Genomic DNA, 229,935 nt, shown 5'->3' with positions numbered 1-229,935 from the left:
CACGCTCAGCGGCAGCGCGGACAGCATCGCCGCTCCGGCGGCACTGCCGAGCAGCGTGCGCCGGGAGAGCTCAGGACTCATCGGGGGGCTCCTTCATCACATCCGCGGACCGGTCCCACGGAACGGTTCCGGTCCAGACCCGTTATGAATACGAGACGCGAATGGCGGTGACCGGAGGGGCGGATGAACTTTGGCCGAAACCCCGCGGGCCCGGCCGCTCCGCACGGCTCGTCATCACCTGTGCGCGACGCGGCGTAACCTTGGGTATGACAAACGGGCCCCGACCGGGCCCCCGCAGACGTACGAGGGACTGAACGACACTGGGCAAGCGACAGCCCGAAGGCCCACCGCCCGCACCGACGGTGCAGCGCATCCGCCTGCGCTACACCAAGCGCGGCCGCCTCCGGTTCACCAGTCACCGCGACTTCCAGCGCGCCTTCGAGCGGGCCCTGCGCCGCGCCGAGGTGCCCATGGCGTACTCGGCGGGCTTCACCCCGCACCCCAAGGTCTCGTACGCGAACGCCGCGCCCACCGGCGTCGGCAGCGAGGCCGAGTACCTGGAGATCGGCCTCACCGAGGTCCGGGACCCCGAGAAGCTGCGGCTGCTGCTCGACGAGTCGCTGCCCACCGGGCTCGACATCACCGAAGCGGTGGAGGCCCGTACCTCCGGCCTCGCCGAGCGGCTGCAGGCCTCCGTATGGCAGCTCCGGCTCGACGGCGTCGAGCCGGCCGAGGCGGAGCGCGCGGTCGCCCTCTTCCTCGCCGCCGAGACCGTCCAGGTCGAGCGGAAGACCAAGAACGGCATGCGCGCCTTCGACGCGCGCGACGCCGTCACCCGGCTCGAAGTCCTGCCGGTTGACGCGCTCGAACAGGGTGCCGATAGGCCCGAGCCTGTCGCCTGTGCGATACTGCGGCTAGTTGTTCGGCACTTGACACCTGCCGTGCGACCCGACGACGTCCTGTCCGGCCTCCGTGTGACGGCCGACCTCGCGCCGCCGGTCCCCGCAGCGGTGACCAGGCTGGCGCAGGGGCCGCTCCACGAAGAGTCCGGGACGGTCACCGACCCGCTCGCGCCAGATCGCGACGCCGCGACGGTGCCGAGTGGGGACTCCCCGCCGAAGGCTGGGGAAGCTTCCGCGTAGGAACGCCGTCGACGTGTTGCCGACGCGCCAGGGAGCCACCCGGGCCCGGCGACGCTGACCTAATAAGACTTTCGTCGGCCCGTCACAGGCGTGCCGACGAGCGAGACAACAGCTCCCGTGCGGCGCCCGCGCCCCCGGACAGCGGCACCACGACCGACGTCGCGGCCCGCCGCCACCGGAACAGAGCGCGGCGCCCGGGAGCATGACGGGAGCACTGCCCGAATGCTCGATCACAACGAGCCCAACGAGGCGCCGGACAACGGCGCCGCGACCAGCGAAGAAGCCACGGCCCCCCGCCGTCGCCGCCGTGCCGTATCCCGCCCGGCGGGCCCGCCCGCCGCGCCGGCCATACCGGCCACTTCCGCCGACGAGGCCGCCCCGGCCGCGAGCCCGGCGTCCGCAGCGGACACCGCCGCCCCTGATGACTCAGCCGCGCCGCCGCGCGCCCGGCGTCGCGCCACCCGCAAGGTGACGGCCCCGGCCGGTGCCCCCGCGGCCCCCGACGCCGTCGAAAGCCCAGTGGCCGCACAGCCCGCACCGGCCGCCGAGGCCGCTGACGCCCCGGACACCTCCGCCGCGCCGCCGCGCGCCCGTCGTCGTGCGACCCGCAAGGTCACCGCGCCGTCCGAGGCCCTGCAGGCGGTCGAGGAGGCGCCCGTCGCCGAGACCCCGGCCGCTGTCGAGGCACCGGCCGAGCCGGCCGTGGACCCCGCCGCGCCGACCCGGGCCCGCCGCCGCGCGACCCGTAAGGTCGCCGCGCCCGCCCAGGCTCCGCAGTTCACCGAGGAGGCGCCCGCCGCCCCGGCGCCCGTCGTCGCCGCGGCCCCCGCCGCGTCCGAGGCCGAGGCCCCGGGCCGTGGCCGCCGCTCCTCCCGCAAGCGCGTCGCTCCCTCCGCCCCGTCGGCCTCGTCGGCCGCGGGCGACGGTGCCCGCCGGCTGAAGCCGGGCGCGCTGGCGCCGAAGGACGACACCTTCGCGCAGGCCGCACCGGCCGCGCAGCCCGTCGTGCCGGACGAGGAGGACACCGACGTGCCCGCCGCGCCGCGTGCCGCCCGCCGCGCGACCCGTAAGGGCACCACCGAGGCCGCCCCGCAGTTCGCCCCGGTCGAAGAGGCCGTGGCCGAGGCGCCCGAGGCGGAGGCCCCGGCCCGCAACCGCCGCACCCGCAAGCGCGCCGTCGCCGCCGAGCAGGCCGTCGAGGCCGCCCGTCCGGTCGAGCCCGTCGAGCCCGAGGAGTCCGCCGCGCCGGTGGCCGTCGAGCCCGAGGAGGCTCCGGCCGAGCCGGCGCCGACCCGTGGCCGCCGCCGTGCGGTGCGCCCGCCGACGATGGTCTTCCAGCCGCCGGTCTTCCAGGCCGCCGAGCCCGTCACCGCCCCCGTCGCCGCGGAACCGGTCCAGGAGGAGCCGCAGGCTCCGGCCGTCCGGTCCCGTGACGAGGACGACGAGCAGGAGGGCGGTTCGCGCCGCCGCCGCCGTCGCCGCGGCGCCCCGGCCGAGGACGTGGTGACCGAAGCCGCGCCCGTCGAGGCCGAGGACGAGACCGCCGACGCGGTGTCCGAGGAGACCGTGTCCGACGAGGACGACGACGAGTCGGACGACCGTCCGTCGCGCCGCCGCCGCCGTGGTGGCCGCCGCCGCCGTCGGGGCGAGTCCGCCGACGGCGACGAGCAGTCCGCCGAGGACGACGAGCACGAGGACGACACCGAGGACGACGCCGAGGCGTCGGACGGTGGGCAGGACGACGACGACCACGGCTCCACCAGCAGCCGTCGCCGGCGCCGCCGCCGTCGCCGCAGTGGCGACTCGGGCGGGGACGACGGCACGGTCGCCGACGACCCGGAGCGCACGGTCGTCAAGGTCCGTGAGCCGCGCGCCAAGGCCGAGCCCAGCCTGGGCACCGGCTTCGACGAGGTGACGTCCATCAAGGGCTCCACCCGCATGGAGGCGAAGAAGCAGCGCCGCCGTGAGGGCCGTGAGCAGGGCCGCCGCCGCGTCCCGATCATCACCGAGGCCGAGTTCCTGGCCCGCCGCGAGGCCGTCGAGCGCGTCATGGTCGTCCGGCAGAGCGGTGAGCGCACCCAGATCGGCGTGCTGGAGGACAACGTCCTCGTCGAGCACTACGTGAACAAGGAGCAGGCCACCTCGTACGTCGGCAACGTCTACCTGGGCAAGGTCCAGAACGTGCTGCCGTCCATGGAGGCCGCCTTCGTCGACATCGGCAAGGGCCGCAACGCGGTGCTGTACGCCGGTGAGGTCAACTTCGAGGCGCTCGGCATGGGCCACGGCCCGCGCCGGATCGAGAGCGCGCTGAAGTCCGGCCAGTCGGTCCTGGTGCAGGTCACCAAGGACCCGATCGGCCACAAGGGCGCCCGTCTCACCAGCCAGATCTCGCTGCCCGGCCGCTACCTGGTCTACGTGCCCGAGGGCTCAATGACCGGCATCAGCCGCAAGCTGCCCGACAACGAGCGGGCCCGGCTCAAGACCATCCTCAAGAAGATCGTCCCCGAGGACGCGGGCGTCATCGTGCGCACCGCCGCCGAGGGTGCGAGCGAGGAGGAGCTGCGCAGCGACGTCGACCGGCTGCAGGGCCAGTGGGACGACATCCAGAAGCGTGCCAAGGGCGGCAACGCCCCGACGCTGCTCTACGGCGAGCCGGACATGACCGTCCGCGTCGTCCGCGACATCTTCAACGAGGACTTCACCAAGGTCATCGTCAGCGGTGACGAGGCGTGGGGCACCATCCACGAGTACGTCAGCCAAGTCGCCCCCGACCTGACCGACCGGCTCACCCGGTGGACCTCCGAGGTCGACGTCTTCGCGACGTACCGGATCGACGAGCAGCTGCTGAAGGCGCTGGACCGCAAGGTCTGGCTGCCGTCCGGCGGTTCGCTGGTGATCGACAAGACCGAGGCGATGATCGTCGTCGACGTCAACACCGGCAAGTTCACCGGTCAGGGCGGCAACCTCGAGGAGACCGTCACCAGGAACAACCTGGAGGCGGCCGAGGAGATCGTGCGCCAGCTGCGGCTGCGCGACCTGGGCGGCATCGTCGTCATCGACTTCATCGACATGGTCCTGGAGTCCAACCGCGACCTCGTCATGCGGCGTCTGCTGGAGTGCCTGGGCCGGGACCGGACCAAGCACCAGGTCGCCGAGGTCACCTCGCTCGGACTGGTGCAGATGACCCGCAAGCGGGTCGGCCAGGGCCTCCTGGAGTCGTTCTCCGAGGTCTGCGTGCACTGCAACGGGCGCGGCGTCATCGTCCACATGGACCAGGCGACGACCACCGGTGGCGGCGGCAAGCGCAAGCGCCGCGGCAAGGCCGGGACCGGTGCGGGCGACGAGCACACGCACGAGCACGACACCGAGAACGAGAACGAGAACGAGAACGACGAGTACGAGGCGCACGAGGACGCGGACGAGTACCCGGAGTTGGAGCCGGTCGCGGTGACCGAGGCCGAACTGGTGCCGACGGTCGCGACCGACGACGAGTGGTTCAGCAGCGCCGCCGAGGCCGAGGCCGAGGCCGCGGCGACGTCGCGTGGCCGTGGCGGCCGCCGCCGGGCGAGCCGCAAGGCCACCGCCCCGGCGGGCGCGCCCTTCGCCGACCGGCAGACGCCGGCCGCCGAGGTGATCGAGTTCGTGATCGAGCCCGCCGCCGAGGCCCCGGAGCCGGTCGCCGAGCCGGAGCCGGTGGCGGTCGCCGAACCGGCACCCGTCGCGGAACCGGTCGTGGAGGCGCCGGCCCCGGGCCGTACGCGCCGCCGTGCCACCCGCAAGGTGAGCGCCCCGGCGGGTTCGCCGGCCTCCTCCGAGGCCGAGCCCGTCACCGTGGTCGAGGCCGCCCCCGTCGTCGAGCCGACGCCGGAGCCGGTCGTGGAAGCGGCGCAGCCCGCTCCCTCCGCCGCACCGCCCCGGGCCCGCCGCCGTGCGACCCGCGAGGTGACCGCTCCGGCGGCCGAGGGCGCCGCAGTGGTGGTCGTCGGCACCGAGGCCGCCCCCGAGGCCGCGGAGACCGTTCAGGAGGCCGCTGAGGCCGACGGTGCGGTCACGGAGCCCAAGAAGCGGGCGCCGCGCAAGGCGGCCGCGAAGAAGGCGCCGGCGGCGAAGAAGGCCGTGGCGAAGAAGACGGCGGCCAAGAAGACCGTCGCCAAGAAGGCGCCGGCCAAGAAGGCGGCCACCAAGAAGACCGCCGGCACGGCCGACAGCGAGTAGCCCAACTGCTGGTGTGACAAGCCGTCTTGAGACGGTGAAGGGCGGGCCCGGAGACCTCGGGCCCGCCCTTCCGCACTACGGCCGCCGGCCGCCCGGCCACCCGGTTTGACCCTGCGCCATGGGCCCCGTAGCCTTGGCCTTCGGCGTTTTTGCGCCCGCTCCTGAGCAAATCCCTCCCGGTCCGCCGGGAGAGGCCCCCCAATGTCGGACAGGGATGGCTGGCTTCAGGAGTACCCGATTCGAGCTTGAGAGTGAGTTCCGCGTGTACGCAATCGTGCGCAGCGGCGGCCGCCAGCACAAGGTGGCCGTTGGCGATGTCGTCGAGGTAGACAAGATTTCCACCGGCAAGGTGGGCGACGCGGTCGAGCTCTCGACGCTGCTCGTCGTCGATGGCGACTCCGTCACCAGTGACCCGTGGGTCCTGGCCGGAATCAAGGTCGCGGCCGAGATCGTGGACCACCACAAGGGTGTCAAGATCGACATCCTGCGGTACAAGAACAAGACCGGTTACCGCCGTCGTCAGGGTCACCGTCAGCAGTACACGGCGATCAAGATCACCGGTATCCCCGCGGCTGCGAAGTAAGGGACTGAGAGAACATGGCACACAAGAAGGGTGCATCGTCCACCCGTAACGGACGTGACTCCAACGCTCAGTTTCTCGGCGTGAAGCGTTTCGGCGGCCAGGTCGTCAACGCCGGCGAGATCATCGTCCGCCAGCGTGGCACGCACTTCCACCCCGGTTCGAACATGGGCCGCGGCAAGGACGACACGCTGTTCGCTCTCGCCGCCGGTGTGGTCGAGTTCGGCACCGCGCGTGGCCGCAGGGTAGTGAACATCGTTCCGGCCGCCGTCTAATACGGCTCCGCAACGAACACAGACACACCACTGAGGGCGGATCCCACTTCCCCGACGCGCACCGCGCGCGGGAAGAGGGTCCGCCCTTGGTGCGTTAGTACAGAGACAATCCCGTATTTATCTGGAGGCAATCCGTATGACCACCTTCGTGGACCGCGTCGAGCTGCATGTCGCCGCGGGTAACGGAGGCCACGGCTGCGCCTCCGTTCACCGGGAGAAGTTCAAGCCGCTCGGCGGTCCGGACGGCGGCAACGGCGGCCGTGGCGGCGATGTGATCCTGGTCGTGGACCAGGACGTCACCACGCTCCTCGACTACCACCACACCCCGCACCGCAAGGCCACCAACGGCAAGGGCGGCGCGGGCGGCAACCGCACCGGCTCCGAGGGCCAGGACCTGGTCCTGCCGGTGCCGGACGGCACCGTCGTGCTGGACAAGGACGGCAATCTGCTCGCCGACCTCGTCGGCCAGGGCACCACCTTCGTCGCCGGCCAGGGCGGCCGCGGCGGCCTCGGCAACGCGGCGCTGGCCTCGGCCCGCCGCAAGGCCCCCGGCTTCGCGCTGCTCGGCGAGCCCGGCAAGGCCCGGGACATCGTCCTGGAGCTCAAGACCGTCGCCGACGTGGCACTGGTCGGCTACCCGAGCGCGGGCAAGTCCTCGCTCATCTCGGTGCTCTCGGCCGCCAAGCCGAAGATCGCCGACTACCCCTTCACCACCCTGGTCCCGAACCTGGGCGTGGTCACCGCCGGTGAGGTCGTCTACACGATCGCCGACGTCCCCGGCCTGATCCCGGGCGCCAGCCAGGGCCGCGGCCTGGGCCTGGAGTTCCTGCGGCACGTCGAGCGCTGCTCGGTGCTCGTGCACATCCTGGACACCGCCACGCTGGAGTCCGACCGTGACCCGGTGACCGACCTCGACGTCATCGAGGCCGAGCTGGCCGAGTACGGCGGCCTGGGCGACCGGCCGCGCATCGTCGTGCTGAACAAGATCGACGTGCCGGACGGCAAGGACCTCGCCGACATCATCCGGCCCGAGCTGGAGGCCCGCGGCTACCAGGTCTTCGAGGTCTCGGCCGTCTCCCGGCTGGGCCTGCGCGAGCTCTCCTTCGCCCTGGCGAAGATCGTCGCCGAGACCCGCGCCGCCAAGCCCGCGCAGGAGTCGACCCGGGTCGTCATCCGCCCGGTCGCGGTGGACGACGCCGGCTTCACCGTCACCGAGGAGGAGGGCTCCTACCGCGTGCGCGGCGAGAAGCCCGAGCGCTGGGTGCGGCAGACCGACTTCTCCAACGACGAGGCCGTCGGCTACCTCGCGGACCGGCTCTCGCGCCTCGGTGTCGAGGAGCGGTTGGTGAAGGCCGGCGCCCAGGCGGGCGACGAGATCATCATCGGCGAGGAGGAGAACGCGGTCGTCTTCGACTGGGAGCCGACGATGGCAGCCGGCGCCGAGATGCTGGGCCGCCGCGGCGAGGACCACCGCTTCGACCCGCCGCGCCCGGCCGTCAACCGCCGCCGCGACAAGAGCGACAAGGACGACGCGCAGCAGGAGTTCGACGACTTCGAAGCCTTCTGAGCAGCCGTTCCGAACAGCCCCGAGGAGTGCCGCGTCAGGCGCTCCTCGGGGGCTTTCCGGCCCGTGCCGGATGAGATGATCTCCTGATGGTCAGGGACATGGGGTCGGGTATGGGACACGTCAGCATCGTTGTGATCGTCTATAACGACGCCTCCCGCATCGTGAGCGCTGTGGAGTCCGCGCTCGCGCAGGGGCCCGAGGTGGGCGAGGTGATCGTCGTCGACGACTGTTCGACGGACGGCACACTCGACGCGCTCGCGCCGTTCGCCGGAGACCCGCGGGTGCGGATCCTCCCCAGGGAGACGAACAGCGGGGGCTGCGGGACACCGCGCAACGACGGCATGGCCGCCGCCACCCTCCCGTACGTGATGTTCCTGGACAGCGACGACGTCCTGCCGCCCGGTGCCATCGGCGCCCTGCTGCCGATCGCCGAGCAGCGGCGTGCCGACGTCGTCGCCGGCCAGTGCCTGCGCGTGGAGCTCCCGGACGGCGCGACCACCGTCTGGGCCCCGCTGATCTATGACCGGTCGGCGGGCGCCGAGCTGCCCGGCACCGTGATCGAGGGGATCGAGGACCGGCCCCGCATGCTGTGGGACACCCTGTCCGTCAACAAGCTCTACCGCCGGGCGTTCCTGGAGAAGCACGCCATCACGTTCCCCGACGGCGCCTTCCACTACGAGGACTTCGTCTTCACCGCGCGGGTCTACGCCGCCGACCCGCGGCTGGCGGTGACCGACGAGGTCGTCTACCACTGGCAGGTACGCCGGCAGGCGGCGAAGCTGTCGATCTCGCTGAGCCGCGGCGCCATCAGGAACTGGCAGTCCCGCGTCACCGCCCACCGCGGCGTCGTGGAGGTGCTGCGCAACGCCGGCCGCGAGGAGCTGGCGCTGCACGCGCAGGCCAAGTTCTGCGACTACGACCTGCCGCTGTATCTGCGCGAACTCCCGCAGCGCGACCCGGAGTACGTGGCCGACTGGTGGCGGATCACCCGTGAGTACCTGGCCGGCTTCGACCCCGAGGGCATCGCCTGCGCGGCTGTCGTCTCCCGCTGGATCGCCGGTGCGATCCTGGCCGCGCCGGAGCCCGCCGACACCGGCCGGCTGGTGGAGCTGACCGCCCGCCCGCCCCGGCTGATCCCCCCGTACGACCCGGCCGCGCCGCCGGTGGGACTCGGCCTGCTGACCACCGCGGAACTGCCGGTGGCCGTCGACGGCCGCGTCAGGGCGGGCGGCAGCACCCGGCTGAGCCTGCGCGTGCACGAGCTGTACGGGCGGCTCGCGGAGCTCGGCCCGCGCACCGTCCACGTCGAGCTGGAGGAGCGGACCGGAAGCCGGCCCGCGGTCGGCGTGCAGGCACCGCTGGTCCCGGACGGTGACGGCTGGACCGCCGAGGTACGGCTGTCGACCGGCGCACTGGCCTGCCCCGGACAGCTGGGCGTGTGGAGCGTACGGGCCGAGATCCGGTACGCCGACGGCGCCGCGACCCCGGTGGAGGTGCGTGCCGCCGGAGCCCAGGCGCCCCGCCGGGGCATCGTGGTGCGCCCCACGGGCCGGGTGCTGCTGGTCCAGACGCATGTCACCGGCGGCCGGGCGCTGGTGCTGCGGGTCGCCGACGGACTGCAGGGCGCCCGCAGGGTCGCCGAGGCCCGGATGCGCCGGCTGCTCGGCCGCTGACGCTGCCGCCTTCCGGTCCGCTGCCGCCGCCTTCTGCCGGATTCACCCGAAAGGGCGGCCACCCCGAGGGGTGGCCGCCCTTTCGCGGCTGGGAGCGGGGAGGTCAGTCCTCCTTGGCCAGCTCCTGCATCCGGTCGATGACCCGGCCGGCGGCCTGGCCGTCGTCCAGGTCGCAGAAGACGTCCTGGAACTTCTTGTACGCGTCCTTGTACCGGTCCGTCACCGCGTCCAGGTCCTTGAGCGACGCGATCAGCTCGTCCGACGTGGAGATCAGCGGCCCGGGGGCCTCCTTCTCGAAGTCGAAGTAGAAGCCGCGCAGTTGGTCGCGGTAGTGCGCCAGGTCGTAGGTGAAGAACAGCATCGGGCGGCCGGTGTTCGCGTAGTCGAACATCAGCGACGAGTAGTCCGTGATCAGAACGTCCGCGGCGAGGAACAGCTCGCCGATCTCCGGATACTCCGAGACGTCCCAGACGAAGCCCTCGCCCGCACCCGGCACCGTGTCCACCACGTTCGGGTGGCGCCGGACCAGTAGGACGAAGTCGTCCCCGAGCTCCTGCTTGGCCTTCACCAGATCGACCTGGAGGTCGAGCTTGTACCGGCCGGGGCCGTAGTACTGGTCGTCGCGCCAGGTCGGGGCGTAGAGCACGACCTTCTTGCCCGCCGGGAGCCCGATGCGCTCGCGCACCTTCTCGGCGATCTCGTCGCGCTCCGGTGCGTAGAGCATGTCGTTGCGCGGGTAACCCGCCTCCAGCAGCTCACCGTCGAACGCGAACGCGCGCTTCAGGATCGGCGTGCTGAACCGGTTGGGGGAGACGATGAAGCTCCAGCTCTTCGACTCCTTCGCCACGTTCTCCAGGTACCGCCCGTTGGTGAACTGGACGTCCTCGATGTCGTGGCCGATCTTCTTCAACGGGGTGCCGTGCCAGGCCTGGACGACGACCTGGCCCGGACGCCGCTTCAGCCAGTACGGCAGGTGCGCGTTGGTGACGATGTACCGGCTGCGGGCCAGCGCCTCGAACCACTCGCGGCCCCACATGCGGACGGCCTTCGCGCCCGGCGGCAGTTCGACCTGCTCGTCGCGGACGACCCACAGGTGCTCCAGGTCGTCGCCGCGCCGCATCAGTTCCTCGAACACCGCGCGCGGTGAGTCGGAGAACTGCTTGCCGGTGTAGCTGTCGTACAGCACGGACTCGCGGAGCGGCTGGGTGCGGGCCTCGGGGTAGAACTGCGTCCGCAGCTGGCGCTGCCGGTACGGGCCCTGCTCGTCGGTCCGCAGCGACGCGGTGACTTCGAGCGCCAGCCGGTCGTAGGAGTGCGCGGCCGCGACGTACTTGCGGCCGGCGACCATGGTCTCGGCGGGCAGCTCGTCGATCAGCGCGGGGCTGATGACGACCGGGGTGCGCTCGTTGCCCTCCACCGAGTTCTGGAACATCAGGTTCCAGCGGCCGGGACGCAGCGGCAGGGTGCCGGCCATCCCGGGGACGGCGTGCACGGTGAGGGTGGCGGTGAACCGGTTGTCGGCCACCGTCACGGGGAAGACCTTCTCCTCGTGGTGCGCCCGGTGCATCAGCACCAGGTTCGCCGGGTCGGTGGCGCTGGTCGGGCACTCGCCCTCGACCAGCAGCGAGCCGTCCGACTGCCAGGTCAGCCGGTCCACGACGGGCCGTACGATCCGGTCGCTCAGCAGCAGGTAGCCCGGCGCGTTGCGGTGCAGGGCCAGCTCACGGGGGAGACCCGAGGCCGAGGGCGCGAGCGCGTAGCGGCCCGGCGCCAGATCGTCGTCGGCGATCAGCTGACGCGACTTGGGCTCACCGGGAACGACGATCTCGGTACGCCAGGTCTCGCTGTCCGGCGCCTTGACCGAGGACAGCGCGATCTCCGTCATCCGGCCGTCGACGATGTCGTCCAGCGGGATCCGTACGGTGAAGGTCGTCTGCCCCTTGGGGGAGCTGCCGGTGATCTCCAGCGGGTACTCGTGCGAGCTGGGGGTCTTGAGGTGCTGCATGCTCAGCCGGCTGCCCTCGGCGAGCTCGCCGGCCGCCACCCCGCGGATCTCGATGAATCCGTCGGTCAGTTCGTGCCCGGTGACCCGGGCGCGGACCTTCTCCACCCGCAGCCGCAGCCGGCCGCCGATGAACAGCGGGACGATCCGGGTCTCGGCGTCGACGTAGTGCACCGGCGGGTGCGTACCGGAGCCGAAGGCGCCCGGGTTCAGGGCGCCCTTGCGCAGCAGGCCGCGGCTGAGGTTGCCGATCGCGAAGCGCCAGGTCGACTCGTTCCAGTGGCCGCGCTGCTTGAGCTTCTGCGCGTCGACCGTCAGTTCGAAGCCGGACCAGTCGTACGAGTAGCGGTTCTGGCCGGAGGTCGACGTGGCCTCGGGGCGGAAGACCGTACGCGCCGGGATGACCAGCGTGCGCTTGGACTTGCTGTTGCGCAGCGCGATGACCTTGAGCGACATCCGCCGCTTGTGGACGTTCAGGTTGCTGACGTAGGAGAAGCCCTCGATCTTCAGCTCGTCGCCGTGCCAGGTGATCGAGGACACCTTGGTGCGCAGCGCCAGTTCCTGCTTGAGGCGGTACACGTGATTCGGCACACCCACGGTGCGGTTGCCGAAGAACGGGAACTTGCCGTAGCGGCGGAACCGCCGGACGACCGGCAGTGACGCGCCGGTCTCCTTCTTCTCGTACGACAGGACTTCGAGCAGCTCGTCCAGCTTGCCGTGCCGGATCAGGTGCCACTTCAGCCGCATGAGGGCCGGCAGCGCGTCCAGGGCGCGGGGCTCCACCCGGCTCAGGAAGTCCGAGGCGACCTGCATGAACAGGTCGCGGAACTCCTGGTCCGCGTCGGGCAGCACGTTGATGAAGATCCGGATGTCGCTGGCGAGGGCCGTCTCGTCGTACCAGCGCTTGTACTTGCGGTACTCCTTGCCCGGCTGCTCGGCGAGGAACCGGCTCACCGAGTCGACGGCGGCCACGCGGTCGCGGACCGACTTCAGCTCGGTGCGGCGCTGGGTGATGGACGGTGCCGCGCCGCCCTCACGCTGCCGCCAGTAGTACGTGGGCTCACCGAGGATGTCGACGCTGCGGGCCCTGAAGTGCGCCGGGACCGTCAACGGAGTGTCCTCGTAGAGCACACCTTCGGGGAATTCCATCTCGTACTTGTCCCAGAAGGTGCGGCGGAACACCTTGTTGGGGGCGAGCCGGTCGGCGATGAGCGCCGGGTCCCGCGTGATGTGGGTCTTCAGCCGCGTCGTCGCCGTGGCCTTGCGGTGCATGGCCGACTGGGCGGTGCCTTTCGAGTCCAGCGTGAACACGTTGCCCGACGCGAAGTCGGACCCCGTCTCGTCCAGCGTCGACAGGAAGTGCTCGTACGCGTAGTCCGGGATGATGTCGTCGCTGTCGACGAATGTGAGGTAATCCACCCCGGGAGTGCAGTTGCGTACACCCGTGTTGCGGGCGTGGCCAAGGCCGCCGTTCGTCTGTTCGACGACACGGAACCGGGGGTCGCGGGCGGCGAAGGCGGCGGCGATCTCGCCGCTTCTGTCCGTCGAACCGTCATTGACCATGATGACTTCGAGCTCACGGAGCGTCTGACCGGCGAGGGATTCGAGGCACTCCTCGAGAAACATCTCGACGTTGTAAATCGGCACTACCACCGAGAGCCGAGGGACCATGGGTCAGGACAACCTTTCCGTGGCGGGAAATGACGAACCGAGGTCCTGCTCCGGGGGAGCGCAGCCTGCTGAGGGTTCACTCCGAGTTTATCGCATGGCTACTCACCGACTTAGACTGACCGGATGACCTGGATGATCACCGGCGGCGCCGGATATATCGGATCGCATGTCGTCAAGGCGCTCGTCGAGAGCGGTGAACAGGTGGTCGTCCTCGACGATCTCAGTACCGGCGACGCGGCACGGCTGCCCGCCGGAGTGCCCCTGGAGCAGGGCTCGGTGCTGGACCGGGCGGTGCTGGACCGCGTCCTGAGCCGGTACGAGGTGCGCGGGATCGTGCACATCGCGGCGAAGAAGCAGGTCGGCGAGTCGGTCGAGCGCCCGCTGCACTACTACCGCGAGAACGTCGTCGGCCTGCAAACGGTTCTCGAGGCCGCCGCCGACGCCGGGGTGAGCCGCTTCCTCTTCTCCTCCTCCGCCGCGGTCTACGGCATGCCGGACGTCGATCTGGTCACCGAGCGGACCCCCTGCGACCCGATGAGCCCCTACGGCGAGACCAAACTCACGGGGGAGTGGATGGTCGGCGCGGTCGGCCGGGCGCACGGCATGGCCACCGCCTCGCTGCGCTACTTCAACGTGGCGGGCGCCGCCTCCGCGGAACTCGGCGACCCGGGGATCTTCAACCTGGTGCCGATGGTGTTCCAGCGGCTGGCCCAGGGCAAGGCGCCACTGATCTTCGGCGACGACTACCCGACGCCGGACGGCACCTGCGTCCGTGACTACATTCACATCGAGGACGTCGCCTCCGCCCACGTCGCCGCGGCGCGCCGGCTGACCGCCGACCCCTCGGCGTCCCTGAAGCTCAACATCGGCACCGGCGAAGGCGTGTCGGTGGCGGAGATGATCGACCTCATCCGCGAGGTGTCGGGGCACACCGACCTCGCGCCCGAGATCGTCCCGCGCCGCGCCGGCGACCCGGCCCGGGTCGTCGCCTCGGCCGAGCTGATCACCAAGGAACTGGGCTGGTCCGCCCGGTACGACGTCCGCCAGATGGTCACCTCGGCGTGGGCCGGCTGGCAGCTGCGGCACCCCGACCCGCGGGCCTGACCCGTGATCCGCGGGCCTGAGCCGCATCCGGAGGTCTGAGCCGCACCCCGGACCCGCCGCCCCGGCGGGTCCCGGGGCGCGGTGTCCAGGGCGCGATACGCCCGGCCGCGCGGTGGCCCGGATCACGTAGATTGCACGGATCGGGGCGGGTGGACCGACGGGAACAGGCGAGCACAGGGGACGTACGTGGCAGCGGCGCGGCAGGACGTGGTGGAGGCCCGCAGGGTCGTGGTCAAGGTCGGTTCGTCCTCGCTGACGACGGCCTCCGGCGGGCTGGACGCGGACCGCGTCGACGCACTGGTGGACGTGCTGGCCACCGCCCGGGAGAACGGCCCGAAGGAGATCGTGCTGGTCTCCTCCGGCGCCATCGCCGCGGGCCTCGCCCCGCTCGGCCTCGACAAGCGGCCGCGCGATCTGGCCCGCCAGCAGGCCGCCGCCAGCGTCGGCCAGGGACTGCTGGTGGCGCGGTACACCGCGTCGTTCTCCCGCTACGGGATCCGGGTCGGCCAGGTGCTGCTGACCTCCGACGACATCAGCCGCCGCGCCCACTACCGCAACGCGTACCGGACGCTGGACCAGCTGCTCGTCATGGGAGCGGTGCCGGTCGTGAACGAGAACGACACCGTGGCCACCGACGAGATCCGCTTCGGCGACAACGACCGGCTGGCGTCCCTCGTCGCCCACCTGGTCCGCGCCGACCTGCTGGTGCTGCTGTCCGACGTGGACGGCCTCTACGACGGCGACCCGCGCTCGCCGGGCGCCACCCGGATCGACGAGGTCTCGGGACCCGCCGACCTCGAGGGCGTCACCATCGGCAGCGCCGGCAAGGCCGGGGTCGGCACCGGCGGCATGGTCACCAAGGTCGAGGCGGCCCGGATCGCGGCCGCAGCCGGCATCCCGGTCGTCCTCACCTCCGCCAGCCACGCGGCCGACGCCCTCGCCGGCCGCGTCACCGGCACGCTCTTCCACCGCACCGGCAAGCGGTCAGCCGACCGGCTGCTGTGGCTCGCGCACGCCTCCACCCCGCGCGGCGCGCTGCGCCTGGACCCGGGGGCGGTCAAGGCCGTCACGGAGCGCCGCACATCGCTGCTGCCGGCCGGACTGACCGGCGTCGAGGGGCAGTTCGTGGCCGGCGACCCGGTCGACCTGCTCGACGAGTCCGGCCGGGCCGTCGCCCGAGGCCTCGTCAACTTCGATGCCAGGGAGCTGCCGCGGCTGCTCGGCCGCTCGACGCACGACCTCGCCCGCGAACTCGGACCCGCGTACGAGCGCGAGGTCGTGCACCGCGACGACCTCGTTGTGCTGCACCAGCACTGAGCGAAGGGCCGGCCCGGCAGACCCAGTCGGGGACTTCTTGTCGAAAACGCCCCCGCGGTAGCCCGCACCCTGGTCAACTTTGAAGCGGAGGAGTCGCCAATACCGCCGCGGGGACGGGCGGCGCTCGCAAAGCAGAACGCCACAGGGAGGCCGCCGGTGAGACGAGGGCGCCCAGGTTCGTTCCCCCGGGGGACGACCGAACGGGCACTGGTCAGCGTCGACAGCGGAGCGGATACCAGTGCGGACCATCAGCCGGAAGCGCGCACCAGCTCCCGGCTCTGGCACGTCACGCTCAGCGTCTCCGGGCCCGGGGCCCCGCTCCCGGAGGTCAGACGCGCGCTGGAACAGCTCGCGCACGATCACCCGTTCCTGCTGACCAGCCGATATGCCCATGACCACGCCGAGATCAGGTACTGGGAGGAGGCCCGTGACCTCCACGATGCCGCGGCCATCGCGCTGCGCCTGTGGGGCGAGCACCGCTCGACGGCCAAACTCCCGCCATGGGAGACGGTCGGCCTCGAAGTGATCGACCGTGAGACCTATCACCAGCGCATCTCCGAGGGCTACGGCCCCCCGCCGGCCGTGCCGGTGGGTGTCCACCCCTTCTAGGCCTTCGCAGCGTTTCCCCAGTGCCCCCGGCTACCGCTGAGTGGTGCCCCCGGCCCGGCCCGGGTGCCGCCCCGGCCGGGCGGCGGGGGAGCCGGCAGGCCGGTCGGGGGGCCGTCTCAACGGCCGGAATCCCGTCCCGCCGTCCCCGGGAGGCGCCGTAGGCTGCCTGACATGAGCAGCAGCCATGACGCCCCCTCCCTGCCCTCCCCCCTGCCCGAGTCCGCCGTGCTGCGGGCCGCCTACCGGGCCAGGGCCGCCGCGGCCGACCTGGCGCCGCTGCCGCGCTCGGTGAAGGACGACGCGCTGCTCGCCATCGCCGACGCGCTGGTGGTGCGGACGAAGGAGATCGTCGAGGCGAACGCGCGGGACGTGGCGCGGGCCCGGGCGGCGGGGAGCAGCGAGACGGTCATCGACCGGCTGACGCTGACCCGCGAGCGGGTCGCGGCCATCGCCGCCGACGTACGCGACGTGGCGGGCCTGCCGGACCCGGTCGGCGAGGTCGTCCGCGGCTCGACGCTGCCGAACGGGCTCGACCTGCGCCAGGTGCGGGTGCCGCTCGGCGTGGTCGGCATCATCTACGAGGCCCGGCCGAACGTGACCGTGGACGCGGCCGCCCTGTGCCTGAAGTCCGGAAACGCGGTGCTGCTGCGCGGCTCGTCCTCCGCGTACGCCTCCAACGAGGCACTCGTGAAGGTGTTGCGGGACGCCGTCGGCGGCGCGGGGCTGCCGGCCGACGCGGTGCAGCTGGTGCCGGGCGAGAGCCGGGAGTCCGTCAAGGAGCTGATGCGGGCCCGCGGCATGGTCGACGTCCTCATCCCGCGCGGCGGAGCGTCGCTGATCAGGACGGTCGTCGAACAGTCGACGGTGCCGGTCATCGAGACCGGTACCGGGAACTGCCACGTCTACGTGGACGCGCAGGCGGACCTCCCGATGGCGGTGGAGGTGCTCATCAACTCCAAGGCGCAGCGTCCCAGCGTCTGCAACTCCGCGGAGACCCTGCTGGTGCACCAGGACATCGCCGAGGCGTTCCTGCCGCTGGCGCTGGCGGCGCTGGCCGAGGCCGGGGTGACCGTGCACGGCGACGAGCGGGTGCTGGCGCTGGCCGAGCGGACCGGGTCCAAGGCCACCGTGGTGCCGGCGACCATGGAGGACTGGGAGACCGAGTACCTGAGCTACGACATCGCGGCGGGTGTCGTCGACTCGCTGGACGCGGCCGTCCACCACATCCGGCTCTGGTCGTCCGGCCACACCGAGGCGATCGTCACCACCTCGCAGCCCGCGGCGCGCCGGTTCACCCAGTTGGTGGACGCGGCCGCGGTGGTCGTCAACGCCTCGACGCGGTTCACGGACGGCGGTGAGTTCGGGTTCGGTGCGGAGATCGGCATCTCCACCCAGAAGCTGCACGCCCGCGGCCCGATGGGCCTGCCGGAGCTGACGTCGACCAAGTACATCGTGACCGGCGACGGTCACATCCGGTAGCGCGGCGGTCCGTCCACAGGGCCAACTGGGCGGGCGGGCAGTGTATTTCATCCGCTCCCTGCCCAAAGCGCCGTTGCCCGGACTACCCTGGTGCGATGCCGGATGATGACGAGTTCGCATCCCTGGTCTTCGACGAGGACTTCGTACGGTCCGCGCCCGTGCACGAGCCCACCGCGCGGCAGCGCATGCTCGCCGCCGCGCGGGCCCGTGCCGAGGCCGAAAGCGTGTCCGGCGGCGGGTCCGCTCCGGCCGATCCGGTCCGGTACGACACCGGTGAATCGGACGAACTGTATCTGCAGCACGTCCGAATGGCCGAAGGCCGCCCGTACCGTGCCGGCAGTGTCCGCTGGCACCGTTCACTCGCCTGGCTGCTGGCCGTGCTGATGGGAATCGGCGTGGTGGCGCTGACCTTCGCGGCCGTGTACCGGGGCGCCGGGGGCGGCCGGCAGCCCGCCGTACCGGCGCCGCCGTCGAGCGGACGGGTCGGCAGTCAGACCCTGCCGCCGGTGGCCGCCACCCCGCTTCCCTGAGCTGTTGTCAGAAGTTGTCGCGTATCACGGCGTTTATATGTGCCTCCGGAGACTTAACCTTGTGGTATGGCCGGTCCCCCTGGAGACCCTCCTGAGGGCGCCCCTGAGGGAGTCCCGGGAGGTGGTGAGGACGAGTACCGATCCGTCGTCTTCGACGAATCGTTCGTCCGTGCTGCCCGTATCCAGGAGTACTCGGCCCGTGAGCGGCTGGACGGGACCTCGCGGGCGGTGCGCGTCCGCCATATGTGGCCGGTCGCCGGCGCCCCGCGCCAGGCCCTGATCCTGGTGGTGCTCATCGCCGTCGCCTTCGGCACCGCGATCTACCTGGGCATTCGTCATCCGTACAGCAGTTCGGGACCGGAAGCGGTGGAGCCGCTGCGGATCACGGTGATACCGCTGGTGCCCCCGGGCCCGGTACCGGCCGTGAACGTGAAGTCGCTGTACGCGAACGATCCGGCCGCGCACTACCGGGCCGGTGCCGAAGGGCTTCCGCTGCCGACCGCGCGCCGTGTCGGGGACTTCACCGAGAGTCAGGTGATGCAGGCGCTCAGCAGCACCAAGGAGTACCTGGTGGCCTCGGCGCTCGACCCGGAAGCGGTTACGGGCGGCGGGGTGCGCGCCGTCCGGGACCTGATCGATCCCGGCCAGGTCGACCAGTTCGACCGCAGTCTGAGCGCCCCGGGCGACGACGGGCAGCACGCGGCGACCGGCTGGCTGGTGCGGCTGGATCCGGCCAAGGTGCGGCTGGCCGACCAGAAGGTACGGGTGAACGGCACGATCACGGTGTCCCAGGTCGGTGACGACCGGCTGGAGGTCGTCGCCGACCACACCTTCGTCTACGCGGTGCAGGGCGTCACCGGGTCCGGGGCGGCGCCGGGCGCCACGTCGCTGTTCACCGTGCGGCGCGAGATGCGGTTCCGCTTCGACCGGGACGACCTGCGCGACCACCACATGGAAGTGGTGCAGGCCGATGTCGCCGCCGGGCCGCTGTCCTGCACGGCCCCGGCCGCCGACTACTTCCGGCCGCTGCTCGCCGGCCAGTCGCCGCAGGGCCCGGCCACCGCCGATCCGTACGACCGCGACCGGCCGGCCGCCTCCGTCTGCGCGGGGCTGGCGAACGGCGCCACCGGTACCCCGGCGGCGCCCTTCGCCACGTCCTCAGCCGCTCCCTAGGCCCCCGAGGGCGTTGCGGGGCCCGGGAGCGCCCGCAATCGGTGTCACTCCGCGCGGGGGCCGTTCTCCGGGCTGTCCCCGGGGCCGTCCTGCGTCTCGTCGGCCGGCCGCTCCTGGGTGCTGGTCTGCGTGCCGCCCGGACCGGTGAACTTGTTCCTGAGCTTGCCGCCGATGTCGCCCGCGCCCGTCGATATGTCGCGGATCAGGCCCATCAGCGGGTCCTTGCTGGTCTTGACGTTCTCCGCGTAGTGGTTCGCCGACTCCTTGAAGGTGTCGTAGACCGAGGTGTCCTTGTCCTCGGCCCTGCGCGGGTAGTGCCCGTCCATCAGCCGCTGGTAGTCACGGCTCTCGGACCACTTCTTCAGCTCGGCGGCGCGCACCGTGGTGAAGGGGTGGGTGCGCGGCAGCACGTTCATGATCTTCAGGACGGAGTCGCGCAGGTCGCCGGCGGCCTCGTACTCGTCGGCCTGCTTCAGGAACGCGTCCACGTTCATCTCGTGCAGGTGGTTGCCGCCGGCGATCTTCATCAGCCCGCGCATCGACGCCTGCAGGTCCTGCCCGACCAGCAGCCCGGCCCGGTCGGCCGACAGCTCGGACTTGCGGAACCACTCGCGCAGCGCCGTGACGATCGCCAGGATCGCCAGGTTGCCCAGCGGGATCCACGCGACCCGCACGGCCAGATTCGTCAGGAACAGCAGGATGGTGCGGTAGACCGAGTGGCCGGAGAGCGCGTGGCCCACCTCGTGGCCCACGACCGCCCGCATCTCCTCCTCGTCGAGCAGCTCGACCAGGCCGGTGGTGACCACGATGATCGGCGAGTCCATGCCGATGCACATCGCGTTCGGCTGCGGGTCCTGCGTGACGTACATCGACGGGACCTTCTCCAGGTCCAGGATGTAGCAGGCGTCGAGCAGCATGACGTTGAGGTGCGCGAACTGCTGGTCGCTCACCCGGACGGAGTCCGAGAGGAACAGCAGTCTCAGCGAGCGCTCGGGGAGCAGTCCGCTGAGCGCCTTGAAAGCGGTGTCGAAACCGGTCAGCTTGCGGAGCGCGACGAGCGCGGACCGGTCGGCGGGATGCTCGTACGCCCTCGAGGAGATTCCCGGGAAGCGCTTTCGCGTGCGGCTGGGCACCTTCTCGGCACCGCCGCTGGACTCCGTGGAGTCGCTCGGATCGTTCGGCACGGACATAGTGACCCAACCCCCAGATAGCCAACCGGTACATACTCTGGACGCGCGGAGCCTGCGCTAAGTTCCACAGGGCCCGCCCGTACGATGTGCGTGAGTCTTCCCGTCCACCCTCGAAACCGCAAAGGTCCTGCCGACCATGACGTCATACGCAGCTGCCGCACTGACCACCCTCGCCGAGGAGTCGGGTGGGGGGAACCACGAGAGCCTCAGCCCGTATCTCACCGGCGGTGGCGCGCTGTTCGCGCTGCTCCTCCTGCTGTGGATCACGACCCGCTTCAACCGGGACTAGTCTCCGCGATGCCTGGGAACGTGAAGAAGCGGATCGGCGTGATGGGCGGAACGTTCGACCCCGTCCACCACGGTCACCTGGTCGCCGCCAGTGAGGTGGCGAGTCTGTTCCAGCTCGACGAGGTCGTCTTCGTGCCGACCGGCCGGCCGTGGCAGAAGGCCGACAAACCGGTCTCGCCACCCGAGGACCGTTATCTGATGACGGTGATCGCCACCGCCTCCAACCCGCAGTTCTCGGTGAGCCGCAGCGACATCGACCGCGGCGGCAAGACGTACACCATCGACACCCTGCGGGATCTGCGCGACGAGCACGCGGACGCGGACCTCTTCTTCATCACCGGTGCGGACGCGCTCAATCAGATCTTCTCCTGGCGGAACGCCGAGGAGCTCTTCTCGCTGGCGCATTTCATCGGGGTGACGCGTCCTGGGCATACCCTGGCGGATCCGGGCTTCCCGGAAGGCGGGGTCTCGCTGGTCGAGGTTCCCGCGCTGGCGATCTCGTCGACGGACTGCCGCCAGAGAGTGGCCAAGGGCGATCCGGTCTGGTACTTGGTGCCGGACGGGGTGGTGCGCTACATCGACAAACGCAGGCTCTACCGGGACGACGGGTAGCGGACGCATCGCAGTGAAGGGGTCCTCGTGAACGACGCAAACCCCCGTTGGCAATACGCCGAGGGAGGTCCTGAGAACGGTCAGGACCCGTACACCCCGCAGGACCCGCCCGCGCCCCAGGACCCTTACTACCAGCAGCAGTACGGATACGACCCGTACGCACAGCAGCCGGAGCAGCAGCCCGGGCAACAGCAGCCGCCGCCGCAGCAGACGCAGCAGCAGCCGGGGTACGCCGACCCGTACTACGCGGACCCGGCGCAGACGTACGCGGGGCAGCAGCAGGGCTGGATCCCGCAGCAGCAGCCGTATCCGGACCCCCAGTACGCGCAGCCGCAGCCCTTGCAGCAGCCGCCGTACCAGGATCCGCAGTACCAGCAGCAGCCGCAGCCGCAGTACGGCGCGCCGCCCGCTCAGCCGTACTACGCGGCGTCCGCCCCGGCCGCCGCTCCGCCGGCCGCCCCGGTACCCGCGCAGGCCCCCGGGCCCGACGCCGTTCCGCCGCAGCAGCAGGCCGGAGAGGACTACCGCACCGAGCAGTTCGCCTTCGTCGACGAGGACGACGAGGAGTCGGAAGAGGTCATCGACTGGCTGAAGTTCTCGGAGTCCCGCACCGAGCGCCGTGACGAGCGCAAGCGGCGCGGCCGCAAGCGCAAGATCGCCCTGGTGCTGCTGGTCGTGGTGGCGCTGGTCGGCGGCACCGGCTACCTCTGGAAGACCGGCCGGATCCCCGGCCTCGGCGCCCCCGGCAAGAACACGGCGGCGGCCGGCGCGGGCGGCCAGAAGCGCGATGTGATCGTGGTGAACCTGCGTCCGGTGGACGGCTCGGAGTCCTCCACGGCGCTGCTGGTCAGCAACCGGACCACCGGCAAGGGCACCACGGTGCTGCTGCCGAACGCGCTCGCCCTCAGTACTGACGACGGCGGTTCGACCACCCTCGGCAAGCAGATCGACCAGGGCCAGGAGCCGACCCGGCAGGGGCTGAACACGCTGCTCGGGTCCGACATCAAGGGCAGCTGGCGGCTGGACACCCCGTATCTGGAGATCCTCGTCGAGTCCCTCGGCGGCATCACCGTGGACACCGACACCTCGGTGAACGGGAAGGAAGCGGGCAAGGTCCTGGTCACCCAGGGCAAGGCGCAGGAGCTGAACGGCCAGGGGGCCGTCGCGTACGCCACGCACCGCGGCGCCGGTGAGGCGCAGGCCAAGCAGCTCATCCGCTTCGGTCAGGTCATGCAGGCCGTGCTCGCGAAGATGCCGAGTGACGCCGCCTCGGCGACGAAGACCGTCGACGCGCTGAACTCGATCCCGGATCCCTCGCTGCCCATCAACGCGCTCGGCGCCTCGCTGGCGCAGCTCGCGGAGCAGGCCAAGACGGGCGCGTACAGCACCGCGCTGCTGCCGGTGCAGCCGAACGGGACGCTGAGTGCACAGGCCACCGAGAGCGTCGTGAAGGACGTGCTGGGCGGCACCGTGAAGAACGCCGGGGCCTCGGCGCAGGCCAGGGTGATGATCAAGGACGCTACCGGCGACAGGAAGGCGGCGGGTCTGGCCCAGGCCGCGATCCTGAACGGCGGCTCCTACACCTACGTGCCGGGCGGTACGGCCGCGAAGTCGCAGCCGGCCTCCGAGGTGGTGTACGCCGACGACGCCCGCAAGGCGGCGGCGGCCGATGTGGCCAAGACCCTGGGGTTGCCGGCGGGTGCGGTGAAGAAGGGAACGGTCGTGGCGAATGCGGACATCTCGGTCGTCCTCGGCAAGGACTACAAGGGCTGACACCCCCCTGAGCGGCGGCCCGGGACCGGCCGGGAATCCGCTCGGGGGGCCTGACCAGGCCTGATGGATAACGGGTCGGGGGCTGTCCGTGGGGCGTGAGACCCTGGAGAGACACGCCCTCGACCCGAAAGCCTCACCTGTGACCGCCACTGACCACTCCATCGAGCTCATCAAGGCCGCCGCGCAGGCCGCCGCCGACAAGCTCGCGCACGACATCATCGCCTATGACGTCAGCGACGTCCTCTCCATCACCGACGCGTTCCTGGTGGCCTCCGCCCCGAACGACCGGCAGGTCAAGGGCATCGTCGACGGCATCGAAGAGGCGCTCCTCAAGGAGCTGGGCACCAAGCCGGTGCGCCGCGAGGGCGAGCGCGACGGCCGCTGGGTGCTGCTCGACTACATCGACATCGTGGTCCACGTGCAGCACTCCGAGGAGCGTGTCTTCTACGCCCTCGAGCGGCTCTGGAAGGACTGCCCCGAGATCGAGCTGCCCGCCGACGCCGTCGCCACCCGCGGCAAGGGCGAGGAGCACGCGAAGCTGTACGCCGCCGAAGCGGATGGAGACCTGAGCTGAACGGGCACGCGACGGGCCGCGGCCGCCGGATCGTTCTTTGGCGGCACGGCCAGACCGAGTGGAACCTGGAGCAGCGCTTCCAGGGCAGTACCGACATTCCGCTGACCGCGGACGGTATCGCCCAGGCCCGGCGTGCCGCCAGGCTGCTCGGCGCTCTCGAACCGGCCGCGATCATCGCGTCCGACCTGCAGCGCGCCTCCGCGACGGCCGCCGAGCTGGCCGCCGTGACCGGCCTCGGCGTGACTCACTACGAGGGGCTGCGCGAGACCTACGCGGGGGACTGGCAGGGTCTGACCCACACGGAGATCGTCGCGCTGCACGGCGGGCAGTACGCCGCCTGGAAGCGCGGCGAGCCGGTACGGCGCGGCGGCGGTGAGCTGGAGACCGAGGTCGCGGACCGGGCGGCGCCCGTGGTGCTGGGCGAGGCCGACAAGCTGGCCGACGGCGGCACCCTGGTGGTGGTCAGCCACGGCGGCACGATCCGCACCACGATCGGCCGGCTGCTGGGGCTGGAAGCGGGCAACTGGGAGGCCCTCGGCGGTCTGTCGAACTGCTGCTGGTCGGTGCTGGGCGAGGGCGCGCGCGGTTGGCGGCTGCTGGAGCACAACGCGGGCACGCTGCCCGAACCGGTGCTCGGCGACGACAACTGATCCACTCCCCGGTGGATCACCGGGCGGATTTCGCATCTGCCCCGGAGACCGGTTAAGCTTCTTCTCGTTCCCAGCGCGAGCCGCTGGAAACGGCGGGGCTGTAGCTCAGTTGGTAGAGCGCTTGCATGGCATGCAAGAGGTCCGGAGTTCAATTCTCCGTAGCTCCACAATAAGGATCCCGTCCGATCACTGCGATCGGGCGGGATCTTTGCGTTTTCGCAGGTCAGCGGGGTGCGGCTCGGGCGTCGGACGTTCGCTGGCCCGGCGCGGGTCAGTCGATGGTGTCGCCGAGGGACTCGGAGAGGTGCCGCAGGGCATCGGCGAGGGCCGCCCGCTCGGGTTCGGTCAGTGCGGCGAGCAGCCGGTGTGCGGGTGTCCCGCCCCTTACGAGAGGCGGGACACCACCGGATCCGCCACCCGGCCGGGCACCCGCGCGGCCGCCCGTTCCGCTTCCCGTTCCGCCACGATCTCCGAGACCTTCCGCCGGTGCGCGGGGCAGCCGATCATCGGTTCGTCCATGGTGCGCAGCCGCTCGATCTGCGCGCGGCTCGTGTCGTCGGCCGGGGTGTAGACGACGATCCGGTGCTCGGCCATGCCGTCGATCGCCAGCGACACCGACGTCAGGTTGATCAGCCCGACCGACGCGTGCCGGAACACCTTGAGCCGGGGTCCCGGCGAGGCCACGTCGCCGCGTGCCCACATCTGGGCGAACTCCGGGCTCTCGTGGATCAGGCGCGCGATGAACGTCTCCCAGACCGGCTCCCCGACATGCCGGCCGTACGCCGCGCGCAACTGACCGACCATGCGGGGCAGTTCCTCGTCGCTGTTCACCATCGACGAGCAGCACTCCGGGATGGTGAACAGCTTCAGCAGCACATTGCGTTCCGCGCGCGGGACGAACGCGGTCGCCGGCCAGATGTCGCGGTAGGCGGCGTTGGAGGCCTGTACGTCGTAGCGCGCGCTGTAGACGACGGCGGGCAGCGGGTCCAGGGCGTCGAGGATGCCCTGCACCTCCTCGCCCACCACCTCCGCGTCGGAGACGTCCTGGCGGACGAACGGCACTCCGGCCAGCCGGTAGAGGTGCTCGCGTTCGGTCACGTCGAGCTGGAGCACCCGGCCGACCGCGTCCAGTACCTGCACACTGGCGTTGATCGGGCGGCCCTGTTCCAGCCACGTGTACCAGGTGACCCCGACCCCGGCGAGCTGCGCGACCTCCTCGCGCCGCAGACCGGGGGTACGGCGCCGCATTCCCGGCGGCATGCCGACGTCCGCGGGGGTGATGCGGGCGCGGCGGCTGCGGAGAAAGGCGGCCAGCTCGGTGCGGCGTTGGGGCATCTCCCCATCCTCCATCGGGCCGGGCGCGCTTGCCAGGTGCTGCCGGTACCAGCATCACAGGGCTCTCGTTACCAGTAGCGCGCCGCGCGCAGGCTGGCGGGCATGACGAATTCCGTGCTCCCGTTCCCCGTCACCGACAAGGAGACCATCCCCGGCGCCGACCGGCGTCCGCGCACCGGCCTGCTGCTCGGCATCATCCTGACGGGCCAGTTCATGGCCCTGCTCGACGTCTTCATCGTGAACGTCGCCGCGCCCACCATCCGTACCGATCTGCACGCCTCGGGTGCCGGGCTGCAGCTCATCGTGGCCGGCTACACGATCGCGTACGCCGTGCTGCTGATCACCGGCGCCCGGATCGGTGATCTGCTCGGCCACCGGCGGGTCTTCCTGTCAGGACTGGCCCTCTTCACGGCCTCGTCGCTGGCCTGCGGCCTGGCCCAGTCCACGGGTCAGCTGATCGGTTTCCGGTTCGTCCAAGGCGCCGGTTCGGCCCTGATGATTCCGCAGGTGCTCAGCCTGATCCAGCTGACGTTCACCGGCGAGGCACGGTCGAAGGCGCTCAGTGTCTACTCGGCGGTGATCGCCTCCGGCGCGGCGATCGGCCAGTCGCTCGGCGGGGTGCTGGTCAGCGCGGACCTGTTCGGCACCGGCTGGCGGCCGGTGTTCCTGGTGAACGTGCCGATCGGGCTGGTCCTGCTGGTCGTCGCGCCGCGGGTGATCCCGGCCGACGTCCGCAGCGCCCCCGAACGGCGGCGCGGGCTCGACCTGCCGGGACTCCTGGCGCTGGGCGCCGCGGTGACGCTCTTCACCGTGCCGCTGGTACTCGGGCAGGAGGAGGGCTGGCCGGCGTGGGGCTGGATCTGCCTGGGCCTGAGCGTGGTCCTGTTCGCGCTGTTCACGGTGCTGGAGTCGCGGCTGGCGCGCCGCGGCGGCGCCCCGCTGGTGTCCGGGCGGGTGCTGCGGGCGCCGGGGATGGCGCGGGCGGCGACGATGATCGGCCTGGCCATGGCGGTCAACGCGGGCTTCCTGTTCAGCATCGCCCTGCATCTGCAGACCGGGCTGGGGGACAGCGCGCTGCGCACCGGCCTCACCTTCGCCGTCGCGGCGGTGTTCTTCGGCGGGGTCGGCCTCAACTGGCGCCGTCTGCCGTCGAGCTGGCACCGGTGGCTGGCCCCGGCCGGCTTCACCGTCGCGGCCCTCTCGTTCGCCGTGCTCGGTCTGGCGCTGCGCGGCGGCGGACACGGCGGGTTCGCGCTCTTCGCCGGACTGGCGGGGATCGGTACGGGGCTGGGCGCGGCGTTCAGCCCGACCCTCACCCGCGCGCTGGGGGCGGTGGCCCCGCAGGACGCGGCCGACGCCAGCGGGCTGCTGGCCACCGTCACCCAGCTCGGCATGCTGGTGGGCGTGGCCACCCTCGGCACCCTGTTCCTGAACCGCCTCGACGTCGCGGGGCCGCACCCCGCGGCCCATGCCTTCGCGGTGACCGCGGCGGCGTTGACCGTCGTCGCCGTGGTCGGGGCGCTGCTGGGGCTGCGCCGCGACAAGGCGTAGCCGCGCCGCATGGAGCCGGGGGGACGTGGTCGGGCCGGATGAGCCAGGCCGGACGGAGCCAGGACCGCCTCCCCGCATCCCGGCTTCCGTCCGCCCCTGGCTCCGGCTCCGGCCCCCGCTCCGACCGCCTCGCCGCGAACCGTTCCGCTCCGCCCGCTCCGTTCAGACCAGCGCCGGATAGTCGGTGAAGCCGCGCTCGTCTCCGCCGAAGAACGTGGCGGAGTCGGGGGTGTTGTACGGGCCGCCGGCCGCGAGGCGGCGCGGCAGGTCGGGGTTGGCGAGGAACAGGGCACCGTAGGACACCAGGTCCGCGGTGCCGTCCTCGATGAGGGCGAGCGCGTCGGGACCGGTGGGACGCCGCTCGGTCCAGACGTTGAGAACGAGGGTGCCGGCGTACTGCTTGCGCAGCCGCAGTGTCAGCTCGCGGTCGGCCCCCTCGACCAGGTGCAGATACGCCAGGCCGAGCGGTTCCACCGCGCGCACCAGGGCGCTGTAGACGGCCTCCGGCTCGGGCTCGGCGATGTCGTTGTACGGGTTTCCGGGGGAGATCCGCAGACCGGTGCGGTCGGCGCCGATCGCACCGGCCACCGCGCGCGTCACCTCGACGGCGAACCGGATGCGGTCCTCGTCCTCGCCGCCCCACTCGTCGGTGCGGCGGTTGGTGTTGGGGGCCAGGAACTGGTGGACCAGATAGCCGTTGGCGCCGTGGATCTCGACCCCGTCGAAGCCGGCCTCGATCGCGTTGCGGGCGGCGGTCGCGAAGTCGGCGATGGTCCGCCGGATCTCCGCGTCGTCCAGCTCACGCGGCGCGATGAACTCCTTCGGCCCCTCATGGGTGTACACCCGGCCCTCGGCGGCCACCGGTGAGGCGCTGACCGGGACGAGCCCGTCCGGCAGCAGGTCCGGGTGGCCGATCCGGCCGGCGTGCATCAGCTGGGCGAAGATCCGGCCGTCCGCCGCGTGCACGGCGTCGGTCACCGTCCGCCAGGCGGCGATCTGCTCCGCGCTGTGCAGCCCGGGGGTGTCGGGGTAGCCCTGGCCGACGGCACTGGGCTGGATCCCCTCGGTGATGATCAGCCCGGCCGAGGCGCGCTGGGCGTAGTACTCGGCCATCGCCGGGGTCGGGGTGGCGCCGGGACCGTAGGCCCGGCTGCGGGTCATCGGGGCCATCGCTATGCGGTTGGGAAGCCGGGTACCGGCGAGGTCGATGGGGTCGAAGGCATTGGACATCGGGGTCTCCCCAAGAAGTTATGTGGTCGGCCAACCAATCAACCGCGTAGCGCCGCGGCACATTCCTTGGCCGGCCAACATAATGGGTTCATGACCCCGACGAGCCGCCCCGCGGCCACCGAAGAACCCGCCTGTACGCCGCCGCCGGCCCCCGCCGGCCGTACCGGCATCAGCCACGCGGTGTTCCGCACCGCCCGCGCCCACCGCATGGCCGCCGGCCGGCTGCTGCGCGGCGCCGGGCTCTACGCGGGACAGGAGCTGCTGATGATGCGGCTGTGGGACGCGGGACCCCAGCGGCAGGCCGAGCTGATCAAGCTGCTGGACCTCGACCCCTCGACCGTGACGAGGATGGTGCAGCGCCTCGAACAGTCCGGTCTGGTCACCCGCCGCCCCGACCCCGACGACGGGCGCGCGGTCCTCGTCGAGGCGACCGAGGACGGCCACGCGCTGCGCGCGCCCGTCGAGGACGCGTGGCGGAAGCTGGAGGAGATCACCGTCGCGGGGCTGTCGGCCGACGACCGCCGGGAACTGGCCCGGCTGCTGGCCCGGGTCGAGGACAACCTGCTCTGCCGTGGCATGGGTGGGACGGACGAGGCGGATGTGACGGGGGCGACCGCCGAAGCAGGGGGGTCGGTCAGCGGTTGACGTAGTCGTACGCGGCCGACCGCCGCGACGACAGCACGGGCGTGGAACGCCGCCGTCGGCGCGGATCGTTGCGGAAGGCCTGGAACGCCACCGTGCCGGTCACCGTGAGGAAGGCGGCGCCGATCACCGGATAGACCGCGGACAACATCATCTGCCCGCCGTTCTGCCCCAGTTCGAACCGCCCGGCGCCGTGCGGGACCAGCCACAGCATGAACGAGCAGAACAGCGCCCCCGTCAGGGCCGTCCCCGCCGCCCACAGCGCGTCCCGGCGGCGCAGCGCCTCGGTGGCGAGCAGGACCACCATCGGCACCCCCCACACCCAGTGGTGCGACCAGGAGATCGGGCTGACCAGCAGCGCGGTCACCGCGCAGGCCACCGTCGCCCAGGCCACGTTGTACGGGAGCCGGTCCCCGGCGAGCAGCGCCGCGACCGCGACGGCCAGGCCCGCGCAGCCGACGGCGGCGGCCGCCAGCAGCCAGCCGCTGCCCGGGTCGCCGGTGTGCAGGGCGCGGGCGAAGATCCCGCGCAGCGACTGGTTGGCGGTGTCCTCGCCGAAGCCGACCCGGTCCGCCGCGAAGAGCATCTCGGTCCAGAACCGCCGTGAGTCGTGGGGCAGCGCCACCGCGGCCATCGCCACCGTCCCGATGAACGTGACGACGGCCACCGCGGCCCGCCGCAGGTGCGGATTCCAGGGGCTGTGGCCGCGGCGCAGCCGCCGCCAGCCCAGCGCCACCCCGGCCAGCGCCAGCAACACCGCGAACAGCGCGGGCGTCAGCTTGATGCCCGCAGCGATCCCGGTCCCGAACCCGGCCCAGCGGTGGCTCGCGCGCCGTGTCAGGTCCCACAGCACCAGCACGGCCAGCAGCAGGTTGATCTGCCCGTACCGCAGGGTCGTCCACACCGGCTCGCACCACACCGCGACCGCCGCGACGGCCAGCGTCACCGCCGCGGCCGGCAGCTTGACCGGCCGCCCGGTCAGCCGCAGCGACAGATGCACCAGCGCCACCAGCAGGCCCAGGTTCGCCACCGTCGCCACCGCGCGCATCCCGCCCACGCCGATCCACGTCAGCGGCATGAACATCAGCGCGGCGAAGGGTGGATACGTGGTCGGGAGGTTCGCGTACGTGGCCCGCATGTCGTACAGGTCGCCGCCGTTGCGCACGGTCGCGCCCTCGGCCCGGTAGACCATCAGGTCGATCATCGACACATGGGAGGCGCGCTGCGCCATCCAGAAGCCGGCGAAGGAGACCAGGCAGACCGCCGCGGCGAGCAGCGTCGGTCGCCGCAGAATGAACGTCCTGGCCGCAATCATGCGGGTGTCGGCGGTCAGCTGCGTCGCTGTCACAGTGCGCTGCTCCAGGGAGACTGGTGGGGGGCACGGGGCGCCGGTGAACCTGGCACGGAATCCCGACATTACCTGGCTCGGCCTCGGAACAGCAGGGCAACGGTTCCTCCAGGTGAGCCCCCGGCTTCCCGGTAAACGATTTGGCGAAACACCCCCAGGGCCGTGTAATGTATGCCGAGTCGCCGGGGGAACCCGGCGGGGCACAACGCGGGGCTGTAGCTCAGTTGGTAGAGCGCTTGCATGGCATGCAAGAGGTCCGGAGTTCAATTCTCCGTAGCTCCACAATCAGAAGGCCCGATCGCCGAACCGGTGGTCGGGCCTTTTTCGTCTTCTCGTCCGTCCTTCTCCGCGAGCCGCGGCGCCGGCGCCGGGAGGCCGCCGGTCACCGCCGCCACCGCGGTCGTCGCGCGGCGGGCGCAGCCGTACGACGAGGGCGGCGGCGACGGCCACCAGGCACAGGGCGTACGCGGCGACCACCCAGCCGGCGGGGGCGCGGCCGGCCCTGAGGCCGTGCACGATCGCCAGACACCAGGAGACGTACGCGCAGGAGTGCAGCACCCGCCACCGGCCGGCCCGCCCCCGGCCCGCGAAGGCACTGCGCAGCGCGCCCGTCACGGCGGCGAGCACCATGAGGTAGCCGGACAGGGTGCCGAGCGCGATCAGCACCGCGCCGCCCCGCGGGCCGAACGGCAGCAGTCCGGAGGGGAGCAGCGCGCCGGAGACCGGGACCCGTCCGACCGAGATCTGCACCGAGACGTGCAGCACCAGGAAGCCGAGCGCGCCGACGGCGGTGGCGCGGTGCACGGCCTGGGCGAGCAGCCGGTGACGCGGTCCCAACAGCGTGCGGTCGGTGGAGATCAGACCCCAGACGACGGTCGCGGTGAGCGACACCAGGGTGAGCACGCCGGAGGTGAACCGGAGGTATCCGCGCATTCCCGGCCCCGAGGTGAAGGCCAGGGTGAGGACGCCGGCGGTGGTCGCGGTGCCCACGGCGATACGGAGCACCGTGCGCGCGGAGCCGGGCCCCGCCCGGTCGTTGACGCCGCGGGTCCGCTGCTCCCGGTGCGCGCGGTGCTGGCGCATTCGCATGACCGGGACGCTAGGCGGGCCGGCGGAGCCCGGCGGCCGGCTTCCGACAACTCCGGCCGCGCCGTTGCCGCCGCTGCTAACGTCGTCCGTTCAGGTACCGGATTCCCTTTCGGCGCCCGCCGATCGGGCCGCGGTTCCCATCGGCCCGGCCACGGTTCCCGCCGGCCGGGTCCTGCCTCCGGCGCCTCGTGACCGGCGCGCCGCGCTTACCGTTCGCTGGCGTTTCCTTGGCCTGCTCTTGGCAATTGCATGCCCCTGACATGAGCTTATCGGCGAAAGAGTGGCGCTCTGCGGTACGAGCCGTACGCATAGCGGCGACACCGTAATCGGCGTCAACTCGCTTCGCATGGGGGTTTCATGAGATTTGAGCGCAAAAGAACGCGTGCCGGACTGGCGGTGGCCGCAGCGCTGCCGCTGATGGCCGGCGCGCTCGCGCTGGGCACACCTGCCGCGCAGGCCGACCAACCGCACGACAGGCAGCTGCTCAGTGGCACCAAGCCGCTGTGGGCGACCGCCAATGCGGACAAGGGCGACACGGCGGACGCCAGTGGCGTCACCGCCCGTGTCTACCTGGCGGGCCGGGACGCGAAGGGCCTCACGGCCTATGCGACCGCGGTTTCCGACCCGAACTCGGCTTCCTACGGCAAGTATCTGACCGCGGCGCAGACGCAGGCGCGGTTCGGTGCGACGAAGGACCAGATAGCCCAGGTCACCGCCTGGCTGAAGTCCTCGGGCCTCAAGGTGACCGGTACCACCCAGCACTACATCACCGTGAGCGGTGACGTGGCGGCCGCGGAGAAGGCGTTCGGCACCCAGCTGCACAACTTCACCAAGGACGGCAAGACTTACCACGCCCCGGCGACGACGGCCTCCGCGCCGGCGGCGCTGAACGGCGCGGTGCTCACGGTCGTCGGCCTGGACAACGCTCCCAAGATCGCCAAGCACGACGAGGCGCTGCCGCCTCCCGGCGCGGTGTTCAAGAACGCCGGGCCGTTCTCGAGCTACTTCGGCTCGAACACCAACAAGAAGCTCCCCTCCGCCTACGGCACCAAGGCGCCGTACGCGATCAAGGGCTACACCGGCAAGGACCTGCGCGCCGCCTACGGTGCGAAGAGCTACACCGGTAAGAACGTCACGGTCGCGATCACGGACGCGTACGCCTCGCCGTACATCGTCCAGGACGCGAAGAAGTACGCCAAGAACAACGGTGACCAGGCGTACCGCAAGGGCCAGCTCTCCCAGGTGCTGCCCGCCGACTACAACTCGACCGAGGCCTGCGACGCGGGTGGCTGGTACGGCGAGGAGACGCTCGACGTCGAGGCCGTGCACGCCGTGGCCCCCGACGCCGACATCGTCTACGTCGGTGGCGCGTCCTGCCAGGACAACGACCTGCTCGACGCCCTGAACAAGGTCGTCGACGGCCGGCTCGCCGACATCGTCTCCAACTCGTGGGGCGACGTCGAGGCCAACGAGACCCCGGACGTGGCCGCGGCCTACGACCAGGTCTTCCTGCAGGGTGCTGTCGAGGGCATCGGCTTCTACTTCTCCTCCGGTGACTCCGGCGACAACGTCGCCAAGACCGGTAAGAAGCAGGTCGACACCCCCGGAAACTCCCCCTGGGCCACCTCGGTCGGCGGCACCTCGCTGAACGTCGGCAAGGGTGAGAAGTACCAGTGGGAGACCGGATGGGGCACCGAGAAGGCTGTGCTGTCGACTGACGGCAACAGCTGGACGGGCTTCCCGGGCGCCTACACCTCGGGCGCGGGCGGCGGCACCAGCAACCTCTACGCGCAGCCGTTCTACCAGCGCAACATCGTTCCGGATTCGCTCGCCCTCGCCAACGGCGGCGGCGTGAAGCAGCGCGTCGAGCCGGACATCTCGGCGGTCGCCGACCCGAACACCGGCTTCCTGGTCGGTCAGACCCAGTCCCTCGCGGACGGGTCGCTGGCGTACAGCGAGTACCGGATCGGCGGCACCTCGCTCGCCGCCCCGGTGATCGCCGGCGTCCAGGCCCTCGTGCAGCAGGCGCGGCACGGGATCCCGGTCGGCTTCGCCAACCCGCTGATCTACGACCGGTACGCCACCTCGGCCTACCACGACGTCACGGACCACCCGCTGGGCCAGGGCCGTGACCAGGCGGTCGTCCGCGTTGACTTCGTCAACGGGGTCGACGCGGCGGACGGCACGACCACGTCGCTCCGCAGCCTCGGCAAGGACGCGTCGCTGCACGCCACGGTCGGCTTCGACGACGTCACCGGCGTCGGTACCCCTGGTGCCGACTACGTGACCTCGTACCTGCCGAAGAAGAACCACCGCTGACCACACGGTCGGCGCACGGGCTGAGCTCCTGAGCCGGTGCACGGGCCCGCACCGGGGCATTCCCGGTGCGGGCCCCTCGCGCGCTGCGGTAACCTGACCCCATGCGTGCCGTACGCCTTCTGCTTAGCAAGCCGCACTGACAGCGATCCACAGCGATCCGAGTCAGTGCGGCGGCCCCTCCTGTGCGAGGGGTTTTTTCGTTTCCGCAGGCAGGCAGCAGACGCGGCGTACGCCCGTCATGATCACGATGGAGCTTCGAGGACGATGAGCGAGACCACCGCCGCCACTGAGGCAGCCGAGCCGCACCGTACCGTGCCGACCTTCAAGTACACCGCTCAGCTGGCCGCCGACATCGAGGCCCGCTGGCAGGACTTCTGGGAGGCCTCGGGCACCTACGAGGCGCCGAACCCCAGCGGTGACCTGGCGGGCGACGCTGAGCTGGCCGCCAAGCCCAAGAAATTCATCATGGACATGTTCCCGTACCCCTCGGGCTCGGGACTGCACGTCGGCCACCCGCTGGGCTACATCGCCACCGATGTGTACGCCCGCCACCAGCGGATGACCGGCCACAACGTGCTGCACACGCTGGGCTTCGACTCCTTCGGGCTGCCCGCCGAGCAGCACGCGGTCGCCACCGGGACGCACCCGCGGGCCTCCACCGAGGACGCCATCGAGAACATGCGGCGCCAGCTGCGCCGGCTGGGCCTGGGCCACGACATGCGCCGGTCGGTCGAGACGATCGACCCGGCGTACTACAAGTGGACCCAGTGGATCTTCCTGCAGATCTTCAACTCCTGGTACGACGAGGAGGCGGGCCGGGCCCGTCCGATCGACACCCTGGTCGCACAGTTCGCCTCCGGCGCCCGCCCGACCCCCGACGGCCGTGCCTGGGACGCGCTGACCGCCATCGAGCGCTCCGACCTGCTGGGTGAGTACCGGCTGGCGTACGCGTCCGAGTCGCGCGTCAACTGGTGCCCGGGTCTGGGCACCGTCCTGGCGAACGAGGAGGTCACCGCGGACGGCCGCTCCGAGCGCGGCAACTTCCCGGTCTTCAAGTCCAAGCTGCGCCAGTGGAACATGCGCATCACCGCTTACGCGGACCGGCTGATCGACGACCTGGAGCCGCTGGACTGGCCCGAGGCCATCAAGCTGCAGCAGCGCAACTGGATCGGCCGCTCCGAGGGCGCCCGGGTCGACTTCGCCGTCGGCGACGAGAAGATCACCGTCTTCACGACCCGCCAGGACACGCTGTTCGGCGCCACCTACATGGTGCTGGCGCCCGAGCACGAGCTGGTCGAGACGGTCGTCCCGGCCGCCTGGCCCGAGGGCACCCACGACGTGTGGACCGGCGGGCACGCCACCCCGGGCGAGGCCGTGGCCGCGTACCGCAAGATGGCCGCCGCCAAGTCCGACGTCGAGCGGCAGGCCGACGCCAAGGAGAAGACCGGCGTCTTCACCGGCGCCTACGCCGTGAACCCGGTCAGCGGGGACCAGGTCCCGGTCTTCATCGCCGACTACGTGCTGATGGGCTACGGCACCGGCGCGATCATGGCCGTCCCGGCGCACGACAGCCGCGACTTCGCCTTCGCCCGCGCCTTCGAGCTGCCGATGCGCTGTGTCGTCCAGCCCTCCGACGGCCGCGGCACCGACCCGGCGGGGTGGGACGACGCCTTCGCCTCGTACGAGGCGAAGCTGGTCAACTCCGCCAACGACGAGTTCTCCCTGGACGGCCTGGGCGTCGCCGACGCCAAGGCGCGGATCACCGAGTGGCTGGCCGGCCGCGGTATCGGTGCGGCCACCGTCAACTTCCGGCTGCGCGACTGGCTGTTCAGCCGGCAGCGCTACTGGGGCGAGCCCTTCCCGATCGTCTACGACGAGGCCGGCGTGGCGCACCCGCTGCCCGAGTCGATGCTGCCGCTGGAGCTGCCGGAGGTCGACGACTACTCGCCGCGCACCTTCGACCCGGACGACGCCGACACCCGCCCGGAGACCCCGCTGTCCCGCAACGCGGACTGGGTGAACGTCGACCTGGACCTGGGTGACGGCAACGGGATCCGGCGCTACCGCCGCGAGACCAACACCATGCCCAACTGGGCCGGCTCCTGCTGGTACGAGCTGCGCTACCTGGACCCGAACAACAGCGAGCGGCTGGTCGACCCCGCGATCGAGCAGTACTGGATGGGCCCGCGCGAGGGCCAGCCGCACGGCGGCGTCGACCTGTACGTCGGCGGCGCCGAGCACGCCGTGCTGCACCTGCTGTACGCGCGCTTCTGGTCCAAGGTGCTGTTCGACCTGGGGCACATCTCGTCCTCCGAGCCGTTCCACAAGCTGTACAACCAGGGCATGATCCAGGCGTTCGTTTACCGCGACAGCCGCGGCTTCCCGGTGCCGGCCACCGAGGTCGAGGAGCGCGACGGGGCCTACTTCCACCAGGGCGAGCCCGTCAGCCGCGTGCTGGGCAAGATGGGCAAGTCCCTGAAGAACGCCGTCACCCCGGACGAGATCTGCGCCGAGTACGGCGCGGACACCCTGCGCCTGTACGAGATGGCGATGGGCCCGCTGGACGTCTCGCGCCCCTGGGACACCCGCGCGGTGGTCGGCCAGTACCGGCTGCTGCAGCGGCTGTGGCGCAATGTCGTCGACGAGGAGACCGGTGAGGTCACCGTCTCCGACGCCGAGCCGGACGAGGCGACGCTGCGCGCGCTGCACAAGGCGATCGACGGCGTCGGCCAGGACATGGCGGGCCTGCGCTTCAACACCGCCATCGCCAAGGTCACCGAGCTGAACAACTTCCTGACCAAGGCGGGCAGGGCGGTGCCGCGTGCCATCGCCGAGCCGCTGGTGCTGCTGGTCGCCCCGCTGGCCCCGCACATCGCCGAGGAGCTGTGGCGCAGGCTGGGCCACGACGGCTCGCTGGTCCACGCGCCGTTCCCGGTCGCGGACCCGGCGCTGGTCCAGGACGAGGCCGTGATCTGCGTCGTCCAGATCAAGGGCAAGGTCAAGGCACGCCTGGAGGTGCCGCCGACGATCTCCGACGCGGACCTGGAGGCACTGGCACTGGCGGACGCGGGTGTGGTCGCGGCGCTGGGCGGGGCCGCGGTGCGCAAGGTGATCGTGCGGGCGCCGAAGCTGGTCAACATCGTCACCGGCTGACGCCACGGAGTGCGCTGAACCCCTGGTGTCCGGCGGTGCGCCGGGTACCAGGGGTTTCCCTTACGGGCGGATTGGGGGTTCGTACAGAGCCACCGATCCGCCCGGTGCGTTTACCGTTGACGGTGGGCCCACCCGGCTGCCCGCGCCCGTTCGACCGGAGGAGCACCCGTGGATATCGCCGTCGTTGTGCTGCTGCTGCTCTTCGCGTCGTTCGTGGCGGTGGGCGTCGTCGTCACCGTACGGACCGTGCGAGCGGTGAAGCGCGGCGTGGAGCGCGGCAGCGCGCAGGCCCGCCGGGTCGTCGAGGACACCGCGCTCAAGGCCCGCCGCTACACGCTGATGGGGGCGGCGGGGGAGCTGGCGCAACTCCGGCTGGATCTGCGCACCTCCATCGACAGCACCTACCGGGCGCTGGAGGCCGGTTCCGCCGAGGACGCCTCGCTCTCCGAGGCGTCCGCCCTGCTCGCCCGGCTCAACGATCACGCGCGGGTGCTGGACACCGAGCTGAAGGTGCTGGAGCGGGAGCCGGACAAGGCGCGGATCGCCGACCGGCTGCCGTCCCTGGCCGAGCGCACCGAGCGGATCACCCATTCCGCGGACGCGCTGCGCTGGGCCGCCCAGGACCGGGCCCGGCAGTTCGCCGACGACGATCTGACCGCCCTGGCGCAGCAGATCGACATCGAGGCCGGAGCCCTGCGGCACTGGGCGCCCAGCACACTGCCGGCCGGTGGCCCCACGGGCGGCCCCGCCGGCGATCCCAAGCACATCAGCCGATCTTGACCCGGGCCGCACAAGCAGATCAGCCGATCTTGACCCGGGCCGCACTGTCGCCACGCCCGGGCCCCGGGTAACCTCCCGCACATGTCCCCGCATGTCGCTATCGTCACGGATTCCACGGCCTACCTGTCGCAGGAGGCCCTGGCCCGGCACGGCATCACCGTCGTTCCGCTGACCGTGGTGATCGGCGACGAGGCGTTCGAAGAGGGCACGGAGATCTCCGCCCCTGCGGTCGCCAGAGCCCTGCAGCGCAGGCGTCCGGTGACCACCTCGCGACCCGGCCCGGCGGAGTTCGCCGCGTGCTACCGGGCCGCCGCGGAGGCGGGGGCGGACCACATCGTCTCGCTGCATCTGTCCGCGGAGTTCTCCGGGACCCATGACGCGGCGCTGGTCGCCGCGCGCGACTCGCCCGTTCCGGTACGGGTCGTCGACACCGGAATGGTCGCGATGGCGCTCGGTTTCACGGTCCTGGCGGCGGCCGAGACCGCCGGGTCCGGGGGGACGGCCGACGAGGTCGTGGCCGCAGCCGAGAAGCGCGCGGCGGACACCCTGGCGTACTTCTACGTCGACACCCTGGACTATCTGCGGCGCGGTGGCCGGATCGGTGCGGCGCAGGCGCTGTTCGGGTCGGCGCTGGCGGTCAAGCCGATCCTGCAGCTGGTGGACGGCAGGATCGAGCTGCTGGAGAAGGTCCGTACGGCCTCCCGGGCCATCACGCGGCTGGAGGAGATCGTCGTCGAACGGGCCGGCAGCCGGCGGGTGGCCATCGCGGTCCACCACCTGGCCGCCGCCGACCGTGCGGCGGCGCTGGCCGAACGGCTGCGGGAGCGGGTGCCGGGGCTGGACGAGCTGGTGGTCAGCGAGGTGGGCGCGGTGATCGGCGCACACGCGGGGCCGGGGCTGCTCGGAGCGGTGATTTCACCTCATTGAGTGAGCGAGTTGTCCACAACTCATGGGTTATCCACAGGATTTGGCAGTGATCATCTTCGTTCGGTGATTCCGCCTAGTTTCGCGGCATGGGAACCACAGCGCTCACCACGATCAGCCGCCGCCGCAGTCACCTCCAGGGCAATCGGGGCGTTCAGCACCTCCAGGGGACGGTGGCGGAGCGCGCCGCCGCGCTCTTCGATCCACCGGACCCGCGCCCTGACCCGCGCCCTGACCCGCGCCCTGACCCGCGCCCGGATCCTCCACCGTCACCGGTCGCTGCTCCCGCCGCCTCGGCGGCTGCTCCTTCCACTGCTCCTTCGGCCTCGACGTCGGTGCCGGGGCCTGAGGGCGTGGCGCGGTTCCGGGCGACTCCTGCCGAGCGGTTACGTGCCTTCCGCGGCTGGCTGTATGTGCGCTGCGGGCTGGAGTTCAGGACCGCCGTCGCGCTGCTGGTCGTCCTGGCCGTCGCCGTCGGCTTCGCTGTGCAGCACTTCTGGACCGGGCGGCCGCGGACGGTCTCGGCTCCGGCGCGGATCGACGGGCCGTCGCCCGGCGCTTCCCTGACCCCGATGCGGGGGCCGGGGTCCGCGCCGGGCTCCGGGCCGGAGGGATCCCGGACGGACGGCTCCGGGCCGCCCGGGTCCGTGCCGAACGTGCCCGCCGCGGTCGGGGCGGCGAAGACGGTCCTGACGGTGGACGTCGCGGGCAAGGCACGGCGTCCCGGGCTGCTCAGGCTGCCCGCCGGGTCGCGGGTGGCCGATGCTCTCGCGGCGGCCGGCGGGGCGCTCCCGGGGACGGACACCAGCGCGCTGAACCTCGCCCGGGTGCTCTCCGACGGTGAGCAGGTCGTCGTCGGCGGACCGCCCGCGCCCGCCGCCCCGGGGCCGGGCGGCGGTGCCCCCGCCGGTCCCGTGAGCCTCAACTCGGCGACCAGCGCCCAGTTGGAGACCCTGCCGGGTGTCGGGCCGGTCCTGGCGCGGCACATCCTCGACTACCGCGCCCAGCACGGCGGCTTCGCCTCCGTCGACCAGCTCCGCAATGTGACCGGCATCGGCGACCGGCGCTTCTCCGACCTCAAGCCCCTGGTCCAGCCGTGACCGGTCCCAGGGCGGGCCCCGGCGCGGGCGCGGGGCGCCGGGCGGATACGGCGGGTGCCGTGGCGCGTTCGGCGGTGCACGCGTCGGCGGCATCACCGCTCGGGGCGTCCAACCCGCACCAGGAGGGGCCCGCGGATCTGCGACTCGTGCCGCCGGCCCTCGCCGCCTGGTTTGCGGCGGCGCTCGCGCTGGGGATGCCGGGTGAGGTGGCGGCCTGGTGCGCGGTGGTCACCGCTGTGATGGGGGCGGCGCTGCTGGCGGCCGGACGGGGGCGGCCTGCGGCCGGTCTGGCGGCGGCCACCGCCACCGCGCTGCTGTGCGCATCCGCGGCGACGGCCGTCGCGGCCCTGCACGCGGCCGACGGTCATCGCGGGCCGCTGCCGGCACTGGCCGCCGAACATGCCCACGCCGTCGTCGAGTTGAGGATCACCGGTGATCCGCGGCCGACCCTCCCGCACGTCCGGGGCGCGGCCCGCGCCCCGGACGCCGTGATCGTCGAGGCGGAGGCCGTCCGGGTCACCGCGCACGGGGTGACCACGAAGGTCCGCACGCCGGTCCTGGTCATCGCCGAAGCGGTCGCACCGCGCAAGCCGGCGCGACGGTGGCCGGGACCGGGTGCGCGCCCGGCCGGGCAGGTTCCCGCGGATGGCCGGGTGCCCGCGGCGTCCGCCGATCCGTGGCTCGGGCTGCTGCCGTCCACCCTGGTCACCGTGGCGGCACGGATCGCACCGCCGGTCCTGCCCGGCGATCGGAACGCCGCCGTGCTGTCGGTGCGCGGGCCGCCGCACGTCAGTGGCCCGCCCACCACGACGCAGCGCTTCGCGGGGCGGCTCAGGGCGGGGCTGCGCGTGGCGACGGACGGGCTGCCGTCCGATGCGCGGGCGCTGCTCCCCGGGCTCGTCGTCGGGGACACCGTGCGGCTCAGTCCGGAACTGCGCGAGGCGTTCCATGCCACGGATCTGACGCATCTGACAGCGGTCTCCGGTTCGAATCTGACCATCGTCCTGCTGTTGCTCATCGGTCCGCCCGGCCTCGCCATCCGCGCGGAGCGACGTGGGCTCGCCCCGCGGATCGGGATCCCGCTGCGCACGACCGCCGTTCTCGGCGGGCTGCTCACCGTCGGGTTCGTCATCGTCTGCCGTCCCGATCCGAGTGTGCTGCGGGCCGCCGCCTGCGGGCTGATCACGCTGCTGGCGATCGGTACCGGCCGCCGCCGCGCCCTGCTGCCGGCGCTGGCCGCGGCCGTGCTGCTCCTCGTCCTCTACGACCCCTGGCTCGCCCGCTCCTACGGATTCCTGCTGTCCGTGCTGGCCACCGGCGCGCTGTTGACGATCTCTCCGCGGTGGAGCGCGGCTCTGCGCCGCCGTGGGATGCGGCCGGGGCCGGCCGAGGCGCTGGGCGCTGCGGCTGCCGCGCAGGCGGTCTGCGCCCCGGTGATCGTGGTGATCGCCGGGCAGGTGAGCCTGGTCGCGATCCCCTGCAATCTGCTCGCGGAACTGGCGGTGGGGCCGGCCACGGTGCTCGGGTTCGGCGCGCTGGCCGCCGCGCCCTTCGCGATGCCGGCCGCCGAGTGGCTGGCCTGGCTGGCCGGGTGGCCCACCGGCTGGATCGCGGCCGTCGCCCGGCGGGGCGCGGCTCTGCCCGGTGCCGGGATCGGCTGGCCCGGCGGGTGGGGCGGCGGCCTGCTGCTCGCCGCGCTCACCGTGGCGGTGGTCACGACGGGCCGCCGGCTGGTGGCCCGCCCATGGCTCTGCGCGGCCGTCGCGCTCCTGCTGCTGCTCGCCGTGCTGCGGCCCGTCCAGCTCCCACGCGTCATCACGGGCTGGCCGCCGCCCGGCTGGCGGCTCGTCATGTGCGATGTGGGCCAGGGGGATTCCCTGGTGCTGTCGGGAGCGGACGGCTCGGCCGTCGTCATCGACGCCGGGCCGGAGCCGGCCCTCGTCGACCGGTGTCTGCGGTCGCTCGGGGTGACTTCGATCGCGCTGCTGATCCTGACCCACTTCCACGCGGACCACGTGGACGGGCTGCCGGGGGTGCTGCGCGGCCGCGAGGTCGGCGCGATCGAGACCACGACGCTGGACGAACCGCCCGAGCAGGCGGCCTTCGTCCGCAGACAGGCGGCCGCCGCGCGGATCCCGGTGGTCCGCGCGGCGGCGGGGGAGCGGCGCCGGCTGGGAGGGCTGGAGTGGCAGCTGCTCTGGCCGCCCGTGACCCCGGGCGAGCTGCCGGACAACGGTCCGAACGACGCCAGCGTCGTCCTGCTGGTCCGTGCGGCGGGGCTGACGTTCCTGCTGCTGGGCGACCTGGAGCCGCCGGCTCAGCGGCAGTTGCTGGCGGCCGTCCCCGGGCTGCCCCGGGTGGATGTGCTGAAGGTCGCGCACCATGGCTCGGCGTACCAGGACCCGGTGCTGCTGGCCCGGCTCCGGCCGCGCCTGGCGCTGATCTCCTGCGGCGCGGACAACCCGTACGGCCACCCGGCGCCGCGCACGGTCTCCGCGCTGCGCGCGCAGGGCGCGACGGTGCTGCGGACGGACACCGACGGGTCGGTCGCGGTGGTGGGGGACCGTGTGGACGATCTCCGGGCCACCGTGGTGGGGAGTGCTATGTAGAGACTTCTTTCTAAAGATTTCTTTCTAAAGGTATCTTTACATCATGACCGAGAGGCAGATACAGCTCACCGACCCGCGCGCTCTGCGGGCCTACGCCCACCCGACGCGGATGATGCTCACCGGCCTGCTGCGCCGGGAGGGTCCGTTCACCGCGACGCGGGCCGCCGAGCTGACGGGGGAGTCCGTCGCCAGCTGCTCCTACCATCTGCGGGTGCTCGCCAAGTTCGGACTCGTCGAGGAGGCGGAGGGCGGCCACGGCCGGCAGAAGCCGTGGCGGGCGACGGCGCGCTTCACGGACTGGCCCGGCTACTCGGACGACCCGGCGGTGGCGGAGGCGGCGGACGCGCTCACCGTCGCCGTCGCCGAGAACTACTTCCAGAAGATGACCAAGGCGCTGGAGACCCGCCGTGAACTGTCGCGCGCCTGGCAGGAGGCGGAGCAGTTCGGCGACAGATGGCTCCATCTCACCCCGGAGGAGCTGGTCGCGCTGGGCGCGAAGGTGGACGAACTGCTGGAGACGTTCGCCGACCGCGACACGGATCCCGCACTCCGTCCCGACGGCGCGGAGCGCGTCTCCTTCCTGCGGATCGCCTTCCTGGACCGGGACACCGCGGCCCCTGCCGGCCATCCGGCCGCAGACGACCCGGCCCCCGGCGACGACCCCGCCCACCAACCCGACCCCGACCCCGACCCCGCAGAGGAGTAGTCGTGAACGTCGCCGAGCGCGTGCCGGCGCTGCTGCGCGAACGCCCGTTCCGCCGGTACTGGACCGGCCAGACCGTCTCGCTCTTCGGCGACCAGGTGTCGTTCCTGGCGATACCGCTCGCGGCCGTCCTGGTGCTGCACGCGGATGCCGCGCAGATGGGCTGGCTCTCCGCCGCGGGTCTGCTGCCGGCCCTGCTGTTCTCGCTGCCCGCGGGGGCGTGGGCCGACCGGCGGGGCAGCAGGCGGCGCATCATGATCGCCGCCGACCTGGTCCGCGCGGCGCTGATGCTCTCGCTGCCCGCCGCCTACGCCCTGGACCTGCTGACCCTCACCCATCTGTATGTGATCGCCTTCGCCGTCGGCGCCTGCAGCGTCGCCTTCGACGTCTCCAACGCCACGCTCTTCGTCTCCCTCGTGCCGCCCGGCCAGTACGTGGACGGCAACGCGCTCGTCAACGGCAGCCGGGCCTTCTCCTTCGTGGCCGGGCCGAGTGTGGCCGGGCTGCTGGTACAGATACTCGCCGCGCCGCTCACGCTGCTCGTCGACGCCGTCTCCTATCTCGTCTCGGCTGGCTACCTGGCCCGCATCTCCCCGGTGGAACCACCGGCCGCCCCGGCGGAGAAGGGGCACTTCACCGCCGGGCTGCGGTTCATAGCGGCCTCCCGCATCCTGCGCCCGCTGCTGGCCGCCGCCGCGACCGTGAACTTCTTCAACTTCGTCTTCCACACCATCGTCGTGCTCTACGCGGTCGGTGAACTCGGCCTGAACGCGGGCATGCTGGGGCTGGTGATCGGCGCCGGGGCGGTCGGCGGACTCATCGGCGCTGCCCTGAGCGGCCGGATCGTCCGGCGGATCGGGATCGGCCCGGCGGTCGTCCTCGGCTTCGCGGTCTTCCCCACCCCGCTGATCCTGGTGCCGCTGGCCGGCGGACCCACCCCGCTGGTCCTCGGCCTGCTCTTCCTCGCCGAATTCATCTCCGGATTCGGGGTGATGGTGCTGGACATAGCCAGCGGCTCCCTGCAGAGCGCCGTCATCCCCGACCGGCTGCGGGCCCGGGTGACCGGGGCGTTCCGCATGTTCAACCACGGCATCCGCCCGCTCGGCGCCCTCGCGGGCGGCGTGCTCGGCACGGCACTCGGACTGCGGCCCACACTGTGGATCGCCACCGTCGGCGGGGTGCTGTGCGTCCTGTGGCTGCTGCCCTCGCCGGTACCCCGGATACGCGAACTCCCGGACCAGGAGGAGATCCCGGCCCGGGAGGCCACAACGATGGAGCCGGCGTGACGCGGCCCTCGCCGCGCCGCCGCACCATCGCGCTGTTCTCAGCCCGCCGTGGCGGGCGCGGGCTCGTCCTCCAGGCCCAGCTGCTCCTCCGGCACCGTGATCACCCAGCGGGTGTCCTGGCGGGGCCGCAGGTAGAACAGCCAGTACAGACAGGCGACGGCCACGATGCCGCCGGTGATCGCGAGGTCCTTGATCTCCTGCACGTACAGGACGTAGGCCATCACCACGATCAGGACCGCCGGGATCACGGGCCACAGCGGCATCCGCCACGCGGGCCGCGACTTGTGCCTGCCGCGCCGTGAGGCGAGGGCACCGATCGCGACCAGCAGATACATTCCGGCGACCGCGACGCCGGTCACGTTGGTGAGCGTGTCCAGCGGCGCGAAACAGAGCGCCGCACCCGGCACGCCGACCGCCAGGGTGGCCACCCACGGGGAGCCGAAGCGGCTGTTCAGGGTGGAGAACGCCTTGTTGACCGGCCGCGGCCAGGCGCGGTCGCGGGCGGAGGCGTAGAGCACCCGGGAGTTCTGGATGACCATGACGATGCCCGCGTTGATGATCGCCAGCGCGATGCACAGGCTGACGAACGTACCCACGGCGGAGTTGCTCCAGGCCTTCACCATCGCCGAGAGGTTGCCCTCGGTCAGGGTCTGCATGTCGGGCGCGCCCAGTGTGATCGCGATGGTGGGGACGATGACGACCACGGCGCCGATGCCCAGCGTCCACAGCACGGTCCGCGAGACGTTCCGGCGCGGGTTCTCCATCTCCTCCGACAGGTACACCGCGGTGCTGAAGCCCTGCAGCACGAAGAGCGCCACGGCCAGCCCCGCGACGATCGCGCCGCCGGTGAGGGCGGCGGTGGCCGGGCTGCCCGGAGCACCGCCCGTAGCCTCGACGACCGGGTGGATGAGCGTGGACGCAGAACGGGAGGAGTGCGAGAAGCCGAGGACGGCGACGACCCCGGCCGCGATGACCTCGAGGACCAGGAAGACGCCGGTGATCCAGGCGTTCGCCCGCAGATCGAGCAGGCCCATGACGGTGGCGAGCAGCATGACGCCCGCGCCCGCCCACTGGGCGTTGATGTGCATGATCGGTTCGAGGTACTCGCCGGTGCCGAGCGCGATGATCGGCGGCACGATCATCACCACGATCAGCGACAGGATGAAGACGACCCAGCCCGCCAGCCGGCCGATCAGCGTCCCGACCATGGCGTACTCGCCGCCCGCGCTCGGGATGAGGGTGCCCAGCTCGGAGTAGCAGAAGGCCACCGCGATGCACAGGACGGCCGCGATCACGATGGTCAGCGCCGTCCCGGTACCCAGATCCCCGAAGAGGCCCGGCACGATGACGAAGAGCGACGAGGCGGGCGTCAGGCAGGACAGCGTCAGCAGCGTGCCGCCGACCACGCCGATGGACCGGGTGAGGGCCTTCGGCGGGGTGACGGGCGGCGCGATGGGGGAGTGCGGAGGACGCAGCGTGTCAGTCATGCGGGGTCCGATCGGATGGTGCTGAGGGGGCTTACCGCCTCCGGTCCAGGGAAAATCGAAGCGGAACGGCCGCTTCATCCCCGGCATCAAACCCCGGGCGCCAAGAACGCGTCAAGAGATTCAGAACAACGAAATCCGTCGTCAATATTGCCGTTCCATGGTGTATGCGAAGCAATGGATCACTCGGGCTATCGAACTCGATAGATTCCTGTTAGAGCAGCCACTGCCCATCGCGCATCAGGTCCCGCTCCTTCAACTCGGCCACGGTGCCCCAGGCCTGGACGGTGTGCGGCTGGACCCGGAACCACAGATAGGACGGTCCGTCGCCGCGCGGATCCCAGTCGCCCTTCGCGGCGAAGGCGTCACCGATTTCGACGGGCAGCTCCGCCGCGGTCAGGGTGCTGGCCGTGGCGTCGATCTGGACGACGTCACGGGTGTGCCCCAGGCAGACCCGCACCAGCCCGCTGTCCCGCAGATTGCGGCCGGTGGGATTCGTACCGCGGGTGGACAGCCACAGCGCCTCGCCGTCCCACAGGAAGAACAGCGGCACCAGGCACGGTGTCCCCTGGGCGTCGGCGGTGGCCACCCATACGTCCGCGTCGTGTTCGAGCCGGTGTAGCGCCTCGTCCTTGCGCTGCTTCAGGCTCCGGGGCCCGTCCGGAAGGGGCGGGACGGCAGCGGCGGAAGAGGCGGAAGGCGTGAGTGGTGCGGCAGGGGTCGTCATGCCCCGGGACGCTACCGAACGCCCGCGGACGCCACCATGGGCCGCGGCCCTACATCTCCGGACCTGGGCCCCGCCCGGCAGATCTCCGGACCTGGGCCCCGTCCGGCATCCGGACACTCGCGGCGCTACTCGCGGGGCTGTTCCCGCCAGCCGTCGAATTCCTCCGCCAGGGCGTGCAGGGCGGCGCCCTCGAGGCGGCCCTCCTCGTCCTCCACCACGACCAGCCACTGGGCGTCCTCGGCGTCGTCCTCGCCGGCCAGCGCGTCACGGACGAGCTGCGGCTCGAAGGGGAGGCCGAAACGCTCCATGGCCGCCTCGGCGGCCTCCTCGGCGGAATCGCGGTCGGGCAGCACCAGGACATGTCGTACGTCGCTCACCGGACCATTCTCCGCCATGGCCGCCGCTGTCAGTACCCCGTGGGATGCTGGTCGGCGATGGCCAGGAAGAGTTCCCCAGACGATCTGCTCGCTCCGCTCACGCTCGCCGTGGGCCAGGAGGACCTGCTGCTCGACCGCGCCGTGCGGGAGGTGATCGTGGCGGCGCGCGCCGCCGACGCCGACACCGATGTGCGCGACCTCGCCCCCGGAGTGCTGCAGCCCGGCACCCTCGCCGAGCTGACCAGCCCCTCGCTCTTCGCCGAGCGCAAGGTCGTCATCGTGCGCGACGCGCACGACCTCGGCGCGGACACGATCAAGGACGTGAAGGCGTACCTGGACGCGCCCGCCGAGGAGATCACCCTGGTGCTGCTGCACGCGGGCGGCGCCAAGGGCAAAGCGCTGCTGGACGCGGCCCGCAAGGCGGGGGCCCGCGAGGTCGCCTGCCCGAAGATGACCAAGCCGGCCGACCGGCTGGCGTTCGTCCGGAGCGAGTTCCGCACCCTGGGCCGCTCCGCGACCCCCGAGGCCACCCAGACGCTGGTCGACGCCATCGGCAGCGACCTGCGCGAGCTGGCCAGCGCCGCCGCCCAGCTCGTCGCCGATGTCGAGGGGACGATCGACGAGGCCGTCGTCGCCCGCTACTACACCGGCCGCGCCGAGGCCACCGGCTTCGAGGTCGCCGACTTCGCCGTCACCGGCCGGACCGCGGAGGCGCTGGAGCGGCTGCGCTGGGCCCTCTCGGTGGGCCAGCCGCTGCCCGGCATCACCTTCGCCCTCGCCTCGGGCGTGCGCGCCATCGGCAAGCTCGCCTCCGCCCCGCGCGGCGCCAACCCCGGCCAGCTCGCCCGTGACCTGGGCATGCCCCCGTGGAAGATCGACCGGGTGCGCCAGCAGATGCGCGGCTGGACCGGCGACGGAGTCTCCGCCGCGCTGCGCGCCGTCGCCGAGGCGGACGCCGCGGTCAAGGGCGGCAGCGCGGACCCCGCCTACGCCCTGGAGAAGGCCGTCGTGGCGGTGGCCCGCGCCGCCCGCGACCGCTCGTAGCAGCCCGGCCGGCTGCTCCTGCGGTCGCGGGCGGTCCGGCAGGTCTCCGGCCGGCCCCGTCGTGCTCCGTCCGGCCCGCTCAGTTCTTCAGCTTGGCCAGCGTCGCGGTCGTGGAGCTCTTCACCCAGCTGGTGACCTCGCTCACCGTCGGCGGGGTCTTGTCCTTGTCGAGCGAGGACAGGTACATGCTCCAGGCCATCTGGTACGTCATCCAGCCGTCCCGTACGGCCAGCGTCACCGAGCGCGAGCCCGACGAGCCGCTGATCGTGTCCTCGGTGACCAGATAGGCCGCGTCACCGAGGCCGGGGACCTTCTCGGCCTTGTAGTCGCCCTTGCGCTGTGTGTAGCTCTCCCACCGCGCCACGAACTCGGCCGACGGATCGGTCACCTTGTGCAGCTGCACCGTGGTGTTCAGATAGGCGTCCGCGTAGCTCGACCCCGACATCTTCAGGTCCATGTCGCAGTACATGTCGTCCAGTGCGTCGTGCTTGAGCGTGTACGTCACCGGGGAGCTGTCGTTCTCCGGGTATTTGCCCTTGAAGGCCGAGACGTCGGTGGCCGTGCAGACATCGGACTGGATCTTGTAGCCCTTGAGGTCGGCGGTCGCGGTGTCCTTGTCCTTCCCGCCGAGCAGGAGCACCCCGCCGCCCCAGAGCGCGGACGCGACCACCGCGCCGACGGCCGCCCACAGCACGGCCTTCCCGGCGCCGGAGCCACCGCCCGGCGGCGGAGGCAGCTGCGGTATCGGCGGACCCTGCGGCCCGTAGTACGACCCTGGCTGGCCCGGCTGCTGCGGTACCTGGTGCGGCGCGGGCTGCGCGTACGGGTTCTGCTGGGCCGGAACCGGCGGCCCGAACCCGGGCGAGGGCTGCGCGGCGGACTGGGGACCCGGATACGGGTAGGCGCTCGGCTGATCAGGCGGCGTCGACATGCCGTGAGGATATGGCAACGCCGAAGGCCCCGCTGCCGTCCCGTGAGGATGGCTGCGGGGCCTTCGGATGCTGCTGTGTGCGCCGCACCCGCGTGGCGAACGGCCGAGCGCGGCGCGATGTCTTTCGGTTGCCGGTCCGGGCGGTAGAGGGGCCGCTGGTTCCGTTTCCGGCGAGCTGGGGCCCAGGGGCCCCGGTCAAACGGTCAGGCCTTGATCGAGGCGACCTTGTGAGCCAGCGCGGACTTCTTGTTCGCGGCCTGGTTCTTGTGGATGACGCCCTTGCTGACGGCCTTGTCGAGCTTCTGCGCGGCCTCGCGGTTGGCGATGGTGGCCTTCTCGACGTCACCGGTCGCCGCGGCCTCGCGGGCCTTGCGGATCGCGGTCTTGAGGGAGGACTTGACCGCCTTGTTGCGCAGGCGCGCCTTCTCGTTGGTCTTGTTCCGCTTGATCTGGGACTTGATGTTCGCCACGAAAGAGCCTTCTCAGGTTCGGGTACTTTGCATAGACACTTGACTGAGCGCCTCGGGTCACAGGGCACGAGGCACAGTGCTCCAGGCTACCAGCCGCCCGCACGACCTCCCAAACCGGTCCCAGGCCTCCAGTCATGGGACGATGGGGGTCAACGTATCGATCCGCCTACAGACGTCAGACGTCAAGCGTCGAGAAACAGGACCCTGCGTGCCCGCGACCCCGATCAATGTTCCGCAGCCGAGCCGTACCGACCCGGCGCTGATCCGTAACTTCTGCATCATCGCGCACATCGACCATGGCAAGTCGACGCTCGCCGACCGGATGCTCCAGCTGACCGGTGTGGTCGATCCGCGGCAGATGCGTGCCCAGTATCTCGACCGCATGGACATCGAGCGTGAGCGTGGCATCACGATCAAGTCCCAGGCGGTCCGGCTGCCCTGGGCGCCCACGGACGGCGACGCCACGGCCCCGACCCACATCCTGAACATGATCGACACTCCGGGCCACGTGGACTTCACGTACGAGGTCTCGCGGTCGCTCGCCGCCTGCGAGGGCACCGTCCTCCTGGTCGACGCGGCGCAGGGGATCGAGGCCCAGACCCTCGCCAACCTGTACCTGGCGCTGGAGAACGACCTCGCGATCATCCCGGTGCTCAACAAGATCGACCTGCCGGCCGCCCAGCCGGAGAAGTTCGCCGAGGAGCTGGCGCACATCATCGGCTGCGAGCCGTCCGATGTGCTCAAGGTCTCCGCGAAGACCGGCGTCGGCGTGGGCGACCTGCTCAACGAGGTCGTGAAGAAGGTGCCGGCCCCGGTCGGCGCCAACATCTCCGAGGCCCCGGCCCGCGCGATGATCTTCGACTCGGTCTATGACTCCTACCGTGGCGTGGTCACGTACGTGCGGGTCGTGGACGGTGAGCTCAAGAAGCGCGAGCGCATCCAGATGATGTCGACCGGCGCGACCCACGAGCTGCTGGAGATCGGCATCTCCGGTCCGGAGATGACGCCCTCCGACGGCCTCGGGGTCGGTGAGGTCGGCTACATCATCACCGGTGTGAAGGACGTCCGGCAGTCCAGGGTCGGTGACACGATCACGTCGCAGTCCAAGGGCGCCACCGTGGCCCTGGGCGGCTACAAGGATCCCAAGCCGATGGTGTTCTCCGGCCTGTACCCGCTCGACGGCTCGGACTACCCGGAGCTGCGCGAGGCGCTGGACAAGCTCCAGCTCAACGACGCCGCGCTGGTCTACGAGCCGGAGACGTCCGCCGCGCTCGGCTTCGGCTTCCGCGTCGGCTTCCTCGGCCTGCTGCACCTCGACGTGGTCCGCGAGCGGCTGGAGCGCGAGTTCGGCCTGGAGCTGATCGCCACCGCGCCCAACGTGGTCTACCGCGTGGTGATGGAGGACCGCTCCGAGCACATCGTCACCAACCCGAGCGAGTTCCCCGAGGGCAAGATCACCTCGGTGTACGAGCCGATGGTGAAGTCGACGATCCTCGCGCCCAACGAGTTCGTCGGCGCGATCATGGAGCTCTGCCAGTCCCGCCGCGGCTCGCTGCTCGGGATGGACTACCTGTCGGCGGACCGCGTCGAGCTGCGCTACGACCTGCCGATGGCCGAGATCGTCTTCGACTTCTTCGACAACCTCAAGTCCAAGACCCGCGGCTACGCGTCGCTGGACTACGAGCCCAAGGGCGAGCAGACCGCCGACCTCGTCAAGGTCGACATCCTGCTGCACCACGACAAGGTGGACGCGTTCTCCGCCATCCTGCACAAGGACAAGGCGTACGCGTACGGCGTCCGGATGGTCGACAAGCTGCGCAAGCTCATCCCGCGGCAGAACTTCGAGATCCCGATCCAGGCCGCGGTCGGCAGCCGCGTCATCGCCCGTGAGACGGTGCGCGCGATCCGCAAGGACGTGCTCGCCAAGTGCTACGGCGGCGACATCTCCCGTAAGCGCAAGCTGCTGGAGAAGCAGAAGGAAGGCAAGAAGCGGATGAAGATGGTCGGCAGCGTGGAGGTCCCGCAGGAGGCCTTCATCGCGGTGCTGTCCACGGACTCCGACGGCGGCGGCAGCGAGAGCAAGGGCAAGAAGTAGTTCTTCGCGTCACACTCCGCGCCCAGGGCGCCCCACCGGAAACGGAGGGGCGCCCTCCGCGCATCCGGCCCGGTTCGCGGGCACAACCCCCACCTGCGACGCGTCCGAAGGATGTACCTGGCACCTACACGATTGGTTACGGTTGCAACGAGCGGCCCTGAGCCCCTTACGCGCCGGGCGATGGGCCTCTACTCTGATCGCGACGCAGAGGTTACTGGTGAGTTAACAGAGCAGGCGCGGGCCCGGAGGATGTCGTGACAGAGACACAGACGCTGATCGAGACCCGACCGCCATCCGTGGCGACACTCTTCCTCGAACGGGTGGAGTCGACTCCCGACGCGGAGGCATACCGCTACCCCGTGATCGACGCGGCCGGGGGCCCGGACAGCTGGCGTTCACTGACCTGGGGCCAGGCCTCGGGACGGGTGTTCGCCATCGCGGCCGGTCTGATGGACCTCGGGATCCGTCCCGAGGAGCGGGTGGCCATCGCCTCCGCGACCCGGGTCGAGTGGATCCTCGCCGACCTCGGAGTGCTGTGCGCGGGTGCGGCCACGACGACGATCTACCCCAGCACCAACGCCGACGAGACGGCCTTCATCCTCGCCGACTCGGGCAGCCGGGTGCTGATCGCGGAGGACGCCGTACAGGTCGGCAAGGCCCGCGAGCGGCGGGCGGAGCTCCCGGAGCTCGCCCATGTGGTCGTGATCGACGCCACCGGCGTCGAGGGCGCCGACGGTTCCGGTGACGGCTGGGTGCTCTCGCTCGACGAGCTGGAGCGGCGCGGAACGGCGTATCTGGAGAAGCACCCGGAGGCCGTCAAGGACGCCGTCGGTGCCATCACCCGCGACCAGCTCGCGACGCTGATCTACACCTCCGGCACCACCGGCCGCCCCAAGGGCGTCCGGCTGCCGCACGACTGCTGGGCCTACATGGCCCGCGCGATCCAGTCGGTCGGCCTGCTCGACGAGAACGACGTCCAGTACCTGTGGCTGCCGCTGGCGCACGTCTTCGGCAAGGTGCTCACCGCCGGCCACATCACCATCGGCCACGTCACCGCCGTGGACGGCCGGGTCGACAAGATCATCACCAATCTGCCGCTGATCCAGCCGACCTACATGGCGGCCGTGCCCAGGATCTTCGAGAAGGTCTACAACGGCGTGGCGGCCAAGGCCCGCGCGGGCGGCGGCGCCAAGTACAAGATCTTCAAGTGGGCCTCGGAAGTGGCCCGCGAGTACGCCAAGGTCACCCAGAACAACCTGCGCCTCACCGGCAAGGCCAGCGCCCCCTTCGGGCTGTCCACGAAGCACGCCGTGGCCGACAAGCTCGTCTACGCCAAGATCCGCGAGGCGTTCGGCGGCAACCTGCGGGCCTGCGTCTCCGGCTCCGCCGCGCTGGCGCCCGAGATCGGCTACTTCTTCTCCGGCGTCGGCATCCACATCCTGGAGGGCTACGGGCTCACCGAGTCCAGCGCCGCCAGCTTCGTCAACCCCGGTGAGTCGTACCGCACCGGCACCGTCGGCAAGCCGCTGCCCGGCCTCGAGGTCCGGATCGCCGAGGACGGCGAGATCATGCTGCGCGGCCCCGGCATCATGCAGGGCTACCACGGGCTGCCGGAGAAGACCGCCGAGGTCCTCGAGCCCGACGGCTGGTTCCACACCGGTGACATCGGCGAGCTGTCCGCGGACGGCTTCCTGACGATCACCGACCGCAAGAAGGACATCATCAAGAACTCGAACGGCAAGTACATCGCGCCCGCCGCGGTGGAAGGCCAGTTCAAGGCGGTCTGTCCGTTCGTCAGCAACGTCCTGGTGATCGGCGCGGACCGCAACTTCTGCACCGCGCTGCTCGCCCTGGACGAGCCGACGATCCTCGGCTGGGCCACCGAGAACGGGCTCGAAGGACGGAGCTACGCCGAGGTCGTCGCCTCCCCGCAGGCCCGCGAGATGATGGAGGGCTATGTGGCGCGGGTCAACGAGGACCTGCAGCGCTGGCAGCAGATCAAGCAGTTCCGGCTGCTGCCCCGCGACCTCGACGTCGAGCACGGCGACCTGACCCCGAGCCTCAAGCTCAAGCGGCCGGTCGTCGAGCGCGAGTTCCAGTCGCTGATCGACGACATGTACGCGGGATCGCGCGAGGCCTGAGACCAGGCCGGGTGAGCCCGGCGGCGGTCCGTCCCCGAGCGGGTGGGACGAGCGCCGCCGCCGGGGGCGGACAATGGGGTCATGCCTTCCGTACTGCCTGATGGTGAGCCGATGCCCGAGGACGGGGCGCTGCCCGCGAGCGCGCTCGCAGGGGCGGGCGCCCGGCCGCTGGGGTTCTATCTGCACGTCCCGTACTGCGCCACGCGCTGCGGCTACTGCGACTTCAACACCTACACCGCGAGCGAGCTGCGTGGCTCCGGCGGGGTCCTCGCCTCACGGGAGAACTACGCGGACTACCTGATCGACGAGGTCCGGCTCGCCCGCAAGGTGCTCGGCGACGACCCGCGCCAGGTCGAGACCGTCTTCGTCGGCGGCGGCACCCCGACGCTGCTCCCGGCCGCCGACCTGGTCCGGATGCTGGCCGCGATCCGCGCCGAGTTCGGCTTCGCGCCGGGCGCGGAGATCTCCACGGAGGCCAACCCCGAGTCCGTCGACCCGGCCTACCTCGCGGAGCTGCGGGCGGGCGGCTTCAACCGGATCTCGTTCGGCATGCAGAGCGCCAAGCAGCACGTCCTGAAGATCCTGGACCGCAAACACACCCCGGGCCGGCCGGAGGCCTGCGTCGCGGAGGCGCGCGCCGCCGGCTTCGAACACGTCAACCTGGACCTGATCTACGGCACGCCGGGCGAGTCGGACGACGACTGGCGGGCCTCGCTGGACGCGGCGATCGGCGCCGGACCCGACCACGTCTCCGCGTACGCCCTGATCGTCGAGGAGGGCACCCAGCTGGCGCGGCGGATCCGCCGCGGCGAGGTGCCGATGACCGACGACGACGTGCACGCCGACCGGTACCTGATCGCCGACGAGCGGTTCGCCGCGGCCGGATTCGACTGGTACGAGGTGTCGAACTGGGCGACGACCGAAGCGGGGCGCTGCCGGCACAACGAGCTGTACTGGACCGGCGCGGACTGGTGGGGCGCGGGCCCCGGCGCGCACAGTCACGTCGGCGGCGTGCGGTGGTGGAACGTCAAGCACCCGGGCGCGTACGCGCAGGCGCTGTCCGAGGGGCGCAGCCCCGGCGCGGGACGGGAGCTGCTGGCGGACGAGGACCGGCGCGTCGAGCGGATCCTGCTGGAGCTGCGGCTGGCGGCGGGGTGCCCGCTGGGGTTGCTGGCGCCGGCGGGGGCGGCGGCCGCGGCGCGAGCGGTGACGGATGGGCTGCTCCAGCCGGAGCCTTTTGCGGCCGGGCGGGCCGTTCTCACGCTGCGCGGACGGTTGCTGGCCGATGCGGTGGTGCGGGACCTGGTCGACTGAGCGGGTGGGGGCCGTGGCGCAAGGGCTGGATGGGGTGCTGCGTGGGCAGGCCGGCTCAGGGGGCCGTGACGAAGTCGATCAGTTCTTCCACGCGGCCCAGCAGTGCCGGTTCCACGTCCTTGTACGTGTGGACCGAGGCCAGGATCCGCTGCCAGGCCTCGCCGGTGGTCTCCCGCCAGCCCAGCGCCTCGCAGACGCCGGTCTTCCAGTCCTGGCCGCGCGGTACGGAGGGCCAGGCGGGGATGCCGACGGAGGACGGCTTCACGGCCTCCCAGACGTCGATGTAGGGGTGGCCGACGACGAGGACGTCGGCGACGCCGGAGACCTGGCTCGCGAGCCGGGACTCCTTCGATCCCGGCACCAGGTGGTCGACGAGGACGCCGAGCCGTGCGTCCGGGCCGGGGGAGAACGCGGCGACGATCGCCGGCAGGTCGTCGATGCCCTCCAGGTACTCGACGACGATGCCCTCGACGCGCAGGTCGTGGCCCCAGACCCGCTCGACCAGCTCCGCGTCGTGCCGGCCCTCCACGTAGATCCGTCCGGCCCGCGCCACCCGGGCGCGGGCGCCCTGGACCGCGATCGAGCCCGACGCGGACAGCAGCGGCCCGCGCTGCGCGCCGGGGCCGCCGGTGCGGGGGCGGACGAGGGTGACGGGTTCGCCGTCGAGCAGGAAGCCGCGCGGCTCCATGGGGAAGACCCGGTGCTTGCCGAAGCGGTCCTCCAGCGTCACGGTCAACCCCTCCGCCGTCTTCTCGCAGCGGACCACCGCCCCGCAGAAGCCCGTCGAGACCTCCTCCACCACCAGATCCGGCTCCGCCGCCACCTCGGGCGCGGGCACGCTCTTCTTCCAGGGCGGGGTGAGGTCGGGACCGTACTCTCTGCTGCGCATGGGCGGATCGTATCCAGGACAGCGTCCTGGGCGGGGGCTACGACGCGGTGAACCGGGCCGTCAGGGCGTCGCGTTGGGCGCGGACGAAGCGGGCGTCCACGGCGGCGCCGTGGCCGGGGACGTAGACAGCGGTCTCGCCGCCAACCGCGAGCAGCCGGTCGAGGGTGGCGGGCCAGGCGGCGGGGACGGCGTCGGGGCCCGCCTGCGGTTCGCCGGACTCCTCGACGAGGTCGCCGCAGAACACGACGGCGGGCGTTCCGGGCACGTACACGGCCAGGTCGTGGGTGGTGTGGCCCGTGCCGGGGTGGAAGAGCAGGGCGGTGCGGCCGCCGCCGAGGTCGAGTTCGTACCCGTCGTCGACGAGCCGGTCCGGGCGCACCAGGACGTCCGCCGCCTCGGCCGCGGGCCCGGGGCCGACGCCGTGCGTGACCGCGTCCTCGCGGAGCGCGTCGCGGCCGCGCTCCAGGCAGCCGTCGAGTGCCCGGTGCCCGTACACCCGCACCCCGGAGAAGGCGGCGGCGCCGAAGACATGGTCGAAGTGGGCGTGGGTGAGAGCGATGTGCGTCACAGGGCGACCGGTCAGTTCCCGCACCTGCAGCCGTAGTCGAGCGCCCTCGGCGAGGGTGGAGCCGGTGTCGATGAGCAGTACGCCCTCGTCACCCACGACCAGGCCGATCGTGACGTCGAGGAAGGGAAGACGGCGGCGGGCGACGCCGGGAGCCAGGTGCTCCCAGCCGTCGGCGCCGGACTCTGCGGTATCCACCCTGTGACGCTATCGCCGGGGAACCCTGCCCGCGCGCTACCGTTGCGACCCTTGCCGGGGCCTTGCTACTCCGCCGTACACTGACTGCGGGGGATGTTGGCACTCGTATCGGATGAGTGCCAGGCCACGGCAGTGCTGGTGCGGGATCTACGGCTGGAGGTGTGCGCGATGCTCAGCGAACGCAGACTCGAAGTACTGCGCGCCATCGTCCAGGACTATGTGGGCACCGAGGAGCCGGTCGGCTCCAAGGCGCTCACCGAGCGCCATGGCCTGGGCGTCTCGCCGGCCACGGTGCGCAACGACATGGCGGCGCTGGAGGACGAGGGCTACATCCACCAGCCCCACACCAGCGCGGGCCGGATCCCGACGGACAAGGGCTACCGGCTGTTCGTCGACAAACTGGCCGGGGTGAAGCCGCTCACGTCCGCCGAGCGGCGCGCGATCCAGAACTTCCTGGACGGCGCGGTGGACCTCGACGACGTGGTGGGCCGCACCGTACGGCTGCTCGCGCAGCTCACCCGGCAGGTCGCCGTCGTCCAGTACCCGTCGCTCACCCGCTCCTCGGTGCGGCACGTCGAGCTCCTGGCGCTGGCCCCGGCCCGGATCATGCTGGTCCTCATCACCGACACCGGACGGGTCGAGCAGCGGCTCATCGACTGCCCGGCGCCGATGAGCGACACGCTGCTCGCCGATGTCCGGGCCCGGCTGAACGCCCGGGTGGTGGGCCGCCGGTTCGCGGACGTCCCGCCGCTGGTGGCGGATCTGCCGGACGGCTTCGAGTACGACGACCGGCCGTCGGTGTCGATCCTGCTGGCGACGCTGCTGGAGACGCTCGTCGAGGAGACCGAGGAGCGCATCATGCTCGGCGGCGCGGCGAACCTGACCCGCTTCAACCACGACTTCCCGCTGACGATCCGGCCGGTCATGGAGGCCCTTGAGGAGCAGATGGTGCTCCTCAAGCTCCTCGGTGAGGCCAACGACTCGGGCATGACCGTGCGGATCGGGCATGAGAATTTTCACGAGGGCTTGAATTCCACATCCGTTGTGGCGGTCGGCTACGGTTCGGGCGACGAGGCAGTCGCCAAACTCGGTGTGGTCGGACCGACCCGCATGGACTACCCCGGAACGATGGGAGCGGTACGCGCAGTGGCACGTTACGTCGGACAGATCCTGGCGGAGTCGTAGGTGGCCACGGACTATTACGCGGTCCTTGGCGTGCGCCGTGACGCCGGACAGGACGAGATCAAGAAGGCCTTCCGCCGCCTCGCGCGCGAGCTGCATCCGGATGTGAATCCGGATCCGAAGACCCAGGAGCGCTTCAAGGAGATCAACGCCGCGTACGAGGTGCTCTCGGACCCGGCGAAGAAGCAGGTCTACGACCTGGGCGGCGACCCTCTGTCGTCCTCCGGCGGCGGTGGCGCGGGCGGCTTCGGAGCCGGTTTCGGCAACTTCAGCGACATCATGGACGCCTTCTTCGGGCAGTCCCAGCAGCGCGGGCCGCGGTCGCGGACCCGGCGCGGCCAGGACGCCATGATCCGGCTGGAGATCGAGCTGGACGAGGCGGCCTTCGGCACCACCAAGGACCTCCAGGTCGACACGGCGGTGACGTGCGGCACCTGCTCAGGCGAGGGCGCTGCGCCCGGCACGGCGGCGCAGACCTGCGACATGTGCCGTGGCCGCGGTGAGGTCTCGCAGGTCACCCGGTCCTTCCTGGGCCAGGTCATGACCTCGCGGCCGTGCCCGCAGTGCCAGGGCTTCGGCACCGTGGTGCCGACGCCGTGCCCGGAGTGCGCGGGCGACGGCCGGGTCAGGTCCCGTCGCACGCTCACGGTCAAGATCCCGGCGGGCGTCGACAACGGCACCCGCATCCAGCTGGCGGGCGAGGGCGAGGTCGGCCCCGGCGGCGGCCCCGCCGGTGACCTGTACGTGGAGATCCGGGAGCTTCCGCACCCGACCTTCCAGCGGCGCGGCGACGATCTGCACTGCACGGTCACGATCCCGATGACGGCGGCGTCCCTGGGCACGAAGTGCCCGCTGGAGACGCTCGACGGCATGGAGGAGATCGACGTCCGGCCCGGTACCCAGTCCGGCCAGTCGATCCCGCTGCACCAGCGCGGGGTGACCCATCTGCGGGGCGGCGGCCGTGGTGACCTGATCGTGCACGTCGAGGTCATCACGCCCAACAAGCTCGACGCCGCGCAGGAGGACCTGCTGCGGCAGCTGGCCAAGTTGCGCGGCGAGGAGCGGCCCACCGGTCACTTCCAGCCCGGCCAGCAGGGGCTGTTCTCCCGGTTGAAGGACGCTTTCAACGGCCGCTGAGGCCGCCGGCGGCGTCCAGCGGGGCGCCGGTTCCGGCTCCGACCGTCCCCCAGCCTTCGGCCGGGGTGCCGCCCTTGGGCGGGCCCGACCTGTTCGGGCCCGCCCGGCGTGAAACGATGGGCGTATGTCCGCGTTGACCGATCTCTCGTCGTTCTCGGCGTTCCCGATCATCCAGGCGCCGATGGCCGGCGGCGGGTCCACCCCGCGGCTCGCCGCGGCCGTGAGTGACGCCGGCGGCCTGGGTTTCCTCGCCGCCGGGTACAAGACGCCGGAAGCGATGTACGAGGAGATCCGGCAGCTGCGCGGCCTGACGTCGAACCCCTTCGGCGTGAATCTCTTCACTCCGCAGCCCGACACCGCCGACCGGTCCGCCGTCGAGGTCTACGCCGAGCAGCTCGCGGGCGAGGCCGCCTGGTACTCCACCCCGCTCGGCGACCCCGAATCGGGGCAGGACGACGCGTACGACGCCAAGGTCGCGATCCTGCTGGACAATCCGGTCCCCGTCGTCAGCTTCACGTTCGGCTGCCCTGACCGGCCGGTCTTCGACGCGTTCGCGAAGGCCGGGACGTACACCGTGGTCACGGTCACCACACCCGGTGAGGCGCTCGCCGCCCAGTGGGCGGGCGCCGACGCGGTGTGCGTGCAGGGGACGGAGGCGGGCGGCCACCAGGGCACCCACCGGGACGATCCGGAGCTGGACCACGCGGGGTTCGGGCTGCTGTCGCTCGTTCCGCAGGTCCGTGACGCCGTCCAGCTGCCGATCATCGCGACGGGCGGGCTGATGCGCGGCAACCAGATCGCGGCCGTCCTGGCGGTGGGCGCGGACGCCGCGCAGCTGGGCACCGCCTTCCTCGTCTCTCCCGAGTCCGGGGCCAACGCGCTGCACAAGCGGGCCGTCACCGACCCGGTCTACGCCCGCACCGAGTTCACCCGGGCGTTCTCCGGGCGGCCGGCGCGCGGGCTGGTCAATCGCTTCATGCGCGAGCACGGGCCGTACGCGCCCGCCGGGTATCCGCAGATCCACCATCTGACCGCGGGCATCCGCAAGGCCGCGGCGGCGGCCGGTGATCCGCAGGCGATGGCGCTGTGGGCGGGGCAGGGACACCGGCTGGCCCGCGACCTGCCGGCGGGCGAACTCGTCGCCGTGCTCATGGAAGAACTCAACGCAGCACGGAAGGCCTTGGGATGACCGCGCCGGTATTCATCGTCGAACCCGAGCAGTTGCGGGACGGGTCGCGGAGCGGCGGACTGCTGGTGCTGTCCGGTGCCGAGGGGCGGCACGCGGTGTCCGTGCGGCGGCTCGCGGTCGGCGAGGAGATCGTCCTGACGGACGGCGAGGGCGCCGGAGCGTACGGCGTGGTCGCGTCCGTCGAGGGCAAGGACCGGCTGGAGGTCGCCGTCTCGGAGCTGCGCACCGAACCGGCGCCGGCGCCGCGGATCACCGTCGTCCAGGCGCTGCCGAAGGGCGACCGCGGCGAGCTGGCCGTCGAGACGATGACGGAGACCGGGGTCGACGCGATCGTGCCGTGGGCGGCGTCCCGGTGCATCACGCAGTGGCGCGGCGAGCGGGGTGCCAAGGCGCTCGCGAAGTGGCGTTCCACGGCGCGGGAGGCCGCGAAGCAGTCGCGGCGGCTGCGGTTCCCCGAGGTCACGGAGCCGATGACGACCCGGCAGCTGGCGGGTCTGCTCGGCGGGGCGGCGTTCGCCGCCGTCCTGCACGAGGAGGGCTCCGCGCCGCTGGCCGATGCCGCGCTGCCGTCCGAGGGCGACATCGTGCTCGTCGTCGGCCCGGAGGGCGGGGTCTCGCCCGACGAGCTCGCCGCCTTCGCCGCCGCCGGGGCCAAGCCGTACCGGCTGGGCGCGACGGTGCTGCGGACCTCGACCGCCGGGGTCGCCGCGACCGCGCTGCTCCTCGGGCGCACCGGCCGCTGGTCCTGAGCGGTTCCGGCCGACGGGGTCGAAGACCGCTCGAAGAACGCCGAGGATCGCCGGCTGTGTGGCGAAATCCCGGTCCCGTAAGGGGCGTTCTACGTCGTGTGGGCGATGTGCGCGGGGCGGGACGGCGGGACCCTGCCGGTATGAAGCGTTTACAGCAGTGGGGAGTGGCCGGAGGCCTCGCACTGGCCGCGTTCGGCGGAGTGGTGGCGTGCGATCCGGCGAGTGGGATGACCGCCTCGGCGGTGTCGATCACCACGGACCAGCTGGGCACCCGGGCGTTGCAGGACCACGGGATCAAGGTGCAGTGGATGTCGTGCCACGCCTCGGTGGACGGCGCCACGACCGCCTCCGGCACGGCGAGCCCCCGGGCGTCCGGTGTACCGGTCAAGGGCGTCGCGTCCGTGGACTGTCAGGGTGAGACCACCGACAAGCAGAAGATCACCGTCACCGGCCGGGTGACGGAGCAACTCGACGGCCGCTGTGTACGCGGCCGGCTGACCGCGCAGGTCGGCAAGCGTACGGTCTTCGACGTGAACGGACTGGGCGACTGCTCGGCGACGTCGGGGCCGTCCGGCAAAACCTCCGCCGCATCCGCCAGAAGCTGAAGACAAAGCGCTCGTTCGCGTCCTCGATCATGGTTAATGTGGCGGAGTGACACAGCCTTCGTACCTCCGGTATCCGCATGTAAACGGTGAGTTGGTCGCTTTTGTCGCCGAGGACGACGTCTGGGTGGCGCCGCTCGACGGCGGGCGCGCCTGGCGCGTCAGCGCCGACAACATGCCGGTCGGCCATCCGCGCATCTCGCCGGACGGAACGACGGTCGCCTGGACCTCCACCCGCGACGGCGCGCCAGAGGTGCACGTGGCCCCCGTCGACGGCGGCCCGTCGCGGCGGCTGACGCACTGGGGCAGCGTGAAGACCTCGGTGCGCGGCTGGACGCCGGACGGCGAGGTCGTCGCGATCAGCACGCAGGGCCAGCCCTCGCTGCGCCGCACCTGGGCGCGGGCGGTGCCGCTGGACGGCGGGCCCGCGCGCACGCTGCCGTACGGGCCGGTCGGCGATCTGGCGTACGGGCCCGACGGCGCGGTGCTGCTGCTGTCGGCGACGATGGGCCGCGAGGCCGCGGCCTGGAAGCGCTACCGGGGCGGCACGGCGGGCAAGTTGTGGATCGACCTGACGGGCGGCGGCGACTTCGAGCGGCTGCACGCGGACCTCGACGGCAACCTCGAATCCCCGCTGTGGGTGGGCGAGCGAAGCGAGATGGGGGCACCCCCGGCCGAAGGTTGGGGGCGCATTGCGTTCCTCTCCGACCACGAAGGCACCGGCGCGCTCTACTCCAGCCTCCCGGACGGCTCGGACCTGCGCCGGCACACCCCCCTCGACGGCTTCTACGCCCGGCAGGCCGCGACCGACGGCACCCGCGTCGTGTACAGCTCCGCCGGTGAACTCCACCTGCTCGACGACCTGGAGTCGGCCACGCCGCGCCCGGTCGAGGTCCGCCTCGGCGGCCAGCGCACCGACCTCCAGCCGCACCCGGTCCGCGCCTCGCACCACCTCGGGGACGCCCGCCCGGACCACACCGGGCGCGGCAGCGCCGTCGAGGTCCGCGGCACCACCCACTGGGTCACCCACCGGGGCGGCCCGGCGCGCGCGCTCGCCGCGGAGCCGGGGGTCAGGACGCGGCTGCCGCGCACCTTCGGCGGCGAGGGCGACCAGCAGGTCGTCTGGGTCACCGACGCCGAGGGCGAGGACGCCCTCGAACTCTCCCCCGCGGCCGGTCTGGCACCCGGCGCCACCCCCCGCCGGCTGGCGGCCGGCCGCCTCGGCCGCGTCCTGGAACTCGAAGTGTCGCCGGACGGGCACCGGATCGCCGTCGCCTCGCACGACGGCCGGGTGCTGCTCGTCGAGACGCAGACCGGCGAGGTGCGGGAGGTCGCGGCCAGCGACGCGGGCGATGTGACCGGGCTGGCGTTCTCGCCGGACTCGGCCTGGCTCGCCTGGTCGCACCCGGGCCCCGACCCGCTGCGGCAGCTCAGGATCGCCGCGACGTCGGACCTGTCCGTCGCCGACGCGACCCCGCTGCGCTTCAACGACTACGCGCCCGCGTTCACCCCGGACGGAAAGCATCTCGCGTTCCTGTCCGAGCGGGCCTTCGACCCGGTCTACGACGCCCATGTCTTCGACCTGTCCTTCCCCAACGCCTGCCGCCCGCACCTGATCACGCTGGCCGCCACCACCCCGTCGCCCTTCGGTCCGCAGCGGCACGGCCGCCCGGTCGAGGAGCCGGACGAGGAGGGCAAGGACGACAAGTCCGAGGGCGATAAGGACGCCGAGAGCGCCGACGGCGAGGACCGCCCCCGCGTCCCGGCCACCCGCGTCGACTTCGAGGGCATCGCCGACCGCATCGTCGCGTTCCCCGTCGAAGCCGGCCGGTACACCTCGCTGACGGCCGCCAAGAACGGCCTGCTCTGGCTGCGCCACCCGCTGCTCGGCACCCTCGGCACCGCCCTGGCCACGCCCGAGGCGCAGCCGCCCGGCAGCGTCCTGGAGCGCTACGACCTCAAGCAGCTGCGCGTCGAGGAACTCGCGGACGACGCCGAGGACTTCGCCGTCACCGGTGACGGCACCAAGGTGCTGCTGGCCGCGAACGGCCGGCTGCGCGTCGTACCCGCCGACAGCAAGTCGTCGGACGACGACGACTCGGACGCGAACATCACCGTCGACCTGTCGCGGATCCGGGTGACCGTACGGCCGCAGGACGAGTGGCGGCAGATGTACGCCGAGGCGCACCGGATGATGCGCGACAACTTCTGGCGCGCCGACATGAGCGGTGTCGACTGGAACGCGGTCGGCGAGCGCTACAAGCCCGTCCTGGAGCGCGCCGCCACCCACGACGACCTCATGGACCTGATGTGGGAGGTGCAGGGGGAACTCGGGACCTCGCACGCCTACGTCACCCCGCCCGGCGGCCACCGGGACGCGCTGACCCGCCAGGGGCTGCTCGGCGCGGACATCGCCCGCGCGGAGGACGGCCGCTGGCAGTTCGTCCGCGTGCTGCCCGGCGAGTCCTCCGACCCGCAGGCCCGCTCCCCGCTCGCCGCACCCGGGGTCGCGGTGCGCGCCGACGACAGCCTGCTGGCGGTCGACGGACACGCCGTCGACCCGGTCGCCGGGCCCGGCCCGCTGCTGACCGGTGCGGCGGGCAAGCCCGTCGAACTGACCGTGGCCCCGGCGGACGGCGGCGCGGTCCGGTACGTCGTGGTGGTACCGCTCGCCGACGAGGAGCCGCTGCGGTACCACGACTGGGTCGCGGGCCGCCGGGCCCACGTCCACGAGCGCTCCGGGGGCCGGCTCGGCTATCTGCACGTTCCGGACATGGTCGGCTTCGGCTGGGCGCAGCTGCACCGCGATCTGCGGGTCGAGGTCGCCCGCGAGGGCCTGGTCGTGGACGTCCGCGAGAACCGCGGCGGGCACACGTCGCAGCTCGTCATCGAGAAGCTCGCGCGCCGCATCGTCGGCTGGGACCTGCCGCGCGGCCTGCGCGCGCAGAGCTACCCGCTGGACGCGCCGCGCGGACCGGTCGTCGCCGTCGCCAACGAGTTCTCCGGCTCGGACGGCGACATCGTCAACGCCGCGATCAAGGCCCTGAACATCGGCCCGGTCGTCGGCACCCGCACCTGGGGCGGCGTGGTCGGCATCGACAGCCGGTACGACCTGGTGGACGGCACGGCCGTCACCCAGCCCAAGTACGCCTTCTGGTTCGAGGGCTACGGCTGGGACGTCGAGAACCACGGCGTCGACCCGGACGTCGAGGTGCTGCAGCGCCCGCAGGACTGGGCAGCGGGCACCGATCCGCAGCTCGACACCGCCATCGACCTGGCCCTGGCGTCCCTCGCCGAGCACCCGGCCAAGACACCGCCGCACCTGCCGTAGGGCCCGTCCTGACCGTGCCGGGCGGTGTCCGGCCGATACGATGCGCCTTTCGACGACCACTGTTTCCACGATGGAAGAGGGAGAAGCACCCGTGGCGGGAGAACCCCAGGCGGACTGCCTGTTCTGCAAGATCGCAGCCGGGGACATCCCGGCGACGATCGTCCGCGAGACCGACACGACGGTGGCGTTCCGCGACATCAACCCGCAGGCGCCCACGCATGTGCTGGTGATCCCGAAGGTGCACTACGCGGACGCCGCCGCGCTCGCGGTCGGCGACCCGCAGGCCGCCGCCGACGTGCTGCGCGAGGCGGGCGAGGTGGCGGCGGCGGAGAAGACCGTCGACCGCGGCTACCGGATCGTCTTCAACACCGGTGCGGGCGCCGGCCAGACCGTGTTCCACGCGCACGCGCACGTCCTCGGTGGGCGCGGCCTTGAGTGGCCCCCCGGATAACCGCCTTGTCCATCCGTGAATTCGTGGTGCTCGGCACCGCCAGCCAGGTCCCCACCCGGCTCCGCAACCACAACGGCTATCTGCTGCGCTGGGACAGCGAGGGCATTCTCTTCGACCCGGGAGAGGGCACCCAGCGGCAGATGCTGCTGGCCGGCGTGGCCGCGCACGACCTGACCCGGATCTGCGTCACGCACTTCCACGGTGACCACTCGCTCGGTCTGGCCGGGGTGATCCAGCGGATCAACCTGGACCGCGTGCCGCACCCGATCGCGGCCCACTACCCGGCGAGCGGGCAGCACTTCTTCGAGCGGCTGCGCTACTCGACGGCCTACCGCGAGACGGCCGTGATCACCGAGGAGCCGGTCGCCGCGGACGGCGTGCTGGCCACCACGGAGGCCTTCACCCTCTCCGCGGCCAAGCTCTCGCACCCCGTCGAGAGTTACGGCTACCGCCTCGTCGAACCCGACGGCCGCCGTCTGATCCCCGCGCGGCTCGCCGCACACGGCATCACCGGCCCGGACGTGGGCCGGCTGCAGCGCGACGGGGTGCTCGACGGGGTGACCCTCGACGAGGTGAGCGAGGTCCGCACCGGCCAGCGCTTCGCCTTCATCATGGACACCCGCCTCTGCGACGGCGTCCACGCGCTGGCCGAGGGCTGCGACCTGCTCGTCATCGAGTCGACGTTCCTCAACGAGGACGAACACCTCGCCCGCGACCACGGCCACCTGACCGCGGGTCAGGCCGCCCGGGTGGCCGCCGAAGCCGGCGTCCGCCATCTCGTCCTCACCCACTTCTCGCAGCGCTACACCGACCCCTCGCTCTTCGGCCGGCAGGCCCGCGAGGCCGGCTTCGACGGTGAACTGACCGTGGCGGAGGACCTGATGCGCATCCCGGTGCCGAAGCGCCGCTGAAAGCCGCCCGGCTGAGCCCGCCCGGCTGGGGCAGGGTGGGTGACGCGGTCGACCCGGTCAAGATCGCCAAGGGGAGCTGGGAAAGTGTGAAGGACCTCAGACACCGTGGCGCTGTCCCTGAAGTGGAGCGCATGAGCCAGTGAACGACGACACGTGGAACGTCGGTATCGAATGCCCCGAGGACTGGATCCCGCTGCCCCTGGAGCCGGGCATCGACCTCGGCGCGTGGGCGCTCGAGCAGGCCGGGAAACTCGCGGCGGCGCCGGCGGAGGTCGACGCCGACGCGCTGATGTACGACCTGCGGGAGCGGGCCGCCGACAGCCGGGGGCGGGAGCCGGTGTTCGCCTTCGGGCTGTATCCGGAGGGGTTCGAGGAGGCGCTCGCGGTGCTGGAGGTGGATGTCGTCCACCCCGACGACAAGGTGCCGTCGATCACGCTGGACTGGATCACCGAGGTCTTCGCGACCGGCGACTTCCAGGAGCCCGAGGTGGAGCGGGCCGTGCTTCCGGCGGGGCCGGCCGTCCGCATCCGCCAGGGGCTGGCCGGCCGGGGGACCGGGCAGAGCGGTGAGCGCTCCCTGATGGAGACCGTCACCTACGGGGTGCGGCCGCCGGGGATCGAGAGCGCCGTCATGGTCCTCGTCTCCTGGACGGCGCCCGGCCTCGCGGACCTGATGACGACGGCGGCCGACCAGATCGTCCACACCCTCAAGATCACGGTGACGTGAGGGCGTGACGCAGGGGCGTGATGCAAGGGCCGGGGGACCGGGTCAGAAGGAGTACGGCCCGAAGCGGCCCCACGCGATCACCGCGGCGAGGACCAGCAGGACCACCGACGGGAGGAGCTCCTTCGCCGCGTCCTTCTTGCGGAGGTGGTAGTTCGCCGCGCCGGCCATCGTCACCGCGAGGCCGGTGGCGGCGATCGGGGTGAGGATCGGCGCTATGTCCGTCGCGGCGGGGAGGATCAGGCCGATCGCGCCGAGGACCTCCACCGCGCCGATGAACTTGACCATCCCGGCCGAGTAGTCGTTCACGAAGCCCATCTTGTCGGCGAGCTTCTCCTTGGGCTGGCTGACCTTCGTCAGTCCGGACGCGAGGAAGGCGGCGGCGAGAACGCCCTGCAGGACCCAGAGGACGGTGTTCATGGGGGGACTCTTTTCGGGAGGCGGGGATGCCGGGATGCGGGGAACGGAACCTGAGGTGACCCTCATGTTTCTCAGGTTGAATACCGTACCACCGAACCTGAGGTATGCCTCCGGTTCGGTAGACTGGCGGACATGTCCGACTCCGACCGCTCTCGCTGCCCGAAGCGTGTCCTGCGGCGCGACGCGCAGCGCAACCGCGACGCACTGATCGCGGTCGCCCGCACCGCCTTCGCGCAGGAAGGGATCGACGCGCCGCTGGAGTCGATCGCCAAGCGCGCCGGGGTCGCCATCGGCACCCTCTACCGGCACTTCCCGACCCGGCTCGACGTCATCGAGGAGATCTTCGCCGAGAAGCTCGCCGAGTGGCTGGCGGCGGCCGAGCGCGGGGCCGCCGCCGACGATCCCTGGGAAGGGTTCGCCGGGTATCTGGAGGACATGTGCGCCCTGCAGGCCGGCGACCGGGGGTTCAACGACCTGGCGTCGATGCGGCTGCCGTCGTCACCCGAGGTGGAACGGCTGCGGCAGCGTATCTTCGAGCTCAGCCGCGACATCCTGCACCGGGCCCAGCGGGCCGGTGCCGTACGCCCCGATCTCACGCCCGAGGACCTGGCCTTCCTCATCTGGTCGCAGGCGCGGATCACCCAGGCCACCCGGGAGGTCGCGCCGCGCGCCTGGCGGCGTCATCTCGCGCTGCTGCTGGACGGCTTCCGCGCCGAGCGCGCCCACCCGCTGCCCGAGCCCGCCATGACGCCCGCGCAGGTCGGCCTCGCCATGGCCGCCCTGGGCGGCAGCAGCTCCTGCCCCGGCTGAGGCTCCTGCCCCGGACCGTGGTCCGCGCGGCCCGCACCGCGCTGACCTGTACCGTTGTACGACCCCTCGCCGCCGTACCGACTGTGAAGTGAATCCCCTGTGCCCATTCCCAAGGCTGAACTGCACCTCCACATCGAAGGCACCCTGGAGCCGGAACTGGCCTTCGCGCTCGCCGCGCGCGGCGGGATCTCGCTGCCGTACGCCGACGCCGACGAACTCCGCCGCGCCTACTCCTTCACGGACCTGCAGTCCTTCCTGGACCTGTACTACGCGCTGATGGCCGTGCTGCGCACCGAGGACGACTTCGCCGGCCTCGCCGACGCCTATCTCGCGCGCGCCGCGGAACAGGGCGTACGGCACGCCGAGATCTTCTTCGACCCGCAGGCGCACACCGCGCGCGGCGTCGACATCGGCACCGTCGTCGAGGGGCTGTCCCGCGCGCTGGACGCCGGGCGGGAACGGCACGGCATCAGCACCCAGTTGATCATGTGCTTCCTGCGCGACGAGTCCGCGCAGTCCGCGCTGGACACCTTCGAGGCGGCCAAGCCGTACCTGTCCCGGATCTCCGCCGTCGGGCTGGACTCCGCCGAGGTCGGCAACCCGCCGTCGAAGTTCCGCGAGGTCTACGAGCGGGCCGCCGCCGAGGGGCTGCGCCGCGTCGCCCACGCGGGCGAGGAGGGGCCGCCCGCGTACATCTGGGAGGCCCTCGACGTCCTGGGCGTCGAGCGCGTCGACCACGGCCTGCGCTCCCTGGAGGACCCGGAGCTCGTCGCCCGCCTCGTCCGCGACCGCATCCCGCTCACGCTGTGCCCGCTCTCCAACGTCCGGCTGCGCTGCATCGACCGCATCGAGGACCACCCGCTGCGCGCGATGCTCGACGCCGGCCTGCTGGCGACCGTCAACTCCGACGACCCCGCGTACTTCGGCGGATACGCCGGCGACAACTACGACGCGGTCCGTGCCGCGCTCGGCCTGGACGACGAGACGCTGCGCGGGCTGGCCCGCAACTCCTTCGAGGCGGCGTTCCTCGACGGTGACGAGGCCCTGCGGGCCCGCTACCTCGCCGAGGTCGAGGCGTACGTCTTCGACTGACGACGCCGACCCGGCCGGCGGCCCCTTGGAGCCGCGGCCGGGCCGGACGGTGCGCCTAACTCAGGGCGCCTACGGCAGGAAGTACATGGGGTTGGGGAGCTTGAAGGTCTTGTCCCCGTATCCGCCCTCGAGGTCGCTGTACTGGTCGCCGAAGTTGGCGACGATGTCGTAGCCGAGCGACTCGATGTGCTTGCGGGTGCCCGCCTTGTACTCGACCGTCGTGCAGGTCGCGCCGCACGGCAGGTACGCCGGCGGGCTCGTCTTGTTCTTCAGGAAGAAGTGCGCTGCGTCGGCGGCCGGCTTGTAGCCCGCGACGGCGAGGTTCGCGGTGGACGGGTCGCGCTGCGCCTCGGGGCGGCCGGTCAGGAAGAAGACCGTGATGCCGTGGTCCGACGCCCAGTTGACGAGGTCCGGCATGCCGAAGACCGGCGCCATGTTCTTGGTGCGGATGTACGTGTCGTTGGTGGCGGGCGTGTAGTTGAAGCCCACCTCCAGCTCGTAGTTGTACGTGAGCAGCGTCGTGTCGTCGACGTCGAGGACGATCGCGGGCTTGGCGCCGTGCCCGTTCCCGTAGCCGCTCCCGTTTCCGTGACCCTCGTGCCGCAGGGTGTCCTTGAGGTAGTCCTTCGCCTTGCTCTCGATGCCCGCGACCTGCTGCGCGTAGCTGCTCTGCGGCGACGCGTCGTGCTCACCGGCGGCGTCCACGGTGTCGCCGTAGTACGCCTTGATCTCCGTGACGACGTTGGTGAGGTTGGGGATCTGCTTGTCGCTGCGCGGCACCGAGTTGCCGGCGGAGGCACCGCCGATTCCGTAGAGGGTGGCGCCGACCGCAAGGGTCGCGGCGGTGAGCGCCAGGGCTCGGGTCCGGGGCATGGCGGTGCTCCTTCACGTCATGTGCACGTCGGGTGATCCCGTGAACCTAGACCCATGATCATGGCTGGTCAAGGATGGTCTACGCGCGAGGATCCGGCGGCTGCAGCACAGCACCGGTCGGGGCGTCCCGCGCGACGCCCCGACCGGTGCTGTCCGTGAGACGGGCCGTCACTTCATCGTGAAGCCCTGCTCCTTGCCGAACGTCGTGATCCGGTCCTGCCAGGCGGACAGCGCGGCGGGGACGTCGCCGCCGGGCTTGAGGGCCTGGCCGACCGAGTCCTTGTAGACGCTGTTCGCGTAGACCTGGAACGGCAGGTACTGCCAGCCGGGGCGGACCGCCTGGGACATCTGCGCGAAGATCTCGTTCGGCTTGGACCCGGGGAAGTACGGAACGGTCGCGCTCCGGAACGCGGGGTCGTCGAGCAGCACCTTGGTGGCGGGGAACAGGCCCACGTCCTTGTTGAGCGAGGTGACGGCCTCCGGGTCGGAGTCCAGCCACTGCGCGAAGGCCACGGACGCCGCCTTGTTGGCGCTCTGCGCGGTGACCGCGACCGAGGAGCCGCCGTTCTCGGCACTCGCCGGGGTGCCCGCGGTGGTCTGCGGCATCGGGGCGACGTCCCACTGGCCCTTGCTCTGCGGCATGTTCTGCTCCATGACGGCGGGGGCCCAGGCGCCGGTCATCCAGATCGCGTACTTGCCCGCGGCCATCGACTTCCACCAGGCGTCGTTCCAGCTCGGGGTGGTGTCGAGCAGCTTGTCCTTGAGCAGCGCGCCGTAGGTGCCCGCCCACTTCTGTGCCCCCGGGTCGCCCTTGAGGTCGGCCGCCACCCCGGTGGTCCCGGTGACCTTGTACGGGAAGCCGCCGGACTGCCAGATCATGCTGTTGCCGGTCCCCGCGTCCCCGGGGTCGGTGTAGGTGATGTACTTGTCGGGGTCGGCCGCGTGGATCTTCTTGGCGAGGGCGTTGAACTCGTCCCAGGTCCTGGGCGGCGTCGCGCCGAGCCCGGCCAGGACGTCCTTGCGGTAGAACATCGCCATCGGCCCGGTGTCCTGCGGTATGCCGTACATCCCGCCCGCGACGTTCACCTGGGACCACGCGGACGGCGCGAACTTGTCCTTGAGCCCGGTCGCGCCGTAGCCGGCGAGGTCGACGAGCTGCTTGGTGATGGCGAACTGCGGCAGCGCGAAGTACTCGATCTGGGCGACGTCCGGGGCACCCTTGCCGGCCTTGAGCGCTGCCTGCAGCTTGCTGTACTGCGCCTCGGACTGACCGACGTTGACGACCTTGACGTGGATCTTCGGGTACTTCTTCTCGAAGAGCGCCACCGTCTTGTCGATGTTCGGGACCCAGGTCCAGAACGTGATGTCCGCGGGCTTGTCGAGGGCCTCCCGCACCGCGGCCGGATCGGCCTGGGAGCTGCCGCCGGTGCCGGTCCCCGAACCGCCGCAGGCGGTGAGTCCGAGGGCGAGCACCGCGGCCGTGGCGGCGGTGAGCAGCGATCTGTTCATCTGTGGGCACTCCTGGGAAGGGCGTACACGAGGGTGGGAACGCGGAAGGGTGATGCCGTTGCCGCTTGATGCGGTTACTGCCTGGCGCCGTTGCTGGCTGACGCCGTTACTGCTGGACGTCGTTACTGCTTGACGCCGCCGGCGGCGAGACCGGACTGCCAGAACCGCTGGAGGAACAGGAACGCCACGATCAGCGGGACGATGGCCAGCAGGCTGCCGGTGAGCAGCAGCGGATACATCGGCTGGGTACCGCCGGAACCCCCGTTCGCCAGGGAGTTCCACTGGTTGAGGCCGACGGTCAGCGGGAACCACTTCGGGTCGTTGAGCAGGATCAGGGGCAGGAAGTAGTTGTTCCAGGTCGACACCAGCGCGAAGAGCAGCACCGTGACGAATCCGGGGGCGAGCAGCCGCAGCGAGATGGTGAAGAAGATGCGGGTCTCGCCCGCCCCGTCGATGCGCGCGGCCTCCAGCATCGCGTCGGGGACCGCGTCCGCCGCGTACACCCGCATCAGATAGAGGCCGAACGGGCTGACGAGCGAGGGCAGGATCACCGCCCAGGGGGTGTTGACGATGCCGGCGTCGCTGAACAGCAGATACGTCGGGACGGCCAGTGCGGTGCCCGGGATGGAGATCGCACCGATCACCAGGGCGAAGAGCAGCCGGCGGCCGGCGAATTCGAACTTGGCGAGTGCGTAGCCGCCCATGGTCGCGAAGATCGCGGCGCCGCCCGCGCCGACCACCGAGTAGAGCACCGTGTTGCCGAACCAGCGCAGGTAGATGCCGTCGTTGTAGGTGAAGACGTCGTGGATGTTGCCGAACAGGTGGAAGCCGTTCGAGAACCAGAGCCCGGACGAGGAGAACAGGCCCTCGCTGTTCTTGGTCGAGCTGAGGAACAGCCAGACCAGGGGCAGCAGGGTGTATCCGAGCATCAGCGCCATCAGGACGGTGAGCACGGTGCTCCCGCGCCGCCGGCGGCGCGGCCGGCGGGTGAGGGGGCGCACCGGTTTGCGGGGCGGGGCGGGTGGCGGCGCGCTCTGCGGTGCCGCCGCCTGTGTGGTGCCGGGAGCCGAGGTCGTCACAGCATCCGCTCCCTTCGTGCGGTCAGCGTCTGGACGAGGTAGGCGACCACGACGGTGACCAGGCCGAGGACCACCGCGATGGCGGCCGAGTAGTTGAACTGCCGTCCGCTGAACGCGAGGTTGTAGGCGTACAGGTTGGGCGTGTAGTTGGTGGTGACGACGGCCGGGGCCAGGGTCTGCAGGATGCTCGGCTCGTTGAACAGCTGGAACGTGCCGATCACCGAGAACGTGGTGGCCATCAGCAGCGCGGGCCGGAGCGCGGGGAGCTTGATGCTCCAGGCCTTGCGGAAGGCGCCGGCGCCGTCCATCTCCGCGGCTTCGTACAGTTCCTCGGGGATGGAGCGCAGCGCCGCGTACAGGATCAGCATGTTGTAGCCGACGAACTCCCAGGTCACGATGTTGCCGATGGAGCCGAGCATCCATGGCGCGGACAGCAGGTCGGGCAGCCGGGTGCCCAGCGCGTCGCCGAGCTCGCCGGCCAGCCCGAACCGGTCCCCGTACATGTAGCCCCACATCAGCGCCGCGACCACGCCGGGCACGGCGTAGGGGACGAAGATGCCGATGCGGAACAGGGCCGGGAAGAGCAGCCGTCCGCTGTCGATCGCGAGGGCGGCGAGCAGGGCGAGGACCAGCATCAGCGGCACCTGGACGACGAAGAACGCCGACACCCGCAGCAGCCCCGCGGTGAACAGCTGGTCACTGAGGGCCTTCGTGTAGTTGTCGAGGCCGGTGAAGACCGTGCCGTCGACCATGCGCTCCTGGTAGAGGCTCAGCCGGATCGCGTAGAGGAGCGGCGCGGCCACGGCGATCACGAACACGGTCAGGAACGGGAGGAAGAACGCGTATCCGGTGACGTTGCGCCGCAGGGCGCCGCGCTTCACCGTGGGCCCCGGCGGCAGCACGGGGCCAGATCGACTCTCACGGGAGGTCCTTCGGGAGGGCTGCAGCTGATGTTTGCGCCAACATGACCGGCACGTTTCGGAAGTGTGCCGGTGACCAAATAACGTGTCAAGGGTTCTGTCGCACTCGCGTTTATGCGGCATATATGGCGTCGGAGTTGATTTATCACCTGGCTTTCCCGGGCTGAGTACAGCCCATTGACGGCGACTCCGTGTTTACGCAAACATGATGCGCATCCGGCGCCCCTCCAGGGCATCTCCAGTGAGAGGATCAGGGCATGGCGAATCCACGGGCGGCACGCAGCCGTCCGCCGTCCATGGCCGATGTCGCCGCGATGGCCGGAGTGTCGAGCCAGACCGTGTCGCGGGTGGCGAACAGCCGCAGCAACGTCGACGAGGCCACCCGGGAGCGGGTGCTCTCCGCCATGCGGATGCTCGGCTACCGCCCCAACACCGCGGCCCGCGCGCTGGCCACCGGCCGGTTCCGGATGCTCGGTGTGATCAGCTTCGGCCTCAACGCGTACGGCAACGCCCGCACGCTGGAGGCCATCGTGGCGGCCGCCCAGGACGCCGACTACTCGGTCAACGTGGTCAGCGTCAGGGCGCAGACCGAGAGCGCGGTCCGGGCGGCCTTCGAGCGGCTGACCCTGCAGGCGGTCGACGGCATCATCCTGAACGAGGCCCAGATCCTGGATACCCCGACCCTCCGGCTGCCGTCCGGGCTGCCCGTCGTGGTCGTGGACGGGGAGGAGGGCCGCCGTCAGCCCGGCGTCGACACCAACCAGGCGGAGGGCGCGCGGCTGGCCACCCGGCATCTGCTCGACCTCGGCCACCGCAGCGTGTGGCACCTGGCCGGGCCGCAGGACTCCTTCGCCGCCCGCCGCCGCGCCGAGGCCTGGCACGGCACGCTGAAGGCGGCAGGAGCCGCCACGCCACCGGTGCTGTACGGCGACTGGAGCGCCGACAGCGGATACGCCGCCGGGCGCGAACTCGCCGCGAAACCCGAGGTGACGGCGGTGTTCGCCGCCAACGACCAGATGGCGCTCGGCGTCGTCAGGGCGCTCTCGGAGGCCGGCCGGAAGGTGCCGGACGAGGTGAGCATCGTCGGATTCGACGACCTCGCGGAAGCGTCCTGCTTCCTGCCCCCGCTCACCACCGTCCACCAGGACTTCGAAGAGGTCGGCAGGCAGTGCGTCAGCCGCCTGCTCGACCAGATCCACACCGGCGAGGCGGGCACTGGAGGCGTCAGCTCCGTGGCGCCGCGCCTGGTGATCCGGGCCAGCACCGCCGGACCGCCTGCCTCCTGACGGTTCGTCAATAGCGCGCCTGGGCAGTCTTCGCCCGGCCGGTCAGTACCTCACCCCTCCGACGACGCCGTCGGTCCCTTCGTCCTACCCGTCCTCTCCCGCAACGCCGAAGGAGAACTGGCGCGAGCCGTCGGGCCTGCCCCGCCGCGCCACAACACACCGATGACAGACACCACACCCCCCTCCCTCGACGTGCCCGATGCCGACGTGCCCGACCCTGCCGCGACCGACGCCGCCGCCAGGACCGCCCGCCTTCGCGGCCGGCTCGGCGGCCTCGGTTTCGGAGCCGACTACAACCCCGAGCAGTGGCCCGAGAGCACCCGCGCCCAGGACCTGAAGCTGATGTCCGAGGCCGGGGTCACCATGGTCAACCTCGGGATCTTCGGCTGGGCCCGGGTCGAACCGGAGCGCGACGCCTACGACTTCTCCTACTTCGACCGCGTCATGGACGATCTGGCGGGCCACGGCATCACCGTCGACCTGGCGACCATGACCGCGTCACCCGCGCCGTGGCTGGTCACCCAGCACCCGGAGATCCTGCCCGTGACCGCCGACGGCACCGTGCTGGCCCCGGGCGGGCGCCAGCACTTCTGCCCGTCGAGCCCGGTCTTCCGCGACCGGGCCGGCCGGCTGGTCGAAGCGCTCGCGACGCACTACCGCGACCACCCGGCGCTGGGCCTGTGGCATGTCGGCAACGAGTACGGAATCCATGTCGCCGAGTGCTTCTGCCCGGCCTCGGAGAACGACTTCCGGAGCTGGCTCGTCGGCCGCTACGGCGACATCGAGGCGCTCAACGACGCCTGGTCGACCGACTTCTGGTCCCAGCGCTACGCCTCGTTCGACCAGATCCTGCCCCCGCGCACGGCGCCCACCTACCCCAACCCCTCGCAGCAGCTGGACTTCAAGCGCTTCAGCAGCGACGCCCTGCGCGCCTGCTTCGAGCTGGAGACGCGCATCCTGCGCCGCGTGACCCCCGACATCCCGGTCACGACGAACTTCCTGGCGGGGCACAAGACCGTCGACATGTACGACTGGGCGCCCGCCATGGACGTCCTCGCCTTCGACAGCTACCCGGACCCGAACTGGGACCGGGCGCATGTCGGTGCCGCGCTGTCCTACGACGGAATCCGGGGCGCGGGCGGCGGCGACCCCTGGCTGCTGACCGAGCAGGCGCCGTCCTCCGTCAACTGGCGGCAGCGCAACGCGCCCAAGCTGCCCGGCCAGATGCGGCTGTGGAGCTGGCAGGCGGTCGCGCAGGGCGCGGACGCGGTCATGTACTTCCAGTGGCGGCAGTCCCGGGGCGGTGCGGAGAAGTTCCACTCGGGGATGATTCCGCACGCCGGTCCCGACAGTCGGGTCTTCCGGGAGGTGGCGGCGCTCGGGCAGGAACTGGCGGCGGTGCCCGAGATCGCGGGCACCCGGCTGCGCAACGAGGTCGCGGTGCTCTTCGACTGGAACAGCTGGTGGGCCGTCGAGCTCGACTCGCATCCGTCGAACGGCATTCAGCACCTGGACCGCACCCTCGACCACTACGGACCGCTCTTCGACCTCGGGGTCGGCGTCGACGTGGTCCACCCCTCGGCCGAGCTGTCCGGGTACCGCCTGGTGGTCGTCCCCGGGCTCTACCTCCTCTCGGCGGAGCACGCCGAACGGCTGACCCGCTTCGTCGCGGACGGCGGCTCACTGGTCGTCTCGTTCTTCAGCGGCATCGTCGACGAGCACGACCGGGTCCACCTGGGCGGCTACCCGGCGCCGCTGCGCGACGTACTCGGCCTGTACGTCGAGGAGTTCTGGCCCGCCGACGAGGGCGCGACCTTCCCCCTGCGGGAGGCGGCCGACAGTGAGGCCCCCGGCGGCGGACGGAGCAGCGCCGACCTGTGGCGCGAGGACGTGGTCCTGACCGGGGCCGCCCCCGAGCTGCTCTTCGCCGGCCCCGGCTGGGACGGCCGCCCGGCGGCGACGGTCCACGGGTACGGAGCCGGAACGGCCCGCTACATCGCCACCCGCCCGGACGAGGCGACGATGCGCGCCGTCCTGGAGCGCGCCCTCGCCGACGCGGGGGTCACCCCGGTGCTGCCGGGGCTGCCGGCCGGGGTGCAGGCCTCGGTGCGCGCCGGGGACGGATACGACATCCTCTTCCTGCTCAATCACACCGACGGCACCCACGTCGTGGAACTTCCCGGCGAACGCCGGGATCTGCTGCACCAGGACCGTGACCCCCAGCGCCGGATCACCCTCGAACCGTTCGGCGTCGCGGTCCTCGGCAACTCAGCTGAAGGCAGGCATTGATGCACAGAATCCTGGCTCGTTCCACCCTGGTCCTGGCCACGGTGGCCGGGCTCCTGGCAGGCCCCGCGATACCGGCCTCCCAGGCCGCGCCGGACCTCCCCGACGCGACCGCCCAGCCCACCGGGGCTCAACTCACCGCCGCCCAACTCGCCGGCTCCTGGACCGGACCGCTGTCCGCCCGGGGCCGCTACATCGTCGACGCGAACGGCGACCGGTTCAAGCTGAAGTCCGCCAACTGGGGTGGTGCGCAGGGCAGCTGGACCGGAAGCGGTGACATCGACGACCCGGCCAACCACCACGCGGGCGAGGACTCGTACAACATGCCCGTCGGGCTGGACCGGGCGAGTCTGCCCGCCCTGCTGGGCAGCTACCACCAGCTCGGGATCAACAGCATCCGGCTGCCGTTCTCCAACGAGATGATCCACAACACGACGCCCGTTCCGGACGCCGCCGTCGCCGCCAACCCGCAGCTGCGCGGGAAGACACCGCTGCAGGTGTACGACGCCGTCATCACGGCCCTGACCGGTGACGGCTTCGCGGTCGTCCTGAACAACCACACCAACACCTCACGCTTCTGCTGCGGTCTGGACGGCAACGAGCGCTGGAACACCTCCCAGTCGACCGCCCAGTGGGAGGACGACTGGGTCTTCATGGCCCGCCGTTACAAGGACAACAAGCGCGTCGTGGGCGCCGACCTCTACAACGAGGTGCGGCGCACCATCCTCGACGACCCCAACTGGGGGAGCGGTGACGGCCATGACTGGTTCAGCGCCGCGCAGGAGGCCGGCGACCGGATCCTCACCGAGGCCGACCCGGACCTGCTGATCATCGTCGAGGGCATCAACTGGACCGGCATCCCGGCCGACGGCCTCCCGCACGGCCGCCCCACCCTGGAACCGGCCCGCACCCTCTCCCACACCCTCCTGCGGTCCGGGAAGCTCGTGTACTCCGCGCACTTCTACGGATACACCGGCCCGAACCACACCGGCGCCTACGGCACCGGCGAGACGCACGACCCGCGCTACCAGGACATGACCCGCGACCAGCTGTTCGCGGCCCTGCAGCAGCAGGCGTTCTTCATCACCACCGAGGGGCAGCACTTCACGGCGCCGCTGTGGGTGAGCGAGTTCGGCACCGGCACCGAGGAGAACGACCCCAAGGCGCGCGCCTGGTTCGCCAACTTCACCGACTTCCTCGCGGCCAACGACACCGACTTCTCCTACTGGCCGGTGGTCGGCTGGAGCGGGAACGGCCAGGGCGACGCCTACGCGCTCGTGCGCTATGACGCGGCCGGGCACCGCACGGGCATCCTCGACGGCCCCGACTGGCGGTCCGCCGCGTGGAACCACCTGATCACCGCCCCCTCCAGGACCGGACAGGTGGCGGTACCGGCCCGCTGGAACATGCTCGACCTGGACAACGCCGACGCCGTCCGGTCCCTGCGGATGCGCGGCGGGCCCGACTGGGACTCCGGAGCGCGCAAGGCCACCTGCCCCGACGGGCAGCGGCTGATCGGCCTTGCGCACACCGGGAACCGCGGTCTGTGCACCGACTCCGGCGCCGGTGACCTGCGGTCGGCGGCCCCCGAGTACACCGTCGTCCGCGACGAGAGCTACGTCAGGAGCGGTGACTGGGCGGGCGGCTACACCAAGCTGGAATGCCCGGCGGGACAGTTCCTCGACGGCTACAGCGTCCGCGGCGCCGCCGTCTCCGCGGCCCTCTGCGTCCCGGCCCGTGCCGCGCTGGGCACCGCCGGCCGTACGGTCTGGTTCGACCGGGGCGACAACCGCCCGGCCGGTGGTCCCGGCGGCGAGTTCGCGTCCGGGAACTACAAGGGGCAGTGCGCCACCGACGAGTACGCGGCCGGTATCGCCTACACCGGCCGCGTCGGCTCCCGCCGGACCCCGGACGCCCTGCTCTGCCGCAAGCTGGCCTGACCCACGGGCCGGCACGCACAGCACTGCGGCCTGACGCACCGGCCGGCCCGGCCCACGGGCCGGCCGGAGCACGTCGCACCGAGTACCGCCGCCCGGGTTACCGCGGCAGCGCGGCGTCCAGGATGCGGCCCGCGACCGCCACCGAGTCCACCAGCGGATGCAGTGCCAGCGCCCGCAGGGCCGCCGCCCGGGAGCCCGAGGCGGCGGCCTCGATCGCCGACCGCTCGACGGCCTTGAGGGTGAGCATCAGTCCTGCCTGGTGCTCGGTGGGCGCCGCCACCGGCAGTGGCCGGGCACCGAAGGCGCCCACCTCGCAGGGCACTTCGATGATCGCCTCCGCATCGAGCGCGGGGACGGTCGTCCCGTTCGGCACGTTGAGGATCAACGTGGTCCGCTCGTCGCGCGCGATGGCCCGCATCAGAGCCAGCGCGACCCGGTCGTAGCCGCCGCCGTCCAGGTCGTGGGGATCGCGCTGCCAGCCGCCGGTGGCGGCGCGGTTCTCCGCCATGTACGTCTCCTCGCGCTCCAGCCGGGTCCGGTCCCAGAGGGTGTACGCGTCAGAAGGCAGCCCGGCCGCCGACGCGAAGAACGCGCCCTGCTGCCGGTCCAGGAACTCCCCGCGGGTCGCCTCGGCCGACCGGACCGCGGCCAGCGCCTCCCGCTCGAAGTAGTAGTAGTGCAGATACTCGTTGGGCAGCGCTCCCAGCGCGGCCAGCCACGGCGCGCCGAAGAGCTTGCCCTCCTCGAACGAGTCCAGCGCCTTCGGATCGGCGAGCAGACCCGGCAGCAGGTCGGGGCCGCCGTCCGACATCCGGCGCAGCCACCCCAGGTGGTTGAGGCCCACGTAGTCGTAGTGGAACGCGGGGGAGTCCGGGTCGGCGCCCGCGGCGCGCGCGGCGCGGCGTACGAGCCCGACCGGGGAGTCGCAGATGCCGATCACCCGCTCGCCCAGCACCCGTGCCATGGCCTCGGTGACCATCCCGGCCGGGTTGGTGAAGTTGATGACCCAGGCGTCGGGCGCCAGCGCCTTCACCCGTTCCGCGATGGCGACCGCGACCGGCAGCGTCCGCAGCCCGTACAGCACCCCGCCCGCGCCGACGGTCTCCTGCCCGAGCACGCCCTCCGCGAGCGGCACCCGCTCGTCGCACACCCGGCCGGCCGTGCCGCCGACCCGGATGGCGGAGAAGACGAAGTCGGCGCCGCGCAGCGCGTCGTCCAGGTCCTGGGCGATCCTCACCGCCGGGGCGCCCGGCACCCCGGCCGCCTGGGCGGCCAGCACGGACGCGACGACCCGCAGCCGCACCGGGTCCGTGTCGTGCAGCACCAGCTCGCGGCAGGCGCCGGGGGCGCCCGCGTCCGCGAGCAGCGCCCGGTACACCAGGGGCACGCGGAAACCGCCGCCACCGAGAATCACGAGTCTCATGCGTCTGTGACCTCCACTGTCCGTCTCATCGTGCAGAGTGTTGTTCATGGACGACCAGCCCGTATTCGATCCGCTGGCCGGGGTCCGCTCTCCCGGCGACCCGGCATCCGATGTGTATCTGACCGGGACCGTCTTCCTGGACATCATCTTCACCGGTCTGGACAGCGCGCCGGTGCGGGGCACGGAGTCGTGGGCGCGCGGTATGGGCTCCAGTCCCGGCGGCATCGCCAACATGGCCACCGCCTTGGCCCGGCTCGGCCTGCGCACCAAGCTCGCCGCGGCCTTCGGCGACGACATGTACGGCGACTACTGCTGGGACAGCCTGGCGGTGGGGGAGGGCATCGATCTCACGCTGTCCCGCCGGATCCCCGGCTGGCACTCGCCGGTCACGGTCTCCATGGCCTACGAGGGCGAGCGCACGATGGTCTCGCACGGCCACGAGGCGCCGCCGCCCGAGGAACCCGCCCCCGAGTGCCCGCCGGCGGCCCGCGCCTGTGTGGCCTCGCTGGAGCCCGGCGGCCCCGGCCAGGAGTGGATCGGGCACGCGGCCCGGCACGGCAGCCGGATCTTCGCCGACGTGGGCTGGGACGACTCCGGCCGCTGGGACCCGGCCGACCTCGCGGACCTGGAGCACTGCGCGGCCTTCCTGCCGAACGCCACCGAGGCCATGCACTACACCCGCACCGAGTGCCCGCGTGCCGCCGCCCGCAAGCTGGCCGAGCTGGTGCCGCTGGCCGTCGTCACGCTCGGCGCCGAGGGCGCGTACGCCGTGGACTCCGCGACCGGCGAGACCGCCGAGGTCCCGGCCCTGCTGATCGAGGCGCTGGACCCGACGGGCGCGGGCGATGTCTTCGTCGCCGCCTTCGTCACCGGCTCCCTCGCCGGCTGGCCGCTCACCAACCGGCTCGCCTTCGCCTGCCTGTCGGCGTCCCTGTCCGTCCAGGAATTCGGCGGCTCGCTGTCGGCCCCCGGCTGGATCGAGATCGCCGCCTGGTGGCAGCACACCAGGTCCTTCGACGACCAGGACCAGGACGTGATGCGCCGGTACGCGTTCCTCGACGCGCTGCTGCCGTCCGGCACCCGGCCCGGCCCGCTGCCCCGGGCCGTACCCACCATCGGCTTCCGCCGCCCGGCGGGACCCACCGGGAAGGGCAGGCGCTGAGCCTCGGACGGACCCCACCCGCGTAAACCCCACCCGTCACGGAACCAGTCATTGCGGTGGTCGTGGAACCGGTCGCGAAACCCGGCGTAAAACCCCTCGGGCCAGAAGGGTCACCGACGTACCCTTGGTGTTCCAAGGCCCTCACCGGGCATGTCGTCATCAGAAGGTGGGTTTCCCAGGCTCCGGCCGGCCCATGACTCAGACACCGACACAGCACCAGCCGCAGGCACGCGCCCACTTCGTCGTTCCGGCCAAGCACCCCATGGTGACGGTCCTGGGATCGGGAGACGCCCTCCTCCGTGTGATCGAAACGGCCTTCCCGGCCGTCGACATCCACGTCCGGGGCAACGAGATCAGCGCGACCGGGAAATCCAAGGACGTCGCCCTCATCCAGCGGCTCTTCGACGAGATGTTGCTGGTGCTCCGCACCGGCCAGCCGATGACGGAAGACGGAGTGGAGAGGTCCATCGCGATGCTGCGCACCAACGGCAACGCGGCCGACCCGGAGGGGGAGACCCCGGCACAGGTGCTCACGCAGAGCATCCTGTCCAACCGCGGCCGCACCATCCGCCCCATGACGCTCAACCAGAAGCGTTACGTCGACGCCATCGACAAGAACACCATCGTCTTCGGCATCGGCCCCGCGGGCACCGGCAAGACCTATCTGGCCATGGCCAAGGCCATCCAGGCCCTGCAGGCCAAGCAGGTCAGCCGGATCATCCTCACCCGCCCGGCCGTCGAGGCCGGTGAGCGCCTCGGCTTCCTGCCGGGCACGCTCTTCGAGAAGATCGACCCGTATCTGCGCCCGCTGGTCGACGCCCTGCACGACATGATCGACCCCGACACCATCCCGCGCCTGATGGCCGCCGGGACGATCGAGGTCGCCCCGCTGGCGTACATGCGCGGCCGCACCCTGAACGACGCGTTCATCATCCTCGACGAGGCGCAGAACACCAGCGCCGAGCAGATGAAGATGTTCCTGACCCGGCTCGGCTTCGAATCGAAGATGGTCATCACGGGCGACGTCACCCAGGTCGACCTGCCGAACGGCACGAAGAGCGGTCTGCGACAGGTGCAGGACATTCTGGAGGGCGTCGAGGACGTCCACTTCTCGCGCCTGACGAGCACCGACGTCGTGCGTCATAAGCTGGTGGGGCGCATCGTCGATGCGTACGAGCGTTTCGACGACGGGAACGCCGGGCGAAGTGCCGCAAACGGCGGCAAAGCCCGTACCCCCTAACCGAGAGTAGTCGCACCGCACCATGGCGATCGACGTCAACAACGAGTCAGGCTGGGAGATGGACGAGCAGGCGGTCCTCGACATCGCCCGCTACGCCCTCCAGCGCATGCGGATCCACCCGCTCGCCGAACTGTCGGTGATCGTCGTGGACGCGGCCGCCATGGAGCAGCTGCACATCCAGTGGATGGACCTCCCCGGTCCGACCGACGTCATGTCCTTCCCGATGGACGAGCTGCGCCCCGGGAAGGACGACGAGGAGCCCCCGCAGGGCCTCCTCGGCGACATCGTGCTCTGCCCCGAAGTGGCGAAGAAGCAGGGCGAGGAAGCGGAGACGCAGCACTCCATGGACGAGGAGCTCCAGCTCCTCACCGTCCACGGAGTGCTGCACCTGCTCGGGTACGACCACGAGGAAGCCGACCAGAAGGCCGAGATGTTCGGCCTCCAGAAGGCCATCCTCGACGGCTGGCGCACCGAGCGCGGCATCGAGGGCCCCTCCCCGGCCCCGACCACCACCCACTGACGGCGATGGTCCTCTCCGCCGTACTGCTCGTCGTCGTCGCCTGGCTCGCCGCCTGCGCCGAAGCCGGTATCGCCCGCACCTCGCGCTTCCGCGCCGAGGAGTCCGTCCGCACCGGCCGGCGCGGCGCCGACAAGCTCATGGCCGTCGCCTCCGACCCCACCCGCTACCTCAACGTGGCGCTGCTCGTCCGGGTCGGCTGCGAGATGGCCGCGGCCGTCATGGTGACGGTCGTCTGCGACCGGCACTTCGACCAGACGTGGCAGGTCCTCGGCGTCGCCATCGGCATCATGGTGCTCGTCAGCTACGTCGCGGTCGGCGTCTCCCCGCGCACCATCGGCCGCCAGCACCCGCTCAACACGGCCACGGCGGCCTCCTACGTCCTGCTGCCGCTCGCCCGCATCATGGGCCCCATTCCCGGCCTACTCATCCTCCTCGGCAACGCCCTCACCCCCGGCAAGGGCTTCAAGCGCGGCCCGTTCGCGAGTGAGGCCGAGCTGCGCGCGATGGTCGACCTCGCCGAGTCCGAGTCCCTCATCGAGGACGACGAGCGCCGCATGGTGCACTCCGTCTTCGAACTCGGCGACACCATCGTCCGCGAGGTCATGGTGCCCCGCACCGACCTGGTGATGATCGAGCGCTTCAAGACCATCCGCCAGGCCATGACGCTCGCGCTGCGCAGCGGCTTCTCCCGCATCCCGGTCACCGGCGAGAGCGAGGACGACATCGTCGGCGTGGTCTACCTCAAGGACCTCGCCCGCCGGGTGCACATCAACCGCGACGCCGAGAACGACCTCGTCTCCTCCGTCATGCGGCCCGCCACCTTCGTCCCCGACACCAAGAACGCGGGCGACCTGCTGCGCGAGATGCAGCAGGAGCGCAACCACGTCGCCGTCGCCATCGACGAATACGGCGGCACGGCCGGCATCGTCACCATCGAGGACATCCTGGAGGAGATCGTCGGTGAGATCACCGACGAGTACGACCGCGAGGTCCCGCCCGTCGAGGATCTCGGCGGCGGCTCCTACCGCGTCACCGCCCGCCTCGACATCGGCGACCTCGGCGACCTCTACGGCGTCGAACTCGACGACGACGACGTCGAAACCGTCGGCGGCCTCCTCGCCAAGTCCCTCGGCCGCGTCCCCATCCCCGGCGCCTCCGCCTTCGTCGAACTCCCCCAGGACGGCGCCTACACCCCCGCCCAGCCCACCGCCCTCCGCCTCACCGCAGAAACCCAGGCCGGGCGCCGCAACCGCATCGGCACGGTGCTGGTCGAGCCGATCGGCGCTACGGCGGGGTCGAACGGCGGCCCGGCGGCCGCGGTGAACGGCAGCGAGTAGTTCTGCCGTTCATCAGGCCGAGGTGATCGGGACGACGGTCCCGTCCTTGAGTACGCGCACGCGGGCGCGGCGGCTGACCATATAGAGGGCCCGGTGCAGGCCGTGATACGTCTCGTTCGCCCCGTTACCCTGATCGACGAAGTGCGGAAGGCTCCCGAACAGGTCGGCCAGCGACAGGAGTCCGACGACGGTCTCCGTGTCGTCGCCGACCTCGGAGATCGCGCTCAGAAGTCGGCTGGTCGCGGGGCTGCGGATGGTGTCCGGCTGGGAGCGGAGAGCGCGGATCCCCGACAGGGCGGCGGGCACACGCGAACGGGGCAGCTCCCACGGCGCGTACACATCCATCTGGTTGGCCACGGGGCCGGTGAGCCGGCGGAGGTGGCGGTCGAAGGTCGCCTCCGGATTGAACTCCGCAAGCCAGCGGGATTTCGACGAAGCGTGGTCTTCGTCCTCGGGCACTGACCTGGCGAGCCGACGGGAGAATTCGGGATCGTGGTAAGCCGTCAGGGCTCGTGACACACGATCGGTGATGGGCCGAGTCCAGTAGTCACCGGGACCCGAGAAGAAGCCCAGGGCGGCCGTCAGGTCATGCGCAAGGATCGCCTCCTGGACCAGCGAGAGATGATCCAGGGCTCCCCACGCTGCCAGCGTGATCGCCGCGGAGACCGCGACGTGCCGGTCGGTGTGGGAGACCAGGGAGGCGAGATCGGCCGGGTTCCCAGGCAGATGCTCCAGGCACTCCATGGCGAGCCAGCGGACCTCCCACGAGCGGGAGCCGTCGCGGGCCAGGGTCAGCAGATCGTCCCGCCCGGACCGGCCGTGTCCTCTGGTGACGAAGTCCGCCAGGTTCCACAGGATGAGGGCGGCCTCCGACTCGGAGGGCAAACCGGTGAGGACGGTATCCAGGAGCGCCCGGAAGCCTGGTTCTCCGACGATCTCCAGATAGCTTCCGGCCAGGGTCACGCCGCCGAAGCCCAGACTCCATCGACCCCTGCGCTCCGCGTGGCGCAGGATGAGATCAGGCACGGCGGGATCGTCAAGTTGCACCAGCGCGTGACCCACAGCCTTGACCAGCGAGGTGGCAGTGGTTGATTCCGCCTCTTGGCCCAGGAGTAGAAGAAGCGTGTCGGCGGGGCCACCGGTGGCGCCCAGCGCCTCAACGACGGTCCGTAGGACCTCAACGCTGCTGGGGCCGGTCAGGGGCGCGTCCGGAAGGGCGAGCTGGACCGCCAGCTCCCTCAGGATCGTGGGTACTGCACCGGCGACCCGCAGTCTTCCCAGCGCCCACACGATCTGCTGCCGCAGTTCCAAGGACAGGTCCGGCCGCAGCGCCAGCAGCCCCAGCAGCCGTTCGCCGACCCCTCGGCCGCCGAGTGTACCCAACGCGTTGACCAGAGCCATCCGTGTCGTCTTCCGGTGCCGGTCATTGGCGATGTAGTCGATGATCTCGGGTAGTTGACGCCCCGATCCAAGCAGAGCCACCAGCACCTGTGCGGCCCGTTCCCGCTCGTTCCAGTACGGGGTGGTCTCGCACAGCCGCCAGAGCGAGCGCACGATCTGCTGCCGCAGCCGGGCGTCGGCGATGCGCGGGCTGCCGGTCAGGCAACTCCCCGCCATGAGCAGGTCCGTGTGGAAGAGGTCGTCGTCCGGCAGATCGAGGACGTCGCCCTCCCGGCCGGATCCGTCCGGCGGGAGTTGGAGGAGACCGAGCAGCAGGGGAGTGGCGTCCGGCAGTGATCCCGCGAGCAGCAGGATGACCTCCTCCCACCAGGGGTCGTAGCGCATCGCCGTCGCCAGTTCGATCCCTTCGGGACCGCGCTCCCACAGAGCGGTGGCGGCGAAGTGCTCCTGGAGCGTCAGGTGCAGAAACCCGTACCAGCCGTGTGCCTGGGCCTTGAGCAGGCCGTACTGGGCGGCGATCTCGTCGAGGATGGCGCGGTTGTCGCCCCGCGGGAGATCGATCGTCGGCAGATAGTCCGCGATGAGCGTCAGCAGATCGTCCTCGGCGAAATATCGCCGACCCAGCCGGTGGTAGTGCCAGGCGATCTGCTTGAGAAGGTCCTGCTTGTTGTCCGTGGTGAAGCGGCTGTACCGGGAGATCTGCCGGTGGGCGTCCCACTCACGCAACATCACCTCCACACACCGGCGGTACAACGCCGCCCGCCGCTCCGGAAGTTCGAGATCCCGCTCGTACACGATCGCGATCAGGCTGAGGAGCAGCGGGTTCGCGGCGAGGGTCTGCAGCCGGGAGTTCCCGGACAGCGCGTGCATCAGCGCGCCGGTACGCCCGTCCTTCGCGCCGAACCAGTTCGCGATGAACGTCTTGATCTGCGGCCACTCGAAGTCGAGCGCCTCCATCACCTGGAACGGCTGCAGCCCACCGCGCCAGCCGTGCCGCCGACAGGTGACGGCGACGAGCGCCCTCGGGAACCGGGCCGCCAGCCGGTTCACCTCCCGCACGACGTTGTTGTACGCCGCCGTCGCCTCCTCGGTGGATCCGCCGCCCAGCACCTCATCCAGGCCGTCGAGCAGAAGGGCGGCCGTCCCGTCGGTGAGCTTCGCCTCCAGATGGGCCCGCGAGTTCGCGAACCCGTACCGGTCGGCCCAGAACTCGGCGAGGTAGTCGAGCAGGTCGGTGTGTTCGCTCGCCATGAAGTGGTTCAGTTCGACGTACGCGGGCAGATCGGGTGTCCCGGCCGTCCCGCGTCGCGAGGCCATGACGAACGCCAGATGCCGCAGCATCGTGGTCTTGCCAGCGCCGGGATCCCCCACAACGATGATGCGCTGATGCCGTTGCAGCGCCTCCATGGGCGCGAGAGTGACGGGAGCGGCCCGGAGCGGCCTGCGAGGCGCCCCGGCAGAGTCGCCCAAGACGTCCTGAACGAGCTGAGGCATCAAATGCGGGAAGAGGGCCTCCACCTCAGCGTCGTTCAGGAACCTCAAGGGCTCCTGCTCCTGCACCCGCACCTGGACGTACAGCTTCTTCAGGTCCAGCGGCCGTGACAGGTCGAGGATGCGCAGCATCGACAGCTCGTGCGCCAGTTTCTCGCAATACTCCGCCGCACCGAGTTCCAGATCACGATGGACCGTCGCCTCCAACTGCGCGGCCCTCTCCCGCTCCCGCTCAGCCTCCGCCTCGGCCCGCCGGCGCTCCCGCTCGGCCGTCTCCTGCTCGTGGTTCCACGTCCGGCGCTTCACCTCCAGATCGACATCGAGCTGGTGCTGCACCTTCTGCTTCTCGAGGTCGGCAGTCCAGGTGGCCTTGTCCCGCTCCAACGCCCGCGTACGACGTATCTGATAGAGCAGCCCGGCCCCCGCGATGAGCGCCGCCGTGATGGCGCCGAACATCGTGAAGAGCGTCGTGTAGTTCGCGGCAGCCGACTGGAGTAACACGTAACCCCCGAGGCTCAGGTCAGCTCGGCTGAGAGGCGGCGAAGGCGACGAAGGCGGCCCAGGAAGCGGCGGGAACGGCGAGGGCCGGGCCCTGCGGGTCCTTGGAGTCGCGGATGTGGACGGTGGTGGGGTGGATGGCCACCTCGACGCAGTCGCCGCCGCTGCCGCCGCTGTGGGTGGACTTGCGCCAGTCGTAGGCGATCTCGACGCAGTCGCCGCCATTGGAACCGCTGTAGCTGGACTTGAACCAGACCAGATCGTTCATAGCTGAGCCGCCAACTCCTTGATCAGGGCCACGGATTCCTCAAGTCCCAGGGCCTGCGTCCGGATCATCGCATACCGCTGGAAGAGTTGTGCGACGTCGTTGACGTCCGAGAGCAGGTGGCTTGTGCCCTGTACTTCAAGATAGGCGAGTTGCTTCCGTTCGGGCGTTTCGATCAGCTTCATCGGCCCGTTCAACCCGGCGTGACCGCCGCGATCCAGCGGCATGACCTGGATGGTGACGTTGCGCAGATCAGCGCAGCTGAGCAGGTGGCTGAGCTGCGCGAGGATCACTTCCGGAGGGCCGACCGGGCGCCGGAGCACGGACTCCTCGATGACGATGCTCAGGAGGCAAATGGGCTTGCGCACAAAGAGTTGCTGCCGCGCCATGCGGGCTTCAACCAGCCGTTCCATCGCCTCGTCGTCCTGCGGAGGAAACTCGCAATTGATCACGGCGCGTGCGTACTCCTCCGTCTGGAGCAGCCCGTCGAGAACATGCGAGCTGTAGGACCAGAGACTCAGCGCATCCGCCTCAAGCTTGGCGAAGTCCTTGAAGAACGCCGGGTATCGGTCGTGAGCCAGGTGCTCAGTAGCGATCGCCAGAAGTCCACCCGCCTCCAGCGCCTCATCAGCCGCCGCGATGAACTCAGGCGACGGGATGCGCTCGCACGTCTCGACGGCGCTGACGTACGAGTCGGAGACATGAACCAGCTCGCCCAACTGGGCCTGCGTGAGGCCGCGCGACTTGCGGAACGTACGCAATAGCTCGGCGAAGTACCGTGCGGTCCCCGAGGATCCAGCGCTCTGACCCATTCTCGCCACCCCACACCCGTCAGCTCGATTCCACACGTCTCCACGGGAGTTCGACCCGAACCCCCACCCGGCCTCTGTCGAGGCTCCGGTCCTGTTCAGGCTAGCTGTGCGTGCCGACAGTGGACGTATGAATACAGAAAGTAACCGAGTGGGCGTCGTGCATCCCTGGCTGCCGGTCTCCGGGCACCGACTCCGCAAGACCGGCGTCTTCTTCGACGCCGTCCGGGTCACGGAAGAGGTCGGCGAGGAACTGGCGAGGCGGCTCGAAGCTCTCACGAACGGTGAGCCAGGGCCGGTGATCGGGGAGTCGGCGGGGTGCCGGTGGATGTACTTCCTCGTTGCGCCCGGGAGTTCCGCGGGGCGCAGCTGGCCCCCGGGTACCACCCGTCTGGGGTCGGGCGGACGGGACGCCTACGTCGGCATCCCCGCGCTCACCGGCGTCACCTGGCCCCTGAGCTGGCGCTGCGCGCCCCGGCAGGACCGCCGGCTCGTCGACCCCGACCTCCTGCACGGAACGCTCTGCGCTCAGCTCGGTTGGGAGCCGCGCCCGTTGGAGCGCGGCTGAGGCTGAGGCTGGGGGTTGTCGGGGATGGGCCCTGCAGGGCCGGAGGCTTTCCCGGCGCGGGCCACATCGCGGCAGCTGTCGCCCCCCGCCAGCCATCCGGCGGGATGCGGTGCCGCGCATGGTGCGCGGGGTTGGCGGCGGCGGTACGGCGGCTCGCCCAATACTGCGTCGGCGGTGGTCGATCGCGGCGGCGGGGCCCCTCCCTCGCCCTGCCGGCCGTTCTACGCGCGCCAGAGCGAGAGATGCACCCGGAGTGCGGCCGGCCACCTAGGGCCTGTCGTCTGGATCTCCGCGGCGTCGCGGTGTCCAGCACGCACATCTGCCGCGTTGTCGTCGGTCGACGACGCTCCGCGTCGCCTCCCTCCTCCGCCTTGCAGCTGCACGCACCGGACACCGCTCCTTCCCCCACGGAGATCCAAACGACAGACCCTAGGCCGCTCAGCGTGGCCGCCCCACCGCCATTCCGCAGACGGTTGCCGGCGGAGGCTAAAAGGAGGCCCGCCCTGACCGGGCCCGCCTTGAACGGGACGAGGCCCGCCCTCCCGGGCGGGCCTCGCTCACCCCTCCCCCGGAGGGCTACTTGTTGAGTTCCAGCTGGTCGATGATCCAGCCGCCCAGCTCTTCCGTCATGAGGGTGTGTTCCTCGTTCTGGGAGGCGCACAGGAACGCGTCGAGTTCGCTTTCCTGGGACGGGATCGCGCTGATGTCGGCGTAGAGACCCTCGTGGGTGTCGATGTCGCGGATGGCGACCGCGCTGACGGCCGGGACGAAGGCGATCGAGCGGTAGTGGGCGGTGGCGGGCTGGCCGGCGCCGTTGAGTTCGTCGGCGGCGATGCCGAAGGATTCGAGGGTTCCGCCGGGGGCACCGTCGAGTTCGGGCAGGCTCGGGGTGCGGACCTCCTTGGCGGGCTGGAGGAGCGCCTTGAGATAGGCGACGAGCTGGTTCTCGGTGTCGTCCTGGAGGTAGAGGTCGGTGTTGTTGAAGAGGCCGCCGGTGATCTCCAGCGCAAGCTCTCCGGCCGGGATGCCGTTGGGTTCGCCGGTGCCGGAGCCGTTGGCGACGCCGATCTTGCGGATCCCGTTCGGGTTGAGGGGGCCGGTCGGCCACCAGCCGTACTCCCGCAGCTTCGCGAGGAAGATCCTGCGGTTCTCGTGCTCGACCGCCGGCGCGGCGATGCTCTCCTTGTGCCGCCACATGAGTTCGGTGGCGGCCTCGCTGTTGATCATGTTCTTCATGCCGTCGCTGATCGGCGCGAGGAAGTGCGCCAGCCCCTGGAGGCTCAGCGGGATCCAGGCGCCCCGGTGCGGGCTGTCGTAGGAGATGTAGGTGCCGACCTCGTGGTTGCTGCCCTCGTGCTCCATCTTGGCGAGGGCGTACCGGGTGACGAGCCCGCCCATGCTGAACCCGCCGGCCGCCATGAGGTCGGTCTTGTTCGCGCGCTGGTCCTTCGCGCGGTTGATACAGGAGATCGCGACCTCCGCGTTCTTCAGGATCGACGCGGACCGCTCGGCGTAGCCGAGGATGATCAAGTCATAGCCACGGGAGCCCAGTTCGCGGACGAAGGGGTACTCGCCGTGGTCCAGCCCTTCCCAGAACAGGAAGAGATTGCTCGGTCCCATCGAGAAGCCGTCGCTCAGGATGACGGGCTTCACCAGTTCGGTGTGGCCCTCGGCGTAGAACACCCAGGCGGTGCCGCCCTCGAACTCCCAGGTCTCGTCGACCACGGGTCCGACGTGCGGGTCGCCTGTCGCGCGTGCGGTGGTGGCTCCCAGCGAGCCGAACGGTTGAACAGCAGGTCCGGTGGTCATAGGTCGGTCCCCTCCTATGTGCCCGTGGGCCCGTGGGCCCTTCGTGCTGCGGTGGCCGCCGGCGGTGTCCTCGGCGGCCACCGGGAACGTATCGCCGGGAGCGGAAGAAGTAATCCGAACATGACCGAACATCAGCAATAAGGCTAAAAGACGCTTATAGCGTGATCAGGTGGCCCATTAGGCCGTCTTGCGCACCGAGTTGGACCCCCGCCTCGGACACCTTGGACCACCGCCTCGGACACCGCCCTCGCGGGCGCTTTATGCTCGCCGGTATGAGCGATGCGACCCCGCTGGGGCCCGAGGACCTGAAGATCATCACCCTGGCGCGGTCCGCCCGCGCCCGCAACGGCGTGCCCGAGGGCGCGGCCGTACGCGACGAGACCGGCCGTACGTACGTCGCCGGCACCGTCGCGCTGGACTCGCTGAAGCTCAGCGCTCTGCAGACCGCCGTCGCCATGGCGGTCGCCAGCGGCGCGCAGTCCCTGGAGGCGGCGGCCGTCGTCACCGCCGCCGAGACCCCGGCCGACGCCGACCGGGCCGCCGTCCGCGACCTCGGCGGACCGGAGACCCCGGTGTACCTGGCGGGCCCCGACGGGACGCTGCGCGTCACTGTCCAGGCCGGCTGAGAGGAGCCCTCAAGCCGAGCGAACGCTCAGAGCGCGTCGGGTCCGCGCTCGCCCGTGCGGACCCGTACCGCCGTCTCCACCGGCACCGACCAGACCTTGCCGTCGCCGATCTTGCCGGTGCGGGCGGCGTTCACGACCGCCTCGATGACGGCCTCGGCGTCGGCGTCCTCCACCAGGACCTCGAGCCGGGCCTTCGGCACCAGGTCGACGCGGTACTCGGCGCCCCGGTAGACCTCGGTGTGGCCGCGCTGGCGCCCGTAGCCGCTGGCCTCGGTGACGGTGAGGCCGTGGACGCCGAGCTCCAGGAGCGCCGTCTTCACCTCGTCCAGCTTGAACGGCTTGATGACGCCGGTGACCAGCTTCATTCGGCGGAGCTCCTGTTCTTGGCGTGGGCAAGGGCCTGGGCGAGAGCCGAGGCGTGCACGTGCGGGGCGCCCTGCGAGACGACGCCGTGATCGTATGCGGACTCCGCGTGCACGGTCAGGTCGAGGCCGGTGAGTTCGTCCTCCGCGGAGACCCGGAAGCCCATCAGCCGGTCGATGACCTTCCCGATTCCGTACGTGACGGTGAACGCGTACGCCCCGACGACCGCCACCGCGACGGCCTGCTTGCCGAGCTGGCCGAGACCGCCGCCGTAGAACAGCCCCTCGGGGCCGCCGGTCATGGTGGCGGTCGCGAGGAGGCCGATGAGCAGGGTCCCGACGATGCCGCCGATGAGGTGCACCCCGACCACGTCGAGGGAGTCGTCGTAGCCGAGCCGGAACTTCCAGCTGACGGCGAACGAGCAGAGCACCCCGGCGGCCAGGCCCACGACCAGCGCCCCCATCAGGTCCACCGAGCCGCAGGCCGGGGTGATCGCGACCAGACCGGCCACCGCGCCGGACGCGGCGCCCAGCGTCGTGGCGTGGCCGTCGCGGCGCTTCTCCACGATCAGCCAGCCGAGCAGGCCTGCGCAGCCCGCGACCTGGGTGTTGAGGAACGCGGCCGCGGCCAGCCCGTTCGCGCCGAGCGCCGAGCCCGCGTTGAAGCCGAACCAGCCGAACCAGAGCAGCCCCGCGCCGAGCACCACCAGCGGGATGTTGTGCGGGCGCATGGCCTCCTTGCGGAAGCCGAGCCGCGGGCCGAGGACCAGCGCCAGCGCCAGTCCCGAAGCGCCGGAGCAGACCTCGACGACGGTGCCGCCCGCGAAGTCCAGAGCGCCCAGTTTCGTCACGATCCAGCCACCCGTGCCGAAGACCCAGTGGGCCACCGGGACGTATACGAGAAGCGTCCAGACGAGAACGAAGGCCACCCAGGCGCCGAACTTCGCGCGGTCGGCGATGGCGCCGCTGATCAGTGCGGCGGTGACGACGGCGAAGGTCAGCTGGAACGTGGCGAACAGCAGCGTCGGGACATGGCCCGTGACGCTCGTCGGGCCGATGTCGTGCATGCCCAGATGGTCCAGCCCGCCGATCAGCCCGAGGCCGCCGGCGTCCGGTCCGAAAGCGAGCGAATAGCCCGCGACCAGCCAGACCACCGTCACCAGCGCGATCGACACGAAACTCATCATGAGCATGTTGAGGACGCTCTTCGTGCGGACCATGCCGCCGTAGAAGAGGGCCAGGCCCGGTGTCATCAACAGGACGAGCGCGGTGGCGGCGAGCAGCCAGGCGGTGTCTCCGGAGTCGATTCCGGCCGACAGGTACGGCACGAGGACTTCCCTTCCCGGGGCGGCGGGGGGTGGTGCACGGCGGTGGATGGACACGAGCCTCACGGTCGGCGGTTTCCGGATGTGGGCAGACGTGTTTCCGCCGTGTTTCGTGTTGCGGAGGAGTTTCCGGCCGCTCACATCCGGCCGCCGCCCGGGTTCACGGGTGCCGGTGTGACCCGGGCCCGCCGCGATCGGGGAGAATGGGCCGCATGAGCGCCAGTCCCCAGTCCTCCGAGGCCGTCCACCGGTCCGGCTTCGCATGCTTCGTCGGCCGCCCCAACGCGGGCAAGTCGACCCTCACGAACGCTCTCGTCGGCATCAAGGTCGCCATCACCTCAAGCCGGCCGCAGACCACCCGGCACACGGTGCGCGGCATCGTGCACCGCCCTGACGCGCAGTTGATCCTCGTCGACACCCCTGGTCTGCACAAGCCGCGCACGCTGCTGGGCGAGCGGCTCAACGACGTGGTCCGGTCGACCTGGGCCGAGGTCGACGTGATCGGTTTCTGTGTGCCGGCCGACCAGAAGCTCGGCCCCGGTGACAAGTACATCGCCAAGGAGCTCGCGGGGGTCCGCAAGACCCCCAAGATCGCGATCGTCACCAAGACGGACCTGGTCGACGACAAGGTGCTCCGCGAGCAGCTGCTCGCGATCGCGGAGCTCGGCCGCGAGCTGGGCATCGAGTGGGCGGAGATCATCCCCGTCTCGGCCGTCGCGGACGTCCAGGTCGGGCTGCTCGCCGACCTGATCATCCCGCTGCTCCCGGAGGGCCCGCAGCTCTACGCGGACGGCGACCTCACCGACGAGCCCGAGCAGATCATGGTCGCGGAACTGATCCGCGAGGCCGCGCTCGAAGGCGTACGGGACGAGCTGCCGCACTCCATCGCGGTCGTCGTCGAGGAGATGATCCCGCGCGAGGACCGGCCGAAGGACAAGCCGCTGCTCGACATCCACGCCAACATCTACATCGAGCGGTCCAGCCAGAAGGGCATCATCATCGGCCCCAAGGGCGCCCGCCTCAAGGACGTCGGCACCAAGTCGCGCAAGCACATCGAGGCGCTGCTCGGCACGCCGGTCTTCCTGGATCTGCATGTGAAGATCGCGAAGGACTGGCAGCGCGACCCGAAGCAACTGCGCAAGCTCGGGTTCTGACGGGTGCGGCCTCAAGCGCCGTCCAGCGCCTGAGGCCGCCCGTCACGCACCACCCGTCACGCGCCTTCCTTCAGCACCGTCTGGATCAGATCGCGCTGCGCGTCGGTCAGATGCGGGTCCGCGCAGTGGACGGTGCGGCCGTCGACGGTGATCTCGTAGTGGAAACCGTCCGGCACCCCGTGCGCGGGCGCGGAACCGCCCTGCTCGACGGTCGCATGCGCCACCCCGTGCAGATGCGCGGCATCGGGCCGGCCGGTGGTGTCCAGCACGGCCCGACGCTCGATTCCGGCGAAGCCGCCGGACCGGATCACTTCTATGCGCACGCTGCTCCTCAGCCCTGCGGGCCCGACGCGCCTTCCGGCTGTCCGGCCTGACGCGGGAGGTCCGCGCCATTGCCCGTCGACGTCGGGACGCCGACCTGCGACCAGGCCTTCAGTACGGCCTGGTGCGCCTCGCCCTCCCCGTACCGCTCCTGCGCGGCCGAGACGGTCAGCCGGGCGAACTCGGCGAACGATGCCTGCGGGGAGATCTTCCCGCCCGTGAGCACGTCGTACCAGATCTGCCCGGCCTGCTCCCATGCATACCCGCCGAGGGACTCGGCCACCAGATAGAAGGCGTGGTTCGGGATGCCGGAGTTGAGGTGCACACCGCCGTTGTCGCGGCCGGTCGTCACGAAGCCGTCCATGCTGCCCGGCTGCGGGTCCTTGCCGAGCTTCGGGTCGTCGTAGGCCGTGCCCGGCGCCTTCATGGAGCGCAGCGCGTCACCGTGGATGGTGGGGCCGAGCAGTCCGGCGCCGATCAGCCAGTCCGCGGTGTCGGCGGTCTGCTGCAGCGCGTACTGCTTGATGAGCGAGCCGAACACGTCGGACATCGACTCGTTGAGCGCGCCCGGCTGGCCGAAGTACGTCAGGTTCGCCGTGTACTGGGTCACGCCGTGCGTCAGCTCGTGGCCGATCACGTCCACGGGCAGGGTGAAGTCGAGGAAGATGTCGCCGTCACCGTCCCCGAACACCATCTGCTCGCCGTTCCAGAAGGCGTTGTTGTACCCCCGGCTGTAGTGCACGGTCGCGTTCAGCGGCAGACCCTGGCCGTCGATCGAATGCCGCTGGTACGCCTTCAGATACAGCTCGAAGGTGGCGCCGAGACCCGCGTACGCGCGGTTGACGGTCTGGTCCTTGCTGTCCTTGTCGCCCTCGCCGCGGGACTTGCGGCCCGGGAGCGCCGTCTGGTGCTTGGCGTCGTAGATCGTCCGCTTCGGCTGGTCGGAGTCGACCGCACCGGCGACGGATGGCGCGCCGATGACCGTCGTCATCCGGCGATGGGTGCGCTCGAAGGCGTCCCGCTCCAGCGTGGCGCGGGCGAGATCGGAGAGCGCGCGGTCCTCGGACGTGGCCATCTTGTCGAGGACATGCGGAGGAATGATCGTGCAGAAAGTGGGTGTCGCGTCCATGGCCGCAATGTGGCACGCGGCGACGGGGCTGTCACTGCTTGCGACGATGATTACCGAAAAGGGACGGAAGATCATGGTTTTACTGGACAGAACCACTCGTCTTGCATACTGAGAGGGAGCGCGCTTCGGGTGCGATTTCCGAGCGGGCTCGGCTATGGTCGTCCACATCATGCGTTTCGGGCTGCTTCTCCTTAGCTGCCGCGGCGAGGGCCTGTAGTCGTAGGCCGACCCCCTCCCCGCGGAGTTCTGGCGTGCGCATCGCCGTCGGCCGTACTGGAGCCGGACCCATGAGGAGCCCACCGCAGATGTCCCAGAACCCCGTGAATTCCGTAGGCCGCCCCACGCCCATCACGGCGGCGAGCGTGCGCCAGCGCCCCACTGCGATGCCGATCCACAAGTACGCGCCCTACGACGCCGTCGACATCGCCGACCGCAGCTGGCCGAACGCGCGGATCACCAAGGCGCCGCGCTGGCTGTCCACGGACCTGCGGGACGGCAACCAGGCCCTGATCGACCCGATGTCCCCGGCGCGCAAGCGGGCGATGTTCGATCTGCTGGTGAAGATGGGCTACAAGGAGATCGAGGTCGGTTTCCCGTCGTCCGGCGAGACCGACTTCGCCTTCGTGCGCTCCATCATCGAAGAGGGCGCGATCCCCGAGGACGTGACGATCTCCGTCCTGACGCAGGCCCGCGAGGAGCTGATCGAGCGGACCGTCGAGTCGCTGGTCGGCGCCCGCCAGGCCACCGTGCACCTGTACAACGCGACCGCGCCGGTCTTCCGCCGGGTGGTCTTCCGCGGCACCAAGGAGCAGGTCAAGGCCATCGCCGTGGACGGCACGCGGCTGGTCATGGAGTACGCGGAGAAGATCCTGGGCTCCGACACGGTCTTCGGCTACCAGTACAGCCCGGAGATCTTCACCGACACCGAGCTGGACTTCGCCCTGGAGGTCTGCGAGGGCGTCATGGACGTCTGGCAGCCGGAGGCCGGCCGCGAGATCATCCTGAACCTGCCGGCGACCGTCGAGCGCTCCGCCGCCAGCACGCACGCCGACCGCTTCGAGTGGATGTCGCGCAACCTGTCGCGCCGCGAGAACGTGTGCCTGTCGGTGCACCCGCACAACGACCGGGGCACCGCGGTGGCCGCCGCCGAGCTGGCGATCATGGCGGGTGCGGACCGGATCGAGGGCTGCCTGTTCGGGCAGGGCGAGCGCACCGGCAACGTCGACCTGGTCACCCTGGGCATGAACCTGTTCAGCCAGGGCGTGGACCCGGAGATCGACTTCTCGCAGATCGACGAGATCCGCCGCACCACCGAGTACTGCAACCAGATGGAGGTCCACCCGCGCCACCCGTATGCGGGCGACCTGGTCTACACGTCCTTCTCCGGCTCCCACCAGGACGCCATCAAGAAGGGCTTCGAGGCGATGGAGGCCGACGCGGCCGCCGCCGGCAAGACCGTCGACGAGATCCCGTGGGCCGTCCCGTACCTGCCGATCGACCCGAAGGACGTCGGCCGCTCCTACGAGGCCGTCATCCGGGTCAACTCGCAGTCCGGCAAGGGCGGTATCGCGTACGTCCTGAAGAACGACCACAAGCTGGACCTGCCGCGCCGGATGCAGATCGAGTTCTCCAAGATCATTCAGACCAGGACCGACGACGTGGGCGGCGAGATCACGCCGGCCGAGATCTGGGCGTCCTTCCGCGACGAGTACCTGCCGACGACGGAGAACGCCTGGGGCCGCATCGAACTGCGCTCCGCCCAGGCCGAGACCACGACCGACGGCGGCGACGCGCTGACCGTGGAAGCCGTCGTGGACGGTGTCGCGACGGTGCTGACCGGTCGCGGCAACGGTCCGATCTCCGCGTTCTTCGACGCGCTGTCCTCGGTCGGCATCGACGCGCGGCTGCTGGACTACACCGAGCACACGCTGAGCGAGGGCGCGAGCGCCCGGGCGGCGTCGTACATCGAGTGCGCGATCGACGGCAAGGTGCTGTGGGGCATCGGGATCGACCCCAACACCACGCGCGCCTCCCTGAAGGCGGTCGTCTCGGCCGTCAACCGGGCGGCCCGCTGAGTGACGCCTTCGGGTGAGTCCATCCGTTCCTGAGCCCTTCCGGATCCGTTCCTGAGTCCGGCCGGCCGGCTCACGGACGAACTCCTGCGGCAACGGCCGCGGCGGCCTTCACGGGCCCGCCGCGGCCGTTGCCGCGTCCGGGGACGCGGGCCGAACGGGCCCCGGAACGTGCCCGGTACGCCCGGAAACCCCTGTCCTGCGCCCACCGACCGCCGGGGTGCCGGCCAACAGCGAGATCGCGTCAATCCTCTTCCCGGGCCGACCCGCTGTGACCTGCTACGACGCCGTGCGGAGCCGGCCGATCCGGAAATCCCCCCTTACGCGGTACTGACTGCGCGTCACTGGTGTGGCTAACATCACGGCAGCAGTAACGGCACCGTTGCCGAGGCGTTACGCACATGTGCGTGCCGGATCGGTGCGTACCGGGACGAAACGCCGGAGGGTGCAACGTGGTTCAGCTGCGAGGGCTGTGCTTCTGGGGTGTGCGCACCGCATGGCACACCGAGGATGACGGCGAGTTCTTCTGCCCCGACTGCGGTGGCGACCGCGCCTATCACCGGCGCAGCGGCACGCGGCGCCTCACCGTGCTCAACGTTCCCCTGCTGACGCGGGGGCCGGCCGGTGTCGTCATCGAATGCAGCGGCTGCCACGGGCACTTCGGTGCCGAGACGCTCGACCACCCCACGACGGCCCGGTTCTCCGCGATGCTGCGCGACGCCGTCCACACCGTCGCGCTCGCCGTGCTGACGGCGGGCGGGGCCGCCGGCCGGCCGGCCCGGGAGGAGGCCGTCCGCGCGGTGCGCGCCGCCGGCTTCACCGACTGCACGGAGGACCAGCTCCTCGGACTGCTGGCGGCGATCGTCGCCGACGCGGGCCGGTTCCCCGGCGCCGCCGACGCCCTCGGCCCCGACTCCTTCGCCGACGCCCTCGACGGCTGCGGCAGTTGGCTCTCCATCGAGCTCCACGAGGCCCTGGAGCCGCTCTCCGCGCACCTCGCGCCGCAGGGGCGCGAACGGATCCTGCTGCAGGGGGCGCGGATCGCCCTCGCCGACGGTCCCTACCTTCCCGCCGAGCGGGAGGCGCTGGTCGCGGTCGGCCGCTGTCTGTCGCTGCCCGCGGGAGACACCGACCGGCTCCTTGCCGAGGCCGCGGGCGCGCCGTCCTGACGCGTCCCCCCGATGCCGGACGGCGCCGCCCCCGGGCGCGGCCGTCCGGGTGACAGCGAATCGTTTCCGCAGGCCGGTGAGGTGCAACGCCGGCGCATCGGCGGAAGGGCTCAGGCGTCCAGTACGCCTTCTCACAGGAGCCTGTCCCCATGCGCATTCGTCATTCGGCCGCCGCGTCCCTCGGTGCCCTCGCCCTCGTCCTGACCCTGTCCGCCCCGGCGGACGCGGCCGAAGGGACTTTCGTCTACACGTACTCCGGCCTGGACGGCAGCCAGCAGACGGCCACCCTGTCCGACCCGACGAGCGAGGAGTGCATCACGCTGCCGGAGGTCGCCGACCCGTCGGCGAGCTCGCCCGCGCACAGCCCGCTGAACCGCACCGACGCCCGCGCCGTCGTCTTCACCGACCCGGGCTGCGAGGGTGACTCCTTCACGCTGCGGGCCTTCACCGGCCACGGATCCGAGCGGCTGAAACTGCGCTCGGTCCGGTTCGTCTGACCGTCCCGCCGTGCCCCGGTACGAGCTGCTCGGAGCCCGTACCGGGGCACAGCTGTGCCCGTACCGGGGCAGAGCTCTCGCTCCACGGGCCGGGGGCCCGGCGGCCCCCTCCCGTACGGGACAATGGGCCGTATGAGTCTGTTCCGCGACGACGGCATCGTGCTGCGCACCCAGAAGCTGGGTGAGGCGGACCGGATCATCACGCTGCTCACCCGCCGGCACGGGCGGGTGCGGGCGGTGGCCAGGGGAGTCCGCCGCACGAAATCGAAGTTCGGGGCGCGGCTGGAGCCGTTCAGCCACGTCGACGTGCAGCTGTTCGCGCGGGGCGGGGAACTGGTCGGGCGCGGACTGCCGTTGTGCACACAGGGTGAGACGATCGCTCCGTACGGTAGCGCCATCGCGGCCGACTACGACCGCTACACCGCCGGCACGGCGATGCTGGAGACGGCGGAACGGTTCACCGACCACGAGGGCGAACCGGCCGTCCAGCAGTACCTGCTCCTCGTCGGCGCGCTGCGCACCCTGGCCGCCGGCGAGCACCAGCCACGGCTGATCCTCGACGCCTTCCTGCTGCGCTCGCTGGCCGTGAACGGCTACGCGCCGAGCTTCGACAACTGTGCCAAATGCGGTATGGACGGGCCGAACCGGTTCTTTTCGGTAGGGGCGGGAGGAGTCGTCTGCGCCGAGTGCCGTGTGCCGGGAAGCGTCGTACCCTCACGGGAGTCCCTGGAACTGCTGGGCGCGCTGCTGGGCGGTGACTGGGAGACGGCGGACGCCTGCGAGCCGCACTTCTGCCGGGAGGGCAGTGGGCTGGTCGCGGCGTATCTGCAGTGGCACCTGGAGCGTGGGCTGCGGTCGCTGAAGTTCGTCGAGAAGTAGCGCGCGGCAGCGCGCGGTGGACCTGGCAGTACGCAGTACCGAGATGTAGGAGAGGCAACGCGCATGGCACGTCGCGGGATTCTGGGCCGTTCCCGACCGGAGTACCGGACTCCGGACCCACACCCGTCGGGCGCGGTGCCCCCGAAGATCCCGGGGGAGCTGGTGCCGCAGCACGTCGCCATCGTCATGGACGGCAACGGCCGCTGGGCGAAGGAGCGCGGCCTCCCGCGCACCGAGGGCCACAAGGTCGGCGAGTCCGTCGTCCTCGACGTCCTCAAGGGCAGCATCGAGCTGGGCGTCAAGAACCTCTCCCTGTACGCCTTCTCCACCGAGAACTGGAAGCGCTCGCCCGACGAGGTGCGCTTCCTCATGAACTTCAACCGGGACGTCATCCGCCGCCGCCGCGACGAGATGGACGAGCTCGGCATCCGCATCCGCTGGGTGGGCCGGATGCCCAAGCTGTGGAAGTCCGTCGTCCAGGAGCTCCAGGTCGCCCAGGAGCAGACGAAGGACAACGACGCCATGACGCTCTACTTCTGCGTCAACTACGGCGGCCGCGCGGAGGTCGCGGACGCGGCCGCCGCCATGGCCGCGGACGTGAAGGCCGGCAAGCTCGACCCCTCGAAGGTCAACGAGAAGACCTTCGCGAAGTACCTGTACTACCCGGACATGCCGGACGTGGACCTCTTCATCCGCCCCTCCGGCGAGCAGCGCACCTCCAACTTCCTGCTCTGGCAGACCGCCTACGCCGAGATGGTCTTCCAGGACGTCCTGTGGCCCGACTTCGACCGCCGCGACCTCTGGCGCGCCTGCCACGAATACGCCTCCCGCGACCGCCGCTTCGGCGGCGCCCTCCCGAACGACCTCATCCCGGACGCCGACAAGCGCGGCTGAGCAGGGCGTGAGTCCCGGGTGAGCACGAAAGCCGATGGTCCGCCGCGTACCCGCGGCGGACCATCGGCTTTCGCTATGACGTGCGGGACCGCGCAGCGGTCAGGCGTCCTTCGGGGGTGCCGGGGTGGCGCACTCGGCGCAGGTGCCGAAGATCTCCACGGTGTGGGCGACGTTGACGAAGCCGTGGTCGGTGGCGATGGCCTCGGCCCACTTCTCGACGGCCGGGCCCTCGACCTCGACGGCCTTGCCGCACATGCGGCAGACGAGGTGGTGGTGGTGGCCGTCGGAGCAGCGGCGGTAGACGGACTCGCCGTCGTCCGTGCGCAGCACGTCGACCTCGCCGGCGTCGGCGAGGGACTGCAGCGTGCGGTAGACGGTGGTGAGGCCGACGGAGTCGCCGCGGTGCTTGAGGAGGTCGTGGAGGTCCTGGGCGCTGCGGAATTCCTCGACCTCGTCGAGCGCGGCGGCGACGGCAGCGCGCTGCCGGGTCGATCGGCCCTGCACGGGGGGCTTGGTGGTCGTCACCGACGCCTCCTTCTCGGTCGTAACCGTCACCGTCCAGATGTCCGGTCGGTCGTCATTGTGTCAGGCCACCGGGGCTAAACCCGAACGTCGTCCTGGGGGACGCGCGCGGCGGGTACCTCCAGGGTGCACCGTTCCGCGGTGGCAGCGGAACCTCGGGCCCGTTTTCTTGCCAGCGGACCGGCGAGCAGCGCCAGGGCGATGAAGATGGCGATGGCCAGCAGAACGATCGTCGGTCCCGACGGTACGTCCACGTAGAACGAGGTGACGGCTCCGGAGAGCGAGACCGTGACGCCGATGAGGACCGCCAGCGCGAACGTCATCGCGAAGCTGCGGGACAGCTGCTGGGCGGCGGCGACCGGGACGACCATGAGGGCGCTGACGAGCAGCAGGCCGACGACGCGCATCGCGACGGTGACGGTGACGGCGGCGGTGACCGCCACGAGCAGGTTCAGCAGCCGGACCGGCAGACCCGTGACGCGGGCGAACTCCTCGTCCTGGCAGATCGCGAAGAGCTGCCGGCGCAGCCCGACTGTGACGAGCACCACGAATGCGGCGAGCACGCAGATGGTCGTGACGTCCTGCGGCGAGACGGTGTTGAGCGAGCCGAAGAGGTACGTGACGAGGTTCGCGTTGGAACCCGTGTCGGACATGCTCATCAGCATCACGCCGCCGGCCATGCCGCCGTAGAAGAGCATCGCGAGCGCGATGTCGCCGTGCGTCTTGCCGTACCAGCGGATCAGCTCGATGGCGACGGAGCCGACGACGGCCACGGCGGTGGCCATCCAGATCGGGCTGGCGTTGAGCAGGAAGCCCAGGCCGACGCCGGTCATCGCGACATGGCCGATGCCGTCGCCCATCAGCGCCTGGCGGCGCTGGACGAGGTAGATGCCGATGGCGGGGGCGGTGATGCCGACCAGGACGGCCGCGATCAGGGCCCGCTGCATGAACGCGTAGTCGAGGATGTCCATCAGCTCAGCAGCCCCGTCCTGATCGGTTCGGCGTCGTGTGCGGCGTGCGGGTGCACATGGTCGTGGCCGGGCAGCGCGTGCTGGCCGACGGCGCGCGGCGGCGGTCCGTCGTGGACGACGCAGCCGTCCCGCAGCACCACCGCGCGGTCGATCAGCGGCTCCAGCGGCCCGAGCTCGTGCAGGACGAGCAGCACGGTGGCGCCGCCCGCGACCTGCTCGCGCAGGGTGCCGGCCAGGATCTCCTGGCTGGCGACGTCGACCCCCGCCATCGGCTCGTCCATGATCAGCAGTTCGGGCTCCACGGCCAGCGCGCGGGCGATGAGCACCCGCTGGTGCTGGCCGCCGGACAGCGCGTTGACGGAGTCCCTGGCGCGGTCGGCCATGCCGACCAGCTCCAGCGCCCGGTCGACCGCCGCGCGGTCGGCCCGGCCGAGCGGCCGCAGCCGGGTACGGGCCAGCCGGCCGGCGGAGACCACCTCGCGGACGGTCGCGGGCACTCCGCTCGCGGCGGTGGTGCGCTGTGGGACGTAGCCGATCCTGGCCCAGTCGCGGAAGCGCTTGAGCGGGGTGCCGAACAACTCGAGGCGGCCCTCGCTGAGCGGCACCTGGCCGACGACGGCGCGGACCGCCGTCGACTTGCCGGAGCCGTTGGCGCCGAGCAGCGCCACGACCTCGCCGCGGCCTACCGCCAGGTCCACCCCGCGCAGTACGGGCCGGGATCCGAGCGAGGCCGTCGCCCCGCGCAGGGATATGACCGGGACCGGCCGCCCGTCCGTCTCCGTCATGCCCGCCTCCTTCACCAGGTGCTCCGTCCTCTGCTCCGTCATCGCGTCCTTCACTTGCTGCCGAGCGCCGTCTGCAGGGCCTTGAGGTTGCTCTGCTGGACCTCGAAGTAGTCGGTGCCCTTGGACTTGTCGGTGATGCCCTCGAGGGGGTCCAGTACATCGGTCCTGAGCTTCAGGTCGCCGGCCAGGGTCTTGGCGGTGGCGTTGCTGGCGAGCGTCTCGAAGAAGACCGTCGTGACGTGGTGCTTCGCGGAGAGCTGCTGCAGGGCCTTGATGCGGGCGCCGCTGGGCTCGGCCTCGGGGTCGATGCCGCCGATGGCCTCCTCGACCAGGCCGTAGCGCTCGGCGAGGTAGCCGAAGGCCGCGTGGGTGGTGACGAAGGTGTCGGAGGCGCGGTTCTTGAGACCGTCCTTGAACTGGTTGTTCAGCGCGTCCAACTTCTTGACCAGCACGTCCGTGTTCTTCTGGTATGTGGCGGCGTTGTCCGGGTCGGCCTTGGCGAGCGTGGTGTTGACGCCCTTGGCGACCTCGGCGTACTTCACCGGGTCGAGCCAGACGTGCGGGTCGGCGCCGGCCTCGCCCTCGCCGGAGTGGTTGTCGCCGGTGGTGTGCGCATGGCCGTCGACCTCGGTGCCGTGCTCCTCGAGCGTGGTCAGCGACGCGGCGTCGGCGGTGTTCTTGACGCCGGACTGCTTGACGGCCTCGTCGACGGCGGGCTGCAGGCCCTTGAGGTAGACGATCACGTCGGCCTTGCCGAGGGCGGCGGTCTGCCGCGGGGTGAGCTCCAGATCGTGCGGCTCGACGCCCGGCTTGGTGAGCGCCGTCACGGCGACATGATCGCCGCCGATCTCCTTCGCCAGGAATTCCATGGGGTAGAAGGACGCCGTGACCTTCAGTTTCCCGTTGCTCCCCGCGCCGTCCGCAGCGTCCGAAGCCGAGCAGGCACTCAGTGTGAGCAGGCCCAGGGCGGCGGTTCCGGCGACGGCGGCGGGTATCAGACGGTGGCGTTTGTTCATGACACTCATTTTCATCTGAAGTGGAAACGATTGTCAATTGCCTTCGATCCCTGGAGTTCCGCCGGAACCGATTTGATATGGGGACCGGGCCCGCCGGTAACCTGGGGCAACTGACCGCTTCGTCGTACTGAAGAGAGCACCGTGGCCGCCGACAAGATCGACACCATCGTCAGCCTGAGCAAGCGCCGAGGCTTCGTATTCCCGTGCAGTGAGATCTACGGCGGCTCGAAGGCCGCCTGGGACTACGGGCCACTCGGCGTCGAGCTCAAGGAGAACATCAAGCGCCAGTGGTGGCGCTCCATGGTCACCTCGCGCGACGACGTTGTCGGACTCGACTCGTCGGTCATCCTGGCGCGCGAGGTCTGGGAGGCGTCCGGCCACGTCGCGACGTTCTCGGACCCGCTGACCGAGTGCACCTCCTGTCACAAGCGCTACCGCGCGGACCACCTGGAGGAGGCGTACGAGTCCAAGCACGGCCGTCCGCCGGCCAACGGTCTCGCCGACATCAACTGCCCGAACTGCGGCAACAAGGGCGCGTTCACCGAGCCCAAGCAGTTCTCCGGCATGCTGCAGACGCACCTCGGCCCGACCCAGGACGCGGGCTCCGTCGCGTACCTGCGGCCGGAGACCGCCCAGGGCATCTTCACCAACTTCGCCCAGGTGCAGACGACCTCGCGCAAGAAGCCGCCGTTCGGTATCGCCCAGACCGGCAAGAGCTTCCGCAACGAGATCACGCCCGGCAACTTCATCTTCAGGACCCGCGAGTTCGAGCAGATGGAGATGGAGTTCTTCGTCAAGCCGGGCGAGGACGAGCAGTGGCACGAGTACTGGATGGAGCAGCGCTGGAACTGGTACACCGGCCTGGGCCTCAACCCGGACAACATGCGCTGGTTCGAGCACGCCAAGGAGAAGCTGTCCCACTACTCGAAGCGCACCACTGACATCGAGTACCGCTTCAACTTCGGTGGCAACGAGTTCTCCGAGCTGGAGGGTGTGGCCAACCGCACCGACTTCGACCTCAAGGCGCACTCCGAGGCCTCCGGCCAGGACCTCTCGTACTTCGACCAGGAGGCCGGCGAGCGCTGGTTCCCGTACGTCATCGAGCCGGCGGCGGGCGTGAACCGCGCCATGCTCGCCTTCATGCTCGACGCGTACAACGAGGACGAGGCGCCCAACGCCAAGGGCGTCATGGAGAAGCGCACGGTCATGCGCCTCGACCCGCGCCTGGCGCCGGTCAAGGTCGCCGTCCTGCCGCTGTCCCGCAACCCGCAGCTGTCGCCGAAGGCCAAGGGCCTGGCGACCGACCTGCGGAAGAACTGGAACATCGAGTTCGACGACGCGGGTGCCATCGGCCGCCGCTACCGTCGGCAGGACGAGATCGGTACGCCGTTCTGCGTCACCGTCGACTTCGACACCCTCGACGACAACGCGGTGACGGTGCGCGAGCGCGACACCATGAAGCAGGAGCGCGTGTCGCTGGACCAGATCCAGTCGTACCTGGGTGGCCGACTGCTCGGCTGCTGATCTGTTGCCGTAGGCGCCGGTGGGGCTTGATACCTCAAGCCCCACCGGCGTTTGCGTGTGCGGACGCATGAACTGGGCCTCAGGGTCAGCTGGGGCAGTTCGCGCGTGCGGATGCCCGTACGGCCAGTACCGCGCACAGCGCGGCCAGCGGCAGTTCGAGGCAGGCCGCCATCAGGAGCGCGGACGCGATGTCCGCTCCAGGGGCGGCTGTTGTGACGTCGAACCAGGCGTCGACCACCAGCAGCATCGCGGTGGCGGCGGCCACGATGCCGCGGCGGTGGTCGCGGCGGCGCAGGAGGAGGCCGGTGCCGATGAGGCCGACGGCCTCCAGGGCGTCCAGGCCCACCCAGGCGGTCGACCAGTGGGACGCCTGTGCGGTGGCCGGGAGTGAGGTCGCGAGGACGAACAGCCAGGGGATCAGGGCCAGTCCGAGCGCGATCAGGACGTAGCCGAGCGGTCTGGGGCGGCGCGGCTCCGGCTCCGGAACGGCGTACAACTCGATGATCTCGGCGCCGGTGCCGCCGTACTCGGTGGCGGTCGGACGGATCCGGGTGACCGGCATCTCCAGGACGGACATGGTGGGGGAACTCCTTCCGGACCCGGCGGTCGGGTACGGAACCAGCCTCGTCGCCGGACCCGCGCGGGTCAGTAACGCCCGGGACCGACCTGTGGTGGTGCTGGCTATACCCCGAGAGCGGACCCCTACGGGATGCACACCGCCCCACCTGGGGCTCTACGGTGAGCGCATGGCATCAACAGGGCCGCTGCGGCGTGCACTCCAGCAGGCCGCCGGCTACGCCCCGTGGTCGGCCTGGGCATGGCGGAACACGGCGTTCGTCACGGCGGGCGTGCCGCTGGCCGGGGTGAGCGCCCTGATGGTCTTCGACCTCGTGACGGACTGGCGGTCGGTGATCCTGCTGCCCGTGCTGCCCCTGGTGTGCGGCCCGCTGACGATGCTCCAGCGCAGCCGGTTCTGGTCGCTGCTGGGCCTGAACGTCCCCCCGGTGCCGCGGGCGAGCCCTTGGTACACCCCGCGCGGCGGCTGGCAGTGGCTGCGCTCGGAGGCGACCTGGCGGCAGTTGGGCTACCACCTGCTGGCCGCCCCGCTGGCGGCGGCAGGAGCGGTGCTCGTCGTCTGCACCTGGGTCGCGGGGATCTCCGGCGCGCTGGTCTTCTCCTGGGTGTGGGCGCTGCCCGTCGAGGACCGGCTGCCCGGCTGGACCGCGCGCTACACGCTCGTCACCGCCGCCGGGGTCGTCCTGCTGCTCCTGGCGCCCTTCCTGGCCGCCGCCGTCACCCGGCTCGACACCTCGGCCGCCGCCGCGCTGCTGGGGCCCAACCGGGCCAGGGAACTGCGGCGCCGCGTCGAGGACCTCGCCGAGAGCCGGGCGGGAGTGGTGGACGCCGCGGACGCCGAACGCCGCCGGATCGAACGCGATCTGCACGACGGCGCGCAGCAGCGGCTGGTGTCCCTCGCGATGAACCTCGGCCTGGCCCGCGCCACCCTCAAGGACCTGCCGCCCGAGGCGCGCAAGGTGATCGACGAGGCGCACCGCGAGGCGAAGGAAGCCATCGAGGAGCTCAGCAACCTGGTGCGCGGCCTGCATCCGGCCGTCCTGGACGACCGGGGTCTGGACGCGGCACTGTCGGGTGTCGCCGCGCGGGCGCCGCTGCCCGTCCATCTGAAGGTGGACATGGAGCGGCGGGCGTCGCCCACCGTGGAGGCCGTCGCGTACTTCGTGGTCTCCGAGGCGCTCGCCAACGTCGCCAAGCACGCCCGCGCGGAGCGGGTGGACGTCGAGGTGCGGTGGCGCGGGGACGACCTGCGGGTGACCGTCACCGACGACGGGATCGGCGGCGCGGACGTGGCGGGCGGTACCGGCCTGGCCGGGCTCGCGCAGCGCGTCGGCTCCGTCGACGGATCGATCAGAATCAGCAGCCCCGCCGGGGGCCCGACCATCATCACTGTGGAGTTGCCGTGCGGGCTGTAATCGCCGAGGACTCGGTCCTGTTGCGCATCGGACTGGTCAAGGTCCTGGAGACCGCGGGCTTCGAGGTCGCCGCCGAAGTGGGCGACGCCGAGGCCCTGCTGACGGCCGTCGACGAGCACCGGCCGCAACTGGCCCTGGTGGACGTCAGGATGCCGCCCGGCTTCACCGACGAGGGCGTACGGGCCGCCCTGATGATCCGCCGGCAGTGGCCGGACACCGCGGTGCTGCTGCTCTCCCAGTTCGTCGAGGAGCGGTACGCGGCCGATCTGCTGTCGTCCCACGGCGGCGGCATCGGCTATCTGCTCAAGCAACGGGTCGCGGACGTCGAGGAGTTCATCGACGCGCTGCGCCGCGTCGCGAACGGCGGCACCGCGCTCGACCCGCAGGTCGTCGCGCAGCTTCTGCTGCGCCGCAACTCCGACCCGCTGGAGCGGCTGACGCCGCGTGAGCGCGAAGTGCTCTCGCTGATGGCGGAGGGGCGCTCGAACGCGGGTATCGCCGAGCAACTCGTGGTCAGCGAGAGCGCGGTCGCCAAGCACATCAACAACATCTTCGCGAAACTCGATCTGCCGGTGGCGGACGGGGATCACCGGCGGGTGCTCGCGGTGCTGCGGTTCCTGGAGGGGGCGTGAGCCCGGGAGGCGGTGCGGGTGGTGATCGCCGCCGGCACCGGGGGGTCTGGCTGGTGGTCGCGGTGATCAGCGCGCTGTTCATCGTGTCGCCGATGGCCGTGGAGACCTGGGCGTACTTCGGCGGGCACCGCCCCGGGCCCACCCAGTCGCTCGAAGTCCCGCCCGGGGGAGGCCGGGTCCAGCGGTTGCAGGTGGACGCGGGCAACGCGTCGGTGACGGTGCGGCCCGGTCCGGCCGGCCAGGTGCGGGTCCGGCAGACGCTGACCTGGTCGACGACGAAGCCACAGGTCAGGAAGGTGTGGGATGGCGGTGTGCTGAAGGTGCAGGCGGAGTGCCCCGGCTGGTGGTCGCTGACCGGCCTGGACTGTTCGGTGAAGTTGGAGTTCGACGTCCCGCCGGAGATCGAGATCCAGGTCGTGGGCACCTCGGGATCCACGGACGTGCGCGGCACGACCGGCCGCCTGGACCTGACGAGCACCTCGGGGTCCACGACCCTGACCGACGTCGGCGGCACCGTCTGGGCCCGCACCGGATCAGGTGCCCTCGAGGGCACCGGGCTCTCCTCTCGGACGGCGGACGTGGGGGCGAACTCCGGTTCGCTGGACCTGGCGTTCACCTCGGCCCCGGACAAGGTGACGGCGAAGGTGGGCTCCGGCGCCGTCACGATCGGCGTCCCGCCGGGTTCCCACTACCAGGTGGTCGGGCGCAGCGGGAGCGGGTCGCGGGAGTACGCGGCGGGTCTGGAGGAGAGCACGTCGCCGCGGATCATCGACGCGACGGCGGGGTCGGGGTCGGTGGATGTCGACTATGTGGGTGGGGTGTTCTGAGGGCGAAGCCCGTTGAGCAGGAGGTCGCAGACCGCGTCGAAGGCGGCGTCGATGCCGGGCTGCGACCACTCGGCCGCGTACACCGGGTCGTGGAAGCGGCCGGTGGCGTCCCAGATGGCGCGGGCGATGGTGGCGGGGTCGGTGGGTTCGGGCAGGGAGAACTCGCCGCGTGTGAGTCCGTCGCTGACGATGGTGGAGAGTTGGCCCACGAGGTCCTCGACGTGCTGCGCGACCACCGCGCTGGCCTCGCCCGCGAGCGCCATGTACGTCGCGAACAGCTCCGGGTCACCGCCGGCCTTGCGGCGCTTCGCCGCGAACAGCTCCGTCAGCCACTGGCGCAGCCGTTCGGGCGCGGGGTGCGGGCCGGCCGCGATGGCGGCGAGCGTGGAGTGCGACTGGTCCAGCCAGCGCTGGGTGACGGCCTCGCGGAGCGCGGCCTTGCTGGCGAAGTGCCGGTAGACGGTGCCGTGACTGACGCCCAGGGCTCGCGCGACGTCCACGACGGTGGCCTTGGCGGGGCCGTAGCGGCGGAGCACGTCCTCGGTGGCTTCGAGGATGCGGTCGGTGGTGAGGGTCCTGGGCGGGGGCGGCATGGGGGGCCTTTCGGTGCGTTGTCGTACGTCCCCAGTGTGGGGGGTCGGGGGCCGGGCCATCCGGGGGAGGGGTCCGAAATCGACTATTCACGGGCCCTGGGGGCCCACAAATGGCTCGGCAGCATTTCGGACCCCTCCCCCTGCGGCCCCGTCCCCCTCACGTCACAGCAGGTTCGTCCGGGCCGGCGTCCGAAGTCCGCCGCAGGCGCGACGGTGCGGCGTGCCCACGTACCCGTACTCCCGCCGGGAGGGCTACTTCTCGCTGTCCAGGTGGGCCATCTGTGCCTGCGGGTAGCGGGCGCCCGCTGCCGCGCCCGCGGGGACGGCGGACTCGATGGCCGCGAGGTCGGCCGCGTCGAAGGTGATGTCGAGGGCGCCGAGCGCCTCGGTGAGGCGGTCGCGGCGGCGGGCGCCGACGAGCGGCACGATGTCGGGGCCCTGCGCGAGCACCCAGCCGATCGCGGCCTGCGCGACGGTGACGCCCTTGGCCCCGGCGATCTTGCGGAGCGCCTCGACGAGGTCGAGGTTGCGGTCCAGGTTGTCGCCGGAGAAGCGCGGGCTCATGCCGCGGAAGTCGCCGGTGGCGCTGCTCCGGGCGGAGCGCTCGCGGGTCCAGTGGCCGCTGAGGAGTCCTCGGGAGAGGACGCCGTAGGCGGTGACGCCGATGCCCAGTTCACGGGCGGTGGGCAGGATCTCGGCCTCGATGCCGCGGGAGAAGAGCGAGTACTCGATCTGCAGATCCGAGATCGGGGCGGTGGCCGCGGCCCGGCGCAGGGCGTCCGCGCCGACCTCGGAGAGGCCGATGTGCCGGACGTGGCCGGCCTGGACCTGCTCGGCGATGGCGCCGACGGTCTCCTCGATCGGCACGTCGGGGTCGACGCGGGCGATCCGGTAGATGTCGATGTGGTCGGTGCCGAGGCGGTTGAGGGAGTAGGCGAGGAAGTTCTTCACGGCGGCGGGGCGGCCGTCGTAGCCGGACCAGCCGCCGTCGATGTCGCGCAGCGCGCCGAACTTGACGCTGATGACGGCCTGGTCGCGGCCCTGGGAGCTGCTGCGCAGGGCGTCGCGGATGAGGAGTTCGTTGTGGCCCATGCCGTAGAAGTCACCGGTGTCGATGAGGGTGACACCGGCGTCGAGTGCGGCGTGGAGGGTGGCGGTCGACTCGGCGTCGTCACTGCCGCCGTAGAGGGCCGACATGCCCATGGCGCCGAGGCCGAGGGCGGAGACGGAGGGGCCGGTGGTTCCGAGGGTGCGCTTCAGCACGGGGTGCTCCTTGGGCGGTGGAGGGGGTGTCTGAAGCATGGCATATGGAGTGACAGATTTCAATATTTGTCATTCAGTTCAGGAGACATGGCGGGGGAGCCGCAGGCTGAGCAGGATCGTCAGGGCGATCGCGCCGAGCTGCACGAGCAGGGTGATGACCAGGGCGTTCCGCATGCCGGCCGCGGGGATCAGGGCGAGGAAGAGGGTGCCGAGGGTCGCGACGCCGAGGGCGAGGGCGGACTGCTGGGTGGTGACCATGACGCCGCTGCCGACGCCCGCCCGCTCGGCGGGCACCTCCGCGAGGACGATGCGGAAGAGCACCGGGAGCTGCAGGCCCTGGCCGAAGCCGGCCACCGCCATGCCCGGGGCGAGGGCGAGGACGTTCAGGTGCTGCCAGTCGTGCAGGGCGGCGGTGACCAGGAGGAGGACGCCGAGCGCCTGGATCAGGCCGCCGACCGTGACCACCCGGCTGCCGTACCGCGCGACCAGGCGCGGGCCCATCAGGGAGGCGGCGAAGAAGGTGGCGGCCAGCGGGGCCATCGCGGCACCGGCCGCGACCGGTCCGAAGGCCAGGCCCTGCTGCAGGGCCACCGCCATCACGAGCATGAAGCCGCCGAAGCCGATGGAGAACGGCACGACGAGCGGCAGTCCGCGCCGGATGCCGGGCAGTTCGAACAGGCTCGGCGGCACCAGCGGGGTGCGGCCCTGCCGGTCCGCGCGGCGCTCGACGGCGTAGAACGCGTAGGCCGCGAACGGGAAGGCGGCGAGCGAGATCCAGGTCCACAGCGGCCAGCCGGAGGCGCGGCCCTCGGTCAGCGGCGCCAGCAGCGTCACCAGGGAGACGGCCAGCAAGACGGTGCCCGGGACGTCGATCGGGGCGGGGCGCTCGGAGCGGGTCTCGGGGATGGTGCGGGCCGCCAGGAGCAGGCCGATCAGAGCGACCGGCACGTTCACCAGGAACACCGCGCGCCATCCGGTGCCGGCGATGTCGGCGGCCACCAGGACGCCGCCGAGGATCTGTCCGGCGACCATCGACAGACCGGCCGTGGCGCCGTAGAGGCTGAGCGCGCGGGCGCGCCGCGTTCCGGCGGTGGAGGACTGGATGGTGGCGAGCACCTGGGGGAGCATCAGCGCGGCCGCGGCGCCCTGCGCCACCCGGGCGCCGACCAGCGTCCAGGCGTCCGGCGCGAGGCCGCAGGCCAGCGAGGTCAGGCCGAAGGCGGCCATCCCGGCGAGGAAGAGCCGGCGGCGGCCGAACATGTCGCCGAGCCGTCCGCCGAGCACCAGGAGCACGGCGTACGCGGTGCCGTAGCCGGCCACCACCAGCTCCAGCAGGGCCGGTCCTGCGGCGAGGTCGCGGTCGATGGTCGGCAGCGCGACGTTGACGATGAAGAAGTCGATCAGCGGCAGGGCCGCGCCGAGCAGCACGGTGAACAGGCCGAGTGCGGTCAGCACGGGACCGGCCGGAGCGGTGGGGCCCGCGGGGGCCGGGGGAGTGCCGATGCGCGTCACCCGGGGCAGGACCAGGGCACGGGAGGGGAGGACGGGAGTACGTTCCATTGGGGTCACGTGAGCAACCATGCGCCCGTTTTCAGGGTGGTACCAGAGAGCGTTTATCCAGGTATAAGAACCACCACGCAACTGGCTCCGCGATCCGGCATGCTGGAAGCATGCCTACGACGACGCACCCCGCGCAGCACGAGTCGGACGCCGACATCAAGCGGCGCGAGCTCGCCTCGTTCCTGCGCAGCCGCCGTGAGCGCATCGCTCCCGAGCAGGTCGGACTGCCGGCGGGGCGGCGGCGCCGCACGCCCGGGCTGCGCCGCGAGGAGGTCGCGGGTCTCGCCGCGGTCGGCGTCACCTGGTACACGTGGCTGGAGCAGGCCCGGGACATCCAGGTGTCCGCGCAGGTCGCCGACGCCATCGCCCGGGCCCTGATGCTCGACCCGAACGAGCGCGTGCACCTGTTCACCCTCGCCGGGGTCGCCGACCCCAGCCCCTTCGCCGACTGCCCCGGCATGTCGGACCAGATCCGTCTGATGCTGGAGCAGCTGGAACCGCTGCCGGCCTTCGTCGCCAACAGCCGGCACGACGTGATCGCGTACAACCGCACCTACGGGCGGCTGGTCGACGATCTGGACGCGCGGCCCTTCGAGGACCGCAACATCATGTGGCTCGCCTTCACCGACCCGGCCTGGCGCGAGGCGCTGATCGACCGGGAAGAGGTGATCCGGCTGATGGCCGCCAAATTCCGGTCCGCGATGGCCGAGCACCTCGCGGAGCCGGCCTGGAAGTCGCTTCTCAAGCGTCTCCAGCAGGCGTCACCGGAGTTCTGCGAGGCCTGGGAGCGCCATGAGGTGCTCCAGCCCGACAACCGCTCCAAGCGCTATCTGAACCCGCAGGTCGGGCTGCTCACCTTCGACTTCACCCATCTGTGGCTCGGCCCGCGCTCCGGGCCGCGGCTCGTGACGTACACCCCGGCGGACGACGTGACGCGTACCCGGCTGCAGCGGCTGTACGAGCTGTGCGGCCCTGCCGCGAGCGACGCGCGGCCCGTTCTCGCGTCGGCGGGCCGGTCGTAGTCAGGAGTTCGTGACCGCTTCGGTCCCGACCGTCCGGGGCGCCGGCTCCCGGAACCGTTCCGCGGCCCGTTCCGCGGTCCCGGCGGCCCAGCGGCCGGTGGTCAGCGTGCCGAGGAGCAGGACGACGGCGCCGCAGCCGGCGATGATCCACCAGGCGGTGGTGTGCAGCCCGGCGGCGAGGGCGGCGCCGATCACGGCCACCCCCAGCGACTGCCCGACCTGGCGGCTGGTGGAGGCGACGGCGGCGGCCACCCCGGCCTGCGAGCGCGGCATCCCGGACACGGCCGTGTTGGTGATCGGCGCGTTGACCAGCCCGAACCCGATGCCGAAGAGGACGTACGAGGTGAACAGCAGCGTGTTGGAGGACTCGGCGTCCAGCGCCGCGAACATCACGCCGCTGATCGTCATCGCCGTACCCGCGAGCACCAGCGACAGCCGTGGCCCCCGGTTGCCGACCAGCCGCCCGGACAGCGGGGCGAAGACCAGGCACATGACGGCCATCGGCAGCATGTAGAGCCCGGCGTCGAGGGCGGAAAGGCCGCGGGTGTTCTGCAGGTACAGGGTGTTGAGGAAGAGGAAGCCGCCCAGCGCCGCGAAGGCGCTCACCGCTATGACCGTCGCGCCGCTGAAGGGCGCACTGCGGAAGAAGCCGAGCTCGATCAGCGGGTCCACGCGGCGCCGTTCGTAGCTCAGCAGCCCGGCGAGCGAGCCGATGGCGACCGCCAGGCAGCCGAGGATCAGCGGCGACGTCCAGCCCGCGTCCGGCGCCTCGATGATCGCGTACGTCAGGGAGCCGAGCAGGGCGATGACGAACAGCTGGCCGACCGGGTCCACCCGGCGCGCCTTGGGGGCGCGGGACTCGGGCACGTAGCGGGCGGTCAGGGCCAGGGCGAGCAGTCCGACCGGGAGGTTGATCCAGAAGATGGAACGCCAGCCGACGGTCTGGACGAGCAGTCCGCCGAGCACCGGGCCCGCCGCCATGCTGACGCCGACGACGCCGCCCCACACCCCGATCGCGCGGGCGCGCTCCCGGGGGTCGGTGAAGGTGTTGGTGATGATCGACATCGCGACGGGGTTGAGCATCGAGCCGCCGACCGCCTGCACCATCCGGAAGACGATCAGCCAGTTGAGGCTGGGCGCCAGGCTGCAGAGCACCGAGCCCGCGGTGAAGAGCACCAGACCGGTCTGGAAGACCCGGCGGCGGCCGATCCGGTCGGCGGTCGAGCCGGCGAGCATCAGCAGCGAGGCCAGCACCAGCGTGTACGCGTCGATCGTCCACTGCAGACCGGAGACCGAGGCGTGCAGCTCCTTCTGCATGGAGGGCAGCGCCACATTGAGGATCGTGTTGTCGAGGCTGACCATGAGCAGGCTCATGCAGCAGATCGCCAGCACGAGCATGCGGCGCCGGGAGCTCAGTTCCGGCACGTCGGGCCTCCTGGGATCAGCTGTTCCTCGCCCTCGTGGCCAAGGGCACACATATACGTGAACGGTACATCGAAATCCCCGTCCGGCGTACGCGACAATGGGGCCATGACCGCTGACGCCACCATGCCACTTCAGATCGGCCCGCACACCGTGTGGCCGCCGGTGGTTCTCGCCCCCATGGCCGGGATCACCAACGCGCCCTTCCGCACGCTGTGCCGTGAGTTCTCCGGCGGCAAGGGGCTGTTCGTCAGCGAGATGATCACCACCCGGGCGCTCGTCGAGCGGGATTCCAAGACGCTGCGCCTGATCCGCTTCGACGCGACGGAGAAGCCGCGCTCCATCCAGCTCTACGGCGTCGACCCGGTGACCGTCGGCAAGGCCGTCCGCATGATCGCGGACGAGGGCCTGGCCGACCACATCGACCTCAACTTCGGCTGCCCGGTCCCCAAGGTGACCCGCAAGGGCGGCGGCTCGGCCCTTCCGTACAAGCGGAACCTGCTGCGCTCCATCCTGCGCGAGGCGGTCGGCAGCGCGGGGGACCTGCCGGTCACCATCAAGATGCGCAAGGGCATCGACGACGACCACCTGACGTATCTCGACGCGGGCCGGATCGCGGTCGAGGAGGGCGTCACCGCGGTCGCCCTGCACGGCCGCACCGCCGCACAGCACTACGGCGGCACCGCCGACTGGGACGCCATCGCCCGCCTCAAGGAGCACGTCCCGGAGATCCCGGTGCTCGGCAACGGCGACATCTGGCGCGCCGACGACGCGCTGCGCATGATGCGCGAGACCGGTGCCGACGGCGTCGTGGTCGGCCGCGGCTGCCTCGGCCGCCCGTGGATCTTCGGCGACCTGGTCAGCGCGATGGAGGGCGGGGACGCGCAGGCCCGGCCGACGTTCAAGGAGGTCGCCGTCGTCATGCGGCGGCACGCGGAGCTGCTCGGCGAGTGGATCGGCGACGAGGAGCGCGGAGTGATCGACTTCCGCAAGCACGTCGCCTGGTACACCAAGGGCTTCTCGGTCGGCTCCCAGCTGCGCCGCAGCCTCGCCGTCTCCTCCTCCCTCGCCGAGCTGGACGAGCACCTGGCCGCCGTCGACCTCGACCAGCCCTGGCCCGAGAGCGCCGAGGGCCCGCGCGGCCGCACCGCGGGCAACAACCGCGTCGTGCTCCCGGACGGCTGGCTGAACGACCCGTACGACTGCGCCGCCGTCAGCCCGGAAGCCGAGCTGGACACGTCGGGCGGCTGACGTCCTCGCTCGGCGTCTCGCGCGGCGTCCCTCGGCGGACGGATGTCCCCGGACGTCCGAAAGGTGAGATGGAGCGTCCAGCGGGGCTCTCGCGAGCGCGTGATTCACGCCACGTTTGATGGGGGTTGCGCTCAGATGAGCGCGACGTCATGACTGCACCTCTCCAAGGGATGGCACTCAGTGCCATCCCGGCCCGTCCACTTGATCAACGATTTCTCACGCTGAGTGAACTCCGATCGGTGAACGCACCACGCTGCGCGGTCGTCGGTTCGACAAGTGAACGGAATCCGGCGCGCACCGCTGCGGCGCGTTACTTTCGATCTAGTGGCAGACGGGTGGTTACGGCCGTCTGATGTGGTGATGGACGTGCTGCAAAGCCTTGGGAATGGGTACGCTCCCCGCCGTCAGGGCATCCCTCCCCCAGACCCTGTCCGGGGGGACCTCACGAGGAGTCGAGTCCCGTGTCGGAACAGGTATCGCAGAAGTTCGTCTACGACTTCACTGAGGGCAACAAGGAACTCAAAGACCTGCTCGGCGGAAAAGGTGCGAACCTCGCCGAGATGACCAACCTCGGTCTGCCCGTCCCTCCGGGCTTCATCATCACGACCGAGGCGTGCAAGGTCTACCTGGACTCCGGCCACGAACCGGCGGAGCTCCGCGACGAGGTGAGTGCGCACCTCGACGCCCTCGAGCAGAAGATGGGCAAGAAGCTCGGCCAGCCGGACAACCCGCTGCTGGTGTCCGTGCGGTCCGGGGCCAAGTTCTCCATGCCCGGCATGATGGACACCGTCCTCAACATCGGCATGTCCGACGCCTCGGTGGCCGGGCTCGCCGCCCAGGCCGGGGACGAGCGCTTCGCGTGGGACTCCTACCGCCGGCTGCTGCAGATGTTCGGCAAGACCGTCATGGGCGTGGACGGCGAGCTCTTCGAGGAGGCCCTCGAGGAGATCAAGCGCGCCAAGGGCGCCGAGAGCGACCTCGGTCTCGACGCGGCCGACCTCCAGCAGCTCGTGGAGGAGTTCAAGGGCATCGTGCTCAAGGAGGCGGGCCGCGAGTTCCCGCAGGAGCCTCGTGAGCAGATGGACCTCGCCGTGCGCGCGGTCTTCGACTCGTGGAACACCGACCGCGCCAAGCTCTACCGCCGCCAGGAGCGCATCCCCGGCGACCTCGGTACGGCCGTCAACATCTGCTCCATGGTCTTCGGCAACCTCGGCCCCGACTCGGGCACCGGCGTCGCCTTCACCCGTGACCCGGCCACCGGCCACCAGGGCGTCTACGGCGACTACCTGCAGAACGCGCAGGGCGAGGACGTCGTCGCGGGCATCCGCAACACCGTGCCGCTCGCCGATCTCGAAGGCCTCGACAAGGCGTCGTACGACCAGCTCATGCAGATCATGACGACGCTCGAAACGCACTACAAGGACCTGTGCGACATCGAGTTCACCATCGAGCGCGGCCACCTGTGGATGCTGCAGACCCGCGTCGGCAAGCGCACCGCGGCGGCCGCCTTCCGGATCGCCACCCAGCTCGTCGACCAGGGTCTGATCGACGAGGCCGAGGCGCTGCAGCGGGTCAACGGGGCGCAGCTCGCGCAGCTGATGTTCCCGCGCTTCGAGGAGGACTCGAAGGTCACGCGGCTCGGCTGGGGCATCGCCGCCTCGCCCGGCGCGGCCGTCGGCAAGGCCGTCTTCGACTCGTACACCGCCGTCAAGTGGTCGCGGTCCGGCGAGAAGGTCATCCTGATCCGCCGGGAGACCAACCCGGACGACCTCAACGGCATGATCGCCGCCGAGGGGATCCTGACCTCGCGCGGCGGCAAGACCTCGCACGCCGCCGTCGTCGCCCGCGGCATGGGCAAGACCTGTGTGTGCGGCGCCGAGGAGCTGGAGGTCGACACCAAGCGGCGCCGGATGACCGCGCCCGGCGGGATCGTCATCGAAGAGGGCGACGTCGTCTCCATCGACGGCTCCTCCGGCAAGGTCTACCTCGGTGAGGTGCCGGTCGTCCCGTCCCCGGTCGTCGAGTACTTCGAGGGCCGGATGCACGCGGGCGCCGACGACGCCGACGAGCTGGTCCAGGCCGTCCACCGGATCATGGCCTACGCCGACCGGGTCCGCCGGCTGCGGGTACGGGCCAACGCCGACAACGCCGAGGACGCCAACCGCGCCCGGCGCTTCGGCGCCCAGGGCATCGGGCTGTGCCGTACCGAGCACATGTTCCTCGGCGAGCGGCGCGAGCTGGTCGAGCGGCTGATCCTCGCCGACACCGACAGCGAGCGCGACGAGGCACTGGGTGCCTTGCTGCCGCTGCAGAAGGCCGACTTCATCGAGCTCTTCGAGGCGATGGACGGCCTGCCGGTGACGGTGCGCCTCCTCGACCCGCCGCTGCACGAGTTCCTGCCCGACATCACCGAGCTGTCGGTGCGGGTGGCGCTCGCGGAGTCCCGCAAGGACGCCAACGAGAACGATCTGCGCCTGCTGCAGGCCGTCCACAAGCTCCACGAGCAGAACCCGATGCTGGGTCTGCGCGGCGTCCGGCTCGGCCTCGTCATTCCCGGTCTGTTCTCCATGCAGGTACGGGCGATCGCCGAGGCGGCCGCGCACCGCAAGGACATGAAGGGCGATCCGCGTCCGGAGATCATGATTCCGCTCGTGGGCACCGTCCAGGAGCTGGAGATCGTCCGCGAGGAGGCCGAGAAGGTCATCGCCGAGGTGGAGGCCGCCACCGGCATAAACCTCAAGCTGACGCTCGGCACGATGATCGAACTGCCCCGTGCCGCGCTGACCGCCGGCCAGATCGCCGAGGCCGCGGAGTTCTTCTCCTTCGGCACGAACGACCTGACCCAGACGGTGTGGGGCTTCTCCCGCGACGACGTGGAGGCCTCGTTCTTCACCGCGTACCTGGAGAAGGGCATCTTCGGCGTCTCCCCGTTCGAGACCATCGACCGGGACGGCGTCGGCGCTCTCATCCGCTCCGCCTGCGAAGCCGGCCGCGCGGCGCGCCCCGGCCTGAAGCTCGGCGTCTGCGGTGAGCACGGCGGCGACCCCGAGTCCGTCCACTTCTTCCACGAGGTCGGACTCGACTACGTCTCCTGCTCCCCGTTCCGGATCCCGGTCGCCCGCCTCGAAGCGGGCCGCGCGGCGGCGGACCCGTCCGGCAACGACAGCCGGTGACCCCGTAGAACCATCTCCACCCTCACCGGGGGCGGCGTCTCGTGCGGAGACGCCGCCCCCACCCTTTTCCGCCCCCCTCCGCACCCCCCGTCGTTTCACCCCAGGCCGCCCTGCCTCCACCTCCCGTCTCCACCCTTTTCCGGCGTATCTGCCATGATCCGAACATGACTGCTTCCCCCTCCCGAACCCCTCCCCGGCTGGTGGCCACCGACCTCGACGGCACGCTGCTGCGCAGCGACGGAACGGTCTCGGAGCGGACCCGGCGGGCACTGCGGTCGGTGGCGGCCGCGGGTGCCGAGGTCGTCTTCGTGACGGCGCGGCCGCCGCGTTACGTCGACGGCATCGCCGAGGGCGCCGGGCACGAGGGGACCGCGATCTGCTGCAACGGCGCGATCGTCTACGACGTCCCCGGCCGGCAGTTCCTCGACGCGCGGCTGATGCCGACGGCCGTCGCGCGCAAGGCGGCGGAGGCGCTCGTCGCGGTGCTGCCCGGCTCGACGCTCGCCCTGGAGACCGGCCACCGCCTGATCAGCGAGCGGGACTTCGGGAAGAAGGACTTCCAGGAGGTGATCGTGGAGACCGCCGCCGAGCTGTGGGAGTCGGACGAGGACATCGTCAAGCTCCTCGTGCACTCCTCGCGGCACCACGCGGACCTGATGATGACCGCGGCGCACGACGCCGCGCTCACCGGCGTCGAGGTCACGCACTCCGGCGGCTCCGGCATGCTGGAGGTCAGCTCGCCCGGCGTCACCAAGGCCGGCACGCTCGCCCTGTGGTGCGCGGCCCGCGGGATCGGCGCCTCCGAGGTGGTCACCTTCGGCGACATGCCGAACGACCTGTCCACCCTGACCTGGGCAGGAGCCGGCTACGCGATGAGCAACGCGCACCCGGACGTCCTGGCCGCGGCGCCGCTGCGGGCCGCTTCGAACGACGAGGACGGGGTGGCGCGGGTGCTGGAGGAGCTCTACGACGTGTAGCACCCGCGCGGCTCCGGCCCGTTGGTGCGCCGGGTCAGAACTTGTACGTCACGCCCGTCAGCTGCTCGGACGCCGTCCACAGCATCTCGCCCGCCCGGTCGTCCTTCGTCCAGGAGGCGCGCCAGGAGCGGTTCGGCGCGCCGCGCCAGCCCAGGAACCGGGGGCCGATGAACGAGTCGGGGGCCACGTCCGGTGCGGTGGCCGCGTAGAGCGTCGGCAGCGCGCCCGCCGCGGCCGACTGGCCGATGATCCGGTTGCCGACGACGGCGACGCGTTCGGCGGCCTTGCGGCCCTCCATCTTCGCGCCCGCCGTCTGGAGATTCGTTTCGGCGTAGCCGGGGTGCGCGGCGGCGGCCACCAGGTCCGCGCCCGTCGTCTCCAACTGCCGTGCCAGCTCGTGGATGAACAGCAGATTGGCGCTCTTGGAGCGGCCGTACGCGATCCAGCGGCGGTAGCGGCGCTCGCTGTTCAAGTCCCCGAGATCCACGTTGGCGATCGCGTGCATCCCGCTGGAGACGCTGACGACCCGGGCCCCGGGGGTCGCGAGCAGCCTCGGCAGCAGCAGGCCCGTCAGGGCGAAGTGACCGAGGTGGTTGACGCCGAACTGCGTCTCGAACCCGTCGGCGGTCTGCGTGTACGGCAGGGCCATCACGCCCGCGTTGTTCACCAGCAGATCCAGCCGGTCGCCCGCGAACTCCTCCGCGAAGGCCCGCACCGACCCCAGGTCCCCCAGATCCAGCCGCTGGAACACCGCCCGCGCCTCCGGCACCTCGGCCACCAACCGGTCCGCCGCCGCCTGTCCGCGCTCCTCGCTGCGGCACGCCAGGACGACCAGCGCGCCGCGCCGCGCCAGCTCCCTCGCGGCGCAGTACCCGATGCCGCTGTTGGCCCCGGTCACCACGGCGGTGCGTCCGGTCTGGTCGGGGATGTCGTTCGCAGTCCAGCCCATGTGACCGGTTCTCCTCGTGTCGCTGGCCGAAATCCGGATCCCCCGGCGGTCAGCTTAGAGAGCGGGCCGCGGATGCACGAGCCGTGTGCGTCACGGGTCCCGGCCGGCAGGTACTCCTATGGCGTTCCGGCCGGTCAGCGCCCCGCCGCGGGGACCGTCCCGCGCAGGAAGCCGACGAGCAGTTCGGTGACGGCGGCAGGCCGTTCCAGGCCGGGCAGATGACCCGGCCCTCGCGCGCCTTCAGCGCACGTGCGCCACCCGGCCGCCCACGTCGATCGTGCCGTCCGGGCCCGGACGGGTCAGGATCTGGGAGGCGGCGCCCTGGCGGATGTCGAGGGGGCGGGCGAGTTGGGCGGTGAGGACGACCGCGGAGGCTCCGGTCGCCTCGTCCTCGGTGATGGCGTCGCCGCGGCGGGGGAAGCCGCGGGCGCGGATGCGGCCCGCCGCTTCGTCGGCCCAGGCCCAGGCGTAGAGCCAGCCCTCGCCGGGCGGCGGGGAGGGCAGGGCGTCGACCTCGGCGACCGTCGCGTACTGCTCGGTGCGGCGGCCGGGGGCCCAGGCGGCGCGGCCGCGGATCCAGGTGAAGTCGCCCTCCGCCCAGGCGGGGACGTCGCCGGCCGGCGGGCGCAGGACGGACGACTTCAGGTGCCAGGCGGTGCCGACGAGGGGGTGGCCGGCGAAGGGGAGCTCCACGCTGGGGGTGAAGATCCGCACTTCGCCGCGTTCCGCGTCGTCGATGAACACCGTCTCGCTGTAACCGAGTTCGGCGGCGATCGCCTGGCGGCCGGCCGGGTCGGAGGAGCCGGCGGTCACCACGCCCAGGAGGTTGCCGCCCCGGCCGTCGGGGCCGATGAACACCCGGAGCACTTCATGATCGGTCATGGGCCGATTCAAGCACTGCCCAGGAAGTGGAAGCCCGGCCGGGGATGCATCAGGAAGTCGTGGTGGGAGATGTTCCACGCGTACGCCCCGGCCAGCGCGAACACCACCCGGTCGCCGGCCCGCAGGCCGGGCGCCGGGACCCGGCGGGCGAGGACGTCCTTCGGGGTGCAGAGCTGGCCGGTGAGGGTGACGTGGTCCTGTTCGGCGGCGGGGCGCGGCCACGGGTGGGGCCAGTGGTCGACGGGCAGGACCGCGCAGGGCTGGTCGTGGCCCTTGGTCGCCGGGGTGCGCAGATGGTGGGTGCCGCCGCGCAGCACGGCGAACTCCTCGCCGTGGCTGGGCTTCACGTCCAGCGCCTCGGTGGCGTACCAGCCGCAGTAGGCGCTGAGGGCGCGGCCCGGCTCGATGCGCAGCAGCAGACCGGGGTGGGCGGCGGTGAGACGCGCGAGCCCTTCGCCGTAGGCGGTCCAGTCGAAGCGCGCGCCGGGATCGGCGTAGTCCACGGTCATGCCGCCGCCCACGTTCACCTCGGGCAGCGCGATGCCGTGCCGGGCGGCCAGGCCCACCGCGAACGCGACCACCTCGGCGGCCACGGCGAGCTGCGCCGCCGCGTCGAGGCCGCTGGCGAGGTGCGCGTGGATGCCGCGCAGCTCCAGCTGGGGGTGGCTGCCGTCGGTGAGCAGCCGTACGGCGCCGTCGGCCTGTGCGGGATCGAGGCCGAACGGTGTCGGGCGGCCGCCCATCGCCAGCGAGCTGCCCTCCAGCGCCGCGCCCGGCACCGGCAGGTTGAAACGCAGCAGGACCGGAACGGTCCGGCCGGGGGCCAGTTCCGCGGCGAGGTGGCCGAGCATCCGCAGCTCGTACTCGCTCTCCACGTGGAAGCGTTCCACGCCCAGCTCCAGCGCCGCCGCGATCTCGGCCGGGGTCTTGCCGGGCCCGCCGAAGGCCAGCGGGCGGTCCGGGACGGCCTTGCGGACGTGGGCCAGTTCGCCGCCGGAGGAGACCTCGAAACCGTCGACGTACGGGGCGAGCGCGGTCAGGATCTCCGGCTCGGGGTTGGCCTTGGCGGCGTAGTAGAGCTCGACGCGCTCGGGGAGCGCGGCCCGTACGGCCGCGGCGTGGGCGCGCAGCTCCGCCAGGTCGTAGAGGTAGGCGGGCAGGTCGTCGGCGGCGAGGTACGCGGCCCGTTCGCGGACCGCGTCGGTCAGCAGCGCCGCGCCGGCGGAAGGGTTCGGGGTCATCGGGTGCTCCAGGGCTCGGTCCGGTCGCTGTCGTCGCCGGTTCCGCAGCCCGCCGCGCCCGGGGCCGAAGCCCCGGAGAGCACGTCCTCGGCCAGCGGTGAGGGCAGCCGTACATAGCCGGCCTCGCGGTCGGCCTTGCGCTCCCAGCGGGTCAGGAGGTTGGCCTTGGCGGGCAGCGGGACCCCGGCGAGCAGGGCGCTGAGCCGCGGCGGGCAGCCGTGGGCGTCCGCGTACTCGCGCAGCACGGAGTGCACCCGCGCCCACAGGGCCGTCTCGGAGTGCGGGTGCAGATCGGCGAGGGCCGCGAGCAGTTCGGCGACGTGGTTGACGAGCAGGCAGTAGATGACGCGGTCCCAGCCGCGTTCCGCGTCGTACGTCATGGGGGCCGCGACGTCGGCGGGCAGCGCGGCGAGGGTGGCGGCGTGGTACTCGGGGACGAGCTTGGTGCCCTCCAGATCGCGGAAGAGGACCTGGACCGGGAAGCCGTCGCCGTCCACCCCGATCAGCACGTTCTGCAGATGCGGTTCCAGCACGACGCCGTGGTCGAAGTAGGCGGCGAGCACCGGCGGGAGCAGCAGCCGCAGATACGCCGTCCACCAGTCGAGGGCGGCCTGCGGGCCCGCCCCGTCGAGGAGCCGCGAGATGTGCGCGGATCCGGTGGGGTACTCGTCGGCGACGGCGGCGGCCAGCAGCGGGGTGACGCCGGGGCGCAGATGCGCGTCCAGGCCGTCGCGGACGATGACGCCGAAGCCTTCCAGCAGGCCGATGTCCGGGCGCCCGTCGGCGCCGGGCAGCGCGAGGCTGCGGTACGCGGGCTCCCGCAGCATGGCGCTGTCCGGGAAACGGCCGGCCAGGTCGGCGAGGACCGGCGCCAGCAGGCGGGTGAGCGCGACCGCGCCGGACAGCTCGTAAGCAGCGTTCTTCCGCAGGCAGTTGGTGATCCGGATGTTGAGGCTGAACTTCAGGAACGTGTCGCCGTCGTACAGCGTCCGGACCGACGCGGTCGGTGTCGCGGCCGCGTCGCCGGTGCCCAGGTCGAGGATGTCGCCGCAGGCGAGGGCCGCGCGCAGCGCCGGGTGGTCGTGCAGCAGCCCGTACTGCCACGGGTGCGCGGGCAGCAGCCGGTAGCCGGCGGGCACCGGCCGCAGCCGGTCCAGCGGGTCGGCGGCGCCGGGTTCGCTGCGCTCCTCCGCGATGAGGTGCTCGCGGACGGCGAAGTGCCGCAGCGGGAACGTCGCGCCCGCCTCGGGGGCGTACGCGGCCCATGACGCCGGGTCGCCGGTGCGCGCCTTGGGGGTGGGGTGGAAGCGGTGGCCGAACAGCAGCGACTGCTCCGACTCCAGGTAGTCGGGGGCGCCGGGCCCGTCGTCGCCGGGCACGGGACGGGGGAGCGACAGGGCGGCGGTGACGCCCCGGTGGCTGGAGACGATCTGGTCCAGGAACTCGTCGTTGCGCACACCGGTCCGCAGCGACAGCTCGTCATGGACGTACTCGGCGAGCCGGTACCAGTCCAACTCCTTCCACTCGTCCGCGTGTTGCTCCGCGACGGGACCGGTGAAGCGGTGCGCGCCGATCAGCGAGGTGCGGCGCAGCGCGACGCGCAGCAGCGCGCCCGCGCGGGGCAGCCGCAGCAGCAGGTGGCCGTCCGCGACCGCCGTCTGGTGCTCGGGTCCCGAGACCTCGCGGAGCAGGCAGTTGAGCAGGGTGTGGGCCACGACGTCATCGGCGTCGGGAAGGCCGCTGTCGTTGAGGCGGCTGTCGGAAAGGCGGCTGTCGGAAAGGCCGGCGGAGGGCTGCGCGAGGCGCAGGGGAAGCGTCATCAACGGCTCCATCAAGGGTGCGAGAAGAGAGCGTGTACGGCGGCTGCGACGGTGATCAGGGCGACGGCGGTGCCCGCGAGTACGGGTGCGGTCGGTCCGAACGCGCTGTTGCCGAGTGCGGCGACCACTCCGGCGGCGACGGCTCCGCCCTTGGAGACGAACTCCAGGGTGCCGAACATCCTTCCCGGGGAACGGCCTTGCACCGCGTCGGCGGCGAGCAGCGACAGACCGACCAGGCCGAGGGTGAGCCCGGCGCCGAGCAGCAGCCTCACGGCCGTGAACGTGATCAGCGAACCGGCCACGGCATGTCCGGCGAGACCCGCGGCCACCGCCGCGAAACCCAGGGCGATACCGAGCCGGGGGCGGTTGCGGAAGGCGGAGTGCACGGGCGCCGCGAAGAGCAGGTAACACAGGTGCGGCAGGGCGAAGAGCGACCCGGAGACGACCGGGGAGATCCCCGATATTCGGTCCCCGAGCAGGGCGATGAGGTAGGGGAACGAGATCACGGTCGAGAAGACGAACGCGAACTCGAAGACGTACAGCTCCCGCAGCAGCCTGCGCTGCGCGGTGACCGGCGGCGCCACCGCCACCGGCTCGGCCCCCCGCTGCGTCATCCGCCGCTCCGCGAGCGGCTTCTCCAGGACCACGACCGACTCGCGCGGTTCCGGCAGCGCCAGCAGCATCGCGGCGGCGCCCAGCGGGAGCAGCGCGAGCAGCGCGTACTGGCGGTGCGGGGAGAGCCAGGGGGACAGCGTGCCGACCACGATGGGCGCGGCGACCAGGGCGGCGCGGGCGCTGCCCTGCATCAGGGTCAGGGCCCAGGACAGCCGGGTGCCGTCCAGCCCCGCCGCGAGATAGCCGTTGGTGGCGGCGAAGGTCCCGCCGAGGATGCCCTGGAGTACCAGGGCGGCGGTGAAGGTGGGCAGCGAGTCGGCGGCCCCGGCCAGCAGGAACGACAGCGCCAGCCCGAGCTGGGCCCGCAGCAGCAGCCGTTTGCGCCCGTAGCGGTCGGCCAGCCGCCCCCACAGCGGGGCGGCGAGGCCGCCGAAGACCGTCGGGACGATGTAGAGCAGCCCGGCCCAGTGGGCGGTCGGGTCACCCAGTTCCGGCAGGATCGACGTCAGGTACGGGGGCAGGCCGAGCGCGGCGAACGAGGCGACGAAGTAGCAGGCCGCGACCGCGTGCACCTGGCGGCGCCCCAGGGTGGGAGCCGGAGCGGCGGAGATCGTCGCCGCTTCGGCGCTCACCGCGAACCAGTCCCGACCAGCAGGTAGTTGGGTCCTGTCGTGTAGTGCTTGTTGATGTCGGCCGCGCCGGAGCGCTCCTTGCTGAGCAGTGTCCCGGCGCTGACCATCGCCTTGACGGGGAGCCGCTCGGCGTTCAGCACGCGGTCGCGCAGCAGCTCGGCCGGCTCGCCGCCCAGGCGGTCGAACGCCTCGGAGAGCCGGTCGCGGACCAGCCGCAGCAGGTCGTCCAGCGGCGCCCGCCCGTGGCCGGCGAGCCCGAAGGCGTACGAGCCCGCGCACAGGTGGACGGTGATGGTGGTGAACAGGTCGACGAGCGGGTCGTCGGAGGCGCAGAAGATCCGCTCGTCGTCGAACTCGTCTATACGGGACGGAAGTTCACCCAGCGCCCGGCTCAGCCGCGCGGTGTTGATACGCGGCCCGTCGTTGTCCTTCAGGACCAGCCGCAGCCGGGTGGTGCCCGTCGAGCGGTCCTGGTCCAGGGCGAGGGAGATGTTCTGCTGGTGCGACTCCAGGGCGATCCCGTAGCCGAAGAGCGTGGTCTGCCAGTCGAACAGCAGCGTCAGACAGGCGTCCAGGAGAGCGATGGGGTCGCCGTCGTAGAAGCGGTCGGCGAGCTGGTCGATCACCAGCCGGCCGTCCGGGGCGCCGGCGAGCAGCGCGGCCATCGGGACCAGGACGGAGTTCTGCAGGTGCTCCGGATAGGAGCGCAGCAGGACGGCGAGGAGTTCGTGCCCGGCGTGCGCGTAGCGGCGCTCGTCGGCGAGCAGCACGGTGTCCTGGAACCGGGGTTCGCGGGCGATCACCTGGCTCAGCAGCAGCTGGCAGGCGGCCCCGTCGGCGAGCGTGCCCGGCTTGATGGTCCGCCGGTTGCGCAGCCCCAGGGTCGCGGTGGCCAGCGGCAGCTTGAGGTGCAGCAGCGGGTACGTACGGTCCGCGAGCGTGCGCATGGACAGGGTGGGGACGAGGGCGAGGGGTGCCTGTTCGGCGAGGAACGCGGTCCCTTCCAGGCCGGTGGCGCGCAGCGCCTCGTCCAGCGGCGTCCCGACGGTCAGCGGGTGCACCGGGAGCACGGTGTGGGTGTCGCGCAGCTCCGGCATGCCGAGGGAGGCGGGCGTCGGCCACAGATAGGCGTACGCCTCGGCGGGGCCGCCGCCGGACTCCGTCACGGCCGCGCGGGGCAGGACGAGCCAGCGCGGTGCCACGTCCTCGTGGAACTCCGGTGCGTAGGCGCGCAGTTCGGACTCGTCGAGCCCGCTGCGGCCGCGCGACGTCGGATACACCGGGTGGTCGTGGAAGGCGGCCAGCGCGTCGAAGCCCGGACTGCGGGCGTACGTCCAGTACGCGGTGTCGGCGCCGTACCGCTCCGCGAGCCGGCCGGTCACCTCCGCGCGCACCCGGTCGTGCAGCCGCAGGGTCGCGGCGGTCTGCCGGCACTCCTCGGCGAACGCGTCGAAACCGTCCCGGTCGGCGGGGTCCGCCAGGGCGCGCAGCGCCCGCAGTACGGCGTCGGTGCCGGTGAGTTCGCGGCCGTCCGAGGCGCGCCGCAGGAGCGGCAGCCGGGCGGCGTACTCGCTCTGGAAGCCGTCCTCGGTCACCGGGAGCAGCAGCGCGTTCTCGTAGCCGCCGTCCCCGTCACCACCGTAGGAGTAGGGCAGCCGCAGCCAGCTGCCGTCGGATTCCTCGACGAGGGTGGAGCGGGTGCGCAGCCCGACGACGTCCTCGCGCAGCAGCGCGCTGAGCACGCGCAGCATCAGCTCCGCATCGGTGTCCGCACCGGCTTCCCCGGCCGCGCTCGTTCCGGCGCCGGTACCGGTCCCGGTGGCCGTCACGGGGTGATCTCCCAGCGCTGCGCCCCGAGGAAGTCCGTCACGACGCGGTCGATCGTCTCCTGGTCGGTTCCGGTGGCCCGCAGAATGCCGAAGTAGTCCCGGTTGGTGTGGTGCAGTTCGTACCGTTCGCCGGTCGCGCGCAGCGGCCGGTAGACCAGCCGGACGCCGTCCACCGTGCGCTCGGTGGCCTCGGGCGCGGCGGTCAGGGTGCCCGCCCGCTCCGCGTACGGGTACTCCAGCCGGGCGCGGCCGTCGTCGCGGGCGCCGAGGTCGGCGGGGAGCGGCTCACCGAGGTGGACGCGGAGGATGTGCTCGAAGAGCGGGATGTCGAGCAGCCCGGCGAGCAGCAGGTCGCACTGGTCGCCGATGGCCCGGTAGTTGACCTCGATGATGCGCGCCCGGCCGTCCTGGACCACGAACTCGGTGTGGCAGGCGCCGAACCCGACGCCGAGGGCGTCCAGTTGCGCGAGGATCTGCGCGACGACCGGTTCGGGGTGCGCGGGGACGAAGGTGAGGCGTTCCTCGATGAAGTAGGGCGGCGGCGAGATCTCGGTGTGGAACCCGCCCAGCACGTGCCGGGTGCGGCCGTCGCCGAGCGTCTCCAGCGTGTACAGCTCGCCGGCGAGGTACTCCTCCGCCACGAGCGCCGCCCGCGGGCGGCGGGCCTGGATCTCCTTGCAGCGCAGCACCAGCTCCTCGGGGCCGCCGACGAGGACCACGTCCTCGCTGGCCACGCCCTCGCGCGGTTTCACCACGCACGGGTAGGGCACCGGCAGTTCGAGCAGCGAGACGGGGTCCGCGCCGGCCGCGAGCTCGGCGGACCACACGGTGTCGGCGCCGGTGGCGGCCAGGTGGCGGCGCATCTGCGCCTTGTCCTTGGCGCGCAGGGCCACCTGCCAGGGCTTGGCGGGCAGCCCGAAGTACTCGGCGGCGAGGGCGGCCTGGGTCTGCAGGTGGTCGCTGTTGGTGAAGACCGCGTGGGGGGTGTGGCCGGTGGCGATCCGGGTGATGACGCCGCGGAAGTCGCGTACGTCGCACTCCTCGACGTCCACCTGGGTGCCGTACAGCTCCTGGTGGGCGGCGGGGGAGTCGGTGAGCACGGTGACGTCCAGACCGAGCCGGGAGGCGGCCGGCAGGAAGCCCTCGGTGACGGAGTCCGTGGGGTTGAGCGCGAGCAGATACAGCCGCATGGCTGAGAGTCCTGTTCTGGGAACGTGTGGAGGGGAGGGGGCGGGCCGGCGGGTGGCGGCCCGCCCCTCTCACACGGGAAGCGTTACAAGCGTCACTTCGGCAGGTCGACGCCGGCGGCCTTGGCCACGTCGCCGAGCATGCTGATCGCGGCCTGGACGCCGATGCCGGACATCCACGTCTCGTCGGTCACGTTGACGACCTTGTGGTTCTTGACCGCGCCCAGGTCCTTCCAGACCGGGTTGGACTCGACGACGCTCTGCTGCGTCTTGGCCGGGTCGTCGGAGACGGTGACGAAGACCAGGTCCGCGTCGGCCTTGTCGATCTGCTCGGGGCCGACCTCCAGCATCGCGCTGTGGACGTTCTGCGAGGCCGGGCGGCCCAGGCCGATGTCGTTCAGCACGACGCCGCTGAACGAGTCCAGCTGGTAGAGCCGGGTCGGGCCGGCGACGAAGCGGACGACCGAGGCGGTCGGCTCCTTGCCACCGTTCTTGGCCTTGATGGCCGCACCGAGCTTCTTGGCGCGGTCCTCGTAGGACTTCAGCGACGCTGCCGCTTCCTTCTCCAGGCCGAGTGCCTTGGCGTGGACCGCCAGGTTCTCCTTCCAGGGGAAGCCGGTGGTCGCGGTGAAGACGGTCGGCGCGATGGCCTTGAGCTTGTCGTAGACCTTCTCGTGGCGGACCTTCGAGGAGAGGATCAGGTCCGGCTTGAGGGACGCGATCAGCTCCAGGTTGGGCTCGGCGGACGGGCCGACGTCCTTGGTGCCATCCGTCTTGCCCTTCAGGTACGCGGGGAAGCCGCCCTCGGACTTGAGGTGCGGTGCGACCGCGCCGACCGGGGTGATGCCGAGCATCGTCACGTCGTCCAGCTCGCCGGTGTCGAGCACGACCACGCGCTTCGGCTTCGCGGGGATCGTGGTGCTGCCCATGGCGTGCGTGATGGTGCGCGGGAAACCGTCGGCGGTGGCCGCGGCGTTCGCCTTGTCGTCCTTGGCCGGGGTCTCACTGCCGCAGGCGGCGAGCGCGCCCACGCCGATGACGAGGGCGACGGGCGCGGCGATCAGCCGGACGAGACGGCGGCGGAGCGGGGCTCTGGTGTTCATGAGGGTGGGGATTCCTAGCGGCTAGACAGGAGATGGGGACGGGGGAAAGAGAAAGGTCAGGGCGTCAGCTCAGCCGGAGCTCAGCCAGGGCTCAGCCGGCGACGGCGGTGGCGTGCCGTCTGGCGCGTCCGCGGGGGACGACGAGCGGGGTGCCGGTCTCCGGGTCGGGGATGACCTGGCAGTCCACGTCGAACACGGACTTCACCAGCGCCGCGTCGAGCACTTCGGAGGGCGGCCCGGCCGCGGCCAGCCGGCCCTCCTGGAGGACGACGAGATGGTCGGCGTACCGGGCGGCCTGGCCGAGGTCGTGCAGCACCATGACGACGGTGCGGCCGGACTCGGTGTGCAGGTCCGACACCAGGTCGAGGACGTCGAGTTGGTGCCGCAGGTCGAGGAAGGTGGTGGGCTCGTCGAGGAGCAGCAGCTCGGTGTCCTGGGCGAGCGCCAGCGCGATCCAGGCGCGCTGCCGCTGACCGCCGGAGAGCTGGTCCACGTGCTGGTCGCGCAGTTCCGTGGTGCCGGTGCGCTCCAGGGCCTCGTCGACGGCGGCCTGGTCGGTGGCCGACCAGGGGCTGAGCAGCCGCTGGTGCGGGTAGCGGCCGAGCCGGACCAGTGCCTCGACGGTGATCGCGTCGGGGGTGACCGGCTGCTGCGGCAGCAGCCCCATCCGGCGGGCCAGCGAGCGGGCGGGCATCCGGTGGATGTCCGCGCCGTCCAGGGCCACGGTGCCGGCGGCGGGGGAGAGCAGCCGGGTCAGCCCGCGCAGCAGCGTCGACTTCCCGCAGGCGTTGGGGCCGACTATGGCGGTGACGGCGCCGCCGGGCAGGACGAGGTCCAGGCCGCCGATCACCAGCCGGTCGCCGTAGCGCAGGTCCAGGCCGTGGGTGGAGAGCTGGTTGGTGCGGTTCGGCCGGTCGGCGCGGGCGGTCATCCGAAACTCCTGTGCGTGGGCCTGCTCTGACGGATCATCAGGACGAGTAGCCAGGGGGCGCCGAGGGTCGCGGTGACCACACCGACGGGCAGTCCGTGCACCGGCAGAAGATGCTGGACGACCAGGTCGGAGCCGAGCAGCAGGACGGCGCCGGTCAGCGCCGACAGCGCGAGCGTTCCGGCGGTCGGCGGTCCGGCGAGGAAGCGGACCACGTGCGGTACGGCGAGCGCGACGAACGCGACCGGGCCGGTGAGCGCGGCGGCCAGCGAGGCCAGCACGATGGCGGTGAGCAGCAGTTGGAGGCGCGCGGCGGACGGCGCCAGGCCGAGCCCGCCCGCCGAGTCGTCGCCCAGGTCGAGGACGGCGAGGCGCCGGTGCAGGACGAACGCGACGGCCATCGCGGCGGCCACGGCGCCGCCCGCGGCGGACACCTCGGTCCAGGTCCGCCCGTAGAGCGACCCCGTCGTCCACTGCAGCGCGGAGTTGGCGAGTTCGGCGGGGAAGCGCACCACCATCAGGTTGACGGCGGCGGCCAGACCGGCCTGAACGGCCAGCCCCACCAGGACGAGACGGGTGACGCCGAGTCCGGAGCGCCAGGCGAACGCGCCGAGCAGGACGGCGGCGAGCAGCCCGCCGCCGAGGGCGGCCAGCGGGATGAGGGTCTGCGAGGCGCCGGTGGCGAGCAGCGAGACGGCGCCGAGGGAGGCGCCGCCGGTCACGCCCATGACGTCGGGGGAGGCGAGCGGGTTGCGGAACAGCCGCTGCAGCAGCCCGCCGGCGACGGCGAGGCCCGCTCCGGCGACGATCGCCGCCGCCATTCTGGGCGCCCGGAACTCCTGGACCACCAGCACGTCGCCGGAGTCGCCGAGGCCGATCAGGGCGCGCAGCGCGGTGAGCGGGGGCATCGGGATCTGCCCGGTGGTGAGCGCGGTGGTGGCCAGTACGAGGATCGCCGCCACGGCGCAGACGCTCAGCAGCGCGGTCCGGCGCCCGGGGGAGGGCCGCCGTTTCGGGGCGGCGGAGGCAGCCTCGGCATCCTTGCGGAGCGTGGGGACGAGGGACTTCGTCGTCGTGGGAGCGGGCGTCGTGGTGGGAGCGGGCGGGGTCAGGGGGGCGGGCGGGGTCGTGGGCGGGGTCATCGGGCCACCTTCCGGGCCAGCACCGCGAGCAGCGGCGCGCCGAGGAAGGCGGTGACGATGCCGACCTCCAGTTCGGAGGGCGCGATCACGACGCGGCCCAGGACGTCGGCGCCGAGCAGCAGCAGCGGGCCGGCGATCAGACAGCCGGGGACCAGCAGCCGGTGGTCGTTGCCGAACACCAGCCGCACCAGGTGCGGGGCGGCCAGCCCGATGAAGGCGACCGGTCCCGCCACCGCGACGGCGGAGCCGGCGAGCAGCACCACGGAGAGGCCGCCGGCGACCCGGATCCTGGCCACCGGCACGCCCAGGGCCTGCGCGGTCTCGTCGCCGAGGGCCAGGGCGTTGAGCGCCGGGGTGATGGCCAGCGCGATGACCAGCCCGACGGCGATCAGCGGGAGTACGGGGTAGAGGACGTCGAGCGTCCGCCCGGACAGCGAGCCCGCGAGCCAGAACCGGGCTTCGTCCAGGGTGCGGTTGCTCGCCAGCATCACGGCGGAGGTCCAGGACACCAGGACGGCCGTCAGCACCGTGCCGCCCAGCGCGAGGCGCACCGGGTCCAGGTCGCCCGCCCGCCGGGCGAGCGTCTGGGCGAAGAGCGCGGCGGCCGCCGCTCCGGCGAACGCGAACCACAGGTACTGCGAAGGGTGCGTCAGATGCAGTGCGTAGATGGCCGTGACGACGGCGAAGCCGGCGCCCGCGTTGATCCCCAACGTGGTCGGTGAGGCCAGTGGGTTGCGCGTGACGCCCTGGGCGACCGCCCCCGCCACCCCGAGCGCCGCGCCGACCGCGAGCCCGATGAGGGTGCGCGGTACGCGGAGCCCGGTGACCACCACGGCGTCACGGCTGTGGGCGTGGTGGAACAGGGCGTCGAGGACGGTGCCGAGGGGGACCGGCCGCGAGCCGAACGCGAGGCTCGCGGCGGCGCACGCCGTCAATGCGACGGCGCCGAGCAGGAACAGCGGTATCCGCCGGACCGGGGAGGGGAGCTGGCCGGCGACGGCCGTCCGCTGGTTCTTGAGCACGCTTCGATCTTAGGTTAGGTAAACCTAACCTTGTCAATTCGCTGTGCCTCGGCCACATTACGTGACGTGGTCGGGTCGTATGGAGGATTACAGGGATCTGACGGCATACGAGTCGGTACTGACCGATTCGTCGTCCAGGCAGGTCCCGGTCGCCAGATCGAAGCGCTGCTTGAGCAGCGGCGAGGCGACGTACGTCCGGCCCGCCGCCGAGCCGAGCAGACCGCGGGACAGGACGTAGGCGCCGGTGAACGGGTCCCGGTTGCCGATCGCGTACAGGGCGCCGTGCCGGTCCTGGAAGAGCGCGGCCTGCGAGCCGTCGGGCAGCAGGGCGGCGACGCCCCGGCCCGGGGTCAGCAGCGCGTCGTCGCAGACCGGGAACCAGGCGTCGTCGAGGAGGAGTTCGATGGTCATGCGGTGACCGTCCCTTCGAGGGTGCGGATGGCGAGGGTGGGGCCGGCGAGCAGCACCGGGCCGGCCAGCAGATCCAGATCGGGCTTGACCTGGTCGCGCTCCTCGACGAACCGGACGCTGGGGTCGGGCACGTCCGGCGCGTTGACGAAGGAGACGAAGCGGCTCAGCCGCTCGGGGTCGTTGATGGTGTCCGCCCACTCGTCGCGGTACCCCGCGACATGCGCGGACATCAGGGACTCCAGCTCGTCGCAGATGCCCAGCGAGTCGTGCACGACGACGTCGCGGACGTGCTCCAGGCCGCCCTCGATCCGCTCCAGCCACGCGGAGGTGCGCTCCAGCCGGTCCGCGGTGCGGATGTAGAACATCAGGAACCGGTCGATGAGCCGGACCAGTTCCGCGTCGCTGAGGTCCTGCGCCAGCAGGTCCGCGTGGCGCGGGTCGGCACCGCCGTTGCCGCCGACGTACAGGTTCCAGCCCGACGCGGTGGCGATGATCCCGAAGTCCTTGCCGCGGGCCTCCGCGCACTCGCGGGCGCACCCCGAGACGGCGGACTTGAGCTTGTGCGGCGAGCGCAGCCCCCGGTAGCGCAGCTCCAGGCCGATGGCCATCTTCACGCTGTCCTGGACGCCGTACCGGCACCAGGTGCTGCCCACGCACGACTTCACGGTGCGCAGCGCCTTGCCGTACGCGTGCCCCGACTCGAACCCGGCGTCCACCAGCCGTGTCCAGATCAGCGGCAGCTGGTCGACGCGGGCGCCGAAGAGGTCGATCCGCTGACCGCCGGTGATCTTCGTGTAGAGGCCGAAGTCCCGGGCCACCTCGCCGATCACGATGAGCTTCTCCGGAGTGATCTCACCGCCGGGGATGCGCGGCACGATCGAGTACGAGCCGTTGCGCTGCAGGTTCGCCAGGAAGTGGTCGTTGGTGTCCTGGAGCGCGGCCTGCCCGCCGTCCAGCACATGCACCGGAGCGCCGATCGACGGCGCCAGCGAGGCGATGACGGAGGCCACCGCCGGCTTGCAGACCTCGCAGCCCTCGCCGCCCCTGGCCGCCTCGCGCCCGTGGCTGTCGAGCAGCGCCGCGAACGAGGTGACCCGCAGCGCGCGCACGATCTCGTACAGCTCCTGGCGGGTGTGCGCGAAGCAGCCGCACAGCCCCTGGTCCTCGGCGGCCGGCAGCAGCTGCCCCAGCACCTTGAGGCAACTCCCGCACCCCGTACCGGCTTTGGTGCACTTCTTGATCTGCGGCACGGTGGTGCAGGAGTGCTCGGCGACGGCGCCGAGGATCGCGCCCTTGGTGACGTTGTGGCAGCTGCAGATCACCGCCGTGTCGGGCAGCGAGGACGGCCCGAGCTCGACCGGACCGCCGGCGCCCGCCGGCAGCACCAGCCGCTCGGGCGGCACCGGCGGCACCGAGCCGGTCATCGGGCGCAGCATTCCGTACGAGTCGGCGTCGCCGACCAGGATGCCGCCCAGCAGCACACCCTCGCGCGAGACCACCAGCTTCTTGTACACACCGGAACGGGAGTCGGAGTACAGCACGTCCAGGCACCCGGGCGTCGCGCCGTGCGCGTCGCCGAAGCTCGCCACGTCCACCCCGAGCAGCTTGAGCTTCGTCGACAGGTCCGCGCCCCGGAAGGAGCCGGCGTCGCCCGCGATCGCCTTCGCCGCCGTCTCCGCCATCTCGTAGCCGGGCGCGACCAGCCCGTACACCCGGCCGTCGGCGGCCAGCGCGCACTCGCCGATCGCGTACACCGCCTCGTCCCCGGTGCGGCACTGCTCGTCCACGACGATCCCGCCGCGCTCGCCGACCGGCAGTCCGCACTCCCGGGCCAGCTGGTCGCGGGGGCGGACGCCGGCCGAGAAGACCACCAGGCCGGTCGTGAGCGTCGAACCGTCCGACAGCGACATCGCGGCGACCCTGCCGTCCTCGCCCGCGACGATCGCCTGGGTGCCGACGCCCGTGTGGACGGTGACACCCATCTCCTCGATGGTGCGCCGCAGCGCCTCACCGCCGCCCTCGTCGATCTGCACCGGCATCAGGCGCGGCGCGAACTCCACGACGTGCGTGTCCAGTCCGAGCCCCTTCAGGGCGCCCGCCGCCTCCAGGCCCAGCAGCCCGCCGCCGACGACCGTGCCGGTTCCGCCGGTCGCGGCGTACTCCTCGATCTTCAGCAGGTCCTCGATGGTGCGGTACACGAAGCAGCCCTCGGCGTCCTTGCCGGGGACCGGCGGTACGAACGGGAAGGAGCCGGTGGCCAGCACCAGCGTGTCGTACCCGAAGGTCAGCCCGGAGCGGGCGGTCACGGTGCGGGCCGCCCGGTCGACGGTGAGCGCGGGATCCCCCAGCCGCAGCTCGATGCCGTGCTTCTCCAGGAAACCGTCCTCGGCGAGGGCGAGTTCGTCCGGCGTCGTCCCGGAGAAGTACGAGGTCAGATGGACCCGGTCGTACGCCGCGCGGGGCTCCTCGCACAGCACGACCACCCGCGCCCGCCCGGTGACGCCCCGGTCGGCGAGCGCCTCCAGGAACCGCTGCCCGACCATGCCGTGGCCGACCAGCACGATCGTCGGAACCGTGGGAACGTCCGTCGTGCCGCCAGCCATCGTGTCAACAGCCATGGTCAGGAACCTCCGTCGTTGGTGAGCAGGTGGAGCAGCGGAGCGGATGTGGCCGGGAGCGGTTCGTCGGCCTCCCAGGTGCGGGCGAGCGTGCCCACCGCGGCGAGATCGCCGAGCAGGATCCCGCCGACCAGCCGGTCGTCACGGATGACGACCTTCCGGTAGGCGCCGCGGGTCGCGTCGGTGAGGCGCAGGACGTCATCGCCGGGGACCGGCAGCGGGTCGCCGAACGCGGCGAGGTCGAAGGGGGCGATCCCGGTGGCGCCGAGGCGGGCTTCGGTGCGGGGGGCGGCTGCGGGGGCGGGCCCGGGCCCGGGGGAGCCGTTGAGGGTCAGCCGGGTCAGGGCGCGGGTGCCGGTGTAGCGCGGTGGGTCGGCCGGGCGGCCGGGTACGGGCCCCCGCGCCGCCTCGGTGAGCAGCAGCGCCAGCGCGTCCGCCTGTTCACGGGCCGCGTTGGCCAGGCCGTACACGACACCGCCGTGCTGCGAGCAGTCGCCGATCGCGTGGATGAACGGGTCGGACGTCCGCAGCTCGTCGTCCACGACGATGCCTCGGTCGACCTCGAGACCCGCCGCCTGCGCCAGCCCGGTGCGGGGCCGCACGCCGCAGGCGAGCACGACGAGGTCGGTGCCGAGGCAGTAGCCGTCGGCGAGTTCGACGGACCGGACGGACCGGACGGCCTGCGGCGTCCCGTCGGGTGCGGTCCGCAGCCCCCGCACCCGGCACTCCGTGTGGACCTCGATGCCCAGCGACTCCAGATGCGCGCGCAGCAGCGTGCCGGACTGCGCGTCCAGCTGCCGCTCCATCAGGTACTCGCCCTGCTGGAGCAGGACGACATGGGCGCCGCGCGCCGCCAGCGCCCGCGCCGCGGACACCCCGAGCAGCCCGCCCCCGACGACGACGGCCCGTACGCCGGGGCGCAGCGCCCCGGACAGCGCCAGGCAGTCGTCCATGGTGCGGAAGGCGTGCACGCCCAGCGGCAGTTCACCCCGCCCGGCCTCGAACAGGCCGCGCAGCGGCGGGAGCACCGGGTTGGAGCCGGTGGCCAGCACCAGCCGGTCGTAGCGGGTGGCGGAACCGTCGTCGCAGATCACGAGGCGCTCCGCCCGGTCCACCCGCACCACGCGCCGTACGGCGCAGGCGGCGTCCGGCAGCGTGATGACGTCCGGCTCGTACCGTCCGGCGAGGACCTCGGCGAGCAGCACCCGGTTGTACGGCGCGTGCCGCTCCTCCCCGAACAGCGTCACGCGGACGCCGGGGGCGGCGGGCGCGAGCTGCTGCGCCAGGCGCGCGCCCGCCATCCCACCGCCCACCACCACGATCTCCATGCCCGCGTCGATGTCCATGCCCGTCAGCCTGCGGCGCGGCTGTTACCCGGCCGCATCGCGTCCGTTTCCCTGAGGGAACGGTGCCCTCAGCGCGGGACGTCGGCGGATGTGAGACGGGCGGTCGGGGGACGGGACGACGGCCGGCACGGGGCCGGGCCGGGCGGTCGCGCGGCCCGGAGCCGTAGCCGACCGGGAATAAAGACTGCGCGTAGATGATCGATGCGCAGATTGAGGGCCCCGAATCCGCTTACGGCCGGTGGGGGCGGGTACGGTCTGATGATGGCCGCACCCGACGACAGCCCCGGTTTCCTGTTCTGGCGCACCTCCCTCCACTGGCAGCGCGCCATCGCGGCGGCCCTGGCCCCGCTCGATCTCACCCACGCCCAGTTCGTCCTGCTGGCCGGGCTGTGGTGGCTCGACGGCCAGGGCGAGCAGCCCAACCAGCTCCAACTGGCCCGGCACAGCGGCACGGACGTGAAGATGACGTCGCAGGTGCTGCGCCGGCTGGAGGACAAGGGCCTGCTCACGCGCGTGACCGATCCGAGCGACACCCGGGCCAAGCGGCTCGGGATCACGCCCGCGGGCGCCAGGCTGGCGACCGAGGCGGTCGCCAAGGTCGAGGCGACCGACGCGGCGTTCTTCGGTGCGGCGCCCGACCAGGAGGCGCTGCTCGTCGCGCTGCGCACCCTCGCCGTGCCGCCCGCCGTGCAGCCCGCCGGAGCCCCCGCCGACGCGTGATCGGTGACCGGATCGTTCCGCATCGAGGCACAATGGTGTCTGTACCGCGGACTCCGCCGAGGGCCAGGATCGAGGCATGAACCGAGCACTGATCGTCATCGACGTCCAGCAGTCCTTTCTCCAGCGCCCGCTGTGGCAGGCCTCGTCCAACCCCGGCATCGTCGGCCAGGTGAACCGCCTGGTGGCGCACGCCCGCGACGAGGGCGACCTCGTCGTCTGGGTGCTGCACAGCGAGCCCGGCACCGGCGGGGACTTCGACCCGGCAAGCGGTCATGTGCGGCTGATGGAGGGGCTGGCGCCGCTCGACGGCGAGCCGGTGCTCACCAAGACCGCGCACAACGCCTTCACCACCACCAACCTCCAGCAGCTCCTCACCTCGCGCGGTGTCACCGAGGTCATCACCAGCGGCATCCGCACCGAGCAGTGCGTCGAGACGACGACCCGGCTCGCGTCCGACCTCGGCTACGAGGTCACCTTCGTCACCGACGCGACCGCCACCACCCCCTGCGAGCACTGGGACGCGCCGGCCGGCCGCTCGGTCGAGGAGATCCTCGCCGACCCCCGCACCCTGCAGACCGACGACATCATCGCCCGCACCGAGTACGCGCTCGCCGGCCGGTTCGCCCGGGTGACCACCGTCAAGGAGCTGACCGGATCGTGACCCGGGTCGTCTTCCTGCTCGTCCCGCAGCTGCATCTGCTGGATCTCGCGGGCCCGGCGCAGGTGTTCTCGACCGCGGCCGACTTCGGCTACGGCTACGAGACCGCCTATGTCGCCGAGCAGGAAGACATCCCGACCGCCCAGGGCCTACCGCTCCGGGCGGCCACCAGCTGGCCCGATCTCACCCCCGACGACCTGGTGATCGTCCCGGGCTGGCGGTCCCGGACGCTGACCCAGAACGGGCACGTGGCGGAGTCCACGCTCCAGCGGCTGCGCGACCACCACGCCGCGGGCGGCGTCGTCGCCAGCATCTGCGCGGGCGCCGAAGCCCTCGGCCGGGCCGGCCTCCTCGACGGCCGCCGCTGCACCACCCACCACGACGTGCAGGACGAACTCGCCGTCCGCCACCCGCGGGCCACCGTCGTGCGCGATGTGCTCTACGTGGTCGACGACCGCGTCGTGACCTCCGCCGGCATCGCCAGCGGCATCGACCTCGCGCTGCACCTCGTCGCCGGCCGGCACGGGCCCGGCGCCGCCGCCCGCATCGCCCGCAACATGGTCGTCTACGCCCGCCGCAACGGCGACGAACAGCAGACCAGCGCGATGCTCCGGCACCGCGCCCACCTCAGCGACGCCGTCCACCGCGTCCAGGACCTCATCGACACCCGCTTCACCGAACACCTCGGCCTCGCCGCCCTCGCCGCCACCTCCGGCATCAGCGAACGCACCCTCACCCGCCGCTTCGGCGAAGCCACCGGCCTCACCCCGCTCCGCTACCAACAGGTCCTCCGCGTCGAGCGCGCCGAACACCTCATCTCCCACGGCTCCACCATCGAATCCGCCGCCCGGGCCGTCGGCTTCGAAGACGCCCGCATGCTCCGCAGACTCCGCGCGCGGGCCTGACCGGGTCGCCGACGGAGCGCGCGTTGCGAGCGCGAGCTGCGGCCATATATTGATTTCTGTATAATCGCGTCCGTGCGCGAACCCTGGCAGATTGAGATCGAGCCGGAGGTCAGGCAGTGGCTGGAGCTGTTGTCGGACGCCCAGCACGACAAGGCCGAACGGGCGGCGGACATGCTTGCTGCGGAGCCGACCACTCTGGGTGAGCCGTACTCCCGGCACCTCGGCGGTAAGGTGCGCGAGCTGCGCTTCACCATGGATGGCAACGCGGTACGCGTCACGTACTGGCTGGCCCCCAACCGGCGCATCGTGCTGCTGACGGTGTTCCGCAAGACCAGACAACGCGAGGTGGCCGAGGTCGACCGCGCCGACCAGGCCCAGAAAGTGTGCGAGGCGGACCATGGTTCCGCCGAGCACATCTACGACCGGAGCAAGGAGGAGAGGTCGTGAATCACTCCCAGTGGAAAACGACCCGGACCAGAAGGCTGCTGGGTGAGAAGGTCGAGGAGTCCACGGCCTACCTCCAGGCCGGGTACGCCTTCGCGCTCGGCCAGGCGGTCTACGACCGGCGAGCGGAGCTCGGTCTCTCACAGACCGAGTTGGCCCGGCGCGCCGACATGACCCAGCCCCAGATCTCCAACATCGAGGGCGGTGACTCCGTACCGACCCTGCCCCTGCTGACGCGTCTGGCCAAGGCCTTGGACGCGTCGCTGACCATCGACCTGGACGGCGACACCTCGGCCTTCGTGTTCACCGCCCACGACAGGCGCCCGCCGCATGAGACATCGCCGGGCGGACGTTCCTCGGCGGCTTGACCGCCGCGTCGCCGCGTCAGTCAGTGGGGCGGACCGTGATCACCGGGTCGTGGCGGACCGGGAAGTTCACCGAGCCCGCGATGAAGCAGGTGCGGTGGGCGTCGGTGTGGAGGGTGGCGGCCTTGGCGGCCATCTCCTGGGAGGCGACCTCGACCTGCGGGCGCAGGACCGCCTCGGTGAAGTGGCCGCCCTCGGGGGTGGTTTCCATCGTGCCGTGCGCGTGGTCCGTGTAGGCGGTGACCGTGACGCCGCCGACGGCGCAGACGTGCAGGTAGGCGAGCATGTGGCACTGCGACAGCGCGGCGAGGAGCAGCTGCTCGGGGTTCCAGCGGGTGGCGTCGCCGCGGAAGGTCGGGTCGGAGCTGCCGAGGATGGTGGGAAGGCCGGCGGCGGAGACCTCGTGGGAGCGGTCGTAGGAGCGGTAAGTGCTCGTGCCGGTGCCCAGGTTGCCGGTCCAGGTGACCTGTGTGTCATAGGTGTGGGGCGTGGGCACGGCGGCTCCTTCTGTTGATCTGCCGGACAGTGCCCAGCGTACGTTCAGCCGTTCGCGGGACCCGCCGCCTCCACCCGTACCGCGCACACCTTGAACTCCGGCATGCGGGACGTCGGGTCGAGGGCCGGGTTCGTCAGGGTGTTGGCGCGGCCCTCGCCCGGCCAGTGGAACGGCATGAAGACGGTGTCGGGGCGGATGGCGGAGCTGATGAGCGCGGGGGCGACGGCGCGGCCGCGGCGGCTGGTGACGGCGAGGCGGTCGCCCTCGGCGATCCCCAGGCGTTCGGCGAGCTGTGGATGGAGCTGCACGAAGGGGCCGGGGGAGGCGGCGTTGAGTTCGCGGACCCGGCGGGTCTGGGCACCGGACTGGTACTGCGCCAGGACGCGGCCCGTCGTCAGATGGAGCGGGTAGTCCGCGGACGGCTCCTCCGCGGAGGGCCGGTGCAGGACCGGGACGAAGCGGGCCCGGCCGTCCGGCGTCGCGAAACGGTCCAGGAAGAGGCGGGGAGTTCCGGGGTGCGCGGCGTCGGAAGACGATTGCGGGCACGGCCAGAAGACGCCGTCCTCCTCCGCGATCCGCCGGTAGGTGATGCCCGAGTAGTCCGCGGGGCCGCCCGCCGACGCGCGGCGCAGCTCCTCGAAGACCTCCTCGGGGTCGGTGGGGAAGCCCTCCTCCCAGCCGAGCCGGGCGGCGATCCCGTTCAGCACCTCCAGGTCGGTACGGACCTCCGGCGGCGGCTCGATCGCCTTGCGGCGCAGGATCACCCGGCCCTCCAGGTTGGTGGTCGTGCCGGTCTCCTCCGCCCACTGGGTGACCGGCAGGACGACGTCCGCCAGCTCGGCCGTCTCCGACAGGACGACGTCGCAGACCGCGAGGAAGCCGAGCGAGGCGATCCGCCCGGCGATGTGCGCGGCGTTCGGCGCGGAGACGACCGGGTTGGAACCCATCAGCAGCAGCGCGTGCACCTCCACGCCGAGCGCGTCCAGCAGTTCGTACGCGCTGCGTCCCGGCGCCGGCAGGTCGTCCGGGTCGACGCCCCACACCGCCGCCACGTGGGCGCGCGCCGCCGGGTCGTCCAGCTTGCGGTAGCCGGGGAGCTGGTCGGCCTTCTGGCCGTGCTCGCGCCCGCCCTGTCCGTTGCCCTGCCCGGTGAGGCAGCCGTAGCCGGAGAGCGGCCGGCCGGCGCGGCCGGTGGCGAGGCACAGGTTGATCCAGGCGCTGACGGTGTCGGTGCCCTTGGACTGCTGCTCGGGGCCGCGCGCGGTGAGGACCATGCCCTCCGGTGTCGCGCAGAACATCCGCACGGCCTCCCGCAGTTGCGGCACCGGCACCCCGGTGATGCGTTCCACCAGCTCCGGCCAGTGCGCCATGACGCCCGGCCGCGCCTCGGCCCAGCCGCTCGTGCGCTCCGCGATGAACTCCTCGTCCAGGTACCCCTCGGCGACCGCGAGGTGCAGCAGTCCGAGCGCGAGCGCCAGATCGGTGCCGGGCCGGGGCTGCAGATGCAGATCGGCGTGCTCCACGGTGCGGGTGCGGCGCGGGTCCACGACGATCAACGTGCCGCCCCGCTCCCGCAGTTCCGTGAGGTGACGCAGCGCGGGCGGCATCGTCTCGGCGAGGTTGGAGCCGACGAGGATCACGCAGCCGGTGCGGGCGATGTCCTCCAGCGGGAACGGCAGCCCCCGGTCAAGGCCGAAGGCCCGCTGATGGGCGGCGGCCGCCGAGGACATGCAGAACCGGCCGTTGTAGTCGATCTGTGAGGTGCGCAGCACCACCCGCGCGAACTTGCCGAGCGCGTACGCCTTCTCGTTCGTCAGCCCGCCGCCGCCGAAGACCCCGACGGCGTCGCGGCCGTGCGCGGCCCGCGTCCGCAGCAGTCCCTCGGCGACCCGGTTGAGCGCCTCGTCCCAGCCGGCCGGCTCCAGGGCGCCGCCGGCGCCGCGCACCAGCGGCCCGGTCAGCCGGGCGCCGCGGGCCAGCACCTCGGGCGCGGTGCGCCCCTTGCCGCACAGCGCGCCCCGGTTCACCGGGAACGCGGGCCGCTCCACGACCTCGACGCCGCCCGCCGGCAGCACCGCGAGCCCCATGCCGCACTGCAGGGCGCAGTAGGGACAGTGCGTGTCAACGGTGCTCAGGCTCATCCGCCCAGCCTGCGCCGTCCGTGTTTCGCCCCCGTACGCGACGCGGTTACGCGGCCGGTACGCGCACCTCAGCGCACCGCCGGGCGCCCTGTGAGGATCGGGCGCCTTGTGAGGGCCGGGCGCCCTGGTGAGGATCGGGCGCCGGTCAGCGGGCCGCCGGGTCCGCGGTCAGCGCCCGCGTCACGCCCGGCTCCCTGGGGCCGAGGAAGACCGGGTCGGGCTTGACCACGACGTCCAGCGCCGCCTTGGTCGCCGCGACGAGCTCGCGCCCGCCGCCGTAGAACCACGTCACGTCGTGCGGTTCGTCGACGCCGACGCCGTACCCCTCGACGCCCGCCGCGTCGCACAGCGCGAGCGCCCGCCGGATGTGGAAGCCCTGGCTGACGAGGATCGCCCGGTCCACCCCGAAGATCCGCTTGGCGCGGCTGCACGAGTCCCAGGTGTCGAAGCCCGCGTAGTCCAGCACGACCTTCGACGCGGGCACGCCCTGCTGTTCCAGATAGCCGAGCATCGCGCCCGGCTCGTTGTAGTCGGTGCGGCTGTTGTCGCCGGTCACCAGGATCGCCCGGACCTTGTGGGTCCGGTACAGCTCGGCGCCCGCGTCCAGCCGGTGCGCGAGATACGGCGTCGGCTTCCCGTCCGCCAGGCCCGCGCCGAACACCACCGCCACCGGCTCCGGCGGTACGTCGGCGACGGCCCGCACCCGCCCGTCCGCCGAGGCCTGAAGCCAGGTCGCGGGCAGCAGCGCCAGAACGCAGCAGGCCATCACGGCTTGCAGGAGGAGCCGGCGGCCGCGCCGGGTCCGCGGCGGGCGCAGCCTGCGCAGCACGGCGGGCACCGCCGCACGTATCCGGCCCGGCTCCATTTCGGCGTCCCCTCGCTGAGCGACTGCGGCGTCCGGTCGACTCCGTCGCCCGGTCCACTCCGTCGTTCGGATCCACTCCGTCGTCCGGATCGACGCGTACGGCGCCGGTACGGTTCCGGGCACGATGGACGCAGCCGTGCCGCCAGCGATGAGAGGACCGCCGCCTTGACCCCGCCGCCCCCGTCCCGCCTGCCCTTCTTCGTCTACGGGACGCTGCGTCCCGGCCAGGCCAACCACCTGCTGGTGGAGGGCCGTACCGCGCCGCCGAGACCCGCCGTACTGCCCGGCGCGCTGCTGTACGCCGGTCCCGGCTACCCGTACGCGGTCGCCGATCCGGCCACCGGACCCGTCACCGTCACCGTGCACGGTGAGCTGCTGGACGTCCTGCCCGGCCAGTACGACACCGTCCTCGCCGACCTCGACCGGCTGGAGGACCACGTTCCGGGCGCGCGCGGGAACCTCTACGAGCGGCTGGCGGTGCGCGTGGTCTGCGAAGGACAGGGGTGCGACGCCTGGGTCTATCTCGCGGGGGAGGAGCTGGCCCGGACGCTGCGGGCGTCGGGGCGGATCATCCCGGGCGGCGACTGGGTCCGCGCCCAGCGGGCTCACAGGCCGTCCTGACGCTCGTGAGACCGAGGAAAACACTTGTCATCACTGTGCAATGCGGGCGCAACCTCCGCACTTCAGGCTCGGTCCATGACGGCGTCGACAGCGCATCCGCACCCGCACCCGGAGTCCGGCCAGGCCCCGGCCGGCGGCTTCGGCAGCTCCGACAGTCCCGACAGCCCGGACAGTCCCGACAGCACCGACGGCTCCGGCCTGTCCGGCAGCTTCGACAGTACGGCGCAGCTCCTGAACCGGATCACCGCTCAACTCAGCAGCCAGCTCTCCCACGTCACCCTCACCGCGGTCCCGCGCGGCCCGGCACTCGTCGCCGTGGCGCACGGCAGCCGTGACCCCGCGGCGCGCCGCACCGTGCGCGCGCTCCTCGACCGGGTCCGGGCGCTGCGCCCCGGCCTGCCCGTCCACCTCGGGCACATCGAGCTGAACGAGCCGCTGCTCGACGACACCCTCGCCGCGCTGCGCGGCGATGTGGTGCTCGTGCCGCTGCTGCTCGGCCACGGCTACCACGTCAAGCAGGACATCCCGCAGGCGCTGGCCCGCGCCCCGCACCTGCGCGGGCTGACCGCCGTGCCGCTCGGCCCGCATCCGCTGCTCGCCGAGACGCTGCACGTGCGCCTCGCGGAGGCCGGCTGGCGCAAGGGCCTGCGGCGCGCGGGCGTCGTGCTGGCGGCCGCCGGCTCCCACGACCCCGACTGGCCGGCCGACACCGCCCGCACCGCCGAACTCCTCAGCCACCGGCTCGGCGGCGCCCCCGTGCTGCCCGCCTACGCCTCCGGCACCGGGCCGTCCGTCGAGGAGGCGGTCGGGGCGCTGACCGCACGCGGCCACCGGGTCGCGGTCGCCTCGTACTTCACCGCACCCGGGCGGTTCGCCACCCAGACGTCCGCCGTGGCGCCCTGGATCGCGGCGGCGCCGCTGGGCGCGCACAGCGCCATGGCCCGCCTGGTGCTGCACCGCTACGACCAGGCGCTGGCCACCGCCGGCCGGACCGCGCCGCTGCACCTCGCCAGCGCGTAACCCGGCACGGGGCCGGAGGACCGGTGGCGGCGGCGCGTCTGTCACTCCGGAGCGTTACGGTCACAGGCATGGAAGCGAACTACCGGACCGACGCGGCGGCCGCGCACCTCGGGCCGTACGAGCGGTACGGGCCGTACGGGGACGCCGATACCGACCGCTATGTGACCGAGCCCGACAAGCGGCCGGGCCGTACCGCGTTCCAGCGCGACCGGGCGCGAGTGCTGCACTCGGCCGCGCTGCGCCGGCTGGCGGGCAAGACCCAGGTGGTCGACCCGGGCTCGGCCCTGATGAACACGAGCCCGCGCACCCGCCTCACGCACTCGCTGGAGTGCGCGCAGGTGGGCCGGGAGCTGGGCGCCGCGCTCGGCAGCGACCCCGACCTCATCGAGACGGCGTGTCTGGCGCACGACCTCGGCCACCCGCCCTTCGGGCACAACGGCGAGCAGGTGCTGGCCGAGGTCGCCGAGGCGTGCGGCGGCTTCGAGGGCAACGCGCAGTCGCTGCGGCTGCTGACCCGGATCGAGCCGAAGCGCTTCATGCGGGACGCCGACGGCACGATGGTGAGCGTCGGCCTGAACCTCACCCGTGCCGCCCTGGACGCCGCCACGAAGTACCCGTGGCCCCGCGGCGGCCACCCCACGAACCCCGGCAGCCCCAAGTTCGGGGCCTACGAGGACGATCTGCCGGTCTTCGACTGGCTGCGGGCGGGCGCCCCCGAGGACCGGCAGTGCTTCGAGGCCCAGGTCATGGACTGGGCCGACGACGTCGCGTACTCGGTGCACGACGTGGAGGACGGCCTGCACGCCGGCCACCTCGACCCGAACCTGCTGCTCGCCGACGCCGAGCGCGCCGACATCTTCGACTGCGCGGGGGAGCGGTACGCGGCCGACGCCACCCCCGACGAGCTGGCCGAGGCCCTCGACAGGCTCCTGGAGCAGGCGTGGTGGCCGCATGGCTACGACGGCTCGGCCATCTCCCAGGCCCGGCTGAAGGACGCCACCTCGCAGCTCATCGGCCGGTTCTGCCTGGCCGCCGAGCGCGCCACCCGCGAGGCGTACGGCACCGGGCGGCTCACCCGGTACCGCGCCGAGCTGGTCGTGCCGCGCGAACAGCGCCTGGAGTGCGCCGTCCTCAAGGCGGTCGCCGACCGCTACGTCATGCAGCGCGCCTCGCAGGAGCGCCGCCGCGCCGAGCAGCGGATCCTCATCTCGGAGCTGTCGGAAGCGCTGCTGGCGCGCGCCCCCGAGGGCCTGGACCCGCAGTTCCGCGGCATCTTCGACGAGGCGGCGGACGACAGCGCGCGGCTGCGCGCCGTCGTCGACCAGATCGCGTCGCTCACCGACGCGACGGCCACGGCACTGCACGCCCGCCTCACGACGGGCCGGTCCGCCCGGCTGCTGTGAGGCGGTGACGCGGCGGGCCCGGGGGGTGGTCGCGGCCGCCCGCGACCGGGCCCGCGGGCACCCGTCCGGACGACCGCGGGCGCGCGAGGCATACGAGGGGCGCTTTGTCGACTCGGCGCGGCGCTCTTCCCGCCAGGCGTGACGTAAGGGACGCTCGCAGGTACGGCATCTGTTGGGGAGGCGCACAGTGGTGGACGCAGACCAGACCATCGTCATCGTCGGAGCGGGACTGGCCGGCGCCAAGGCGGCGGAAACCCTCCGGTCGGAGGGCTTCACCGGGCGGGTGATCCTGATCGGCGACGAGCGCGAGCACCCGTACGAGCGGCCACCCCTGTCCAAGGGCTTTCTGATCGGCAGCGCGGAACGCGACTCGGTCTTCGTCCAGCAGACCGCCTGGTACGCGGAGCACGACATCGAGCTGCACCTCGGCCAGCCGGTCGTGCACCTCGACCCCGCGGCCAGGACCGTACGGCTCGGGGACGGCACCGTCCTCCCGTACGACAAGCTGCTGCTCGCCACCGGCGCCGAGCCGCGCCGGCTGGACATCCCCGGTACCGAACTGGCCGGCGTCCACCACCTGCGGCGGCTCTCGCACGCGGAGCGCCTCAAGCACGTACTGACCTCGCTCGGCCGCGAGAACGGCCATATCGTCATCGCCGGCGCGGGCTGGATCGGCCTGGAGGTCGCCGCCGCCGCGCGCGGCTACGGCGCCGAGGTCACCATCGTGGAGCCCGAGCCGACGCCGCTGTACTCGGTGCTCGGCCCCGAGCTCGGCGGGGTCTTCGCCGATCTGCACCGCGAGCACGGCGTCCGCTTCCACTTCGGCACGAAGCTCACCGGGATCTCCGGCCAGGACGGCATGGTGCTGGCCGCCCTCACCGACGACGGCGAGGAGCACCCCGCCCACGACGTGCTGGCCGCGATCGGTGCCGCTCCCCGCACCGCACTCGCCGAGGCCGCCGGGCTGACCCTCGCCGAACGCTCGGTGGGCGGCGGTATCGCCGTGGACGCGTCGCTGCGCACGTCTGACTCGAACATCTACGCGGCCGGCGACGTCGCCAACATCGAGCACCCGCTCTCCGGCGGCCGGCTGCGCGTCGAGCACTGGGCCAACGCCCTCAACAGCGGCCCGGCCGCCGCCCGCGCCATGCTCGGCCGGGACGTCAGCTACGACCGGGTGCCGTACTTCTTCTCCGACCAGTACGACCTGGGCATGGAGTTCTCCGGCCATGCCGCGCCGGGCAGCTACGACCAGGTGGTGTGCAGGGGCGACGTCGGCAAGCGGGAGTTCATCGCCTTCTGGCTCAGCGAGGGACGCGTGCTGGCCGGGATGAACGTCAACGTCTGGGACGTCACCGACCCGATCCAGCAGCTGATCCGCTCGGGCCGTACCGTCGACCCCGACCGGCTGTCCGACCCCACCGTGCCGCTAGCCTCCTTCCTGGAATGACCGAAGGACCGGACTGACCAGCGGAGGACCACGTCATGCGCACGGCCGTCGTACCCGTCGAGGAGATCTTCGAGCTGCGCTGGGCGGTGCTCCGCACCGGCCTGCCCCGCGAGACCGCGATCTACCCGGAGGACTCCCGCGAGCCCACCTTCCACATCGCGGCCTACGACGACGAGGGCGCTGTCCAGGCGTGCGTCACCTTCTTCCCCGACACGCTGCCCGGCGAAGGCGCCGCCGCCTACCGCTTCCGGGGTATGGGCAGCGCCCCCGAGGTGCGCGGCCAGGGCTACGGCGCGGCCGTGCTGCGGGCCGGCCTCGCCGAGGCCGCGGTGCGCGGCGCCGAGCTGGTGTGGTGCAACGGCCGTACGTCCGCCCAGGGCTTCTACGAGCACCTCGGTTTCACCGCGACCGGCGAGGAGTTCATCGTCGAACCGAGCGGACCGCACTACATATTCATGATCAAGACAGCCGGCTGATCACGACGGCCACGTTGATCACGACGGCCGGCTGATCACGAGGACGGCCTCGTGATCAGCCGGCCGGCCCGGCCGGATCAGCTCGACAGGTAGAACGCCAGCAGCCCGGAGGCGTCCATGTCGAGCGCGGGCTCCGAACTCTGCCAGGACCGGACGTCGTCGACATAGCGACTTCCGTGCCCGGTGAAGGTCCCGAACGGGTCCGCGCCGCCGGGCTGGCACTTGCGCATGGCGTCCAGGTAGTCGCCCAGCCCGTCGGCGAACTGCGCGGTCCCGTTGGGCCCGTTGACGATCGCACCGGTGTCCACCGGCGCCTTGCCGTCCAGGCTCCCGGCGAGATTGCCGAGCTGCCCCGCCGTGCACTTGGGGTAGGTGGTGCCCGAGCCGACCATGAAGGACGTGCCCCAGGCGTTGGCGCCGAGCAGCCAGTCGAGCTGCTGGACGGCGAACCGGTTGACGGAGGTGTCGCCGGTCAGCCCCCGGTACAGCCGGGTGGTGGCCGCGAGGCCGAGGGTGTGCGAGTCGGCGTCGAAGTCGTTGTAGACCGCGCCGGCGTGGAACGGGTCCTTGGCGGCGCGGGCCTGCCCCGAGGCGATCTGCGCCTTGAGGTTCGCGACCAGGGTGTCGTACGAGACCGGCAGCCCGGCCGGGTTCCCCGCCGCCTTGATGGCGCGCGCCAGGTCCGTGTAGGCGAGCGCGCTGGTGTCGTACATGTTGAGCGTGTCGCCGGTCGTGCCGTACGCCTTCGCCCAGGCGGCCGACTGCTGGAGCCAGCCGGCGGCGCGGGAGTCGCCCAGCTGCTGCGCGGCCAGCGCCAGCTCGGCGCCGCCGAAGGCCAGGTCGTCCTGCCAGCTGGTCTCCGGGTAGTACGCGTAGGGGACGGTCGTGACGAGCTTGCCGGGCTTGGTGTCCGCGAGCGCGTAGACCTGCGCGGCGGCCGCCAGATAGCTCTTGGCCTTCGCGGGGTCCGAGGCGGCGTAGCGCTGCGCGCCGAGCGCGAAGTCGGCGGCGAGCCGGCCGGCCTGGTTGGGGCTGAGCTTGGAGCCGGGGGCGCCGGCCCGGAACACCGGGCGGTTGCGCAGGAAGGCGTTGGCGGTGTCGGCGTCGTCCTTCTGCGGCAGCCGCCAGACGTCGTGGTCGCCGACGACGCTGCCGCTGTCGGTTCCCGAGCCGAGGCCGACCTGGATGTAGAGGGTCTTGGTGTCGCCGTCCCACATCTTGTCGAGCCAGTCCAGGCCGTGCTGCGCCTCGGCGCCGAGCGCGGACGTGGGGGAGGCGCCGGTCTCACGGGCGGCGATCTGCAGCGTGGCGGCGGCGTACGTCGTGGTCTCGGTGAACTTCAGGTAGTCGCCCGCGTCGAACCAGCCGCCCTCGGCGTCGACGGTGCCGCCGAGCTTGACCGGCGCCTTGGAGATCGTGTCGCCGTCGCCGCTGGTGAACTTGGGCCAGTCGTAGACGCTGGCGTGCGCGTCGTTGAGATGGGACGGCTGGCGCTTCAGCGACCCGGGTATGACGTCCCGGCCGTCGCGCTGGGCCTGGAAGAAGGTGGTGGCATCGGCGGCGGGCTTGCCGTAGACGGCCTTCGCGCTGCCGATGGTGAAGGCGGGCGAGGCGCCGGTGGCCGCGCCGCTGACCTCCAGGTGGTAGGTGCCGGCGGCCTGTACGGAGCTGAAGTCGATCAGGTAGACGGCCGGGTAGGCGCTGTTCCAGCTGCCCTGGCTCGTGCCGGTCCTACCGGTGGCGGCGGTCGCTCCGGTACTGTCGAGCAGCTTCCAGGTGGCGCCCGAGACGGCGCCCTTCGCCAGCAGGAACGCCTCCTTGGCGCCGCTGCCGTCGTAGCCGACCTGGTTGACCCGGACCTGTCCGGTGGTGGCGGCCTCGGCGGAACCCGCGCCGCCGCTCAGCAGGGCCGCGACGACGGCGGCGGTGGCCGTGGCCGCACCTGCCGCGAGGCCGAGTCCGCGTCGTCGACTGTGCTTGTGGGGCATGCGCCCACCCTTCCGTCGGTACCGCGCGCCATTAGTAAAGATTCTTAACAATTGGGGAAGCTAGTGGGTGGCCGCGGTGGAGGTCAAGGGTCTGTCACAGCTGGGCCTTAGACTTCACGGGTGGCAGGCAGGATCAAGGATGAGGACGTCAAGGCGGTCCGGGACGCGGTCCCGATCGACGCCGTCATCTCGGAGTACCTGCAGCTCAAGAACGCGGGTGGGGGGAACCTGAAAGGGCTCTGTCCCTTTCATGATGAAAAGTCCCCGTCGTTCCAGGTAAGCCCCTCGAAGGGGCTCTTCTACTGCTTCGGCTGCCAAGAGGGCGGCGACACGCTCGACTTCGTCATGAAGCTCGACCACCTCTCCTTCTCCGAGGCCGTCGAGCGGCTGGCCGCAAAGACCGGCATCGTGCTGCGGTACGACGAGGGCGGGTACAACCCCGGCCGCCAGCAGGGCGAGAAGATCCGGCTCATCGAGGCGCACAAGATCGCCGCGCAGTTCTTCGTCGAGCAGCTCGGCAGCGCCGAGGCCGAGATCGGCCGCAAGTTCCTCACCGAGCGGGGCTTCGACCAGGCCGCGGCGGAGCACTTCGGCGTCGGATACGCGCCCGCCGGCTGGGACCATCTCATCCGCTTCCTGCGCGGCAAGGGCTTCACCGACAAGGAACTGCTCACGTCCGGGCTGGCCAGCGAGGGCCGCCGTGGCGCGATCGACCGCTTCCGCGGCCGGCTGATCTGGCCGATCCGCGACATCACCGGTGACGTGATCGGCTTCGGCGCCCGCAAGCTCCGCGAGGACGACAACGGGCCCAAGTACCTGAACACCCCCGAGACGCCGCTCTACAAGAAGTCGCATGTGCTGTACGGCATCGACCTCGCCAAGAAGGAGATCGCCAAGACCGGCAAGGCCGTCGTCGTCGAGGGGTACACCGACGTCATGGCCTGCCACCTCGCGGGCGTCACCACCGCCATCGCCACCTGTGGCACCGCCTTCGCCGAGGACCACATCAAGATCCTCCGCCGGCTGCTGATGGACAACTCCAGCTCGCACGTCGTCTTCACCTTCGACGGGGACGCGGCCGGCCAGCGGGCCGCGCTGCGCGCCTTCGAGGACGACCAGAAGTTCGCCGCCCGCACCTCCATCGCGATCAGCCCCGGCGGCATGGACCCGTGCGAGCTGCGGCTCGCCGACGGTGACGCGGCCGTGCGCAACCTCGTCGAGCACTCCTCGCCGCTCTTCGAGTTCGCCATCCACAGCGCCGTCGCCCGGCACAACACCGACACCGCCGAGGGCCGCGCCGCCGCCCTGGAGGAAGCCGCACCGATCGTCGCCGGGATCAAGGACACCTCCATCCAGCACGAGTACGCGGTGTCGCTCGCCTCCAAGCTCGGCATCCTGGACGAACAGTTCGTCGTCCGCCGGGTCTCCCAGCTCGCCCGCTGGGCCCGCGACCGCGGCGGCCGCGGACCGGAACCGCGCCGTCAGGGCCAGGGCTCGAGCGGTGCAGGGGGATCCGGATCGGGCGGTTCGGGCCAGGGCGTCACCCGCCCGCAGCCGCCGCGCGGCCCCCGGCTGGATCTGCGCAGCCCCTCCCACCGGGTGGAGCGCGAGCTGCTCAAGCTCGCCCTCCAGCACCCGCACCTGGTCTCCCCGGCCTTCGACGCCTACGGCGAGGACGAGTTCACCGCCCCGCCGTACGCCGCCGTCCGGCACGCCATCGCCGAGGCCGGTGGCACCGAGCACGCGGACGACGGCTACCTCGCCCGGGTCCGGGAGGTCGCCCCGGACGACACCGTCCGGATCCTCGTCACCGAACTGGCCGTCGAAGCCACCCACACCCGGCGGGCCCCCGATGAGGTCTACGCGGGCATGCAGCTCGTCGCCGTCCGGCGGCAGGCCGTCGAGCGCCGCATCAGCGAGGTCCGCGCCAATCTGACCCGGCTCGGCCCGCGCGCCGGTGCGGATGATCTCAGCGCCGTCCAGAACGAGTTGTGGGCGCTGCAGCAGTACGGCCAGCGGCTGCGCGAACAGGGCACCGCGGCGCTGTAGGCCCGCCTCCCGCCACCTTCCCCAGCGGCGTTCGATGCGGTGACCGATCGAACGCACCCCGTGACATCGGCCCGAAAAACCCGGCGCACGCCCCTCGTGGCGGGGGTGTGCCGTACGCCACACTGGGGGGCGGTGCCTGAGTCCTCGGAGCGCGGAATACCGGATTCTGCAAACAGAGATGCGACCGGTGATCCGCATACGGCGAACTCCCGGACGGACAGCGGCCAGGCCGCGACCGTCCGAATGCCGCGCGTCTCCGAGCCCGTGACTGTGCTCACCATGGAGGTCGCTCCCGTGCAGACCCACCCCCTGACGACCGTGGCCGAGGTGGTCTTGTCGGAACCCGAGGCCGAGCCGAGGGAACGGGTACCGGAGCAGAACCACGCCGCCACCCACCCGGAAGCGGAGGACGTCCTGGAAGCGGAGGACGGCCGGGAAGTGGAGGACGGCCGGGATCCGGCGCCGCAACCGGGGCCGCTGGAGCCACCGGAGCCGCTGGAGCTCCTGGCGTCCGAACCCCCCGCGCCGCCCCCCGCGCCCCGCGAGCCTCCAGGGCCTCCGGAGCCCCGCGCGCCCCGGGAATCCCTCGGTTCCACGGCCAGGGAACCCGAGGCCCGGGACCCCGACGACGAGGCCGACGACCGGGAGCGCCGGTCGCGCGAGGAGGCGGCGGGCCCGTCCGCTGACCTCTTCCGGCAGTACCTCCGCGAGATCGGCCGCATACCCCTGCTCACCGCCGTCGAGGAGGTCGAACTGGCCCGCCGGGTCGAGGCCGGTCTGTTCGCCGAGGAGAAGCTGAACAACTTCCCGGACCTGGACTCCCAACTCGCCGTCGACCTCGACCGGCTGGTGGTCAGCGGCCGGATGGCGAAACGCCGGCTGATCGAGGCCAACCTGCGGCTCGTCGTCTCGGTCGCCAAGCGCTACGTCGGACGCGGTCTGACCATGCTCGACCTCGTCCAGGAGGGCAACCTCGGCCTGATCCGCGCCGTCGAGAAGTTCGACTACGCCCGGGGCTACAAGTTCTCGACGTACGCGACCTGGTGGATCCGGCAGGCCATGAGCCGGGCCCTGGCCGACCAGGCCCGCACCATCCGGGTCCCGGTGCACGTCGTCGAGCTCATCAACCGCGTCGTCCGCGTCCAGCGCCGCCTGCTGCAGGAACACGGCTACGAGCCGAGCACCGAGGAGGTCGCCGCCCACCTCGAACTCTCCGAGGAGCGCGTCACCGAAGTCCTGCGGCTGGCCCAGGAACCGGTCTCCCTGCACGCCCCGGTCGGCGAGGAGGACGACGTCGCCCTCGGCGACCTCATCGAGGACGGCGACGCCACGTCCCCCGTCGAATCCGCCGCCTTCCTGCTGCTGCGCGAACACCTCGAAGCGGTGCTCTCCACCCTCGGCGAACGCGAACGCAAGGTCGTCCAGCTCCGCTACGGCCTCGCCGACGGCCGCCCCCGCACGCTGGAGGAGATCGGCCGCATCTTCGGCGTCACCCGCGAACGCATCCGCCAGATCGAGTCCAAGACCCTCAACAAACTCCGCGACCACGCCTTCGCAGACCAGCTCCGCGGCTACCTGGACTGATCGCCGGGCCCCGCGGCCTCGCGGGCGGCAGCGCGGTCGCGCGGTGACCGTCGACACCGTGAAGGGTTTGTCCCTCCCGGGCCGCAGTTGATTGCATGCTTACCGGGACCGGTCTCCCGGCTCTCACTGCCGGCCTCGTCGCAAGGACCTGAGCGCCACCGGCGCCGGCCCACCTCAACGGAATTACGAGCCACGGCGATTGCCGTCTGGTGGCCTGCAGAGAAAACTGTATAAAGTGAGAGGGAAACGGGCTCAGTCAGCGCAGAATTAGCGCCGGAGCCGCAATGCACGATGTCTTGGATACCGCTTGGGGGCTGGAATAGCGGATTCCGTGCATTTCGCGTTCTCAATCCTTCTTACAGGGGGGCAACATGAAAGTGTCTCGATTACGTGCGTGCCTGCTCGCGTCGGTGAGCACGTTCGCACTGATGACCGCCGGTGCCGGACAGGCGCTCGCGGTCGGCCCCGCGCCGGCGGACCCAGGAGCGCCGGCCGTTCAGTACACCGTCGCTGACCTCGGCACACTGGGCGGCACCAACAGCTCCGCGGCCGCGACCGACGACGACACGGTCGTCGGGTCTTCCCAGACCACCGGCGACGCCGCTACCCACGCGTTCGCCTACAACCGGCACACCCGCACCATGACCGACCTCGGCACCCTCGGCGGCACCTCCAGCAACGCGATCGCCGTGGACGGGCCCTTCGTCGTCGGGATGTCCGGCCTTCCCGACGGCGCCACGGACCACGCGTTCGCCTACAACCTGCGGAAGCACCGGCTCACCGACCTCGGCACCCTGGGTGGCACCAGCATCAACGTCACCGGTCTCAGCGGTCACACCGTCGTGGGCTCCTCGTCCCTGGCGGGTGACCAGGTGACTCACGCGTTCGCCTACAACCTGCTCACGCACACCATGACCGACCTCGGCACCCTCGCCGGCCCACTGGGAAGCAGCTCCGCGACCGGCATCAGCGGACGCATCGTGGCCGGAAACTCCCTACCGCCCGGCGGGCCCGTCACCACCGAGCACGGATTCGCCTACAACCTGGACACCCGCACCATGACCGACCTCGGCACCCTCGGCGGCACCTTCAGCACAGCCAGTGCGGTCAGCGGTCACACCGTCGTGGGCCAATCCCGAACAGCTGGCAACGCCGCCCTCCACGGGTACGCCTACAACCTGCTCACCCACGCCCGAACGGACCTCGGGCGCAGCCTGATGATCTCCCAACTGGTCAGCGGGAACACTGCTGTGGGCGGAGACAGCCTCCTGTCGTCCACTTTCAACCTGACCACCCAGGCGGTCGTCAGAATCGGCCCCGGAAACGGCGTCACCGAAGTCAGCGCGATCAAAGGCGACCTCATTGTCGGCAACGTATTCGCCTCCAACTCCTTCGCTTTCGCCTTCGACATGAAGACCGGCGCTTTCACGAATCTGCCCGCCCTGGGCGGACTCAACTCCACGGCGTCGCAGTCCAGCTGTTCGGGGATCGTGGTCGGAAAAGCGGCCCTGCCGCCCCCCGGCCCATTCACCGCCAACGGCCCGTTCCACGCCGCAATCTGGGTGACGCACACCGCCTGATCCGCGGATCCGGATACAGCCAGGCCCGAGCCCGCTCATCCCTGGCAGTCTCGCCGTCCGGCGCGGAAACCCACGCCGGACGGCAGCCGGACGCCCATCCGGGCCCGCGCCGGAACCGAGAAGCGCGACCTATCGGTTTGACCGTCCCCCTACAGGCTCAGGGGTTCGGGCCGTTCCTGGCCGAGTCGCTTCCCGGCGTCACAGTCACGCGGCGGGCGAGAGTGAGCGGCAGGGCAAGCGCGCAGGTCTCGCCCAGTCCGCGCCGCCCCGGAACGACCACGTGGTGCGTCAGAGCCTCAAGGCAGACGGCCGGCTCCCGCGGCTCATCGTCCCGGTCGGCGTCGGAGGGCAGCAACGACGACTCGAAACGGGCCCCTCATGTCCCCTGAGCGTCCCCTGGGCCTTGGTTTCCATCTTGAAGACGGCTGGCCAGTTCTCTGGCAAGACCTCAGGGTGGGGCGGGTGGGACTCGAACCCACGACCGACGGATTATGAGTCCGCTGCTCTAACCGGCTGAGCTACCGCCCCGTACGACACGCCTCACGCGCCGTCTGCCGCAGCATAGCTGCTCATACGATCTGTCGCCCTCGCGGGTCACAGACGCATCACTGAGTGGACTTCGATCAGGGGGCGGGCGGTTCCCGGGGAAACGAAAAAGGACCCCAACGGGGTCCTCTTGTCGTTGGCTCCCCCGACTGGACTCGAACCAGTAACCCTCCGGTTAACAGCCGAATGCTCTGCCAATTGAGCTACAGGGGACCGCGCTCCCCCGACTGGACTCGAACCAGTAACCTGCCGGTTAACAGCCGGCTGCTCTGCCAATTGAGCTACAGGGGATTGCGCTGTGCGCATCGAAGAACGCCACGTCCGGACCAACCGGACGGCGCGCGCTCGCTGCGAGACATACATTAGCGCAAGTGGGGGGGTGCTCCGCCAACCCCTATCGCCGGGGTTGTCGTCCGGCTACAGCGGGTAGGCGCGAAGCACAGTCCACAGGAGGGCCCGGAGGGCCGGACCCGGTACGAGTACGAGGAAGGGTGGAGCCCATGCGCTACCGGCTGACGTTCATCACCGGAGCCGTCGTCGGGTACGTGCTCGGGGCGCGGGCCGGGCGGGAGCGGTACGAGCAGCTGCGCAAGAGCGCCCAGCGGATCGCGCAGAACCCGGCGGTGCGCAACGCCGCCGAGAGCGCGGCGCAGACCGGGCGCGGGGTCGCGGTGAAGGCGGCCGACGCCGTCGGGTCCAAGGTCGGCGACAAGATGCCGGAATCGGTCACCGCGAAGGTCAGGGCGCTGCGCGACCGGGGCCGCACCGAGGACGACTGGGGTACCTCGAACACCTGACGGTGCCGTGCGGCATCATCTCCCCCTATGGGGAAAGTCGCGGGCATCGACAGTTCGGCCGCAGGGACCACCGTCGTCGTGTGCGACACGGACACCGGCGAGGTGCTCCGGCAGGGGTACGCGCCCCATCCCGTGGAGGGCGAGGCCCCGGCGGGCAAGCCGACCGAGAGCGATCCGCAGTCCTGGCTGCTGTCGCTCGGCGAGGCGGCCAAGGACGGCCTGCTCGAGGGCGTCCTGGCGATCGGCATATCCGGGCAGCAGCAGGGTTTGCTGGCGCTCGACGCCGGTGGTGTGCTGGTCCGCCCGGCGCTGCTGCGCGGTGACAAGCGGGCCCAGCCGCAGGCCCTGGATCTGACCGCGGCGCTCGGCGGCCCGGCGAAGTGGGCGCAGGCCGTCCAGTCCGTGCCGCACGCCGCGTACCCGGTGGCGAAGCTGCGCTGGCTGGCCGAGCACGAGCCGGCGGCGGCGCAGCGCACCGCCGAGGTGCTGCTGCCGCACGACTGGCTGGTCTGGCAGCTGCTGGGCCGGCCGCAGCGGCGCACGACGGACCGCGGCGACGCGTCCGGCACGGGTTACTGGTCGGCGGCCACCGGGGAGTACCGCCCCGACCTGGTGGAGCTGGCGCTCGGGCACCAGGTGGCGCTGCCGCAGGTACTCGGTCCCGCCGAGCCGGCCGGGCAGACCCCCGAGGGACTGCTGATATCGGCGGGGAGCGGCGACACGATGGCGGCCGCGCTCGGTCTGGGCGTCGGCCCCGGTGACGCGGTGGTCTCGCTGGGCGCCTCCAGCACCGTCTTCGCGGTGCACGACGAGGCCCTGACGGACCCCTCCGGGACGGTCACCTCCTTCGCGGACGCCACCGGGCGGCATCTGCCGCTGCTCCAGACCCGCAACGCGGTGCGTGTGCTGCGCGCGACCGCCGAGTTGCTCGGCACGGACCTCGCGGGCCTGTCGGACCTGGCGCTGCGCTCCACTCCGGGCGCGTACGGCCTGGTGCTGCTGCCGTACCTGGAGGGCGAGCGCACCCCGGACCTACCGCACACCGCCGGCACCCTGGCCGGGCTGCGGCGCGAGAGCATGAAGCCCGAGCACCTGGCGCGGGCCGCGTTCGAGGGCATGCTCTGCGGGCTCGCGGACGGGTTGGACGTGCTGCGCGGACGCGGGGTCGCGGTGCGGCGGATCTTCCTGCTGGGGGCCGCCGCCGAGCTGCCCGCCGTGCGGGCGATCGCACCTGCGCTCTTCAAGGCGCAGGTGGTCGTCCCGCAGCCGGGGGACTACGCGGCGCTGGGCGCTGCCCGGCAGGCGGCGTGGTCGCTGGGTGTGGTGCTCGGCTCGGGGACGGCGCAGGAGCCGCCCGTCTGGCGGACCGGCGCGCAGCAGGTGCTGGAGCCGGGCGACGACCTTCCGGTGGGGCAGGCGATACGCCAGCAGTACACAGCTGTTCGGGAGCAGACCCACCCCGGGGCCTTTGCCGAGGTTTAAACGAATGCGGGCACAGGATGTCGGAAGATAGGATCGCTCGCCGATCAAGCCGACTCTGAGAGATTCCGTGTGCTGATCCGAATTCTGCGCACCCACCTGCGCCCGTACCAGCGACCCATCACCCTGCTCGTGCTGCTCCAGCTCGTGCAGACCATCGCCACGCTGTACCTCCCCACACTCAACGCCGACATCATTGACAACGGTGTCGTCAAGGGCGATACCGGATACATCCTGCGGCTCGGCGGCATCATGATCGCGGTCACCGTGCTCCAGGTGGTGTGCGCGGTCGGCGCCGTGTTCTTCGGCGCCCGGACGGCCATGGCCGTCGGCCGGGACATCCGGGCCTCGATCTTCGACCGGGTGCAGAGCTTCTCCGCCCGCGAGGTGGGGCAGTTCGGTGCCCCGTCGCTGATCACCCGCACCACCAATGACGTCCAGCAGGTCCAGATGCTGGTGCTGATGACCTTCACCCTGATGGTGTCGGCCCCGATCATGTGCGTCGGCGGCATCATCATGGCGCTCGGCCAGGACGTACCGCTGTCCTCGCTGCTGCTGGCCGTGGTGCCGGTGCTCGGCATCCTCATCGGGCTGATCGTCCGCCGGATGCGGCCGCTGTTCCGCACCATGCAGGTACGCGTCGACACGGTGAACCGCGTACTGCGTGAGCAGATCACCGGCATCCGGGTGATCCGGGCGTTCGTGAAGGACGACTACGAGAAGCGGCGCTTCGCCGGCGCGAACGACGAGCTGACGGACGTGTCGCTGCAGACCGGCCGGCTGATGGCGCTGATGTTCCCCGTCGTCATGACGGTGGTGAACGTCTCCAGCGTCGCGGTGATGTGGTTCGGCGCACACCGGATCGCGAGCGGCGGCATGCAGATCGGCGCCCTGACCGCGTTCCTCAGCTATCTGATGCAGATCCTGATGTCCGTCATGATGGCCACCTTCATGTTCATGATGGTGCCGCGCGCCGAGGTCTGCGCGGAGCGCATCGAGGAGGTCCTGGCGACCGAGTCGAGCGTCGTTCCGCCGGTCGCACCCATCACGAAGCTGCTCCGGCACGGCCATCTGGAGCTGCGCGGCGCCGACTTCAGCTACCCGGGCGCCGAGGCGGCGGTGCTGCGCGGTGTCGACCTGGTCGCCAGACCGGGGGAGACCACCGCGGTGATCGGGTCGACGGGCAGCGGCAAGAGCACCCTGCTGGGGCTCGTCCCACGGCTCTACGACGCGACCGGCGGCGACGTGCTCGTCGACGGGGCCTCCGTCCGGGACCTGGCCCCCGCGCTGCTCGCCGAGACCGTCGGCCTCGTCCCGCAGAAGCCGTACCTGTTCTCCGGGACCGTCGCGAGCAACCTGCGCTACGGCAAGCCCGACGCGACCGACGAGGAGCTGTGGCACGCGCTGGAGGTCGCGCAGGCCCGCGGCTTCGTGGAGGACCTCGAAGGCGGCCTGGACGCCCCGATCGCGCAGGGCGGCACGAACGTCTCCGGCGGTCAGCGGCAGCGGCTCGCCATCGCGCGGGTGCTGGTGCGCCGGCCCGAGATCTATCTCTTCGACGACTCCTTCTCCGCGCTGGACTACGCCACGGACGCGGCCCTGCGCTCGGCGCTCGGCCGGGAGACCGCCGAGGCCACCGTCGTGATCGTCGCGCAGCGGGTGAGCACCATCCGGGACGCCGACCGCATCATCGTCCTGGACGAGGGCCAGGTGGTGGGCACCGGAACGCACAGCGAACTCATGTCGGAGAACCCGACCTACCGGGAGATCGTGCTCTCCCAGCTCACCGAGCAGGAGGCAGCATGACCACCCCGGCGAAAGCGGCGCCCCGCCGCGGCCCCGCGCCGATGGCCGGGCCCGCGCGCTTCATGGGCGGCGGGCCGGTCGAGCGGTCGATGGACTTCAAGGGCTCGTTCCGGCGGCTGATCCGTCTGATGCGCCCCGACCGGCTCTTCCTCTACCTGGTGCTGGCGCTGGGCACGGCGAGCGTGACGCTCTCCGTGCTGGGCCCCAAGATCCTGGGCCACGCCACCGACCTGATCTTCGCGGGCGTGATCGGCGGTCAGTTCAAGGCCGGCACCACCAAGGCGCAGGCGATCGAGGCCATGCGGCAGCACGGCGAGGGCAAGGTCGCCGATCTGCTCTCCGCGGTGGACTTCACCCCCGGCCAGGGCATCGACTTCGGGGCGGTGGGCAGCGTGCTGCTGACCGTCCTGGGGATCTACCTGGCCGCCGGGCTGTTCAGCCTCGTGCAGATGCGGACCGCCACCGGCATCATCCAGCGCACCGTCTACCGGCTGCGCGAGGACATCGAGGCGAAGCTGTCGCGGCTGCCGCTGTCGTACTTCGACCAGCAGCCGCGCGGTGAGGTGCTCAGCCGGGCCACCAACGACATCGACAACATCGCGCAGACCCTGCAGCAGACCATGGGCCAGATCGTGAACTCGCTGCTCACGATCGTCGGTGTGCTGGTGATGATGTTCTGGATCTCGCCGCTGCTGGCGCTGGTCGCGCTGGTGACGGTGCCGGTGTCGGTGGTCGTGGCCACCGCGGTCGGCAAGCGCGCGCAGCCGCAGTTCGTCCAGCAGTGGAAGACCACCGGCAAGCTCAACGCGCACATCGAGGAGATGTACACCGGCCACTCGCTGGTGAAGGTCTTCGGGCGGCAGGACGAGTCCGCCGAGGCCTTCCGGGTGCAGAACGAGATGCTCTACCGGACGGGCTTCAAGGCGCAGTTCATCAGCGGGATCATCCAGCCCGCGATGATGTTCATCGGGAACATCAACTACGTGCTGGTGGCGGTCGTCGGCGGGCTGCGGGTCGCGACCGGCGCGCTGTCCATCGGCGACGTGCAGGCGTTCATCCAGTACTCCCGGCAGTTCAGCCAGCCGCTCACCCAGGTGGCGAGCATGTCCAACCTGGTGCAGTCCGGGGTCGCTTCGGCCGAGCGGGTCTTCGAGCTGCTGGACGCCCCCGAGCAGGACGCGGACCCGGCGAACGCAGCCCGGCCCAAGGAACTGCTGGGCCGCGTCGCCCTGGAAGGGGTGGCCTTCCGGTACGAGCCGGACAAGCCGTTGATCGAGGACCTGTCGCTGAGCGTCGAGCCCGGCCACACCGTCGCGATCGTCGGCCCGACCGGCGCGGGCAAGACCACGCTGGTCAACCTGCTGATGCGGTTCTACGAGGTGACCGCGGGCCGGATCACCCTGGACGGCGTGGACATCGCCGAGATGTCCCGCGAGGACCTGCGCTCCGGCATCGGCATGGTGCTGCAGGACACCTGGCTGTTCGGCGGCACCATCGCGGAGAACATCGCCTACGGCTCCGAGGGCCGTACCCAGGAGCAGATCGAGGAGGCGGCCCGCGCGGCGCACGCCGACCGCTTCATCCGCACCCTCCCGGACGGCTACGACACGGTGATCGACGACGAGGGCTCGGGGGTCAGCGCGGGCGAGAAGCAACTCATCACCATCGCGCGCGCGTTCCTGTCCGATCCGGTGATCCTCGTCCTCGACGAGGCGACCAGCTCCGTCGACACCCGTACCGAGGTGCTGATCCAGCGCGCCATGGCCACCCTGGCGCACGGCAGGACCAGCTTCGTCATCGCCCACCGGCTGTCCACGATCCGCGACGCGGACGTGATCCTGGTGATGGAGTCCGGCTCGATCGTCGAGCAGGGCACGCACAGCGAACTGCTGGCCGCGGAGGGTGCCTACGCGCGGCTGTACGCGGCGCAGTTCGCGCAGGCGGTGGCCGAGGTCGACTGACCCGGCAGCCCTTCCGGCGCCGCGCGGGCGGCGCCGGAAGGGGACCGGATTGTCCGGCAACGCCCCTGCGGGGCCGCGATCTTCCCAGAAGTTTCACACGTTCGCGTTCACCCGTGACCTACGGGCCCATAGCGTCCCAACCACAATGGACTACTGCTACTCGTGCCGACGGCACCTCAACGGCGCCCTGTCGTGCCCCGGGTGCGGCACGCCCGTGGATCAGCTCGTCATCCCCGTGGAACCCGTGCCGGTGTCGGGGACACCGACCACCCCGCCGGAACCGGACCACTCGGGCGGCCGGGCCGCCCGCCGCCGGCCGCCGCGCCGGGCGCGGCGGCGCGGCAGGAACCGGCTGCTGACGGGAGCCGGCGTCGGCATCGTCCTGGTCGTCTGCACGGCGGCGGCACTGTCGTCGGGGACCTTCGCGAGCGGCCCGGAAGCGGACACCGGCCCGTCGCAGGCGCCCGCCGGGGACTCCGTCCCGCAGGCCGGCGCGTCCAGCCCGGCCCCGCGGCACACCACGGCCCGGCCGGCGCACTCGAAGCCGGCCACCACCGCGAGCACCTCCGGCACCCCGTCGGGCTCGCCGTCCGCGACCCCGTCGGGATCCAGGACGCCGACCCGGCCGGCCTCGCCGACCAGCCCGCCCCCGACGTCGCCGACGCCCTCGGACTCCCCCTCGCCGACCCGGACGCCGCACCCCACGCACAGCCCGACCTGCAAGCCCGTCCTGTGGTGGTGCGAGTAGCGGTTCGGCTCCGCGGGCCGGCCGTCAGGTCAGGTCAGGTCAGCTCAGGCCAGGCCAGGCCGGCTCAGGTCAGCATGCGCTTGAGCAGATCGCGCAGTGCGGTGCGTTCCTCGTCGGACAGGCCGGCGAGCGGCGCGCGGGCGAAGTGCAGTGCGCCGCGCAGCCGGGCGGCCGTCTCATGGCCCTCGTCGGTGGCGGCGGCCAGCTTGATGCGGCGGTCGGCCGGGTCGGGCCGGCGCTCGGCGAGCCCGCGCGCCTCCAGCCGGTCGACGATCCCGGTGATGTTGGACGGCTCGCACTTCAGCTGCTGGGCGATGTGCCGCATGGGCAGCGGCTCACGGGACAGGAGCGCCAGGACGCGGGCCTGCGCACCGGTGAGCTGGTGGTTCGCGGCCGCCTCCTCGTACTCCTCGTGGTAGCGCGCCACGACCGTGGCGATCAGGTCGACCACTTCGAGGGTCAGGGGGTCGGTACGTTGAGGCGTGGGGGACATGCGACACAGCGTACCCCCGGTTACTTGACAACCTCAAACATCAAGGTCCATCGTTATTTGAGGAAATCAATCTTTGCCATAGTCAAGCTATGGCGGACGGAGGCATCCCCCTCATGCCGAAGAGCCGTGAATGGCACCTGGTAGCCCGCCCCCACGGGTGGCCGACCACTGATGACGTCGCCCTGCGCGAGGTCGAGACGGCGGAGCCGGCCCCCGGCCAGATCGTCGTCCGCAACCTGCACCTGTCGGTCGACCCGTACATGCGCGGCCGGATGAACGACGTGAAGTCGTACTCGCCGCCGTACGCCCTGAACGAGCCGATGGCGGGCGGCGCGGTCGGCCGCGTCACCGCTTCCAACGCCGACGGGTTCGCGGTCGGCGACCACGTCCTGCACTGGCTCGGCTGGCGCGAGTACGCGGTCCTGGACGCGGCGCACGCCGTGAAGGTCGACCCGGCCGCGGCGCCGCTCAGCGCCTACCTCGGCGCGCTCGGCATGCCGGGCCTGACCGCCTACGCGGGACTGCTGGAGGTCGCCTCGTTCACCGAGGGCGACGCGGTCTTCGTCTCGGGCGCGGCCGGCGCGGTCGGCAGCCAGGTGGGCCAGATCGCGAAGCTCAAGGGCGCCTCCCGGGTGATCGGCAGCGCCGGCTCGGACGAGAAGGTCAAACTCCTCGTCGAGGAGTACGGCTTCGACGCCGCCTTCAACTACAAGAACGGCCCGGTGGCCGAGCAGCTGAAGAAGGCCGCCCCCGACGGGATCGACGTCTACTTCGACAACGTCGGCGGCGAGCACCTGGAAGCGGCGATCAGCTCCTTCAACCTGCGGGGCCGTGCGGTGCTGTGCGGCGCCATCGCCCAGTACAACGACACCGAGGCCTCGGGCGGCCCGCGCAACCTGGCGCAGATCATCGGCAAGCGGCTGCGGCTGCAGGGCATGCTCGTGGGCGACCACGCCGCGCTGCAGGGTCAGTTCGTGCAGGAGGTCGGCGGCTGGATCCGGGACGGCAAGCTGCACTACCGCGAGACGGTCGTCGAGGGCATCGAGAACAACTTCGAAGCTTTCCTCGGCGTACTGCGCGGCGACAACACCGGCAAGATGATCGTCACCCTGCCGGAGTAAGCTCTTCAACAAATTGTTGCGATCGTGGGCGCGAGTCGCGGCGATGCACGCGAGTGCACCAACCAGGAGGGGTTCTTTTCATGACCATCCAGTCCGTAGACGTCCTGTACACCGCCGTCGCCACCGCCGAGAACGGCCGTGACGGCCGGGTCGCGACCGACGACGGCAAGCTCGACGTCGTCGTCAACCCGCCGAAGGAACTGGGCGGCAACGGTGCCGGCACCAACCCGGAGCAGCTCTTCGCCGCCGGCTACAGCGCCTGCTTCCAGGGTGCCCTCGGTGTGGTGGCCCGCCAGGAGAAGGCGGACATATCCGGCTCCCGGGTGACCGCCAAGGTCAGTCTCGGCAAGACCCCGGCCGGCGGCTTCGGCCTCAAGGTCGAGCTCGCGGTCTCGATCCCGAACGTGGACGCGGCCACCGCCCAGTCCCTCGTGGAGCAGGCGCACCAGGTGTGCCCGTACTCCAACGCGACGCGCGGCAACATCGACGTGGCGCTGACCGTCGTCTGATCACCGTTCGGCCATCGGCCGGGTAAGGGCCGCACCCCTTGGGGTGCGGCCCTTACGTGTTCCCGGTCCCGCCCAGCAGGGCGACGAAGTCGCGGAACGCCGCCGCCATGTCCACCGCCGCCGGCTCCAGCAGCCACTGCACCTGCAGGCCGTCCATGACGGCGACGAGCAGCGGGGCCGCCCGCTCCGGGGTGAGGCCGCCCGGCAGCCGGTCGCCGAACTCCGCGCGCAGCATGTCGGCCGCGCCCTCGCGCACCCACCGGTAGCGCTCCTCGAAGTACGCGCGGGCCGGATGGTCCTCGGTGACGCTGTCGCCCGCCAGGACCGTGAAGGTCTGCACGATGCCGGGCCGGGTCGCGTTGTACTCGACCAGGGACGTCAGCATCTCCAGCGGCCACGTCGTGCCGTGCAGCGCCGTGGAGGCCACGTCCCACTGGTCGCGTGCCGCCAGCACCGCGACCAGGAGCGCCTCCTTCGTCGGGAAGTAGTGCAGCAGCCCCTGCTGGGTCAGCCCCACCCGCTCGGCCACCGCGCCGAGGGAGGCCCCCCGGTAGCCGCGTTCTGCGATCACTTCCACCGCGGCCTGGATGATCTCCGCCCGCCGGTCTCCGGTCGTTCTGGACACCGTGCCCCCTTCGTTCGGCCGTGAGCCTAATCGAAACTGATCGGTGAAAGATTTAGGTAACGTATCCGTAACTTACCCTACCGATCTACAGGTAGGTGGGGTGAGGATGGGCGCGGGACGACACCGAGGGACAGAGGGAGCAGACGATGACGGACACCGGGCGCACGGCCATCGAGGACGCGGTGGAAGCCGCACTGGGCAAGCTGGATCTGGACGCGAAGGCACGGCTGCTGTCCGGCCAGGACATGTGGACGCTGCCCGCGCTGCCGGAGATCGGCCTCGGCTCGCTGGTGATGTCCGACGGCCCGATCGGGGTGCGCGGGGTGCGCTGGACCGCCGACGACCCGTCGATCGCGCTGCCCAGCCCGACCGCGCTCGCCGCGACCTGGGACCCGGAGCTGGCCCGCAGGGCCGGCAACCTCCTCGCCCAGGAGGCCCGCCGCAAGGGCGTGCACGTCCTGCTGGCGCCGACGGTGAACCTGCACCGCTCCCCGCTCGGCGGACGGCACTTCGAGGCGTACTCCGAGGACCCGTACCTCACCGGGGCGATCGGCACCGGCTATGTGGCGGGCGTCCAGGCGGGCGGCGTCGGCACCACCGTCAAGCACTTCGTGGCCAACGACGCCGAGACCGAGCGCTTCACCGTCGACAACGTGGTCGGTACCCGCGCGCTGCGCGAGCTGTACCTGGCGCCGTTCGAGGCCATCGTCAAGAACGCCCACCCGTGGGGCATCATGTGCGCCTACAACGGCGTCAACGGCACCACGATGAGCGAGCACCACTACCTGCAGAACGTGGTGCTGCGCGGCGAATGGGGCTTCGACGGCTACATCGTCTCCGACTGGATGGCCGCCCGTGACACCGTCGGCGCCGTCAACGGCGGCCTGGACGTGGCCATGCCCGGCCCGCGCACCGTCTACGGGGAGGCGCTGGCCGCCGCCGTCCGGGACGGGAGCGTCGAGGAACCGGTGGTCGACGAGGCCGTCCGCAACGTGCTGCGGCTCGCCGCCCGCGTCGGCATCCTGGACGGTGTCCCCGCCGCCGTCGCCGCGGCGGACCGCCCGGCCGGGATCGACGGCGAGGCGCTGGCCCGCGAGATCGCCCGCCGCGCCTTCGTCCTGGTGCGCAACGAGACCGTGGCCGGCGGCGGCCGCGCGCTGCCCATCGACGCCTCGGCCGTCCGCGGCATCGCCCTCATCGGCGCCGCGGCCCGTGACGCCCGGGTGCTCGGCGGCGGCTCCGCGCAGGTCTTCCCCGACCACATCGTCTCCCCGCTCGACGGCCTGCGCGCCGCGCTGCCCGAGGGCGTCGCGCTGAGCTACGCGGTCGGCGCCGACCCCAGCGATGAACTCTCCGTCGCCGACAAGGGCTTCACCCTGCGCGCCGTCGCCCGCGACGCCGAGGGCCGGGAGCTGGGCTCCGAGCGGATGCCCAACGGCATGGTGCAGTGGCTCGGCGACATGCCGGAGGGCGTCAGCTACGACGAGGTCACCACCGTCGAGGCCACCGGCACCTTCACCCCCCGCGAGAGCGGCGCGCACGCCTTCGGCACCCGCGGTCTCGGCGGCTTCCGGCTCGTCGTCGCCGGCACCGTGCTCTTCGACGGCGAGCAGTCCGCCGACCACGCCGACCCGTTCGAGGCGTTCTTCGGCTCCCCGGTGCCGCGCGGCACGGTGGAACTGACCGAGGGCGAGACCGTCGACGTCAGCCTCACCTACACCGTCGCGAAGTTCGCCGACGCCCCGATCCAGGCGATCGGCTTCTCCTTCGTGCACGGCGAGCCGGAGCGCGATCCCGACCAGCTGATCGAGGACGCCGTCGCGGCGGCGGCCGCCGCCGACACGGCGATCGTGGTCGTCGCGACCACCGAACGCGTCGAGAGCGAGGGCTTCGACCGCACCGATCTGCGGCTGCCCGGCCGCCAGGACGAGCTCGTCGCCCGGGTCGCCGCGGTGAACCCGCGCACCGTCGTCATCGTCAACTCCGGCTCCCCGGTGGAGATGCCGTGGCGCCAGGACGTCGCCGCGGTGCTGCTCGGCTGGTTCCCCGGCCAGGAGGCGGGCGCCGCGCTCGCCGACGTCCTGCTCGGCGCCGAGGAGCCGGGCGGCCGGCTGCCCACCACCTGGCCGGTCGCCCTCGCGGACGTACCGGTCACCCAGGTCACCCCGCAGGACGGCACGCTCTCCTACGACGAGGGCGTCTTCATCGGCTACCGCGCCTGGGACAAGGCGGGCATCGCCCCCGCGTACCCCTTCGGCCACGGCCTCGGATACACCGACTGGGCCTACGAGTCGGCGGAGTTCGAGCGCGGTGAGGGCGAGGGCGAGGCGCTGGGCACGCTCACCGTCCGCGTCCGCAACACCGGTTCACGTCCCGGACGGGAAGTCGTCCAGGTCTATCTGGCCCCCGCCGCCGACGCGGTCGAGCGGCCGGCCCGCTGGCTGGCCGGCTTCGCCTCCGTCCAGGCAGGGCCGGGGGAGAGCGCCGAGGTCGTCGTCGAACTGCCGCGCCGGGCCGCCGAGGTGTGGGACGAGGCGGACGGCGGCTGGCTGCTGGTCCCCGGACACTACGAGGTCGAGGCCGGCCGCTCGCTCGCCGACCTCCGGGTGAGCGCTCCGCTCGACCTGCCGTAACGCCGACGCCCGGGCCCGTGCGGCAGCGGGCGGGAACCCCATGACCGGGGGCGGGGCGCCCTGACGCGCCCCGCCCCTTTCCGGCCCCCGGACGGGGGGCCGGACCCAGTCGTTAGGGTGACGCCCATGCGTGATCTCGCGACCGGTGTGAAGTACTTCCTGGAAGGCCAGCGCTGGGTGGCGCGGCACCGGAGGTGGTGGGGATTCGGGCTGCTGCCCGGCCTGATCGCCCTGGTCCTGTACATCGCGGCGCTCGTCGCCCTCGGCTTCTGGGCGGACGACCTGGCGTCCTGGGCGACGCCGTTCGCGGACGGCTGGGACAGCCCCTTCCGGTCGCTGCTGCGCTGGACGCTGACCGTCATCGTCTTCAGCGGCGGGCTCCTGCTGGCGATGGTGACCTTCACCGCCGTGGCGCTGCTGATCGGCGACCCGTTCTACGAATCGCTCTCGGAACGCGTCGAGGAGATGGAGGGCGGCGCCCCGCCCAAGCCCGACATCCCGCTCTGGCGCGAGATCCTCACCTCGGTACGGGACAGCCTGTCCGTGCTGGCGCGGGTGGTGGCCTTCGGGCTGCTGCTCTTCGCCTGCGGCTTCATCCCGGTGGTCGGCCAGACCGTCGTCCCCGTCGTGGGCATCTGCGTCTCCGGCTTCTTCCTGACCACCGAGCTCACCTCGGTCGCCATGCAGCGCCGCTCCGTCCCGCTGCGGACCCGGCTGCGGCTGCTGCGCGGCCGGCTCCCGCTGGCGCTCGGCTTCGGCGTGCCGCTGGTCCTGCTCTTCCTGGTGCCGGTCATCGCCGTCTTCGCGATGCCGGGCGCCGTCGCGGGCGCCGCACTGCTGGTGCGCGAACTCGTCCCGGTACCCGGCCCCGATCCGACGGACGACCCGGATCCGGTGCCCGGCGAGGACATCGGCGAAGACAATGACGACGCGACGGGAACCGTTCCGGCCTCCTAGACATGTCCATGCGAGAGACCGCATCGACATGGGGGGGAACCCGGTCCATGCGGAACACCGCAGTGACATGGGAGGGGACCTTGATGCCGGAGCGCACGAACCAGTACGACGAGAACGAGAACAGCTACCGCACGTACTGGCAGGACCGGAGCTACGAGCACGATGCCGAGGTCGCAGCGCTCCGCTCGCTCCTGCACGGCCGGCGGTTCGGCCACGCGGCCGACGTGGGCGGCGGCTACGGCCGTCTCGTCCCCGTGCTGCGGGAGTTCGCCGACCACGTCACGCTCGTCGACTCGAGCAAGAAGCAGCTCTCGGACGCCGAGGAGTTCCTCGCCGGCCAGAGCAACGTCGCGATGCGGCTGATGAGCGCGGGCCGGCTCGACATGGACGAGGCCAGCATCGACCTGGTCACGATGATCCGCGTCATGCACCATCTGCCCGACCCGGGGCCGGCCCTGTCCGAGATCGCCCGGCTGCTGCGGCCGGGCGGCATCGCCGTCATCGAGAGCGCCAACCTCGCGCACGCCGCCAACCGGGTCCGCTACGCCGCCCGCCGGCAGCGCATCCCCACCGAGCCGGTCGACATCCGCTCCGCCGAGAACCGCGAGCGGGACTCGATCCCCTTCGTCAACCACCACCCGCGCAAGGTCGCCGAGCAGCTCGCGGCGGCGGGTCTGACGGTGGAGCGGACGCTGTCCGTCTCCAACCTGCGCAGCGGCAAGCTCAAGAAGTTCGTGCCCCACCAGGCCCTGGTCCGCGCCGAGGGCGCACTCCAGTCGCCGCTGGCGAAGGTGTCGTTCGGGCCGAGCATGTTCTTCCTGGCGCGCAAGGCAGGTTGACAACGTCCTCAAACGCCGGACGGGCTGGAATGTCCAGCCCGTCCGGCGTTCGAGGGTGCTTCTCAGACGAGTGCGAGTTCGCGGCCGGCCGCGACGTCCTCTTCTGATTCCTCCGCGGCGCGGACCGTCTTCGGGAGGAAGAAGCCGAGCACGAAGGCCAGCGCGATCAGCCCCACGGTGCACAGCGCCGTAGTCCCCGCGGCGTCCAGCGCGGCCTCGATGTGGCCGGCGGGGCCGGGCCGGGCGTCGCTGAGGATGTTGAAGAAGACGGTGCCGAGGACGGCGAAGCCGAGCGTCATGCCGAGCTGCTGGAGCGCCTGCAGGGTGCCCGAGGCGGAGCCGATCTCGTGGCCGTCGACGCCGTTGAGGATGATGTCGAAGAGCGGCACGAAGATCATGCCCATCCCGGCGCCGCCGACCAGCAGCGGGGCCGCGAAGTCCCAGTCCGTGATGTCCGCGCCGGCCCACTGGAAGACACCGTAGAGGGCGAGCAGTCCGCCGCCCATCAGGATCAGGCCGAGGTGCAGGATGCGGCGGCCGAGGCGGGCCATCATGATGCCGCCGAAGGCGGAGCCGAAGAGCGCGCCCAGCGCCCAGGGCGCCGTGGTCAGGCTGGAGTGCAGGGCGGTGTAGCCGAGGCCGAGCTGCAGGAAGATGCCGAGGGTGAGGATCATGCCGCCCATGGACGCGGTGAAGGCGATGGCGAACGCGACCCCGGAGACGTAGGCCCGCTTGGTGAAGACGCTCGGCTCCACCAGCGGGGTGCGGCCGGAACGCTTGCGCAGCACCTGGTAGCGGGCGAAGACGGCCAGCACCGGCAGCGAGGCGACGAGCATCACCAGCACCCAGGTGGGCCAGCCCAGTTCACGGCCCTGCACCAGCGGGAAGACCAGCAGGAAGGCGCCGGTTCCGGCGAGCAGCACCCCGGGGAGGTCCAGCCGCGCGCCGCGGGCGGTCGGGGCCACGTCCGGCAGGTACTTCCAGCCCATCACGAACGCGAACGCGCCGATCGGCAGGTTGATGCCGAAGATCATGCGCCAGCCGGTGCCGAACAGGTCCGCGTGGATCAGCACACCGGCGATGATCGGGCCCATCACCGCGGACAGCCCCATCAGCGGACCGAAGATCCCCCACGCCTTCTTCATCTCGGAGGCGGGGAACAGGTCCCGGGTCAGCCCGAAGCCCTGCGGCAGCATCACCGCGCCGCACACCCCCTGCGCGATCCGCGCCACGATCAGCGTCTGCGGGGACTGCGCCGCCGCGCACAGCATCGAGGTGAGCGTGAACCCGGCGATCCCGGCCAGCAGGACCCGCTTGCGGCCGTACATGTCGCCCAGCCGTCCGCCGGTGAGCAGCGCGACCGCCATGGCGAGGGTGTAGCCCGCCGCGATCCACTGGAGGTCGGCGTACGAGCCGCCAAGTCCGGTGCGGATCGCGGGCGCCGCGACATTGGCCACGGTCGAGTCCAGCAGGTCCATGACGCTCGCCGCGATGACGGCGGTGTACCCGAGCCAGCGGTACCGGTGAAGTGCGTTCTTCGTGTCCATGAGCAGTACGTTACGGACCCATGCGGTCAGCTTCTGTCCGCAAGGAAGAGGGGAGTTGAAGGGTTCCGGGGTGGCTCTTTCACGGCCTCCCGCACGGCCTTCCGCACGGCCCTTCTCACGGTTTCGCGAAGGCCGCCGTGTAGAGGATCCGGGCGAGCTGCGCCTGTCCCTGGGCGTTGGGGTGGAACCAGTCCCAGCTGCTCAACTCGTCCGACGTGAAGCGGTAGTCGAAGACCGCTCCGCCGTCGTAGCGGCAGTGCTCGTACTTCGCGCAGACCTCCTTGAGGACCCGGTTGTACGCCACCACCCGCGCCCGGACCGCGTCCCGCCGGGTCTGCGCGCTCTCGCTCACCGAGTCCGCGTCGCGCAGCATCGAGGGGCAGATGCCGAGCTTCCAGATCTGCTTGCCGAGCGGGTTCTCCTTGCCCACCTCCCACAGCCGCTTGAGGTCGGGGATGCTCGCCACGAACACCTGGGACTTCGGCAGGGCGCTGTGCAGCCCGGTCATCGCCCGGGTGAAGTCGGCGCGGAAGTCGGCCACCGGTGTCATGTCGTCGGCGGAGTCCCGGCAGGCGTCGTTGGAGCCCATCAGCACCGTCACCAGCGACGGCTTCTTCGCGGCGGCGGCCACCGCCTGGTCCGGCAGATCCGACATCCGGGCGCCGCTCCTGGCGAGGTTCCAGCTGTTGGCGGCGATACCGGTGGCGCTCAGCACCCGGCCCGCGATGCTGTCCACTTGGCTGCGGGTGCCGGTGACCCAGGAGACCTCCGGGCAGTCCGCCAGCAGGGAACAGGCGTCGAAGCCACGGGTGATGGAATCGCCCAGCGCGGCGATCGACGCGGGGTGCGCGTTCCACGTGGGGGTGGGCCGGGGAACAGGTTTGCGGCTGACCGGTACGGCCGGTTTCTCGTGCGGTGCGGGTCCCCCGCCGGAGCATCCGGCCAGCAACAGGGAGGCGGCGGCAGTGGCCAGGAAACCTCGCAGGAACGGTCGCATCCGGTGATCCCCTCCGACGAGTGGGTGACATCTGGTCCGAGCCCGACGGTACGTCACTCCTCTGGAGACGCCGCACGGTAGCTTTTCCCTGACAACCCAGGAGAACCGGTGGGAGGTTTACCGAAGCCCAGTTGGCAGAAGTTCACTCTTGTCCTGTTTGTTATCAATGGTGCAGAATATCTAATGTTGCCCCGGAAGCAGCCGGTTCGGGCGTGAGGCCGCTGGGGAAGGCGAACCTCGTCCCACACTGGAGGTACCGGTGACGACACGTGGAGTTCTGTACGTTCACTCCGCACCGCGCGCGCTGTGCCCGCACGTCGAATGGGCCGTCGCGGGCGTCCTCGGCGTGCGCGTAAGCCTCGACTGGATCCGCCAGCCCGTCTCACCGGGCACCTGGCGGGCCGAGTTCTCCTGGCAGGGGGAGCCCGGTACGGCCTCGAAGCTGGCGTCCGCCCTGCGCGGCTGGCACCTGCTGCGCTTCGAAGTCACGGCCGAACCCTGCCCGGCCGCCGAAGGGGAGAGATACAGCTGCACCCCCGAACTCGGCATCTTCCACGCCGTCACGGGCATGCACGGCGACATCCTCATCCCCGAGGACCGGCTCCGCGCCGCGCTCCAGCGGGCCCGCACGGGTGAGGCGGATCTGGAGACCGAGGTCGCCAGGCTGCTCGGCAAACCGTGGGACGACGAGCTCGAGCCGTTCCGGTACGCGGGCGAGGGCGCACCGGTGCGCTGGCTGCACCAGGTCGTGTGACGAACCCTCACGTTCCGCCGGTCCCGCTGCCGTAGGTTCCGTCGCGGGGTCTAACGTGCCGGTATGGACGACACACTTTCCGTAGCGGTGCTCGGCACCGGCCTCATGGGCGCGGGCATGGCGCGCAATCTCGCCGCCGCCGGGCTCGAAGTGCGCGCCTGGAACCGCACCCTCGCGCGGGCCGAGCCGCTGGCCGCCGCCGGAGTGCACATCACCGGCGACCCGGTCGAGGCGGTCCGCGGCGCGGACGCCGTCGTCACCATGCTGCTCGACGGCCCGTCCGTGCTGCGGACGATGCGGGAGGCGTCCCCCGGGCTGCGCGAGGGCGTGGTGTGGGCCCAGATGTGCACCGTCGGGCCCGACGCGCTGGCGCCGCTGGCGGCCCTGGCCCGCGAGCGCGGCGCGCACTTCGTCGACGCGCCCGTGCTCGGCACCCGGTCGGCCGCGGAAGCGGGTCGGTTGACGGTGCTGGCGGCCGGCCCGGAGGCCGCCCGGCCGGTGGCGGGCCGGGTCTTCGACGCGGTCGGGCGCAAGGTCCTGTGGCTGGGCGACGACGGCGGGAAGGGAACGGCCAGCAGCCTCAAGCTGGTTCTCAACAGCTGGGTGCTGGCGGTCACCAACGGCGCGGCCGAGGCGATGGCCCTGGCCAAGGGCCTGGACGTGGACCCCCGGAACTTCTTCGAGGCGCTCGACGGCGGCCCGCTCGACCTGCCCTATCTGCGTCTGAAGGCCGAGGCGATGCTCAGCGGCGACTTCGCACCGAACTTCACGGTCGACGGCGCGCTGAAGGACGCCCGGCTCATCGTCGCCGCGGGCGAGGCGCACGGCGTCCAGCTGGACGTGGCCGCCGCGGGCGCGGAGCGCTTCAGCCGCGCGGCCGGCCAGGGGCACGGCGGCGAGGACATGGCGGCCTCGTACTTCGCGAGCTTCGACACGTAGGGTCCGTCGTCTGGATCTCCGTGGACGCCACAGGGATCCAGACGGCAGACCCTGGGTCGGCATCCGGCTCAGTTCGCGGCGGGTCCGCCCAGCAGTCGCGCGACCGCGCGGCGGGCGCGGTCGGGGGCGGTCGTGTCGCCGAAGAGCTGGACCATGTGGTTGAGGCTGAAGAAGATCCCGGTCAGTTCGAAGACCAGCTGCTCGGGGTCGGAGCCGGCCGGCAGTTCGCCCGCCGTCACCGCGTGCCGGATGTCGGCCAGCAGCCGGTGCCGCCACGTCTGATGGAGTTTCACCACGGCGTCCCGCACCGGTCCCGGCAGCCGGGCGTCGAACTCCACGGCGGAGGTCGTGAAGAGACAGCCGCCGGGGAACGTCGCGCGTTCGCGGTGCAGATACGTCGTCCACGCCTCGCACAGCGCGCGCAGCCTGGCCAGCCCCGGTTCGGTGCCCGAGGCCGGTTCCCAGACCGCCCGGGAGAACACCTCGGACGCCCGGCGCAGGGCCGCGAGCTGCAGGGCCTCCTTGGTGCCGAAGTGGCCCAGCAGGCCCGACTTGCTGATGCCGAGGTCGAGGGCGAGGCGGCCGATCGTCAGCCCGTCGAGACCGTCGACCGAGGCCACCGCGACGCTGCGCTCGACGATGCGCTCACGGGTGCGGTGCGCCTCGGCGGCCGACTTCCTGGGACTCATGGACCCATCGTATCGGTCACCGGGGGCCCTTTAGAGTCCGACCGGTCGGACGCTATATTGCTCGGCACGACAGCCGAACACCGAGCAGCCAGCACCGAGCAACCAGCACCGAGCCGAGGAGTCAGCCATGTGGGAAGCACCGGGAAGCCGTATCGCCGCCATGGGCCACTACCAGCCGGGTGAGGTCCTCACCAACGACGACCTCGCCGGCCTCGTCGACACCAGCGACGAGTGGATCCGGCAGCGCACCGGAATCGCGACCCGCCACATCGCCCGCCAGGAGTCGGTCACCGACCTGGCCGCCGCGGCCGGCGGCAAGGCGCTCGCCGCCGCCGGGCTCGACCCCGCCGAGATCGGGCTGGTCATCGTGGCCACATCCAGCGCGATCGACCGCTGCCCCACCGTCGCCGCTCAGACCGCGGGCCGGCTGGGCATACCGTCGGCCGTCGCATACGACCTCAACAACGCCTGCACGGGCTTCGTCACCGCCCTCGCCACCGCGGACCACTCACTGCGCGCAGGGGCCGCGCGGCACGCGCTCGTCATCGGCGCCGAGAAGATGTCCGACCTCACGGACTGGACCGACCGCACCACCTGCGTCCTCCTCGGCGACGGCGCGGGCGCGGCGGTCGTCAGCGCCCAGGAGGGCGGGGACGCCGGCATCGGTCCCGTCGTCTGGGGCTCCGACCCCGCCCGCGGGGACGCCGTCCGCCTCCAGGACGACTGGCAGCCGCGCTTCCGGCAGAACGGCCAGACGGTCTTCCGCTGGGCCACCACCGAGTTGGCGCCCGTCGCCGTCGAGGCCTGCCGCCGCGCCGGTCTCACCCCCGCGGGCCTGGGCGGCATCGTCACCCACCAGGCGAACCTGCGGATCATCGACTCGCTGGTGCGCCAACTGGACGCCCCGCAGGCCGTCGTGGCCCGCGACGTCACGGTCTCCGGCAACACGTCCGCCGCCTCGATCCCGCTGGCGCTCTCCAAGCTCGTCGAGGACCGCACGATCCCGCGGGGCGCCCCGGTGCTGCTGCTCGGCTTCGGCGGCGGCCTGTCCTGGGCCGCTCAGGTCGTGGCCTGCCCGTAGTCGTCGCCTGCCCGTGAGCAGCCGCCGGACGCGAGAACGGCCTGTTCCCCGGTCGGTGGACCGGGGGAACAGGCCGTTGCGGCGCTGTGGCCGTCAGACGGTGCGGAACGCCAGGACGACGTTGTGACCGCCGAAGCCGAACGAGTTGTTGAGGGCGATGATCGGGCCCTCCGGCAGCGGCTTCGCCTTGGTGGAGACCAGCTTCGCGTCGACCTCGTCGTCCAGGTCGACGATGTTGATCGTCGGCGGGGCGAGGCGGTTGTGGAGCGCGAGCACGGTGGCGACGGACTCGATGCCGCCGGCGCCGCCGAGCAGGTGCCCGGTCATCGACTTGGTGGCGGAGATCGCGATGTGGTCCAGCTCGTGGCCCAGCACCTTGCCGAGCGCCTTGACCTCCGCGACGTCACCCTGCGGGGTCGAGGTGGCGTGCGCGTTCAGGTGCACGATCTCGGAGGTGTCCAGACCGGTGGAGGCGATCAGGTGCTCCAGCGCGGCGGAGATGCCGCGGCCGGTCGGCTCGGGCTGGGCGATGTGGTGGCTGTCCGCGGACAGGCCCTGGCCCAGCGCCTCGCAGTAGACCTTGGCACCGCGCTGCGCGGCGTGCTCGGCCGACTCCAGGACGATGACGCCCGCGCCCTCACCGAGGACGAAGCCGTCACGGCCCTTGTCGTACGGGCGCGAAGCGCCGTGCGGGTCGTCGTTGTTCTTCGACATCGCCATCATGTTGGCGAAGGCGACGATCGGCAGCGGGTGGATGGCCGCCTCGGTGCCGCCCGCGACGACCACGTCGGCGCGGCCGGTGCGGATCATCTCGATGGCATAGCCGACCGCTTCCGCGCCGGAGGCGCACGCGCTCACCAACGAGTGAACGCCGGCCCGCGCGTTGACCTCGAGGCCGACGTTGGCGGACGGGCTGTTCGGCATGAGCATCGGAACGGTGTGCGGGGAGACCTTGCGGACGCCCTGCTCCTTGAGCACGTCGTACTGGCCCAGCAGCGTCGTGACGCCGCCGATGCCGGAGGCGACGACGGTGCCGAGCCGGTCAGGGTCGATCGAGGAGTCCTCGCCGGCCTTGCCGGTGAAGCCCGCGTCGGCCCACGCCTCGCGAGCCGCGATCAGCGCGAACTGCGCCGAGCGGTCCAGCTTGCGGAGCAGCGGGCGCGGCAGGATCTCCGACGGTTCGACGGCGATCTGACCGGCGATGCGGACCGGCAGCTCGGCTGCCCAGTCCTGCTCCAGGGCGCTGATACCGGAACGTCCGGCGACCAGGCCTTCCCAGGTCGACGCGCTGTCGCCACCCAGCGGTGTGGTTGCGCCGATACCGGTGACGACCACGGTGCGATTGGTCGAGTTCACAGGAATTGTCTCTCCACGTTTAGAAGGGCGGGCGACAGACGCGTCGTCCCAGGGGGTGTGTCAGGCCTGGTTCTTGAGGATGTAGTCGACGGCGTCGCCGACGGTCTTGAGGTCCTTGACGGCGTCGTCCGGGATCTTGGTCTCGAAACGCTCTTCAGCGGCCACGACGACCTCGACCATGGACAGGGAGTCGACGTCCAGGTCGTCGGTGAAGGACTTCTCCGTCTGGACGTCCTCGACCGGGATGCCGGCGATCTCGTTGACGATCTCGGCGAGGCCTTCGAGGATCTCTGCCTGGGTGGCGGCCATTACGGCGCTCCTTATGTGTTGCGGGGGAGTGCGGCGTGCGGGACTGCGGCGCCGCGAAGGGGTTGTGACTAGGGGAGAGTAACCACAGTTGCGGCGTACACGAGACCCGCCCCGAAGCCGATGAGCAGGGCGGTGTCGCCGCTCTTGGCCTGGCCGGTGGCCAGCAGCCGCTCCATCGCCAGCGGGATGGAGGCCGACGAGGTGTTGCCGGTGGTCTCGATGTCGCGGGCGATCGCGACGTGTTCCGGCAGCTTCAGTGCCTTGATCATCGAGTCGATGATGCGCATGTTCGCCTGGTGCGGGATGAAGACGTCGAGCTGGTCCGCGGTGATCCCGGCGGCGTCCAGCGCCTGCTGGGCCACCTTGGCCATCTCGAAGACCGCCCAGCGGAAGACCGTCTGGCCCTCCTGGCGCAGCGCCGGGAACTTCCCCGACTCCGGCTGGCCGCCGGCGCGGAAGACCTCCCACGAGTCGGTCTGGGCGATCACCTCGGACTTGTCGCCCTCCGAGCCCCAGACGGAGGGGCCGATGGCGGGCACGTCGGACGGGCCGACCACGACCGCGCCGGCGCCGTCGCCGAAGAGGAAGGCGGTCGCCCGGTCGGTCAGGTCGGTCAGGTCGCTCAGCCGCTCGACCCCGATCACCAGCACGTTCTTGGCGCTGCCGTCGGTGACCATGCCCTTGGCGAGGGTCAGCCCGTAGGCGAAGCCGGCGCAGGCCGCGGAGATGTCGAACGCGGCGGCCTTGCCCGCGCCGAGCCGGAACGCGATCTCGGTCGCGATCGCCGGCGTCTGCTTGAAGTGCGAGACGGTGGCGACGATCACCGCGCCGATGTCCTCGGCCGACAGACCCGCGTCGGCGAGCGCCTTGCCCGAGGCCTCGATCGACATCTCGGCGACGGTCTCCGACTCGTTCGCCCAGTGGCGCGTGGAGATGCCGGAGCGGGAGCGGATCCACTCGTCGCTGGAGTCGATCGTCTCCAGGATCACCTCGTTGGGGACCACCCGGGTCGGCCGGTAGCCGCCGACCCCGCGAATCCGCGCGTACGGGGCACCCTGGCTGGGCTGGATCTTCGCCGTCATGTCTGGGGTGACTCCTCTTCGGCCGCGGAAAGGGTGAGCGGCAGGGACGCGCCGATGGCGTCCGGGTCGCCGTGCTCGGCGACGATCGCGCGAGCCGCGTCGATGTCGTCCGGGGTCTTCAGGGCGAGCGTCTTGACGCCCGGCAGGGCCCGCTTGGCCAGGCCGACCAGCGTGCCGGCCGGCGCCATCTCGATGATCGCGGTGACGCCGAGTTCCTTGAACGTCTCCATGCACAGGTCCCAGCGGACCGGGTTGGAGACCTGCTGGACCAGCCGGCGGACGATCTCGTCGCCGCTGCCGACGACCTGGCCGTCGGCGTTCGACACATATCGGGTACCCGGATCGCGCACGGTCACACCGGGCACGAGGGCCTCCAGCGTGGACACCGCGGGAGCCATGTGGTGGGTGTGGAACGCGCCGGCCACCTTCAGGGCGATGACGCGGGCCTTCTCGGGCTTGTCCTCGGCGAGCGCGGCCAGCTGCTCCGCGGTGCCGGCGGCGACGATCTGGCCGCCGCCGTTGATGTTCGCCGGGGTCAGGCCGAGCTTCTCCAGGTGCGCGAGGACCTCTTCGGGGTCGCCGCCGAGCACCGCGGACATGCCGGTGGTGGTGACGGCCGCGGCCTTGGCCATGGCCAGTCCGCGCTGCCGCACAAGGGCCATCGCCGATTCCGCGGTGATGACACCGGCACCGGCGGCGGCGGTGATCTCACCGACGCTGTGTCCGGCGACCGCGCCGACGGCACGCCGGCCGTCGGCCGGGTGCGGGAAGAGCGACAGGGCCGAGACCAGTCCGGCGGCCACCAGCAGTGGCTGGGCCACGGCGGTGTCGCGGATCTCGTCCGCGTCGGCCTTCGTGCCGTAGTGGACAAGGTCGAGCCCCGCCACCGCGGACCACCAGTGAAGGCGGTCGGCGACGCCGGGAAGGTCGAGCCAAGGAGTCAGGAAGCCGGGCGTCTGGGCACCCTGGCCGGGAGCGACGAGTACGAGCACGTACACACTCTCTCTCGCGGGCGGGTCTCACCGCCCGTGGGGACAGGGACGAAGAACTGCTGGACGATTTGTTGGTGTCCCACAAAAACTCAGGGTGATTGATCGGCGCCGGACAGTCGTCCCAGGATGAGGGCGATGCGCAGAGTGAACGCCGAACGCACGTCGGAGGGCGACCATCCGGTGACATCCGTCACACGTCGCAGCCGGTAGCGGACGGTGTTTGGGTGAACGAACAACATCCGCGCCGCCCCTTCGAGGGACGAGGCCTGTTCGAGGTAGACACTCAGCGTTTCGAGGAGCGCGGAGCCCGCTTCCTCCAACGGTCTGTAGATCTCCTCCACCAGCTGTTCACGCGCGTAACGGTCGCCGGCCATCGCGCGCTCGGGCAGCAGGTCGTCCGAGACGACCGGCCGGGGCGCGTCCGGCCAGGCGGCGCACGCCTTCAGACCGGCGGCCGCGGCCTGTGCGGAACGGGTCGCGGACAGCAGGTCCCCGACGACGGGACCGGCCACCACGGGGCCCGCCGCGAACGGGGCGATCAGTGATTTCGCGACCTTGAGCGGCTCGCCCTCACCACCCGCGATCACGACCAGCCGCTCACCGAGCACCCCGGTCAGCACCTGCAGCTTCGCGTGCCGCGCGGCCCGCCGGATGGCCTCCACCGTCAGCTCGCTGTCGCCGTTCGGCGCGGTCCCGAGCACCACGACGATCTGGTCGGGCGAACTCCAGCCCAGCGCCGCCGCGCGCGACAGCACCCCCTCGTCCGCCTCACCGGACAGCACCGCGTTGACGACCAGCGACTCCAGGCGCGCGTCCCACGCGCCCCGGGCCTCGGCCGCCTGCGCGTACACCTGGGCGGTGGCGAACGCGATCTCCCGGGCGTAGACCAGCAGCGCCTCGCGCAGCACCGACTCGTCACCGGGCGCCGCCACCTCGTCGATGGCCGCTTCCATCACCTCGATGGTGGTGCGCACCATCTCCACGGTCTGCCGCAGCGAGATCGCCCTGGTCAACTCCCTGGGCGCGGTCCCGAACACATCCGTGCTGATCGCCTGCGGCGCCTCGGGATGCCGGAACCACTCGGTGAACGCCGCGATGCCCGCCTGCGCCACCAGCCCGATCCAGGACCGGTTCTCCGGTGGCATCGCCCGGTACCACGGCAGCTGCTCATCCATCCGGGCGATGGCGTTCGCAGCGAGCCGGCCGGACGACTTCTCCAGTCGGCGCAGCGTCGCGGCGTGCTCAGCGCGGACGGGCTTTTTCGGGGGCTGCGGAGTGTCGGGCACGGGACAAGACTGCCTTATCCCCAGGGGTGCACAGCGCCGGGGTGCGCGCCGGTCGCTTGTACCGTGGCCGAATGATCGACGTTCGGCGCGGTGGACAGCGATACGCCGGGGGTGATCCCGCCGCGGGGATCGAGACCCTGCACGCGTTCTCCTTCGGCTCCCACTACGACCCCGGCAACCTGCGGTTCGGGCCGCTGATGGCGTGCAACGAGGAGCGGCTGGCGCCCGGCGCCGGCTTCGCGGAGCACCCGCACGGGGGAGTCGAGATCGTGACGTGGGTGATCGAGGGCGAGCTGGGACACCGGGACTCCGCGGGCCACGAGACCGTGGTGCGGGCCGGTGAGGCACAGCTGCTCAGCGCGGGCGACGGCGTCCGCCATGTCGAACGCAACGCCGGGGAAGGGCCGCTGAGGTTCCTTCAGATGTGGCTGGAGCCCGCGGTGTTCGGCGGCGGCCCGCGCTACGGCGTCGAACACGGCACGCGCTTCGTCCCGTTCCGGCAGCCGCACGCGGCGCTGTCCGTCAGCCGCGGCCCGGGCGAACTGCCGGCCGCGCCCTTCGTCTACGTGCACGTGGTGCGCGGCAGCGTCCGGTTGGGCGACGAGACCCTCGAAGCGGGCGACGCGGCGCGCCTCACCGACGAGGAGAGGCTCCTGGTGCGGGCGGCGGGCCCGGTGGAGTACCTCGTCTGGGAGCTGCGTCCGGTGCCGCGCGACCCGGCCTAGGCCCGCAGTTCCGCGAGGACCGCGTCCGTCAGGGCGGGCCACAGCGGGACAGCCCATTCGCCCCAGGCGCGGTCGGTGAGGCAGACGCACGCGGCGCCCGCGTCGGGGTCGACCCACAGGAAGGTCCCGGTCTGGCCGAAGTGCCCGAAGGTGCGCGGGCTGGAGGCGGCGCCGGTCCAGTGCGGGGTCTTGGAGTCCCGGATCTCGAAGCCGAGGCCCCAGTCGTTGGGGTTCTGGTGGCCGTAGCCCGGCAGTACGCCCTTGAGGCCGGGGAAGACGACGGACGTGGCCTCGTCGAGGGTCGACGGGTGCAGGATGCGCGGCGCCTGCAGTTCGGCGGCGAAGCGGACGAGGTCCTCGACGGTGGAGACGCCGTCGGCGGCGGCCGAGCCGGGCAGCGTGGTGGCGGTCATCCCCAGCGGCTCCAGGACCGCCTGCCGCAGGTATTCGGGGAACGGGATGCCGGTGGCCTTGGCGATGTGGTCGGCGAGCACCTCGAACCCGGCGTTGGAGTAGAGCCGGCGGTCACCGGGCGGCGCCATCACGCGGTGCTGGTCGAAGGCCAGCCCTGAGGTGTGGGAGAGCAGATGGCGCACCGTCGAGCCCTCGGGGCCCGCCGGGTCGTCGAGCTCGAAGACGCCCTCCTCGCAGGCGACCAGCGCCGCGTAGGCCGTCAGCGGCTTGGTGACCGACGCGAGCCGGAACGGCTCACCGACCGGGCCGTGGGACCCGGCCACCGTGCCGTCCCGGCGGACGACGGCCGCGGCCGCCGTGGGGACGGGCCAGTTCCGGATCTCACGCAAGCTCTCCATGGGGCGAGCGTAACGCGGCCGGAAAAGATCTCCTGAGGCGCTTGCTTCGAGTGCACTCCAAGTCCGTAGCGTAGGGGCATGACGGTAACGCAGGTGGCTGTGACGAAGGTGGCGAGGAGCAGGGCCGGCCGGATCGCCAGCTGTGACGACCAGGCGTCGATTCTGCGGCCCGACGGGCAGGACCAGTACACGATCAGCGAAGTGGTCACGGTGACCGGGCTGAGCGCGCACACCCTGCGCTGGTACGAGCGGATCGGACTGATGCCGCACGTCGACCGCTCCCACACCGGGCAGCGCCGCTACACCAACCGAGATCTGCACTGGCTGGCCTTCGTCGGCAAGCTCCGGCTGACCGGGATGCCGGTCGCGGACATGGTCAGGTACGCGGAGATGGTGCGCGAGGGCGAGCAGACCTTCGCCGCGCGGCAGGAGCTGCTCGTGGCGCACCGTGAGGACGTGCACCGGCGGATCGCCGAGCTGCAGGACACCCTCGCGGTACTGGACTACAAGATCGACATGTATGGGGGCGCCCAGCGGGCGCCGGAGAGGGTCTGACCCTGATGAGCGACAACGCGAGCAACGCGAGCACGGAAAAGATCGACAGTGTACGGCTGGGCACGGACGGACCGCTGGTCGGCGTCCAGGGCCTGGGCTGCATGGGCATGAGCGAGTTCTACGGCGAGACCGACGTGGACGCGGCGCGGGCGACGCTGGAAGCGGCCCTCGAGGCGGGCGTCACGCTCTTCGACACCGCCGACGCCTACGGCTCGGGGGCGAACGAGGAGTTCCTCGCCCCGTTCGTGAAGGCGCACCGGGACGAGATCACGCTGGCGACCAAGTTCGCCATCGAGCGCAGGGCGGACGACGCGACGTACCGCGGCGTCCGCAACGACCGGGCGTACCTCCGGCAGGCCGTCGAGGGCAGCCTGCGCCGCCTGGGCACGGACGTCATCGACCTGTACTACATGCACCGCCGCGACCCGGGCGTCCCGTTCGCGGAGTCCGTCGGCGCGATGGCCGAGCTGGTGGCGGAGGGCAAGGTCCGGCACCTGGGCCTGTCCGAGGTGACCGGCGCGGAGCTGCGCGAGGCGCACGCCGTCCACCCGATCGCCGCGCTGCAGTCCGAGTGGTCGCTGTTCAGCCGTGATGTGGAACGCAGCGCGGTACCGGCCGCCGCCGAGCTGGGCGTGGCCTTCGTGCCGTACTCACCGCTCGGCCGGGGCTTCCTGACCGGCTCGTTCCTGAATGCCACGACGGATCTGGCCGGCGGCGACTACCGGCAGCACCAGCCCCGGTTCACCGGTGAGAACGCCAGGCGGAACGCGGATCTGCTGGACCCGGTCCGCAAGGCCGCCAAGGCGCACGGGGCGAGCCTGGGCCAGATCGCGCTCGCCTGGGTGCAGCAGCGGGCCCAGGTGCACCAGCTGACCGTGGTGCCGATCCCGGGCACCCGCAAGGTCAGCCGCGTGCTGGAGAACACCGGGGCGACCCGGATCACGCTCGACCAGGTCGAGCTGGAGTGGCTGGAACCGATCGCCGAGCACGTCGCGGGCGACCGCTACCCGGACATGAGCTCTACTTCCGCCGCGCGCGAGTAGCCGTCTGCACGGCGGCCAGCACGGACGCGGCGAACGGCAGCGATTCATGGACCTGGCCGTAGCCGAGCCCGAAGACCACCGCGGCCGGGTTCTGGTCGGGGTCGCCGGGGCGTTCGGTGTCGTCGTTCGGCCGCAGCCGCAGATAGCCGTGCAGCAGCTCGGGGGAGCGCCAGTCGACCCCGCTCAGGTCGGCGACCGGGAAGTGCTGGTCGCCGGCCTTCCATTTGGCGGTCGAGGCGCCCGTCCAGAACCAGCGGAAGGACACCGTGCGGCCGTCGAAGGCGGCCCTGGCGTCGTACGCCTTGAACGACTGCGGCCCGGTGGGCGCGGCGACCAGGAAGCGGTCGGCCGGTTCGCCGGTGTCGTTGTCGGAGACCGCGACCCGTAGCTCGTCCGTGTAGTACTCGGCGAGGGTCTCGCGGTCGGCCGGCAGCACCAGCCGGTAGGGATCCGCGGAGTCCTTCAGCTGCCCGCCCGCCGCTTCCATCAGCGGATCGGCGCCGGGCCGCGGCAGGGCGCGCAGTACGACCGTGCCGCGCTTGCCGGGAACGAGCTCGACGCCGGTCAGCGCGGCGTACGGGATCCGGCGCTCGCCGAGCGTCTGGAGCAGCTTCGAATTGCGCACCCCGCGCTCGTACCGGATGACCACGGCATCCGTGTCGAACTCCCACACGGCATTGGATCCGGCCAAAACGTCACCCATGTGGCTCATCGTAGGGCCGAATGTGGGATCAACTGCCGAACTGACCGCAAAAACGCGCGTGGGGGTGGTTCCGGACCCCAGGACCGGAACCACCCCCACGACTCCGGCTCAGGCCTGACCGAGGCCGGACGCGCAGTCCTCGCGGTTCGGCGCGCACCGCACCGCGCTGTACTGGCCGAGGGCGATGTCGGTGAAGTTCGCCAGGCTCTCGGTGCCGGGCGCGAAGTAGCCGGGGTGGCCCAGAGCGCCTTCCGTACCGACCACACGGGCCCCGAAGGACTCCGAGACGGGGTCGGCGCCGTGCCCCAGGCCGGCGATCTCCAGGTGCGGCACCTCGCCGATCCAGTCGCTCGGATCGCGGGCGGCCCATACGTTGGCGGAGGTGTGCAGCTGCGTGGCGCGGCTCACCCGCATCCCGGGGCTGCCGAAGACGGTGATGTCGGAGATCTTGTCCGACGGCAGGTCCGGAGCGGCCACCCCGCACAGCACCGAGCCGTACGAGTGGCAGAACAGCGAGATGCGCGCGGTGGACGGCAGCGCCTCGACCAGCGAGTTCAGCCGGACCGCGCCGTTCTCCGCCAGCTCACCGGTGGAGGCGTCGAGACCGACACCCGACGGCGTCGTGTAGTTCGCCCAGGCGATCACCGCGGTGCGCGAGGACGGGTCCTGGGCGCGCTCGGCCTGGTACAGGGCGCGCGCCATGCCGACCGGGGCCGCGTACGACTTGGCGGTGCGTTCGAACGTGCTGATGTCGGTGTCCACACCCGGCACGACCACGGCCACCCGGTCGGCGGAACCGAGATCACCGAAGACCTCGGCGGCCCGGCCGGCTCCGGTCGGGTCGAAGGCGAGGATCTGCCGGCCGTCGCTCAGCAGCGAGGCGTAGCGGTGGGCGCGCTTGTCCGCGTCCTTGCGGCCGGCGGGTGTGAGCAGGGAGCTGTGCGAACGGGCGATCTCCGTGACGCGCGTCTGGGCGAGCGCCACCCGGTTGGCCAGGTAGCGCACGCTCACCGGCGCGCCGTCCAGGTTGCCGACGACGAGCGGGTAGCGGTTGGCGATCTGCCGGGTCTGGGCCGCGGTCAGCGTCGCGAAGAAGTGCGCTATGGAGTCGGCACCGGCCGAGGCGCTGGGCAGCTTGTGCCCGGCCACCGAGCCGTGCAGCCACGACACCAGTGCCGCCGCCCGCGGATCCTCGGCGCCCTTGTGCGGCCGGATGGCGGTCCAGCCGGTGGTCGCGAGCATGACGAAGATGACGGCCAGGGCCAGCAGGGCCCGGATGGACGTTGCATTGAAGCGCTCATCGAATGGGGTCACTCAGTATTGCCTCGCGAAATCGTCCCGGACGCGCACGCCGACCCGGTCCGTCGGCAGAAGGTGCGCGGGGGGTGTGGTGGCCCCTCGGAGGTTTGCGGTATCCCGGCCAGCGTAGAAGACGCAGGGCCATGCCTGAGCCAAGGGTGACTCAAGTCACGTTTCGAAAGTGACTGTACGGGCCAAGCGACTGGGTCGGCTGTTACCCGTGGGGCGGGCCGCACGCAATCCCCCTATCAGGGGGAACGTGCCCGGCCGCTCTTGTGGGCGCCGCGACCGCCGCACCAGCCTGAGCCGCATGAACACGATCCTCACCGCCGCCGCCCTGGCCGCCGCGCTGCTGCCCGTCACCGCCCTCGCCCCGGCCTCCGCCGCGTCCTCCGGGGCCTGCGATCCGGGCCAGCTCTGCCTGTGGGGCAAGGCCGGCTACAGCAGCGCCCGGCAGGCCCACGAACTCGCCGACACCGGCATCGACAACTGCGTGCCGCTCCCCGCGGGCACTCCCGCCCGGTCCTTCGTCAACCGCATCGGCCGGCCGGTCACCACCTACCAGAGCGCGGAGTGCGCCACCGAGGCCGAGTTCGACACCTATCCGACGGGCACCTGGGTGCCCGAATCCCGTTACACCGTCCGGGCGTTCAAGGTCTGGGAGAACTGACACCGCATGGGCGGCCGGGGGCGGGGAACGCGAACGGCGAGCCCCGAAACCTTACGGAGGGACGATGGCCACCCGAACCCGCACCCGTACCCGTATGCGTTCCCGCGACCGGTCCGACACCGGAACGATCGCCGTCGTCGGCGCCGTCTGCGCCATCGTCGGCTTCTTCGTCCTGGGGATCGTGCTCGGACCCCTCGCGATCATCTTCGGCTGGCTCGCCATGGGCCGCAGCTGGCGTGGCGCGAAGTCGATCCCCGCGGTCGTCGCCGTCGTCCTCGGCGTCTTCGACACCGTCGTCGCCATCCTCTGGCTGGCGCAGTAGCCGGCGCGGCAGACGAACGAACGCCGGGCCCGCACCACGGAAAGTGGTGCGGGCCCGGCGTTCGAAACGTGAGACGTACCGCCTCGGGGCTACCTCAGGCGTCGCCGCCCGCGGCGCCGGGGTCGGCAGCCGTGACGTCGAGCAGCTGGTAGCGGTCCACGGCCTGCTTCAGCACCGAACGGTCCACCTTGCCGTCCCGGGCGAGCTCGGTGAGCACCCCCAGGACGATCGACTGCGCGTCGATGTGGAAGAAGCGACGGGCCGCGCCACGGGTGTCGGCGAAACCGAACCCGTCGGCACCCAGCGACTGGTACGTGCCCGGCACCCAGCGCGAGATCTGGTCCGGCACCGCGCGCATCCAGTCCGAGACCGCCACGAACGGGCCCTGCACACCGGCGAGCTTGCTCGTGATGTACGGGACGCGCTGCTCCTCCTCGGGGTGGAGCAGGTTGTGCTCCTCCACCGCGATGGCGTCGCGCCGCAGCTCGTTCCACGAGGTGGCCGACCAGACGTCCGCCTTGACGCCCCAGTCCGCGGCGAGGATCCGCTGCGCCTCGACGGCCCACGGAACCGCCACGCCCGACGCCAGGATCTGCGCCGGAACGGTGCCCTCGGTGCCCTCCGCGTACCGGTACAGACCCTTGAGGATGCCCTCGGCGTCCACATCGGCCGGCTCGGCCGGGTGCTGGATCGGCTCGTTGTAGACGGTCATGTAGTAGAAGACGTCCTCGGCGTTCTCGCCGTACATCCTCTTCAGACCGTCCTGCACGATGTGCGCGATCTCGAAGCCGAACGCCGGGTCGTACGCGACGACGGCCGGGTTGGTCGAGGCGAGCAGCTGCGAATGGCCGTCCGCGTGCTGCAGGCCTTCACCCGTAAGGGTGGTCCGGCCCGCGGTCGCGCCGAGCACGAAACCGCGCGCCAGCTGGTCCGCCATCTGCCAGAACTGGTCACCGGTCCGCTGGAACCCGAACATCGAGTAGAAGACGTAGACCGGGATCAGCGGCTCGCCGTGCGTGGCGTAGGCCGAGCCCGCCGCGATCAGCGAGGCCGTACAGCCCGCCTCGGAGATGCCGTCGTGCAGCATCTGGCCGGTCGGCGACTCCTTGTACGCGAGGAGCAGGTCACGGTCGACCGCCTCGTACTGCTGGCCCAGCGGGTTGTAGATCTTCGCCGACGGGAAGAACGCGTCCATACCGAAGGTGCGGTACTCGTCCGGGGCGATCAGCACGAAACGCTTGCCGATCTCCTTGTCCCGCATGAGCTCCTTGAGGATGCGGACGAACGCCATGGTGGTGGCGATCGACTGCTGGCCGGAGCCCTTCTTGGCCGGCGCGTACGCCTTCTCGTCCGGCAGCGCCAGCGGCTTCGCGCGCACCACACGGGTCGGCACATAGCCACCGCACGCCTTGCGGTGGTCGTGCATGTACTGGATCTCTTCGGAGTCGCGACCCGGGTGGTAGTACGGCGGGTAGCCCTCGTCGAGCTGCTTGTCCGTGATCGGGATGTGCAGCCGGTCGCGGAAGCGCTTGAGGTCCTCGGTCGTGAGCTTCTTCATCTGGTGGGTCGCGTTGCGGCCCTCGAAGTTCGGACCGAGCGTCCAGCCCTTGATGGTCTGGGCGAGGATCACCGTCGGCTGGCCCTTGTGGGCCTTGGCCGCCGCGTACGCCGCGTAGACCTTCTTGTGGTCGTGACCGCCACGGCCGAGGTGCAGGATCTGCTCGTCGGTCATGCCCTCGACCATCTTGCGCAGCCGCTGGTCGTCACCGAAGAAGTGCTCACGGATGTAGCCGCCGGTCTCGGTGGCGTACGTCTGGAACTGTCCGTCCGGCGTGGTGTTCATCTTGTTCACCAGGATGCCGTCGCGGTCCTGGGCGAGCAGCGGGTCCCAGCTGCGGTCCCAGACCAGCTTGATGACGTTCCAGCCGGCGCCGCGGAACTGCGACTCCAGCTCCTGGATGATCTTGCCGTTGCCGCGCACCGGCCCGTCGAGGCGCTGCAGGTTGCAGTTGACGACGAAGGTCAGGTTGTCCAGGCCCTCACGGGCGGCGATCGACAGCTGGCCGAGCGACTCGGGCTCGTCCATCTCCCCGTCGCCGAGGTACGCCCATACGTGCGACTTGGAGGTGTCGGCGATGCCGCGCGCCTCCATGTAGCGGTTCATCCGCGCCTGGTAGATCGCGCCGAGCGGGCCGAGGCCCATCGAGACGGTCGGGAACTCCCAGAAGTCCGGCATGAGCCGCGGGTGCGGGTAGCTGGACAGGCCGTACGGGGCCTTCGACTTCTCCTGGCGGAACGCGTCGAGCTGCTGCTCGGAGAGCCGGTCCAGAAGGAAGGCGCGGGCGTAGATACCGGGGGAGGCATGCCCCTGGAAGAAGATCTGGTCGCCGCCGTCGCCCTCGTCCTTGCCCCGGAAGAAGTGGTTGAAGCCCACGTCGTAGAGGGAGGCGGAGGAGGCGAAGGTGGCGATGTGGCCGCCGACGCCGATACCGGGGCGCTGTGCGCGCGACACCATGACCGCCGCATTCCAGCGGGTCGCGTTCAGGACCTTCCGCTCGATCTCCTCGTTGCCGGGGAAGAACGGCTCGTCCTTGGTCGCGATGGTGTTGATGTAGTCCGTGCTGCGCATCTCGGGCACCGCGACACGCTTCTCGCGGGCGCGCTCGATGAGGCGGAGCATGAGGTAGCGGGCACGCTCACGGCCGCGTTCGTCGATAGCCGCGTCGAGCGAGTCGAGCCATTCCGCCGTTTCCTCGGGATCAAAGTCCGGGACCTGGCTGGGAAGGCCGCCAATGATGATCGGGTTGCGATCGGATCCGGAAGCCACGCTGTTCCTTCGCTACTAGGTCTTGCTCTGCTGGGTCGCGCCGCCTCCATCGTGTACCGCGTCGCCAGAAACGTCATCTCTACTGAGCGGTAACTGCCACTCCGTGAGACGGAGAGGTGCGCAGCGAAGCAGGCCTACGAGAGGCCAAATCAGAACTCTACGCCCACTCGGACGTACGACCGACCCCAGACTTCATTCGTGCACAACCCCGGCAAACCGGCGTGATCTGCGTCACGATTGGACGTGCGGGTTGCGGTGACACGTCACCGTTTAGGCGGTCTCGGCGGCCGGGTACTTGCGCGATCCGCCGCGTCCGTGTGGACTACCGCCAATAACCCCGCACAGGCGCGGGGAGTTTCCCCCCATGACAGGAGGCAAAGCGTGAGCGCGACCGCGGACCACGCGGAGGACCGGACCAACCCGGCTAGCCGGCTTGGATTCGAACCCGGACAGGTGGTCCAGGAACTCGGGTACGACGACGACTGCGACCAGGAGCTCCGAGAAGGTATCGAGGAGCTCACGGGCGAAGAGCTCGCCGATGAGGACTACGACGACGTGCCCGACGCCGTCCTGCTGTGGTTCAGGGAGGACGACGGCGACCTCACCGACACCTTGGTCGACGCCACGTCGACGATCGACGACGGCGCCCCGATCTGGCTGATGACCCCGAAGACCGGCCGTGAGGGCCACGTCGAGCCAAGCGAGATCGGCGAGGCCGCCCAGACCGCAGGTCTGGCCCAAACCAGCACAGTCAACGCCGCCAAGGACTGGTCGGGCAGCCGCCTGGTCACTCCGAAGACGGCCCGGGCCGCGAAGCGGTAGCTCTACCGGACCCTGCTCCGCGCCCCCGTCGACCCCGGTCGACGGGGGCGCGGTGCGTTCGGCCCCGGAGGGCAGTGACAGACTGTCCGTGACCTTTCCGGTACCGAGACGAGGATGTGCCCGCATGGCGATCGAGGTCGGCAGCAAGGCCCCGGATTTCGAGCTGAAGAACCAGCACGGTCAGACCGTGCGGCTCTCCGACTTCCGCGGCGAGAAGAACGTCGTGCTGCTCTTCTACCCGTACGCGTTCACCGGCGTCTGCACCGGCGAGCTCTGTGCCCTGCGCGACGAACTGCCGACGTTCCAGAACGACGGCGTGCAGCTCCTCGCCGTCTCCTGCGACGCCCCGTTCTCGCTGCGCGTCTTCGCCGAACAGGAGGGCCTCGGATACCCGCTGCTCTCCGACTTCTGGCCGCACGGGGACGCCGCGCGCGCCTACGGCGTCTTCGACGAGGAGAAGGGCTGCGCGGTCCGCGGCACCTTCGTCATCGACAAGGACGGCATCGTCCGCTGGACCGTCGTCAACGGCCTTCCGGACGCCCGGGACCTCAACGACTACGCAAAGGCCCTCGAAGAGCTGTAGCCGACGGGCTGCAGTCTTCGGGAACTGCTCACTAAGCTCAACGCGTTGATCTGTGTACCGCACGACGGGGGCGAGGGTACTGCCTGATACCCCATGACCGTATGGAGGACCCGTGGGAGTCAGCCTCAGCAAGGGTGGCAACGTCTCACTGACGAAGGAGGCCCCGAATCTCACGGCGGTCATCGTCGCTCTGGGATGGGACGCCAGGACCACCACCGGCGCCGATTTCGACCTGGACGCCAGCGCACTGCTGGCCAGCCCCGAGGGCAAGGTCATCTCCGACGCGCACTTCGTCTTCTTCAACAACCTCAAGAGCCCGGACGGCTCGGTCGAGCACCTCGGTGACAACCTCACCGGCTCGGGCGACGGCGACGACGAGGTCATCAAGGTGAACCTGGCCGGAGTTCCGGCCGATGTCGCCAAGATCGTCTTCCCGGTCTCGATCTACGAGGCCGAGAGCCGTCAGCAGAGCTTCGGTCAGGTCCGCAACGCGTACATCCGCGTCGTGAACCAGGCCGACAACAACGAACTGGCGCGCTACGACCTCACCGAGGACGCCTCCACCGAGACCGCCATGGTCTTCGGTGAGCTCTACCGCAACGGCGCGGAGTGGAAGTTCCGCGCCATCGGCCAGGGCTACGCCTCCGGACTGCGCGGCATCGCGCAGGACTTCGGCGTCAACGTCTGAACCCCTCGCGGCGCCGCACACCCGGCAGGGCGTGCGGCGCCGTGCACGTACCGACCTCAGCACGCACGGGGAGGAAGCGAAAACCATGGGCGTCACGCTCGCCAAGGGGGGCAATGTCTCCCTCAGCAAGGCCGCACCGAATCTCACCCAGGTGATGATCGGCCTCGGCTGGGACGCACGCTCCACCACAGGGGCGCCGTTCGACCTCGACGCCAGCGCCCTGCTGTGCGCCAACGGCCGGGTACTCAGCGACGAACACTTCGTCTTCTACAACAACCTCAAGAGCCCCGAGGGCTCCGTCGAGCACACCGGTGACAACCTCACCGGCGAGGGCGAAGGGGACGACGAGGAGATCATCGTCGACCTCACCAAGGTTCCCGAGCGCGTCGACAAGGTCGTCTTCCCCGTCTCCATCCACGAGGCCGACAGCCGCGGCCAGACCTTCGGACAGGTCAACAACGCCTACATCCGCGTCGTGAACCAGTACGACCAGGCCGAGTTGGCGCGCTACGACCTCTCCGAGGACGCGTCCAGCGAGACCGCAATGATCTTCGGCGAGCTGTACCGCTACAACGGCGAGTGGAAATTCCGTGCAGTAGGCCAGGGGTACGCGTCAGGACTGCGAGGCATCGCCCTGGACTTCGGGGTCAACGTTTCTTGACCTCTCCCCGCCGTGACCGACCGGGATTCCCCACCCTCGCGGGTGGGGGTTCCTGCTTCCTCGGGACCGCTCCGGCCGGAAGGGGGCGTGACCACCGTATGTCGAGGGGTTCGGCCATCTTGGCCAGGGTGAGCCGTCCGGCGCCGGGGCGGTCGCCATCCGCCGCCCAACGGAAACCCACCCCTGCCTGTACGTAGGTCGCGGCGTCCTTGGCCCGGTGTTTCCGTTTGCGCTGCGGATGCCTGGCGCTGCCCCGGAAGAAGCGGTTGTACGCGTTGTCCAGATGCCGCAGGGACTGCTGCAGCGCCACGGAGGAGATCTCCCGGAGCCAGCCGGTCTCCTCCGTGTTTCGCCATCCGGTCAGCGCGCGGCAGCTTTCGGTGTAGCCGATCCGGAGGTGGTGCTGCCGCCAGGCGGAGGAGCGTAGCTCGAGCCCCTGGTCGTAGACCCACCGACAGGCTCCGAAGGTGCGGTGCAGCTGCTGGGACTGAACGGGGTTGGGATAGCAGCGGAATCGGTAGGTCCGCTCCGTGGTTCCGGCCGGCCTGACCCGTCGCTCCATCCGCCGGGCCCCGCCCGGCACGCGCCGGCTCGGCGCGGGAACGCCCCATTGCTCCAGCTCCGGGTGATGCACCTGCCATGCCCCCGCTTCTGATCGGACCGTACGAACATCACTTCACTCCCAACGAGGGAATTAGCATGAAGTGACGGGAATTTCCCCGGGTTTCGTATTAGTGATGTTGTGGGGATCCTCTGGATGCGATATGGAAGGGGCCCACCGACTGAGGAGTTGCCGAGTGGGTCGGTAGAGTCTTGGCAAAGCCGCGGACTACGCGGGGGATCTCTCGTAGAGAAGGACTGGGTAGCCCGTGCTCCTCAAGACATTTGGCTGGTCGTTCGGCATCACTGCCGCCGGCCTGGCCTTGGCTGGGTACCTCTGGGGGTGGGAGGGGCTCGCGGTGGTCGCGATCCTCTCGGTCCTGGAGATCTCGCTGTCATTCGACAACGCGGTGATCAACGCCGGGATCCTCCGGAAGATGAACGCCTTCTGGCAGAAGATGTTCCTCACCGTCGGCATCCTGATCGCCGTCTTCGGTATGCGACTGGTCTTCCCGGTCGTCATCGTCTCCATCACCGCCAAGCTCAGCCCGGTCGAGGCGGTCGACGTCGCGATCAACGACCCCGACCGCTACGAGGCGCTGGTCACCGGCGCTCATCCGTCGATCGCGGCGTTCGGCGGGATGTTCCTGCTCATGATCTTCCTCGACTTCATTTTCGAGGAGCGGGACATCCGGTGGCTCGGCTGGCTGGAGAAGCCGCTGGGCAAGCTCGGCAAGCTGGACATGCTCTCCGTCGTGATCGCCATGGTCGTGCTGCTCGTCGCCGCGACCACGGTCGCCACCAGCGTTCCGGTGCACGGCGGGGACGGGACGATCGACAAGGCCGCGACGGTGCTGCTGTCCGGGATCGCCGGGCTCATCACGTATCTGGTCGTCGGCGGGATCTCCGGCTACTTCGAGGGCCAGCTGGAGGAGGCCGAGGACGACGCGGACGGAGAGGCCGAGGCGGGCGCCAAGAAGGGCAGCACCGTGGCCGTCGTCGGGCTGGCCGGCAAGGCCGCGTTCTTCATGTTCCTGTACCTCGAGGTCATCGACGCGTCGTTCTCGTTCGACGGTGTCATCGGCGCGTTCGCCATCACCAACGACATCTTCGAGATGGCGCTCGGCCTCGGTATCGGCGCCATGTACATCCGGTCGCTGACGGTGTACCTGGTCCGCAAGGGCACCCTGGACGACTACGTGTACCTGGAGCACGGCGCGCACTACGCGATCGGCGCGCTGGCGGTCATCCTGCTCGTCACGATCAAGTACGAGATCAACGAGGTCATCACCGGCCTCGTCGGCGTCGTGCTGATCGCGGCTTCCTACTGGTCCTCGGTGGTGCGAAACCGGCGGATCGGGGAAAACTCAGAGGGGTCGAACGATACGGCGGAAGTCTCATCCGGGGTCTGACAGCTCTGACAGTCTGAACCCCGGAGCGAGAAGTCCCGCCCCCCGCCGATCCGGCGGGGGGCGGTGTCCGTTCAGGGGAGGGGTAGTCATGGCCTGGTGGAAGTTCCTGCGGCCCAGTGGCGCGTCGCAGTTCGACGTCGCGAACGCGCACACCGTGGAGCTCACGAAACGGCACCCCATGGTCTCGCTGAGCAAACAGGGCGCGGCCGTCGGCAACCTGCGGATCAACCTGTCCTGGGAGATGCGCACTTCGGACACCGGCGGGTGGAACAAACAGGGCGGCGGCGGGTTGTTCGGCCGCCGGATGAACCTGTTCAAGCCGGAAATAGTGCAGGCCGCGGGGCCGGCGATGGTCAACGTCGACCTGGACCTGGCGTGCATGTACGAGCTCGCCGACGGGACGAAGGGCGTCGTCCAGCCGCTCGGCAACTTCCTGGGGGACCTGAACGAGCCGCCGTACATCAAGCTCAGCGGCGACGACCGGTTCGGCGGCACCTCGGGCGAGACGATCTACATCAACTTCGACAAGCGGGACGAGTTCGTCCGGCTGCTGGTGTTCGTCTACATCTACGACGGCACGCCCGCCTTCGACCGCACCCACGCCATGGTCACGCTCTTCCCCAGCTCGGGTCCGCGGATCGAGATCCCGCTCAGCGAGCGCGAGCCGCAGGCGCGGTCCTGCGCGGTGGTGCTGATCGAGAACCGCAAGGGCGAGCTGATGGTGCGGCGCGAGGTGAAGTACGTCTACGGGTTCCAGGCCGAGATCGACCGGCTGTACGGCTGGGGCCTGCAGTGGGGCCGGGGCTACAAGACCAAGGTGTGACGGCCCGCCGATGGCAGGACGCCGCCCGGGGCCGGCACCGGGCCCGGGGCGGGGCCTAGGGCCTGTCGTCTGGATCTCCGCGGCGTCGCGGTGTCCAGCACGCACATCTGCCGCGTTGTCGTCGGTCGACGACGCACCGCGTCGCCTCCCTCCTCCGCCTTGCAGCTGCACGCACCGGACACCGCTCCTTCCCCCACGGAGATCCAGACGACAGACCCTAGCGGCGGCCGGTCTGGAACTGGGGGCCCTGTGGTGGCAGCACGAAGCCGGGGGAGGCCGCCACCGGCTGCGGGTACCCGTAGGCCGGTGCGGCGGGCTGGGGGCGCTGCTGTGGCGGCTGGGGGTACCCGTAGGCGGGCTGAGCGGGTACGTGGCCGGGTGCGGGGTCCGGGAGCGGGTAGCCGTACGCGGAGGTGGCCTCGGGCTCCGGGACGGCGGGCGGCGCGTGGACGGGCTCGCGGGAGCCCGCCGCGGGGCCGGAGCCGGGGTCCGCTCCGGAGTCCGCCTCGTCGTCGACGGCGATGCCGAATTCGGTGGCGAGGCCGACGAGGCCGGTCGCGTAGCCCTGGCCGAGCGCGCGGAACTTCCACGTGGTGTCGCGGCGGTACAGCTCGCCGCAGATCAGCGCGGTCTCGTCGCCGGTGTCGGGGGTGACGTCGAAGGTCGCCAGCGGCGCGGAGCGGACCGGCGCACCCGTGTCGAAGAGGAGAACGTGCAGGTCGGGGACCTGCCCGAAGGAGCCGCCGTCGGCGGACGCGGCGATGACGACGCGGGCCACGGAGGCGTCCAGGGACGTCAGGTCCACCTCGACGGTGTCGGTGAGACCCTCGGCGACCCGCTTCTTGGGCAGGTGCCGGGCGAGCCCCGACGGATGCCTGGGCTCGTTGTAGAAGACGAAGTCCGCGTCGGAGCGGACCCGGCCGTCCGCGCCCAGCAGCAGGGCCGAGGCGTCGACGTCGGGGACGCCGGCGCCGGGGCTCCAGCGCAGCACCGCCCTGATCCCCAGGACGTCCAGGGGGATGTTCGAGCCCTTCACCATCGCGTGCGTCATGGCGGTCATCCTGCCTTCCCTGGTACGCGGGCCACAACGCAGGGGACTGGACGCGCCGTGCGGGGTCATACGACGGACGTGCGGGGGTTACCTGATTTTCACGCGCGGGGGGAACGTCAGTCGTGTGACCGCACGTACGATAATCCGCCAGATGCCATTCGGTCAGCCATGCATAAAAGGGGGCATATGCGCCACTTCGGACACCTTGCGACGGACGTACGGAACGAACTGTTCCACCGCGAGCCGCAGGAATTCACCGCGGACTCTTCCGCCAGCACGCTCTCCGTCGCCCTCGGCGCGACCCTTTACAGCCCGGCGACCCGGCCGCACCTGGCCGACGACGTACTGAAGCAGGCCGCGCACGGTGTGGTGTCCATGGTCCTGTGCCTGGAGGACTCGATAGACGACCGCGAGGTCGTGGACGCCGAGGCCAATCTGGTCCGGCAGTTCGCCGAACTCGACCGGCGGCAGGGTGCCGGCGACCCTCCGCTGCTGTTCATCCGGGTCAGGACCCCGGCGCAGATAGTCGACCTGGTGCAGCGGCTCGGTGACACCGTGCGACTGCTGTCCGGATTCGTACTGCCGAAGTTCACCGAGGAGAGCGGCGTCCCCTTCATGGAGGCGCTGGCCGTGGCGGAGTCCGCCTGCGGCCACCGGCTCTTCGCCATGCCGGTCCTGGAGTCTCCGCAGCTGATGCACCTGGAGAGCCGCGTCGAGACGCTCTCCGGGATCTACCGCACGGTCGACAAGTACCGGGACCGCGTGCTGGCCCTGCGGCTGGGCGTGACGGACTTCTGCTCCTCGTACGCGCTGCGCCGGGCGCCCGCGATGACGGCGTACGACGTCCAGATCGTCGCCTCGGTGATCGCCGACGTCGTCAATGTCTTCGGGCGGGCCGACGGGACCGGGTTCACCGTGACCGGGCCGGTGTGGGAGTACTTCCGGCACCACGAGCGGATGTTCAAGCCGCAGCTGCGCCGCAGCCCCTTCACCCCGGAGGCGGAGGACCTGCGCACCGCGCTCATCGAGCACGACATGGACGGGCTGCTGCGCGAGATCGAGCTGGACCGGGCCAACGGCCTGCAGGGCAAGACCTGCATCCACCCCACCCATGTGTTCCCCGTGCACGCGCTGAACGTGGTCACGCACGAGGAGTACTGCGACGCCGCCGACATCCTCCACGAGGACCGCACCGGCGGCGGGGTCCTGCGCTCCGCCTACACGAACAAGATGAACGAGGTGAAGCCGCACCGGGCCTGGGCCGAGCGCACCATGCGCCGCGCCGAGACCTTCGGGGTGGCCCGCGCCGACATCGGCTTCGTGGAACTGCTCGCGGCCTGTCTGCCGTCCTGATCAACGCCGCGCCTGATCTGCCGCACAGAAGTGAGAACCACCGCATGGCAGCAACACCGACATGGTCCGGCCAGTGGGTCGCCGACCGGCTGGACATCACCCTCGAAGGTGAGGGGCTGAGCGAGCTGCTCGGGCTCGCGCTGCGGGACAACCCGAAGCGCGCGCACCTGCTGGTGTCGAACGTGCTGGGCAAGCACGTTCCCCGGCATCCCTCCGACGTCCACACCGCCGGGTACGGCCTCGGCCGCCGGGTGCGGGAGCTGCTCGGTGACGAGCAGGCCGCGCGGTCCGTCGTCCTCGGCTACGCGGAGACCGCGACGGGCCTGGGGCACGCGGTGGCCGACGGGGTCGCCCTCGCTCCGTATCTGCACTCGACGCGGCGCGCGGTCGCCGGGGTCGCGGCGGCCGGCGGCTTCGAGGAGGAGCACAGCCACGCGACGGGCCATCTGCTGCTGCCGGCGGACCCGGAGCTGCTGACCGGGGACGGGCCGCTGGTACTGGTCGACGACGAGTTCTCGACGGGCCAGACCGTCCTCAACACCATCAGGGATCTGCACGCCCGCCACCCGCGCGCCCACTACGTGGTCGTCGCGCTCGTCGACATGCGGTCGGACGCGGACCGGGAGCGGCTGACGGAGTTCGCGGCCGGGCTCGGCGCGCGCATCGACCTGCTGTCGCTGGCGTCCGGCACGGTCCGGCTGCCGGAGGGCGTGCTGGAACGCGGCCAGGCGCTCGTCAGGGCGAGCGTCACCCCGCCGCCCGCGCCCGCGACGGCGTACGAGGCGGTCCGGGTGGACCTCGGCTGGCCCGAGGGGCTGCCGGACGGCGGCCGGCACGGCTTCACGCCCGCGCACCGGGAGCGGCTGGAGGCGGCACTGCCGTCGATGGCCGAGGCGGTCCGCCGGGCGCTCCCGCCGCAGGACCCGCGCCGCATCCTCGTCCTCGGCAACGAGGAGCTGATGTTCGCGCCGCTGCGGCTCGCCCAGGAGATCCAGGACGGGACCAGTGCCGAGGTCCGGTTCTCCACCACCACCCGCTCGCCCGTGCTGGCCGTGGACGACCCCGGCTACGCGATCCGCACCCGGATCGTCTTCCCCGCCCACGACGACCCCTCCGACGGGCCGGGCCCGCGCTACGCCTACAACGTCGCGGGCGGCGGCTTCGACGTGATCGTCGCCGTCGTGGACTCGGCGGGCGACACCCCGGCGCTGCACGCGCCCGACGGGCTGCTCGCGCATCTCGCGGCTCACACCGGGCAGGTACTGCTCGCGGTCGTGCCCGCGTACCAACCGAACGGACAGGTTCAGCAGATGGCCCAGACCCCCACGCTTCCCTCCCCCCTGCGCGGTCCGGCGTTCTCGTCGTACGCGGCGGACGAGGTCGGATGGTTGCTGAAGGACCTGTCGGACGTCGAGCTGGAGGCGCCGACCGAGGAGCGCGAGGAGGCGATCCAGAGCGGCGGGGCGCACTACGCGGAGTCGCTGCCGGTGGAGTACCAGCCGAGCGAGGCGTACCAGGCGCTGTTCCGCGCCGCACTGGACACCTCGGCCGACCGGATCGCGCGGGCGGTGGGCGCCGTCACCGAGCTGGTGCTCGCCGAGCGCGGCCCGGACGCCGTCCTCGTCTCGCTGGCGCGTGCCGGGACCCCGGTCGGGGTGCTGATGCGCCGCTGGGCGAAGCACGCGCACGGCCTGGAACTGGCGCACTACGCCGTCTCGATCGTGCGCGGCCGGGGCATCGACACCACCGCGCTGCGCTGGCTGGCCGAGCACCACGACCCGGAGCAGGTCGTCTTCGTCGACGGCTGGACGGGCAAGGGCGCGATCACCCGGGAACTGGCCGAGGCCGTCAAGCCGTTCGGGAACTTCAACCCGGACATCGCGGTGCTCGCGGACCCGGGCGGCTGCGTGGGCACCTACGGCACCCGTGACGACTTCCTCATCCCCTCCGCCTGCCTCAACTCCACCGTCTCCGGGCTCATCTCGCGCACCGTGCTGCGCGCGGACCTGATCGGACCGGACGAGTTCCACGGCGGGAAGTTCTACCAGGAGCTGGCCGGCGCGGATGTCTCCGGGCTCTTCCTGGACACGGTGACGGCCCGCTTCGACGACGTCGCCGACGCGGTCGCCGAGGACGTCAAGGCACTGCGGTCGCAGGACCGCAGCCCCACCTGGGAGGGCTGGGCCGCCGTCGAGCGGATCAGCGAGGAGTACGGCATCGGGGACGTGAACCTCGTCAAGCCCGGGGTCGGCGAGACGACGCGGGTGCTGCTGCGCCGCGTCCCGTGGAAGATCCTGGCGCAGCGCGGCGCCGGCGCGGACCTGGACCACGTCCGGCTGCTCGCCGAGCAGCGCGGGGTGCCGGTGGAGGAGGTGGACGGGCTGCCGTACTCGTGTGTCGGCCTGATCCACCCGCAGTTCACCAGAGGTGCCACCGGTACCGACGGCAAGGCGGTCGCCCGATGAGCGCCGGATTCCGTACCCTCGCCGCCAGCGACCTGGACCGGACGCTGATCTACTCCTCCGCCGCGCTCGCGCTCGGCATGCCCGACGAGCAGGCGCCACGGCTGCTCTGCGTCGAGGTGCACGAGGCGAAGCCGCTGTCGTTCATGACGGAGACGGCCGCCGCGCTGGTGCAGCGGCTGGCCGCCGAGGCGGAGTTCGTGCCGGCCACCACCCGTACCCGCAAGCAGTACCGGCGGATCAGTCTGCCGGGCCCGGTGCCGCACTTCGCGATCTGCGCGAACGGCGGCCATCTGCTGGTCGACGGCCGCACCGACCAGGACTGGAACGCCGAGATGCGCCGCCGTCTCGCGGACGGTTCGGTGCCGCTGGCCGAGGTGCGCGCGCATCTGGCGCGGGTGACGGACCCGGCGTGGCTGCGCAAGGAGCGGGTGGCCGAGGACCTGTTCGCGTACCTCGTGGTGGAGCGGTCGCTGCTGCCCGAGAACTTCGTGAAGGACCTGACCGAGTGGGCCGACGGCCGCGGCTGGACGGTGTCGCTGCAGGGCCGGAAGATCTACACGGTCCCCAAGCCGCTGCGCAAGAGCGCGGCGCTCGAAGAGGTCGTACGGCGGACCGGTGCCGACCAGGTGCTGGCCGCGGGCGACTCCCTCCTGGACGCCGATCTGCTGCTGGCCGCCGACGCCGGCTGGCAGCCCGGGCACGGCGAACTGGCCGACAGCGGCTGGCGGGCGCCGCACGTGACGCCGCTCGCCACGGTGGGTGTCGCGGCGGGCGAGGAGATCCTGCGGCGGATGCTCGCGCAGGTGGCGGCCGGCGCGGAGGACGGTGCCGCGGCCGCCTGACCCCGCCCACGGCGTAGGCCGTTGGTCACTCCCTGGTGGTGACCACCCGGTTGCAGTTGGCGCGGGCGGCCTCGACCCGGTCCGCGTTGGGGCGCTCGCTGGACGCTATGAAGGCGTGCGCCTCGGGTTCGCTGCGGCCGCCGCGGACGTGGCGGCGCAGCAGCCGCTGCTCGCGCACCGCCCGCGGGGCGTCGACGAACCACAGCTCGTCGAGCAGATCGCGTACCGCCTCCCAGCCCGGCCCGTCGTCGGCCAGGTAGTTCCCCTCCGTGATGATCAGCCGCACCTGTGGGAGGACGACCAGGCCCGCGGCGATCGGCTCCTCCAGCCGGCGGTCGAACTCGGGGACGTAGACGGGCCGTTCATGGCTGGAGCGCAGCCGGCGCAGCAGCTGGACGTAGCCGTCGACGTCGAAGGTGTCGGGCGCGCCCTTGCGGCCGGCCCGCCCCAGCCGTGCCAACTGCGCGTTGGACAGATGGAAACCGTCCATCGGGACGTACGCCGCCATGTCCGCGCCGAGCCGCCTGTTGACCCCGTGGACCAGCCGGCGGGCGAGGGTGGACTTGCCCGCGGCGGGCGCGCCCGCCATCCCCAGCAGGGCCCTGCGGCCTGGAATGCTGGGCACAAGGGCGACGGCGTCATCCACGAGCATGCCCGTCACCTTACGACCTGGTGCACGATGGAGAGCGGGTCAGGTCGTGGCGTCCATCCGAGGAGAAGCCTTGTACGAGACGAAGAATCCGCAGCTCACCCCCGAGCTGTACGCATATGTACTCGCGCACAACCCGCCGCTGGACCCGGTCCAGCGGGAACTCGTCGAGCTCACCCACACCCGGCTCGCCGATGTGTCCGGACTGCAGACCGCGGAGGAGCAGGGGCCGCTGCTCGCCTTCCTGGTGCGGCTGGTCGGGGCCCGCCGCATCGTCGAGGTCGGCACGTTCACCGGGTTCTCCACGCTGTCGATGGCCCAGGCGATGCCGGCGGACGGACAGCTCATCGCCTGTGACGTCTCCGAGGAGTGGACGGTCGTCGGCCGCGAGGCCTGGGCGAAGGCGGGCGTGGCGGACCGGATCGACCTGCGGATCGCTCCGGCGCTGGACACGCTGCGCGCGCTGCCCGAGGGGCCGTGGATCGACTTCGTCTTCCTCGACGCGGACAAGGTCGGCTACGTCGCGTACTGGGAGGAGCTGGTGCCGCGGATGAACCCCGGCGGCCTGATCGTCGCCGACAACACGCTCTTCCACGGTGCGGTCGCCGATCCGGCCGTCGAGGGCCCCGCGGCGGCCATCCGCGCCTTCAACGACCGGGTGCGCGCGGACGACCGGATGGACGACGTGCTGCTCACCGTCGCGGACGGCCTCACCATCGCCCGCCGGAGGTAGATCCTCCCGGGCGGTACGCGGACACTCCCTAGTGCTGAGGCAGCCCGCGAGGCGGGGTCCGGCGGGCGGCCACAGCCGCTCGTGCCGCCGCCTCGCGCGCCGCCGCTTCGGGGTGGCGCTGTCGCCAGTACGGGTTGTCGTGCGGGAGTCCGCCGCTGACGCGGCCGTACATGCCGAAGATGAGCAGCATCAGGCCGACCACGAAGCTGAAGATGACGTTGGGCATCTCGAAGGCCAGGAAGTTGTGGCTGGTGTCCAGCAGGGCGAGATTGACGAAGCCGCTGAGGATGAACAGGGTCCCGAGGACCATGTTCAGGTTCGAGGCGATGTTCCCGCCGATGACCATGCCCGCGAAGAGCAGCAGTCCGGCGGCGATCGACAGGACACTCAGCGTGCCGTTGGTGTTGAGTCCCGCCACGGTGTCTCCGTGGGTGTCCAGGAACGGGACCTGGTTCAGCAGCCCCAGGATGCCGAAGACCAGCAGCACGAGCCCCGTGAGGCCCGCGCCGACGCGGTAGACCTGGCTCAGCCGGTGATCAGCGGGCAGATGCTCGTCGAGTCGTATGACCATGAGCGGCCTCCTTGGCGGAAGCGGGGGCAAGCGGAACCACATGCCCCACTTAACTCAAGCATCCTCCCGGCGGGCCTCTTCATCAACTGTTCCGCCGGCTGCCGCCCGGTCCGCGACGAGGGAGCGCAGCAGCGCGGGCCCCGCCTGCTCCAGGCTGCGCAGCACCGTCCGGCCCGGTGCGGGCAGGATCGGCACGACGGACGGCACCGCCAGCACCTGGCACCCCGCGGCCTCGGCCGAGGCGACCCCGGTGGGGGTGTCCTCCACGGCGACACAGCGGGCCGGATCGGCGCCGAGCAGCCGGGCGGCGGCCAGGTACGGGTCCGGGGCGGGCTTGGTGCGGGTGGTGTCGTCGGCGGTGACGGAGACCGCGAAGTTCTCCCGGCCGAGCACGTCGAGCACCAGCTCCACGACGCGCCGCGGCGAGGCCGACACCAGCGCCGTCGTCACCCCCTCCGCGCGCAGCCGGGCCAGCAGTACGGTCGCGCCGGGGCGCGGCCGTACCTCGCGGGCCACCAGCTCGGCGAAGCGGTCGTCCAGCTCCGCCGCCAGCTGCTCACGGGTCCGGGCGGTCCCGGTGGCCGTGAGCAGATGGCCGGTGGTGTGGTCGACGGACCGGCCCAGCACGTCGGGGACGTCCGCCTCGGTCAGCGTGTAGCCGAGCGCCGACGCGGTCTCGGCGACCGTGTCCCACCACACCCCCTCGGTGTCGACCAGCGTGCCGTCCATGTCGAAGAGCACCGCCTGAAGCGTCACGCGGTGGGTCCGTCGACGAGCACGGGGCGCTGCGGGAGGGTCACGGTGACGGTCGCGCCGGCCGGCAGGGTGGCCGCGCGGTGGCTGGGCACGTCCGCCTTGACCGTCGCACCGTCCGGCAGCGACAGGGTGAGGCGGGTGACCGAGCCGTGGAAGGCGGCGGTGAGCACCCGGGAGCGGCCGTCCGCGTCCGCGGTGGCCTCCAGGGCCTCCGGCCGGACCAGGACGTCCACCGGGCCCTGCGCCGGGGCGGCGCCGCGCACCGGCAGCCGCTGTCCGAGCACCTCCACGTCACCGTCCGCCATGACGCCCGGCAGCCGGTTCATGGTGCCGACGAACTCGGCGACGAACGCGGTCGCGGGGTTGTCGTACAGCTCGGCGGGGGCCGCGACCTGCTCCAGCCGGCCGTCGCGCATCACCGCGACCCGGTCGGCCGTCGACAGCGCCTCCTCCTGGTCGTGCGTGACGAAGACGGTGGTGATCCGCAGCTCCTGCTGCAACCGCCTGATCTCCTCGCGCAGCGTCACCCGGACCTTGGCGTCCAGCGCCGACAGCGGTTCGTCCAGCAGCAGCACCTTGGGCCGCAGCGCCAGCGCGCGGGCGAGCGCCACGCGCTGCTGCTGGCCGCCGGAGAGCTGGTGCGGGAAGCGGTCGGCATGCTGCGGCAGCCCGACGAGCTCCAGCAGCTCATGGGCGCGCTTGCGGCGCTCGGCGGCGCCGGTCCGCCGCATCTTCAGGCCGAACGCGACGTTGTCGGCGGCCGTCAGGTGCGGGAAGAGGCTGTACGACTGGAAGACCATCCCGGCGTCGCGGCGGTGCGCGGGCACCCCGCTGATGTCCTGGCCGTCGACCAGGACCTGGCCGGAGTCGGGCCGTTCGAAGCCGGCCAGCATCCGCAGCGCCGTGGTCTTGCCGCAGCCGGACGGGCCGAGCAGCGCGAGCAGCTCACCGGGACGGGCGGTCAGGTCCAGGCCGTCGAGCGCCACGGTGGCGCCGAACGACTTGCGGAGCGCGCGGAACTCGACGGTGGTGGCCGTCGTGGAGTCGGCGGGGTCCATGGCGGACGCGGTGGCCTCGGTGGAAGCCGTGGCGGCGGTCATGCCACCTCCTGTGCGATGGGTGCGGGAGCGGCCGCGTCGCGGCCGGCCCGGCGGGAAGAGCGGGACAGGGAACGGGACCGGTCGCGGGGCCGGCCCAGGGCGGCGAACACCAGCAGCAGCATCCAGGTGACCACCAGGCTCAGCACCGAGACGGCCACCGACAACTGCGCCTGGTTGCCTCCGGTGTTGACGATCCACACCGCGAACGGCTGGTACCCGAGCAGGGCGCCGACGGTGTACTCGCCGAGGACCAGCGCGAGGGTCAGGAAGGACGCGTTCAGCAGCGCACCGCGAAGGTTGGGCAGCACCACCTGCAGGACGGCCCGCGGCGCGCTCGCGCCGCAGCTGCGCGCGGCCTCCACGAGAACGCGGACGTCGACCGCGCGCAGCCCGGAGTCCAGCGCCCGGTAGGCGAGCGGCAGCGCCATCACCGTGTAGGCGAGGACCAGGACGAACGGGAACCGCTTGTCCTGTACGGCGGTGAACGTCTGGAACAGCGGGGTGCGCGAGAGGTGTTCCGGTCCCCAGCGCAGCACACTGCTGTAGCCGGAGACCAGCGCCACCGACGGGACCACCAGTGGCAGCGAGCAGATGATCTCCAGGAGCGGCCGCAGCCGGGGAGCGCCGAGACGCACCGCGACGAGCGCCGGGACCAGCAGCACCATCACCAGGACGATGGTCGCGGCGGCCAGCTCCAGGGTGAGCAGCAGGCTGTCGGTGAAGCCGTCCGCGCTGAGGATGCCGCTGTACGCGTCCAGGGTGAAGCCCTGGCCCGGGACATCCACGGTGAAGATCACCGAGGCGGCCACCGGGACCAGGAAGTACAGGCCGGCCAGCAGGCCGACGGCGCCGCGCCACAGCGGCTTGCGGGTCAGTCGAGCCATCGTGCGCTCCTTCGCTGGAGGGGGACGTAGACCGCCATGACGAGCCCGGCGACCACGACCATGTCCAGGCTGAGCGCGAGCGCGATGTTGCCCTGGCCGACCAGGACGTTGCCGGACAGCGCGTCGGCGATCTGCACGGTGATCAGCGGCACCGAGCCGCTGCCCAGCGCGGCGGCCGTGGCGTAGGCGGCGAAGGCGCTGCCGAAGAGCAGCACGTAGCCGCCGAGCAGGGACGGGGCCAGCACCGGCAGCGCGACGTACCGCCAGTACTGGAAGCCGGTGGCGCCGTTGTTCTGCGCGGCCTCGCGCCACTGCTTGCGCAGGCCCTCCAGCGCCGGGGTGATGGCCAGGACCATCAGCGGCAGCAGGAAGTAGAGGTAGACGACGACCAGGCCCCAGAACGTGTACAGGCTCCAGCCGGCACCGGTCAGGCCCAGGTGCTCGGTGAGGACGCCCGCGTTGCCGAGGGTGGCGATGAAGGCGAAGGCGAGCGGTACCCCGCCGAAGTTGGCGAGCACGCCGGACGCCGCGAGGACACCCTCGCGCAGGGCGCGGTGACGCGAGGTCACCACGGCCTGCGCGAGGGGGAGTCCGAGCACGGCGGCGAGCAGTGCGGACAGCGCCGACAGCTTGACGCTGCTGACCAGTCCGGTGAGGTAGGCGCCCTGCACGGAGTCCGTGAGGTTCGCCGTCGTCCACTGCGCGCCGCCGGGCGCGTCACTCGACGTACTGAAGGCACCGGTCAGCATGGCGACGGCGGGCAGGCCGAACGCCACCAGCATGAACAGCACGAGTGGCAGCGCCGCCAGCATGCCGGCCGGCGCCTTGGTCTTCAGGGTCATCAGGAGACGGCCTTGGCCCAGCCCTGGGTGACGGTCTTCTTGGCCGCGTCCACCTGCGCGGGCGTCGGGAAGGCCGGGGTGCCGGCGACGGCGGGCAGCTTGGCGGCGGCAGCGGCGTCGAGCGTGCCGGCCTGCTTGAGGGCGTCCATCAGCACGGGACGGGCGTAGCCCTTGAGCCACAGGTTCTGGCCCTCGGCGCTGTACAGGTACTCCTCCCACAGGCGGGCGGCGGCCGGGTGCGGCGCGTCCTTGTTCACGGCCTGCGCGTAGTACTGGGCGTAGACGCCGTCGCTGGGGATGGAGACCTTCCAGTCGACGTTCTTCGTCTTGAACTCGTCGGTGTAACCCGCGTTGAGGTAGTCCCAGTCGATGCTGATCGGCGTCTCGCCCTTCTGGACGGTCGCCGGGGTCGACTCCACCGGGTTGTAGTTGCCCGACTTCTTCAGCTGTCCGAAGAAGTCCAGACCGGGCTGGATGTTGTCGAAGGAGCCCTTGTTGGCGATGGCCGCCGCGTAGACGCCGCCGAAGGCCGAACCGGACTTCGTCGGGTTGCCGTTCAGCGCCACCTGGCCCTTGTACTGCGGCTTGAGGAGGTCCGCGAAGGTCGAGGGGCACTCCTTGACGCGCTTGGCGTCGCAGCCGATCGAGACGTAGCCGCCGTAGTCGTAGTACCAGCGCGCCTGTGCGTCCTTCTGGGCCGCCGGGATCTTCTCGTAGTCGGCGACCTTGTACGAGGCGAACAGGCCCTGCGAGGCGCCGCTGAGCGCGAAGGCGCTGCCGAGGTCGACGACGTCGGGGGCGCGGTCCTGGCCCTTGCGGGTGCTGATCGCGGAGATCTCGATCTGGCTGGAGGCGTCGGGGTTCTCGACCTCGACCTTGATGCCGTACTTCTTGCTGAAGCCGTCGATGAGCGCGCCGTAGTTGGCCCAGTCGCGCGGCAGGGCGATCGCGTTGAGCTTGCCCTCCTTCTTCGCGGCGGCGACCAGGGCGTCCATCCCGCCCATCTCGGTGGCGGAGGTGGCGGTGGCGGCACTCTTCTTGCCGTCGGCCGCCGTGCTCTCGGTGGGTGCTGCGCCACAGGCACTGAGGCCGAGCGCAGCTATGGCGAGGACACCTGCGAGGCCGGCGGCCCGGGGGCGGGGCAGAATCACGAGACTCTCCATGGGGACGGGAGATAGCCAGGGTTGGCTGTACAACTCGAACAATGACGACCTCAGTACGCCGCAGTCCAGTGTCCGGCGGATGAACGCGCCACTGCGTTCCGGTGTCGGCCGCGGGAATGACACGGTTGGCCCGGAATCGGCGGTTGAATCGGCGGTTAGGGTCGGAGTGTGGTCCGTCGGTGGGCCGTCCGCGGGTGATCCGGCGGACAGGATCTAGGCTCGGTCGCCGGAGCAGTGATCGACGTGGGGGAGCAGCGTGGCGGACGGCCGGCAGACGATGTACCGGAAGGTGGCCGCCGATCTCCGGCAGGCCATCGCCGACGGCGCCTACGGGTCCGGCGGCCGACTGCCGGCCGAGGGCGAACTCGCCACCCGCTACGGCGTCTCGCGCGGCACCGTGCGCCAGGCCCTGGCCGTACTGCGGGCCGACGGACTGGTCACCTCCCGGCGCGGCACCCGCCGTGTCGTGCTGGGCACCGCCCGGGTGCAGAGCTTCGGCGAGCTGCTCAGCTTCACCCGCTGGGCCCGCTCCATCGGCGAGGAGCCCGGCGGCCGGGTGGTGGAGATCATCCGCAGTCCCGCCGACGAGGTCGAACGCGAGCAACTCCGGCTGGAACCGGGCGCCGAGGTCTACCGGGTGCTGCGGGTCCGCACCCTCTCCGGCGTCCCGGTGATGGTGGAGCGCACCGTCTACCCCGAGCACATAGGCGCCCTCGTCGAGGCGCTGGACCCGCACGCGGTCTCGCACACCGTGCCGCTCCAGGAGCAGGGCGTGCTGTTCACCGACGCCCACCACACCATCGACCTGGCCCTCGCCGACGCCGACGACGCCCGGCTGCTCGGCTGCCTGGTGGGCGATCCGCTGCTGCGCGAGCGGCGCCGCACCACCGATCCGGCGGGCTCCCCGGTGGAGTGGTCGCAGGACCGCTACCTGCCGGGAACGGTGGCCTTCACCGTCCACAACTCGACGGCGGTCACCTCACTTTCCCGTCGCACGGGAATCTGACGAAAGGTCTGCCTCCGGTCTTCCTCTGTTCATGTGCGGCTGCCATCATCCTACTCGCCAGTAACCGCGAGTAACCCCCCGCACCTCTCTGACCAGGAGGCACCGTGTCCGCCCTCTCCCGCCTGCCCAAAACCGGCATCTCCCGCCGTACGCTGCTGGGTTCGGCCGTCGCCACCGGCGCGGCCATCGGCACCGGCGTTCTGCCCGCCGGCCTGCAGCAGGCGCTGGCCGAGCCCGCACGGCAGGGCACGCTGGACGATGTCGAGCACGTCGTGGTCCTGATGCAGGAGAACCGCTCGTTCGACCACTACTTCGGCACCCTGAACGGCGCCCGCGGCTACGGCGACAGCTCGCTGCTCCGCTTCCCGAACGGCTCCGACGTCCTGCACCAGCGGCTGCTCGGCTCCGTCGGCGGCACCAGCCTGCTGCCCTGGCACCTGGACACCGCCACCTCCGACGCCCAGCGGATCTTCGACCTGGACCACTCCTGGGACGGCACCCACAGCGCCTGGGCCAACGGCCAGTACAACAACTGGATCCCCGCCAAGTCCTGGTACACGATGGGCTACTACAAGCGCCAGGACATCCCCTTCCAGTACGCGCTCGCCGATGCCTTCACCCTCTGCGACCAGTACTTCTGTTCCACCATGGCGTCCACCAACCCCAACCGCCTCTACCTGTGGTCCGGAACGGTCGACCCGCGCGGCACCGCCGGCGGCCCGGTCGTCGACAACAGCGAGAAGGGCTACACCTGGACGACCTACCCGGAGCGCCTGCAGGCCGCGGGCATCTCCTGGAAGGTCTACCAGCAGGAGGACAACTACGACGACAACGCCCTGGCCTGGTTCAAGCAGTACCAGACCGCCTCCAAGGACTCGCCGCTCTACGTGAACGGCATGGTCAAGCGGGGCGCGGACGACTTCGCCCAGGACGTGGCCAACGGGAAACTGCCCGCCGTCAGCTGGGTGGTGGCCCCCACCGACCAGTCGGAGCACCCCAACCACCCGCCGGCCCAGGGCGCCGACTTCACCTCCTCCTACGTGCTGGAAGCCCTCGCCGCCCACCCCGAGGTCTGGGCCAAGACCGTCGTCCTGCTCAACTACGACGAGAACGACGGCTTCTTCGACCACGTCATCCCGCCGGCCGCCCCGGACGGCACCCCGGACGAGTTCATCAACGGCGCGCCCATCGGGCTCGGCCCGCGCGTCCCGATGATCGTCATATCCCCCTGGAGCCGCGGCGGCCGCATCAACTCCGAGGTCTTCGACCACACGTCGGTCCTGCGGTTCCTGGAGAACTGGACGGGGGTGCGCGAGCCCAACATCTCCGCCTGGCGCCGCACCGTCTGCGGCGACCTGATGTCGGCGTTCGACTTCCGGACGTCCACCACGGCGTTCCCCGCGCTGCCCGACACCAAGAAGCTGCTGGCGGACCTGGCCGAGCAGCACAAGAAGGTGCTGCCGCCGCTCTTCCCGCCGGTGGTCCAGCACTTCCCCGAGGTGGAGCCGGGCGACCGCCCGGTGCTGCCCACCGGCTACCGCTTCGGCTCGTCCTCGCGGACCGACGCCGCCAAGGGCCTGATCTGGATCACCGTCGACAACCTCGGCACCCTGGGTGCCGGCCTGTCGATGTACACCGTCAACCACCGCAAGTTCGGCGCCTGGCGCTACACACTGCCGGTGGGCGGCAGCATCACGGACTACTTCAGCGCCCAGGCCGTCAGCGGCGGCCCGTACGACATCGACACCCACGGCCCGGACGGATTCCTGCGCGGCTGCAAGGGCGACGTCCGCACCTGGACCAACCCGGCGAAGGCGCACCCGGAGGTGGCGGCGGTCGAGGCACCGGACGGCGTCCACCTCAAGCTCACCAACGCGGGCGGAAGGCCCGCGGTGTTCAGCTACCCCGGCCACCAGGTGACGGTCGCGCCCGGCGGCTCGGCGACCGCGGTCGTCCCGTCCGCCGCCGCGGGCCGGTACGACTTCACGGTGACGGCGGACACCGGCGACGGTTTCGAGCGCCGCTTCGCGGGACGGCTCCAGCCGTAGCTCCCGGCTGACATCGAGGGGGTCCGTCCGAGTGTTCGGCGGACCCCCTCCTGTCGTGCGGTGCTACCGCAACAGCCCTGCCAGCAAAGGCCGGTAGTGGGCGAAGTCCGCGGCGGCCGCCACCCGTACGTCCTTCGCGCCCTCGTCCCACCGGCGCAGCCGCACCGCCTCGGCGCAGAAGGCCTCGGCCTCGAAGTCGCGCACCTCGCTCTGCGACATCGGCCCGCCCTGCACCCGCAGGGTGTGGACCGAGGCCTCCGACAGCCGGCCGAAGTACTCCGGTTCCACCGCGCACAGATACCGCTTCGCGGCGACGTGCAGCCGCACCGGCTCCGTCACCTCAGGTCCGAACCACCGCGCCAGCCACTCGGCGCCCGTGTGGCTGTGGCGGTTGTCGGTCCCGGCCATCAGGTCCGCGCCGCTCACCGCCCCGTGGAAGTGCCCCACGTCGTGCAGCAGGGCCGCGGCGACGAGGGCGGGCGCGGCGCCCGCGGCCTCCGCGAGGGAGGCGGCCTGCAGCATGTGCTGGGCCTGGGTGACGTCCTCGCCCAGGTACTGCTCGGCGCCCGCGCCGTCGAAGAGGTCGGCCAGCTCGTCGAGCGGCCGCTCCCGGCGCAGCACGGCGAGTGTGCTCGCGAGCCCGTCGAGGTCGGCGTAGCAGCCCTGCAGATGACGCTCGCCGCTCTCGGCGAACGCGGTACGGGCGTGCAGCAGCCGGGTGTTGTCGAAGATGAGGCAGTCGCCGGGAGCCAGCCGGAAGTCGAGCCGCAGCTCCGCGCGCGACAGCAGCTCACCGAAGGTCCGGTAGGCGCGGTAGAAGGAGTCCAGCGCCTCCCGCGACAGCCGCAGCGTCCCGATGGACCGGTTGTTGAAGCGGACCTCACGGATCCGCCCGAGCGGGTCCACGTCGATCAGCGGCCGGTCGGCGCGCAGCGCGGTGCGGGCGTCGTCGAAGCGGAAGGGCACCAGGGTGCGGGCGAGCACCTCGAACGCGGCCGGGTCCTCGGTGCGCAGCAGCGCGGCGGCGGCGAAGCCGTCGACCAGCCCCGAGTCGCCGCCGACGGCGGCATTCGTCAGACAGTGCAGCAGCTGCAGGGTCGGTACGGGGTCGCGGTACGGATTGTCGGTGTGCGGGGCGATCGCCGCGCCGGTGAAGGCGAGGTTGTTCGGGTCCGCCTCGACGCGTACGTCGAACAGCGTGCCGTAGTTCGTCTCGCGGACATGGCCGAAGGTCCCGGCGACGGCCAGCACCTGCCGTTCGGTGCGGGGCACGTCCCGCAGCAGGGCGAAGCCGAGCCGCTGGACGGACTCCAGCACCCGTATGCGCTCGGCCGGGTCGGCGAGATACGCCTCCCAGCCGGCTTCGGGCAGGTGCCCGTCCAGATCGGCGGCGCACCACAGCTGCTTGCCGGCCTCGGTACGGCCGTCGCCGCTGTCCCCGCTGCCATCGCCGTCGGCGGGGTCCGCCGAGGCGAGCCACCGGGTCCCGTAGACGGACCGGTGGCCGTCCGGGAGCCACTCCACCTCGAACGCGGCCTCGCCGGCCCGCACCTCGCCGACCGCCAAGTCCGTTGGCAGATCGGTGATCTGGAAGAGCTTCTGGCCGTTGCGCGGATCGCGGCACTGGGCGCAGCGGCAGTTGTCCCGCAGCCAGGCCGCCGGGAGACGGGTCAGGTCCATACGGTCCTCCATAAGTTGTCTAGCCAACTTTAGAGAGGAACGTCGCACGCGGTCATGAGGACCGACGAACGGGCACATGTCGCGAGGGTGAACACCGGGTCCCGACGCGGAGGGATGCGGGACGACGCGGAGCGTCAGCCGCAGCAGCCGCCTCCGCAGCACCCACCGCCACCGCCGCCACCCGACGCGGGAGCGGCCGCGCTGCCGCCCACGGCGACGGCCGACAGCAGCTTCACCGTGTCGTCGTGCCCCTCGGGGCAGCTCGCGGGGTCGGAGGACTCGGCCATCGGCCGGTTCAGCTCGAAAGTGGTACCGCAGGACCGGCAGCGAAACTCGTATCGGGGCATGCCCCGAAGAATAGCCCCGCCGGCCGATGGTCCCTGGAGAGCGAGCGTCAGCGCCCCTGCGCCCGGTCCTCACGGATGTTCGCGACGACCCGGTTCACGGTCTCCCGCACCGCCGCCGTCTCCGTCAGGAAGGCCCAGTAGTCCGGGTGCCGTCCTTCCAGCGCGGCGAGCGCCCGGTCCAGCCGCGCCACCGCGTCGTCCAGCGGCCGGGCATGCCGGGGCTCGGGCGTCGTACGGCCCTGCATCGCCAGCCGCTGCGCGTCACGGATGGCGAACCGGGTCTTCTCGACCTCGGCCTTCGGATCCTTGCTGACCTCGTTCAGCCGGCGCAGCCGGTCACCGGCGGCGGAGACCGATCCGTCCACGTCGTCCAGCAGCGCCCGGACCGTGCTCAGCCGGGACGTCGCGTCGGCCCAGCGCTGGTCGTCGCGGGCCTTGACGGCCTCCGCGAGCTTGGCGCTCGCCTGCGCCACGGCGGTCTCCGCCTGCGCCGGCACCTGCTGCAGGTCCTGCCAGCACGCCAGCGAGAAACGCCGCCGCAGCTCGCTGAGGACCGGCTCGACGCCACCGGCCCGGGTGGCCAGCGCCTCGACGCGGGTGCGCAGGCTGACCAGCCGCTTGTCGATCTCCTTCGCCTGCTCCGGCAGCCGCGACGCCTCCGCCCGGATCGCCTCCGCGCGGCGCTGCACGTCCTCCGCGCGCGCCAGCGTCTCCGGCACGCCGTGCGTCCCGGCCCCCTGGTTCAGCTTCGTCAGCTCCGGCGAGAGCGCCGCCAGCCGCGAGGCCAGCTCGTCGCCCTTCAGCCCGGCGGCCCGCACCGCGTCCAGCGCGTTGCTCGCCGCCAACAGCCCCTGCCGCGCCCGCTCCACCGCCGGCGCCAGCCGGGCCAGCTGCGTCTCGGCCTTCCCCAGCAGCGGTGCGAGGCTCGCGGCGAACCGCTCCAGGTCGGCCTTGGCCCGGTCGAGGTCGTCCTTCGCCTTCGTCAGCTCGTTGCGGGCCCGGGTGGCGGTCGCCGTGTCCAGCTCGTCCCGGTCCAGGTCATGGGCGTCGACGGTGGCGATGTACGCCCCGCTGACCTGGTCGATCTGCTCGCCGAGCGCCCGGAACCCGGCCAGCGCGCGCTGCGCGGCCGGCGAGTTGTCGACGGCGCTGATGGTCTCTATCGACAGGTCCAGGTCGCGCTGTGCGGTGTCCAGCTCGTAGAAGGCCTGAGAGGCGGCGTCCTTCGCGGCCTGGGCATCGGCGCGCAGATTGTCGCCGCGCCGCCACCACGAGCGTGCCGTCGTCACAGTGACTCTCTCCCGCAGGTCCGCCGCTGGTGTCTGTCGGCTCCAGTCTCCCACCTGACCAAGACGAATACACGGCCCGGGCCGGTTGCACGGACACGTGACCGAACGCCGGGCGATGCTTTACCCGTCCTTGGTATCCGGTTGGGGAGCACGGGGTTCGGCGATGTAATCTGTCACTTCACGTTCCGAGGGCGTGTAGCTCAGTGGTAGAGCAGCGCCTTTACACGGCGCTGGTCGGCGGTTCGAACCCGTCCACGCCCACCGCTCGATCCATCCGGGAGCCCCCGGCCAGCAATGGCCGGGGGCTCCCGGCGTTTCCGGGGCCGGGGGCGCGGCCGGGGCCGCGGGCCCGCCCCCGGTCGCGCCCCGGGTCGGGAGACCTGAGGCTGGAAGCCGTACGGTCCGGCGTCCGCCGGTGGCCGGCGGCCTCAGGAGGCGTCATGGCGGGTATCCAGCCGTTCACGCGGGAGGACTACGCGGCACGGATGGCACGGGCGGCGGAGGCGGCGGCCGCGGCGGGACTGGCCGGCGTGGTCGTGACCCCCGGCCCGGACCTGGTCTATCTGTGCGGGTACCAGCCCACGGCGATCACCGAGCGGCTGACGATGCTCGTCCTGTCCGCAGGCGAGGAGCCGCAGATGCTGGTGCCGGTCCTGGAGCGGCCGGACGCCGAGACGGCGGAGGGCGCCGGGGCGGTCCTGCTGACGGACTGGACCGACGGGCAGGACCCCTACAACGCGGCGATCGGGCTGCTGCGGCCCGAGGGGCGCTACGGGATCTCCGACTCGGCGTGGGCGATGCACCTGCTGGGCTTCCAGCGGACGCTGCCCGGTACGGCGTACGCGTCGCTGACCGATGTGCTGCCGATGCTGAGGGCGGTCAAGGACGAGCACGAACTGGCGCGGCTGGCGGCGGCGGGAGCGGCGGCGGACGCCGCGTACGGCGACATCCTGAAGGTGCGGTTCGCGGGCCGCCGGGAGACCGAGGTGGCGGGTGACCTCGCGGATCTGCTGGTCTCGTACGGGCACAGCCAGGTCGACTTCACCGTCGTGGGCTCCGGGCCGAACGGCGCCAACCCGCATCACGAGGCGGGGGAGCGGACCATCGCCGACGGCGACATGGTGGTGCTGGACTTCGGCGGCCTGAAGGACGGCTACGGCTCCGACACCACGCGCACGGTGCACGTCGGCGAGCCCTCGGACGAGGAGCGGAAGGTGCACGACATCGTGCGCGAGGCGCAGCAGACGGCCTTCGAGGCGGTCCGGCCCGGCATCGCCTGCCAGGAGATCGACCGGGTGGCCCGCAAGGTCATCACGGACGCGGGGTACGGCGAGTACTTCATCCACCGGGTCGGCCACGGCATCGGTGTGACGACGCACGAGCCGCCCTACATGGTGGAGGGCGAGGAGCGGCCGATCGTGCCGGGGATGTGCTTCTCGATCGAGCCGGGCATCTATCTGCCGGGGCGTTTCGGGGTACGGATCGAGGACATCGTGACGTGCACGGCGGAGGGCGGCCGGCGGCTCAACGGCACCCCGCACGAGATGCGCCTTGTCGGCTGATATTCGAACTGGTGCGAGGTTTAATGACCTTGCGTTGATTCGTTCGGGGGAACAGGTTCGAACTGGGCCGTAGTCGCGGTTCGCGCGGCCTCAAGATCTGTTGTGTGAGAAATCGGTGGGGAAGGGCCGCCCTGCGAGGAGCAGTGGTGGCGGCGGGGACCGCCCTGTGCGGTTCGGGGTTACTGGTACCGGTCGCGGTCGCCGGCGAGGACTGTCCGGGGCCGGTCACGGTCCAGGTGGAGCCCGGCTCGGTGCGGGTCTGCGTCCAGGCCCCGTACAGCCACGGACAGGGGTCCGGCGACGAGGACGGCGACGAGGACGGCCACGGCTCCGGTCACGGTCACGGCCACGGTGAGTGGCACTGGGGTTGGCATCATCACCACCACTGCCATTGCTACTGGCACTGGCACGGCGACCATCCGTCGTGTCCTGAACCGACTCCGACCCCGACCCCGACCCCCACACCGACCCCCAGCCCCACACCCACGCCCGTACCGACCCCCGTGCCCACACCGCACCCGACGCCGAGTCCGACGCACCGCGTGGTCGTCCCGCCCCCGCGGGTCACCCCGCCGCCCCGTGTCGAGCCCTCGCCGGAACCGGCGCCGAGCAGCAGCCCGGAGCCCGTCGTCACCCCCGCGCCGACCCCGTCGCCGCGACACGCCCCGCCCCCGCGCCCGCCCGTGCACTGGCCGGTCCGCGTGGCGGCACCGGCGCCCCCCAAGCACCACCGGCAGCCGCTGATGATGACGATGCTGCTCACGACGGTGCCGGGACTGCTCGCGGCGGCCGTGCTCCGGCCGGGCTCGCACGTGTACCGCAGGGCCCGTTGACGTCGTTCCGACGACCGGTGACCCGTAGACCCGCTGTCAGTTACGTCAGCTAGGAGTTCCTCATGTCGCAGTGGATTGCTCTGGTGATCGCGATGGCCGCCGCCTGCGTGGTCGTCATCACCGTCGTGGTGCTCAGACAGCGGCGCGTCCCGGTGGACGACGACCCCACCGAGACACCCGACGTCATCGAGTACATGACGATGATGATCGGCGTGATCTACGCGATCGTCCTGGGCCTGGCGATCGCCGGAGTGTGGGAGGGCCAAGGGGCGGCGCAGGACGACGTGATGCGTGAGGCGCAGGCCCTGCACGAGGTCAGCACCCGCGTGCAGGTGTATCCGCCCGAGGTCCGGGACCGGATCCGGACGGACGTCGACGCGTACGTCTCGTACGTGGTCCACAAGGAGTGGCCGTACATGGCCGACCACGGCACCCTCTCCCCGAAGGGGACGGAGCTGCTGTCGGCGGTGCGCCGTGACGTGACGGACTACGCGCCCAAGGGGGACCTGGACGCCCAGGCCTACCAGCCGGTGGTGGACCAGGTCGCGGTGGCCGACGAGGCGCGCACCGCGCGCGGCCAGAACGCGGGCGCGACGATGCCCGGGATGGTGTGGTTCGGCCTCATCGCGGGCGCCCTGGTGACGGTGGGGCTGATCTTCACGCTGCAGATCCGCCGCTCGGGCCGGGAGTTGCTGCTGGCGGGCCTGTTCAGCGCGCTCATCGCGTTCCTGCTGTTCCTGATCTGGGACCTCGACGCGCCCTTCGGCCGGGGCATCGCGGTCGCCCCCGATGTGTTCCTGGACCTGTTCCCGGCGCTGAAGTAGCGGAGCCGGAGCGGGGCGCACGACAGAAGGGCGGTGGCCGGGGAGGGACCCCCGGCCACCGCCCTTCCGCTTGCCGTGCTAGTCGCGCCAGTTGGCGATGTTGACGTTCTCCAGGACACCGAGGGCGTCCGGGACCAGCACCGCGGCGGAGTAGTAGGCGCTGACGAGGTAGCTGATGATGGCCTTCTCGCTCAGCCCCATGAACCGCACGTTCAGCCCGGGCTCGTACTCGTCCGGAATACCGGTCTGGCGCAGACCGATGACGCCCTGGTTGTCCTCGCCGGTACGCACCGCGATGATCGAGCTGGTGCGGGCCTCACTGATCGGGATCTTGTTGCAGCTCAGAATCGGCACACCGCGCCACGCGGGGACGGTGCTGCCGCTGACCTCGACGGAACTGGGGTACAGCCCCTTGCGGGTCCATTCGCGGCCGATGGCGGCGATGGTGCGGGGGTGGGCGAGCAGGAAGCGGGTGCCGCGGCGGCGGCTGATGAGTTCGTCGAGGTCGTCGGGGAGCGGGGGGCCGGCGTGCGGCTGGATGCGCTGGTCGTAGTCGGCGGCGTGCAGCAGTCCGAACTCGCGGTTGTTGATGAGTTCGTGTTCCTGGCGTTCGCGCAGGGCTTCGATGGTGAGTTTGAGCTGTTGCTCGATCTGGTTCATCGGTTCGTTGTAGAGGTCCGCGACGCGGCTGTGGACGCGCAGGACGGTCTGGGCGACGCTCAGTTCGTATTCGCGGGGGGCGACTTCGTAGTCGACGAACGTGGACGGCAGGTCTGCTTCGCCCTTGTGGCCGGAGGCGAGTTCGATGGCGGCTTCGCCGCGCTTGTTGACCCGTTGGCGGGGGATGGCGCGGTAGGCCTCGATGTGGGCGCGCAGGGCGGGGGACTGGTCGGCGAGGGTTTGGAAGTCCTGCCGGGACAGGGCCAGCACGGTGGTGGTGGTGGCGGCTTTGGCGGTGAAGTCCCAGGGTGTTTCCGGGTCGAGCAGGCCCTGTTCGCCGAAGTGGGCGCCGTCGGCGAGGACGCCGAGACGATTCTGCTCGCCGAATTCGCCCTCGCTGAGCTTTTCGACCTTGCCGTGGGCGAGGAGGTAGAGGGTGTCGACGGGCTGGCCGGCTTCGGCCAGGAGCTCGCCGGGGGCGAACTCGCGCTGGGTGAAGCGGTCGGCGAGCGCGGTGAGGACCGCGGTGTCCTCGAAGGAGCGCAGCAGGGCGAGTTCGCCGAGTTCGGCGGGGACGACCCGCACGTGTGACCCGGTTTTGACGAAGGTCACCTTGCCGTCGCCCACGGAGTAGGTCAGCCGGCGGTTGACCCGGTAGGTGCCGGCCGTGACCTGTACCCAGGGCAGCATGCGCAGCAGCCAGCGGGAGGAGATTCCCGCCATCTGAGGTGCGGACTTGGTGGTGGTCGCCAGATTCCGGGCAGCAGCCGTATCAAGGCTGGTGTGCGCCGAGTTGTTGTCCGGGGCGCCCGGGGTGCTGAGAGCGGCGTCCTGGCCCGCATCAACCGACATGCGTATGTCCTTCGCATTAGGGGGTGGGGTATGCGGGCTCATTCTTTTTCGTCACTCTCCACGCTGGCTATCGCTGGATCGAGTGAGAATGAATCGTAAAAACGCCAGAGCCGGGGAATAGGAACATACGATCGATGGGGACAGTGTCCGCATATGACAAGTTATGGTGCGGGGGGCCTTTGCGGCGGTCAACTGGTCCTGGCCGAGGCGGAGTTCCGATTCTGACCGTACGCGTACGGGAATGATCGGAATGCATCCAGAAGGAAGTCGTTGCCGCACTCTTTTGACGGCTTCGGCGGTGTAGCAGGTCCGCCGCGTTATTTCCCGCCGAGCATCGAACTGATGCCTGCGTCCGTGCTTACGGGCCGACCCCGGCCGCCCGCGCACCGCGGAGATTTTTCCTTAGCATTACTTCGTCCACGCAGGGGTGCGGGGGGCCGGCCTACAGCGCTTCGACGACCGCTCCGCGGTCGGTGGCGGCGGGCTGCGGCGGGATCGCCAGCGGCACGGTGGTCAGGGCCGCGGCCATCGCCGTCCGGCGTCCGCGGCGGAACACATAGGCGGCCAGCGCGCCGGTGCCCACCAGGGCGACCAGCGACATGAAGGTCCCGAGCCAGCTCGCGCCCAGCCACTCGCCGCCGAGATAGCCCAGGCCCACGCTGTACGTCGCCCAGGCCACACCGGCCACGGCCGACCAGGGCAGGAACTCCTTGGGCCGGCGGTGCGCCACACCCGCGCCGAGGCTGACCACGGAGCGGCCGGCCGGCGCGAAGCGCGCGAGCACGACGAGCGACCCTCCGCCCCTGGTCAGCACCTCGCCCAGTCGTTCCTGGGCGGTGGAGAGCCGGCGGGACTGTGCCATGCGGCGGTCGAACCAGTCGCCGCCGCGCCAGGCCAGCCGGTAGGCGGCGATGTCGCCGAGGCAGGAGGCGATGGCGGCGCACACCAGGAGCGCGACCACGTCGAGCATGTCGCCGCCCGCACCGGTGGTGCCCGCGGTCGCGGCGCTGATCACCAGCACCCCGCTGGGCAGGATCGGCACGAACACGTCGAGCAGTACGGACAGCGCGACGAGTACATAGATCCATGGCCAGTCGAACAAGGAGCCCAGACCCTCGAGCACCGTGCCTCCCCGTCCGACATATTGCCTGTTGGCGTATGGGCGGATCTACATCCGCTCCCAGCCGTACAGCGTACGCCAGAGGGGGTGGCCGGTACCTGTGAGGGGTACGTGATGTTGTAGACACGGTGTGGGGAATATCCCGGACACCCCGTGCGGGGCGGCTGGAGAACCGGCTGATGACGGTGTGCGCCGCCGCCCGGCCGCGAGCCGGCGGACAACGGATCGCACCGCTCACCTCCGCCGGTGTGTCGACGGCTCGAACGAGCCCTTGGGGCCGGCCACCCGGAGGTCGAGCAGCCGGCCGCGCAGGGTCAGGGTCATCAACTGGTTGCCGAACCAGGGGCCGCCCAGGCGCGTCCAGCGGATGACGGACGCCGGGAGCCGGCCGTGCCGGGCGAGGGCGCGGCCGATCCAGCGGCCCGGCCGGCTCCAGCCGACGCGGAAGCCCAGCCGTATCGCCGCGGGGACGCTGTTGTGGATCGGCGAGCAGGTGAGCTGGAGGACGCGGCTGCCCACCGGGCGCGGCCAGTGCGCCTCGGCGATGTACGCGTGGTGCACATCGCCGGACAGGACGCAGATGGTCGCGGGAGCCCGCGGCCCGCTGCCCACCTCGGCGAAGAGGCCGGCGAGCGCGTCGAAGGAGGTGCGGAACGCCGCCCAGTGCTCCAGGTCGGCCGCCTGCCGCAGCTTCTCGCCGCGCTCCGCCCACCGCGGGCCGCGCACGCCCCGGCAGAGCGCCGCGTCCCACTCCTCGGCGGCGTGTACGGCGTGCGGCAGCAGCCAGGGCAGCGAGGTGCCGACCAGGAGATGGTCGAACGAGCCGTCGGACAGCGCCTGTTCGCGCACCCACTGCCATTCGCCGTCGTCCAGCATCGAGCGCCGGTCCTCCTCCAGGACGCGGGCGGCCCGGGAGTCCACCATCAGCAGCCGGACCCGTCCGAAGTCGCGCCGGTAGCTCCAGCGCACCGACGCGGCGTCGGCGTCGGCGCGGGTGGCGAAGGCGCGGACGGCCTCGGTGCCGTCGGCGGCGGCGCGCACCGTGGCGAAGAGCTCGTCGGCGGCCAGCTCGGCGGGGGAGAGGTTGCCCAGGTGCTGATGGACCCAGTACGACATCAGGCCGCCGAGGATGCGCTCCTGCCACCAGGGCGTGCCGCGGATCTGTCCGAGCCACGCCTCCGAGGTGTTCCAGTCATCGATCACATCGTGGTCGTCGAAGATCATGCAGCTGGGGACGGTGGACAGCAGCCAGCGCACCTCGGGGTCGAGCCAGGACTCGTAATAGAGGTGGGTGTACTCCTCGTAGTCCGCGACCTGGTCCCAGGGCGGGTCGGCGAGGTCGCGGCGGCGGGCGAGCCAGCGGCGGGTGGCCTCCGAGGTCTCGTCCGCGTAGACCTGGTCACCGAGCAGGAGCAGTACGTCCGGGCGGGCGGCGCCGTCCCGCACGATCTCCTGGGCGAGGGAGTCGAGGGCGTCCGGGCCGACCGGATCGCGGCTGTGGTGCGCGGGCGCCGCCCAGCGGCAGGAGCCGAAGGTCACGCGCAGCGGGGCGCTGCCGCCTGCGGCGGTGTGGATGGTGCTGGGCGGGAGCGGGGAGCCGGGCAGCGGCCACACCTGCCGGCCGTCGAGGTGCACGGCGTACGGCGTCCCGGCGCCGGGACGCAGCCCGGTGACGGTCACCAGCGCGTAGTGGTGCCCGGCGACCTGCCAGGTCCTGGCGGTCCCGCCGCCGTCCCCTTCGCAGGCGACGACCGCCTCGCACGGGCGGTCCGCCTCGATCCAGACGGTCGCGCTGTCCTCGCCCACGTACCGCAGCAGTGGACCCAAACGCAGCTCAGCCAAGGTGACCGGCCTCCCCTCCCGCGCCCAAGAGTACGGACGCGGGAGGGGAGGCGGGAGTACCGCGTCAGGCCGTCAGCAGCCGTTGAGGATGGAGGTCAGGGCGCTCTTCTCCGCCGAGTCGACGGTCAGGGAGTAGGAGTACTTCACCCAGACCCACATACGGGCGTAGGTGCAGTGGTACGAGGCCAGCGGCGGCAGCCACTGGGCCGGGTCCTTGTCGCCCTTGGCCTGGTTGACGTTGTCGGTGACGGCGAGCAGCTGGGAGTGGGTCAGGTCGTTGGCGAACGCCTGCCGCTGGGCGGTGGTCCAGCTGGCGGCGCCGGACCGCCAGGCCTGGGCGAGCGGGACCATGTGGTCGATGTCGACGTCGGAGGCGGCGGTCCAGGTGGCGCCGTCGTAGGGGGAGTGCCAGGTGCCGCTGACGGCGGCACAGGAGGAGTCCTGGACGACGCCCGTGCCGTCGCGCTTGAGGACGACCTCACGGGTGTTGCAGGCGCCGCTCTGGGTGATCCAGTGCGGGAACTTGTCGCGGCTGTAGCCGGTGGACGATCCCTCGGCCTGCACGGTCAGTGCGGCCAGTTCGGTACGGGCGGTCGCGGCGCTCGGCGGCGTGGGGGGTGCGGCCTGGGCGGTGGTGGGGGCGACGAGCAGCCCGAGTGCGGCGGCGATGGCGGCGAACGCGGTGAGCACACTCACGCGTCGACGCGCGTAGACATTGCGTATCCGGGACATGCGAACTCCCTGTGGGGTGGGGGTGCTTGTGAGGGTGATGGGCCCGGTAAGCGTGCCGGGTCCGGATTGCCTGCCGAGGTGCGGCAGGTTACAGATTGGCGACATGATCACGTCATGTCGAGGGGTGGCGCACCATCAGTTCCCTTGGGTCCGGCCCGCACCCGCCTACAGTGACCCCGTGTTCGCCGTCGTGTCCGCCGCCACCACGCCTGCCGCCGGTACGGCCGGCGGCACCACTCTCCCGGCCCTGACGTCCGCCACCACCACCTCGCTGCTGCCCGTCGACCGCACCCTCGGCGTCGTGCTGGCCGTCCTGCTCGTGGTGGCCACCGGGGTCGCCGCGTACGCCCATCTCGCGGACGAGCGGGAGAACTACGCGCGCGGGATCGCCGTCGCGGGGCTGCGGGCCGCACTGCAGCTCGCGGTCGTCTCGCTGCTCATCGGCTGGGTCGTCCGCTATCTGCCGGCGCTGCTCGCCTTCGTCGCCGTCATGTACGCGGTCGCGGTGTGGACCGCGGGCCGCCGCATCACCCGCGACCGCAGCTGGCGGTGGGCGGCCGTGCCGATCGGGGTGAGCGCGCTGCCGGTCGTCGCGCTCCTCGTGCTGACCGGCCTGGTGCCGCTCGACGGCATCGCGCTGATCCCCGTCGCGGGCATTCTCATCGGCGGCGCGCTCACCGCGACGGTCCTCGGCGGGCGCCGCGCGCTGGAGGAGCTGCACAGCCGGCACGGCGAGGTCGAGGCCGCGATGGCGCTGGGATTCGAGGACCGGGACGCCCGGCTGGAGATCGCCAGGCCCGCCGCGTCCGGTGCGCTGGTGCCGGGGCTCGACCAGACGCGGACTGTGGGACTGGTCACGCTGCCGGGTGCGTTCGTCGGCATGCTGCTCGGCGGGGCATCACCCGTGATGGCGGGCGCCGTTCAGCTCTTCGTGCTGGTCGCGCTGCTGGTGGTGCAGGCGGTCGCGGTCTCGTCGGTTCTGGAGCTGGTCGCCAGGGGCCGGCTGACCCGTGGCGTAGAATAGGTGGCGCAGAAGGGGAGTAGCTCTTCGCCGGACCGTCGACATACTGCTCAGATCCTGAGCCGGCGCCCGGAGGCACGGTGGGTTTCCCACCGGGCCAGCGAGACCTTCGGCCGCAGCGTTTCCATTGACGCTGTCGAGCCGAAGCGACCCCTTTTCCCGGCGCTCTCGGTGCGGCAGCCCGACCGATGAGGATCCCGCCCCGTGTTCAGCTTCACCGTCGCCGCCATCGTCTTCGGCGTCGTCTTCCTGGCAGAACTGCCCGACAAGACCGCGCTCGCCGGCCTCATGCTCGGCACCCGCTACCGCGCCTCGTACGTCTTCTGCGGTGTCGCCGCCGCCTTCGTCGTCCATGTCGCCCTCGCCATCGCGGCGGGCAGCGTACTGACCCTGCTCCCGCACCGCTGGGTGCAGGGCGTCGTCGGGCTGCTCTTCCTCGCGGGCGCGGCCATGCTGCTGTTCAAGAAGGACGATGACGAGGAGGGCGTCCGGGAACCCGCCGACCAGAGCTTCTGGAAGGTCGCGGGCACCGGCTTCATGCTCATCCTGGTCGCGGAGTTCGGCGACCTGACGCAGATCATGACCGCCAACCTCGCCGCCCGCTACGACGATCCGGTGGCCGTCGGCCTCGGCGCGGTCCTCGCGCTGTGGGCGGTCGCCGGGCTGGGGATCTTCGGCGGGCGGCTGCTGATGAAGCGGGTGCCGCTGGCGCTGATCACGAAGGTCGCCGCCGCGGTGATGGTGCTGCTCGCCGTCTTCAGCCTCTACGAGGCGATCGCGGGCTAAGAGCTAGGGGCTGACCCTTACGGCCGGAAAGTGCGGCGCTCAGCCGATGTGGACCAGGAGGCCGCCGTCCGCGGTGGCCTCCACCCGCACCTGCTCCAGCGAGTCGACGTGCGCGGTGGGCGCGTGGGCGGCGGCGCGCGGGCCCACGCCGATGACGCGCATCCCGGCGGCCTTCGCCGCGGCGATGCCGACCTCGGCGTCCTCGAACACGATGCAGTCCTCGGGGGCGAAGCCCAGCTCGGCGGCGCCCTTCAGGAAGCCCTCCGGGTCCGGCTTGCTCGCGCTCACCCGCTCCGCGGTCACCATGACCTCCGGCATCGGCAGCGCGGCGGCGCCCATCCTCGCGCGGGCCAGCGCCTCGTCGGCGGACGTCACCAGGGCGTGCGGCCGGCCGGCGAGCGACGCCAGGAAGGCGGGGGCGCCCGGGACGGGCACGACGCCGTCGAGGTCCGCGGTCTCCTCGGCGAGCATCCGCCGGTTGTCGGCGAAGTTCTCCGCCATCGGGCGGTCCGGCAGCAGCACCGCCATGGTGGCGTGGCCCTGCCGTCCGTGCACGACCTTCAGCACCGCCCGCGCGTCCAGCCCCTGCGCCTCCGCCCAGCGGCGCCAGCAGCGCTCGACCACGGCGTCGGAGTTCACCAGGGTGCCGTCCATGTCGAGGAGCAGCGCTCGGGCGGTCAGGACGGACGGGGTGGACGGCATACGGACTCCTTAGAAGTACTCGGTGGCCCCGCCCGCCGGTCAGGGGAAACGGGCGGAGCCACTTTGTTTCTCTACGATACAAAACAGGGACCCGGTTGCGCCAGTGGCCCCCCGGTCCGGGTCACCGGAGGCCAGGAACGGGGCCGGGAACGGGGCCGGGAACGGGGCCAGGAACGGGGGCCGGGAACGGGGGCCGGGAACGGGGGCTACGCCTCCTCGACGTACTGCAGCAGACCCCAGGTGAAGTGGGCGATGCGGCGGGTGCCGGCCGAGGAGTCGCCGAAGGCGAGCCGCCAGCGGGTGGGGGCACTGCCTTCCAGGGGTGTCGCGGGCCGGAAGGCGCGGGCGACCTCGTCGACGGTGCAGGACCACGGGACGAGGTCGTCGGGACTCTCCAGAAGCGGGGACGGGGCGCCCGGGGCGCGGATGAGCCACTCGTTCCACACCGCGCCGCCGCCGGGCGCGCACAGCACCTCGAAGCGCAGCTCCGGCCAGAGCGGTACGGGCCACAGCAGGGCCTCGCAGCTCAGATCCCCGATACGGCGGACGATCGTGCTCTCGGGCGGGCCGAGCACGGCACGGTAGCGGCGTTCACCGCCCGGGGAGTGCCGCCCGTGCAGCCGCGCCTGCCAGCGCCGGTTCGCCTCCCGCAGCTCCGCGCGGGACGCGCCGAGCGTACGGAGCGCCTCCTCGACCAGCTCGGGCCGGTGGTCCGCCATCCGCCGCAGCAGGACGAGCTGGAACTGACCGGACCCGAATTCCTCCATCGCCACGGGACGATCCTCGCAGACGCGGCTACCAGGAGGTCTGCCGCTCCAGCGCGGTCCGGGTCGCCGGGCCGTAGACACCCTCGGGGTCGCTGGTGATCCCCATCCAGAACTGGAACGTCGCGACGGCGTCCCTGACCTCCGTGTCGAAGACGCCGTCCACGCTGCCCATGTAGACGTAGGCGCGGCGCAGCCGCTGCTGGAGGTCCCTGACCTGGGTGCCGGTGTCGCCCATCCGCAGCGCCGGGGTCGCGAGCGTCGGGTGGTTCGTGGGAGCGGGAGTACTGCTCGGGGTCGCGTCGGGCCCTGGCACCACCGGGTCGCCCACCGTGGCAGGGGGCGGGGACGGGGTCGCGGACACCGGGGCGACGGTGGCCGGGGGAGTCGTCACCGGGGTGGACGGGGCACGGTGGGTCGCCGTCGGCGAGGCCGTGGGGGCCTTGCCGTGGGCGGCGGTCGGTGCCACGGCGGCCATCGCGTCGCTGGTCGGCAGGACGACGTCGGGGACGCTGCTGCTGTTGTCCGGCAGCGCCCGCTCCGGCCGGTCGGGCGTGCTCAGCAGCTGGTTGGCGACGGCGACCGCGCCGGCGGCCATCGCCGTGGCGGCCACCGTGGCGGCCGCGACGACGAGGCCCCGTCTGCGGCGGCGGGGCCGGCGGCGCCGGCCGCCGCGGTGCTGACCCGGACCCTCGGCGTCGTTCCAGTCGGAGTCGGAGTGGCCGGTGCGGTCCAGCAGCAGCCCGGAGTCGTGGGGGCCCGCCGCGGACAGGTCCGCCGGATGCCCGGGACCGTCCCCGGCCGGGTAGGCGGGAGCGTCGTCCGCCGGGTATTCGAGGCCGTCGTAGGTGGCCGGGAACATCCCCGCGCCGGTGGCCGGGAACACGCCCGCGCCGGTGGCCGGGAACATCCCCACGTCGGTGGCGGCCGGGCGGTACGCGGCCGTCCCGATCAGTGGCTTGACCGTCGACTCGGCGGGCTCGGTGCCCGGCTCCGCCACGTATGGCCGAACGCGCAGCGGGTGGAAGCCTTCCGTCGCCGCGAGCGCGATCTGCCGTTCGGCCGACCGGGCCGCGGCCGTGGCCACACCCTGCTCCGGGCCCTCTTCCCCCTCCGGCGCCACTGGGCTCCCCTCCCGCAAACGGTCCTCGGATACCTCAAGACGCAGTGATTATGCC

201 protein-coding genes and 6 tRNA genes (1 of these 207 cut by a window edge) are annotated in these 229,935 nt (G+C 71.4%); 115 read left to right on the top strand and 92 right to left on the bottom strand.

Features of this window, described 5'->3' with window-relative positions; genetic code table 11:
- A protein-coding gene (locus LNW72_RS15105; protein ID WP_250975895.1) for a phosphocholine-specific phospholipase C crosses the window boundary here: on the bottom strand, positions 1-81 show its 5' end (the start). The gene continues 3,045 nt to the left of window position 1, outside the view; 81 of the gene's 3,126 nt are visible here — the first part of the coding sequence; its start codon is at positions 79-81; the stop codon falls past the left edge of the window.
- Positions 82-362: 281 nt separating this feature from the next.
- On the opposite strand from LNW72_RS15105, the gene LNW72_RS15100 reads away from it, so the two are divergent.
- The 6 genes from LNW72_RS15100 (at position 363) to LNW72_RS15075 (ending at position 9,452) form a co-directional block, all read left to right on the top strand.
- Entirely contained in the window at positions 363-1,142 is a 780-nt protein-coding gene (locus LNW72_RS15100; protein WP_250975894.1) for a TIGR03936 family radical SAM-associated protein, read from the top strand.
- Between the two features lie 222 nt (positions 1,143-1,364).
- Positions 1,365-5,357 (top strand): ribonuclease E/G, encoded by a 3,993-nt coding sequence (locus tag LNW72_RS15095; RefSeq protein WP_250975893.1) that lies wholly within the window; start codon positions 1,365-1,367, stop codon positions 5,355-5,357.
- A 262-nt stretch (positions 5,358-5,619) separates the two neighbouring features.
- Positions 5,620-5,940: a 50S ribosomal protein L21 gene (gene rplU / locus LNW72_RS15090; RefSeq protein ID WP_138359423.1), complete on the top strand. Its 321-nt coding sequence runs from the start codon at positions 5,620-5,622 to the stop codon at positions 5,938-5,940.
- A gap of 14 nt (positions 5,941-5,954) precedes the next feature.
- Positions 5,955-6,212 carry a 50S ribosomal protein L27 gene (gene rpmA / locus LNW72_RS15085; RefSeq protein WP_138359421.1) on the top strand — a complete coding sequence of 86 codons (258 nt, stop codon included), beginning with the start codon at positions 5,955-5,957 and terminating at the stop codon, positions 6,210-6,212.
- A 136-nt stretch (positions 6,213-6,348) separates the two neighbouring features.
- Positions 6,349-7,779 (top strand): GTPase ObgE, encoded by a 1,431-nt coding sequence (obgE, locus tag LNW72_RS15080; protein WP_250975892.1) that lies wholly within the window; start codon positions 6,349-6,351, stop codon positions 7,777-7,779.
- Between the two features lie 110 nt (positions 7,780-7,889).
- Entirely contained in the window at positions 7,890-9,452 is a 1,563-nt protein-coding gene (locus LNW72_RS15075) for a glycosyltransferase family 2 protein (RefSeq protein WP_250975891.1), read from the top strand.
- A gap of 103 nt (positions 9,453-9,555) precedes the next feature.
- Here LNW72_RS15075 and LNW72_RS15070 read toward each other — a convergent pair whose 3' ends face one another.
- Positions 9,556-13,125, bottom strand: coding sequence for a bifunctional glycosyltransferase/CDP-glycerol:glycerophosphate glycerophosphotransferase (locus LNW72_RS15070; protein WP_285369574.1), 3,570 nt, complete (start codon positions 13,123-13,125; stop codon positions 9,556-9,558).
- Between the two features lie 123 nt (positions 13,126-13,248).
- Here LNW72_RS15070 and galE point away from each other — a divergent pair, with 123 nt between their 5' ends.
- From galE to LNW72_RS15040, 6 genes are all read left to right on the top strand, one after another.
- Positions 13,249-14,229 (top strand): UDP-glucose 4-epimerase GalE, encoded by a 981-nt coding sequence (gene galE, locus LNW72_RS15065; RefSeq protein ID WP_250975889.1) that lies wholly within the window; start codon positions 13,249-13,251, stop codon positions 14,227-14,229.
- Positions 14,230-14,415: 186 nt separating this feature from the next.
- Positions 14,416-15,546, top strand: coding sequence for a glutamate 5-kinase (proB, locus tag LNW72_RS15060; protein WP_250975888.1), 1,131 nt, complete (start codon positions 14,416-14,418; stop codon positions 15,544-15,546).
- Between the two features lie 156 nt (positions 15,547-15,702).
- On the top strand, positions 15,703-16,155 hold the full coding sequence (locus tag LNW72_RS15055; RefSeq protein WP_138353135.1) for a hypothetical protein: 453 nt from the start codon (positions 15,703-15,705) through the stop codon (positions 16,153-16,155).
- Positions 16,156-16,326: 171 nt separating this feature from the next.
- On the top strand, positions 16,327-17,634 hold the full coding sequence (locus LNW72_RS15050) for a glutamate-5-semialdehyde dehydrogenase (protein ID WP_250975887.1): 1,308 nt from the start codon (positions 16,327-16,329) through the stop codon (positions 17,632-17,634).
- Between the two features lie 95 nt (positions 17,635-17,729).
- Positions 17,730-18,164, top strand: a complete 435-nt coding sequence (locus tag LNW72_RS15045; RefSeq protein WP_250975886.1) for a hypothetical protein — start codon at positions 17,730-17,732, stop codon at positions 18,162-18,164.
- Positions 18,165-18,230: 66 nt separating this feature from the next.
- Complete coding sequence (locus tag LNW72_RS15040) at positions 18,231-19,337, top strand: hypothetical protein (RefSeq protein ID WP_250975885.1); 1,107 nt, start codon at positions 18,231-18,233, stop codon at positions 19,335-19,337.
- Between the two features lie 44 nt (positions 19,338-19,381).
- Here the strand turns inward: LNW72_RS15040 and LNW72_RS15035 are convergent, their stop codons facing one another.
- Complete coding sequence (locus LNW72_RS15035) at positions 19,382-20,527, bottom strand: M48 family metallopeptidase (protein WP_374117256.1); 1,146 nt, start codon at positions 20,525-20,527, stop codon at positions 19,382-19,384.
- Positions 20,528-20,663: 136 nt separating this feature from the next.
- Here LNW72_RS15035 and LNW72_RS15030 point away from each other — a divergent pair, with 136 nt between their 5' ends.
- The 6 genes from LNW72_RS15030 to LNW72_RS15005 all read left to right on the top strand — a co-directional run bounded on the left by LNW72_RS15030 (position 20,664) and on the right by LNW72_RS15005 (position 24,591).
- A complete protein-coding gene (locus tag LNW72_RS15030; protein WP_187144878.1) occupies positions 20,664-20,816 on the top strand; it encodes a hypothetical protein in 153 nt (50 codons plus the stop codon).
- Between the two features lie 8 nt (positions 20,817-20,824).
- Positions 20,825-21,427 carry a nicotinate-nucleotide adenylyltransferase gene (nadD, locus tag LNW72_RS15025; protein ID WP_138353140.1) on the top strand — a complete coding sequence of 201 codons (603 nt, stop codon included), beginning with the start codon at positions 20,825-20,827 and terminating at the stop codon, positions 21,425-21,427.
- Positions 21,428-21,454: 27 nt separating this feature from the next.
- Complete coding sequence (locus LNW72_RS15020; protein WP_250975883.1) at positions 21,455-23,200, top strand: LCP family protein; 1,746 nt, start codon at positions 21,455-21,457, stop codon at positions 23,198-23,200.
- Between the two features lie 139 nt (positions 23,201-23,339).
- Entirely contained in the window at positions 23,340-23,774 is a 435-nt protein-coding gene (gene rsfS / locus LNW72_RS15015) for a ribosome silencing factor (RefSeq protein WP_138353142.1), read from the top strand.
- Positions 23,771-24,424 carry a histidine phosphatase family protein gene (locus tag LNW72_RS15010; protein WP_250980161.1) on the top strand — a complete coding sequence of 218 codons (654 nt, stop codon included), beginning with the start codon at positions 23,771-23,773 and terminating at the stop codon, positions 24,422-24,424. The genes rsfS and LNW72_RS15010 overlap by 4 nt, the downstream gene beginning before the upstream one ends.
- Before the next feature lie 94 nt (positions 24,425-24,518).
- Positions 24,519-24,591 (top strand) — tRNA-Ala (locus tag LNW72_RS15005).
- A 217-nt stretch (positions 24,592-24,808) separates the two neighbouring features.
- Here LNW72_RS15005 and LNW72_RS15000 read toward each other — a convergent pair.
- A complete protein-coding gene (locus LNW72_RS15000) occupies positions 24,809-25,759 on the bottom strand; it encodes a helix-turn-helix transcriptional regulator (protein WP_250975882.1) in 951 nt (316 codons plus the stop codon).
- A 102-nt stretch (positions 25,760-25,861) separates the two neighbouring features.
- Between LNW72_RS15000 and LNW72_RS14995 the strand changes: the two genes are divergently transcribed.
- Complete coding sequence (locus LNW72_RS14995; protein WP_250975881.1) at positions 25,862-27,310, top strand: MFS transporter; 1,449 nt, start codon at positions 25,862-25,864, stop codon at positions 27,308-27,310.
- A 162-nt stretch (positions 27,311-27,472) separates the two neighbouring features.
- Here LNW72_RS14995 and LNW72_RS14990 read toward each other — a convergent pair whose 3' ends face one another.
- Complete coding sequence (locus LNW72_RS14990) at positions 27,473-28,540, bottom strand: alkene reductase (RefSeq protein ID WP_250975880.1); 1,068 nt, start codon at positions 28,538-28,540, stop codon at positions 27,473-27,475.
- A 90-nt stretch (positions 28,541-28,630) separates the two neighbouring features.
- Here LNW72_RS14990 and LNW72_RS14985 point away from each other — a divergent pair, with 90 nt between their 5' ends.
- A complete protein-coding gene (locus tag LNW72_RS14985; RefSeq protein ID WP_250975879.1) occupies positions 28,631-29,185 on the top strand; it encodes a MarR family transcriptional regulator in 555 nt (184 codons plus the stop codon).
- On the opposite strand, the gene LNW72_RS14980 is transcribed toward LNW72_RS14985, so the two are convergent.
- Positions 29,175-30,530: a glycosyltransferase 87 family protein gene (locus LNW72_RS14980; protein ID WP_308401950.1), complete on the bottom strand. Its 1,356-nt coding sequence runs from the start codon at positions 30,528-30,530 to the stop codon at positions 29,175-29,177. The two genes, LNW72_RS14985 and LNW72_RS14980, sit on opposite strands and share 11 nt — an antisense overlap.
- 209 nt (positions 30,531-30,739) lie before the next feature.
- Between LNW72_RS14980 and LNW72_RS14975 the strand changes: the two genes are divergently transcribed.
- Positions 30,740-30,812 (top strand) — tRNA-Ala (locus LNW72_RS14975).
- A gap of 3 nt (positions 30,813-30,815) precedes the next feature.
- On the opposite strand, the gene LNW72_RS41655 is transcribed toward LNW72_RS14975, so the two are convergent.
- Complete coding sequence (locus LNW72_RS41655) at positions 30,816-31,619, bottom strand: hypothetical protein (RefSeq protein ID WP_308401949.1); 804 nt, start codon at positions 31,617-31,619, stop codon at positions 30,816-30,818.
- Positions 31,620-31,976: 357 nt separating this feature from the next.
- Between LNW72_RS41655 and LNW72_RS14965 the strand changes: the two genes are divergently transcribed.
- The 8 genes from LNW72_RS14965 (at position 31,977) to LNW72_RS14930 (ending at position 44,493) form a co-directional block, all read left to right on the top strand.
- Positions 31,977-33,938 (top strand): S53 family peptidase, encoded by a 1,962-nt coding sequence (locus tag LNW72_RS14965; RefSeq protein ID WP_250975878.1) that lies wholly within the window; start codon positions 31,977-31,979, stop codon positions 33,936-33,938.
- A gap of 264 nt (positions 33,939-34,202) precedes the next feature.
- Entirely contained in the window at positions 34,203-37,091 is a 2,889-nt protein-coding gene (gene leuS / locus LNW72_RS14960) for a leucine--tRNA ligase (protein ID WP_250975877.1), read from the top strand.
- A gap of 168 nt (positions 37,092-37,259) precedes the next feature.
- A complete protein-coding gene (locus LNW72_RS14955) occupies positions 37,260-37,871 on the top strand; it encodes a hypothetical protein (protein ID WP_308401948.1) in 612 nt (203 codons plus the stop codon).
- A gap of 81 nt (positions 37,872-37,952) precedes the next feature.
- On the top strand, positions 37,953-38,798 hold the full coding sequence (locus LNW72_RS14950) for a DegV family protein (RefSeq protein WP_250975876.1): 846 nt from the start codon (positions 37,953-37,955) through the stop codon (positions 38,796-38,798).
- An 86-nt stretch (positions 38,799-38,884) separates the two neighbouring features.
- Positions 38,885-39,895, top strand: a complete 1,011-nt coding sequence (locus tag LNW72_RS14945; RefSeq protein ID WP_250975875.1) for a ComEA family DNA-binding protein — start codon at positions 38,885-38,887, stop codon at positions 39,893-39,895.
- Positions 39,896-39,954: 59 nt separating this feature from the next.
- The gene (locus tag LNW72_RS14940) at positions 39,955-42,504 is read left to right on the top strand and encodes a ComEC/Rec2 family competence protein (RefSeq protein ID WP_308401947.1); all 2,550 of its coding nucleotides are present in this window, start codon (positions 39,955-39,957) and stop codon (positions 42,502-42,504) included.
- A 43-nt stretch (positions 42,505-42,547) separates the two neighbouring features.
- On the top strand, positions 42,548-43,210 hold the full coding sequence (locus LNW72_RS14935; protein ID WP_250975874.1) for a helix-turn-helix domain-containing protein: 663 nt from the start codon (positions 42,548-42,550) through the stop codon (positions 43,208-43,210).
- Between the two features lie 2 nt (positions 43,211-43,212).
- Positions 43,213-44,493 (top strand): MFS transporter, encoded by a 1,281-nt coding sequence (locus tag LNW72_RS14930; RefSeq protein ID WP_250975873.1) that lies wholly within the window; start codon positions 43,213-43,215, stop codon positions 44,491-44,493.
- A gap of 38 nt (positions 44,494-44,531) precedes the next feature.
- On the opposite strand, the gene LNW72_RS14925 is transcribed toward LNW72_RS14930, so the two are convergent.
- The 3 genes from LNW72_RS14925 to LNW72_RS14915 form a co-directional block, all read right to left on the bottom strand.
- Complete coding sequence (locus LNW72_RS14925; RefSeq protein WP_250975872.1) at positions 44,532-45,980, bottom strand: APC family permease; 1,449 nt, start codon at positions 45,978-45,980, stop codon at positions 44,532-44,534.
- Positions 45,981-46,191: 211 nt separating this feature from the next.
- Positions 46,192-46,704 carry a pyridoxamine 5'-phosphate oxidase family protein gene (locus LNW72_RS14920; protein WP_250975871.1) on the bottom strand — a complete coding sequence of 171 codons (513 nt, stop codon included), beginning with the start codon at positions 46,702-46,704 and terminating at the stop codon, positions 46,192-46,194.
- Between the two features lie 125 nt (positions 46,705-46,829).
- Complete coding sequence (locus LNW72_RS14915; protein ID WP_250975870.1) at positions 46,830-47,081, bottom strand: hypothetical protein; 252 nt, start codon at positions 47,079-47,081, stop codon at positions 46,830-46,832.
- A gap of 57 nt (positions 47,082-47,138) precedes the next feature.
- Here LNW72_RS14915 and holA point away from each other — a divergent pair, with 57 nt between their 5' ends.
- The gene (gene holA / locus LNW72_RS14910; protein ID WP_250975869.1) at positions 47,139-48,125 is read left to right on the top strand and encodes a DNA polymerase III subunit delta; all 987 of its coding nucleotides are present in this window, start codon (positions 47,139-47,141) and stop codon (positions 48,123-48,125) included.
- A gap of 79 nt (positions 48,126-48,204) precedes the next feature.
- On the opposite strand, the gene LNW72_RS14905 is transcribed toward holA, so the two are convergent.
- Entirely contained in the window at positions 48,205-49,056 is an 852-nt protein-coding gene (locus tag LNW72_RS14905) for a hypothetical protein (RefSeq protein ID WP_250975868.1), read from the bottom strand.
- Between the two features lie 203 nt (positions 49,057-49,259).
- A complete protein-coding gene (gene rpsT, locus LNW72_RS14900; protein ID WP_250975867.1) occupies positions 49,260-49,526 on the bottom strand; it encodes a 30S ribosomal protein S20 in 267 nt (88 codons plus the stop codon).
- Positions 49,527-49,734: 208 nt separating this feature from the next.
- Here rpsT and lepA point away from each other — a divergent pair, with 208 nt between their 5' ends.
- The 3 genes from lepA to hemW all read left to right on the top strand — a co-directional run bounded on the left by lepA (position 49,735) and on the right by hemW (position 55,076).
- Entirely contained in the window at positions 49,735-51,621 is a 1,887-nt protein-coding gene (lepA, locus tag LNW72_RS14895; protein WP_250975866.1) for a translation elongation factor 4, read from the top strand.
- 254 nt (positions 51,622-51,875) lie between these two features.
- Complete coding sequence (locus LNW72_RS14890) at positions 51,876-53,762, top strand: AMP-dependent synthetase/ligase (RefSeq protein WP_250975865.1); 1,887 nt, start codon at positions 51,876-51,878, stop codon at positions 53,760-53,762.
- 81 nt (positions 53,763-53,843) lie between these two features.
- Positions 53,844-55,076 carry a radical SAM family heme chaperone HemW gene (gene hemW / locus LNW72_RS14885; protein ID WP_250975864.1) on the top strand — a complete coding sequence of 411 codons (1,233 nt, stop codon included), beginning with the start codon at positions 53,844-53,846 and terminating at the stop codon, positions 55,074-55,076.
- 55 nt (positions 55,077-55,131) lie between these two features.
- Here the strand turns inward: hemW and LNW72_RS14880 are convergent, their stop codons facing one another.
- The gene (locus tag LNW72_RS14880) at positions 55,132-55,965 is read right to left on the bottom strand and encodes a DUF3097 domain-containing protein (RefSeq protein WP_250975863.1); all 834 of its coding nucleotides are present in this window, start codon (positions 55,963-55,965) and stop codon (positions 55,132-55,134) included.
- Between the two features lie 37 nt (positions 55,966-56,002).
- Complete coding sequence (locus tag LNW72_RS14875) at positions 56,003-56,728, bottom strand: MBL fold metallo-hydrolase (protein ID WP_250975862.1); 726 nt, start codon at positions 56,726-56,728, stop codon at positions 56,003-56,005.
- Positions 56,729-56,896: 168 nt separating this feature from the next.
- Here LNW72_RS14875 and hrcA point away from each other — a divergent pair, with 168 nt between their 5' ends.
- The 9 genes from hrcA to LNW72_RS14830 all read left to right on the top strand — a co-directional run bounded on the left by hrcA (position 56,897) and on the right by LNW72_RS14830 (position 67,007).
- On the top strand, positions 56,897-57,913 hold the full coding sequence (gene hrcA / locus LNW72_RS14870; protein WP_138353257.1) for a heat-inducible transcriptional repressor HrcA: 1,017 nt from the start codon (positions 56,897-56,899) through the stop codon (positions 57,911-57,913).
- Complete coding sequence (dnaJ, locus tag LNW72_RS14865) at positions 57,914-59,047, top strand: molecular chaperone DnaJ (protein WP_138353165.1); 1,134 nt, start codon at positions 57,914-57,916, stop codon at positions 59,045-59,047.
- A 124-nt stretch (positions 59,048-59,171) separates the two neighbouring features.
- The gene (locus LNW72_RS14860; RefSeq protein ID WP_250975861.1) at positions 59,172-60,236 is read left to right on the top strand and encodes a nitronate monooxygenase; all 1,065 of its coding nucleotides are present in this window, start codon (positions 59,172-59,174) and stop codon (positions 60,234-60,236) included.
- The gene (locus tag LNW72_RS14855) at positions 60,233-60,985 is read left to right on the top strand and encodes a 16S rRNA (uracil(1498)-N(3))-methyltransferase (RefSeq protein WP_250975860.1); all 753 of its coding nucleotides are present in this window, start codon (positions 60,233-60,235) and stop codon (positions 60,983-60,985) included. The genes LNW72_RS14860 and LNW72_RS14855 overlap by 4 nt, the downstream gene beginning before the upstream one ends.
- 140 nt (positions 60,986-61,125) lie before the next feature.
- Positions 61,126-61,590: a hypothetical protein gene (locus LNW72_RS14850; protein WP_250975859.1), complete on the top strand. Its 465-nt coding sequence runs from the start codon at positions 61,126-61,128 to the stop codon at positions 61,588-61,590.
- A gap of 46 nt (positions 61,591-61,636) precedes the next feature.
- On the top strand, positions 61,637-64,918 hold the full coding sequence (locus LNW72_RS14845) for a S41 family peptidase (protein ID WP_250975858.1): 3,282 nt from the start codon (positions 61,637-61,639) through the stop codon (positions 64,916-64,918).
- 91 nt (positions 64,919-65,009) lie between these two features.
- Positions 65,010-65,369, top strand: coding sequence for a histidine triad nucleotide-binding protein (locus LNW72_RS14840; RefSeq protein ID WP_250975857.1), 360 nt, complete (start codon positions 65,010-65,012; stop codon positions 65,367-65,369).
- A gap of 5 nt (positions 65,370-65,374) precedes the next feature.
- Complete coding sequence (locus tag LNW72_RS14835) at positions 65,375-66,280, top strand: ribonuclease Z (RefSeq protein ID WP_250975856.1); 906 nt, start codon at positions 65,375-65,377, stop codon at positions 66,278-66,280.
- Positions 66,281-66,419: 139 nt separating this feature from the next.
- Positions 66,420-67,007, top strand: coding sequence for a hypothetical protein (locus LNW72_RS14830; protein WP_250975855.1), 588 nt, complete (start codon positions 66,420-66,422; stop codon positions 67,005-67,007).
- Positions 67,008-67,049: 42 nt separating this feature from the next.
- On the opposite strand, the gene LNW72_RS14825 is transcribed toward LNW72_RS14830, so the two are convergent.
- Positions 67,050-67,424, bottom strand: a complete 375-nt coding sequence (locus LNW72_RS14825) for a DoxX family protein (RefSeq protein WP_250975854.1) — start codon at positions 67,422-67,424, stop codon at positions 67,050-67,052.
- 132 nt (positions 67,425-67,556) lie between these two features.
- On the opposite strand from LNW72_RS14825, the gene LNW72_RS14820 reads away from it, so the two are divergent.
- On the top strand, positions 67,557-68,234 hold the full coding sequence (locus LNW72_RS14820; protein WP_250975853.1) for a TetR/AcrR family transcriptional regulator: 678 nt from the start codon (positions 67,557-67,559) through the stop codon (positions 68,232-68,234).
- Positions 68,235-68,333: 99 nt separating this feature from the next.
- On the top strand, positions 68,334-69,326 hold the full coding sequence (locus LNW72_RS14815) for an adenosine deaminase (protein WP_250975852.1): 993 nt from the start codon (positions 68,334-68,336) through the stop codon (positions 69,324-69,326).
- Positions 69,327-69,395: 69 nt separating this feature from the next.
- Here the strand turns inward: LNW72_RS14815 and LNW72_RS14810 are convergent, their stop codons facing one another.
- The 4 genes from LNW72_RS14810 to LNW72_RS14795 all read right to left on the bottom strand — a co-directional run bounded on the left by LNW72_RS14810 (position 69,396) and on the right by LNW72_RS14795 (position 73,668).
- Positions 69,396-70,199 (bottom strand): HAD family acid phosphatase, encoded by an 804-nt coding sequence (locus tag LNW72_RS14810; protein ID WP_250975851.1) that lies wholly within the window; start codon positions 70,197-70,199, stop codon positions 69,396-69,398.
- Positions 70,200-70,367: 168 nt separating this feature from the next.
- Entirely contained in the window at positions 70,368-71,708 is a 1,341-nt protein-coding gene (locus LNW72_RS14805) for a sugar ABC transporter substrate-binding protein (protein ID WP_250975850.1), read from the bottom strand.
- A 122-nt stretch (positions 71,709-71,830) separates the two neighbouring features.
- Positions 71,831-72,787: a carbohydrate ABC transporter permease gene (locus LNW72_RS14800; RefSeq protein ID WP_374117254.1), complete on the bottom strand. Its 957-nt coding sequence runs from the start codon at positions 72,785-72,787 to the stop codon at positions 71,831-71,833.
- Positions 72,784-73,668, bottom strand: a complete 885-nt coding sequence (locus LNW72_RS14795; RefSeq protein WP_250975849.1) for a carbohydrate ABC transporter permease — start codon at positions 73,666-73,668, stop codon at positions 72,784-72,786. The genes LNW72_RS14800 and LNW72_RS14795 overlap by 4 nt, the downstream gene beginning before the upstream one ends.
- 335 nt (positions 73,669-74,003) lie before the next feature.
- Here LNW72_RS14795 and LNW72_RS14790 point away from each other — a divergent pair, with 335 nt between their 5' ends.
- The 3 genes from LNW72_RS14790 (at position 74,004) to LNW72_RS14780 (ending at position 79,219) form a co-directional block, all read left to right on the top strand.
- Positions 74,004-74,993 carry a LacI family DNA-binding transcriptional regulator gene (locus tag LNW72_RS14790; RefSeq protein WP_250980157.1) on the top strand — a complete coding sequence of 330 codons (990 nt, stop codon included), beginning with the start codon at positions 74,004-74,006 and terminating at the stop codon, positions 74,991-74,993.
- Positions 74,994-75,155: 162 nt separating this feature from the next.
- Positions 75,156-77,282: a beta-galactosidase gene (locus LNW72_RS14785; protein WP_250975848.1), complete on the top strand. Its 2,127-nt coding sequence runs from the start codon at positions 75,156-75,158 to the stop codon at positions 77,280-77,282.
- Entirely contained in the window at positions 77,282-79,219 is a 1,938-nt protein-coding gene (locus tag LNW72_RS14780) for a cellulase family glycosylhydrolase (protein ID WP_250975847.1), read from the top strand. Before LNW72_RS14785 ends, LNW72_RS14780 begins: the two co-directional genes overlap by 1 nt.
- 97 nt (positions 79,220-79,316) lie before the next feature.
- On the opposite strand, the gene LNW72_RS14775 is transcribed toward LNW72_RS14780, so the two are convergent.
- Positions 79,317-80,642, bottom strand: a complete 1,326-nt coding sequence (locus tag LNW72_RS14775) for a 6-phospho-beta-glucosidase (protein ID WP_250975846.1) — start codon at positions 80,640-80,642, stop codon at positions 79,317-79,319.
- A 46-nt stretch (positions 80,643-80,688) separates the two neighbouring features.
- On the opposite strand from LNW72_RS14775, the gene LNW72_RS14770 reads away from it, so the two are divergent.
- The 4 genes from LNW72_RS14770 to LNW72_RS14755 all read left to right on the top strand — a co-directional run bounded on the left by LNW72_RS14770 (position 80,689) and on the right by LNW72_RS14755 (position 84,901).
- Positions 80,689-81,804, top strand: coding sequence for a PfkB family carbohydrate kinase (locus LNW72_RS14770; protein ID WP_250975845.1), 1,116 nt, complete (start codon positions 80,689-80,691; stop codon positions 81,802-81,804).
- Between the two features lie 193 nt (positions 81,805-81,997).
- Positions 81,998-83,044 carry a PhoH family protein gene (locus tag LNW72_RS14765; RefSeq protein ID WP_250975844.1) on the top strand — a complete coding sequence of 349 codons (1,047 nt, stop codon included), beginning with the start codon at positions 81,998-82,000 and terminating at the stop codon, positions 83,042-83,044.
- Positions 83,045-83,066: 22 nt separating this feature from the next.
- Positions 83,067-83,564, top strand: coding sequence for an rRNA maturation RNase YbeY (ybeY, locus tag LNW72_RS14760; protein ID WP_138353185.1), 498 nt, complete (start codon positions 83,067-83,069; stop codon positions 83,562-83,564).
- Positions 83,565-83,569: 5 nt separating this feature from the next.
- Positions 83,570-84,901, top strand: coding sequence for a hemolysin family protein (locus LNW72_RS14755; protein WP_250975843.1), 1,332 nt, complete (start codon positions 83,570-83,572; stop codon positions 84,899-84,901).
- Positions 84,902-84,913: 12 nt separating this feature from the next.
- Here LNW72_RS14755 and LNW72_RS14750 read toward each other — a convergent pair whose 3' ends face one another.
- The 3 genes from LNW72_RS14750 to LNW72_RS14740 are packed head-to-tail and all read right to left on the bottom strand — an operon-like array spanning position 84,914 to position 89,368.
- Entirely contained in the window at positions 84,914-88,294 is a 3,381-nt protein-coding gene (locus LNW72_RS14750; protein WP_250975842.1) for an NACHT domain-containing NTPase, read from the bottom strand.
- A gap of 19 nt (positions 88,295-88,313) precedes the next feature.
- Positions 88,314-88,559 (bottom strand): DUF397 domain-containing protein, encoded by a 246-nt coding sequence (locus tag LNW72_RS14745; protein ID WP_250975841.1) that lies wholly within the window; start codon positions 88,557-88,559, stop codon positions 88,314-88,316.
- Entirely contained in the window at positions 88,556-89,368 is an 813-nt protein-coding gene (locus LNW72_RS14740) for a helix-turn-helix transcriptional regulator (protein WP_250975840.1), read from the bottom strand. The genes LNW72_RS14745 and LNW72_RS14740 overlap by 4 nt, the downstream gene beginning before the upstream one ends.
- Before the next feature lie 127 nt (positions 89,369-89,495).
- On the opposite strand from LNW72_RS14740, the gene LNW72_RS14735 reads away from it, so the two are divergent.
- A complete protein-coding gene (locus LNW72_RS14735) occupies positions 89,496-89,933 on the top strand; it encodes a hypothetical protein (RefSeq protein WP_250975839.1) in 438 nt (145 codons plus the stop codon).
- A gap of 576 nt (positions 89,934-90,509) precedes the next feature.
- Here the strand turns inward: LNW72_RS14735 and LNW72_RS14730 are convergent.
- Positions 90,510-91,742, bottom strand: a complete 1,233-nt coding sequence (locus LNW72_RS14730) for a hypothetical protein (RefSeq protein WP_250975838.1) — start codon at positions 91,740-91,742, stop codon at positions 90,510-90,512.
- A 272-nt stretch (positions 91,743-92,014) separates the two neighbouring features.
- Between LNW72_RS14730 and LNW72_RS14725 the strand changes: the two genes are divergently transcribed.
- Positions 92,015-92,368 carry a cytidine deaminase gene (locus tag LNW72_RS14725; protein ID WP_250975837.1) on the top strand — a complete coding sequence of 118 codons (354 nt, stop codon included), beginning with the start codon at positions 92,015-92,017 and terminating at the stop codon, positions 92,366-92,368.
- 26 nt (positions 92,369-92,394) lie between these two features.
- On the opposite strand, the gene LNW72_RS14720 is transcribed toward LNW72_RS14725, so the two are convergent.
- On the bottom strand, positions 92,395-92,733 hold the full coding sequence (locus LNW72_RS14720; RefSeq protein ID WP_250975836.1) for a P-II family nitrogen regulator: 339 nt from the start codon (positions 92,731-92,733) through the stop codon (positions 92,395-92,397).
- On the bottom strand, positions 92,730-94,058 hold the full coding sequence (locus LNW72_RS14715) for an ammonium transporter (protein WP_250975835.1): 1,329 nt from the start codon (positions 94,056-94,058) through the stop codon (positions 92,730-92,732). The genes LNW72_RS14720 and LNW72_RS14715 overlap by 4 nt, the downstream gene beginning before the upstream one ends.
- Positions 94,059-94,258: 200 nt before the next feature.
- On the opposite strand from LNW72_RS14715, the gene era reads away from it, so the two are divergent.
- A complete protein-coding gene (era, locus tag LNW72_RS14710) occupies positions 94,259-95,209 on the top strand; it encodes a GTPase Era (protein ID WP_138353195.1) in 951 nt (316 codons plus the stop codon).
- Between the two features lie 56 nt (positions 95,210-95,265).
- Here era and LNW72_RS14705 read toward each other — a convergent pair whose 3' ends face one another.
- Positions 95,266-95,532: a protealysin inhibitor emfourin gene (locus LNW72_RS14705; RefSeq protein WP_250975834.1), complete on the bottom strand. Its 267-nt coding sequence runs from the start codon at positions 95,530-95,532 to the stop codon at positions 95,266-95,268.
- An 8-nt stretch (positions 95,533-95,540) separates the two neighbouring features.
- Positions 95,541-96,659 (bottom strand): M4 family metallopeptidase, encoded by a 1,119-nt coding sequence (locus tag LNW72_RS14700; RefSeq protein WP_250975833.1) that lies wholly within the window; start codon positions 96,657-96,659, stop codon positions 95,541-95,543.
- A gap of 305 nt (positions 96,660-96,964) precedes the next feature.
- Here LNW72_RS14700 and leuA point away from each other — a divergent pair, with 305 nt between their 5' ends.
- The 5 genes from leuA (at position 96,965) to LNW72_RS14675 (ending at position 102,170) form a co-directional block, all read left to right on the top strand.
- Positions 96,965-98,734 (top strand): 2-isopropylmalate synthase, encoded by a 1,770-nt coding sequence (gene leuA, locus LNW72_RS14695; RefSeq protein WP_374117253.1) that lies wholly within the window; start codon positions 96,965-96,967, stop codon positions 98,732-98,734.
- 398 nt (positions 98,735-99,132) lie between these two features.
- A complete protein-coding gene (locus tag LNW72_RS14690) occupies positions 99,133-99,900 on the top strand; it encodes a TerB family tellurite resistance protein (protein ID WP_374117252.1) in 768 nt (255 codons plus the stop codon).
- Between the two features lie 149 nt (positions 99,901-100,049).
- The gene (locus LNW72_RS14685; protein ID WP_250975830.1) at positions 100,050-100,397 is read left to right on the top strand and encodes a hypothetical protein; all 348 of its coding nucleotides are present in this window, start codon (positions 100,050-100,052) and stop codon (positions 100,395-100,397) included.
- A 132-nt stretch (positions 100,398-100,529) separates the two neighbouring features.
- On the top strand, positions 100,530-101,276 hold the full coding sequence (gene recO, locus LNW72_RS14680; RefSeq protein ID WP_138353201.1) for a DNA repair protein RecO: 747 nt from the start codon (positions 100,530-100,532) through the stop codon (positions 101,274-101,276).
- Positions 101,277-101,339: 63 nt separating this feature from the next.
- Positions 101,340-102,170 carry an isoprenyl transferase gene (locus tag LNW72_RS14675; protein WP_250975829.1) on the top strand — a complete coding sequence of 277 codons (831 nt, stop codon included), beginning with the start codon at positions 101,340-101,342 and terminating at the stop codon, positions 102,168-102,170.
- Between the two features lie 99 nt (positions 102,171-102,269).
- Here the strand turns inward: LNW72_RS14675 and LNW72_RS14670 are convergent, their stop codons facing one another.
- The 4 genes from LNW72_RS14670 to LNW72_RS14655 all read right to left on the bottom strand — a co-directional run bounded on the left by LNW72_RS14670 (position 102,270) and on the right by LNW72_RS14655 (position 105,464).
- A complete protein-coding gene (locus LNW72_RS14670) occupies positions 102,270-102,695 on the bottom strand; it encodes a transcriptional repressor (protein WP_250975828.1) in 426 nt (141 codons plus the stop codon).
- 74 nt (positions 102,696-102,769) lie between these two features.
- Positions 102,770-103,663 (bottom strand): metal ABC transporter permease, encoded by an 894-nt coding sequence (locus tag LNW72_RS14665; RefSeq protein WP_250975827.1) that lies wholly within the window; start codon positions 103,661-103,663, stop codon positions 102,770-102,772.
- Positions 103,663-104,448: a metal ABC transporter ATP-binding protein gene (locus LNW72_RS14660; RefSeq protein ID WP_250980156.1), complete on the bottom strand. Its 786-nt coding sequence runs from the start codon at positions 104,446-104,448 to the stop codon at positions 103,663-103,665. Before LNW72_RS14660 ends, LNW72_RS14665 begins: the two co-directional genes overlap by 1 nt.
- Before the next feature lie 50 nt (positions 104,449-104,498).
- On the bottom strand, positions 104,499-105,464 hold the full coding sequence (locus LNW72_RS14655) for a metal ABC transporter substrate-binding protein (protein WP_250975826.1): 966 nt from the start codon (positions 105,462-105,464) through the stop codon (positions 104,499-104,501).
- 141 nt (positions 105,465-105,605) lie between these two features.
- Between LNW72_RS14655 and LNW72_RS14650 the strand changes: the two genes are divergently transcribed.
- Entirely contained in the window at positions 105,606-106,988 is a 1,383-nt protein-coding gene (locus LNW72_RS14650) for a glycine--tRNA ligase (protein ID WP_250975825.1), read from the top strand.
- Positions 106,989-107,073: 85 nt separating this feature from the next.
- Here the strand turns inward: LNW72_RS14650 and LNW72_RS14645 are convergent, their stop codons facing one another.
- Complete coding sequence (locus tag LNW72_RS14645; RefSeq protein ID WP_250975824.1) at positions 107,074-107,565, bottom strand: hypothetical protein; 492 nt, start codon at positions 107,563-107,565, stop codon at positions 107,074-107,076.
- A 169-nt stretch (positions 107,566-107,734) separates the two neighbouring features.
- Here LNW72_RS14645 and LNW72_RS14640 point away from each other — a divergent pair, with 169 nt between their 5' ends.
- From LNW72_RS14640 to LNW72_RS14630, 3 genes are read left to right on the top strand one after another with little or no spacing between them, the layout of a single operon-like run.
- Positions 107,735-108,979, top strand: coding sequence for a sensor histidine kinase (locus LNW72_RS14640; RefSeq protein WP_250975823.1), 1,245 nt, complete (start codon positions 107,735-107,737; stop codon positions 108,977-108,979).
- Positions 108,967-109,611, top strand: a complete 645-nt coding sequence (locus LNW72_RS14635; protein ID WP_250975822.1) for a response regulator transcription factor — start codon at positions 108,967-108,969, stop codon at positions 109,609-109,611. The genes LNW72_RS14640 and LNW72_RS14635 overlap by 13 nt, the downstream gene beginning before the upstream one ends.
- The gene (locus tag LNW72_RS14630) at positions 109,608-110,438 is read left to right on the top strand and encodes a DUF4097 family beta strand repeat-containing protein (RefSeq protein ID WP_250975821.1); all 831 of its coding nucleotides are present in this window, start codon (positions 109,608-109,610) and stop codon (positions 110,436-110,438) included. Before LNW72_RS14635 ends, LNW72_RS14630 begins: the two co-directional genes overlap by 4 nt.
- On the opposite strand, the gene LNW72_RS14625 is transcribed toward LNW72_RS14630, so the two are convergent.
- The 3 genes from LNW72_RS14625 to LNW72_RS14615 form a co-directional block, all read right to left on the bottom strand.
- Positions 110,417-111,031 carry a TetR family transcriptional regulator gene (locus LNW72_RS14625; RefSeq protein WP_250975820.1) on the bottom strand — a complete coding sequence of 205 codons (615 nt, stop codon included), beginning with the start codon at positions 111,029-111,031 and terminating at the stop codon, positions 110,417-110,419. The two genes, LNW72_RS14630 and LNW72_RS14625, sit on opposite strands and share 22 nt — an antisense overlap.
- A gap of 252 nt (positions 111,032-111,283) precedes the next feature.
- The gene (locus tag LNW72_RS14620) at positions 111,284-112,294 is read right to left on the bottom strand and encodes an aldo/keto reductase (RefSeq protein WP_250975819.1); all 1,011 of its coding nucleotides are present in this window, start codon (positions 112,292-112,294) and stop codon (positions 111,284-111,286) included.
- A gap of 78 nt (positions 112,295-112,372) precedes the next feature.
- The gene (locus LNW72_RS14615; RefSeq protein ID WP_250980155.1) at positions 112,373-113,854 is read right to left on the bottom strand and encodes an MFS transporter; all 1,482 of its coding nucleotides are present in this window, start codon (positions 113,852-113,854) and stop codon (positions 112,373-112,375) included.
- Between the two features lie 110 nt (positions 113,855-113,964).
- Here LNW72_RS14615 and LNW72_RS14610 point away from each other — a divergent pair, with 110 nt between their 5' ends.
- Positions 113,965-114,876, top strand: coding sequence for a helix-turn-helix transcriptional regulator (locus tag LNW72_RS14610; protein ID WP_250975818.1), 912 nt, complete (start codon positions 113,965-113,967; stop codon positions 114,874-114,876).
- On the opposite strand, the gene LNW72_RS14605 is transcribed toward LNW72_RS14610, so the two are convergent.
- Entirely contained in the window at positions 114,877-116,301 is a 1,425-nt protein-coding gene (locus LNW72_RS14605; RefSeq protein ID WP_250975817.1) for an MFS transporter, read from the bottom strand.
- Positions 116,302-116,406: 105 nt separating this feature from the next.
- Here LNW72_RS14605 and dusB point away from each other — a divergent pair, with 105 nt between their 5' ends.
- The 3 genes from dusB (at position 116,407) to LNW72_RS14590 (ending at position 121,699) form a co-directional block, all read left to right on the top strand.
- Positions 116,407-117,549: a tRNA dihydrouridine synthase DusB gene (gene dusB, locus LNW72_RS14600; RefSeq protein WP_250975816.1), complete on the top strand. Its 1,143-nt coding sequence runs from the start codon at positions 116,407-116,409 to the stop codon at positions 117,547-117,549.
- 461 nt (positions 117,550-118,010) lie between these two features.
- Positions 118,011-120,722 (top strand): pyruvate, phosphate dikinase, encoded by a 2,712-nt coding sequence (gene ppdK / locus LNW72_RS14595; protein WP_250975815.1) that lies wholly within the window; start codon positions 118,011-118,013, stop codon positions 120,720-120,722.
- Between the two features lie 164 nt (positions 120,723-120,886).
- Positions 120,887-121,699 carry an HAD family hydrolase gene (locus tag LNW72_RS14590; RefSeq protein ID WP_250975814.1) on the top strand — a complete coding sequence of 271 codons (813 nt, stop codon included), beginning with the start codon at positions 120,887-120,889 and terminating at the stop codon, positions 121,697-121,699.
- Between the two features lie 34 nt (positions 121,700-121,733).
- Here the strand turns inward: LNW72_RS14590 and LNW72_RS14585 are convergent, their stop codons facing one another.
- From LNW72_RS14585 to LNW72_RS14520, 14 genes are all read right to left on the bottom strand, one after another.
- Positions 121,734-122,648, bottom strand: coding sequence for an oxidoreductase (locus tag LNW72_RS14585; protein ID WP_250975813.1), 915 nt, complete (start codon positions 122,646-122,648; stop codon positions 121,734-121,736).
- A 240-nt stretch (positions 122,649-122,888) separates the two neighbouring features.
- Entirely contained in the window at positions 122,889-123,530 is a 642-nt protein-coding gene (locus tag LNW72_RS14580; RefSeq protein ID WP_250975812.1) for a PhzF family phenazine biosynthesis protein, read from the bottom strand.
- Between the two features lie 8 nt (positions 123,531-123,538).
- Positions 123,539-124,771 carry a type III PLP-dependent enzyme gene (locus LNW72_RS14575; RefSeq protein WP_250975811.1) on the bottom strand — a complete coding sequence of 411 codons (1,233 nt, stop codon included), beginning with the start codon at positions 124,769-124,771 and terminating at the stop codon, positions 123,539-123,541.
- The gene (locus LNW72_RS14570; protein WP_250975810.1) at positions 124,768-126,591 is read right to left on the bottom strand and encodes an IucA/IucC family protein; all 1,824 of its coding nucleotides are present in this window, start codon (positions 126,589-126,591) and stop codon (positions 124,768-124,770) included. Before LNW72_RS14570 ends, LNW72_RS14575 begins: the two co-directional genes overlap by 4 nt.
- Positions 126,592-126,602: 11 nt before the next feature.
- Entirely contained in the window at positions 126,603-127,838 is a 1,236-nt protein-coding gene (locus LNW72_RS14565) for an MFS transporter (RefSeq protein WP_250975809.1), read from the bottom strand.
- Complete coding sequence (locus LNW72_RS14560) at positions 127,835-129,589, bottom strand: IucA/IucC family protein (RefSeq protein ID WP_250980154.1); 1,755 nt, start codon at positions 129,587-129,589, stop codon at positions 127,835-127,837. The genes LNW72_RS14565 and LNW72_RS14560 overlap by 4 nt, the downstream gene beginning before the upstream one ends.
- A gap of 74 nt (positions 129,590-129,663) precedes the next feature.
- A complete protein-coding gene (locus LNW72_RS14555; protein WP_250975808.1) occupies positions 129,664-130,857 on the bottom strand; it encodes an ATP-grasp domain-containing protein in 1,194 nt (397 codons plus the stop codon).
- 92 nt (positions 130,858-130,949) lie between these two features.
- On the bottom strand, positions 130,950-131,957 hold the full coding sequence (locus tag LNW72_RS14550) for an iron-siderophore ABC transporter substrate-binding protein (protein ID WP_250975807.1): 1,008 nt from the start codon (positions 131,955-131,957) through the stop codon (positions 130,950-130,952).
- Positions 131,958-132,048: 91 nt separating this feature from the next.
- A complete protein-coding gene (locus LNW72_RS14545; protein ID WP_250975806.1) occupies positions 132,049-132,888 on the bottom strand; it encodes an ABC transporter ATP-binding protein in 840 nt (279 codons plus the stop codon).
- Positions 132,885-134,027, bottom strand: a complete 1,143-nt coding sequence (locus LNW72_RS14540) for an iron ABC transporter permease (protein ID WP_250975805.1) — start codon at positions 134,025-134,027, stop codon at positions 132,885-132,887. The genes LNW72_RS14545 and LNW72_RS14540 overlap by 4 nt, the downstream gene beginning before the upstream one ends.
- On the bottom strand, positions 134,024-134,992 hold the full coding sequence (locus LNW72_RS14535) for an iron ABC transporter permease (protein ID WP_250980153.1): 969 nt from the start codon (positions 134,990-134,992) through the stop codon (positions 134,024-134,026). Before LNW72_RS14535 ends, LNW72_RS14540 begins: the two co-directional genes overlap by 4 nt.
- 144 nt (positions 134,993-135,136) lie before the next feature.
- Positions 135,137-135,460 (bottom strand): nitrite reductase small subunit NirD, encoded by a 324-nt coding sequence (gene nirD, locus LNW72_RS14530; protein ID WP_250975804.1) that lies wholly within the window; start codon positions 135,458-135,460, stop codon positions 135,137-135,139.
- Positions 135,457-138,078, bottom strand: coding sequence for a nitrite reductase large subunit NirB (gene nirB, locus LNW72_RS14525; protein WP_250975803.1), 2,622 nt, complete (start codon positions 138,076-138,078; stop codon positions 135,457-135,459). Before nirB ends, nirD begins: the two co-directional genes overlap by 4 nt.
- A 2-nt stretch (positions 138,079-138,080) precedes the next feature.
- On the bottom strand, positions 138,081-139,424 hold the full coding sequence (locus tag LNW72_RS14520; protein ID WP_250975802.1) for an FAD-dependent oxidoreductase: 1,344 nt from the start codon (positions 139,422-139,424) through the stop codon (positions 138,081-138,083).
- Positions 139,425-139,685: 261 nt separating this feature from the next.
- Between LNW72_RS14520 and LNW72_RS14515 the strand changes: the two genes are divergently transcribed.
- The 5 genes from LNW72_RS14515 (at position 139,686) to LNW72_RS14495 (ending at position 142,519) form a co-directional block, all read left to right on the top strand.
- Positions 139,686-140,144, top strand: coding sequence for a MarR family transcriptional regulator (locus LNW72_RS14515; protein ID WP_250975801.1), 459 nt, complete (start codon positions 139,686-139,688; stop codon positions 140,142-140,144).
- Positions 140,145-140,220: 76 nt separating this feature from the next.
- Entirely contained in the window at positions 140,221-140,805 is a 585-nt protein-coding gene (locus tag LNW72_RS14510) for a cysteine hydrolase family protein (RefSeq protein WP_250975800.1), read from the top strand.
- Positions 140,802-141,707 carry a GlxA family transcriptional regulator gene (locus LNW72_RS14505; RefSeq protein WP_250975799.1) on the top strand — a complete coding sequence of 302 codons (906 nt, stop codon included), beginning with the start codon at positions 140,802-140,804 and terminating at the stop codon, positions 141,705-141,707. Before LNW72_RS14510 ends, LNW72_RS14505 begins: the two co-directional genes overlap by 4 nt.
- 72 nt (positions 141,708-141,779) lie before the next feature.
- Complete coding sequence (locus tag LNW72_RS14500; RefSeq protein WP_250975798.1) at positions 141,780-142,154, top strand: type II toxin-antitoxin system RelE/ParE family toxin; 375 nt, start codon at positions 141,780-141,782, stop codon at positions 142,152-142,154.
- Positions 142,151-142,519 (top strand): helix-turn-helix transcriptional regulator, encoded by a 369-nt coding sequence (locus tag LNW72_RS14495; protein ID WP_250975797.1) that lies wholly within the window; start codon positions 142,151-142,153, stop codon positions 142,517-142,519. Before LNW72_RS14500 ends, LNW72_RS14495 begins: the two co-directional genes overlap by 4 nt.
- A 16-nt stretch (positions 142,520-142,535) precedes the next feature.
- Here LNW72_RS14495 and LNW72_RS14490 read toward each other — a convergent pair whose 3' ends face one another.
- The 3 genes from LNW72_RS14490 to LNW72_RS14480 all read right to left on the bottom strand — a co-directional run bounded on the left by LNW72_RS14490 (position 142,536) and on the right by LNW72_RS14480 (position 146,018).
- Entirely contained in the window at positions 142,536-143,012 is a 477-nt protein-coding gene (locus tag LNW72_RS14490; protein ID WP_250975796.1) for an OsmC family protein, read from the bottom strand.
- A 44-nt stretch (positions 143,013-143,056) separates the two neighbouring features.
- Entirely contained in the window at positions 143,057-145,153 is a 2,097-nt protein-coding gene (locus tag LNW72_RS14485; protein WP_250975795.1) for a molybdopterin oxidoreductase family protein, read from the bottom strand.
- A 145-nt stretch (positions 145,154-145,298) separates the two neighbouring features.
- On the bottom strand, positions 145,299-146,018 hold the full coding sequence (locus LNW72_RS14480) for a vancomycin high temperature exclusion protein (RefSeq protein ID WP_250975794.1): 720 nt from the start codon (positions 146,016-146,018) through the stop codon (positions 145,299-145,301).
- 165 nt (positions 146,019-146,183) lie between these two features.
- On the opposite strand from LNW72_RS14480, the gene LNW72_RS14475 reads away from it, so the two are divergent.
- From LNW72_RS14475 to LNW72_RS14455, 5 genes are all read left to right on the top strand, one after another.
- On the top strand, positions 146,184-146,639 hold the full coding sequence (locus LNW72_RS14475) for a gamma-glutamylcyclotransferase family protein (RefSeq protein ID WP_250975793.1): 456 nt from the start codon (positions 146,184-146,186) through the stop codon (positions 146,637-146,639).
- A gap of 75 nt (positions 146,640-146,714) precedes the next feature.
- Entirely contained in the window at positions 146,715-147,659 is a 945-nt protein-coding gene (locus LNW72_RS14470; RefSeq protein WP_250975792.1) for a sirohydrochlorin chelatase, read from the top strand.
- 68 nt (positions 147,660-147,727) lie between these two features.
- Positions 147,728-149,062: a deoxyguanosinetriphosphate triphosphohydrolase gene (locus tag LNW72_RS14465; protein ID WP_250975791.1), complete on the top strand. Its 1,335-nt coding sequence runs from the start codon at positions 147,728-147,730 to the stop codon at positions 149,060-149,062.
- A 187-nt stretch (positions 149,063-149,249) separates the two neighbouring features.
- On the top strand, positions 149,250-150,512 hold the full coding sequence (locus LNW72_RS14460) for an FAD-dependent oxidoreductase (RefSeq protein WP_250975790.1): 1,263 nt from the start codon (positions 149,250-149,252) through the stop codon (positions 150,510-150,512).
- A gap of 35 nt (positions 150,513-150,547) precedes the next feature.
- Complete coding sequence (locus tag LNW72_RS14455; protein WP_250975789.1) at positions 150,548-150,988, top strand: GNAT family N-acetyltransferase; 441 nt, start codon at positions 150,548-150,550, stop codon at positions 150,986-150,988.
- A 77-nt stretch (positions 150,989-151,065) separates the two neighbouring features.
- Here LNW72_RS14455 and LNW72_RS14450 read toward each other — a convergent pair whose 3' ends face one another.
- Complete coding sequence (locus tag LNW72_RS14450; protein ID WP_250975788.1) at positions 151,066-152,976, bottom strand: glycoside hydrolase family 9 protein; 1,911 nt, start codon at positions 152,974-152,976, stop codon at positions 151,066-151,068.
- Between the two features lie 120 nt (positions 152,977-153,096).
- Between LNW72_RS14450 and dnaG the strand changes: the two genes are divergently transcribed.
- The 3 genes from dnaG to LNW72_RS14435 all read left to right on the top strand — a co-directional run bounded on the left by dnaG (position 153,097) and on the right by LNW72_RS14435 (position 158,189).
- On the top strand, positions 153,097-155,025 hold the full coding sequence (gene dnaG / locus LNW72_RS14445; protein WP_250975787.1) for a DNA primase: 1,929 nt from the start codon (positions 153,097-153,099) through the stop codon (positions 155,023-155,025).
- Positions 155,026-155,268: 243 nt separating this feature from the next.
- Positions 155,269-156,609: an RNA polymerase sigma factor gene (locus LNW72_RS14440; protein WP_374117251.1), complete on the top strand. Its 1,341-nt coding sequence runs from the start codon at positions 155,269-155,271 to the stop codon at positions 156,607-156,609.
- Between the two features lie 410 nt (positions 156,610-157,019).
- Complete coding sequence (locus LNW72_RS14435) at positions 157,020-158,189, top strand: hypothetical protein (RefSeq protein WP_250975785.1); 1,170 nt, start codon at positions 157,020-157,022, stop codon at positions 158,187-158,189.
- Positions 158,190-158,643: 454 nt separating this feature from the next.
- Here LNW72_RS14435 and LNW72_RS14430 read toward each other — a convergent pair.
- The 3 genes from LNW72_RS14430 to LNW72_RS14420 form a co-directional block, all read right to left on the bottom strand.
- Positions 158,644-158,717, bottom strand: a tRNA-Ile gene (locus LNW72_RS14430).
- A 155-nt stretch (positions 158,718-158,872) separates the two neighbouring features.
- A tRNA-Asn gene (locus LNW72_RS14425) sits at positions 158,873-158,948 on the bottom strand.
- A gap of 5 nt (positions 158,949-158,953) precedes the next feature.
- Positions 158,954-159,026, bottom strand: a tRNA-Asn gene (locus LNW72_RS14420).
- A gap of 209 nt (positions 159,027-159,235) precedes the next feature.
- Here LNW72_RS14420 and LNW72_RS14415 point away from each other — a divergent pair.
- The 4 genes from LNW72_RS14415 (at position 159,236) to LNW72_RS14400 (ending at position 164,778) form a co-directional block, all read left to right on the top strand.
- On the top strand, positions 159,236-159,532 hold the full coding sequence (locus LNW72_RS14415) for a YtxH domain-containing protein (RefSeq protein WP_138356745.1): 297 nt from the start codon (positions 159,236-159,238) through the stop codon (positions 159,530-159,532).
- Positions 159,533-159,559: 27 nt separating this feature from the next.
- The gene (locus LNW72_RS14410) at positions 159,560-161,014 is read left to right on the top strand and encodes an FGGY family carbohydrate kinase (RefSeq protein WP_250975784.1); all 1,455 of its coding nucleotides are present in this window, start codon (positions 159,560-159,562) and stop codon (positions 161,012-161,014) included.
- A 69-nt stretch (positions 161,015-161,083) separates the two neighbouring features.
- Entirely contained in the window at positions 161,084-162,817 is a 1,734-nt protein-coding gene (locus LNW72_RS14405; RefSeq protein WP_250975783.1) for an ABC transporter ATP-binding protein, read from the top strand.
- A gap of 41 nt (positions 162,818-162,858) precedes the next feature.
- Positions 162,859-164,778 (top strand): ABC transporter ATP-binding protein, encoded by a 1,920-nt coding sequence (locus LNW72_RS14400; RefSeq protein ID WP_250980152.1) that lies wholly within the window; start codon positions 162,859-162,861, stop codon positions 164,776-164,778.
- A 219-nt stretch (positions 164,779-164,997) separates the two neighbouring features.
- Here the strand turns inward: LNW72_RS14400 and LNW72_RS14395 are convergent, their stop codons facing one another.
- Entirely contained in the window at positions 164,998-165,501 is a 504-nt protein-coding gene (locus LNW72_RS14395; protein WP_250975782.1) for a hypothetical protein, read from the bottom strand.
- 89 nt (positions 165,502-165,590) lie between these two features.
- Complete coding sequence (locus tag LNW72_RS14390; protein ID WP_250975781.1) at positions 165,591-166,019, bottom strand: MarR family transcriptional regulator; 429 nt, start codon at positions 166,017-166,019, stop codon at positions 165,591-165,593.
- A 113-nt stretch (positions 166,020-166,132) separates the two neighbouring features.
- Between LNW72_RS14390 and LNW72_RS14385 the strand changes: the two genes are divergently transcribed.
- Positions 166,133-167,140 carry an NADP-dependent oxidoreductase gene (locus LNW72_RS14385; RefSeq protein WP_250975780.1) on the top strand — a complete coding sequence of 336 codons (1,008 nt, stop codon included), beginning with the start codon at positions 166,133-166,135 and terminating at the stop codon, positions 167,138-167,140.
- Positions 167,141-167,220: 80 nt separating this feature from the next.
- On the top strand, positions 167,221-167,649 hold the full coding sequence (locus LNW72_RS14380) for an organic hydroperoxide resistance protein (protein ID WP_250975779.1): 429 nt from the start codon (positions 167,221-167,223) through the stop codon (positions 167,647-167,649).
- 52 nt (positions 167,650-167,701) lie between these two features.
- Here the strand turns inward: LNW72_RS14380 and LNW72_RS14375 are convergent, their stop codons facing one another.
- The gene (locus tag LNW72_RS14375) at positions 167,702-168,274 is read right to left on the bottom strand and encodes a TetR/AcrR family transcriptional regulator (protein WP_250975778.1); all 573 of its coding nucleotides are present in this window, start codon (positions 168,272-168,274) and stop codon (positions 167,702-167,704) included.
- A 146-nt stretch (positions 168,275-168,420) separates the two neighbouring features.
- Between LNW72_RS14375 and LNW72_RS14370 the strand changes: the two genes are divergently transcribed.
- The 3 genes from LNW72_RS14370 (at position 168,421) to LNW72_RS14360 (ending at position 172,703) form a co-directional block, all read left to right on the top strand.
- Positions 168,421-170,907, top strand: a complete 2,487-nt coding sequence (locus LNW72_RS14370) for a glycoside hydrolase family 3 C-terminal domain-containing protein (RefSeq protein ID WP_250975777.1) — start codon at positions 168,421-168,423, stop codon at positions 170,905-170,907.
- Between the two features lie 126 nt (positions 170,908-171,033).
- A complete protein-coding gene (locus tag LNW72_RS14365) occupies positions 171,034-171,864 on the top strand; it encodes an EI24 domain-containing protein (protein ID WP_250975776.1) in 831 nt (276 codons plus the stop codon).
- An 83-nt stretch (positions 171,865-171,947) separates the two neighbouring features.
- Positions 171,948-172,703 (top strand): class I SAM-dependent methyltransferase, encoded by a 756-nt coding sequence (locus LNW72_RS14360; RefSeq protein WP_250975775.1) that lies wholly within the window; start codon positions 171,948-171,950, stop codon positions 172,701-172,703.
- Between the two features lie 62 nt (positions 172,704-172,765).
- On the opposite strand, the gene LNW72_RS14355 is transcribed toward LNW72_RS14360, so the two are convergent.
- Together LNW72_RS14355 and LNW72_RS14350 are read right to left on the bottom strand one after the other, a co-directional pair.
- On the bottom strand, positions 172,766-174,250 hold the full coding sequence (locus LNW72_RS14355; protein WP_250975774.1) for an MFS transporter: 1,485 nt from the start codon (positions 174,248-174,250) through the stop codon (positions 172,766-172,768).
- Positions 174,251-174,365: 115 nt separating this feature from the next.
- Entirely contained in the window at positions 174,366-175,247 is an 882-nt protein-coding gene (locus LNW72_RS14350) for an SGNH/GDSL hydrolase family protein (RefSeq protein ID WP_250975773.1), read from the bottom strand.
- A gap of 259 nt (positions 175,248-175,506) precedes the next feature.
- Here LNW72_RS14350 and LNW72_RS14345 point away from each other — a divergent pair, with 259 nt between their 5' ends.
- A complete protein-coding gene (locus tag LNW72_RS14345; RefSeq protein WP_164294043.1) occupies positions 175,507-176,001 on the top strand; it encodes a DUF3145 domain-containing protein in 495 nt (164 codons plus the stop codon).
- Between the two features lie 63 nt (positions 176,002-176,064).
- Positions 176,065-176,940 (top strand): NAD(P)-dependent oxidoreductase, encoded by an 876-nt coding sequence (locus tag LNW72_RS14340; RefSeq protein WP_250975772.1) that lies wholly within the window; start codon positions 176,065-176,067, stop codon positions 176,938-176,940.
- A gap of 68 nt (positions 176,941-177,008) precedes the next feature.
- Here the strand turns inward: LNW72_RS14340 and LNW72_RS14335 are convergent, their stop codons facing one another.
- On the bottom strand, positions 177,009-177,629 hold the full coding sequence (locus LNW72_RS14335) for a TetR/AcrR family transcriptional regulator (protein ID WP_250975771.1): 621 nt from the start codon (positions 177,627-177,629) through the stop codon (positions 177,009-177,011).
- A gap of 127 nt (positions 177,630-177,756) precedes the next feature.
- Between LNW72_RS14335 and LNW72_RS14330 the strand changes: the two genes are divergently transcribed.
- Positions 177,757-178,710, top strand: a complete 954-nt coding sequence (locus LNW72_RS14330) for a beta-ketoacyl-ACP synthase III (protein ID WP_250975770.1) — start codon at positions 177,757-177,759, stop codon at positions 178,708-178,710.
- A gap of 93 nt (positions 178,711-178,803) precedes the next feature.
- On the opposite strand, the gene LNW72_RS14325 is transcribed toward LNW72_RS14330, so the two are convergent.
- The 5 genes from LNW72_RS14325 to LNW72_RS14305 form a co-directional block, all read right to left on the bottom strand.
- A complete protein-coding gene (locus LNW72_RS14325) occupies positions 178,804-180,066 on the bottom strand; it encodes a beta-ketoacyl-[acyl-carrier-protein] synthase family protein (protein WP_250975769.1) in 1,263 nt (420 codons plus the stop codon).
- Between the two features lie 60 nt (positions 180,067-180,126).
- Positions 180,127-180,375, bottom strand: coding sequence for an acyl carrier protein (locus LNW72_RS14320; protein ID WP_138356760.1), 249 nt, complete (start codon positions 180,373-180,375; stop codon positions 180,127-180,129).
- A gap of 68 nt (positions 180,376-180,443) precedes the next feature.
- On the bottom strand, positions 180,444-181,457 hold the full coding sequence (locus tag LNW72_RS14315; RefSeq protein WP_250975768.1) for a ketoacyl-ACP synthase III: 1,014 nt from the start codon (positions 181,455-181,457) through the stop codon (positions 180,444-180,446).
- Positions 181,454-182,449, bottom strand: a complete 996-nt coding sequence (locus LNW72_RS14310; RefSeq protein WP_250975767.1) for an ACP S-malonyltransferase — start codon at positions 182,447-182,449, stop codon at positions 181,454-181,456. Before LNW72_RS14310 ends, LNW72_RS14315 begins: the two co-directional genes overlap by 4 nt.
- 89 nt (positions 182,450-182,538) lie before the next feature.
- Complete coding sequence (locus LNW72_RS14305; protein WP_374117410.1) at positions 182,539-183,753, bottom strand: PucR family transcriptional regulator; 1,215 nt, start codon at positions 183,751-183,753, stop codon at positions 182,539-182,541.
- Positions 183,754-183,806: 53 nt separating this feature from the next.
- Between LNW72_RS14305 and LNW72_RS14300 the strand changes: the two genes are divergently transcribed.
- Entirely contained in the window at positions 183,807-184,460 is a 654-nt protein-coding gene (locus LNW72_RS14300; RefSeq protein WP_250975765.1) for a pirin family protein, read from the top strand.
- Here the strand turns inward: LNW72_RS14300 and LNW72_RS14295 are convergent.
- Entirely contained in the window at positions 184,457-185,272 is an 816-nt protein-coding gene (locus tag LNW72_RS14295) for a serine hydrolase domain-containing protein (protein WP_250975764.1), read from the bottom strand. The genes LNW72_RS14300 and LNW72_RS14295 overlap by 4 nt on opposite strands.
- Before the next feature lie 78 nt (positions 185,273-185,350).
- Between LNW72_RS14295 and LNW72_RS14290 the strand changes: the two genes are divergently transcribed.
- Positions 185,351-185,827: a MerR family transcriptional regulator gene (locus LNW72_RS14290; protein ID WP_250975763.1), complete on the top strand. Its 477-nt coding sequence runs from the start codon at positions 185,351-185,353 to the stop codon at positions 185,825-185,827.
- Positions 185,828-185,832: 5 nt separating this feature from the next.
- The gene (locus tag LNW72_RS14285; protein WP_250975762.1) at positions 185,833-186,870 is read left to right on the top strand and encodes an aldo/keto reductase; all 1,038 of its coding nucleotides are present in this window, start codon (positions 185,833-185,835) and stop codon (positions 186,868-186,870) included.
- Here LNW72_RS14285 and LNW72_RS14280 read toward each other — a convergent pair.
- Both LNW72_RS14280 and LNW72_RS14275 read right to left on the bottom strand, forming a co-directional pair.
- Positions 186,848-187,573 (bottom strand): DUF4429 domain-containing protein, encoded by a 726-nt coding sequence (locus LNW72_RS14280; protein ID WP_250975761.1) that lies wholly within the window; start codon positions 187,571-187,573, stop codon positions 186,848-186,850. The two genes, LNW72_RS14285 and LNW72_RS14280, sit on opposite strands and share 23 nt — an antisense overlap.
- Before the next feature lie 108 nt (positions 187,574-187,681).
- A complete protein-coding gene (locus LNW72_RS14275) occupies positions 187,682-188,887 on the bottom strand; it encodes an alpha/beta hydrolase (protein ID WP_250975760.1) in 1,206 nt (401 codons plus the stop codon).
- 295 nt (positions 188,888-189,182) lie between these two features.
- Between LNW72_RS14275 and LNW72_RS14270 the strand changes: the two genes are divergently transcribed.
- A complete protein-coding gene (locus LNW72_RS14270; RefSeq protein WP_138356769.1) occupies positions 189,183-189,542 on the top strand; it encodes a peptidase inhibitor family I36 protein in 360 nt (119 codons plus the stop codon).
- A gap of 64 nt (positions 189,543-189,606) precedes the next feature.
- Positions 189,607-189,864, top strand: a complete 258-nt coding sequence (locus LNW72_RS14265; RefSeq protein WP_250975759.1) for a small hydrophobic protein — start codon at positions 189,607-189,609, stop codon at positions 189,862-189,864.
- A 94-nt stretch (positions 189,865-189,958) separates the two neighbouring features.
- Here the strand turns inward: LNW72_RS14265 and aceE are convergent, their stop codons facing one another.
- Positions 189,959-192,691, bottom strand: a complete 2,733-nt coding sequence (gene aceE / locus LNW72_RS14260) for a pyruvate dehydrogenase (acetyl-transferring), homodimeric type (RefSeq protein ID WP_250975758.1) — start codon at positions 192,689-192,691, stop codon at positions 189,959-189,961.
- Positions 192,692-193,072: 381 nt separating this feature from the next.
- On the opposite strand from aceE, the gene LNW72_RS14255 reads away from it, so the two are divergent.
- The 4 genes from LNW72_RS14255 (at position 193,073) to LNW72_RS14240 (ending at position 195,445) form a co-directional block, all read left to right on the top strand.
- On the top strand, positions 193,073-193,513 hold the full coding sequence (locus tag LNW72_RS14255) for a DUF3052 domain-containing protein (RefSeq protein ID WP_138356772.1): 441 nt from the start codon (positions 193,073-193,075) through the stop codon (positions 193,511-193,513).
- A 124-nt stretch (positions 193,514-193,637) separates the two neighbouring features.
- The gene (locus tag LNW72_RS14250) at positions 193,638-194,096 is read left to right on the top strand and encodes a peroxiredoxin (RefSeq protein ID WP_250975757.1); all 459 of its coding nucleotides are present in this window, start codon (positions 193,638-193,640) and stop codon (positions 194,094-194,096) included.
- A gap of 112 nt (positions 194,097-194,208) precedes the next feature.
- Positions 194,209-194,784 (top strand): TerD family protein, encoded by a 576-nt coding sequence (locus LNW72_RS14245; protein WP_138356774.1) that lies wholly within the window; start codon positions 194,209-194,211, stop codon positions 194,782-194,784.
- Positions 194,785-194,869: 85 nt separating this feature from the next.
- Complete coding sequence (locus LNW72_RS14240) at positions 194,870-195,445, top strand: TerD family protein (protein ID WP_250975756.1); 576 nt, start codon at positions 194,870-194,872, stop codon at positions 195,443-195,445.
- On the opposite strand, the gene LNW72_RS14235 is transcribed toward LNW72_RS14240, so the two are convergent.
- Positions 195,432-196,007, bottom strand: a complete 576-nt coding sequence (locus LNW72_RS14235; protein ID WP_250975755.1) for a helix-turn-helix domain-containing protein — start codon at positions 196,005-196,007, stop codon at positions 195,432-195,434. The two genes, LNW72_RS14240 and LNW72_RS14235, sit on opposite strands and share 14 nt — an antisense overlap.
- 307 nt (positions 196,008-196,314) lie before the next feature.
- Between LNW72_RS14235 and LNW72_RS14230 the strand changes: the two genes are divergently transcribed.
- Entirely contained in the window at positions 196,315-197,457 is a 1,143-nt protein-coding gene (locus LNW72_RS14230; RefSeq protein WP_250975754.1) for a DUF475 domain-containing protein, read from the top strand.
- 88 nt (positions 197,458-197,545) lie between these two features.
- A complete protein-coding gene (locus tag LNW72_RS14225; RefSeq protein WP_250975753.1) occupies positions 197,546-198,280 on the top strand; it encodes a Tellurium resistance in 735 nt (244 codons plus the stop codon).
- 217 nt (positions 198,281-198,497) lie between these two features.
- Here the strand turns inward: LNW72_RS14225 and LNW72_RS14220 are convergent, their stop codons facing one another.
- On the bottom strand, positions 198,498-199,340 hold the full coding sequence (locus tag LNW72_RS14220; protein ID WP_250975752.1) for a TerD family protein: 843 nt from the start codon (positions 199,338-199,340) through the stop codon (positions 198,498-198,500).
- Between the two features lie 177 nt (positions 199,341-199,517).
- Here LNW72_RS14220 and LNW72_RS14215 point away from each other — a divergent pair, with 177 nt between their 5' ends.
- Genes LNW72_RS14215 through LNW72_RS14205 form a run of 3 tightly spaced genes read left to right on the top strand, consistent with a single transcriptional unit; the run spans position 199,518 to position 203,991 of the window.
- The gene (locus tag LNW72_RS14215) at positions 199,518-200,684 is read left to right on the top strand and encodes an HpcH/HpaI aldolase/citrate lyase family protein (protein WP_250975751.1); all 1,167 of its coding nucleotides are present in this window, start codon (positions 199,518-199,520) and stop codon (positions 200,682-200,684) included.
- 44 nt (positions 200,685-200,728) lie between these two features.
- Positions 200,729-203,149: a phosphoribosyltransferase gene (locus LNW72_RS14210; RefSeq protein WP_250975750.1), complete on the top strand. Its 2,421-nt coding sequence runs from the start codon at positions 200,729-200,731 to the stop codon at positions 203,147-203,149.
- A complete protein-coding gene (locus LNW72_RS14205; RefSeq protein WP_250975749.1) occupies positions 203,146-203,991 on the top strand; it encodes an HAD family hydrolase in 846 nt (281 codons plus the stop codon). The genes LNW72_RS14210 and LNW72_RS14205 overlap by 4 nt, the downstream gene beginning before the upstream one ends.
- 25 nt (positions 203,992-204,016) lie before the next feature.
- On the opposite strand, the gene LNW72_RS14200 is transcribed toward LNW72_RS14205, so the two are convergent.
- On the bottom strand, positions 204,017-204,643 hold the full coding sequence (locus LNW72_RS14200) for a nucleoside/nucleotide kinase family protein (protein WP_250975748.1): 627 nt from the start codon (positions 204,641-204,643) through the stop codon (positions 204,017-204,019).
- 70 nt (positions 204,644-204,713) lie between these two features.
- Here LNW72_RS14200 and LNW72_RS14195 point away from each other — a divergent pair, with 70 nt between their 5' ends.
- Positions 204,714-205,373, top strand: coding sequence for an O-methyltransferase (locus tag LNW72_RS14195; RefSeq protein ID WP_250975747.1), 660 nt, complete (start codon positions 204,714-204,716; stop codon positions 205,371-205,373).
- A gap of 28 nt (positions 205,374-205,401) precedes the next feature.
- Here LNW72_RS14195 and LNW72_RS14190 read toward each other — a convergent pair whose 3' ends face one another.
- Genes LNW72_RS14190 through LNW72_RS14165 form a run of 6 tightly spaced genes read right to left on the bottom strand, consistent with a single transcriptional unit; the run spans position 205,402 to position 210,689 of the window.
- Positions 205,402-205,944 (bottom strand): DUF4383 domain-containing protein, encoded by a 543-nt coding sequence (locus LNW72_RS14190; RefSeq protein ID WP_250975746.1) that lies wholly within the window; start codon positions 205,942-205,944, stop codon positions 205,402-205,404.
- Positions 205,945-205,998: 54 nt separating this feature from the next.
- Positions 205,999-206,700: an HAD family phosphatase gene (locus LNW72_RS14185; RefSeq protein WP_250991160.1), complete on the bottom strand. Its 702-nt coding sequence runs from the start codon at positions 206,698-206,700 to the stop codon at positions 205,999-206,001.
- The gene (locus LNW72_RS14180) at positions 206,697-207,758 is read right to left on the bottom strand and encodes an ABC transporter ATP-binding protein (RefSeq protein WP_250980151.1); all 1,062 of its coding nucleotides are present in this window, start codon (positions 207,756-207,758) and stop codon (positions 206,697-206,699) included. Before LNW72_RS14180 ends, LNW72_RS14185 begins: the two co-directional genes overlap by 4 nt.
- A 38-nt stretch (positions 207,759-207,796) precedes the next feature.
- Positions 207,797-208,684: an ABC transporter permease subunit gene (locus LNW72_RS14175; protein WP_250975745.1), complete on the bottom strand. Its 888-nt coding sequence runs from the start codon at positions 208,682-208,684 to the stop codon at positions 207,797-207,799.
- Positions 208,672-209,526: an ABC transporter permease subunit gene (locus LNW72_RS14170; protein ID WP_250975744.1), complete on the bottom strand. Its 855-nt coding sequence runs from the start codon at positions 209,524-209,526 to the stop codon at positions 208,672-208,674. The genes LNW72_RS14175 and LNW72_RS14170 overlap by 13 nt, the downstream gene beginning before the upstream one ends.
- On the bottom strand, positions 209,526-210,689 hold the full coding sequence (locus LNW72_RS14165) for an ABC transporter substrate-binding protein (RefSeq protein WP_250975743.1): 1,164 nt from the start codon (positions 210,687-210,689) through the stop codon (positions 209,526-209,528). Before LNW72_RS14165 ends, LNW72_RS14170 begins: the two co-directional genes overlap by 1 nt.
- A gap of 277 nt (positions 210,690-210,966) precedes the next feature.
- On the opposite strand from LNW72_RS14165, the gene LNW72_RS14160 reads away from it, so the two are divergent.
- Together LNW72_RS14160 and LNW72_RS14155 are read left to right on the top strand one after the other, a co-directional pair.
- Positions 210,967-211,695 (top strand): GntR family transcriptional regulator, encoded by a 729-nt coding sequence (locus tag LNW72_RS14160; RefSeq protein ID WP_250980150.1) that lies wholly within the window; start codon positions 210,967-210,969, stop codon positions 211,693-211,695.
- A gap of 104 nt (positions 211,696-211,799) precedes the next feature.
- A complete protein-coding gene (locus LNW72_RS14155) occupies positions 211,800-213,743 on the top strand; it encodes a phosphocholine-specific phospholipase C (protein ID WP_250975742.1) in 1,944 nt (647 codons plus the stop codon).
- A gap of 63 nt (positions 213,744-213,806) precedes the next feature.
- Here the strand turns inward: LNW72_RS14155 and LNW72_RS14150 are convergent, their stop codons facing one another.
- From LNW72_RS14150 to LNW72_RS14140, 3 genes are all read right to left on the bottom strand, one after another.
- On the bottom strand, positions 213,807-215,423 hold the full coding sequence (locus tag LNW72_RS14150) for a TauD/TfdA family dioxygenase (RefSeq protein ID WP_250975741.1): 1,617 nt from the start codon (positions 215,421-215,423) through the stop codon (positions 213,807-213,809).
- A gap of 134 nt (positions 215,424-215,557) precedes the next feature.
- Positions 215,558-215,770 (bottom strand): zinc ribbon domain-containing protein, encoded by a 213-nt coding sequence (locus LNW72_RS14145; protein WP_250975740.1) that lies wholly within the window; start codon positions 215,768-215,770, stop codon positions 215,558-215,560.
- Positions 215,771-215,817: 47 nt separating this feature from the next.
- Positions 215,818-217,059, bottom strand: coding sequence for a hypothetical protein (locus tag LNW72_RS14140; protein WP_250975739.1), 1,242 nt, complete (start codon positions 217,057-217,059; stop codon positions 215,818-215,820).
- A gap of 189 nt (positions 217,060-217,248) precedes the next feature.
- Between LNW72_RS14140 and LNW72_RS14135 the strand changes: the two genes are divergently transcribed.
- The 4 genes from LNW72_RS14135 to LNW72_RS14120 all read left to right on the top strand — a co-directional run bounded on the left by LNW72_RS14135 (position 217,249) and on the right by LNW72_RS14120 (position 220,278).
- Positions 217,249-217,320, top strand: a tRNA-Val gene (locus LNW72_RS14135).
- Between the two features lie 179 nt (positions 217,321-217,499).
- Positions 217,500-218,621 (top strand): aminopeptidase P family protein, encoded by a 1,122-nt coding sequence (locus tag LNW72_RS14130; protein WP_250975738.1) that lies wholly within the window; start codon positions 217,500-217,502, stop codon positions 218,619-218,621.
- 146 nt (positions 218,622-218,767) lie between these two features.
- Positions 218,768-219,454, top strand: a complete 687-nt coding sequence (locus LNW72_RS14125) for a hypothetical protein (RefSeq protein ID WP_250975737.1) — start codon at positions 218,768-218,770, stop codon at positions 219,452-219,454.
- 62 nt (positions 219,455-219,516) lie between these two features.
- Positions 219,517-220,278 (top strand): DUF4239 domain-containing protein, encoded by a 762-nt coding sequence (locus LNW72_RS14120; protein ID WP_250975736.1) that lies wholly within the window; start codon positions 219,517-219,519, stop codon positions 220,276-220,278.
- A gap of 78 nt (positions 220,279-220,356) precedes the next feature.
- Here LNW72_RS14120 and LNW72_RS14115 read toward each other — a convergent pair whose 3' ends face one another.
- The 4 genes from LNW72_RS14115 to LNW72_RS14100 all read right to left on the bottom strand — a co-directional run bounded on the left by LNW72_RS14115 (position 220,357) and on the right by LNW72_RS14100 (position 225,475).
- Positions 220,357-221,790 (bottom strand): family 2B encapsulin nanocompartment shell protein, encoded by a 1,434-nt coding sequence (locus tag LNW72_RS14115; protein WP_250975735.1) that lies wholly within the window; start codon positions 221,788-221,790, stop codon positions 220,357-220,359.
- 442 nt (positions 221,791-222,232) lie between these two features.
- The gene (locus tag LNW72_RS14110; RefSeq protein ID WP_250975734.1) at positions 222,233-222,913 is read right to left on the bottom strand and encodes a VTT domain-containing protein; all 681 of its coding nucleotides are present in this window, start codon (positions 222,911-222,913) and stop codon (positions 222,233-222,235) included.
- 231 nt (positions 222,914-223,144) lie between these two features.
- Positions 223,145-224,752 carry an alkaline phosphatase D family protein gene (locus tag LNW72_RS14105; RefSeq protein ID WP_250975733.1) on the bottom strand — a complete coding sequence of 536 codons (1,608 nt, stop codon included), beginning with the start codon at positions 224,750-224,752 and terminating at the stop codon, positions 223,145-223,147.
- A 72-nt stretch (positions 224,753-224,824) separates the two neighbouring features.
- A complete protein-coding gene (locus LNW72_RS14100; protein WP_250980149.1) occupies positions 224,825-225,475 on the bottom strand; it encodes an HNH endonuclease family protein in 651 nt (216 codons plus the stop codon).
- A gap of 256 nt (positions 225,476-225,731) precedes the next feature.
- Between LNW72_RS14100 and LNW72_RS14095 the strand changes: the two genes are divergently transcribed.
- Together LNW72_RS14095 and LNW72_RS14090 are read left to right on the top strand one after the other, a co-directional pair.
- Complete coding sequence (locus tag LNW72_RS14095) at positions 225,732-226,508, top strand: ABC transporter permease (protein WP_374117409.1); 777 nt, start codon at positions 225,732-225,734, stop codon at positions 226,506-226,508.
- Positions 226,509-226,709: 201 nt separating this feature from the next.
- Positions 226,710-227,291 carry a TMEM165/GDT1 family protein gene (locus LNW72_RS14090; protein ID WP_250975732.1) on the top strand — a complete coding sequence of 194 codons (582 nt, stop codon included), beginning with the start codon at positions 226,710-226,712 and terminating at the stop codon, positions 227,289-227,291.
- Between the two features lie 39 nt (positions 227,292-227,330).
- On the opposite strand, the gene LNW72_RS14085 is transcribed toward LNW72_RS14090, so the two are convergent.
- The 3 genes from LNW72_RS14085 to LNW72_RS41650 form a co-directional block, all read right to left on the bottom strand.
- Complete coding sequence (locus LNW72_RS14085) at positions 227,331-227,993, bottom strand: HAD-IA family hydrolase (protein ID WP_250975731.1); 663 nt, start codon at positions 227,991-227,993, stop codon at positions 227,331-227,333.
- A gap of 206 nt (positions 227,994-228,199) precedes the next feature.
- Positions 228,200-228,760: a hypothetical protein gene (locus LNW72_RS14080; RefSeq protein ID WP_250980147.1), complete on the bottom strand. Its 561-nt coding sequence runs from the start codon at positions 228,758-228,760 to the stop codon at positions 228,200-228,202.
- A 28-nt stretch (positions 228,761-228,788) separates the two neighbouring features.
- Positions 228,789-229,844, bottom strand: a complete 1,056-nt coding sequence (locus LNW72_RS41650) for a peptidoglycan-binding protein (protein ID WP_250975730.1) — start codon at positions 229,842-229,844, stop codon at positions 228,789-228,791.
- Positions 229,845-229,935: the final 91 nt, after the last annotated feature.

The organism is Streptomyces sp. RKAG293, assembly GCF_023701745.1.
In the GTDB taxonomy this organism is placed as follows: Bacteria; Actinomycetota; Actinomycetes; order Streptomycetales; family Streptomycetaceae; genus Actinacidiphila.
This window is presented reverse-complemented; position numbering and strand designations above follow the sequence as displayed.

Coding starts and splice junctions, on each gene's coding strand:
- LNW72_RS15095 (WP_250975893.1), top strand. CDS start 1,365: ATGCTCGATCACAACGAGCCCAACGAGGCGCCGGACAACGGCGCCGCG.
- rpmA (WP_138359421.1), top strand. CDS start 5,955: ATGGCACACAAGAAGGGTGCATCGTCCACCCGTAACGGACGTGACTCC.
- obgE (WP_250975892.1), top strand. CDS start 6,349: ATGACCACCTTCGTGGACCGCGTCGAGCTGCATGTCGCCGCGGGTAAC.
- LNW72_RS15075 (WP_250975891.1), top strand. CDS start 7,890: ATGGGACACGTCAGCATCGTTGTGATCGTCTATAACGACGCCTCCCGC.
- LNW72_RS15070 (WP_285369574.1), bottom strand. CDS start 13,125: ATGGTCCCTCGGCTCTCGGTGGTAGTGCCGATTTACAACGTCGAGATG.
- galE (WP_250975889.1), top strand. CDS start 13,249: ATGACCTGGATGATCACCGGCGGCGCCGGATATATCGGATCGCATGTC.
- LNW72_RS15050 (WP_250975887.1), top strand. CDS start 16,327: ATGAGCAGCAGCCATGACGCCCCCTCCCTGCCCTCCCCCCTGCCCGAG.
- LNW72_RS15045 (WP_250975886.1), top strand. CDS start 17,730: ATGCCGGATGATGACGAGTTCGCATCCCTGGTCTTCGACGAGGACTTC.
- LNW72_RS15040 (WP_250975885.1), top strand. CDS start 18,231: ATGGCCGGTCCCCCTGGAGACCCTCCTGAGGGCGCCCCTGAGGGAGTC.
- LNW72_RS15035 (WP_374117256.1), bottom strand. CDS start 20,527: ATGTCCGTGCCGAACGATCCGAGCGACTCCACGGAGTCCAGCGGCGGT.
- LNW72_RS15030 (WP_187144878.1), top strand. CDS start 20,664: ATGACGTCATACGCAGCTGCCGCACTGACCACCCTCGCCGAGGAGTCG.
- nadD (WP_138353140.1), top strand. CDS start 20,825: ATGCCTGGGAACGTGAAGAAGCGGATCGGCGTGATGGGCGGAACGTTC.
- LNW72_RS15000 (WP_250975882.1), bottom strand. CDS start 25,759: ATGCCCCAACGCCGCACCGAGCTGGCCGCCTTTCTCCGCAGCCGCCGC.
- LNW72_RS14995 (WP_250975881.1), top strand. CDS start 25,862: ATGACGAATTCCGTGCTCCCGTTCCCCGTCACCGACAAGGAGACCATC.
- LNW72_RS14990 (WP_250975880.1), bottom strand. CDS start 28,540: ATGTCCAATGCCTTCGACCCCATCGACCTCGCCGGTACCCGGCTTCCC.
- LNW72_RS14985 (WP_250975879.1), top strand. CDS start 28,631: ATGACCCCGACGAGCCGCCCCGCGGCCACCGAAGAACCCGCCTGTACG.
- LNW72_RS41655 (WP_308401949.1), bottom strand. CDS start 31,619: ATGCGAATGCGCCAGCACCGCGCGCACCGGGAGCAGCGGACCCGCGGC.
- LNW72_RS14965 (WP_250975878.1), top strand. CDS start 31,977: ATGAGATTTGAGCGCAAAAGAACGCGTGCCGGACTGGCGGTGGCCGCA.
- leuS (WP_250975877.1), top strand. CDS start 34,203: ATGAGCGAGACCACCGCCGCCACTGAGGCAGCCGAGCCGCACCGTACC.
- LNW72_RS14950 (WP_250975876.1), top strand. CDS start 37,953: ATGTCCCCGCATGTCGCTATCGTCACGGATTCCACGGCCTACCTGTCG.
- LNW72_RS14945 (WP_250975875.1), top strand. CDS start 38,885: ATGGGAACCACAGCGCTCACCACGATCAGCCGCCGCCGCAGTCACCTC.
- LNW72_RS14935 (WP_250975874.1), top strand. CDS start 42,548: ATGACCGAGAGGCAGATACAGCTCACCGACCCGCGCGCTCTGCGGGCC.
- LNW72_RS14925 (WP_250975872.1), bottom strand. CDS start 45,980: ATGACTGACACGCTGCGTCCTCCGCACTCCCCCATCGCGCCGCCCGTC.
- LNW72_RS14920 (WP_250975871.1), bottom strand. CDS start 46,704: ATGACGACCCCTGCCGCACCACTCACGCCTTCCGCCTCTTCCGCCGCT.
- holA (WP_250975869.1), top strand. CDS start 47,139: ATGGCCAGGAAGAGTTCCCCAGACGATCTGCTCGCTCCGCTCACGCTC.
- LNW72_RS14905 (WP_250975868.1), bottom strand. CDS start 49,056: ATGTCGACGCCGCCTGATCAGCCGAGCGCCTACCCGTATCCGGGTCCC.
- hemW (WP_250975864.1), top strand. CDS start 53,844: ATGCCTTCCGTACTGCCTGATGGTGAGCCGATGCCCGAGGACGGGGCG.
- LNW72_RS14880 (WP_250975863.1), bottom strand. CDS start 55,965: ATGCGCAGCAGAGAGTACGGTCCCGACCTCACCCCGCCCTGGAAGAAG.
- hrcA (WP_138353257.1), top strand. CDS start 56,897: ATGCTCAGCGAACGCAGACTCGAAGTACTGCGCGCCATCGTCCAGGAC.
- LNW72_RS14860 (WP_250975861.1), top strand. CDS start 59,172: ATGTCCGCGTTGACCGATCTCTCGTCGTTCTCGGCGTTCCCGATCATC.
- LNW72_RS14855 (WP_250975860.1), top strand. CDS start 60,233: ATGACCGCGCCGGTATTCATCGTCGAACCCGAGCAGTTGCGGGACGGG.
- LNW72_RS14850 (WP_250975859.1), top strand. CDS start 61,126: ATGAAGCGTTTACAGCAGTGGGGAGTGGCCGGAGGCCTCGCACTGGCC.
- LNW72_RS14825 (WP_250975854.1), bottom strand. CDS start 67,424: ATGAACACCGTCCTCTGGGTCCTGCAGGGCGTTCTCGCCGCCGCCTTC.
- LNW72_RS14820 (WP_250975853.1), top strand. CDS start 67,557: ATGTCCGACTCCGACCGCTCTCGCTGCCCGAAGCGTGTCCTGCGGCGC.
- LNW72_RS14810 (WP_250975851.1), bottom strand. CDS start 70,199: ATGCCCCGGACCCGAGCCCTGGCGCTCACCGCCGCGACCCTTGCGGTC.
- LNW72_RS14805 (WP_250975850.1), bottom strand. CDS start 71,708: ATGAACAGATCGCTGCTCACCGCCGCCACGGCCGCGGTGCTCGCCCTC.
- LNW72_RS14790 (WP_250980157.1), top strand. CDS start 74,004: ATGGCCGATGTCGCCGCGATGGCCGGAGTGTCGAGCCAGACCGTGTCG.
- LNW72_RS14785 (WP_250975848.1), top strand. CDS start 75,156: ATGACAGACACCACACCCCCCTCCCTCGACGTGCCCGATGCCGACGTG.
- LNW72_RS14780 (WP_250975847.1), top strand. CDS start 77,282: ATGCACAGAATCCTGGCTCGTTCCACCCTGGTCCTGGCCACGGTGGCC.
- LNW72_RS14775 (WP_250975846.1), bottom strand. CDS start 80,642: ATGAGACTCGTGATTCTCGGTGGCGGCGGTTTCCGCGTGCCCCTGGTG.
- LNW72_RS14770 (WP_250975845.1), top strand. CDS start 80,689: ATGGACGACCAGCCCGTATTCGATCCGCTGGCCGGGGTCCGCTCTCCC.
- LNW72_RS14765 (WP_250975844.1), top strand. CDS start 81,998: ATGACTCAGACACCGACACAGCACCAGCCGCAGGCACGCGCCCACTTC.
- ybeY (WP_138353185.1), top strand. CDS start 83,067: ATGGCGATCGACGTCAACAACGAGTCAGGCTGGGAGATGGACGAGCAG.
- LNW72_RS14755 (WP_250975843.1), top strand. CDS start 83,570: ATGGTCCTCTCCGCCGTACTGCTCGTCGTCGTCGCCTGGCTCGCCGCC.
- LNW72_RS14745 (WP_250975841.1), bottom strand. CDS start 88,559: ATGAACGATCTGGTCTGGTTCAAGTCCAGCTACAGCGGTTCCAATGGC.
- LNW72_RS14740 (WP_250975840.1), bottom strand. CDS start 89,368: ATGGGTCAGAGCGCTGGATCCTCGGGGACCGCACGGTACTTCGCCGAG.
- LNW72_RS14735 (WP_250975839.1), top strand. CDS start 89,496: ATGAATACAGAAAGTAACCGAGTGGGCGTCGTGCATCCCTGGCTGCCG.
- LNW72_RS14730 (WP_250975838.1), bottom strand. CDS start 91,742: ATGACCACCGGACCTGCTGTTCAACCGTTCGGCTCGCTGGGAGCCACC.
- LNW72_RS14725 (WP_250975837.1), top strand. CDS start 92,015: ATGAGCGATGCGACCCCGCTGGGGCCCGAGGACCTGAAGATCATCACC.
- LNW72_RS14720 (WP_250975836.1), bottom strand. CDS start 92,733: ATGAAGCTGGTCACCGGCGTCATCAAGCCGTTCAAGCTGGACGAGGTG.
- era (WP_138353195.1), top strand. CDS start 94,259: ATGGGCCGCATGAGCGCCAGTCCCCAGTCCTCCGAGGCCGTCCACCGG.
- LNW72_RS14700 (WP_250975833.1), bottom strand. CDS start 96,659: ATGGACGCGACACCCACTTTCTGCACGATCATTCCTCCGCATGTCCTC.
- leuA (WP_374117253.1), top strand. CDS start 96,965: ATGTCCCAGAACCCCGTGAATTCCGTAGGCCGCCCCACGCCCATCACG.
- LNW72_RS14690 (WP_374117252.1), top strand. CDS start 99,133: ATGTGCGTGCCGGATCGGTGCGTACCGGGACGAAACGCCGGAGGGTGC.
- LNW72_RS14685 (WP_250975830.1), top strand. CDS start 100,050: ATGCGCATTCGTCATTCGGCCGCCGCGTCCCTCGGTGCCCTCGCCCTC.
- recO (WP_138353201.1), top strand. CDS start 100,530: ATGAGTCTGTTCCGCGACGACGGCATCGTGCTGCGCACCCAGAAGCTG.
- LNW72_RS14675 (WP_250975829.1), top strand. CDS start 101,340: ATGGCACGTCGCGGGATTCTGGGCCGTTCCCGACCGGAGTACCGGACT.
- LNW72_RS14665 (WP_250975827.1), bottom strand. CDS start 103,663: ATGGACATCCTCGACTACGCGTTCATGCAGCGGGCCCTGATCGCGGCC.
- LNW72_RS14660 (WP_250980156.1), bottom strand. CDS start 104,448: ATGACGGAGACGGACGGGCGGCCGGTCCCGGTCATATCCCTGCGCGGG.
- LNW72_RS14655 (WP_250975826.1), bottom strand. CDS start 105,464: ATGAACAAACGCCACCGTCTGATACCCGCCGCCGTCGCCGGAACCGCC.
- LNW72_RS14645 (WP_250975824.1), bottom strand. CDS start 107,565: ATGTCCGTCCTGGAGATGCCGGTCACCCGGATCCGTCCGACCGCCACC.
- LNW72_RS14640 (WP_250975823.1), top strand. CDS start 107,735: ATGGCATCAACAGGGCCGCTGCGGCGTGCACTCCAGCAGGCCGCCGGC.
- LNW72_RS14625 (WP_250975820.1), bottom strand. CDS start 111,031: ATGCCGCCCCCGCCCAGGACCCTCACCACCGACCGCATCCTCGAAGCC.
- LNW72_RS14615 (WP_250980155.1), bottom strand. CDS start 113,854: ATGGAACGTACTCCCGTCCTCCCCTCCCGTGCCCTGGTCCTGCCCCGG.
- LNW72_RS14610 (WP_250975818.1), top strand. CDS start 113,965: ATGCCTACGACGACGCACCCCGCGCAGCACGAGTCGGACGCCGACATC.
- dusB (WP_250975816.1), top strand. CDS start 116,407: ATGACCGCTGACGCCACCATGCCACTTCAGATCGGCCCGCACACCGTG.
- LNW72_RS14590 (WP_250975814.1), top strand. CDS start 120,887: ATGACTGCTTCCCCCTCCCGAACCCCTCCCCGGCTGGTGGCCACCGAC.
- LNW72_RS14585 (WP_250975813.1), bottom strand. CDS start 122,648: ATGGGCTGGACTGCGAACGACATCCCCGACCAGACCGGACGCACCGCC.
- LNW72_RS14580 (WP_250975812.1), bottom strand. CDS start 123,530: ATGACCGATCATGAAGTGCTCCGGGTGTTCATCGGCCCCGACGGCCGG.
- LNW72_RS14575 (WP_250975811.1), bottom strand. CDS start 124,771: ATGACCCCGAACCCTTCCGCCGGCGCGGCGCTGCTGACCGACGCGGTC.
- LNW72_RS14570 (WP_250975810.1), bottom strand. CDS start 126,591: ATGACGCTTCCCCTGCGCCTCGCGCAGCCCTCCGCCGGCCTTTCCGAC.
- LNW72_RS14560 (WP_250980154.1), bottom strand. CDS start 129,589: ATGCTGCGCGTGCTCAGCGCGCTGCTGCGCGAGGACGTCGTCGGGCTG.
- LNW72_RS14555 (WP_250975808.1), bottom strand. CDS start 130,857: ATGCGGCTGTATCTGCTCGCGCTCAACCCCACGGACTCCGTCACCGAG.
- LNW72_RS14550 (WP_250975807.1), bottom strand. CDS start 131,957: ATGAACACCAGAGCCCCGCTCCGCCGCCGTCTCGTCCGGCTGATCGCC.
- LNW72_RS14545 (WP_250975806.1), bottom strand. CDS start 132,888: ATGACCGCCCGCGCCGACCGGCCGAACCGCACCAACCAGCTCTCCACC.
- LNW72_RS14540 (WP_250975805.1), bottom strand. CDS start 134,027: ATGACCCCGCCCACGACCCCGCCCGCCCCCCTGACCCCGCCCGCTCCC.
- nirD (WP_250975804.1), bottom strand. CDS start 135,460: ATGACCATCGAACTCCTCCTCGACGACGCCTGGTTCCCGGTCTGCGAC.
- nirB (WP_250975803.1), bottom strand. CDS start 138,078: ATGGCTGTTGACACGATGGCTGGCGGCACGACGGACGTTCCCACGGTT.
- LNW72_RS14520 (WP_250975802.1), bottom strand. CDS start 139,424: ATGGACATCGACGCGGGCATGGAGATCGTGGTGGTGGGCGGTGGGATG.
- LNW72_RS14515 (WP_250975801.1), top strand. CDS start 139,686: ATGGCCGCACCCGACGACAGCCCCGGTTTCCTGTTCTGGCGCACCTCC.
- LNW72_RS14510 (WP_250975800.1), top strand. CDS start 140,221: ATGAACCGAGCACTGATCGTCATCGACGTCCAGCAGTCCTTTCTCCAG.
- LNW72_RS14485 (WP_250975795.1), bottom strand. CDS start 145,153: ATGAGCCTGAGCACCGTTGACACGCACTGTCCCTACTGCGCCCTGCAG.
- LNW72_RS14480 (WP_250975794.1), bottom strand. CDS start 146,018: ATGGAGCCGGGCCGGATACGTGCGGCGGTGCCCGCCGTGCTGCGCAGG.
- LNW72_RS14470 (WP_250975792.1), top strand. CDS start 146,715: ATGACGGCGTCGACAGCGCATCCGCACCCGCACCCGGAGTCCGGCCAG.
- LNW72_RS14465 (WP_250975791.1), top strand. CDS start 147,728: ATGGAAGCGAACTACCGGACCGACGCGGCGGCCGCGCACCTCGGGCCG.
- LNW72_RS14455 (WP_250975789.1), top strand. CDS start 150,548: ATGCGCACGGCCGTCGTACCCGTCGAGGAGATCTTCGAGCTGCGCTGG.
- LNW72_RS14450 (WP_250975788.1), bottom strand. CDS start 152,976: ATGCCCCACAAGCACAGTCGACGACGCGGACTCGGCCTCGCGGCAGGT.
- LNW72_RS14440 (WP_374117251.1), top strand. CDS start 155,269: ATGCCGCGCGTCTCCGAGCCCGTGACTGTGCTCACCATGGAGGTCGCT.
- LNW72_RS14415 (WP_138356745.1), top strand. CDS start 159,236: ATGCGCTACCGGCTGACGTTCATCACCGGAGCCGTCGTCGGGTACGTG.
- LNW72_RS14410 (WP_250975784.1), top strand. CDS start 159,560: ATGGGGAAAGTCGCGGGCATCGACAGTTCGGCCGCAGGGACCACCGTC.
- LNW72_RS14400 (WP_250980152.1), top strand. CDS start 162,859: ATGGCCGGGCCCGCGCGCTTCATGGGCGGCGGGCCGGTCGAGCGGTCG.
- LNW72_RS14390 (WP_250975781.1), bottom strand. CDS start 166,019: ATGTCCCCCACGCCTCAACGTACCGACCCCCTGACCCTCGAAGTGGTC.
- LNW72_RS14385 (WP_250975780.1), top strand. CDS start 166,133: ATGCCGAAGAGCCGTGAATGGCACCTGGTAGCCCGCCCCCACGGGTGG.
- LNW72_RS14380 (WP_250975779.1), top strand. CDS start 167,221: ATGACCATCCAGTCCGTAGACGTCCTGTACACCGCCGTCGCCACCGCC.
- LNW72_RS14370 (WP_250975777.1), top strand. CDS start 168,421: ATGACGGACACCGGGCGCACGGCCATCGAGGACGCGGTGGAAGCCGCA.
- LNW72_RS14365 (WP_250975776.1), top strand. CDS start 171,034: ATGCGTGATCTCGCGACCGGTGTGAAGTACTTCCTGGAAGGCCAGCGC.
- LNW72_RS14360 (WP_250975775.1), top strand. CDS start 171,948: ATGCCGGAGCGCACGAACCAGTACGACGAGAACGAGAACAGCTACCGC.
- LNW72_RS14355 (WP_250975774.1), bottom strand. CDS start 174,250: ATGGACACGAAGAACGCACTTCACCGGTACCGCTGGCTCGGGTACACC.
- LNW72_RS14350 (WP_250975773.1), bottom strand. CDS start 175,247: ATGCGACCGTTCCTGCGAGGTTTCCTGGCCACTGCCGCCGCCTCCCTG.
- LNW72_RS14340 (WP_250975772.1), top strand. CDS start 176,065: ATGGACGACACACTTTCCGTAGCGGTGCTCGGCACCGGCCTCATGGGC.
- LNW72_RS14335 (WP_250975771.1), bottom strand. CDS start 177,629: ATGAGTCCCAGGAAGTCGGCCGCCGAGGCGCACCGCACCCGTGAGCGC.
- LNW72_RS14330 (WP_250975770.1), top strand. CDS start 177,757: ATGTGGGAAGCACCGGGAAGCCGTATCGCCGCCATGGGCCACTACCAG.
- LNW72_RS14320 (WP_138356760.1), bottom strand. CDS start 180,375: ATGGCCGCCACCCAGGCAGAGATCCTCGAAGGCCTCGCCGAGATCGTC.
- LNW72_RS14315 (WP_250975768.1), bottom strand. CDS start 181,457: ATGACGGCGAAGATCCAGCCCAGCCAGGGTGCCCCGTACGCGCGGATT.
- LNW72_RS14300 (WP_250975765.1), top strand. CDS start 183,807: ATGATCGACGTTCGGCGCGGTGGACAGCGATACGCCGGGGGTGATCCC.
- LNW72_RS14295 (WP_250975764.1), bottom strand. CDS start 185,272: ATGGAGAGCTTGCGTGAGATCCGGAACTGGCCCGTCCCCACGGCGGCC.
- LNW72_RS14290 (WP_250975763.1), top strand. CDS start 185,351: ATGACGGTAACGCAGGTGGCTGTGACGAAGGTGGCGAGGAGCAGGGCC.
- LNW72_RS14285 (WP_250975762.1), top strand. CDS start 185,833: ATGAGCGACAACGCGAGCAACGCGAGCACGGAAAAGATCGACAGTGTA.
- LNW72_RS14280 (WP_250975761.1), bottom strand. CDS start 187,573: ATGGGTGACGTTTTGGCCGGATCCAATGCCGTGTGGGAGTTCGACACG.
- LNW72_RS14270 (WP_138356769.1), top strand. CDS start 189,183: ATGAACACGATCCTCACCGCCGCCGCCCTGGCCGCCGCGCTGCTGCCC.
- LNW72_RS14265 (WP_250975759.1), top strand. CDS start 189,607: ATGGCCACCCGAACCCGCACCCGTACCCGTATGCGTTCCCGCGACCGG.
- LNW72_RS14250 (WP_250975757.1), top strand. CDS start 193,638: ATGGCGATCGAGGTCGGCAGCAAGGCCCCGGATTTCGAGCTGAAGAAC.
- LNW72_RS14240 (WP_250975756.1), top strand. CDS start 194,870: ATGGGCGTCACGCTCGCCAAGGGGGGCAATGTCTCCCTCAGCAAGGCC.
- LNW72_RS14235 (WP_250975755.1), bottom strand. CDS start 196,007: ATGGAGCGACGGGTCAGGCCGGCCGGAACCACGGAGCGGACCTACCGA.
- LNW72_RS14225 (WP_250975753.1), top strand. CDS start 197,546: ATGGCCTGGTGGAAGTTCCTGCGGCCCAGTGGCGCGTCGCAGTTCGAC.
- LNW72_RS14220 (WP_250975752.1), bottom strand. CDS start 199,340: ATGACCGCCATGACGCACGCGATGGTGAAGGGCTCGAACATCCCCCTG.
- LNW72_RS14215 (WP_250975751.1), top strand. CDS start 199,518: ATGCGCCACTTCGGACACCTTGCGACGGACGTACGGAACGAACTGTTC.
- LNW72_RS14210 (WP_250975750.1), top strand. CDS start 200,729: ATGGCAGCAACACCGACATGGTCCGGCCAGTGGGTCGCCGACCGGCTG.
- LNW72_RS14205 (WP_250975749.1), top strand. CDS start 203,146: ATGAGCGCCGGATTCCGTACCCTCGCCGCCAGCGACCTGGACCGGACG.
- LNW72_RS14200 (WP_250975748.1), bottom strand. CDS start 204,643: ATGCTCGTGGATGACGCCGTCGCCCTTGTGCCCAGCATTCCAGGCCGC.
- LNW72_RS14190 (WP_250975746.1), bottom strand. CDS start 205,944: ATGGTCATACGACTCGACGAGCATCTGCCCGCTGATCACCGGCTGAGC.
- LNW72_RS14180 (WP_250980151.1), bottom strand. CDS start 207,758: ATGGACCCCGCCGACTCCACGACGGCCACCACCGTCGAGTTCCGCGCG.
- LNW72_RS14175 (WP_250975745.1), bottom strand. CDS start 208,684: ATGGCTCGACTGACCCGCAAGCCGCTGTGGCGCGGCGCCGTCGGCCTG.
- LNW72_RS14170 (WP_250975744.1), bottom strand. CDS start 209,526: ATGACCCTGAAGACCAAGGCGCCGGCCGGCATGCTGGCGGCGCTGCCA.
- LNW72_RS14165 (WP_250975743.1), bottom strand. CDS start 210,689: ATGGAGAGTCTCGTGATTCTGCCCCGCCCCCGGGCCGCCGGCCTCGCA.
- LNW72_RS14160 (WP_250980150.1), top strand. CDS start 210,967: ATGTACCGGAAGGTGGCCGCCGATCTCCGGCAGGCCATCGCCGACGGC.
- LNW72_RS14150 (WP_250975741.1), bottom strand. CDS start 215,423: ATGGACCTGACCCGTCTCCCGGCGGCCTGGCTGCGGGACAACTGCCGC.
- LNW72_RS14145 (WP_250975740.1), bottom strand. CDS start 215,770: ATGCCCCGATACGAGTTTCGCTGCCGGTCCTGCGGTACCACTTTCGAG.
- LNW72_RS14130 (WP_250975738.1), top strand. CDS start 217,500: ATGGCGGGTATCCAGCCGTTCACGCGGGAGGACTACGCGGCACGGATG.
- LNW72_RS14120 (WP_250975736.1), top strand. CDS start 219,517: ATGTCGCAGTGGATTGCTCTGGTGATCGCGATGGCCGCCGCCTGCGTG.
- LNW72_RS14115 (WP_250975735.1), bottom strand. CDS start 221,790: ATGTCGGTTGATGCGGGCCAGGACGCCGCTCTCAGCACCCCGGGCGCC.
- LNW72_RS14085 (WP_250975731.1), bottom strand. CDS start 227,993: ATGCCGTCCACCCCGTCCGTCCTGACCGCCCGAGCGCTGCTCCTCGAC.
- LNW72_RS14080 (WP_250980147.1), bottom strand. CDS start 228,760: ATGGAGGAATTCGGGTCCGGTCAGTTCCAGCTCGTCCTGCTGCGGCGG.